Below are 230,686 nucleotides of genomic sequence, written 5' to 3' on the forward strand. Positions count from 1 at the left end.
TCAGCAAAATCCGCCGATTCAGCCCCAACAAGTATAGATGAATGATCATATTATTTTTTCCAAAAAATCTTCGCTTTTGCGACGAACAGAGCAAGGGGTTTTTTGTGCAGGTATAGGCTTACCAACTGCAATCATGGCACAAATTTCATAATAAGGAGGGATTTTAAAAAGATGAATAAAATCTTTATTCTTTCGAGCACGAACGCACCAATTCAAAACACATGCCCCAAGATTCATGCAATGCAATGCGTTAATTAATGATAAAATCCATATGCCACCTTCTACAAATCCGAGATGTCGTTCCTCTGCGCCTTCTTGATATCTTATATCAGAGCATATTATTAATAAACCAGGTACATTATCTCGAAATGCTCGACTTCCATTCTGATGAGAAAGAATTTCCGCATTTTTTTTGGAATCTAAAGAATAAAAAACTTTTATAGCTTGCCTATTGCATGCTGATGGGCAGTATTTTGCTATATCTATAGCATTTATTATAGTTTCTTCATCTATTGGTTCGTTTTTAAATTCTCTAACACTCTGTCTAGATGAGAAAAAATCTTTATACCCTAAGGATGATAAATCATCCCTGGTATTTAAATATTTAACTCCACCATCAATATTGCTATCGATATTTATAGATCTAAAAAAAAACTCCTTACTTTTATTAAAAGCATCGCTTCCTGAATCATCATGTGCTGAGTAATACTTTTTTAATGTAGTTATAGCACTATCAACATGAACGCTATGAAAGCCTCTATGTTTTGCATCGAGCAATATATTCTGTAGCCAATCTATATTTTTTAGTCCAAATTCTTTTTTAAAATTGCTTACGGAAAGTCCTTTTTCAACCCCATGGTAAAGCCTGGTAATAATCCCTTCTAAATATTCAACATCATTGACTCTATTTTTATTACTATAAAAAGAATAGTTAACATAGTCCTTATAGTCTTGGTAAAAATCAACAGCAATTTTTAACTTACTGCGAAAAACAGAAAGATAACTTCTCATAAGCCCCTCTTTTAATAAAGTTCATAAATATATTCCGTTAAATCTTCCATGAAAAAAAATTCATTAGTTTATATAAAAACCCATTATTATATATAGAAAAATAACTATTATATAGGTACAATAACCAACTGCATTTAAAATCTGAAAAGATAGTCAAAATTTAATTAAACATCTTCAGATTATCATCCATTGCAAACAACATATATATAAAAAAAGACCACATTCCTTAATATACCTTTCTTTCTAATTCCCTTTCTAAAAAAAAGAGAGAACCTATTTATTAAAGATGTTGTCTCTCGTGAAGAAAAAGTTTTTAACAATGTCTTTTTATCATCATTAAGTAGCCCCATATAATCATTTAAAAAAAGGCATGCTTGATTTCTTGTCGCAGTGACTGAAAATTTAGCTTTTTCATATTTTTTTATTATGTTTTTTATAATAAACAGTTCTTTTAATCCAAATGACTTGGCTCCAACCTGATTATTACCATGTTGTCGATATAATATCAGTGAACGATCAATAAAATATAGATGACCTAAGGCCATTGCAATCATAGCCATATACCAATCATGCATTATTGCATTCCTTATGTTTCCCATTTTTGCTAATTCAATAAGTCGTTTATTACACGCCATAACACACCCAGTAACTGAGTTACTAGCAATGATTTCGGGGAACGTTGGAGATTTATTTATATTCTGATATCGAAACATCGAGCTATCTACCGGAGAAAGATACTTATCACTTACGCATAAATCAGAATGAATTAAAATTGGTTTATTTCCATTTTCTCCAATTTCTAAAAATTTATTAATGAATACTTCCATTTTTCTCGGTAACCAAAAATCATCTTGATCACAAAAGAAAACATAATCAGCGCTTGTAATACTAATCAAAAATTCAAAATTTCCCCTAACACCACCTTTCTTATCATTATTAGTAAATATTACTCTTGCATCTTTTTTGCAAAAAAAATTTATTAAATCAACAGTATTATCCGAGGAACAATCATCAGATATAATTAAATTACAGTCATAAAACTTCAACCTATCAAAATTCAAGAGCACTGAATTTATCTGCTCTTCAATATATTCACCACCATTATATGTGGCCAACAAAACATCTATTTTTTTCATATCTATCCAATTATAAATTTAGCTATACACGCTCATAAAAAATACAAAAAAAATAAATAGTCAACATATCAGCGCTGACTACTTATAGCCAAATAATATATTGATAATGGTATTTTAGAGCTTCATTATAATATCGGATAACCGACACTTCCAATTGGATGGTTCTACACATATATTCTTAATCTTAGAACAATTAAGGCTAGAATATAATGGTCTTTTCGCAGGAGTAGGATATTGTGCTGTCGTAATTGCATTAATAACCGGTGCTTTATTCAATTTATCTAGCTCTATGGCTTTCTTAAAAATAGCCTCAGCAAACTCATTCCAAGCTACTTCCTTATCACCACAGAAGTGATAAATACCACCTGAGGCTTTAAGATTAAGCAAATCAATAATAGCCTGAGCAATATCTCCTGCATAAGTCGGACAACCGCGCTGATCAGCCACAATGCCTAATTCATCACGATCTTTTGCCAACCGTAGCATGGTCTTCACAAAGTTATTGCCATATTCGCTAAAAACCCATGCAGTCCGAATAATAATAGCATCCGGCAAAATATGGGAAACTGCAATCTCGCCATCCAGCTTGGTCTGACCGTATACACCTAATGGATTGGTTTTGTCTGTCTCAACGTAAGGAACCGTTGCTTTACCATCAAAAACATAATCCGTAGAGACATGAACCAGACGAGCGCCAACCTCTTTGGCGGCCCGAGCCAAATTCTCAGTCCCAGTCTTGTTTACCAATGCCGCCAGTTCCGGTTCACTTTCCGCTTTATCCACCGCAGTGTAAGCCGCTGCATTGACAATGGCGTCAGGCTGGAATTCTTTTACCGCAGACAATACTTTCTCATAATCGGTAATATCCAGTTCGGCGGTATCCGTTGCCCATACCTGCCAGCCTTCCGGCAGGCGATCCTGAAAACAACGGCCAAGCTGGCCGTTCGCACCTGTCAGTAAAATTTTCATACCGCCAGCTCCTTAAACCGTTTGCCTAACTTATCTTTTTCGGAAAGCAAAGGATTGTTGATAGGCCATTCAATACCAACATCAGGATCGTTCCACAACAGGCAACCTTCATTTGCCGGATTGTAGTAATCCGTGCATTTATATTCAAAATCGGCAACGTCAGACAACACAACAAAACCATGCGCCAAACTGGGCGGGATCCAGAACTGAGTTTTGTTTTCTTCTGAAAGGATCACCCCTTCCCAGGCGCCATAAGTTGGTGAATCAGGGCGAATATCGACGGCAACATCAAATACTTCCCCACGTACAACGCGCACCAGTTTCCCTTGTGGATTTGATCTCTGGAAATGCAGTCCGCGCAATACGCCTTTTGAGGAACGGGAGTGATTGTCCTGTACAAAATCCAGATCAATATTCAACATTTCCTGATAGCGTCTTTTTTCAAACGTTTCCAGGAAAAAGCCTCTCGCATCACCAAAGACTTTTGGCTGAATGATCTTTACACCCTCAATACGGGTATCCTTAACCTGCATCTTATTTCTCTCCAATCAAGCGGGCTAAATACTGCCCATAATTCGTTTTACTCATGGCTTTAGCCTCTTCAGCAACCTGTTCTTTACTTAACCACCCTTTACGAAAAGCTATCTCTTCCAGGCAGGCAACCTTAAATCCCTGCCGCTTTTCGATGGTATGAACAAACTGTGATGCTTCCATCAGGCTGTCATGCGTACCGGTGTCCAGCCAGGCAAAACCACGCCCCAATTGCTCAACATTGAGTTGGCCTTTTTCCAGATACATTTCGTTCAACGTCGTGATCTCAAGCTCACCACGGGCAGAAGGTTTTACCTGTTTAGCCATGTCGACTATCTGCTTGTCGTAAAAATAGAGGCCGGTTACCGCCCAGTTGGATTTGGGCTTCAGCGGTTTTTCTTCCAGAGAGATCGCTCGATTATTTTCATCGAATTCAACCACACCAAAACGCTCGGCATCTACCACCTGATAACCGAATACCGTCGCCCCTTCCGTTCGTGCCGATGCGGCTTCCAGCTTTTGACCAAAGCTCTGACCAAAATAAATATTATCCCCCAGCACTAGAGCACAACGATCGCCGTTAATAAATTCTTCACCAATAAGAAACGCTTGCGCCAAGCCGTCCGGACTAGGTTGAATAGCGTAACTGAAGTTGACGCCGAAACGGCTTCCGTCCCCAAGAAGACGTTTAAATGAAGGCATATCCTCAGGCGTTGAGATAATCAGGATCTCTTTGATGCCTGCTAGCATCAATACAGATATCGGGTAATACACCATCGGCTTATCGTAAATAGGCAGCAACTGTTTAGATACACCGCGGGTAATCGGATGTAAACGCGTTCCAGAACCACCGGCCAATACAATACCTTTCATAGTCTTTATATCTCCTAAATTAACGCGTTAAACCCAGACGTTCGCCAGCATACGAACCATCTTTGACACGACGCCACCATTGTTCGTTCGCCAAATACCACTCCACCGTTTTGCGAATACCGCTTTCAAACGTTTCCTGTGGTTTCCAGCCCAACTCTCGGTGTATTTTTGAAGCATCAATGGCATAACGCATATCGTGACCTGGACGATCGGTAACGTAAGTAATCAGATCTTCATACTTCTCAATACCAGCTGGCTTATTTGGCACCATTTCATCCAACAGCCGGCAAATGGTTTGTACTACTTCAATATTTTTGCGTTCATTATGTCCACCAATATTGTAGGTTTCCCCTACTTCCCCTTCGGTTACTACTTTGTATAAAGCACGTGCGTGATCTTCCACATACAGCCAATCACGGATCTGAGCACCATCGCCATATACCGGCAGCGGTTTCCCCTCCAGTGCATTGAGGATAATCAACGGGATTAATTTTTCTGGGAAATGGTAAGGACCATAGTTGTTAGAACAATTGGTGACAATGGTTGGCAAACCATAAGTACGCAGCCAGGCACGAACCAGATGATCGCTGGAGGCCTTAGAGGCAGAATAAGGACTGCTGGGAGAATAAGGCGTTGTTTCTGTAAACAAATCGTCCGTACCATGAAGATCGCCATATACTTCATCGGTAGAAATATGATGAAAGCGAAATGCGTTTTTAGCATTATCATCCAACGTATTCCAATACTGACGTGCAACTTCCAATAGCGTGTAGGTGCCAACGATATTGGTCTCAATAAACGCTGCCGGGCCATCAATGGAACGGTCAACGTGGCTTTCCGCAGCCAAATGCATCACTGCGTCAGGCTGAAATGTATTGAAAACACGCTCCAACTCTTTACGATCGCAAATATTCACCTGTTCAAATTTGAAGCGCGCATTATTTGCAATCGGATTTAATGACTCAAGATTACCAGCATAGGTCAGGCTATCTATTATCAGAATTTCATCCGCCGTATCATTAATAATATGACGGGCAACCGCAGACCCAATAAACCCGGCACCACCGGTAACGATAATTTTCATATAATCCTCAAACTCTATTATTATCTTTAATACGCGCCATCTCTTTTAAGAACCACATTGATAGTTTTAAAAAGAATTGCAATATCATTCCACATGGACCAATTCTTTACATACCAAGCATCGAAATAAACACGGGTATCATAATCTACATCATTTCTGCCGCTGACCTGCCACAATCCAGTCATACCCGGCTTAGCCATTAAATAATAATCCACATCACCGGCATAACGTTCCAACTCAGCCTCAATAATCGGGCGAGGTCCCACCAGACTCATCTCACCTTTTAGGACATTAAAAAGTTGCGGTAATTCATCCAGGCTGGTTTTACGAATAAAATGTCCTACGCGGGTGATGCGTGGATCATTTTTTAATTTAAAGTCTTTATCCCATTCAGCCCGCGCTTCAGGATCGTTTTCTAATAATTTCTGAAGCACTTCTTGCGAATTCATGACCATAGAACGGAATTTCAGGCATTTAAATTTTTTACCGTCACGGCCAATTCGCTCATGCCCATAAATTGCATTACCGCCATCCTTAGAAACCAGATAGGCCAAGACCGCCAAGAGGGGAGAAAACAAAATAATAATACTGGCGGCTCCTATAATATCGAAAGTTCTTTTCAATATTCGAGAAGTTCTCTTAGCCAGATTATTACTGACACGCAAAATCATGACTTCATGGCTAAAAATAAATGACATATCAGTGCCATACAAAGGCACACCACGTAATGTCGGGATCACAGAGACTGAGCGGCAGTGATGCTTGGACAGTTTCTTCAGCCACCCATCACGCAAATCATGTTCATCGAACTCCAATGCAACAATAAACTGAGTAGATTCGGGATCACACTGTTGCCAAAGCTGCTCCTCCTCACAAATCACCGGAATGCCTAACAACGTTTCCTCACATTGCTTGCCGCTGGAGAAAAAGGCACAGATGGCGAATCCCAGTACCTCTTCACTTTGTAGTGCAGCGTAGGCATCGCGGGCATTTTTACCTGTACCGATGATAATAGTTTGTTTTTGCCATAAACCGAGCCTATTCAAAAGTCTTTTCGCCAGGGCTCGTCCAAGAGGAACTAGAATAATCGCCAGCATCCATGTAATTACCCAGATATAACGAGAGAAATGCCACTTCGAAAAAGCAACCAGAGCGAGGTCAAAAACAGAAAATATTACTAAGGTTCTAATGACTTCCTTCAGTTCAAACCAAAATGGCTTTCGATAGGTATAATGCCGTAACCGAACCCAGAACCAGCCAATGCAAAGCAAAGACAGGGTGAAATGTGAGATAAATCGAGCAGGAAGCTCTGACTCTGGGATAAACTCTGAAATATCATAATGTAGTGCACGCACTAGCCACAAAGTCAAGATTAATGATATGTTAAATAACACAAAATCTGATAATGCCAACAAAAATTTCACTACATTATTATTTATTGAATTCTTAAATGTATGCATGGCTGCACCTCAAATTATATTAATCCTTATACCAATAACCTTTATGCATACTGAATTTCTTCACCAAAGAGTTAGGTAGCTTGCTATAATTCTGTCCGAGTTTATAACCTATTATCTTAAAAAAATTGTTAACACAAGCTAAAGGAATCCAGGTCGGAGCATTTTTTAAAAGAAAGTTCAATTCGGAAAAAATAAACCGTTTACCTTCCCCACCAGCGCCGCCAAAATTTTTTCTGATCCAGGGCTCATCATGATGAAAAACGCCGATATCAAAATATCTCTTAAATTCTTCCAAGATAGAATAATTATGTGAGTGTTTTACGCCAGAGTCAGCAACATAGGCAATTTTATAACCGGCTAAAACAGCCTTCGCGGCAAAATACATATCTTCCCCTAGTATAGTATTGGAAGAGAAACCACCCAACTCTCTAAACACATCGGTTCGGTATGCAGAAAAAGAGTTAGAGGAAAAAACTGTTTTAATACCATATTTTTTCTTATCGTCTAAACCTAACACATGATTTTCTACGCCGTAATTAAAATTACGCGCATGTGCTGCTATAGGATTAGCATCGTCATGAGGTAACTGCCGACCATAGGCGACAGCCACTTTAGGATCATTAAACACAGATAATATAGACTTAATACAATTCGGTTCCGGTATGGCATCCTGAGTAAGAAATATTACTATATCCACATCAGTCGAGTTTTCAACGCCCAGATTTCTGGTTCCTCCATGATTAAATTCTGTTTTATCTATTTTTATTACCTGAAAGCCAGACTCTTCAGCTATTTGACATGTACCATCACTACTGGATGAATCTATTACGAGTACAGACTCAAAATACTCAGATTGTTTTTTTATAGCAGCGCAAACTCTCCGCCATAATTCGCCGCCATTATAAGTGGGAATGACTACTCTAACTTTCATTATATTTCACCGTTGAAAACAGTACTAAACTGGAAGGCATATTTATTTTACATACCCAGATAAATTAAATATGATCTAAAGCTTTATTTTTTGATATTCACATTTTATATTTATTTCGCGTGAAGGATTAAATATATTCTATTTTTAACCCACGGTTTGTTGCTTGAGATTCCCGCCTTCGCGGGGACGACTATGTATAATAGTTGGATGACGACATATATAATGATATATTTTTATTTATTATCAAACTTGAAGCTCGCCTTTATTATAAGGCGAGCTGTTACTTTATACATTAACGAACAAAACTTAAACAGCAAATAAGTTATTTTTTATACTCATAGGTATAATAGTCATAATTGCCATAACCATAATAACTTGCTGCTCGTTTGACAATCGCATTGAGAATAACGCCTTTTATTTCAGCACCATTTTGTTCAAAACGGCGAATACTCACTTCAATCTCTTTTAAGGTATTCATCTCAAAGCGCGCTACCAATAAAGAGGTTCCGGCATGCCGGCTGATAATTGCCGCATCGGTTACCGCCAGAATCGGCGGAGTATCTAGTAACACGATATCGTAATGCCGAGACGCCCAATCGATAAAATCAGAAAAATGACTATGCATTAATAACTCTGAGGGATTTGGAGGGATCTGTCCTCTGGGAATAAAATCCATATTATCCACTGCGGTTTTTCTTATTGTTTTTTCCGCCACGGTTTGCCCAGATAAAATATCAGATAGCCCGTTGGTACCATCAGTCCCCATTAATTCATGTGCGTAACCTTTGCGCATATCACAGTCAACGATCAGTACTCTTTTTCCTGATTGAGCAATAACCGCTCCCAGGTTAGCGCTGACAAAAGTTTTACCAATTGCCGGACTGGCGCCAGAAATCATCAGCACATTATTTTTCGCCTCCATCATGGCAAAATGCAGGCTGGTACGCAGGCTTCGGATAGCTTCAATCGCCAAATCTGTTGGGTTGCCGGTAGCCAATAATTCATTTGCCCGCGCATTGGCTTTTTTGCCCTTATTACGCGTGAAAAGTTCCCGATCTTTTTTCTGCTGCCATTCAGAAAGCGGCACGCTGGCATAAACATTAATCCCCAGCTCTTCCAGTTGTTCCGGGCTTTCAATACCTTTGTGCAACATGGTTTTAATAACCACAAACGAGGTAGAAATCATCCCCCCAAGGAGCAAGCTTAACAATACAATTAATGTTTTTTTAGGTTTAACCGGCTTTAATTGAGTTGCCGCAGAGTCAATAATACGCACATTACCGACAGTGCTGGCTTTATTAATACTGAGTTCCTGCTGTTTATTCAGCAGTTGCATATACACTTCTTGTCCGGCCTGTACATCGCGCGTTAAACGTAGTATTTCCTGCTGGGTTTTAGGCATGCCCCCCACACGTTTATTCAGTTTATCACGCTCCAGCTCCAGCGTTTTACGTTTTTCCAGCAAAGCACGATAAGCCGGGTGCTCTTTGGTATACAGTTTGGAAATTTCCGCTTCTTTAAAAGTTAGTTCGTTTAACTGAGATTCAACGGAGACCATGGTATCCAGCACCGCTTTGGCCTCCAGCGACAAATCGACAGACTCATTTTGCTGCCGGTATAGATTCAGCTTATTTTCCGCCTCATTAAGCGAGTCACGAACGGTCGGCAATTGCTCTTTTAAAAACTCCAGACTTTTACCCGCTTCTTCTGATTTGCGCTCAACGTTTTGCTGCAAGTAGTTCTGGCTAATGCTATTTAATATTTTACTAATTTCATCAGGGTTCCCCCCAACCAAACTTAGCTGTAATACTCCGGTGTCTTTGCCGGTATCAGCCACAGAAAAATTATCCAATAAAATCTTAATTGCAGTTAGTTCATTCAGTTTTTTTAATAAAAAAGTAGTATCTTCAGATGCAGCAATATCGCTTACCAAGATTGTAAGACCATTGTGGCTCTCCAATTGGCCAACTGCACCGGTAAAATTAACGATATCTCCAGCTTTCACTTGATAAGTTGTTGGACTTAATATCGTTAGCTCAATTTTTTCATCCTGCCAGGAATCTGGTACATCAAGGCGAGAAACGGCAATTTTTCCCGGTTCTTCCTTCATAAGTCGAGCAAACCCTTTGCCAAACATCGGGAAATATTTTTGCTCAACCACCGTATCTAAGGAAAGATCGCGAATGGTCTTGCCAATCACCATACGGGATTTTATCAACTCGATCTCCGCCGCCGATTGAGGCTTGGCATCAGGCAGAATACTGGAAATATCACTTAGCAGCTTATTGCCAGAATTTTGTTCTACCTGAATTAACGCATCAGCTTTATAAACCGGCGTCGCCAATGTTGCATATAAAATGCCAATAATGGCAAACACAGCGGTGACACCAATTATCAGCCATCTATTGTCTAGCAATGTTCCCAATAAACGCCCTAAATCAATCTCATCTGACGTTGTTTCAGATGCTTTTACTGAAATTTTCTCTGCCATGGGTTTCCCTGACTTGTTTTAACGGCTTAATGCTTGTACCCATTTCTGGGCAGACTGCTCAAGTTGCGAATAAACGAATTCAAACGCTTCGCGGCTTTTACGATAAGGGTCGGCAATTTCCTGCTGATTGAGCCAGTGGCCGAACAGCATGGTTTTACCACGCACTTCCGGAGCGATGCGCCCCACCGCATCAATATGGCCTTTCTCCATTACCAGAATCAGATCGTACTGACGACAGAGCGAAGAGGTTAGCTGCTGTGCACTATGGCCTTCAAGAGAAAGCCCGTGAGCCGCCGCCACTTCGGCAGCGGTAGCATCCGCAGATTTATCCACCAATGCACCCAACCCGGCCGAGGCAATTTTTTTCCCCGGCAGCGCCTGTTTCAGCAGCCGTTCCCCGGTTGGCGAACGGCAGATATTGCCCACACACACCACTAAAATAGAATCAAACATCGTTATCTCTATGGCCAGTTACGTACACGTAATGAACCTTCTGTTAATTCATTAAAGCCGGAAATAGTCGGTACAATCTGGCTGATAACCCGGTTCCAGCGAGCGATCGGTGCGGTGGTCACATAGACAATATCGTAAGGCTGCAGTTGAAACTCGGTGCCCATCACCATCGCAGTGGCATCCTGGGCATTAAGCTGGTAGATATTAGCTAATTTGGGCCCCTGAGTTCCTCTTAATGAACGGATGACAAAAATACCAGTGGCATCAGAATAAGCCTGGTCGATACCTTCGGCATTCCCCAACGCTTCCATCAACGTCATACCGCTGCGGTCCATTTTTAGGGTGCTTTGTTTCTTCACTTCGCCCATCACGAATACTTTCAGGTCATCGTTACGGGGAACATAGAGGATATCGCCAGGGTAAAGCAGGCGGTTTTGCGACAGGTCGCCATTTTGCATCAACGCCTGCAGGGAGATGCGCTGTTCTTTACCGTCATGGGTTAACACCACGTTGCGCCAGTCGGCGTTTTCCGTCAGGCCGCCCGCTTTGTTGATCGCATCCAGTATCGTCAGCGGCACATTGGTTATCGCTTGTTGCCCTGAGGTGGCCACTTCCCCCGTTACATAGGCTTTCTGCGAACGGAAGGCGGCGATACTAACGTCAACCTGTGGTGATTCTATATAGGTTGCCAGGCGGCTCATAATCTCATCACGAATCTCGGTCACCGTTTTACCGGCCACTTTTACCTTACCGATATAAGGGTAGAAGATGGTGCCGTCGGAATGCACCCAGTTACCGGAATCCGCCGCGGTACGATAGGTCCCTGCCGGGGTGGTAAGTTCAGGGTGATCCCATACCGTCACCATGATCACATCACCAATACCGATGCGGTATTCGTAGCCTTGCAGCTCGCGCTCAAGCGCCGGGTTATTCTGCGCCACCAGCGGCTTGACGCGCATTTTTTCCACCAGATAAGGGGTCATCGGGTAAATATTAACCAGCTTGTTAATGTCAAAATCAGCATCCTGCTGTTCGATGACTTCTTTGCCACTGGTGGAAAGATGACTGCCGGGAACGATGGTGCAACCACTAAGCAGAACGGTTGAAACCACCAACGGTAACAATTTTAATTTATGCTTTATCATCCTGTGTATGCCATCGCTCTTATTTGAAAACTGCGCAAATCCCTACAAAACGATCAATGATTATAGAGAAGATTTATTCGAATGAACCCTAGTACTGGCGTATAAAAAGCGGGTAATTCGCCTGTTAACGCCGCTGCGCCATACGGTTCATCAATGTATTCTGCCGGTTATGGTTAATGCGCCGCAGCCACATCAGTACCCGCCATATTCGGGGAGTTGACCAAAAGTAACCGACAAAAGCCAGCAAAAACATGCCCAACATAATAGACTCAGATACGCCATTGCGCTCGCTAATGATGCCAATTGCCGCAAATAAAACCGCCACACTGACAATCATAGTCAACGCCAGACGCGGCGTTAGCCCTGAGCGCACCAATATGTGATGTATGTGCTCGCGATCGGATTTAAATGGGCTATCGCCCCTGCGGATTCGGCGGATCATCACGGTGACCATATCCATCAACGGGATGGCTATCAGCCACAACGCGGTTACCGGATGCATCACAGCCTCTTCCCCTTGCGTCGCCAACATAAGAAGCCAGATTACCGTAAAACCTATCAGCGTACTGCCGGCATCGCCCATAAATACCTTAAATCGCTCTCCCAAGGGAATGCCCAGGTTCAGTAGAATATAAGGTAGCGTTGCCGCCAGCATACATAGACTCCATTGAGCTAACTCGCGATGACCGCCAAGATAAAACAAGACGGCAAGCGCGCCAAAGGTAACACAAGAGAGCACGCCCAGTAAGCCATCAATACCATCAATCATATTGAAAGCATTGATGGCTCCCCATACGGCAAACAGGGTGAGGATATAACCCCAGGCGCCTAAAAAGATTTCATAGCCAAACAGTACATTGCCCAACGAGGTCAAATACAGGCCGGCATACATCATCAGGCCGGCAACCAGCGCCTGTAAGGCGATACGAGGGAATACGGGAAGGTCAAAACGGTCGTCCAATACGCCGACTGTCAGTAGCGCACTGGCACAAACCATATAGAGGGGGAAGTCAGGAAGCCATTCAGGATGGAGTGCATACAAAATCCATAGCGCCAGATAGATAGAAACCCCACCGACCAAAGGGACATTGCCGTGGTGTTGTTTCCTGACATCGGGTTTATCCACCAACCCGATGACTATCGCCGCCTTTCTTGCGAAAAAAAGGACAATAAATGCACTGATAAACACTATGGTAAATTCTTGCATCATCATCAACCGTTATAAAGTATGTTGCATCAGACACGCTACCGCCCTTGGCTTATAGCTACCAATGCACTATCAAAATAGGAACACCGTTGTTCTACAGACTTAAACTTTGGAACCGTAGCCACACAACTGATGTACGGCGATTTTATTTTTATTAAAGGAGGTTAAATATCAGGTAACAAAACATTACCAATACACACTATCTTTTTGTTGAAAAGACGACCTCTGTTGCAAAACTAAATTTTGCGTTCTAATAGTATTGACTACTAATACAGGAGTACAAGGAGAAGATGTTCTAAGCGGTTCTTTTCAGAAAAAGACTACGTTTATCCATAACAGGCCCCTCCTTCCATTAGAATAAAAAACCGACTTCAGGGATAAAGGCGGTATGTTTTGATAAAGATTTATGACAGATAGCAAGCTATACATCGTAAAACCACAACAATAATGGCGATATATTCTATTCACCGTTTACTGACACTTCAAACGTTACATGCCGTAACATCGCAAGAAAGTTAAAACAGCATGCGCCTGACTTTTTTTTAATCAATTCTGATGATTATGCACCAGCATAATGCTGAAAAAACGTCAGTAATGCCGAGTCAAATCATCAGCCTGAACAGAATCGCGTTGATTACCCACAATAAAATACCCATACAAGTTCTGGTTCATCCGCGTTTGCCCTGATACGCTATCAGCCGTGGTATTCAATTAAAGGTGAAAGAATAAGTATGGAGTGGATCGTTGATCCAACAATATGGGCCGGTCTGGCAACGCTGGTGGTGCTGGAACTGGTGCTGGGAATAGATAATCTGGTTTTCATTGCCATTCTGGCTGAAAAATTACCGAAAGAAAAAAGAGATAAAGCACGCGTTGTTGGGCTGTTGCTGGCGCTGGTAATGCGTCTTATTTTATTGTCGTCGATTTCCTGGCTCGTCTCCCTAACTACTCACCTTTTCGCCTTACTTGGGCATTCATTCAGCGCGCGTGATGTCATTATGCTGATTGGCGGTGTGTTCCTGCTATTTAAAGCAACAATGGAACTCAACGAACGGTTGGAAGGGAAGGATCTGGAGCAGCATACGCAGCGTAAAGCCGCGCGTTTCTGGCCCGTTGTTGCGCAAATTGTGGTTCTGGACGCCATTTTCTCACTCGATTCCGTTATCACCGCCGTCGGCATGACGGAACACTTATTAGTAATGATGGCTGCGGTGACGATTGCCATCTTCCTGATGCTGTTAGCCAGCAAGCCGTTGACCCGCTTCGTCAGTGCGCATCCAACCATTGTTATTCTGTGCCTGAGCTTCTTGCTGATGATTGGTTTCAGCCTGGTTGCGGATGCGTTTGGCTATCATATTCCCAAAGGTTATCTCTATGCCGCTATCGGCTTCTCGGTTCTCATTGAGATGTTTAACCAGGTATCCATGTTTAACCGTCGGCGCTTTCTCTCTTCATCTGTTCCCTTGCGCCAACGTACTGCCGAGGTAGTACTGCGTATTCTGCGGGGAGAGCATGAGGAAGCAGAACTGGACAACCAGACGTCATCCATGATTGCGGATAATGCCCACACCGGACAAGAAGTTTTCAATCGGCAGGAACGCCGAATGATCGAGCGTGTGCTTGGTATGTCGCAACGTACCATCAGCAGTATTATGACATCCCGCCACGATATCGACCCGGTAGAGCTAAATACCTCACAAGAGGAGTTAGCGCAGATATTGAAAAACAATCAGCATACTCGTCTGGTCATCGTCGACAGTGAAAAATCAGATGAGATACTGGGAGTTGTCAATGTCACGGAACTTTTACAGCAACAGCTGAACCATGATCCCTTTGATCTGCATATTCTGATCCGTCAACCGCTGATCTTCCCTGAACAACTCTCTTTATTACTGGCGCTGGAACAGTTCAGGGAAGCACGCACCCACTTTGCCTTTGTCGTTGATGAATTTGGTTCGGTTGAAGGCGTTGTCACATTGAGCGATGTGATGGAAACCATCGCCGGCAATCTGCCGTTGGCTGGCGAAGAAATTGATGCTCGCCACGACATTCAACAAAACGCCGACGGCAGTTGGACGGCAAACGGTTATCTTCCTTTGGAAGATCTGACCATGTACGTTCCAATCAAACTGGATGACAAGCGGGAATACTATACGCTGGCAGGCTTGCTGATGGAGCACTCGCAGCGGATCCCCGAGGCTGGAGATACATTGTCTCTCGATGGTTACACATTTACCATTCTGACGGTGGAAAGCCATCGTATCGTGAAGGTGCTAATCACCCAGGATGCCAATCCGCAATCAGATTTTGAGGTGTGATCAATTCGGCTTAATGTTATGCCGTAGGTTCTCGCCCTGAAAGCGTCATTGCCGCTCCATTTTCGTCATTCCCGCGCAGGCGGGAATCAGCCAATGGCTATTTCCGGTTTCAGCGGAAGATGCCCGCCTACTGCCGCGGGCATGACGGACTTGTTGAAGGGGATGACAGGATAAGAGACACCTCACTTCCGTCATTCCCGCGCAGGCGGGAATCAGCCGATGGCTATTTACGGTTTCAGCGGGAGATGCCCGCCTACTGCCGCGGGCATGACGGAGAAGGCGTTATTTCCGCGCCACTTCCTTCATTTCTGCCTCATTTCCGTCATTGCCATTGACTATCACTCTCCGGCTTTGGGGAGCCTCACCTGTGAATTCACATCAAACAATTGCATTCGTGCGGTATCAATACTGATCCACACGCGTTCTCCCGGTTTAGCGCCCGATCTCACCATGCTGCAGATACTCAGACGTTCATCACCGAAATTTCAGCGCCTCGCGCACAGTATTACGGCTGACGGCCAACCCTTCGGCCAATATGCTTTCCGGCGGTAGTTTCTCCCCGACGCGGGTACCAGGCTGCGCGACATAACGGGTCAGCGCGTCAAGCACCATCGTGTCGCTCTGCTGCCGTGCTATCGGATGCAGTAAACTCAAATCGTTGTGCATTCCCGTCCTCAAATGGATTATTTGAATTGGTCCAACAACTCAACTTATTTCGTCGTAGTGCAATATATTTGCCAACCAATTAATCTGATGATTTTTAAGTGAATTTTTTATTTTTTTGATTATTCTGGATTGTCAGGAGAGATCTTCGGCGTGCAGAAAGAAGGACCGTTGTGCAAAGAATGCCCCCTGTTGACGCAAAAACGCAGGGCGAAATACAGTAGGGGGGACGCTGGTCGTTGGTGAGAATAGCGGTTTTAATCGAGCGGCGGCATTCGCCGCATTCATGAAGAATTTGATGATGAAGAAGGTTTACGCCATAACCTTACTACAACGTGTCTGTGAAAAGATATCCCTGAGAACCCAGACTGATAATTGATACGGCCTCGCAAACTTCCGCCGCCTATTGCAACCGCATGATATTTTTCCAGAGCGCTCCTGCACAATCTCCCCAACGTTATTTTTTCTTCACCGCTCGCCACTCATTATTGTCGTTAGGACAGCAATGCCGAGATGGATCCCATGCAAACTCATGATGCGTTATTTAAGCAATACCTTAGTAATATTGACGTCGCACGGGATTTTCTCGCTATTCATCTGCCGAAGTATATTAGTGAAATCTGCGATTTCGACACACTGCGCCTCGAAGCAACCTCATTTACCGATGAAACACTGCGCACCCGGATGTCCGATATGCTCTATTCACTGCAAACCCAGCAGAGTGCCGCGTATATCTACTGTCTGATTGAACATCAGAGCACGCCCGACAGGCTAATGGGCTTTCGCTTATTACGTTACTGTATGAACGCCATGCAATTGCATCTGTCACAGGGCAATAAAAGTCTGCCGTTAGTGGTTCCGCTGCTGTTTTACCATGGCAGCCAAACGCCCTACCCCTACAGCCTGCGTTGGTTTGACCACTTTGACCATCCGTCTCTGGCTGAAAAGGTATACGGTCAGCCTTTCCCTCTTGTCGATCTCAGCGTCATCCCCGATGACGAAATTAAAACTCACCGCAAGATAGCGTTGCTGGAACTGGTACAAAAACATATCCGCCAGCGGGACCTACTGGAACTGGTTCAGGATTTCGGGTTATTATTCAACCAATGGGCGCCGCCCCCTGAACTTAGAAAAGCATTGCTGATTTACATTATTAAATCCGGCAATACTCGTTCAGTGCAGCATTTCGCCCAGGTCTTAACGGAAAAACTGCCTCAGCATCGGGAGGAAATTATGACTATCGCACAGCAACTGGAACAGATCGGTTTTAAAAAAGGGATGCGGCAAGGAATAGAAAAAGGTATGGAGAAAGGTATAGAAAAAGGCATGGAAAAGGGAATCAAAACCAGCGCTCGGCAAATCGCCCGCCAGTTGCTGCTTAAAGGTATGGATCAAGAAACCGTGCAGCAAATCACTGGATTGACCCAGGATGAAGTGGCCCAGCTAGCTGAAAAAGAGCAGTAAAATGCTGTTTTCAGAATGTTGACCAAGTTCAGTGTTTTGCTCTCCCACCCTTTCCCATCGCACAGAAATAGCGGCATTGCATTGTGGCGCACGAAATTAACGGCCTCGGCATTTACATAAAAGTGTAACTAAGAGACATCCCTCACCAGGGGAAGGAACTAACCCAAAAGACACTGGATTGCGCCTTCCCGTTCGAAGGCAAGACATGCCCCATTAAAGATGCTGAAATAAATAGTTCGTAAAACAGCCGTTTACAGCCGATCAAGCAGTTGTTTCAGATCCTTGCCTTTCTGGCTTTGATTATTTTTATCGGCCCACTCATTTAAGCGTTTCTTCACTTCATCCTGGATGCGTTTACGCAACAGTTGTTCGACTTGCAGCTGATAATTCAGCTTATCCCACGGACCATAAATACGTAATGGGATGGTCGTATTTTGCAGTACGCTGACTAACTGTTCATCGCCATGCCAGCCCTGCACAACCCGCACACCCAGATTGGTGTCACAGGTTCTGGCCAGGAGATCCAACTGCCCGTTACCGGTTAATGACAGTAGTTCGGAGCTGCCTTTCAGGTCAGTGATACGCAACTTTCCCGCGTTCAATTGCGCATTTCCCGTCAACTGTTTGATTTCAGTATAACGTTCATACCGCTCCATCCCCTGAACGCTGCTGTTGCCGCGCACCACAGCCATCTGCACCATCTGATGAATATTTAGCCCCTGCAAACGCAGATCGGTGACTTTCAGCGCGGCTTTACCCTGCCACTGTCGGATAATGGCTGGAAGCGTAAACGTATTACCACCTAGTTGACCATTCATCGAGAATTTACCGCTCAATGTTCCAGGCAGGCCAAATGCTGATGTCAGCGGGGCAATATCCACATTATGAATGTCGGGGTGAATCGAAATGGCCGGCGAGGCTTTTACATCCATTTTGCCGGGCAGAGAAAAACTCCCCTCCCCCAACTTGCCATCCAACGCGGCGATATTCAGCACGCCCTGTTGGTTGGTTGCCTGAAGATTAAACTGACTGATGTTAAGTCCGCGATAGATCAATGAGCCGATCTGCAATGACAACCGCGCGGAAAAACCGTCCAGGCCGCTGCTGCTACTCTTCGTGGCTTCGTCAGAGGAGATAACCGGTTTCCCCGCTTTGGCCGGAATAGATGCGGATGAATCCTTCTTCGCAGTCAGTTTGGCGCCCAACAGCGCATCCAGATCGATTTTGTCAGATTTCAAGTCCAGCACATAATCAGGAGCGACGCCAAGCGTTGCACTGCCGCTTCCCGTCAATTGACTCTCATTAGCGCTCAAGGCCAGCTGGCTTAGTGTGATTTTTTCAGGCTGATGCTGATAGCTGGCCTGCAAATTACCTTTGCCGGAGATCCCGCCGGTAGGGATACCTGCGCCCTGAATTTGGTAATCCAGCTTCCCGATATTTGCATTCACCTGTTGCGGGAAATGCGACATATCCATGTCTGCGGACAGAGAAAAAGCGATATCACGCTGATCGCGATTGATGCGACTGGAGAGATCAATATGCACCTGACGATCGCTGTCCTGCTCCATCAATAGATCGATGTCGCGAACGTTTATCTGTTCATTATCATTACGTTGCAGAACCAACAGACTATCCGCGATCCTGATTTTATCAATATCCAACTGCCAGCCCTGTCTTTCAGTGGAGGCCGGCGATCCTGGCGGGGCTATCGGGGCATTATTGGCTGGTTTAACTTCACTTTCCGGCGTCAGTTGGATGACTGCCCCTTTCAGCATGACTTGTTTAACCGCGAGCTTGTGTGAGAGAAGCGGCCAGAGTTTAACATCCAGGCGCATATTTTCCGCGCTGATAATCGGCGCCGTTGCGCCTGGCGCGATCAGCGACATGCCGCCGGATAAAATGCTAAGCTGCGGCCAGACATGCCAGCGCAGTTCGCCATCCAGCCGCAGCTGATAACCACTACGCTCTTCGACTTGCCTTACCATGTAAGCGCGAAAATCATTGGGATTAACCAGCACTACCAGCGCTGTCATTCCTGCCACCAGCACAACAAGTAGAATTGCCAGTGTTGTCAGAAATCTTCTCATGCCATCCTCATTGCATACGCTTTATCACAGGCGGTATTGGCAATTAGTCTTTGTCGATTCGGCTCGCCACTGCCCCCTGCTGATCTTTATATTTAGCATCCTGACGACGGTTATAAGGACGAGCCGCCGGGCCGGATAGCGGTTCAAAACTCAGCGCGCCAATCATCATGCCGGGGCGCAACGCCAACGGCAACTTACCTGAATTATAGAACTCCAGCACGATTCTTCCTTGCCAACCTGGATCTATTCGGTGCGCGGTCACGTGAACCATCAAACCTAAACGAGCGAGAGAAGAGCGGCCGTCAAGCCAGCCGACCAGATTATCCGGCAATGTCACTGACTCCAGCGTGACCGCCAGCGCCAATTCTCCCGGATGCAAAAAGAAGGCTTCGCCTTCCGGCAGATTGATTTCATCACTCATTACGCGATCCAATGCCGCGCTGACTTCATCTTTCGGGCCGCTTAAATCAATAAAAGCCGCGGTGTGCCCCCTGAAGACCCGGAATTGATTCCCTAAACGGACATCAACGGTAGCGCCATTAATTCTTTCTGTTGGCGGGCGCGGTGTAATCAGTAACCGGCCATCGTCCAGCCAGGCCTCAATATCACGGTCACACAATCTCATTTTTTTCTCCACTCGTATCAATACTGGGTGAAAAGTCCCAAAAATTATTCAAAAAACTGACTTATCTTGGCCTTCAGAATATCAATCGCAATACGGTTTTTCCCACCACGCGGGACGATAATATCGGCATATTGTTTAGAGGGCTCAATGAATTGCATAAACATGGGACGTACCGTTTTCTGATACTGCTCCATCACGGAATCCATCGATCGGCCGCGTTCATTGACATCTCGCCGCATACGGCGCATCAGGCAGATATCCAGCGGCGTATCGACAAAAATGGAAAAATTCAGTTCGTCGCGCAAACGGGCTTCCGTCAGCAGCAGAATACCTTCAAGAATAATGACCTTCTTCGGTTCAAGATGCACCGTTTCCTGTTTACGCGTATGTTCAACATAGCTATACAAAGGAAGCTCCACCGCCTGGCCCGCTTTCAGCATTTTCAAATGCGTCAGCAGCAGACTGTGATCCATGGCGTTGGGATGGTCGTAATTGGTCTTGACCCGCTCTTCCATCGTCAGGTGGCTTTGATCTTTGTAGTAGCTGTCTTCAGGTATCACACCAATATGCTGATCCCCGACCTGGTCGCGTAACTCACGGTACAACGTGCTGGAAATAAGACTTTTACCGGAAGCGGAGGCGCCCGCTATCCCGATGATGACACACTGGTGAGACTGATCAGTCATGACATTAACGACCTGATTAACATAAAAAAGAAGAGGGGATGCACCAATTGGTGCGATAACGCGGCAATTATAGGGAGTTAGCACAGTTCACGCCAGCGTTTCCACTATTGGGCGGGCGGTTTCGTCATTCCCGCGCAGGCGGGAATCTGCCAATGACTGCCTGCGGTTTCAGTAACCGATCCCCGCCTACTGCCGCGGGGATGACGCCAGGTTGACGGGGATGGTATGTGGCTGGCGGAAATTACGGGGGTGACGAGAATGTATTTTTCCGCAGGGTAATGGGAGGAAAACATCATCACTGCGAATCATATTCCAAATTTCAAATAGAACACCTGACTTAGTGAATTTTTCAGATTAAAACGAACGATTCCACGTTAAACCATTTTTAAGAATGCAGACATGAGCAAACAGCCATGTATATACATATTGAGCAACCGACCCTATGGATCACTCTATGTCGGAGTGAGCAGCCATTTGCTCAAACGCATATGGCAACACAAAAACCATATTACAGGTGGTTTTTCTCAGAAGTATGACCTGAACATGCTGGTTTATTACGAATTTTTTGAAGATATAAATAATGCCATTCTGCGTGAAAAACAGCTGAAAAAATGGAAGAGGGCTTGGAAAATCAGATTGATTGAAAGTATCAATCCCGACTGGGAAGATCTTTATAGCTATATAATTTAATATTTACGTCATTACCTACACGGTCATTTCCGCTAGTCCCCCGCCTACGGCGACCCCTACGTCATTCCCGCGCAGGCGGGAATCTGCCAATGACTGCCTGCGGTTTCAGTAACCGATCCCCGCCTACTACCGCGGGGATGACGCCAGGTTGACGGGGATAGCATGTGGCTGGCGGAAATTACGGGGGTGACGAGGAAGTTGCTAAACATCTTCAGCCAAGCTCCTCCTTCGTCATTCCTGCGCAGGCAGGAATCTCTTGTACATAACTCCAACCTGCCAACAGAAGAAGATCCCCGTCTGCGCGGGGATGATCGGAAAATCGTGGGAACAGTAGGAAAAGAAGGCGTGCAGTTTGGTAAACCAAGGCGTCAGCCGCCGCCTACAGCGCCCGGAATGAAATTTCCGTCGGGATAACCTCGCCTTGCCAGTAGAGCTGCGCGGCGACCTGACCGGCCAGTTCACGATATAATGACGTAAACTCGCTGTCAGGATGGCTGACCACCGTCGGCTCGCCGCGATCCAGATCTTCGCGCAGCGAAATATGCAGCGGCAGTTGTCCCAGCAGCGCACAGTGGTATTTTTCCGCCAGTTTTTGCGCCCCGCCGGTGCCGAAAATCGGCTCCAGATGACCGCAGTTGCTGCAAATATGGACGCTCATGTTTTCAACGATACCCAGTACCGGCACGCTGACTTTCTCGAACATGGCGATCCCTTTCATGGCATCCATCAGCGCGATATCCTGCGGTGTGGTTACCACCACCGCACCGGTGACGGGAATGCTCTGCGCCAGCGTCAACTGGATATCCCCGGTTCCCGGCGGCATATCCAGCACCAGATAATCCAGATCCGGCCACAGCGTGTCCTGCAGCAGTTGCAACAACGCTTTGCTCGCCATCGGCCCGCGCCACACCATGGCGTTATCATCGGTGACCAGATAGCCAATTGAATTCGTCGCCAGCCCGTACGCCATGATCGGCGCCATATGCTGACCGTCCGGTGAGGTCGGACGTTCGCTTGCCGTTCCCAGCATTGTCGGGATCGACGGCCCGTAAATGTCGGCATCGAGAATACCGACACTGGCCCCTTCCGCCGCCAGCGCCAGCGCCATATTTACTGCCGTACTGGATTTGCCGACGCCGCCTTTACCGGAGCTGACCGCAATAATATTTTTAACGCCTTTCACCCCGGCCTGCTCGTTCACCCGGCGCATCGTGGCGATATTGTGCGTCAGGCGCCACTCTACCGCTTTCGCGCCAGACAGACGCAACAACTCATCGCTCATCGTCTCTTTTAATGCTTCCAGGCCGCTCAACCAGGCAAACGGCATGATTAATTCAATATGCAGCACATCATCCAGCAACGCGCAGTGATGCAGCGCGTTTAACGTCGTCAGGTTATTTTTCAGTGTCGGGTGTTGAAAAGTCGACAGTACCCCGGTCACCATGGCATGCAGTGCTTCTGGGCGCTGTTCGGGGAGTTTAGAGTTCATTCCGGCTCCTTAAAATTCTCATTATTTAACCGATCAAGACGGGTATAGCATATCAGATGGGCGCCGCAACTAACGCGACCCGACGTAAAAAATCGCCAGGCGCGAGGTTAAGCGTTGCATAGCAATAGCCGAAGGGCGGCGAGCAGGGAAGCCCGACGGAGAAAATCGCCGGGAGTTTCGCCTGCGCTTTGCCGGTCAACCACAGGTTTTAGGCAAGGCAGCGGTTTACGCAGTAAGGCGCTATCGGTTAACATCAATGACCCTCTATCATCAAAAAGAAAGCAAGTTCCTCATGACTCAAGTCGCAAAGAAAATATTGGTAACGTGCGCGTTGCCTTACGCTAACGGTTCGATTCACCTCGGTCATATGCTTGAACACATTCAGGCGGATATCTGGGTTCGTTACCAGCGAATGCGCGGCAACCAGGTTTACTTTATCTGTGCAGACGATGCTCACGGCACGCCGATCATGCTGAAGGCTCAGCAGATGGGAATTGCGCCCGAGCAAATGATTGCGGCGATGAGTCAGGAACATCAACAGGATTTCGCTGGCTTCAACATCAGCTATGACAATTACCACTCTACGCACAGTGAAGAAAATCGTGAACTGTCCGCCCTGATTTACTCGCGGCTCAAAGAGAACGGTTTTATTAAAAACCGCACTATCTCTCAGCTGTACGATCCGGAAAAAGGCATGTTCCTGCCGGACCGCTTCGTGAAAGGCACCTGCCCGAAATGTAAGGCGCCCGATCAGTACGGCGATAACTGCGAAGTCTGTGGCGCGACATACAGCCCGACGGATCTGATCGATCCCAAGTCGGCCGTTTCGGGCGCAACGCCGGTGATGCGCGAATCAGAGCATTTCTTCTTTGATTTGCCCGCATTCAGCGAAATGCTGCAAGCGTGGACGCGTTCCGGCGCATTGCAGGAGCAGGTGGCCAATAAAATGCAGGAATGGTTCGACGCCGGTCTGCAACAGTGGGACATTTCCCGTGACGCGCCCTACTTCGGCTTTGAAGTACCGGATGCGCCGGGTAAATATTTCTATGTCTGGCTGGACGCGCCAATCGGTTACATGGGTTCATTTAAAAATCTGTGCGATAAACGCGGCGATCTCAGTTTCGACGAATTCTGGCGTAAAGACTCCACGACCGAGCTGTACCATTTCATTGGTAAAGACATTGTTTATTTCCACAGTCTGTTCTGGCCCGCCATGCTGGAAGGCAGCAACTTCCGTAAACCGACCAACCTGTTTGTTCATGGCTATGTGACGGTTAACGGCGCCAAGATGTCCAAGTCACGCGGCACCTTCATCAAAGCCGGAACTTACCTGCAACATCTGGATGCAGACTGCCTGCGTTACTACTACGCGGCCAAACTCTCTTCCCGTATTGATGATATCGATCTTAATCTGGAAGACTTCGTCCAGCGCGTGAATGCCGACATCGTCAACAAACTGGTCAATCTGGCCTCGCGTAATGCGGGCTTTATCAGCAAACGTTTCGACGGCAAACTGGCCGATAAGCTGGCTGACGCCGATTTGTACAAAACCTTTACCGATGCGGCGCAAAGCATTGCGGAAGCCTATGGTAACCGTGAATCAGGCAAAGCGATTCGTGAAATCATGGCGCTGGCCGATTTGGCCAATCGCTATGTGGACGAACAGGCGCCGTGGGTGGTGGCAAAAGAGGAAGGCCGCGAAGCCGATCTGCAAGCCATCTGCTCAATGGGCATCAACCTGTTCCGGGTACTGATGACCTATTTGAAACCGGTGCTGCCTGCGCTGGCGCAACGCGCTGAAGCGTTCCTGAATAAGGAGTTGAAGTGGGATGAAATTACCGCGCCGTTGCTCGGCCATAAGGTGAATACGTTCAAAGCCCTCTTCAACCGTATCGACCTGGATAAAGTCGATGCCATGGTCAATGCGTCAAAAGAAGACATGGCGACGGCAAAAGCCGTTTCCGGCCCGCTGGCGGAGAATCCCGTACAGGAAACCATCAAGTTTGATGACTTTGACAAGGTAGATATGCGTATCGCCCTGATCAAACAGGCTGAATTGGTTGAGGGTTCGGATAAGCTGCTGCGCCTGACGCTGGATCTCGGCGGCGAAACCCGTCAGGTCTTCTCCGGCATCCGTACGGCGTATCCCGATCCGTCGGTGCTGGAAGGCCGCCTGACGGTAATGGTTGCCAATCTGGCGCCGCGCAAAATGCGCTTTGGTCTATCAGAAGGCATGGTCATGGCTGCCGGCCCCGGCGGCAAAGACATTTTCCTGCTTAGCCCGGACAGCGGCGCCCAGCCCGGTATGCAGGTGAAATAACAGTACGCTCCCGCCTGTGCGGGAATGACAAAAGTCGAGAGTGAAGCGGAAATGACGGAAGTGAGGCGGGAACAACGTCTTCTCCGTCATGCCCGCGGTAGTAGGCGGGCATCTCCCACTGAAACCGCAACCATCCATCGGCCGATTCCCGCCTGCGCGGCAATGACAAAAGTCAGGAGTGAAGCGGAAAGGACAGAAGTAAAGCAGGAATAACGCAGGGAAAACGGGAATATTTCAATACATTTTTTTAACATCATGATTCATGTTCTGATACCAACCTCTCATTTTCATCTCTTCTAGCATATCCATTTACACAACCATCAAGTAACACAAATTCAACCAATCGCTATATAAACAGTGATATAGCGCACAAAATTTCCATTCTTAAATGCAAGGGAAAGGCATTTAAATAGTTACATTTTGATTTGGCGCAAAACCCACAATTTGTGTGTTGTTAAATTGCGCGCAACAAAAATTATACATAATAATCTAGGGAAACTAATGCAACTGAATCGAAGAGGTTTCTTTAAAGTTTGCGCGGGAGGAATGGCAGGGACGACGCTCGCGCTATTGGGATTTGCCCCAACGGAAGCAATGGCAGCGGTACGTCAATACAAGCTGCTGAGAGCAAAAGAAACACGCAATAACTGCACCTACTGTTCCGTAGGCTGCGGCATTCTGATGTACAGCCTGGGCGACGGAGCAAAGAACGCCAAACCCGCTATTTTTCATATCGAAGGCGATGCCGACCATCCGGTAAGCCGCGGTTCTCTCTGTCCGAAAGGCGCTGGCCTGGTGGACTATATTCACAGCAAAAACCGGCTTCTTTATCCAGAATACCGCGCGCCGGGATCGGACCAATGGCAACGTATCGGCTGGGATGAGGCTATCGATCGCATCGCCCGGTTGATGAAAGCCGACCGCGACGCCAATTTTCAGCGCACCAATGCCAACGGCGACACCGTTAACCGCTGGATGACCACCGGGATGCTGTGTTCATCCGCCGCCAGCAACGAAACCGGCGTTCTCGACCAGAAATTCGCCCGCTCGCTGGGCATGGTCGCCATCGATTGTCAGGCCCGTCTGTGCCATGGTCCGACCGTTGCCGCACTGGCGCCGACCTTCGGACGCGGCGCCATGACCAACAACTGGGTTGATATCAAAAACGCCAATGTGATTATCGTTATGGGCGGTAACCCGGCTGAAGCGCATCCCGTTGGTTTTAAATGGGCGGTTGAAGCCAAAACGCAGAACGATGCCACACTGATTGTCGTCGATCCGCGTTTTAATCGTTCCGCCGCCGTTGCCGATCTCTACGCGCCGATCCGCGCCGGATCCGATGCGGCTTTTCTGCTCGGCATCGTCAACTACCTGATCGCCAATGACAAGATACATCGCGAATACGTGGTGTCTTATACCAACGCCAGCCTGATTGTGCGTGATGACTTCAGTTTTGATGAAGGCTTGTTCAGCGGCTATAACGAAAAGACCCGCCAGTACGACAAATCCAGCTGGCAATACGAGCTGGACGCTTCCGGCTTTGCCAAACGCGACACGACGCTGTCCCACCCCCGCTGCGTATGGAACCTGCTGAAAAAACACGTTGCGCGCTATACGCCGGAAATGGTGACATCCTTGTGCGGAACCCCCGTCAAAGATTACGCAGCGATCTGCCGTACGCTGGCCGAAACCTGCGTCCCGGACAAAACCGCCACCTTCATGTATGCGCTGGGCTGGACTCACCACACCAATGGCGCGCAGATTATTCGCGCCGCCGCGATTATCCAGCTATTGCTGGGAAATATCGGTATGGTTGGCGGCGGCATCAACGCCCTGCGCGGTCACTCCAACATTCAGGGCTATACCGACCTCGGCCTGCTGACCACCAACCTGCCCGGCTACATGCCGCTGCCGTCGGAAAAACAACACGATCTGAAAACCTATCTGAGCCAAATTACGCCGACGGCGTTATTACCCGATCAGGTTAACTACTGGAAAAACACGCCAAAATTCTTTATCAGCATGATGAAGAGCTTCTACGGCGAGAACGCCCAGCCAGCAAACAACTGGGGCTATGACTGGTTGCCTAAGTGGGATCGCAGTTATGACATCATTGCGCAGACCGAGCTGATGATGGAAGGCAAAATGAACGGCTACATTGTTCAGGGTTTTAATCCCGTCGCCGCGTTTGCCAATAAAAACAAAGCCACGGAAGCGCTGTCCAAATTGAAATTCATGGTGACGATCGATCCGTTAGCCACGGAAACGTCGACATTCTGGCAGAACCACGGCGAATTCAACGACGTCGATACCCAATCGATTCAAACCGAAGTGTTCCGTCTGCCCTCCTCCTGTTTTGCGGAAGAGGACGGTTCTATCGCCAACTCCGGCCGCTGGCTGCAATGGCACTGGGCCGCGGCCGAACCGCCGGGAGAAGCGCTGCACGACGGTAAAATCATCGGCAAACTGCTGACGCGCCTGCGCGAGCTTTACCAAGAAGAAGGCGGCGCTTATCCCGATCCGTTGATGAACATCACCTGGAACTATCAGGATCCGGAAGATCCGACGCCGGAAGAAGTTGCCCGCGAAGCCAACGGGATCGCGCTGGCCGATATCTATGACGATAGCGGTAAACTCATCTTGAAAAAAGGTCAGCAGATCGCCGATTTCTCTCAGTTGCGTGATGATGGCACCACCGCCAGTTTCTGCTGGATTTACGCCGGTTGCTGGACGGAAGCCGGCAACCAGATGGACAGGCGCGACAACGCCGACGCGGGCATGGGCTGTACGCCGAACTGGTCGTGGTCATGGCCGCAGAACCGCCGTATTTTGTACAACCGCGCATCCGCCGATCTGCAAGGCAAACCGTGGGACAAAAAACGTAAGCTGATGGAGTGGAACGGCGAAAAATGGAGCGGAATTGATATCCCTGACTTCGCCAGTACCGTTCCGCCGGGTAAAGATACCGGGCCGTTTATCATGCTGCCGGAAGGTCTCGCCAGGCTGTTCTCTGTGGACAAGCTGGTGGATGGCCCGTTCCCCGAACACTACGAACCCATTGAAACGCCATTGGGCACCAATCCGCTGCACCCTGCCGTGATTTCAAATCCGGCGGCGCGTCTGTTCGCCAGCGATGCGAAAACCATGGGGGCGGCAAAAGACTTCCCTTACGTAGCAACCACCTACTCCATTACCGAGTTGTTTCGCCACTGGACCAAACACGCAAGGCTGAATGCGATCGCGCAGCCAGAGCAATTCATTGAAATTGGTGAAAATCTGGCGCAGAGCAAGGGCATCAGAGCGGGCGATGAAGTCAGGGTTTCCTGCCAGCGCGGGTACATTAAAGCCAAAGCGGTGGTCACCAAGCGCATCAAAACGCTGAACATTGCCGGCCAATCCGTTGAAACCGTTGGTATTCCCTGCCACTGGGGCTTTGAGGGAGCAACCCGCAAAGGCTTCTTGGCCAACACGCTCACGCCCAGCGTCGGTGACGCTAATTCACAAACGCCTGAATATAAAGCGTTTCTGGTTAATATAGAGAAGGTGTAAGGGTAGCCAACCATGTCAATGCAATCTCAAGATATTATTAAACGTTCGGCCACCAACGCTTTCACACCGCCGCCGCATGCGCGTGACGATAAAAGCGAAGTGGCGAAACTGATCGACGTCACCACCTGTATCGGCTGCAAGGCCTGTCAGGTCGCCTGCTCAGAATGGAACGATATTCGCGATGAAGTCGGCCATAATGTCGGGGTTTACGATAACCCGGCCGATCTGAGCGCCAAATCCTGGACGCTGATGCGCTTTTCTGAAGTGGAAGAAAACGGCCGGCTGGAGTGGCTAATCCGCAAGGACGGCTGTATGCACTGCAGCGAGCCGGGCTGCCTGAAAGCCTGCCCGTCGGCCGGCGCCATCATTCAGTTCGCCAACGGCATCGTCGATTTTCAGTCTGAACAATGCATCGGTTGCGGTTACTGTATCGCCGGTTGTCCGTTTAACATTCCGCGGCTGAGTAAAGAGGATAACCGCGTTTATAAATGTACGCTGTGCGTCGATCGGGTCAGCGTCGGTCAAGAGCCGGCCTGCGTGAAAACCTGTCCGACCGGGGCTATCCATTTCGGCACCAAAGACGAAATGAAAATCCTCGCCGAAAAGCGGATCGTCGATCTGAAAAAACGCGGCTACCAGCATGCCGGTCTTTATGATCCGCAAGGGGTTGGCGGTACCCACGTCATGTACGTTCTGCACCATGCCGACAGGCCGTCGCTATATCATAATCTTCCCGATAACCCGCAGGTCTCCACGCCGGTCAATCTGTGGAAAGGTATCCTGAAGCCCTTGTCGGCGCTCGGATTTGTCATGACATTTGCCGGATTAATCTTCCACTATGTTGGTATCGGCCCAAACACGGAAGAAATTGAGCACGAAGATGAGGGAGAAGACAAACATGAGTAAACAGAAGATGATTTTGCGCACCAAATTTATCGATCGTATCTGTCACTGGATAGTGGTGATCAGCTTTTTCCTGGTCGCCTTATCTGGAATAGCGTTGTTCTTTCCCACTCTACAATGGTTGACGCAAACCTTCGGTACGCCGCAGATGGGGCGCATCATGCATCCCTTTTTCGGTATCCTGATTGTTATCTGCCTGATTCCGATGTTCATCCGTTTTGTCGGCCATAACATCCCTGCGCTGCGCGATATTCCCTGGTTCCTCAACATTATTGAAGTGCTGAAGGGCAATGAGCACGAAGTGGCGGACGTGGGCAAATATAATCCCGGTCAGAAAATGATGTTCTGGAGCATTATGGGATTAACGCTGGTTCTGCTGATTACCGGCGTCATTATGTGGCGCCCGTATTTCGCCCATCTGTTCCCCATTGATGTGGTGCGTTACGCCATTCTGATTCATGCGGCGGCAGCCATCGTGCTGATCCACGCGATTCTGATTCATATGTATATGGCATTTTGGGTCAAGGGATCGATCAAGGGCATGATTGAGGGAAAAGTTTCCGAGCAATGGGCGAAGAAGCACCATCCGCGCTGGGCCCGTAGCCTGAAAAAAGAGCAAGAAACGAAGAAGTAATTCCGCCCTTTTGCCGGCCATTATGACCCCCTCCCAGCCTCCCCCTTGCCAGGGGGAGGAGCTAACTTCCCTCCTCTGCGAAGGGTTCTGTCTCTTATACACAAATGTAGGGGCCATGACGGAGTTTGCCGTTACCCGGCGTAAGAAATTATGCTGAGGTGAACTTGACCGCCGAGTGAGCAGCAGGGATGCTGCGAAAACCAGTGCCGCGTCGGGAACGCGTCACTGGTGGCTCGAATAGCGGTCATGGGCACCGAAGGCACCGCGAAGCGGCATAATTTCAGCCGATAGCCAGGGTTCGCAGGGCTGCGGCGACTGAGCGCCCTGCGTCGGGCGCGTGCTTCGACGCGGCATAAAAACCCCTTTCTTTTCGCGCACGAAATAGCGCTGAACTCACATATACCGTTAACAGTATATGTGACTAAGAGACTGCCTTGACAGGGGGAGGCGTTTACTTGCTCGGCCAAAAAAACCAACGGTTATAACTTGCGCCTAAAAGTCATAAAGCGCCCCATTCCTCAGCAATCACTTAGCGGTTATGATGCGCTATCGCTTATTAATAGACATCCAGACATAAAGACAGCCATATAGTCAGTGGGGCTAAAAAGGAAACTATAAAACTGTCATATATCGTCAATACAACAAATTACTGACATCCCATGGAGCTGATAATGAAGAAATTTACCCCTGCACTGATCGCGCTGAGCCTGGCGACGGCTGTACCGGTATTCGCCACCGAACCCGCGGCCATTGCGCCCATTCCCGCCGCGCTGGCTCAGCATGATGGCCCGGTGCGTATCGCCGTTATCCGCAATCTGGGTTCCGATGACAATACCACGCAGTTTATCTCTGGCGTGATCGAGGAAAGTAAAAAGCTGGGCTTCAAGGTCAGTACGTTTCTGAGTAATGGCGACGACGCCCGTTTTCAGGATTTCGTCAATCAGGCTATCAGCCAGAAATACGATGGCATCATTCTGTCTCAGGGACGCGACCCTTATTCTACCGATCTGATTAAACGCATCGTCGACAGCGGCATTGCGGTTTCCGTTTTTGATACCGCCGTCAACGGCGAGATCCCCGGCGTTACCGTCACTCAGCAGGACGATGCCTCCCTGACCGACGAATCACTCGGTCAGTTGGTTAAGGATTTCAATGGCAAGGCAAACATCATCAAACTGTGGGTAGCCGGTTTCCCGCCGATGGAGCGCCGCCAGGCGGCCTATCAGCAAATCCTGAAGGCCAATCCCGGTATCAAAGAGCTGGAATCCATCGGCGCCGTTTCCTCTGATGTGCAGGGCGATACGGCCAATAAAGTGGGCGCCGTATTGGCGAAATATCCTAAAGGGAAAATCGACGCCATCTGGGGCTCGTGGGATGCATTCACTCAGGGGGCGTATAAGGCGCTGAAAGAGAACGGCCGCACCGAAGTGAAAATCTACAGCATTGATATTTCCAATCAGGATCTGCAGCTGATGCGCGAAGCCAATAGCCCGTGGAAAGTCAGCGTGGCGGTCGATCCTAAGCTGATTGGTAAGGTAAACCTGCGTTTGGTGGCCAATAAAATTGCCGGCGAACCTACCCCAGCAACCTACGAATTCAAAGCCGCCGTTATTCCTCAGGCGCTGTTGGCCAGCCAACCAGGCCCGGTAAATGTTGCCGGACTGGCTAAAATCATCCCCGGCTGGGGCCAAACGGACGATTTTATTGCGCCTTGGTTTGCAACACTGGCAGCCAAACAGGCTAAATAAGTGGAGACCAAAGATGGTATCTAGTCCTCTACCGACGCCGGAATACAGCCGCAATATGCGGCTGATCGGACACAGCGATCAAGGCGGCAGACCCGATGGCGTGCAGGTGATGGTTCATCGCGGCTACGCCTACATCGGGCATATGGTTTCACAAGGCGTATCCATTGTTGATGTACGTGACGTAAAAAATCCCAAACCCGCCGGTTTCATCGCCGCGCCCCCCGGAACCTGGAATATTCATCTACAGGCGCACGATGACCTGCTGTTGGTGGTCAATGCCCGCGATCTGTTCGCCGACGCCAGTTTTGCCGAAGAAAAAGTTTACTACACCCGTTCTGTTGCAGAGACGGTAAGCACCAAACAACAGGGCAAAAGCTGGAGCGCCGGGTTACGTATCTTTGACATTTCTACGCCGGATAAACCACGCGAAGTCAGTTTCCTGCCGCTGGACGGCATCGGCATTCATCGCATCTGGTATGTCGGCGGGCGCTGGGCCTACGTTTCCGCGTTGCTTGACGGATACAGCGACTACATTTTCCTGACCATCGATCTGGCCGACCCTAAACGTCCCGAAGTGGCCGGACGCTATTGGCTGCCCGGCATGCACACCGCCGGCGGCGAGACGCCCAATTGGCCGGAAGGCAAACGCTATGCATTGCATCATGCCATCGTCAGCGGCGACACCGCTTACGGCAGTTGGCGTGATGGCGGGTTAACGCTACTGGACGTTAGCGATCGCCGCAATCCGCAGCTTATCAGCCACCGCAACTGGAGCCCCCCTTTTGGCGGCGGTACGCATACCGCGCTGCCGCTGCCCGACCGCAACCTGCTTATCGTACTGGATGAGGCGGTACTGGATAATCAGGAAGATGGCGAGAAACTCATCTGGGTATTTGATATCCGGGAACCAAGCAACCCGGTCAGTATTGCAACCTTCCCCCAACCAGCCGAAACGGACTACGTAAAGAAAGGAGCGCATTTTGGTCCGCATAACCTGCACGAAAACCGTCCCGGCAGCTTTATTAGCTCAACGCTGATCTTTGCGACTTACCAGAACGCCGGCGTCAGAGCTTACGATATCAGCAATCCTTATCAACCCAAGGAAACCGGCGCGCTGGTGCCGGCGGCGCCGCAAAAGATGGTGGACAAGCGGCCCGGTCGGCCAAGGGTGATTCAGTCGTGTGATGTTTTTGTCGATGCCGAAGGCATTATCTACAGCACCGATTACAACGCAGGCTTATCAATTATTGAATATCGCGGCTGACATGCAGCTTAAGATAGCGATTTATAGACGCTTTTAAGCGGTAAGAAGAAATGCCTGCCTTTATCAGGAGGGCGCAGGGATAGGGCGAGTAACTGAAAATTTCTAACGACACCGAGCCGTTAGCGCAGGCAGATCCCCGCCTACTACCGCGGGGATGACGGGGGTTGTTGGCGGGGATGCCGAGGACAGCTGTCGGTAAAGACCGAGGACAGCTGTCGGTAAAGACCGAGGACAGCTGTCGGTAAAGACCGAGGATAACTGTCGGTAATGGCCGAGGATAACTGTCGGTAATGGCCCAGTGACTGCCAGTTAATGACCAAGTAACTGACAGTAATGACCAAGTAACTGACAGTAATGACTGAGGCCGTATTCGCTGATACTAAGTTTGCGCTTAATCCAGCGCCAGAATACTGACCCACATTGCGCCCTTCCCTACCGGATAACGCGCCAGCGGCTGTAATGCGCCGTCGGAACCATTAATCCGATACACCTCGATATGGTTTGATTTCTGTCCGGCAGAGATCAGGAATTCGCCGCGATGGTCAATATTAAAACCACGAGGCTGCGTCTCCGTCGGCTGATGCCCGCGCAATGTTAGCGTGCCGCCATCTTCGGATACCTGGAAAATACTCAGCAGGCTGGCGGTACGATCGCTGATGTAAAGGAACCGGCCGTTCGGCGTAATGTGAATATCCGCCGCCCAGCGCGTATCGGTGAACCCGGCGGGCATCGCGTCCAGCGTCTGGACTCTCTGCAACTTACCATCCGGCGCATTGAGCTGATAAACATCCACCGAGCTATCCAGTTCGTTCACGCAATAGGCGAAATGCTGATTGGGGTGGAACGCCATATGACGCGGCCCCGCCCCGGCAGCGGTCGTCAGTTCCGGCTGGCGATGAACGCTCAATTCCCCCGCAGGACTTAAATCATACAAGCGAATACGATCTTCTTTCAGACAGGGCGCCCAGATAACGCTGCCGCTGGGATCAATATTGGTGGAATGGCACCCTTCCAGACCATCCAACTGCTGGATCGGCTCGCCCGCAATGCCGTCCTCGCCAATCGGACTTACGCTGACGCAAGCTCCGCTGTAGGAAGCGCTGAACAGGAAACGGCCCTGACGATCGGTGGACAGATTCGTTGGGCTGCCGGGTAAAGAAGAGGAACCGGCTGCCGTCAATAACCCTTTATTATCAATACGGTAACTGATGGCGCTAAAAGCAGGACGCACGCCGACGTACAAATGGCGTTTATCAGGCGCAATCACCATGGGTTGTACCTGTCCGGGCACATCAACGACCTGTAATAACGTCAATTCGCCCTGTTTACCCAATTGCCATACATGAATCTGCTGACTTTCCGGACCTGCGACATAAACCACTTGCTGCATCGTACTCTCCTTAACTCACGCGAATTTTACTTCTCTAGCGTATCTCATCATCCCCGTATTTTGCGCCGCCTGAAATACGGTGTAACATCATCGTTAATCATCTTATTCTACCGCCACTTTGCGAGACTACTATGGCCTATCGTATAATTGCGCTCGATCTCGACGGAACACTCCTGAATCAACAGAAAAAAATCTTGCCGGAATCACTTGCTGCATTAGCGCTGGCTCGTCAGCAAGGTATAAAAGCGATCATCGTTACCGGCCGTCATCACTCGGCCATCCACCCTTTTTATCAGGCGCTGCAACTCGATACCCCGGCCATCTGCTGTAACGGAACGTATATCTATGATTATCAGGCAGGTCAGGCGTCTCATGCCAATCCAATGTCCGCCGCACAAGCGAAAAGCGTGCTGAAACTCCTGCAACGATTTGATATCCATGGGCTGATGTACGCCGACGATGCCATGTATTACCAGTATCCGACCGGGCACGTTACCCGAACTCAGGCCTGGGCTTCATCGCTGCCGGAATCGCAACGCCCGTCGTTCGAGCAGGTCGAGAGTTTATCGACACAGGCGGATTGCGCATTTTCTATCTGGAAATTTGCCACTCATCACGAGGATATCCCTACCCTAAATGATTTTGCCGGCATTGTAGAAAAAGAACTCGGCTTAGCCTGCGAATGGTCATGGCAGGATCAGGTCGACATCGCGCAAGCAGGCAACAGTAAAGGTAAGCTGCTACGAAAGTGGGTTGAAGAGCAAGGTCTCGACATGAAAGAAGTTATCGCTTTTGGCGACAACTTCAACGACCTCAGTATGCTCGAAAGCGCCGGGCTGGGCGTGGCGATGGGCAACAGCGCCGATGAAGTCAAAGCCCATGCCGACTTGGTTATCGGCCGCAATGAAGAGCCGACTATAGCAGAAGTGATCCGTACCAAAGTACTGGGATAAGCCCGCCGCCAAGTTCCCGCCGTCGGTCCCGCGCCGGCAGGCGGGGTTCTGCGGGAATAAGTCAAGGGACGGAGCTTAACGCCGTCTGCTCCCTGCCGTTTCACTCCCGTCGCCTTCATCAAGCGGTGATCGACACGCTTTTTATCTGCGCATAAAGCAGCATATTCGGGCTCAGCGCCAGTTCATCACGCGCCCACGGCGTAATTCTCGCCCACAGGGTTTGATCGCCGACGGCAAGCTTAACTTCTATTTGATCCTCAACGTCAATACACTCGACCACTCTGGCGGGGAGAATATTGCGAATGCTGCTTGCCGTCGGCGGCTGTAATACCAGCGATACATCGGCGGCCTTAATACGAATACGCAACGGCGTATTGATCGGGGCGTCAACTTTCCCCACCCACAGGTGACGCTCCCCCAGCGATAAGGCCGTCATGGCGTAGCGATCGTGATGCTCAAGAACACGCACATTCAATATGCTGCTCTGCTCTTCCCGCGGCAACCAGGGGCGTAACGCACTGCTGGCCCAGACTTCCTCCAGTATCCCCTGCGCTTTTACCTTCCCCTGATCCAATACCAGTACGCGATCCACCAGCCGAATAATCTCTTCCATACTGTGGCTAACATACAGAATGGGGACATTTACTTCTTTTGCCAGCTGTTCCAGATAAGGCAACAACTCCCGTTTTCTCGGTAAGTCGAGGGAAGCCAGCGGCTCATCCATCAACAGCAGATCGGGCGCCGTCAATAGCGCGCGGCCAATCGCCACCCGCTGTTTTTCGCCCCCCGATAGCGTCAATGGATAGCGATTCAGCAAATGGCCAATACCCAATAGTTGAACAATATCGTCAAACTGTTCCCCCATGGCGGCCGCCATGCCATAACGTAAATTACCGCGTACGCGGTAATGGGGAAATAAGCGGGCGTCCTGAAAGACATAGCCAATGCGGCGTTTTTCCGGCGGCAGGAAAATACGTTTTTGGGTGTCCACCAACACACGCTCGTTAAGCACGATACGCCCTGACTTCGGTCGGGTTAATCCGACAATCGCGTTGATTAATGACGTTTTCCCTGCTCCGGAAACGCCAAAAATGGCGGTAATGCCGCTGGCGGGTAAATCTTCTTTCACGCTGAGATGCAGATCGCCCAGTTGCTGCTCAAAATCGAGTTGTAGCATTATCCCCCCAACCGCTTGCGGCTCCAGCGCGTCAGCCACTCTGAAAGTAACAGCGACACCAGCGAGAGCGCGATTGCGATAACGCATAGCCTCGCGGCATCCGCTTCTGCTCCGGGTGTCTCAATCAGCGTGTACATCGCCAGAGGGATGGTTCTGGTCTCGCCAGGAATATTGGAAACAAACGTGATGGTCGCGCCAAACTCGCCCAAAGAACGGGCAAAAGCCAATACCGTGCCAACAACAACACCGGGAAAGGAAAGCGGTAAGGTGATAGTAAAAAAAACGCGCAAGGGAGATGCCCCCAGCGTTCGGGCCGCCTGCTCAAGATGTTTGTCCACGGCCTCCAGAGAGAGGCGAATCGCTCTGACCATCAGGGGAAAAGCGACGATCGCCGACGCCAGCGCGGCGCCGCGCCAGCTAAAACTAAAGCTGAAACCAAACCAGTCATACAGCCAGGAGCCAATAACGCCACGCCGCCCCATGGCGATCAATAACAGATAACCAATTACCACCGGCGGCAACACCAGTGGCAAATGGATAATGCTATCGAGCAGTGATTTACCGGGGAACCGAAAGCGCACCAGAATCCACGCCATCAGGATCCCCAATGGCAGGCTACAGACAACCGCCGCAACAGAAACTTTGAGGCTGAGCTCAACCGCCTGCCATTCGTAGTCACTTAACATCATTAGCGAGGCGCGAATCCATAACGTTTAAAGACTTCGGCGGCTTCCGGCGTTTTCAGATAGTCATAGAAACCCTTCACCGTCGCGTTATTATGATCTTTCACGATCGCCATTGGGTATTCCACCGGTTTATGGCTGCTGGTTGGAAATACGCCGATAACCTTAACCTTGTCGCTGGCGACAGCGTCAGAACCATACACGATGCCTAACGGCGCTTCTTCACGCTCAACCAGCGCCATCGCCGCACGCACATTATTTGCACGCGCCATCAGCGGTGAAAGTTCATCCCAGGCTTTCAGATTTTGCAGCGCTTCCTTGGCATAGATACCCGCAGGAACATGGTCCGGATCGCCAACGGCCAGACGACCGCCGTTTAACAAACTTTTCCAATCGGTTTTATCGTCGATGGCCACATCGTTGAACGAGCTGCTTTTCGGCGCAATCACCACCAGTTCATTACCCAACAGCGTATAGCGGGTAGCGGTATCCATCAGGTCTTTATCCTGAGCGTAGTCCATCCATTGCTGATCGGCGGAAATAAACATGTCCGCAGGCGCGCCCTGCTCGATCTGACGCGCTAGTGTCGACGATGAAGCAAACGATGAAACAACTTCTACATTTTTCTCTTTCTGATATTGCGTAGCAATTTCTTGTAATGCGTTAGTTAGAGAAGCTGCGGCAAATACTGTAATTTTTTCTTCCGCCGCCATTGCTGGTAATGCCACTCCTACGCTAAGCGCCAGCGCAGCGAACCATTTAACCCATTGCTTTTTCATTCCCGTCTCCCAATAACCGTCGTTGTATCAGGGATAATATAACGAAAATTAAAGCGGTATCATACGCTTTTCGGGAACCTGAATGAGTATTTGGAAGCTGGGTCAGTATTTGAGAGAAAACGTCCGGCAGGATGCCGGACATCAAAATCGGGGAATGATAAAACGAATCAATGCTGCTTTTTAGCTTCGGTATGACCGATTTTGGAAAGAACGTTAAATACTTCGCCCAAACCATAAATGGCGCCCAGAATAATAGCCATCATTACCGGCACCATAGCTACTGCAAATAGCAGGCTTGTTAATAACTCCAACATGCTTACCTCACTTATCGCAACGGTTACCGTTACGCTGGTCGTTCACACGGCGGACATTGCCGCCGCAAGCTATCGCATAATAACGGACCACAGTGTACCTCAAAAAGAGAAAATAATGCGGCCATTCGTGCGATTTGCTCATGATGAAAAAAATGACGACAATACAAATTATTAAAACTATATCTCACTCACCGTTGGTGGAACCGTGCCATGCAAGCTGAAATTCTCCTTACCCTCAAACTGCAACAACGTTTATTTGCCGATCCGCGGCGCATCGAATTACTAAAACAAGTTCGCCATACCGGTTCAATCAGTCAGGGAGCCAAACTGGCCGGCATCAGTTATAAAAGCGCATGGGACGCCATCAACGAAATGAATCAGCTAGCCGAGCAGACATTAGTCGAACGGATGACCGGCGGGAAAGGCGGCGGCGGCGCCCATGTTACACATTACGGCGAACGGCTGATTCAGCTCTACGACCTGCTCGGACAAATCCAGCAGAAAGCCTTTAATGTATTGCAGGACGACACCTTGCCGCTGGACAGCCTGCTGGCGGCCATTGCGCGTTTCTCACTGCAGACCAGCGCCAGAAACCAGTTTTTCGGCACCGTGTCGGCGCGTAGCGATCAGCAAGTGCAGCAACATCTGGATATTTTACTCGCCGATGGTAGAACCTCGCTTAGCGCGTTAATTACGCAACAAAGCGCGGAGCGCTTGCAGCTCAAGCCCGGTAAGGAAGTCTTGGTGCTGGTTAAGGCGCCCTGGGTCAATTTATGCGTGGGAACGCCCCCGGCTGCGGAAGCGGATAACGTTCTGCATGGACGAATAAAGCATATTCAGTCCGGCACTGAAAACAGCGAAGTTTTGGTCACGCTGGTTAGCGGAGAAACGCTTTGCGCAACGGTGCCCAGTCATGTCGTCTCACAGCAACGGTTTGAACTCGATCAGGATGTCTGCGCCTATTTCAACGCCGACAAAGTCATTATTGCGACGCTGTGCTGAACACGCCCCCAGTCTGATAAGCCGTTGTATCCGAATTTTACACTCGCCGTAGGAAGGTAGAAAAATGTCGTTGTTGAAAATATCGCAAGGGTTATTCCGCTTGAGCGACACCCGCATGCTGCGTCTGGATGAGCTAACGATCGGACAACATCAATGCTGGGCGTTTGTCGGCGCAAACGGCAGCGGGAAGTCGGCGCTGGCCCGAGCTTTGTCCGGCGAGTTACCGTTACTGAGCGGTGAACGCCAGAGCGACTTTCAGCGCATTACCCGGCTATCGTTTGAACAACTGCAACAGTTGGTCTCCGATGAATGGCAGCGAAATAACACCGATATGCTGAGCGCCAATGAAGACGATACGGGGCGTACCACCGCAGAGGTGATTCAGGATACGATAGAAGATCGGGCGCGTTGCCGGCGGCTCGCACGGCAGTTTGGCATTGAACATCTGCTGGATCGCCGCTTTAAGTACCTTTCCACTGGCGAAACACGTAAGACCATGTTGTGTCAGGCGCTGATGCCGCAGCCGGATCTGCTTATTCTTGACGAACCCTTTGACGGCCTGGACGTCGCCTCACGTCAGCAACTGGCCGCACACCTGCCTGAACTGGCCGATCAGGGATATACGCTGGTGCTGATCCTGAATCGCTTTGACGATATTCCCGATTTTATCAATCAGATAGGAATTCTGGCCGACTGTACGCTAACCCGCACGGGGGAACGTGGAGACCTTCTTTCAGAAGCGCTGATCGCCCAGTTGGCCTACAGTGAAAAACTGTCCGGCAGCGTCCTTCCCGAACCGGAAGATCCTAAACGGCAGGCGAAACTGCCCGCCGATGAACCGCGGATTACACTGCGCAACGGCGTCGTACAGTATAACGATCGTCCGATACTGCATGGGTTAACGTGGGAAGTGCTGCCCGGACAACACTGGCAGATCGTCGGCCCGAACGGCGCGGGGAAATCCACGCTGCTTAGCCTGATTACCGGCGACCACCCGCAAGGTTACAGTAACGATCTCACCCTGTTCGGCCGACGACGCGGCAGCGGAGAAACCATCTGGGATATCAAACGGCATATCGGTTATGTCAGCAGCAGTCTTCATCTTGACTATCGAGTCAGCGCCAGCGTGCGCAACGTTATTCTTTCCGGTTTTTTTGATTCTATCGGAATTTATCAGGCGGTTTCCGATCGCCAACGCCTGTTGACCGAGCAGTGGCTGACCCTGTTGGGCCTTAATGGCGCGATTGCGGATACGCCGTTTCAGTCTCTGTCCTGGGGCCAACAGCGGCTAACGCTGATTGCCAGAGCATTGGTTAAACACCCGGCATTACTGATCCTCGATGAACCCTTACAGGGACTGGATCCGCTTAATCGGCAGCTAGTCCGCCGCTGGCTGGATATCCTGATGAGCGAAGGCGATACGCAACTGCTGTTTGTTTCCCATCATGCGGAAGACGCGCCGCTGTGCATTACGCATCGTCTGACGTTCGTTGCCAGAGACGATGTCTACGACTATCAAACCGAAGAGATCACGCCGACGCACGTTATGCGGCAATAGGCAATAAAAGTCATTTATCAGGATTCCGATTGATTTCCTCACTGCATAGCAGAATGCTGTGCAGGTTATACATTACAGGAAAACATGTGAGTGATAACGCTACCACTATCAAAACGTCAAAGTAGAAAAAGTGTTTATTCAAACGATGATGTAACCTGAATATATGTTTTCCACTTAAAAAATTTATCAATAACAGGCGCTGTTTCCCGCTGCAGATCACCTTTTTCAGCTTCAGGCCATGTTATTTTTTCTAAAACTTTAAGCAGAGGTCATTATGAACGTTCTCGTTACGGGTGGTAGCGGTTACATAGGAAGCCATACCTGTGTGCAGTTACTGGTCGCCGGACATCATCCCATCATTCTCGACAATTTATGTAATAGTAAAGCCAGCGTGGTTAAAACCATCACGCGGCTGACGGGAAAAACGCCTGATTTTTATCAGGGCGACGTACGCGACAACGCGCTGCTGAATGACATTTTTTCCCGCCACGCCATCGATGCCGTGATCCACTTCGCGGGCCTGAAAGCGGTAGGCGAGTCGGTTCAGAAACCGATCGACTATTATGAAAACAATGTCTACGGTACGCTGACGCTGGTTGAAGCCATGAAAAAAGCCGGCGTGAAAAACCTGATTTTCAGCTCGTCCGCCACCGTTTATGGCGACCAACCCCGTATCCCCTATCAGGAAAGTTTCCCGACCGGTCACCCTGCCAGCCCTTATGGCCGCAGCAAGCTGATGGTCGAACAAATTTTGCAGGATTTGCAACACGCCGAACCGGACTGGAGCATCACGCTGCTACGCTATTTCAACCCGGTAGGCGCTCATCCGTCCGGCGAAATGGGCGAAGACCCGCAGGGTATCCCCAATAACCTGATGCCTTATATCGCCCAGGTTGCCGTCGGCCGCCGCGAATCACTGGCCGTGTTCGGTAATGACTATCCGACGGAAGACGGTACCGGCGTGCGTGATTACATCCATGTCGTCGATCTGGCCGACGGCCACGTCGCCGCCATGAATACGCTGCAAAACCGCGCCGGCGTTCATATTTATAATTTAGGCGCGGGCGTTGGCTATAGCGTGTTGCAGGTCGTTGAGGCGTTCAGTCAGGCATGCGGCAAACCCGTTGCCTATCACTTCGCGCCACGCCGCCAGGGCGATCTGGCCGCCTATTGGGCCGATGCGGAAAAAGCCGCCAGGGATCTGAACTGGCGGGTAAAACGTTCGTTGAAAGAAATGGCGCAGGATACCTGGCGCTGGCAGTCCACCCATCCGAATGGTTATCCAGACTGAAACCCCATTCCCCTCGCCGGCGTTAACAACCGTTAACGGCCAAGGGGATTGGGTTGATTGAAACGGCCGTCAGCCAGGTAATCACCGTGACCGACGGTCAAAGCCGTTGTGATTTGTAACATAAAACGCTGGCCCGGCCAGCGGCAGCGTGGCATCGATCTCAGAAAACGGAAACGCCGCCATGCAGAATGCCAATTGTCGACTGCAAGCCATGTTTATGATGGCATCCACGGGAGCCGATCATGTTGAATGAAAAAACTGCCGCGCTGGCGCCGGATGGTCAGCCGTTTCAATTAACCACGTTACAGAATCTGGCTGGTATGCGCGTCAGCTTAATGGATTGGGGCGCCACCTGGCTTTCCTGCCAGCTTCCCTTTCCGGGCAGCGGCATTCGGGAAGTGCTGCTGGGATGCGCATCGCCCGAACAATATCCGCAGCAACAGGCCTATCTGGGCGCATCAATCGGCCGTTATGCCAACCGCATCGCCAATGCCGCGATCCATCACGGAGACGAAGTATTTCATCTGATAGCCAATCAGGGGGAACACCAGCTACATGGCGGACCGGAAGGCTTCCACACCCGACGCTGGCGTATTCTCAATCAGGATGCATCGCAGGTCACTTACCAGTTGAACTCGCCGGACGGCGACCAGGGATTTCCCGGGCAGCTTAACGTACAGGTATGCTATCGCCTAACCGAACATAACGCGCTGGAAATCGAGTATCAGGCCGTGGCTGAGAAACCCTGCCCGGTATGCTTAACCAACCATGCCTATTTTAATCTTGATGGCAGCCAGACGGATAGTCGCAAACATCAGCTGCAATTATTTGCCGACTATTATTTGCCGGTCAACAGCGCGGGTATTCCCGGCGACAGCCTCGCTCCGGTAAAAGAGACCGGAATGGATTTCCGACAACCCAAGTCATTGGCAAAAGATTTTCTGCGCGATCGGGATCAGATCGCCGTCGGCGGCTACGACCATGCTTATCTGTTGCACCGAACCTGCGGGTCCAGCGAAAGCCCGGCGGCTAACCTGTGGTCATCCGATGGGCGCGTCATGATGAGCGTCTTTACCAGCGCGCCTGCCTTACAACTTTATAGCGGAAATTTTCTGGCCGGCACGCCATCGCGAGAAGGCGGCGCCTACGAAAATTACGCAGGCATCGCGCTGGAAAGCGAATTCTTGCCGGACAGCCCCAACCACCCGGACTGGCCGCAGCCGGACTGCTGGTTAAAACCGGGAAAAGTTTACCGCTCCGATACGACGTACCAGTTTTTTTCTCAGTAACCGACAACCTGGTCGTCCCCGCCGGCGCGGGAATGACGCAGAAGAGTACCCGTCATCTCCGCGGCGGCAGGAGGTCCCGCGTGACAGAAAAGATCCCGCCTCGTCAATTTACAAATCTCTGCAATTCCCCGCTTGCCCGCTTCTGTTTCCGGCTATTACACTGCCATTACATTCAGTAAGGATTTGTTATGTCAGCATCCCGTTTATCGCCATCGTTGATTCATCATCTGCGTAACAAAGGCAGATGGGGATGGCTATTGGCGTTATGCTGGCTGTTTCTGAATGCTCAACTGGCCCTCGCCGGACATCAATGCGACCTGGGCATCAGCAATGTTTCTCCTGCCGTGCAGCATCAGGCGCACCTGCAGCAGTCAATGCCTCACTCCGTACATCACGATGCGATGCCAACACACTCGGCTGAGCAGCAAACGCCGCTGTGTGAAAAACACTGTGTGCCGGATACGGTCAAACAAGACAATGCCTCGCTAACGTTACTGGCGATCCCGGTCAGTAATGAGCTGATCCTGGCCGATCAACCGCGTGAAGCAAACTGCGCCAGCAATACCTGGTTCTCCCCGCCTGTTGCCGGTCCCCCGGCCGAAATACGTTTCTGCCGCTTCATAGAATAGCTCAACAACCAATAACCCATTTGCGCCGCTTGGCGTAATCGTCTGTTATTTCTTGTTTTTATGGAGCTATTACTATGCGTACCACTTACGTTGCGTTTATCGCCGGTTTATTCCTGTCCGCCCCGCTATGGGCCAACGAACATCAGCACCATGCGATGAGTTTGCCCGCCGCCTCCACGCCAAAGGTCTATCAAGCCAGCGGTGTCGTTAAACAGTGGGATACTCAGAGCGTGACCCTCTCCCATGGGCCGATTACCGACCTGCATTGGCCGGCCATGACCATGGCATTCAAGCTGCCCGATCCCTCCGGTGAATTTAAGCCATTGCCGGTGAATACACCCGTCGCGTTCAGTTTTATACAAAGCGACAGCGGCTATACCCTGACCAGCATTACGCCACAGCAATAAACCGAGGAACGACTATGTCCATGCACCTCTCATCAAGAGCGTGGCTGGCGATGTTGCTGTGGCTGCCTGCCGTATCATTTGCGGCAGATCTGGATCTTGATCAGGCTTTACAGGCGGCGGAGCGCTACTCCGCCGATCTGTCGGCCAATAAGCATCAGATTAGCGCGCTGCAAAACATGGCCGACTCCGCCACGCAACTCCCGGATCCCCAACTCAGATTCGGCGTAGAAAACCTGCCGTTAGGAGGAAACAACGGCAGCCGGCTGACGCGCGAAGGCATGACGATGCAACGCATCGGCGTCATGCAAACCTATGTCAGCAGCAGCAAACGCGAGAACAAAGCGCAGTCGTTCCGCGTGGAAGCCGCTAGCCTGCGCAGCAACAGTGAGGCCATCCGCGCCCGCCTGCAACGGGAAACCGCGCAGGCCTGGCTGGAACTGGCGCTGTCACAGCAAACCCTGAAAGAAGTAAAATCGCTGGTTAACGAAAGCCAGCGGCAGATTCCGTTGCAAAGGGCCAGCGTCGTCGCCGGCGGCGAAGCCAGCAGCGTGCTGGACGCCCGTCTGACGCTGGCGGCGATGCAGGACAAACTGGCCGATGCGGAACGGGATGTGCAAATCGCGCGGGCCAGGATGGTCCAGCTTACCGGCATAGCGGATATCAATATCCGCGGCGCACTCCCCCGCTTCGAGCGTTTACCCGCGTCGCCGGATGAACTAAGCAAAACGATTCATCTGCACCCGGAAATGCAGCTGGCGCAGCGCGAATCCGAACTGGCTCAGGCACGCGCCGCGCAATCCGCGGTGGCGGCCACCCCTGATGTGGGCGTCGAACTTTACTACGCCAAGCGCGGAGACGACTACGACGATATGGCCGGAATCATGGTGACGGTCGATCTGCCGCTGTTCAAATCCCAGCGCCAGGATAAAGACTACGCCGCCGACGTGGCGCGCACTCAGGAAGCCCGCGACAGAGTGCTGTTGACCGGCAGGGAGCATCAGGCGCAGCTTGAGACGCTGATAGCACAGTATCAGGCCGCCCAGTCGCGTTGGCAGCGTCAGAAGAATGAAGTGCTGCCGCTCCAGCAACAGCGCATCAAGCTGATCCAGACCCAGTACCAGTCCGGCAGCAGCGATCTTGCCGCGGTACTGGAAGCCCGCCGCTCACTGCTCGAAAGCCAGATTGACGCACAAACTACCGCGCGGGAAATGGCTCAGCTTTGGGCCGCCATCCGCTATCTGACGCCACAGGGAAACCCATTGCAATGAATAAACCACTCTCAATCAGTCTGCTGACCCTGGCGATCGCCAGCGCTATCGGCGTCGGTTATTTCTGGGGCAGTCAACAACATCGAACGGTTGCGACAGACGCTCAGCCCCAGAGCGAACGCCCGGTTCTGTATTGGTATGATCCGATGGTGCCGGATAAACGCTTTGATAAACCGGGCAAATCGCCGTTTATGGATATGCAGCTTATTCCCCGCTACGCCGATGAAGCGCAGGATGACGGCGGCGTCACCATCAGCGCCCGCCAGCAGCAAAATCTGGGGGTTCGCACCGCACCGGCGGAGATACGAACCATCAACACGCAAACGCCCGGCTATGGCACCGTGACGCTCAATGAGCGCGGGCTGCATACGATAGTCGCGCCCAGCGGCGGCATTGTCGAACAGCTTAACGTGAATGCGCTGCAACAGCAGGTTAAGAAAGGGGAAACGCTGGCGACATTGTGGAACCCCGCCTGGACAGCGGCACAGCAGGAATATCTGGCGGTACGCCAGCTCGGGGATAGCGCGCTGACGCAGGCTGCGCGTCAAAAACTGGCTCTGCAGTTCATGCCGGAAACCGTGATCCGCCAGGTGGAGCGTAGCGGACAACCGCAATCGCGCATGACCATTACCGCGCCGGAAGCCGGTTACGTGAATAAGCTGGAAGTGCGGGCGGGAATGCAGTTAACCCCTGCGCAGCCGTTATTCGAGCTGGCCAGCCTGGATCCCGTCTGGGTAGAGGTGGATTACCCGGAAGTACAGGCGGCGCAGCTAACCATCGGCGGAGAAATGAGCGCCAGCAGCAGTGCCTGGCCGGGAATAACCTTCCGCGGCACCATTGGCGAACTGTTGCCGATACTGGACAGCACGACGCGAACATTAAAAGCGCGCGTCGTATTGGCGAACCCCCAGCAGCAACTAAAACCGGGCATGTACCTGTCGCTGCAGGTTGCCGGCCAAAAACCACAGCCGCGTCTGATGATCCCGCAACAGGCATTATTGATTAGCGGTACTCAGAACCGGGTCTTGCTAAGCGAAGGCGATGGCCACTTCGTTCCCCGTAAGGTCACCGTCGGGGTCGTGCAGAACGACTGGGCGGAAATCACCGACGGTCTTCAGGAAGGCGACGCCGTTGTCACCTCAGGCCAGTTCCTGATCGACTCCGAAGCCAGTCTGCGTAGTTCTCTTGCTCAGTTTGGCGACGAACAGCCGGAGGCATCGCCCCAGGGAAATAGTGAGCAGACCGCTGGCGGTCAATCGGGCTACCAGACGCAGGGGATAATTAAAGCCATCAACGGTAATCAGCTGACCATTGAGCATGATGCGGTTCCGGCGCTTAACTGGTCTCCGATGACCATGGACTTCACCCTGCCGCAAGGTGGCCTGCCGCAAGGTATTAACATCGGCAGCAGGGTCAGCTTTCGTTTCATCATGGATGATAGCGGCATTCATATACAGGAAATCTCGCCGGTCGATGCCGGACATGGAGGCCACCAATGATTGCTTATGTCATCCGCTGGTCGTTGAAAAACCGGCTGTTGGTGCTGTTGGCGGCGTTATTGATGGCGGCCTGGGGGATAATGTCTCTACAGAAAGCGCCGCTGGATGCCTTACCCGACCTTTCAGATGTGCAGGTGATTATCCGCGTCAGCTATCCGGGCAAAGCCCCGCAGGTGGTGGAAAATCAGGTCACCTACCCGCTGACCACCACCATGCTGTCGGTGCCGGGGGCGAAAACGGTGCGCGGTTTTTCCATGTTCGGCGACGCTTACGTCTATATTCTGTTCGAAGACGGCACCGATCCCTACTGGGCCCGCTCCCGCGTGCTGGAATATCTCAGCCAGGTGCAGTCCAGTCTGCCCGCCGAGGCCAAAACCTCCCTTGGCCCCGATGCCACCGGCGTCGGCTGGATCTATGAATATGCCCTCGTCGATCGCAGCGGTACGCATAGTCTGGCCGATCTGCGCGGCATACAAGACTGGCTGCTAAAATTCGAGCTGAAAACCATCCCTAACGTCGCCGAGATCGCCAGCGTCGGCGGCATGGTAAAGCAGTATCAGGTGGTGGTCGATCCGGAACGGATGCGTACGCAAAATATTACCCATCAGCAAATCATTAGCGCCATTCAGGCGGCGAATCAGGAAAGCGGCGGTTCGGTACTGGAATTGGGTGAAGCGGAATATATGGTGCGCACATCCGGCTATTTGCAAAGCGCGCAGGATTTCAATCAGGTCGTCGTTACCATGCGCAACGGCATCCCGGTTTTACTGCAGGATGTCGCCACCCTGCGGGAAGGGCCGGAAATGCGCCGGGGCATCGCTGAACTCAATGGCGAAGGCGAAGTGGCCGGCGGCATTATTGTCTTGCGCTATGGCAAAAATGCGCTGGAGACGCTGCATGCGGTTAAAGCCCGGCTCAAGGACATTCAGAAAAGCCTGCCGGCCGGCGTGGAGATCGTTCCCACCTATGACCGCTCCCAACTGATTGAGCAGGCGATCAAAACCCTGAGCCACAAGCTACTGGAAGAGTTTGCCGTGGTTACCGTTATCTGCGCGCTCTTTCTGTTTCATTTTCGTTCGGCGCTGGTGGCGATCATCAGCCTGCCGCTGGGGATCCTGGGCGCGTTTATCATCATGCGTTATCAAGGCGTCAACGCCAACATCATGTCGCTGGGCGGCATCGCGATTGCGATTGGCGCCATGGTGGATGCGGCAATCGTAATGATAGAAAACATGCACAAAGTGGTTGAACAGTGGCGGCATAACCATCCGGGGAAAACCCCGCAGGATAAGGAATGGTGGCAACTGGCCGAACGCGCGGCGACCGAAGTCGGCCCGGCGCTGTTTTGCAGCCTGCTGATCATCACGCTGTCATTCATTCCGGTTTTTTCGCTGGAAGCGCAGGAAGGACGGATGTTCTCGCCGCTGGCCTTCACTAAAACCTATGCGATGGCGGTCGCCGCCGGACTAGGGATCACCCTGGTTCCGGTACTGATGGGCTATTTTGTGCGCGGAAAAATTCCTGATGAACAGGCTAATCCGCTAAACCGTTGGTTGATCGCGTTATACCACCCGGTGCTGCAGAAGGTACTGAGCTACCCGAAAACCACCCTGTTGATCGCCGGCGGCGCACTGTTGCTCACCCTGTTCCCGCTTAGCCGCCTTGGCAGCGAATTCATGCCGCCGCTGGATGAAGGCGATCTGCTCTATATGCCATCGACCCTGCCCGGGATTTCCGCCCGGGAAGCGGCCCGCCTATTGCAGCAGACAGACCGGCTGATCAAAACCGTTCCCGAAGTTGAATCGGTTTTTGGTAAAGCAGGCAGGGCCGAAACCGCCACCGATCCGGCGCCGTTAACCATGCTGGAAAGCACTATTCGCCTGAAACCGCGTGAGCAGTGGCGGCCGGGAATGACCATGGACAAGCTGATTGCCGAACTGGATAGCACCGTCAACGTACCGGGGATCGCCAACGTTTGGGTACCGCCGATCCGTAACCGCCTGGATATGCTGGCAACCGGTATCAAAAGCCCGGTGGGCATCAAGGTAAACGGCAATAACTTGCAGGATATCGAACGCGTAGCCGCGCAAATCGAACAGGTAGTGAAAAACGTGCCGGGGGTAACATCCGCTCTGGCCGAACGCCTGGCCGGCGGCCGTTATATCGATATTGATATCGATCGCCAACGGGCGGCCCGCTACGGCGTTTCGGTGGAAGAGTTGCAGTCTCTGGTATCAACGCTGATTGGCGGACAGAATATTGGTGAAACCATTGAAGGCCGCCAGCGTTATCCCATCAACATCCGCTACCCCCGCGAGTTGCGCGACTCGCTGGAAAAGCTGCGCGATTTACCGGTAGTGACCGACGGCGGCGCTCGCGTCACGCTGGCCGAATTGGCCGATATCCGCGTCAGCGAAGGCCCGCCGATGCTGAAAAGTGAAAATGGCCGCCTGTCCGACTGGATTTATGTCGACCTGCGCGGCCGGGATCTGAAATCCGCCGTCGAGGAGATGCAGCAAACCGTTGCCCGGCAGGTAACGTTGCCCGAAGGCATTTCACTTAGCTGGTCCGGGCAATTCGAATACCTGGAACGCGCGACGGAGAAAATGAAAATTGTCGTTCCGTTCACGCTGCTGATTATTTTCGTACTGCTGTACGTCACGTTTAACCGCATCAGGGACGCGCTGCTGATTATGGCTACCCTGCCCTTTGCGTTAATCGGCGGGGTCTGGTTGCTCTATATTCTCGGCTATAATCTCTCCGTTGCCGGCGCGGTAGGGTTCATCGCTCTGGCCGGCGTTTCGGCGGAATTCGGCGTCATTATGTTGCTCTACCTCAATCATGCCGTGGAGAAACACCGCGTGGCGGGGCAGCCGTTATCCCGGCAGCAATTAATGGATGCCATTCATGAAGGCGCCGTACTGCGCGTGCGGCCTAAAATGATGACCGTCGCGACGATCATGGCCGGTTTATTGCCGATCATGTGGGGCGGCGGCAGCGGCTCAGAGATTATGCAGCGCATCGCCGCCCCGATGATTGGCGGTATGGTCAGCGCCCCGCTGCTTTCCATGTTGGTGATCCCGGCGGTTTATCTGTTATTGCACAAGAATGATTCGAATCGGCTGAAACGATAAAGCAGAGCGTGATTTTGAGCAAAAATAGCGCGGTTAAATGGCGTAGAGTATCGACTATCGATTGCCGATAACCGCCCTCGCCCCCTATAATGGAACGAGTTATCACAGAAATCTTAGGATATGAAGGAGTTTAGCTATGGCTGTAACTAAGCTGGTACTGGTAAGACACGGTGAGAGCCAGTGGAACAACGAAAACCGCTTCACGGGCTGGTACGATGTCGATCTGTCCGACAAAGGTCGTTCAGAAGCGAAAGCCGCCGGTAAGTTACTTAAAGATGAAGGTTTTGCCTTTGACTTTGCTTACACTTCCGTGCTGAAACGTGCTATTCACACGCTGTGGAATATACTGGACGAGCTGGATCAAGCCTGGCTGCCAGTGGAAAAATGCTGGAAACTGAATGAACGTCATTACGGTGCGCTGCAAGGTCTGAACAAAGCAGAAACCGCTGAAAAATACGGTGACGAACAAGTTAAGCAGTGGCGTCGTGGTTTTGCCGTTACGCCGCCGGAACTGACCCGCGATGACGAACGTTTCCCTGGCCACGATCCACGCTACGCTTCTCTGAGCGACAAAGAGCTTCCGCTGACCGAAAGCCTGGCCCTGACCATCGAACGTGTTGTTCCTTACTGGAATGAAACCATCCTGCCACGCATTAAAAGCGGCGAACGCGTCATTATCGCCGCTCACGGCAACTCTCTGCGTGCGCTGGTTAAATACCTGGACAACATGGGCGAAGACGAAATTCTTGAACTGAATATCCCGACCGGCGTGCCGTTGGTTTATGAATTCGATGAAAACTTCAAACCGATCAAACACTACTATCTGGGCAATGCTGACGAAATCGCAGCAAAAGCCGCAGCGGTAGCGAACCAGGGTAAAGCCAAGTAATTACACGGCTTAACCAGTAAAATAAACCCGGCCAGCGCGCCGGGTTTTTTATTACGCGCCGTTCAGCGGTTATTTGCTGCGGCGTGCGCGAACGGCCGTCGCCAACTGACGCAACAATACTTCCGTATCTTCCCAACCGATACAGGCATCCGTCACGCTCTTGCCATAGACCAACGGCTTGCCGCTTTCCAGATTCTGGTTGCCTTCAACCAAAGCGCTTTCGACCATCACGCCCATAATCGCTTTTTCGCCCTGCGCAATCTGGCTGCTGACGTCTTCACACACTTCCATCTGCTTTTTGAACTGCTTACTGCTGTTCGCATGGCTGAAGTCAATCATCACCTGCGGTGACAATCCCGCTTTTTCCAGACCGGCTTTGACCTCTTTAACATGTTCCGCGCTGTAATTCGGCGTCTTGCCGCCACGCAGAATGATATGGCAATCGCCGTTGCCGCTGGTATTAACAATCGCGGAATGCCCCCATTTGGTGACGGACAGGAAACAATGCGGCGCGCTGGCGGCGTTAATCGCGTCAATAGCGACCTTAATGGTGCCGTCAGTGCCATTCTTAAAACCAACCGGGCAGGACAAACCAGAAGCTAACTCGCGGTGTACCTGGGATTCGGTGGTGCGTGCGCCGATCGCTCCCCAGCTCATCAGATCCGCAACGTACTGCGGGGTGATCATATCCAGAAACTCGCCGGCGGCCGGCAAGCCCATGTCGTTAATTTCCAGCAACAGTTGGCGCGCAATGCTCAGCCCATCGTTGATCTGGTAACTATGATCCAGATGAGGATCGTTAATAAGTCCTTTCCAACCCACCGTGGTACGCGGTTTTTCGAAATAAACCCGCATCACCACTTCCAGATCGTCGCTCAATTCCTGACGTAATTTAAGCAGACGGGCGGCATATTCTTTCGCCGCCTTGGGGTCGTGAATAGAACAAGGACCAATAATAACCAGCAGGCGATCGTCATTGCCGTTAAGTATTTTGTGAATGGCGGTACGCGTAAACGAGACAATTTCCGCAGCGCGATCGGTGGCCGGGAATTTTTCCAACAGCGCAACCGGCGGTAAAAGTTCCTTAATGTCTTTGATTCTTAAGTCATCATTTTGGTAATTCATAATAATTCCATCAATTTCAAAACGGTATTTTCAACCCACATCCAACGCGCGCCACCGGCATACAAGATAGCTGATAGATTGAGAAGCGGAGCTGCTCATATTGCAGGTTGACTATTATATGTTAAGCAAGCGACTTAATCGCGCTGAAATCGACTGTGTTTGCATGATCAAATACTGTCAGATACGGATAAGAATACGTTAGCCTGGCGCGGAAATGCCGTCATACGTTACTCAGCGAGATGCCATACCCAGTAGATTTCGGATTGTATCAAGGCGGCGGCCAAATAATAAGACCAACGCAGATGCAATCTGCAAGGCGAAAGGTATAAGCTTATCAGGACACAGCACATTGATTATCAGCAGAATATTTTTTTACTGTCGATTACCGTACAGTGGTAAATCGGCTTATACCCAACGCAGGACAGACGATGGCACATTCGCACAACCACGCAGAATCGGGCAACAGTAAACGGCTGTTAGCTGCATTTATTGTTACCGCGACTTTCATGGTGGCGGAGATTGTTGGCGGTTTATATTCCGGCTCATTGGCCCTGATCGCCGATGCCGGTCATATGTTAACCGATGCCGCCGCGTTGTTCGTGGCTTTATTAGCCGTACGTTTCGCTCAGCGGAAACCCAATGCCCGCCATACGTTTGGCTACTTACGCCTGACCACTCTCGCCGCGTTCGTCAATGCGCTGACCTTGGTGGTCATTACCGCGTTCATATTCTGGGAAGCCATCCAGCGCTTTTATGACCCCCAACCAGTGGCAAGTCTGCCAATGCTGCTTATCGCCATTGCCGGTCTGGTGGCGAATCTTGTTGCGTTCTGGCTGCTGCATCATGGCAGTGAAGAGAAAAATATCAATGTCCGGGCGGCGGCGCTGCATGTACTGGGGGATTTGCTGGGTTCGGTCGGCGCTATCGTCGCCGCGCTGATTATCCTGTTTACCGACTGGACGCCGATTGACCCTATCCTGTCCATTTTGGTGTCCTGCCTGGTGTTACGCAGCGCGTGGGCGCTGATGAAAGAGAGTATTCATGAACTGCTGGAAGGAACGCCGAACCAGATAAGCGTTGATGCACTGAAAAAGGATCTGACCCTCAACATACCGGAAGTCAGAAATATTCATCATGTCCATCTCTGGCAGGTTGGCGAAAAGCCGTTAATGACGCTCCATGCGCAGGTTATTCCGCCTTATGATCATGATGCGTTATTAAACCGTATTCAGGATTATCTGTTGAAACATTATCAGATTGGTCACTCCACGATTCAAATGGAGTACCAGCGCTGTGATGACGACCACTGCGATATCCACCATGCAGAAGACCATCACCACCATCATTAAATTCACGAAAAGCGACTCAGGCGGGAGCCGCTTTATAGATAATGCGAGCGGGTTTTACGCCCCGGCAGATAACGGTGCGGAATGGTTTTCCCGGGCGCTCTTAATCCATAGCCAGGAACCATTCAGTGCGATTAACGTCAGAATGGCGTATTCCACCGCCATCGCGTAAACGCCCTGATAGGCGAAAATCACCACGCAAATCACATCAATAACCACCCACAGCAGCCAATTTTCGACGTATTTACGCGTCATCAGGATCATGGCGACAATCGACAACACCGTCATCGTGGAATCCCAGAATGGGAAAGCGTCCGGCTGCAGATCCGGCATCTGTACGCCTAACCCGAGCATCTGCATACCTGAAACCGCAATACGCGTCAAAGCGGCAAAAAACGCGTCGATGTAAAGCGTCATCAATCCAATCGCGACCACACACACGACGGCCCAACCGATCAGTTTCGATAACGGAAGCCAGCGGATTTTGAGTTCCACTTCATGCGAATCGGTCTTGCGCGTCCAGGCATACCAGCCATAAATATTGGCGGCAAAAAAGAAAAATTGCAGCAACAGGCTGGCGTAGAGCTGAATCTGGAAAAAAATCACCGCAAACAGCGTGACATTAATCAAACCAAACAAATAGTTAATGGTTTTTTCCAGACTTGCCAGCCAGATGCAGAGCAACCCGAATAACGTACCAACCGCCTCTATCCAGGAGAGATCGTATCCGCCTGCGCCTAAAGGGATGTGAACCAAAATATTGCTGGTACTAAAAAAGTCCATCTCGTTATCCTGTCTTAATGATATGCGAATTTATTTTATATCCTTCATCTTGCAAATTGCGGGAATGTTGGCTTCCTGCGCCTTGAAATAGATTGAGAATACAACGGGTGATACATACGGAATCAATAGAAACCATGATTTATCAGGCATTTCCGCGTACACGTAATTTCAATGAAGCGGCGAAGTCGAGCATGCGATTCAGCGGGATCAACGCCCCCTCTCTCAGTGCGGCATCCACATGGATTTCATGCAGGTCGCCCTTCTGCTCCAGGCCGTTGGCAATGGCTTCCAACCCGTTCATCGCCATCCAGGGGCAATGCGCGCAGCTACGGCAGGTCGCCCCTTCGCCCGCGGTCGGCGCTTCCAGCAAGGTTTTCCCCGGGCATGCCTGCTGCATCTTGTAGAAAATACCGCGATCGGTCGCCACAATCATCTCCCGCTGCGGCAGCGTTTTGGCCGCCTGAATCAGCTGACTGGTGGAACCAACGGCATCGGCCATTTCAACCACGCTCTGCGGCGATTCCGGATGCACCAGAATGGCGGCATCAGGATACAGCGCTTTCATTCTCTTTAGAGCCTGAGTTTTAAACTCATCATGAACAATGCAGGCGCCCTGCCAGCATAGTACGTCGGCACCAGTCTGCTTTTGCACATAACTCCCCAAGTGGCGATCCGGCGCCCAGATAATCTTTTTACCCAGACCGTCGAGATGTTCAATCAACTCAACCGCAATACTGGACGTCACCACCCAATCAGCACGCGCCTTTACCGCTGCGGAGGTATTGGCGTACACCACGACGGTGCGATCGGGATGAGCATCGCAAAAACGGCTAAACTCATCGATCGGGCAACCGAGGTCGAGCGAACATTCAGCCTCCAGCGTTGGCATCAACACGGTTTTTTCCGGGCTGAGGATCTTCGCCGTTTCGCCCATGAAACGAACGCCCGCGACCAGCAGCGTTGATGCCGGGTGCGTACTGCCAAAGCGAGCCATCTCCAGCGAATCGGCAACACAGCCGCCCGTTTCCTCTGCCAGAGCTTGAATTTCCGGATCGGTATAGTAATGCGCCACCATCACCGCATTTCTCTGCCGCAGCAGTGTCTTTATCCTGCTACGGTAGTGCTGCTTGGCCTCGGCCGATAATGGCTTTGGCTTTGCAGGAAAAGGATAAATTGCTTCATTGCTATCAAAAAGGATGCTCATTGTGGGTGTCCATGATGACAACTCAGAAATCTGAAACGGCGAAAGCCGCACGATTCAGGTTGTATTGTTTTTTATCCTAAACAAAATAGCGAAAAAAAAGCATGAAGTCGCTCTATTTTTGCGTAAAAACGGCATTTTGTTTATTAGACTTAAAACAAGAATATTGAGTCAGGCACAACGCCTTGCGAATCCGGCGAAGATGAACAACCAGGATGTGGATAAGTCAGCCAAAACCTATGGCGACATGGGAAAGCGATTAGGGCACGCCTGAATCACAACGTATCAGTGACCCAGGCAAACCATTCACGGCGTCAACCAAAAAATCGATGCCAATACAATGAGATAGGAATGACGAGCAGCAACGCCGGCAGAAAATTTACGACGGCGAATAATTTAATCTGTGCAATTCGTAACCCAACCGCAATCATGATCAGACCGCCGCAGGCAGAAAAGTCGCCTAATGTAATCACCGTCATAAACGGCATTATCAACTTGGCGGAAAAAAACAGTAACGCCTGGATAATAAGCTGAGGAATGGCTATCGACATCACCGCAAAACCAAGCGAGATGGAAAAAATCAAAGCGGTAAAAATATCCAGAGCGGATTTAATAATCAGTAACTGGTAGTCGCCGCTTAATCCCTCGGTTAATGCCCCGACCACTCCGGTTCCACTGGCGCAAAACAGCATTATCAGCGCCGTAAAATTCTGCGTGTAGACATCCTGCGGCAAGCGGTGTTCAGGTGTCGGCAGAACACGACTGAGCGCACGTTGGATCATTATCCCGGCTCGCTGAACGCCATATTCCATACGACATAACTCACCGACCGCGACGCCAATGATAATCGCCAATGCAACCGCAGGCAGTTGCTGTACTTTAACAACCAGCGCCACGCCCATGGCTATCGACACCATGGCAAATGCGGGAGGTAGGCCATCCTGTAACCGCTGGGGGATAAATCGCCGAAGTGCTATACCAAGCCCGCCGCCGATAAGGATAGCCGCGCCATTAATCAAAGGACCGATCATAACTTTCCCTAACCACTGCTCATACCACGATTAGATAATCCGTCGTCTCTCAAAGGCGCTACCGTCCATAGCAAGAGCCTAAAGAAATGTAATATACAGCAAACCACGGGATAACGGGAAAATAGGGCCAACGCAGGCGTTGTTAAAAATCGTTCCCGACGATTTTTTCTCACCCGCACGACGTGTGCTACATGAAACTAAGATGATTTATTTTGGGAGAATGGACGATTCAAATAATGGTGGGTCGTGCAGGATTCGAACCTGCGACCAATTGATTAAAAGTCAACTGCTCTACCAACTGAGCTAACGACCCGCAATGCGGAATTACTGAGGATAAATCTGCTACTAAAACTTAATTCTGAAATTGGTGGGTCGTGCAGGATGACTCGGCCTCCGGCCTCGCCCTTCGGGTCAACGCTGTCGCGTTGCTCAAAATCGATGGAGCCGATTTTGTCGAACCTTTTCGGTTCTCATCCTTTACGATTTAAAACCAGTTTCTTAATTCTGAAATTGGTGGGTCGTGCAGGATTCGAACCTGCGACCAATTGATTAAAAGTCAACTGCTCTACCAACTGAGCTAACGACCCAAATTTCATGCTGCTTTAGCGTCTTGCGCTTGCCTTGGCAACGGCGGCATATATTACTAATTTAAATTTTCAGCGCAACCTATTTTCCATAAAAATGACCTAACTGCTTATTCTTCAAACGTTCAGGCACAAAAATCGCGCATAAAGAGCAACTTTTGTACCCGAAGGAAAAGATCACGATGCGGAAAGGCGTTTCTGAGCCTGTTTGGCGCTTTCAGTATTGGGATACATTTTTACCACCTGCTGGTAAACGGCTTTGGCCTTATCCGCCTGACCTTTTTCCTGCATGATCACCCCAACCTTCAGCAAGGCTTCGGCGCTTTTGGGCGATTTAGGGTAGTTTTTTACTACGTTGGCAAAATAGTAGGCCGCATCATCCTTTTTACCCTTGTTGTAATTCAACTGTCCCAACCAGTAGTTGGCATTGGGTTGATAAGTTGAATCCGGGTATTTTTTGACGAAAGCCTGAAATGCGTTGATAGCCTGATCGTACTGTTTTTTCTCCAGTACCAGGGCAACAGCTTCATTGTAATCACTATTCGCATCACCGGTACTGGCCGGCGCGGCGCTATTATCAGCGCCAGCATCCGCATTTGCCCCAGGCGTACCCTGGGCTGGCGTTGCAGCGGAAGACGATGATGAACTTAGTCCATCAATTTGCTGATAGATCTGTTTTTGCCGTTCAACAACCTGATTCAGCTGATACTGGCTTTCCTGAATCTGCCCGCGCAGATTATCAATATCACGCTGCGTATCGGAGAGCTGTTGCTGAAGTTGGGTTAAAACCTGGCTGTGAGCGTTAGAAATCCGCTCCAATTGCGTGACTCGATCATCTACCGAGCCTGAGCCGACATTACTGATTGGCGCTGCCTGGACGGTAGCGGCCCAGGGGGCCGCTACGCCAACCAGTAACGACAGACCCAATAAGCGATGTCTGAAGTTACTGCTCATGCGATTCTCTTAATAGACCAGAACGGCACGACGGTTTTTGGCATATGCCGCTTCGTCATGACCCAGAACGGCCGGTTTTTCTTTACCGTAAGATACGATAGAGATTTGATCAGAAGAAACGCCTTTACCCTGCAGGTACATTTGCACCGCATTGGCACGACGTTCACCCAGAGCAATGTTATATTCCGGCGTACCGCGTTCATCCGCATGACCTTCGATGGTCACTTTGTAAGACGGGTTGCTACGCAGGAATGCGGCGTGCGCGTCCAGCATTTGGGCGAAATCAGAGCGGATATCGTACTTATCCAGATCGAAGTATACGATATTGTTACGCTGTAATTCCTGCATCTGCAGACGAGCCTGCTCAGAAGAAGAGGCGCCGCCATTCTCAAAACCGCTACCGTCAGCAGCACCGATGGAAGATTGGTCACTGCCCGCATTCTTATTAGAACTACATGCGGCAACTGCCAGTACCGGCAGAGCCAACATCAGGCCTTTCAGCACTTTATTGAATTGCATCTCTTTGTGTCCTTAAATAGTTTATTGTACATATCTGCACTTATAGATACGGCGACCAGGCAGGCGATTTAACCTGTCCATCAGTGGCCGGAAGACGCGCTTTGAAACGCCCATCAGTCGAAACTATCTGTAACACGGAACCCAGCCCTTGTTTAGAGCTATAGATAACCATGGTGCCATTAGGTGCGATACTTGGCGTTTCGTCCAGGAACGTGTCCGTTAATACTTGCACGGCCCCCGTTTCCAGATCCTGCTTGGCAATATGCTGAACTCCGCTATTGGAACTCACCATTACCAGAAATTTACCGTCGGCGCTCACTTCAGAGTCCTGATTTTGGGCACCTTCCCAAGTCAGACGTTGAGGCGAACCGCCGTTCACATTCATTTTATAAACCTGGGGACGTCCAGCCTGATCCGAAGTATAGGCCAAGGTCTGGCTATCCGGGAACCAGCTAGGTTCCGTGTTGTTGCTGCGTCCGTCGGTTATCTGGCTCATTTGACCAGAAGCCAGATTCATCACATACAAATTCAGACTGCCGCTCTTGGACAATGCAAACGCCAGTTTGCTGCCGTCTGGTGAAAACGACGGCGCGCCGTTATGACGCGGGAACGAAGCAACCTGTCTGATAGCGCCGTTTGCCAACGTTTGGATAACCAGTGCGGAACGGCCGCTTTCGAACGTCACATAGGCCAGTTTGCTGCCATCCGGCGACCAGGTTGGCGACATTAACGGCTCCGGAGAACGATGAACCGTAAACTGGTTGTAACCATCATAGTCCGATACGCGCAATTCATAAGGGAACTGACCGCCGTTGGTTTGCACCACATAGGCGATACGCGTGCGGAACGCGCCCTTGATGCCGGTCAGTTTTTCAAAAGCCTCATCACTGGCGGTATGTGCGGCATAACGCAACCACTGCTTCGTTACCTTGAACTGGTTCTGCGCTAATACGCTCCCCGGATTACCGGAGGTATCAACCAGTTGGTAAGAAATAACGTAGCTGCCGTCAGCGCTGGGCTGTACCTGGCCAACAATAACCGCATCGATACCCAGGGCGGTCCAGGCTGCTGGCGTCACTTCCGATGCGGTAGCCGGTTGCTGAGGCATACGACTGGCATCAATAGGATTGAATTTACCGCTGTTGCGCAAATCGGCGCCGACAATACCGCCGATGTCTTCAGGCGCTGAACCCGGCCCCGCCCATTTAAAAGGGACGACGCCGATGGGGCGCGCGGAGTCCACCCCTTGGGTAATCTCTATGCGTACTTCGGCATGCAGCACCGTTGCCCACAGCATTAAAAGACTTAATGCGACTTTAAGTACCTGCTTCATTTAATCTCCCTTATCCAGACGCAATGTCTGCGATAATTAGCAGAATTTTAACAAAAACAAACCAATGTCAACAAAACACTATAACCTGGTTTGTTTACCATAGTAATAATCTTAAACCTATATCGGTAAACAGCCCGGTTACTGCGGTTTAAAGTCTATCGGCGCATTTTTGAAAGCCTCATAAACATCTGAACTTGGCGGTTTCGGGATCCTCGCCTGCTTTGCCGCTGCAATCGCAGCCTGACACAAGGCAGGATCGCCGCCTTCAGCATTCACATCGATCAGCAAGCCATCCGGAGCAAGCTTGATACGCAATGTGCAAGTCCGTCCTTTATAAAGCTGCCAATCATAAAACTTGTTTTGGATCGCCGCCCGAACCTGGCTGCCATAGCTATCCAATGCCGCGCCGGACGCGCCGCTGCGACTGTTGTTTCCAGCACCGGCCGGCGCACCGCCGCCTGATTTGGGCGCATTTTTGGATGAGGCCAATCCGCCCAGCAAATCATCAACGGCGCTATCCTGCTTAGCCGCCTCCGCTGCCGCTCTCTTTTTCTCATCGGCCGCTTTTTTGGCTGCTGCGGCGGCTTCCGCCTTCTTCGCTGCCTCAGCCGCTGCCTTTTGCTTAGCCGCTTCCGCCGCTGTCTTTTGTTTGGCTAACTCGGCGGCTTTTGCCGCTTCCGCTTTAGCGGCTTCGTCCGCTTTCTGCTTGGCTGCCGCCGCAGCAGCGGCTTTGGCTTCCTCTTCGGCTTTTTTCTTTGCAGCGGCGGCGGCCGCCGCTTGCCGCTGAATTTCTTCTTCGGCTTTTCTCTTTGCTTCAGCCGCGGCTTTCGCCTGTTGTTCCGCTTCGGCCTTTGCTTTCGCCGCCGCCGCTTCAGCCTGTTTCTGCTGCTCTTTAGCCTGTTGCGCGGCCTCTTCAGCCTGTTTGCGCTGCTGCTCCTGCGCCAACGTCTGTTGTTTAGCCTCTTCCTGTGCCTGCAGGCGCTCTTTTTCCAACTCTTTCAACCGCTGTTGTTCCGCCGCCTGCTTCTGCTGCAGTTCTTCAGCCTGCTGTTCGGCCTGTTTCTTGCGTAACTGCTCGGCACGCTGAGCGTCGCTTTGCTGCTGTTGCTGACGGTTGTATTGCTCGACAACGGCACTAGGATCGACCATGACGGCATCAATTGATGAGCCGCCTCCGCCGCCTCCGCTGGCATCCATCGTTTGAGTAAACGAACTCCAGACCAGCAAAGCAATCAGTATGACATGCAGAACGGCCGAAATAATCACGGCACGTTTCAACTTGTCGTTTTGTTCGGTTGCTTTTAGCACAATCGATTCCCAAAAACAGTATTGCCAGAAATATACCCGACGTTCATCTCGCTGATTCAGATCGGTTGCGTCATCAGCCCAACGGATTTCACCCCGGCCTGGTGCAACAGGTTCAGTGCTTTAATAATTTCATCATAAGGAACATCTTTTGCACCGCCAATCAAAAATACCGCCTTCGGGTTTGCCGCCAGACGCGCCTGAGCTTCAGCAACCACCTGTTCCGCCGGCAGTTGGTCCATCCGTTGCTGTTCAATGACCAGGCTGTATTGTCCGACGCCTGATACTTCAACAATCACCGGAGGGTTATCATTACTGGAAACCGTTTGGGAATCCGTTGCCTCCGGCAGATCAACTTCAACGCTCTGCGTGATAATCGGTGCGGTTGCCATGAAGATCAACAGCAGCACCAACAGCACATCCAGCAGCGGAACAATGTTGATTTCGGACTTCAGTTCACGACGACCTCTGCGTAGTCGAGCCATGATCCCCCCTGATTATTTACTGCTATCGCTGGAGAAAGCCTGACGATGCAGGATGGCAAGGAACTCTTCCATAAAGTTATCGTAATTCTGTTCCAGCTTGTTTACCCGCTGATTAAGGCGGTTATACGCCATAACGGCGGGAATCGCCGCAAACAGACCGATAGCCGTCGCAATCAACGCTTCAGCGATACCAGGCGCAACCATTTGTAACGTTGCCTGCTTCACCGCGCCCAACGCGATAAACGCGTGCATAATGCCCCAAACGGTGCCAAACAGGCCGATATACGGACTGATGGACCCCACGGTGCCCAGAAACGGGATGTGCGTTTCCAATGCTTCCAGCTCACGATTCATGGAAATGCGCATCGCCCGGGATGCGCCTTCGACGACCGCCTCCGGCGCATGGCTGTTCGCTCGATGCAGACGTGCAAACTCTTTGAACCCGGAATAAAAGATTTGTTCTGTTCCCGTCAGCATATCGCGGCGGGTCTGGCTTTCCTGATACAAACGAGACAGCTCGATACCCGACCAAAATTTATCTTCGAATGCTTCCGCATCACGCGTCGCCGCATTCAGGATTCGGGTTCGCTGGATGATAATCGCCCAGGAAGCTATGGAAAAACAGATTAAAATCAGCATGATTAGTTTGACCAGAAGGCTTGCCTTCAGGAACAAATCAAGAATGTTCATGTCAGTCACTGCTTAAACTCCGCGACAATAGACTTAGGAAGCGCGATGGGCTTCATTTGATGTGGATCGATACATGCGATCAAAACGTCAGCCTGACTCAGTAATTTGCCATCTGAATTAAGAATGCGCTGTAAAAAAGTCAGAGAGGCGCCACGTATCGAAACGATTTCGCTTTGCACCTCCAACAGATCGTCAAGACGCGCTGGAGCATAATACTCCACCGCCATTCGGCGAACGGCAAAAGCGACATGCTCACTCATTAAGGCTTGCTGATGAAAATTGTGTTCACGCAACATTTCTGTCCTCGCCCTTTCATAAAAGGCGATATAGCGTGCATGATAGACAACACCACCTGCATCAGTGTCTTCAAAGTAGACCCGAACTGGCCAGCAGAACAACGTATTACTCACTCTACATCCCGGCAATGCTATAAACATCGCTACTATACGCAAGAGAAATGAGGTTGGGAATGGATTGCAACAATGGAAAGAAAATAATTATGGGTTGCAGGCAACCCATAACCAAATGGAATAGACGATAGGGCTAACGGAAGAAATGGTAGAGTCCGAGCGCCAGGATCGCCAGGGCCGGAAGCGGACTGAAAAACGCCCGCCAGCGCAGCCGCCGAGGGCGGAATCCGACGCCATGAACAACCCCCGCACAAACGGCCCAAATCAGCAGAAAACCCTGCCAGACCGCGAGTTCGCTGGTTCTTGCCGCAAAACGGGAAGGATCCCAGAAAACGCATCCGGCAGCCGCCAGCGCCATGATAAGGGAAAGAGCCCGAAGCGGGCTCTTATCCATCAAACGATACAACCTATCGACCAAATCACTCATTGAGTTTCATCTTCGGTCTTTTGACTTGCCTCGCTCTGCTCAAGCGCCAGGGCTGTAATGATCCCCAGTGAACAAGCAAGAAGCGTTCCGAGTATCCAGGCAAAATACCACATAAATTAAGCTCCTTACTTAGTACATTGAGTGCGTGTTTTGCTCAATCTGTTCTTTGGTGATCCGTCCGAACATTTTGTAGTAACACCACGCGGTATAAGACAGCACAATCGGGACAAAGATAATCGCCACCACCGTCATCACTTTCAGCGTCAGCAGACTTGAAGTCGCATCCCACATGGTCAAGCTGACATTAGGCATGGTGACCGACGGCATAATGAAGGGGAACATCGCCACTCCGGCAGTCAGAATCACGCACGCGATGGTCAGCGAAGAGAACAGGAACGCCATTGCGCCCTTTTCCATCCGCGCCATGAGGGTAGTCAACAGCGGCAATATCACGCCCAACAGCGGGATTACCCACAGAACCGGGTAATTGTTGAAGTTAATCAACCAAGCGCCAGCCTGATGCGCAACTTCTTTATGCAGCGGGTTCGACTCAGCCGCCGTATTCAAGGCGGAAGTCACGACATAACCATCAATGCCGTAAATCACCCAAATACCGGCCAGTGCGAACGCCACCAGCATGACCAGAGCGGAAATCTGTGCGACGGACTTGGCGCGAACGTGCAGATCGCCATTGGTACGCATCATCAGATAGGTGGCGCCATGGGCCACAATCATCGTCAGGCTGACCACACCAGCCAGTAACCCAAACGGATTCAGAAGCTGGAAGAAGTTGCCGGTATAGTACAGGCGCAGATATTCGTCGACATGGAACGGAACGCCCTGCAACAGGTTGCCAAAGGCCACGCCAATCACCACCGGCGGAACGAAACTGCCGATGAAGATGCCCCAGTCCCACATACCGCGCCAGCGTGGATCTTCGATTTTTGAACGATAGTCAAAACCGACAGGGCGGAAGAACAACGACGCCAGAACCAGGATCATCGCAATATAAAAACCGGAAAACGCGGCGGCGTAAACCATCGGCCAGGCGGCAAACAGCGCGCCGCCGGCGGTGATCAACCATACCTGGTTTCCGTCCCAGTGCGGGGCGATACTGTTGATCATCACACGGCGATCGGTATCACTCCGTCCCATCAGACGAACCAATATCCCCACGCCCATGTCAAAACCATCGGTGACGGCAAAACCAATCAGCAGGATGCCGATCAACAGCCACCAGATAAATCGTAATACTTCATATTCAAACATAGTGGACTCCTGTTTACCGTGCTTCCTGCGCGACCGCTATCGGCTGCTCAAAATGGTAGCGACCCGTTTTCAGGCTGCTTGGCCCCAGACGCGCAAATTTGAACATCAGATACATTTCCGCAATCAGGAACAGCGTATACAGACCGCAGATCAGCCCCATGGAGAACAGGATGTCGCCCGCGGTCAGTGATGAGTTCGCAACCGCGGTCGGCAGTATTTCGCCGATAGCCCAAGGCTGACGGCCATACTCGGCAACGAACCAACCCGCTTCTACGGCGATCCACGGCAGAGGAATACCGTACAGCGCGATGCGGTGCAGCCATTTTTTCTCGCCGATTTTGCCGCGCAGCACGGTCCAGAAAGAAAGACCGATGATAAGCAGCATCAGAACGCCGCACGCCACCATGATACGGAAAGAGAAATACAGCGGTGCGACACGAGGGATAGAATCCTTCGTCGCCTGTTGAATTTGCGCTTCAGTCGCGTCAGAAACTTTCGGCGTATAGCGCTTCAGCAGCATGCCATAGCCCAGATCCTGCTTGGACTCGTTAAACGCTTCTCTGATCGCAGGATCGGTATTCCCGGCACGGAGCTCTTCCAGAAGCTGATAGGCTTTCATGCCATTACGGATACGCACTTCGTGCTGCTCCATCAGTTCTTTCAGCCCGGTAACCTGCTTATCGGTGGAACGCGTCACAATCAATCCCATCAGATAAGGGATACGGATCGCATAATCGTTTTCCAAGGTATCCTGGTTAGGAATACCAATCAGCGTAAAGGACGCCGGCGCGGGTTGAGTCTCCCATTCGGCTTCAATAGCGGCCAGTTTGGTTTTCTGCACGTCGCCCATTTCATAGCCGGACTCATCGCCCAGTACGATAACGGATAGAACAGAAGCAAGACCGAAGCTGGCGGCGATAGCGAAGGAACGCTTGGCAAAAGCAATGTCGCGCCCTTTCAGCAGATAGTAGGAACTGATGCCGAGAATGAACATCGCGCCGGTACAATAGCCTGCGGCGACCGTGTGAACGAATTTCACCTGAGCAACCGGGTTCAACACCAGATCGGCAAAACTCACCATTTCCATACGCATGGTTTCAAAGTTGAAATCAGAGGCGATAGGGTTTTGCATCCAGCCGTTTGCCACCAGAATCCACAGCGCGGAGAAGTTGGAACCCAACGCCACCAGCCAGGTAACCGCCATATGCTGAACTTTTCCCAAACGATCCCAGCCGAAAAAGAACAGACCAACAAAGGTGGATTCAAGGAAGAACGCCATCAAGCCTTCAATGGCGAGCGGAGCACCGAAGATATCCCCGACATAATGCGAAAAATATGACCAGTTGGTGCCAAACTGAAATTCCATCGTCAGCCCGGTGGCAACGCCCAGAGCAAAGTTAATTGCAAATAACTTGCCCCAGAATTTAGTCATATCTTTATAGATTTGTTTGCCAGACAGCACATATACCGTTTCCATAATCGCCAGCAAAAACGCCATCCCCAGCGTTAATGGTACGAATAGAAAATGGTACATTGCGGTTAAGGCAAACTGTAAGCGTGACAGTTCGACTATATCAAACATCTTGACTCCTTGCTCCTCGCAGGAAGGTTTTAGCTTGTAACATCTAACAAGCCACTAAACACCCGGCAGTAAACACCCAAAAAGAACACAACAGAAATTGCTTCAGCACAGGCTTAAAGAACGCCGCAAAATCACCCGGCGAATCCAACAGCAAGCCAAAGAAAAATCACAAATATTACAAGTATCTTATCCTAAAGATAGAGTATCGCTATATTACGCCTGTAATCCCATACAATAAATAGGTTTTTACGTGACTCAGATTGGGTTTTTGGTTTCAAATCAACTTTGGGGATAAAGCAGATCTCACGCAATAATTGATTTGGCGCAATTTAAGCGTATTTCTTAAAATATATCCATAGTCAAATGTTGATCTAAAACAAATTAGCCTCTCCTTGTTAATTAACGGGTTATAATGATTTCATATTAACCACATTTGTTAAAATAGTGTGACTTATTAGTTTAAAATAAATTTAATTCTGTAATGTATTTTTTACTTTGACATCCTAAATTCAATCTTTTTAATGTTCTTATTCATTCACCGTATCTATCATTCGCGCGGTATTTAATGAATTAATCCCGCATCATTAATTGCTACAAAATTGTTGTAATTATTTAACAATAATCATTAGCGCTTGGAACAGGCTGAATGTATTAATATTTCGCCATAAAAAATCGCCGGGAGCGATTTTAAACGTCGTCTGCGACGGCCCGCCATAAAAAAAGCCACCCTATGTAACAGGTGGCTAAACATGTCGAACGTTGAAATCAATTGGTCATAACATCGGTTTGTTATAACCAAATTATCGGTAGAGTACGCTTTTTACCGCATCGCCGATATCGGCCAGACTACGCACCGTTTTCACCCCGGCGGCTTCCAGCGCGGCAAACTTCTCATCGGCGGTGCCTTTGCCGCCGGCGATAATCGCCCCGGCATGCCCCATCCGCTTACCTTTAGGTGCGGTAACGCCCGCAATGTAGCTGACGACGGGTTTCGTCACGTGCTCTTTGATGTATTCGGCGGCTTCCTCTTCAGCCGTTCCGCCGATCTCGCCGATCATGACAATCGCTTCAGTCTGCGGATCCTGCTCAAACAGCTGTAAAATATCAATGAAGCTGGAGCCGGGAATAGGATCGCCGCCGATCCCTACACAGCTAGACTGACCCAGCCCGGCATCGGTGGTCTGTTTTACCGCTTCGTAGGTCAAGGTGCCGGAACGGGAAACAATACCGACTTTTCCCGGTAGATGGATATGGCCGGGCATGATACCGACTTTGCACTCGCCGGGTGTGATAACCCCCGGGCAGTTCGGGCCGATCATTCGCACGCCGCATTCATCCAGCTTGACCTTAACCACCAGCATATCCAGCGTCGGAATCCCCTCGGTAATGCAAATGATCAGCTCAATACCGGCATCAATGGCTTCCAGAATCGAGTCTTTGCAAAACGGCGCAGGCACGTAGATAACAGAGACCGTCGCACCAGTAGCCTTGATAGCTTCATGCACGGTATTAAAAACCGGTAATCCCAAATGTTCGGTGCCGCCTTTACCCGGCGTTACGCCTCCCACTAGCTGTGTGCCGTAAGCAAGCGCTTGCTCGGAGTGAAAGGTCCCCTGACTGCCGGTAAAGCCCTGGCAAATAACTCTGGTGTCTTTATTAATCAGAATGGACATTTATTTATCCCCCGTTGCTGCAACGGCTTGCTGAGCCGCATCGATCAAGCTGGCAGCGGCAATAATATTAAGACCGCTATCCGCCAGCTTCCGGGCGCCCAGATCCGCGTTGTTCCCTTCCAGACGCACAACAACCGGTACGCCAACGCCCACTTCCGCAACGGCGCCGATGATGCCGTCCGCGATCAGATCGCAACGCACGATACCACCAAAGATATTGACCAATACGGCCTTGACGTTGTCATCAGACAGGATGATTTTGAACGCTTCCGTCACGCGTTCCTTGGTGGCGCCGCCTCCGACATCAAGGAAGTTGGCTGGCGCCCCGCCGTGCAACTTGACGATATCCATCGTTCCCATCGCCAGACCGGCGCCATTCACCATACAGCCGATGTTTCCGTCCAGCGCCACATAGTTCAGTTCCCACTGGGCGGCATGGGCTTCGCGGGGATCTTCCTGAGTCGGATCTTGCATTTCGCGCAATTCAGGCTGACGGAACAGCGCGTTACCGTCTACCGCCAGTTTGCCGTCCAGACAGATCAGATCGCCCTGTTTGGTGATAACCAGCGGATTAATCTCCACCAGCGACAAATCACGTTCCAGAAACATCGTCGCCAGCCCCATGAAAATTTTGCTGAACTGCGCGACCTGCTTACCGCTTAAGCCCATTTTGAAGGCCAGTTCGCGCCCCTGATAGGGCTGAGGCCCGGTCAGCGGATCCAATACGGCACGGTGGATTCGTTCCGGGGTCTTTTCGGCGACTTTTTCAATTTCCACCCCGCCTTCCGTGGATGCCATAAACACCACGCGACGGCTGCCGCGGTCAACAACTGCGCCCAGATAGAGTTCTTTATCAATGTCGGTCGCCTCTTCCACCAAAATCTGGTGAACCGGTTGACCAAGCGCATCTGTCTGATAGGTAATCAGATTCTTGCCCAGCCAACTTTCAGCAAACGCCCGGATGTCTTCCTTATTGCTGACGACCTTAACTCCGCCCGCTTTACCCCTTCCCCCGGCGTGAACCTGGCATTTTACCACCCATGGACCCGCACCAATTTTTGATGCGGCCTCTTCCGCCTCACGCGGCGTAGTACAGGCATAGCCGACCGGCGCCGGTAACCCATATCGAGCAAAAAGTTGTTTTGCCTGATATTCATGTAAATTCATGATGTTCTATCCATTCAGGTTTTTGTTTTTGAGAATGTCGTTAATAACAACGACCTGCATAGCACATGCCTCTATTTGTCATTATCAAGCTATGGGCGATAGACTGCGATGGTCAATGACCTACCGCCCAATCGATCAGATATCCAGCAACAGACGAGTGGGATCTTCCAGCATTTCTTTTATCGTTACCAGGAAGCTGACGGACTCACGTCCGTCGATCAGGCGATGATCGTAGGACAGCGCCAGATACATCATTGGCAGAATAACAACCTGTCCATCCACCGCCATCGGACGATCTTTAATCGCATGCATGCCAAGAATCGCACTCTGGGGCGGGTTAATAATCGGAGTAGACATCAGCGAACCAAAAACGCCGCCGTTGGTAACGGTGAAATTACCGCCGGTCAGCTCTTCAACGGTCAATTTGCCATCACGGCCTTTCAGCGCCAGCTCCTTGATCCGTTTTTCAATTTCAGCCATACCTAATGTATCGACATCGCGCAGAACCGGAGTAACCAGCCCGCGCGGCGTGGACACCGCAATACTCACGTCAAAATAATTATGATAAACCACATCCTCGCCATCTATAGAGGCATTCACTTCCGGGAAACGCTTCAACGCTTCAACCACCGCCTTAAGATAGAAAGACATGAATCCTAATCGCACACTGTGACGTTTTTCAAATATTTCGCCATATTGTTTGCGCAAATCCATAATCGGCTTCATGTTGACTTCATTGAACGTCGTCAACATCGCCGTGCTGTTTTTCGCTTCCAGCAGGCGTTCCGCCACGCGTTTACGCAGCCGGGTCATCGGTACGCGTTTTTCACTACGTCCGCCTAATGCCGGCGGCGTCTCGGGGGACGATGCAGGAGAAGTCGCGGGTTTTTCTTCTTTCTTGACGTCTTTCTTCAACGCGGACAAATGCTTGTCAATATCTTCGCGGGTAATGCGGCCGCCGACGCCGCTGCCTTTAATGGCGGCGGGATCCAGATCGTGCTCCGCGATCAAACGACGGATCGCCGGGCTAAGCGCATCATTGTTTTCCTCTTCCAGGCCCGCGGTATAACGCTGCGCCGGGGTAGATTCCTTACTTTGAGACTTTTCGCTGGTCTCTTTTCCAGAACTGTCGCCCAGACGGAGGCGAGCCAGTACCTGGCGGGAGGTCACCGTGGCGCCTTCATCTTCCAGAATGGCTTCCAGCACTCCCGACTCAGACGCGGGCACTTCCAGTACGACTTTGTCGGTTTCAATCTCGACCAGCACGTCATCACGCTGGACGCTATCGCCTGGTTTTTTATGCCAGGTCGCTACGGTGGCATCGGCTACCGATTCTGGCAAGTCAGGGACAAAAATATCTACGCTACTCATTATCTATCCTTTATTTAATCAACGTTCAGCGCGTCATTAACCAGAGCTTGCTGCTGTTTCTGGTGTACGGACAAATAGCCAACGGCAGGTGAAGCGGAGGCTGGACGTCCGGCGTAACGTAAAGAAGCCCCGAATGGAATGACTTCACGGAAATGATGCTGACTGCAATACCAGGCGCCCTGATTCAGCGGCTCTTCCTGGCACCATACGAAATCATGAACATGGGAGAATGGCTCCAGTGCCGACTGCACCGCCTGATGCGGGAAGGGATAAAGTTGTTCGATACGCACCAGCGCCACATCTTTTTGTTCATTTTTACGACGTTGTTCCCACAGGTCATAATAAACCTTACCGGAACAGAGAACGACGCGCTTGACCGCTTTCGGATCCAGATCGTCGCTTTCGCCAATCGCTGGCTGGAAACTGCCGTTCGCCAGATCGTCGAGAGAAGAAATCGCCAGCGGATGCCGCAACAGCGACTTGGGCGACATTACGATCAGCGGACGGCGCATGCCGCGCAATGCCTGACGGCGCAGCATGTGATAAACCTGCGCCGGCGTGGAAGGGATGCACACCTGCATATTCTGCTCGGCGCACAATTGCAGGTAGCGTTCAAGGCGGGCCGAAGAGTGCTCCGGTCCCTGCCCTTCATAGCCGTGCGGCAGCAGCATCACCAGCCCGCACATCCGTCCCCACTTTTGTTCGCCGGAACTGATGAACTGGTCGATGACCACCTGAGCGCCGTTGGCGAAATCGCCAAACTGCGCTTCCCAGATCGTCAGGGTGCGCGGCTCAGCCGTCGCATAGCCGTATTCAAACGCCAGAACGGCCTCTTCAGACAAAACCGAATCCCAGACCTGGAACTCCCCCTGGGAATTATGGACATGCTCAAGCGGCGTATAACCTGAGCCGTTTTTCTGGTTATGCACCACCGCATGGCGATGGAAAAACGTCCCGCGGGCGGTATCCTCACCAGACAGCCGCACCGAAACGCCGTCATCAACCAGTGTGGCATAGGCCAGCATTTCCGCGCCGCCCCAGTCGAACGGCTTGTTGCCCTTCGCCATTTCCGCCCGATCGCGATACACCTTGGCCACCCGCGGCTGCATTTCTATCGCTTCGGGAATTTCACTGATGCGTTTGGCCAGTTCCTGCAAACGCTTCATCTCAACCTTGTTCGGATAGGGTTCGTCCCACTCGTGATTCAGATAGGGCGACCAGGTGAAGGCCTGCATATCCATCTCACGCCGCTCTTCCACCACACATTCCCCGCTATCCAGCACGTCACGATACAGATTGATCATCTCGGTGGCGTCTTCCAGCGTCACCACCTGCTCCTGCTCCAGCCGATCGGCATACACTTTACGCGGCGTCGGGTGTTTTTTAATTTTCCGGTACATCATCGGCTGGGTGGCGCTCGGCTCATCGGCTTCGTTATGGCCGTGCCGGCGGTAACAGATCAGGTCGATGAATACATCGCGTTTGAAGGTATTACGGAAATCCAGCGCAATGCGGGTCACAAACGCCACCGCTTCAGGATCGTCCGAGTTAACGTGGAAAATAGGCGCCTGCACCATTTTGCCGATATCCGTACAGTATTCCGTGGAACGGATATCCAGCAGGTTAGAGGTGGTAAAGCCGATCCGGTTATTAATGACGATACGGAGCGTTCCGCCCACTTCATAACCGCGCACCTTGGACATGTTCAGCGTTTCCTGCACCACGCCTTGCCCGCTGATGGCCGCATCCCCATGGATGGTCACCGGCAAAACCAGCGTACCGACCGGATTATCCAGACGATCGAGCCGGGCGCGCACCGAGCCGGTCACGACCGGACTGACGATTTCCAGATGCGAAGGGTTGAAGGCCAGCGCCAGATGCACCAGTCCGCCGTCGGTTTCCAGATCGGAGGAGAAACCCTGATGGTACTTCACATCCCCCGTGCCCAGATGCTCTTTATGTTTGCCGGAGAATTCATCAAACAGATCCTGCGGCTTCTTCCCTACCACGTTAATCAGCACATTCAAGCGGCCACGGTGCGCCATGCCGAGTATAACCTCACGCGTGCCATTGCTGCCCGCATGACGCACCAGCTCTTTCAGCATCGGCACCAGGACATCGCCCCCTTCCAGCGAGAAACGCTTGGCACCGGGGAACTTGGCGCCAAGATAACGTTCCAGACCTTCCGCGGCGGTCAACTCTTTCAGGAAACATTTCTTCTCATCGGCGGTGAAAGAGGGCTGCCCCATCACTGACTCAATACGATGCTGGATCCAGCGTTTCTCTTCCGTATTGGTGATGTGCATGTACTCAGCCCCGATCGACCCGCAGTAGGTCTGCTTCAGCGCCTGGTACAGATCGCCCAGATTCATGGTGTCCTTGCCGATGGCGAATGACCCCACGTTAAAGGTTTCCTGCAAATCATCCTGGGTCAGATTGTGATAATCAAGATCCAGCTCAGGCACCGGGATCTGAGGGCGCAAATTCAGGGGATCGAGATTAGCCTGCTGATGACCGCGAAAACGGAAGGCATTGATCAGCTGCAATACCTTGACCTGTTTTGCATCGCTATCAGGATCGGTAATCGACGAGGTATAACGTGAGGTGTCTTTCGCCAGGCGGCGAAAATATTCGCGAGTCTTGGAGTGGAGTTGATCCGGTTTAATCCCAGCCGTGGGCAACTGCTGGAAAATAGAGCGCCAGCTATGATCGATTGAGTCCGGATCGGTTAAAAAATCTTCATAGAGCTGCTCTATGTAGGACTGGTTTGCGCCCGCCAGATAGGAGGAATCCAGCCAGGCCTTCATTGCGCCGTTCTGCATTATGATCCCTTAAGCTAATAAGCTTCAGTTTTCGCCGTGGTTAACATGTCATTCGTGCCGTATAAAATCGGTTGCCGTAAAACGGTTCGCTCGCCGTCCCCCTGTGCGGGGTACCCATGAAGGAACCTTTAAAAACCGGTTCTGGCGCGCAAGCCCGTTTTTAAAGATTTCCTGCCTTCCCCCGAAATCGAGGCCGGTTTCGGGGGATAGCCTGTCTAACGATAAAACCCTGCGTCGTTCCCACAGATTCTTCCCTGCCAGCGGAAACAGATCCCCGCCGACTACCGCGGGGATGACGGGAATGGCCTCCCGCCTGGTTACCCGTTGCGCTGCAGCAACATGGATTTAATGTGGCCGATCGCCCGCGTCGGGTTAAGCCCTTTAGGACAAACACTGACGCAATTCATGATGCTGTGACAACGGAATACGCTGAAAGCATCGTCCAGGTTGTCCAGTCTGGGCTTGGTTTCCGTATCGCGGCTATCAATCAGGAAGCGGTATGCGGCCAGCAGGCCCGCCGGCCCGACGAACTTATCCGGGTTCCACCAGAACGACGGACAAGAGGTTGAACAGCAGGCACACATGATGCATTCGTATAATCCATCCAGCTTTTCACGCTGCTCTGGTGACTGTAAGTGCTCACGAGCCGGAGGATTCTTCCCATTATTCAACAGGTAAGGTTTTATTTTCTCATATTGTGCATAGAATTGCCCCATATCTACAACCAAATCTCGCACAACGGGCAATCCCGGCAGGGGGCGGACGATGATTTTACTGTTTCCCCGCCGTAATGCCGATACCGGAGTGATGCAGGCCAGGCCATTTTTGCCATTCATGTTAACACCATCCGATCCACACACCCCTTCGCGGCATGAACGGCGGAACGATAAGGTCGGATCCTGTTCCTTCAGCAGAATCAAGGCGTCCAGCAACATCATGTCGCGCCCCTCTTCCGCCTCCAGTTGGTAATCCTGCATCCGCGGCGCATTATCAACGTCCGGGTTATAACGATAAATAGAAAATTCAAGTTTCATCAATCAATCCCCCGCGGTTAATAAGTACGCACTTTCGGCGGAAAAGCCGGGCGTAGTTTAGGTTGCATGTTCACCTCACGGCGCGCCATGCTATCGGTTTGCGGCAGATACAGCGAATGACATAACCAATTTTTATCATCACGGTCAGGATAGTCGAAACGGCTATGCGCGCCACGGCTTTCGGTACGGAAATTGGCGGACATGGCTGTCGCATACGCCGTTTCCATCAGGTTATCCAGCTCCAGGCATTCAACCCGTTGGGTATTGAATTCGGTGGAGTGGTCATCCAGCCGCGCGTTTTTCAACCGCTCACGAATGACTTTCAGCTCTTCCAGCCCCTTCGCCATCGCATCCCCCTCGCGGAATACGGAGAAGTTGTGTTGCATACAGGATTGCAGCGCCTTGCGAATCTCCACCGGATCTTCGCCGGAGCGGGTGCCGTTCCAGCGGTTAAGACGTTCAAGAGAGGCTTCAATATCCGATTCGCCGGCGTCGCGGCTCACGCCCTGCTCTTCCAGCGACTCCTTTAAATGCATCCCCGCCGAACGGCCGAACACCACCAGATCGAGCAGAGAGTTACCGCCCAAGCGGTTGGCGCCATGAACAGAGACACAGGCGATTTCACCCACGGCGAACAGACCGGGGATGACGATATCTTCACCTTTATCGTTGATGGTCAGCGCCTGACCGCTGACCTTGGTCGGGATACCGCCCATCATATAGTGACAGGTGGGAATAACCGGAATCGGCTCTTTCACCGGATCGACGTGGGCAAAGGTGCGGGATAACTCCAGGATCCCCGGCAAACGCGATTCCAGCACCTCTTTACCCAGATGATCCAGCTTCAACTTGACGTGCGGCCCCAACGGGCCATCACAACCCCGGCCTTCACGGATCTCGATCATAATGGAACGGGCCACCACGTCACGACCGGCTAAATCTTTGGCATTCGGCGCGTAGCGTTCCATAAAACGCTCGCCGTGTTTATTCAGCAGATAGCCGCCTTCGCCACGACAGCCTTCGGTCACCAGCACTCCGGCGCCGGCAATGCCCGTCGGATGGAATTGCCACATTTCCATATCCTGCACCGGCACCCCGGCGCGTAATGCCATGCCGATGCCGTCGCCGGTATTGATATGCGCATTGGTCGTAGACTGATAAATACGGCCGGCGCCGCCGGTCGCCAGAACGGTGGCGCGCGCTTTGAAATAAACGACTTCGCCCGTCTCAATACAAACCGCGGTGCATCCCACCACCGCGCCATCCTGATTTTTCACCAGATCGAGCGCATACCATTCGGAAAAGATGGTGGTGTGATTTTTCAGGTTCTGCTGGTATAGGGTGTGCAACAGGGCATGGCCGGTACGGTCGGCCGCGGCGGCCGTGCGGGCCGCCTGTTCGCCGCCAAAGTTTCTGGACTGCCCGCCGAACGGACGCTGATAAATGCGGCCGTCGTCCAAACGAGAAAACGGCAGCCCCATGTGCTCCAGTTCCAGCACCGCTTCCGGCCCGGTTTTGCACATATATTCAATCGCGTCCTGATCGCCGATGTAGTCGGAACCTTTCACGGTGTCGTACATATGCCATTCCCAGTTGTCTTCATGGGTGTTACCCAGCGCGACGGTAATACCGCCCTGCGCAGATACGGTATGGGAACGGGTTGGAAATACTTTCGATAACAGGGCGCAGGACAAGCCCATCTGAGATATTTGCAGTGCGGCGCGCATACCTGCGCCGCCTGCTCCGACAACGACTGCATCAAACTCTCTGACTGGCAAATTCATTACGCCCCCCACACCACAATAGTTCCATAAATGACGTACACCATCAGCGCGACCACAATCGCCAACTGTAAAGTCAGACGTAAGCCCAACGGTTTGATGTAGTCGGTCAGCACTTGCCACATCCCTATCCAGGCATGCACCAGGATGGAAAGCAGCGCGAGCAGCGTGAATACTTTGGTGAGCGCCATCGCAAAGAAGGTTCGCCAGATTTCATAGGTTATGTGATCGGCGGAGACAACAAAGCCAATCAGATAAACGACATACAGCACAATGACGATGGCGGCAGCGCGAATCAGCAACCAATCGTGTACGCCATTTCGTCCTAACGCAGAAGCATTGCTCACCATACGAGGACTCCAGCCAGAAGTGAAAGCACGCCGGTAATAACAAAAGAGATATTTGCCGAACGTTTACCCGCGGAAAGGTCTTCTTCTATATAGCCAAAATCCATCATCAGGTGACGCAAGCCGCCCACAATATGGTAGGCCAGCGCCGTGAGAATGCCCCAGACGATAAATTTAACTACGAAGCTGTCCATTATTTCCGCCGCGCGTAAGAATCCCGCCTCCGAAGAAAGAGAGAGACCTAACAACCATAGCAGGATACCGACGGCGACAAAGGTGATAACGCCAGATACACGGTGAAGAATAGAGGCTATCGCAGTAACAGGGAACTGGATCGTTTGCAGATCGAGATTAACAGGTCTTTGTTTTTTCACAGCTTTGCCCACACAGTTTTTATTATTGTGCTTTCCTCCGGACCAGAGAGAGGTCAGACAGCATGAATGCCGAAAACCTGAAACTCGTTTACGATACGCGCTCAAACATCGACATTCCGGTATCTAAACAGCGCATGTTCCATTCATACTGGGTGCTCCTACTGCAAGATATTCCGGAGACCTGGCGGAAGTATAGGTGCTTCACATATCTATTACAATTAACACACAAAATGTTTAGTGACATTTCCCTTAAATAGTGATTTTCATCACGAATTTTACATTTTATATAAAACCAGTCATGTTATTTGACAAAATATCAACATTTAAATTACAACTTCCGCGCTAAATTCCCTATGCTGTAGTAAAGCTCAGCGGTTACTCTTTCCCACCGCCACAACTTATGTAACAGTGAGACGGATAACCCATGTAAAAGTCATAGATATCACTATGACAAACTCAGAGAATGATTAATTATCTGGGAAATGATGTATTCATCCCGAAGGTAACTGGGATTCCACTCCCGCTCTGTACCCTATTGACGATGCGTCGCTACAGAGTTTCATCCGGTCTATCATTAAGCCGGTAATACAGGCATGACGGTATTTCTTCGGTGAAAAGAGTTTTAAAATTAAAGCGCTAGGAGACTATAAATGACTGACAAAAAAGCAACGCTTACGCTAGACGGTAAAGACCCAATTGAACTTAACGTGCTGACCGGCACGTTGGGACAAGATGAGATCGATATCCGGGCTTTAGGCTCCAAAGGGTTGTTTACATTTGATCCCGGTTTCACCTCTACCGCATCCTGCGAATCCAAAATCACCTATATCGACGGTGAAGAGGGCATCTTATTACACCGTGGATTTCCTATCGCCCAACTGGCTGAAAAATCTACCTATCTTGAAGTTTGCTATATCCTGCTTTTCGGCGAAGCGCCGACGAAGCAGCAATTCGACACCTTTAAAACCACGGTGACGCGCCACACCATGATTCACGAACAGATTACCCGTCTGTTCCACGGCTTCCGCCGCGACTCGCATCCTATGGCCGTACTGTGCGGCGTGACCGGCGCCCTGGCGGCGTTCTACCATGATTCGCTGGATATCAGCATCGAACGCCACCGTGAAATCGCCGCTTATCGTTTGCTGTCGAAAATGCCGACCGTCGCCGCCATGTGTTACAAATATTCGCTCGGTCAACCCTTTGTTTATCCTAAAAATAATCTCTCTTATGCCGGTAACTTTCTGAACATGATGTTCGCGACCCCGTGCGAAGAGTATGAGGTCAACCCGGTATTGGAACGCGCCATGGATCGTATTTTGATCCTGCACGCCGACCACGAACAGAACGCCTCCACCTCCACGGTGAGAACCGCGGGCTCGTCCGGCGCCAACCCGTTCGCCTGTATCGCCGCGGGCATCGCCTCGCTGTGGGGACCGGCGCACGGCGGAGCGAACGAAGCCTGCCTGCGCATGCTGGAAGATATCAGTTCCGTTGAACATATTCCGGCGTTTATCAAACGGGCCAAGGACAAGAACGATTCGTTCCGTCTGATGGGATTCGGCCACCGCGTGTATAAAAACTATGACCCGCGCGCCACCGTGATGCGTGAAACCTGCCATGAAGTGTTGAAGGAACTGGGCAGAAAAGACGATCTGCTGGAAGTCGCCATGGAACTGGAAAACATCGCGCTGAATGACCCGTACTTCATCGAGAAGAAGCTGTATCCAAACGTCGATTTCTATTCAGGCATCATTCTGAAAGCGATGGGAATTCCCTCTTCCATGTTCACGGTGATCTTCGCCATGGCCCGCACCGTTGGCTGGATCGCCCACTGGAATGAAATGCATGACGACGGGATTAAAATCGCGCGTCCGCGTCAGTTGTACACCGGCTACGCCGAACGTGATTTCACCTCCAACCTTGAGAACAGCTAAACCCGCCTGACTTAGCATCGTCTGTGCATCACCCCCTCCCAACCTCCCCCTTGCCAGGGGGAGGCTAGCTAATCATCAGCCCTAAACCAGAACAACGCTTCTTTTATGGCGGACCGTCGCAAGCGACGTTGCAAACCGCTCCCGGAGATTTTTTACTTCTGGCAGGCGGGGCACCAGAAAAACGGGCGCGACGCCAGCATCGTCTTCTCGATAATATGCCCGCAGCGCGGACAGGCCTCACCTTCACGATGAAAAACCTTGAAAGAGAAAACGGCGCCATGATGGCGGTTTTCATCCGCCGCGCCACGCGTGTTATAGGATAAACGGGGAATATCAAGCAGCGCCCGGCTCAGGATTTGCAGCTGTTCGGCGCTCAAATCCTGCGCGCAGTGCTGTGGGGCCAGCTGCGCCTGCCAAAGGATCTCGGCCCTCAGGTAGTTTCCCAAACCGGCCAGAAAGGACTGGTCGAGCAATAAGCCGCTGAACCGGCGACGGCGAAACCGCACAGAGAGCAGCCGTTCGCCGACCTGCTCCGGCGTCAGCGTCAGATCCAACACATCGGGGCCGATTCGCTGCAAAAAAGGATGGGATGACAGCGAATCCGCCGTCAACATTTCAATATCGGAAGCGCTATAAAGCAGAACGGCCCGATCCGTCGTTTCCAGTCTGACTCGCAAATCGCGTTTGGTCTCCGGCGTTTCCCCCGTATTCACCACCCGCCATATGCCATATAACTGGTTATGGCTGTAAAGCACCAAGCCGTTGCTGAAATAGGTCAACAGGGCTTTACCCCGTGTAACGATCCGCGCAACCTTTTGTCCGACCAGCGCCGGCTCATACTGTTTCAGTTCAGGAAACGCGAACCAGACTCGGGTCAATGTCTTGCCAACCATCGCCGCCGCCAACTGGTCTGCCGCTCGGCGGATTTCCGGTCCTTCCGGCATGAATGACTCCGTAATAAAAAATCCAGACGGCTAGTGTAAAGCGCCACCGGCGACGGGCATATCCTGTCGCACCAATAACGACTGGGCGATGATAATTTCCAGCGCATCGCTTACCGTGCTGGTCGGCATACAGGGTTCGCCAGGATGGCCGACCGCCTGCTGCGGCGAGTAAGGAACATGCACAAACCCGCCGCGCACCACATCGCCCTGCTGATGAAGAAGGTGCAATAGACCATACATCAGATGATTGCAAACAAAGGTGCCGGCCGTCTGCGATACCGATGCCGGAATATTGGCGCCGCGCAGCGCGCTGACCAACGCTTTTACCGGCAGGGTTGAAAAATAAGCGGCGGGACCGCCTTCAATCACCGGCGTATCAATAGGTTGATTGCCCTGGTTATCCGCTATTCGCGCATCATTAATATTGATCGCCACCCGCTCGATCGAGATATCGGCGCGGCCGCCCGCTTCGCCGACGGCGATGACGGCCTCCGGCTGCCACTGCGTCACCGCGCGATAAAGCTGTTGCAATGCCAGATCGAATGCGCAGGAAAGCTGGCAGACGATCACTCTGGCTCCGGCGATCTCACGCTGATGGAAAACTTTTGCGGCTTCCCATGACGCATTACAAATTTCGCCGCCAAAAGGTTCAAACGCGGTAATCAATACGGTTTTCATCTACCCTCGCCTTGGTGCCAGTGGCTAGAATCAGCCATTCGATTACCTCACACATCATGCAGCCGTAACGCTGATCTGATGCTGAGAAAAACAGTTGCGCAACTTACGCGCGAATGTCAGCGCATGCTGCCCGTCGCCATGAACACAGACGGTATCAGCCTGAACGTCGACCCAGGAACCATCACTGGCGCGAACGCGTTTACGTTGGATCATTTCCAACGTTTGGGCTAAGGCGAGATCGTCGCTGTTGATCAGCGCGCCCGATTGCGAACGCGGCACCAAAGAACCATCCGGCAAATAACAGCGATCGGCAAACACTTCCTGCCGGGTTACCAGTCCTAAACGCTGCCCGGCCCGAATCAGCTCGCTGCCGGCCAACCCCACCAGACGCAACGCCGGATTAATCATTTTCACCGCGCGGGCGATGGCATCAGCCAAGGCGGGTTCACGGGCCGCCTGATTGTAAAGCATGCCATGTGGTTTGACGTGGACCAGCTTCCCGCCTTCCGCCGCCGCTATCGCGGCCAGCGCGCCGACCTGATAAACCACCTGGGCAAAAACCGTTTCGGCAGGCAATTGCATCTCTTTACGGCCAAAATTCTCACGGTCCGGGAAGCTTGGGTGTGCGCCAATCGCGACGCCGTAATCAATCCCCCAACGAACCGACTGCCGCATGGTCTGGGCATCTCCCGCATGAAATCCGCAGGCGATATTTGCCGAACTGACCAGTTTCAACAATGCTTCATCATTCTCGCCGCCTTCGCCCAGGTCGGCATTCAGGTCAATAATCATGTAGCCTCCACGCCAGTTGTTCAAGATAACGCAGCTGTTCCTGTGCCGCCTGCTGGGCCTCTGCCAGCGTACAACGAATAAAATGCACCGGTTCCCCCAGACGTATTTGCGCCAGATGGTATAAATCGGCCTCAATCACGCAGGCAATCCGCGGATAGCCGCCGGTGGTTTGCGCATCAGCCAGCAGCACGATCGGATGACCGCTATGCGGCACCTGCACCACGCCCGGCAACAGGCCATGCGATGACATTTCCCGCCGGGTGGTCCGCTGCAATTCCGGCCCCTGTAGCCGATAGCCCATCCGATTACTTTGCGGGCTCAAATGCCAGGGCGTACGCCAGAATTTTTCCTGCGCGTCGGCGCTGAACTCTTGATATTCAGGTCCCGGCAATGCTCTGACGCGATTGCCAAACAGCAACTGCTTAACGCCGATTTCCCTGGTCGGCAGTTGGGTGGCGGTTCCCAGCGCCAGCTCATCGCCATCCGCCAGCAAACGCCCGGCAAATCCGCCAAACCCCGCTTTCAGATCGGTACTGCGCGACCCCAGCGCTTCCGGCACGTCGATTCCGCCGGAAACCGCCAGATAGCTGCGCATACCGTGGCGCGGCAGATGCATTTTCAATGTTTGCCCGGCGGCCACGGCAAAACGCCAGCCGGTCCACAATGGTTTGCCATCCAACTCGGCATGACAGTCGGCCCCGGTCAGGGCGACCCAGCAAGGTGAGGTAAAGGTAGCGACGAATTTTCCCAGCGTGATTTCCAGCGCGGCGGCATTCTCCGCGTTGCCCGCCAACAGATTCGCCAGCTTGAGCGCCGGAATATCCAGCGCGCCGGACTGACTAATGCCCAGACGGCGAAAACCGAAGCGCCCGGCGTCCTGAACGGAGGTATACAACCCGGAGTGAATAATTTTCAGCATACGCCCGCCTTCTGAGGCAAAAACCGAATATTATCGCCAGGACGCAGTAACGTCGGCGGCATACTCTGCGGATTGAATAAGGGCAACGAAGTGCGGCCGATCAGCTGCCAGCCGCCTGGCGTGGATAACGGGTAGATTCCGGTTTGAGAACCGCCAATGCCGACCGATCCGGCAACCACTTGAAGTCTGGGTTCTGCGCGGCGCGGAACATATAACCTTTCGTCCAGCCCGCCCAGATAGGCGAACCCGGGCTGGAAGCCGAGAAAATAAACGATATAGCTGGCGGAGGCATGCGCTTCCACCACCTGTTTTTCCGTCAGGCGGCAATGATCGGCGACCAGCGCCAGATCCGGTCCGGCCTCTCCGCCATAGGTCACTGGGATATCAATATCTCGGGGTTCGAATACCAGCGACTCGCTGTCTTCCCACCAACGTTGCAGGCGTTCAATGGCATCCAGCGCGACCTGCTGCGGATGTTCCAGCAACACCGTAAGATTGTTCATGCCAGGAATCGCTTCCTGCACCGCCTCATGGCGATTCAAACGTTCGGCCAGCCCCCAGATACGCTGCTGACTTTGCAGCGTCATCGGCGGTTCCAGTTCCAGAACCACGGTCTTCTCGCCCAGCAGATAACAGCGCGCCCGTTGCAATCTTTTCTCCTGCTTCATGTTATGAGCTTTTCCTATGATTATGAGGAAAGCAAGAAAGATACCAAAATGACTTTTTGTACTGCTTTTTTCCGTTTTTAACCGTATGCGCTTAATAAGAAAGCGTTAACCATCACGCTGGATTGGGAATATCAATAAACGTCACGTCAAAACCATGCTGCCGAGCCAGCCAATCCCCCAACGCGCGGATCCCTCCCCGCTCCGTGGCGTGGTGCCCGGCGGCAAAAAAATGCAGCCCCATTTCACGCGCGACGTGGATCGTCTGCTCTGAAACTTCGCCGGTAATAAACGCATCAACGCCAAAGCGAGCGGCCAGTTCGATAAACCCCTGCCCCCCGCCGGTACACCATGCGATTCGCCGTATCTGTTGCGGTGCATTATCCCCACAATGCAGCACCGAACGCCCCAATCGGTTTTCCAGGCGCTGGCGCAGCGCATCGCCGCTAAGTGCCTGAGAGAACTCGCCATACGGCACCAGCGGCTCGAGGGTTCCCAGCACATCGATTTCCAGCAGCGCCGCCAGTTGGGCGTTGTTGCCTAGCTGAGGATGCGCATCCAGCGGCAGGTGGTAGCCATACAGATTGATATCGTTAACCAGCAGCGTTTTCAGCCGATTGCGCTTCATCCCCCGCACAATCGGCGATTCGTTTTTCCAAAAATAGCCGTGGTGGACCAAAACGGCATCGGCCTGATGCTCAACGGCCGCATCCAGCAATGCCTGTGAAGCGGTTACGCCGGTGACAATACGCTGCACCTCGCGGCGGCCTTCAACCTGTAAACCATTCGGGGCGTAGTCCTGGAAGGCCTCGGCGTTAAGCTGCTGGTTAATCAGTTTTTCCAAATCGCTATTACGCATACTTACTTTTCTCTGTTTGATCGTCATGTGCCATAGCCGAATTTTTCGCCGCGGCAAAGGCCGCCAGCGTCTGCTGTCTCGCCGCTTGGTGATCGACAATCGGCAGCGGGTAGTTCAGAGCGCGCGACTGCCGAGCGGCCCAGCGGTGAGGCTGGTGAATATCTTTATCCGGCACCGCCGCCAATTCCGGCAGCCAGCGGCGAATAAAAGCGCCTTGCGGATCGAATCGCTCCCCCTGCGTGGTCGGATTGAAAATGCGAAAATAGGGGGCGGCATCCGTTCCGGTCGAAGCCGCCCACTGCCAACCGCCGTTATTCGCCGCGAGATCGCCATCCACGAGTTGCGACATAAAATAGCGCTCCCCTTCACGCCAGTCGATAAGTAAATCTTTTACTAAAAAACTGGCGCAAATCATACGCAGGCGGTTATGCATCCAGCCGGTTTGGTTCATCTGTCGCATGGCGGCATCAACAATGGGATAGCCGGTATTTCCCTGCCGCCAGGCGCTTAGATCGTCAGGCGACTGCCGCCATTGCACCTGCTGCGTCCAGGCGGTAAACGGTTGGTGCTTACATAAATCCGGCCAGAACACCAACAAATGCCGATAAAACTCACGCCAGATCAGCTCATTAAGCCAGACAAAAGCGCCGCCCTCCCGCTGCTCCAGCAGATCGGGACACTCGGCCCGCAGCCGGTTAAAACACTGGCGAGGAGACAGAACGCCCAACGCCAGATAAGGCGATAATTTGCTGGTTCCCGCCAGTGCCGGCAAATCCCGCTGACGCGGGTAGTCCTGCACCTGTTCACGGCAGAACTGACGCAGCCGGTGTAAGGCCGCCGTCTCGCCGATGGGAAAATCGCGATCGATCTGCTGTTGAGGATAACTGAACGGCGCTAACGCCGCCGTGATATCCACCGCACCGCCGCTTCTCGGCGTCGGCGCGGGAACGCTATCAGTATTCGTTTCCAACAGGCAGTTAATGAACGCCCGCCGAAACGGCGTGAACATCTTATACATCCTGCCGTCCCCATTCAGCACGCGACCGGGCGGCAACAACAGAGCGTCACCAAATCCCCGGCACTCAACGCGTCCGGCCAGCAGCCTTTCCACCGCTTTATCGCGCCGGCGTTCGTTAATTTCGTACTGATGGTTATAGAACAACTGCGTGACGCGCTGCTGATGACAAAAATCCGCCAGCCAGTTCGCCGCGGCGGAAAAATCGGCGCACTCATGGTAATAAAGGGCGATCCCTTTTTCGGCCAGATCTCGCTGCACCGCGTTGAGACTTGCCAGCAGGAAAGCGGCCTGTCTCGGGGCCATATCATGCTGACGCCACTGCTGCGGCGTGGCGATAAACAGGGCGATCACCCGCGCCTGCGGATCCCGGCAGGCTGCATGTAAAGCCAGGTTATCGGTTATGCGTAAATCATTACGCAGCCAGACCAAATGCGTGGTCATAAATCATCCTCAGGCCACCGTTAGTAGCCGTAACGCAGCCTTAGCGCTTCCGGATAAGGCTCAAAGTAACGCTGCTCGGCAAGGTAATCATCCGGATATTCCGTCATGTAATGCTTCAGCAAAGTGATCGGCGCCAGCAGAGGTTGCACTCCCTGCCGATAGCGATCGATCAGTTGGGTGAGTTCCTGTCGCTGCGACGAATTAAGCTGGCGGCGAAAATAGCCCTGAACATGCATCAGCACATTGGTGTGATTACGCCGCGTTGCCGGGTGCGCCATCAGCTTCATCAACCTCAGACGGTATTCCCGGGCAAAATCGTCCAGCGATTCCCATGTATCAATACCGGCCACAAAACGCCCCAGCTCACGATATTCGGGTTGCGAATGCGCCAGCAGCAACAATTTATAGCGGCTATGAAACGCAATCAGCGCCCCGCGGCTTAGACCTTGCCGCCAGATCTGATGCAATTCATGCAGGGTATAAACCCGCTCAATAAAGTTTTCCCGCAGCCCCGGATCGTGCAGACGGCCATCTTCCTCCACCGGCAGCCAGGGTAGCTGACGCAACAGTTCCTGGGTAAACAGTCCCGTACCGCTTTTTCGCGCATTCTTTTGCGACGCGTCATACACCCTCACGCGCTCCATACCGCAGCTGGGCGATTTGGCGCAGACAATGTAGCCGCACAACTGGTGTAGCCGGCTGACTTTTTCAGCGGAGAAGCGGCGCATCTGTTGAGTGACATCCAGCGGCGAACCATTGCTGGCGCGCAGGATAATGTGTCCTTCCGCGTTTTTTATCAGCCGCAACGCCGGACGCGGCACCGGCAACCCAACGGCCATTTCCGGACAGACGGGTTCAAAATGGAAGTACGGTGATAGTTGCTCGACAGCAAACGCCAGGCGCTTATGCCCGCCGTCAAAACGCACCGGATTACCGAGCAGGCAGGCACTTATACCAACCGGGATCGGATCTAACGTCATGATTGCCCCCTATAAAAAAACAGTCCGCTATACCCAGCATAGCGGATCCCAACGCCGCGCAGGGAAAACCTGGGGGAAAATAAGGTAAGAAATCATAAGATTAATCGGCGTATCCGTAGAACATCGCCGGAAGCGATGCTCAACGGCGCCGGCGACGACGCGGGGAGTAACCGGCAGGATGACCCGCCATAAAAAACCCGCCGAAGCGCTGAGGAATCCCCACAAAAAAACCTTGTTAATATTTTATATTTAACAGACTGATATTAAACATATATTCAGTACTTAAACCGTTTGTCTCACGGCGTAAGAAATTACGCTGAGGTGAACGACCCCGCGAATGAGCAGCATGGATGCTGCTCAAGCCAGTGCCGCGTCGGGAACGCGTCACTGGCGGTTCGGAAAAGGGGACGGCCGCCGAAGGAACCGCGTCAGCGGCGTGATTTCAGCCACAAGCCCGGGTCCGGAGGGTGGTGGCGTTTGAACCACCCTGCGTCGGGCGCGTGCTACGACGTGGCATGAAAAAGCCTTTCTTTTCGCGCACGAAATATTCTTCGATATGACATATTCCGATTTATGGGGAGCCTTCAGCGCCGAAGCGGGGAGTAAACCAAAAAGAGTAGTAAGCGGAATTATTTATATAGCAGATTGATTAGTAAAAATCACAGGATGCCGCTTCCGACTGCGCCATCCCTGCCCGTTTACTGCCGCCACCGCGCCATTTTTATACTTTTTTTACGCCCAACCACCGGAAATTTGCACCTTCTTTTCCCGCCGTTCAGTAGCCTGCTGCCATTAATTCTTGATTACACCCGGAGGGGTTTTATGACTCTCGGCATCCTTTTGGGCAGCCTGCTGGTGCTGCTTTTATTGAGTTATCTGGTTTATGCCCTGCTGAAGGCGGAGAACTTCTGATGATCGCTGACGTTTTTTTACCGATCGGCGGCTTGCTGCTGATACTGATGTTACTGGCGCAGCCGCTGGGCAATGTATTGGCGCGCTTGATCGAAGGAGAAAGCGGCGCGCTGCTGCAAAAATTTGAAGCGGGAGCCGCGCGTTTTTTAATGATTCATCACGGAGAAATGCATTGGCGGCAGTATGCTCTGGCGCTTCTGACCTTTAATTTGCTGGGTTTCGTTGTGCTGTTCGGCCTGTTGATGACGCAGGGATCCCTCCCCCTCAACCCGGAAAACATGCCGGGATTATCGTGGCATCTGGCGCTCAATACCGCCGTCAGTTTCGTCACCAACACCAACTGGCAGGCTTACAGCGGGGAAAATACGCTGAGTTATCTGAGTCAGATGGCGGGATTAACCGTACAGAACTTCCTCTCCGCCGCGACGGGGATCGCGGCCGCCTTCGCGTTAATCCGCGCATTTTCCCGTCACGCCGTAGATACTCTGGGGAATGCCTGGTTCGACCTGCTGCGCATTACCCTGTACATTCTGCTGCCGCTGTCTCTCTTGTTGGCGCTCTTCTTTATCAGTCAGGGAACGCTGCAAAACCTGTTGCCCTATCAACAGGTCACCACGCTGGAAGGCGCAACGCAAACTCTGCCCATGGGCCCCGTTGCGTCTCAGGAGGCCATAAAACTGCTGGGCACCAACGGCGGCGGCTTCTTCGGCGCAAACTCCGCTCATCCATTTGAAAACCCCAGCGAGCTGAGCAACATCGTGCAGATGCTGGCTATTCTGCTGATCCCCGCCGCGCTGTGTTTTGCTTTCGGCAAAGCGGTTAACGATCCCCGTCAGGGATATGCCCTGCTATCGGCCATGGTACTGATATTTATCGTGGCGGCGGCGCTGACGATGTACGCGGAACATGACGGTAATCCGCATCTGCTGGCGCTGGGAGCGGATAGCGCCGGCAACCTGGAAGGCAAAGAAACCCGCTTTGGCGTTCTGATGTCCAGCCTGTATGCCGTGACAACGACGGCGACGTCGTCCGGTGCGGTCAATGCGATGCACGACTCGTTCACCGCGCTGGGCGGCATGGCGCCGATGTGGCTGATACAAATCGGCGAAGTGGTGTTCGGCGGCGTCGGCTCCGGCCTATACGGCATGCTGCTGTTCGTTTTACTGACCGTTTTTATCGCCGGACTCATGATCGGACGCGCCCCGGAATATCTGGGGAAGAGGATCGACGTCTACGAGATGAAGATGACGGCGCTTGCCATTCTGCTGCCCCCGGCTCTGACGTTACTCGGCACGGCGTTGGCGATCGGCAGCGAAGCCGGGCGCAGCGGTATTCTTAATCCAGGGGCGCACGGCTTCAGCGAGGTGCTCTATGCCGTGTCTTCAGCCGCCAATAATAACGGCAGCGCCTTTGCCGGACTAAGCGTCAACACGCCGTTTTATAACCTACTGCTGGCAGCGGTCATGCTGCTGGGGCGTTTTGCCGTCATGATCCCGGTGCTGGCTATCGCTGGGTCGCTGGTGGTCAAAAAACGCCAGCCGGAAAACAGAGGTTCCCTATCCACCCGCGGCCCCTTGTTCATCGGCATGCTGATCGCCGTCATCTTGCTGATCGGCGCGCTGACGTTCATCCCCGCCCTGGCGCTGGGGCCGATTGCCGAATATTTACAGTTCGGCCAAGTTCACTAAGGCTAGAGACGATCTATGACCCGCCAAACGAGCACGACTCAAACGATAACTGAACATTCATCCGCGCCACAGAACAATATGCTCCGTCATGCCAAGCGGCGTAAAACGCAATCGCTGTTTGATATGGCGCTGCTGCGCACCGCGCTGACGGATGCAATCAAGAAGCTCGATCCCCGTATACAGTGGCGCAATCCGGTGATGTTCGTGGTTTATCTCGGCAGCCTGTTGACCGGTATTATCTGGCTGGCGATTCTGGCCGGCGCGGCCTCCGGGGATGCGACATTTACCGGCCTGATTTCGCTCTGGTTATGGTTTACGGTTCTTTTCGCCAATTTTGCCGAGGCTTTGGCGGAAGGGCGCAGCAAAGCGCAGGCGAACGCCCTGAAAGGCGTGCAAAAAACCAGTTGGGCCAATAAACTTGCGGCGCCGCGGCACGATGCGGCGACAGAAGCGATCCCGGCGGATAACCTGCGTAAGGGCGATGTAGTTCTCGTTAAGGCCGGAGAAATCATTCCGTGCGACGGCGAAGTGCTGGAAGGTAGCGCCTCCGTGGATGAAAGCGCGATTACCGGCGAGTCCGCCGCCGTTATCCGCGAATCCGGCGGCGATTTCGCCTCCGTAACCGGCGGAACCCGCGTACTGTCCGACTGGCTGGTGATCCAATGCAGCGTCAATCCCGGCGAAACGTTCCTCGACCGGATGATCGCCATGGTGGAAGGCGCCCAGCGACGGAAAACCCCTAACGAGGTAGCCCTGACCATTTTGCTGATTGAGCTGACCATCATCTTCCTGTTGGTCAGCGCCACGCTATATCCCTTTTCCTGGTTTGGCGCGGCGGCCAACGGCAACGGAGAAACCGTCAGTATTACCGTCCTGGTCGCCCTGCTGGTTTGCCTTATTCCCACGACGATCGGCGGACTGCTCTCCGCCATTGGCGTGGCGGGCATGAGCCGTATGCTGGGCGCCAACGTCATTGCATCAAGCGGACGGGCGGTGGAAGCGGCGGGCGATATCGCCGTGCTGCTATTGGATAAAACCGGCACCATCACGCTGGGCAATCGTCAGGCATCGGCATTTCTGCCTGCGCCGGGAGTCACGGAACAAACGCTGGCGGATGCCGCCCGGCTGGCATCGCTGTCCGATGAAACCCCGGAAGGCCGCAGCATCGTGATCCTGGCCAAACAGCGTTTTAATCTGAACGATCGCAGCCTGCAGGATAACGACGCCGTCTTTGTGCCGTTTTCCGCGCAAACGCGGATGAGCGGAGTTAACATTCAGCAGCGAATCATTCGCAAGGGCGCCGTCGATGCCCTGCGCCACTATATTGCAGCCAATCAGGGCAGTTTCCCGCAGCAGGTGGAAGCGTTGGTTTCCAATGTCGCCCGGCGCGGCGGAACGCCTTTGGTCGTCGCGGAAGGGAGACGCGTATTGGGCGTGGTGGAATTGAAAGACATCGTCAAAAGCGGCATCAAGCAACGTTTCGCCGAATTGCGCAGCATGGGAATCAAAACCGTGATGATTACCGGCGATAATCCTCTCACCGCCGCCGCGATTGCCGCCGAAGCCGGGGTGGATGATTTCCTGTCGGAAGCGACGCCGGAAACCAAACTGGCGCTGATTCGCCAGTATCAGGCTGAAGGCCGGTTGGTGGCCATGACCGGCGACGGCACCAATGATGCGCCCGCGCTGGCGCAGGCCGACGTTGCGGTGGCGATGAACTCCGGCACGCAGGCGGCGAAGGAAGCGGGCAATATGGTCGATCTGGATTCCAATCCGACCAAGCTGATCGAAGTGGTGCATATCGGTAAACAGATGCTGATGACGCGAGGATCGCTAACCACCTTCAGTATTGCCAATGACGTCGCCAAATACTTCGCCATTATTCCCGCGGCGTTCGCCGCCACCTATCCCCAGCTAAATGCGTTGAACATCATGCATCTGCATTCGCCGGCTTCCGCCATGCTTTCGGCCACCATTTTCAATGCGCTGATCATCGTATTCCTGATCCCGCTGGCGTTAAAAGGGATTAGCTATCGGCCAATGAGCGCCGCGGCGCTGTTGAGCCGCAATCTGTGGATTTATGGGCTTGGCGGGTTGGTGGCGCCGTTTCCCGGCATCAAACTGATCGATATGTTGCTAAGCGGATTGAATCTGGTTTAACCATTGACGGGTAATCACTATGCGTAATTTACGTTCCGCCCTGTTTCTTTTAATCATGTTAATGCTGTGTACCGGCCTGGCTTATCCATTGCTGACCACGGAGCTGGCGCAGCGGCTATTCCCTTCCCAGGCCAATGGCTCATTGATTTACCGTGATAATATCGTCGTCGGGTCGTCGCTTATCGGCCAGGCATTCAACCAGGATAACTATTTCCATGGGCGCCCTTCCGCTACCGCGGATACCCCCTATAATGCGCTGGCTTCAGGCGGCAGTAATCTGGCGGCCAGTAACCCGGCGCTGGATACACAGATCCGGCAACGCGTCGCGCAGTGGCGCCGGAGCACCAACAGCCCGCTGCCGATTCCGGCTGATTTGCTGACCGCCTCCGGCAGCGGACTGGATCCGGCTATCTCGCCGGAAGCGGCGCGCTATCAGGCCGCGCGTATCGCTCAGGTCAGGGGGATCGCTTTGCCGCGGGTGCAACAATTGATTAGCCGTTTTACCCAAACCAGTACACCGGCGTTTATCGGCCGCCCAACCGTAAATGTACTAATGTTGAATCTGGCGTTAGACCGGGAAAAAAAACTGCCCAGATAAGGAAACACCATGATTACTGGCGAAGATCATCGTCCGGATCCCGATAGCCTGCTGGCGCAAATTGATGAACCGCCATGCGGTAAGCTGAAAATATTCTTCGGCGCCTGCGCCGGCGTAGGGAAAACCTACGCCATGTTACAGGAAGCGCAGCGGCTACGAGCCCAGGGGCTGGATGTGTTAGTCGGCGTGGCGGAAACCCATGGACGCAGCGAAACCGCCGCCTTACTGGAAGGTTTGCCGCAGTTGCCGCTAAAACGCATCAATCATCATGGGCGTCACCTTGTCGAATTCGATCTCGATGCCGCGTTGGCGCGTTGTCCGGCACTAATCCTGATCGACGAACTGGCGCACAGCAACGTGGCGGGCTCACGGCATCCCAAACGCTGGCAGGATGTTCAGGAACTGCTGGATGCCGGTATCAACGTATTCACCACCGTTAACGTTCAGCACCTGGAAAGCCTGAATGACGTGATAGGCGGCGTAACCGGAATTCAAGTACGGGAAACCCTGCCCGATCCGATCTTTGATAATGCCAATGAAGTAATACTGGTGGATTTGCCGCCGGACGATCTGCGCCAACGGCTGAATGAAGGTAAAGTTTATCTGCCGTTGCAGGCCGAACGGGCGATAGAAAACTTCTTCCGCAAAGGTAATCTGATCGCGCTGCGTGAGCTGGCATTAAGACGTATGGCCGATCGGGTCGACGATCAAATGCGGGCGCTACGGGCGGTTCAAGGGCGGGAGCATATCTGGCATACCCGTGACGCCATCTTGCTATGCATCGGCCATGGACCGGGAAATGAAAAGCTGGTGCGTACCGCATCGCGGCTGGCGGCCCGGTTGGGCAGCGTCTGGCATGCCGTTTATGTCGAAACGCCCAGTCTGCACCAGTTACCGGAAGCGCGGCGGCGGGCGATTTTACGCGCGCTCAAACTTGCGCAGGATCTGGGCGCGGAAACGGCGACGTTATCCGATCCGGATGAAGAATACGCCATATTACGTTATGCCCGGGAACATAATCTGGGAAAAATTGTTATCGGCCGCCATGCCGAACAACGCTTTGGCTGGCGGTGGCGCGCCCGCTTTGCCGAGCGCTTAGGTAAACTGGGGCCGGACCTTGATTTGGTGATCGTCTCCGTTAAAGATGAGGCTCCCAGGCCGGCCAAAGCGCCGGATACGCGCGGCTTGATTGAAAAGTGGAGAATGCAGCTTTACGGCTGCGCGATGGCCGCCATACTGTGCGCCGCGATCACGCTGTTGGCGCTCTGGTCCCCCTTCTCTATGTTGGAATCAGAGAATCTGGTGATGATTTACCTGCTGGCGGTCGTGGTTATCGCCCTGTTTTATGGTCGCTGGCCCTCGGTGTTCGCCGCAATAATCAACGTCGCCATCTTCGATCTGTTTTTTATTTTGCCGCGCGGCACCCTTGCCGTTTCAGACGCCCAATATCTTGTCACCTTTGCGGTGATGTTGGGCGTCGGTATTTTGGTGGGCAACCTGACCGCGGGCGTGCGTTATCAGGCCAAAGTCGCCCGCTACCGCGAACAGCGCGCCCGGCATCTCTATGAGATGTCAAAAACGCTGAACCGCAGCCTGTCCAGTGCGGATATCGTAAAAGCCAGCCATCATTTCCTCAGCACCACGTTTCAAGCCAGAATCGCGCTACTGCTGGCCGATAACCCCGGCCATTCCTCGCCAGAGCTACAGCAACCGGCGCTCGACGGTCAGGAGCAGCTTATCGTCGATAACGCGATTGCCCGCTGGAGCTTCGATCATCGTACGCCTGCCGGGGCAGGCACCGCCACCCTGCCCGGCGTCCCCTACCAGATACTGCCGTTGGCCACGACGCAGCAAATCTTCGGCGTGCTGGCGATTGAGCCGGACAATATCCGGCAATTGATGGTTCCCGAACAACAGCGCCTGCTGGAAACCTTTACCGTATTGATCGCCAATGCGCTGGAACGCCTGTTTCTAATGCAAAGCACGGAAAACGCCCGCCTGAATGCGGAGCGCGAGCAATTGCGAAACTCACTGCTCGCGGCCCTCTCCCATGATTTGCGCACGCCGTTGACGGTACTGTTCGGCCAGGCCGAAATTCTGACGCTGAATCTGGCTGACGAAGGCTCGCCGCACGCACGCCAGGCCAGCCAAATCCGCCAGCAGATCCTGAATACCACGCGGCTGGTGAACAACCTGCTGGATATGGCCCGCATTCAATCCGATGGCTTTCATCTGCGCAAATCGTGGCAAACGCTGGAAGAGTTGATCGGTAGCGCATTACAGCAGTTGGAAAGCGCGCTGGAGAAAAATACGATTCGGGTGAATCTATCCGACGATATGATTCTGGTTTATTGTGATGCCAGTCTGGTTGAGCGGGTGCTAATCAACCTGTTGGAAAATGCGCTGAAATATGCCGGCGAGCAGGCAATCATTACGATAGAGACGACAATAAGCCAGCGGCCGGCTACGCCGGATGATTGGCTGGAAGTGATTGTGCGGGATAATGGGCCGGGTATCGCAGCCGGGCAGGAACAGGTTATTTTCGACAAGTTCGCCCGCGGCCATAAAGAGTCGTCAATCCCCGGCGTGGGATTGGGGCTGGCGATATGTCGCGCCATCATCGACATTCACGGCGGCCGCATCTGGGCGGCCAATAGCGAAACGGGCGGCGCCGCATTCCATTTCACCCTGCCGCTATCCGCCCCGCCGGCGATCGAACCTGAAGATCTTGAGGAGAACTGAATTCATTGCAGACCGCCATTTTGATCGTGGAAGATGAAAAAGAGATCCGCCGCTTTGTCCGTCTGGCGTTGGAGGCCGAGGGTTGTCGCGTGTATGACGCCGACACCCTGCAGCGCGGCTTGATTGAAGCGGCGACGCGTAAACCCGAACTGATTATTCTCGATCTCGGCCTGCCGGATGGCAGCGGCATCGACTATATCCGCGATCTCCGCCAGTGGAGCAGTATGCCGATTATCGTGCTGTCGGCGCGCACTGACGAACAGGATAAAATCGAGGCGCTGGATGCCGGGGCGGACGACTATCTGACCAAGCCGTTCGGTATCGGTGAATTGATGGCCCGGGTACGCGCCGCATTGCGTCATCACGGGCGTTCACAGCAGGAGACGCCGCTGGTGTGTTTCGGGAATGTAACCGTTGACCTGCTCAATCGCCTGGTCAGCCGCGAAGGCCAGGAATTACACCTGACGCCGATCGAATTCCGCTTACTGGCGATACTGGCGGCGAACCCGGGCAAGGTACTGACGCAACGTCAACTGCTAACCCAGGTTTGGGGGCCGAACGCCGTAGAACACAGCCACTATCTGCGTATCTATATGGGGCACCTGCGCCAGAAATTAGAAGTGGATCCCGCCCGGCCGCGCCATCTTTTAACCGAAACGGCGATTGGCTATCGTTTTATGCCGTAAATCTGGTTATCTGCCAGCGCCCGGCGTAACATTTCTGCGTTATTTCGTTCAAGATGAACCTTTCCATTTTCGCTTATTTATTCTGGGATCTCATATTATGACTAGCTGGTTAATCTATGCCTTGCTATCTGCGCTATGCGCCGCTCTGGTCGCCATCTTCGGCAAAATCGGCCTGCAAAATCTGGATGCCAATACCGCAACGGCAATCCGTGCTGTCGTCATGGCGCTTTTTTTAGTCGGTGTGGTGGTGGTACAGGGGAAAACGGCGCTGGTCGGTGAAATCATCGCCAATAAAAAGGCGTTGATGTTTATTCTGCTCAGCGGCGTGGCCGGCGCCATGTCGTGGCTGTTTTACTTTGTCGCGCTGAAAAACGGCAATGTCGCCCAGGTAGCGCCGATCGATAAACTCAGCGTGGTCTTTGCCGTGGTGCTGGCGGCGTTGCTGCTGGGTGAGAAAATTTCGCTGATGGCCGGCGCAGGCGTGGCGCTAATCTCGGCGGGCGCGCTGCTTATAGCTCTGGGATAAAAGGCGCTGCGATGCAGCGCCAGACAGGATCATTACTTGGCGTTAGCCAGCACGGTGCTGACGATTTCTACCGCTTCTTTCTCAATGCGTTCCCGGTGCTCTGCGCCAAGGAAGCTCTCACAGTAGATTTTATAGGCTTCTTCCGTACCGGAAGGCCGCGCCGCAAACCAGCCGTTATCGGTCATCACTTTCAACCCGCCGATAGGGGCGCCGTTGCCTGGCGCCGCCGTCAGACGCGCGGTGATCGGATCGCCGGCCAGCGTACTGGCGGACACCTGTTCAGGCGACAACTTGGATAGCGCCGCTTTCTGCGCGTGAGTCGCCGGAGCCTGGATACGGTTATAGCTTGGCGCGCCGAAGCGTTTGGCCAGTTCATCATAATGCTGCTGCGGGTTCTTACCCGTTACCGCAGTAATCTCTGCGGCCAGCAGACACATAATGATACCGTCTTTATCCGTTGACCACGGCGTGCCGTCAAAGCGCAGGAATGATGCCCCCGCGCTCTCTTCGCCGCCAAAACCCAAACTGCCGTCGAACAGTCCGTCGACAAACCATTTAAAGCCGACCGGCACTTCCACCAGCTTACGGCCCAGATCCGCCACCACACGATCGATCATCGCGCTGGAAACCAGCGTTTTACCTACCGCGACGGACTCGCCCCACTGAGGACGGTGCTGGAACAGATAGTTGATGGACACGGCCAGGAAATGGTTCGGATTCATCAGGCCGGCAGGCGTGACGATACCGTGACGGTCGTAGTCCGGATCGTTGGCGAAAGCCAGATCGAATTTATCACGCAGCGCCAGCAACCCGGCCATGGCGGAAACCGATGAGCAGTCCATACGGATCACACCGTCGTGATCCAGCGTCATAAAGCGGAATGTCTGATCGATGGAATCGTTCACCAGCGTCAGATTCAGCTTGTAATGCTCGACAATACGCTGCCAGTAAGTAATACCGGACCCGCCCAGCGGATCGACGCCCAACGTCAAACCCGCACGCTGAATCGCCGCCATATCCACCACGTCGGACAACCCTTCAATATAAGGCTGCACCAAATCCTGCTCATGGATACGACCGCTCTTCCAGGCCTGATCCAGCGTAATACGTTTCACCTCTCGCAGTTCGTCAGCCAGCAACGCATTCGCCCGCTGTTCGATCACGCTGGTGACGTTGGTATCGGCAGGGCCGCCGTTCGGCGGATTGTATTTGATGCCGCCATCTTCAGGAGGATTGTGGGACGGCGTAATAACAATACCATCCGCCTGCGCGCCGCCTGCGCGGTTGTGAACCAGAATGGCGTTAGACACCGCCGGCGTGGGGGTAAAACCGTTGTCCTGCTGGACAATGATATCCACGCCATTTGCCGCCAGCACTTCCAGTACCGAAATAAATGCCGGTTCGGACAGCGCATGCGTATCTTTGCCGACGTAGCATGGACCGGTAATGCCCTGCTTGCTGCGTTCCTCGGCAATCGCCTGCGCTATCGCCAGGATATGCGCTTCATTAAAACTATGACGCCCCGCGCTGCCGCGATGACCCGAGGTACCAAACTTCACCGCATGCGCCGCGTTTCCGACTTCCGGACGCAGGACATAATATTGTGACGTCAACTGAGCCACATTGATTAAATCGCTTTGCCGGGCAGGCTGTCCGGCTCTTGAGTGATTAGCCATTGACGTTTCTCTCTGACGCTGTGAGTTAGATGGTTCCGCAAACTTTCTCTGTCAGTTCTACCGGGAACTGCATCGACAGCATGATGTGTTCGACCATGCTTCGTTTACGACCGGTATTGGTGTTGGTAATAACCCAGTATGGCGTACCCGGGATATGTTTGGGCTTGGTATGCGTGCCATTCTGAAGTAGCGTTTGCTGATCGCCCGCGAAATAGACCCGCGTACGGCCATGAAGCGATTCCGTCGCCTGGGCGAATTCCGGCGGCGACAGAAGATACAGCTGAGACAATACCAGCATGAAACGATTGATCGCCTTATGCTGCTCGGCATATTCATCCGATAACAGTAGCTCGCGCATTGCCCGAACCCGATCGCCCGGACGCGGGGATGAAGCGGGCGGCGTATTTGCCGCAACGTCCGCTGCTGGCGCCGCGGTGGACTGACCGGCGGTAAATTTCAGCATGCGCCGTAAAATATCCGATGCGCTTTCACCGATATGCTGCGTGTGGCTGGCGATATAACGATAAAGCTCTTCGTCGACCTCAATAGTTTTCATCTTTATCCAGTACTGTTTTATTACTCAAATCAATCGTCAAGAAGTATACAAGCGAACAACGGCTTTCGAACAGCGGCAGAACGCAGACAACGCAAAAACTCGGATTATGCCTTGCTGACGCGGTCCTCGCCGACGGGGTTAGACTTGCTTCTTCCGCGGTAACCTTGTGTTGTAAACTAATGATACCCTAAGCGCCTGTATCTCTGAATGAACTTCACCATGAAATTGAATTATCGTAGGCATGATGCGCATCAACCCAACGGCCAATTACCCATAGTCCTTATTCATGGGCTGTTTGGCAATCTGGATAATCTTGGTGTACTGGGACGGGATTTGCAAAATCAGCACGATGTATTGCAACTGGATCTGCGCAATCACGGCCTGTCGCCGCGTTCGCCGCAGATGACCTATCCGGCAATGGCGCAGGATGTTGTGGAATTACTGGACGAGTTGAATATCGAGCGGGCAATCGTGATCGGTCATTCGATGGGCGGGAAAGTGGCGATGTCGCTCAGCGCTCTTATTCCGCAGCGGCTGGCGAAGCTGGTGGTGATTGATATCGCGCCGGTCGATTATCAGACCCGTGGACATGATGATGTATTTGCCGCGTTACGGACCGTCACCGATGCCGGGATCGCCTCCCGTACGCAAGCCGCCGACCTGATGCGTCAATATTTGAAGGAAGAAGGCGTCATTCAGTTTTTGCTGAAATCTTTCCAGCAGGGTGAATGGCGGTTCAATGTCCCGGCGCTGTGGGATCAATATGAAAACATCGTTGGCTGGCAGGATATTCCCGCCTGGCAGGGACCGGTGTTGTTTATTCGCGGCGAAAACTCGCCTTATCTGGATGACGCCTACCGGGAAGCCATACTACGCCAGTTCCCCATGGCCCGCGCGTATGTGGTGAGCGGCGCGGGACATTGGGTCCATGCGGAAAAACCCGAGGCGGTCTTACGCGCGATTCATCGTTTTCTGGATGCGAGTTAACCAGGCGGCCCGGATTAACCATTGTCGCCGCCAGTACGGCTGGGGTATGATGGCGCCCGCAGTAGAGGGACGGCTGATTCAGCCACAGGCGTTGTAACCACATCATCAAAATGTCCGCGTTATAGGTTATTTAAAGGCGTGCGCATTTTGGTCCGAATACCTTGCAGTATCATTACCTATGGCAAAAGAACAAACGGATCGTACCACGCTGGATCTGTTCGCAGACGAGCGTCGGCCGGGCCGCCCAAAAACCAACCCGCTTTCACGTGATGAACAGTTAAGAATCAATAAGCGTAATCAGTTGCGACGCGACAAAGTTCGTGGTTTGCGGCGGGTAGAGTTGAAAATTAACAGCGAGGCCGTCGATATACTTAACGACCTGGCGGCGCAGCGTAATATCAGCCGTAGTGAACTTATTGAAGAAATTTTGCTGGCGCAATTGGCCGGGAAAAAATCTGACTGAAATAAGTCGGACTTCCCGGCCGCGCGGCGCCATCCCTGACGCCCTATAAATAATCAGAACTTTTCCCAATTATCATTGCTTGGCGGCAATGCCTTCTGCGCCGTTGCCGCTATCGCGGCTTTCGCAACCGTGGTGGTTTTCGCCGCCGTTACCGGCTGGGAGTGCTGCTCGGACAACTGAAACAAAGAGACGGTCTGATTCAACAGCGCCGCCTGCTCTTCCAGCGACTGCGCCGCTGTCGAAGCCTGCTCGACCAACGCCGCATTCTGCTGGGTGACGCTATCCATTTCGGCTACCGCCTGACCAACCTGGGCGATCCCTTTGCTTTGCTCTTCCGATGCGGAAGCGATCTCTCCCATGATGTCGGTCACGTTAGTCACCGCGCGCACAATTTCGTGCATGGTATTGCCGGCCTCTTCAACCAGGTGAGAACCGGTGTCGACACATCGGGCAGACTCTGAAATCAGCCCCTCGATTTCTTTGGCCGCCTGCGCGCTGCGCTGCGCCAGACTTCGCACCTCGCCAGCGACGACCGCGAAACCACGCCCTTGCTCGCCGGCACGGGCCGCTTCCACAGCGGCGTTCAAGGCCAGGATATTGGTCTGAAAAGCGATGCCGTTAATCACGGTGGTGATTTCGGAAATTTTTCTCGAACTCCCCGAAATTTCCGACATGGTTTTCACCACGTTCTCAACAATATCGCCCCCCTTCTTCGCCGTCGTCGAGGCCTGCAACGCCAGTTGGCTGGCATGGTTGGCGTTTTCGGCATTCTGTTTTACCGTTGCCGTTAATTGTTCCATGCTGGCGGCGGTCTCTTCCAGCGCGGAAGCCTGCTGCTCGGTACGCGATGACAGATCGTTGTTTCCGGCGGCAATTTCTGAGGAACCCTGATAAATGGAATCCGTGCTGTTTCTGATAGTCCGGACCGTGTTCGCCAGACTGGTTTGCATTTCACGCAACAGCGGAAATAACCTGCCGACACAGTTACGACCGAAATCGGCAATCGGCTTTCCTAACTGGCCGGAGGCAATCACGCTGAAGTGATCGCGCAAATCGTTTAATGGGCGAACCAAAAACTTCACCAGATAGCGATCGGTCAGGAACAGCATAATCAGCCCGATGACCAAACCTGACAACAAAATGTTTTGACCAATCGTCGTGATCTGCTCAAACCGCACGCCGGCGGCAACAAATTTTTCAGATGCGACCTTGTTGAAGGCCGACATCGATGCGCCGAACTGACGGCTTAATGGCGGTACCACGTCTCTGGCCTGAACCTGGTAGTCATCCAGCAAATTTGCGGAGGCTTTCTGATATAAAGGTTCAACGCCTTGAACAATCAGCGTATTCCAGTCGCGACTGGCCGCCTGCACCAGTTCCTCATCCAGCCCCGCATGATCTATGCCGTTGAATGCCGTTAAATCCGCTTTTAACGTATTAAGCGCATTCAATGCCGATGCCTGTTCTCTATCCGCCGAGACATTATCGCCGTTGCGGCGTGCATCAACGGCGCGGGCCAAACGCGTCACCATACGGAAATACTGATCGTTGGCCTGATTAACAAAATTCATGTTTTCCACCAGTAGGCTGCTGGTTTTAGACGTATTTGTCATCTCCTTGAAAGAAAATAGGGTGTATATCGACACGCCGCCCCATAGTACGCAGAAGGTGCCAAGCACCCACAACATGGCCGTTCTGATGGCAATGTTCTTTAAAAATTTCATAGTTCACTCCAAACCTGAGCACGCATAAAAAAAGGAAGGTTTTGCAGTCAATCGACCGAGGGATACCGAAAATTCGGCTAATCAGGATCTTGTCACCTCTCCCCGACGCTAACGTCCCGTCACGTTGGAACAGATACAATCACGCTTGTTAATCGACAAAGCGCGGAGAATGTTTAGCCTCGGAACTGTACTTACCGGCGCTAATTTTCTATTCTTTGAACAACCTCATAACTTTTCATAAACATAAGCTTTATTGATTCATTCGGAATGTGACTAAAGGATATAAACATGGACAGATCATGGGCGGCTCAATTCAGTAAATGGACGACGACAAAATTCATGCCGCGATTTACTTATCCTTACCGATACGAGTTTCTCATGCAGTGCGTGTCTGTTATTATTAGCCGATAAGTGGGTAAAAGACTGCTCCATATCATTAAGAATCAAGAGGTTATTCAATTCATGGCACTCATAGGAATTTTCTTTGGCAGTGACACCGGCAATACCGAGAACATTGCCAAGACCATCCAGCAACAACTGGGACCAGACGTTGCCGAAGTTCATGACATCGCCAAAAGCAGTAAAGAAGATCTTGAAGCTTTCGATATTTTGCTGTTGGGTATCCCGACCTGGTACTACGGGGAGGCCCAATGCGACTGGGATGACTTTTTCCCTACGCTGGAAGAAATAGACTTTACCGGCAAACTGGTTGCCCTGTTTGGCTGCGGCGATCAGGAAGACTATGCCGAGTACTTCTGTGACGCGATGGGCACCATCCGCGATATTATTGAACCGCGCGGGGCGACTATCGTCGGACATTGGCCGACGGAAGGATATTACTTTGAAGCCTCTAAAGGTCTGGTTGATGATAAGCACTTCGTTGGTTTGACCATCGACGAAGATCGTCAGCCCGAACTGACCAATGAGCGTGTCACCGCCTGGGTGAAACAGATCAGCGAAGAGCTGAATCTGAAAGAACTGGTCGGCTAAGACGATTTTCCGGCTCTGATAGTGTTCCTGTCAGAGCCGGATTAATAGAAAAAACCTCTCGTAAAGATTGATACATTTTTCTAACTTCTTCCTATAAGTATGTACAATACCCACATCGGTTATGTGCATTCGTTTTGGTGTACCCCACTACCAACAATGGATTGCATGGTACATCCATATTGTGTGTGGAAATAATATTGTTAACATTTCATTGTTTTCATTTTGTATGCACGGTTCTATAATTGAGACGCTATTGCATTTTTGAGCCGACCGATGTCATAGGCTAGATAGCCTCCATTGATAAGTAAGCAACAGGACTAAATCCGCATGACTGACAATAACACCGCATTAAAGAAGGCCGGCCTGAAAGTCACTCTTCCAAGACTAAAAATTCTGGAAGTATTGCAGGACCCGGAGTGCCACCACGTCAGTGCGGAAGATTTATATAAGAAACTGATTGATATGGGCGAAGAGATTGGTTTGGCGACCGTCTACCGCGTACTGAATCAGTTTGATGATGCTGGTATCGTTACCCGCCACAATTTTGAAGGCGGAAAATCAGTTTTCGAACTGACACAACAACATCATCATGACCATCTGATTTGCCTGGATTGTGGCAAAGTCATTGAGTTCCGTGATGAGTATATCGAAGCACGCCAGCGCGAAATCGCGGAAAGACACAACATCAAACTGACCAACCACAGTTTGTATCTGTATGGCCATTGTAGTGGAGGGGATTGCCGTGAAGACGAAACCCTGCACGACGCAAAAAGATAAATCTACCGCATAAAATAAAACCGCCGAGGCGGTTTTATTTTTCTTTTACCTGCACAAACCCCTACGCTTATCCTACCCAGGTGTCCCGCAAGCCCACCGTACGGTTAAATACCAGATGCTGTGGACTGGAATAAACGCGATCGGCACAGAAATAGCCTTCACGCTCAAACTGATACGCTTTTTCCGCTTCAGCCTGCGCCAGACTTGCTTCAACGAAGCCATGGGTCACTTTCAGTGATTCCGGATTGATGGTCGACAGGAAATCGTCCGCCGCCCCGGGGTTGGCAACGCCGAACAAACGATCATACAGACGGAACTCCGCCGGCAGGCCGTGCGTCACGGACACCCAGTGAATAACGCCTTTTACTTTACGGCCATCGGCCGGATCTTTACTTAAAGTATCCGGATCATAGCTACAGTAGATGGTTGTGATATTGTCCTGATCGTCTTTATCAATATGTTCCGCCTTAATCACATAGGCATTACGCAGACGAACTTCCTTACCCAACACCAGACGCTTGTATTGCTTATTGGCCGACTCACGAAAATCAGCGCGATCGATATAAACTTCACGGCTGAACGCCACCTGACGCGTGCCCATTTCCGGTTTATTCGGATGGTTTGGCATCGTAACCCACTCTTCATGACCTAAAGGAAGGTTTTCAATTACCAGTTTTACCGGATCGAGCACCGCCATGGCGCGCGGCGCATTTTCATTCAGATCGTCGCGTACGCAGGACTCCAGCGCCGCCATTTCAACGTTGTTATCCTGCTTGGTTACCCCGATGCGGTAACAAAACTCACGGATAGACGCGGCGCTGTAGCCACGGCGGCGCAAGCCGGAAATCGTCGGCATACGCGGATCGTCCCAACCTTCAACAATTTTTTCCGTCACCAGCAGGTTCAGCTTGCGCTTGGACATGATGGCGTATTCAAGGTTAAGACGAGAGAACTCATACTGACGCGGATGGCAAGGTATGGTGATATTGTCCAGCACCCAGTCATATAAACGGCGGTTATCCTGGAACTCCAACGTGCACAGTGAGTGCGTCACGCCTTCCAGCGCATCGGAAATACAGTGGGTGAAATCGTACATCGGGTAGATGCACCATTTGTTGCCGGTCTGATGATGCTCCGCAAACTTAATCCGGTACAGAACCGGATCGCGCATCACGATAAACGACGATGCCATATCGATCTTGGCGCGCAGACAGGCCGTCCCCTCGGCAAAGCCGCCGTTGCGCATTTTGTCGAATAATTCCAGGTTTTCCTGCACGCTGCGGTCGCGGTACGGGCTATTTTTACCCGGCGCCTTCAACGTACCGCGATATTCGCGGATTTGCTCCGGCGTCAGTTCATCGACGTACGCCAGCCCCTTGCCGATTAGCTCAATCGCATACTGATGCAGTTGATCGAAATAATCGGAGGAGTAGCGAACGTCGCCGCTCCATGAGAAACCCAGCCAGTTAACATCACGTTTGATCGACTCAACGTATTCAATATCTTCTTTTACCGGATTGGTATCGTCAAAACGCAGGTTACATTTCCCGTTGTAATCCTGGGCTATGCCGAAATTCAGGCAGATAGACTTCGCATGCCCGATGTGCAGATAGCCATTAGGCTCCGGCGGAAAACGCGTCTGAATATGGTCATGTTTACCGGACGCCAGATCTTCATCAATAATCTGACGGATAAAGTTGGTTGGGCGGGCTTCAGCCTCACTCATGCTTGATTCCTCAATGCTATAACGACATATAACCGCTAATGATCCAACAAGCTAAGCTGGGAAACAACCGTTAGTTTCATTAAAAAACAAAAACGGGATGAGATAGCGATCTCATCCCGCAAATTTACCTTATGCCGCGTTATTCACATACGGTGAAAAGCAGGTATCGGCATTATTCTTCGCTGACTTTCTTCAGTGCGGAAGCGATCGACTCAGCCTGCGTGCCCACCACAATCTGTACGCTCTGCTTATTCAAGCGAATCACCCCGGCGGCGCCTAATTGCCTGGCCTGTTTGTCATCAACCAAACCGGAATCCACCACGTTCAAACGCAGCCGGGTAATGCAGGAATCAATACCGGCCAGGTTTTCTCTACCGCCGATGGCCTGTAAATAGCCTCTGGCCAGCGTCAGGGTATCGCCGGACGCCGAAGGCGCGGCCGCATTTACATCATAACCATCGGCTTCGCTGCCGCTTACCGACTGTTCACGACCCGGAGTCAGTAAATTGAAACGCGTGATGGTGAACCGGAAGACACAGTAGTAAATGACGAAGAACACAAGACCTTGCGGTATCAGCATATACCAGTGGGTCGCCAGCGGGTTGCGCGACGACAGCACCATATCCACCAGTCCGGCGCTGAAACCGAAACCGGCAATCCAATGCATACTGGCCGCAATAAATACCGAGATACCGGTCATCACCGCATGCAGAAAATACAGTATCGGCGCGACAAACATAAAGGAGAACTCCAGCGGTTCGGTGATGCCGGTAAAAAATGCGGCCACCGCCGCGGCCAGCATAATCCCGCCGATCTTGCTTCTGTTCTCCGGACGGCTGCAATGATAAATCGCCAACGCCGCGCCAGGCAGACCAAACATCATAATCGGGAAAAAGCCGGCCTGATAGCGACCGGTAATGCCGACCACGGCTTTACCGGAATCAATCGACTGCTGCCCGGCAAGGAAATTGGGAATATCGTTAATACCCGCCACGTCAAACCAGAACACCGAGTTCAGGGCATGATGCAAGCCTACGGGAATCAACATCCGGTTAAAGAACGCATAAACGCCGGCGCCAACCGAACCTAACTGTTGAATGTACTCGCCGAAAGAGACCAGCGAACTATAAATGACCGGCCATACATACATCAGGATGAAGGCCACCAGAATCATCAGAAACGAGGTGATGATGGGAACCAGGCGGCGTCCGCTGAAGAACGACAGCGCTTTTGGCAGCTCGACCTGACTGAAACGGTTGTACAGTTCCGCGGAGATGATCCCCACCAAAATACCGATGAACTGATTTTTAATGTGGCCGAATGCGGCCGGCACCTGCTCCAGCGGTATTTTCTGAATCATCGCAATAGCATCCGGCGAACACAGCGTTGTCAGCACCAGGTAGCCGACAAAACCCGCCAGAGCCGCCGCGCCGTCTTTATCTTTCGACAATCCGTAAGCGATCCCCAGCGCGAACAGCACATCCATATTCCCGATAATGGCTGAACCTGATTTAATAAACAGCGCAGCCAACGCATTTTCACTTCCCCAACCCACCGGATCGATCCAGTAGCCGACCCCCATCAGAATTGCTGCGGCGGGCAGCGTCGCAACCGGCACCATTAATGCCCGACCAATCTTTTGTAAATAGCCAAGAATACTCAAGTGACTTCTCCTTTATGGGCCAAAAACAGCCGGTTAGACCTGCTCACTACCAGATAAACCACACCGGGTAATTTCAGCGTGGAGTGTATGTAAAATATTTTACTCCACAAATTAATCACCAAAATTATGTGATAAAAATCACTAAAAAACTGCATATGAAAAGTTTATATCTAAAAAAAACGCCATCTTATTTTAAGACAAAAAAAAACGAGCTACACTGATAGCCAGTTTTATCTCAACGCTGAAAAAGCGTCGACGACGCCATTCAGTCGACTATTATTTCGCCATTACTGTGTAACCCAGGAGAGCACCGATGAGACTCATTCCCCTAACCACCCCGGTTGAAGTTGGCAGATGGGCCGCCCGTTATATCACCCAGCGAATTAACGAATTCAACCCCAGCGCCACCCGCCCTTTCGTTCTGGGGCTGCCCACGGGCAGTTCGCCGTTGGCGGCGTACCAGGCACTGGTGGAAATGCATAAAGCAGGACAGGTGAGCTTTAAACACGTAGTGACATTCAATATGGATGAGTATGTTGGCCTGCCCAGCGATCACCCGGAGAGCTATCGCAGCTTCATGCACCAGAATTTTTTCAATCACGTTGATATTCCAAAAGAAAATATCAATCTGCTGAACGGTAACGCTGAAGACATCGCAGAGGAATGTCGCCGCTATGAAGAGAAAATCAAATCTTACGGTAAAATCCACCTGTTCATGGGCGGCGTAGGCAATGATGGACATATTGCGTTCAATGAGCCAGCCTCTTCCCTGTCTTCCCGCACGCGAATCAAAACCCTGACGGAAGAGACGCGCATCGCCAACTCCCGTTTCTTTAACGGCGACGTTAATCTGGTGCCGAAATATGCCCTGACGGTTGGCGTGGGTACGCTTCTGGATGCGGAAGAAGTGATGATCCTGGTCAGCGGACGTAACAAAGCGCTGGCATTACAGGCGGCGGTAGAAGGAAATGTCAACCATATGTGGACCATCAGTTGCCTGCAGCTGCACGCTAAAGCGATCGTGGTCTGTGACGAGCCCTCTACAATGGAACTCAAAGTTAAAACCGTTAAATATTTCCGTGAACTGGAAATGGAAAACATAAAGAATCTTTAATTTGTCGTCGGGAGTTGATGATGTACGCCTTAACAAATGGTCGAATTTATACCGGTCACCGGATACTTGATAATTATGCGGTTATCATCGCCAATGGTTTGATTGATACCGTTTGCCCCATTAGCGATCTTCCCGCCGGGTTAGAAAAACATGACCTTGGCGGCGCATTGCTCGCTCCCGGATTTATTGATTTGCAGTTGAACGGCTGCGGCGGCGTTCAATTCAATGACTCGCTGGAATCCATCTCCGTCCAGACGCTGGAAACGATGCAACGGGCTAACTTGAAGTCAGGCTGCACCAGTTTCCTGCCTACCCTCATCACCTGCAGCGACGAATTTATGAAACACGCTGTAGAGGTCATGCGCGCCTATCTGGCGCAAAATCAAAACCAGGCATTGGGTTTGCACCTCGAAGGCCCATGGTTGAACGAGATTAAAAAAGGCACGCATAATGCGGCGTTCATTCGTCAACCCACACAAGAACTGGTTGATTTTCTGTGCAAAAATGCCGACGTTATCACCAAAATCACCCTGGCGCCGGAAAAAGTACAACCTGCGGTCATTCGTCAATTGACCGCAGCCGGCATCGTGGTTTCCGCCGGCCACTCCAATGCAACCTGGGAAGAGGCCAAGCAAGGCTTTGCCGCCGGCATTCGCTTCGCCACCCATCTGTTTAATGCCATGCCTTATCTGACCGGGCGTGAACCGGGCCTGGTCGGCGCGATCTATGACGCGCCGGAGATCCATTGCGGCATTATCGCCGACGGCTTCCACGTCAATTGGGCCAACATCCGTAACAGTAAACGGCTCAAAGGGGAAAAATTAGTGCTGGTTACCGACGCCACCGCACCGGCCGGCTCGGACATTGAGCAGTTCATTTTTGCCGGCAAACCCATATACTGTCGCGATGGTCGATGCGTGGATGAAAACGGCACCCTCAGCGGTTCCGCGCTCACGATGATAGACGCGGTGCGCAACTGTGTCGAACAGGCGGGGATCCCGCTGGATGAAGCGCTGAGAATGGCAACGCTTTACCCTGCGCGCGCTATCGGCATCGACAAAAATCTGGGAAGCATCGAAAGCGGTAAAGTTGCTAATTTGACCGTTTTTGACCGCAATTATCATATTCTCAAAACTTTGGTTAACGGTAACGACATGTTAGCGGTGACAAAGAATTGACCCGATAAGAGTAATTTTTTCATGGCCATTGGCGGACAAGCACAGATAGGGAATGTCGACCTGGTTAAACAATTAAACAGCGCGGTCGTGTACCGCCTGATTGACCAGCAAGGTCCGATATCACGGATACAGATTGCGGAGCAGAGCCAGCTTGCCCCCGCCAGCGTGACTAAAATCACTCGCCAGCTTCTAGAAAGGGGCCTGATTAAAGAGGTTGACCAGCAGGCATCGACCGGCGGCAGGCGCGCCATTTCCATTGTTACCGAAACGCATCCGTTTCATACCATTGCCGTGCGCCTTGGTCGTCATGATGCGACCATCGCGCTGTATGATTTACGGGGAAAAGCATTAGGAGAAGAGCGCTACCACCTCGCGGAAAAAACGCAGGAAACGGTGGAAACCGCCCTGTTTAACGCCATCAGCCATTTTCTTAATCATTATCAGCACCGTATCCGCGAATTGATCGCCATTTCCGTAGTGCTGCCCGGACTGGTCGATCCACTTAGAGGCGTTGTCCGCTATATGCCGCATATCAACGTCGACAACTGGCCACTGGTCGACCATATTCAGCGTCGTTTTCACGTCACCAGCTTTGTCGGTCATGATATTCGCAGCCTGGCGCTGGCCGAACATTACTTTGGCGTAACGCGGGATGCGCTGGATTCGATTCTGGTGCGCGTTCATCGCGGTACCGGCGCAGGCATCGTGGTTAACGGGCAAATATTTCTCGGCAATAATGGCAACGTTGGTGAAATCGGCCATATCCAGATCGATCCGTTAGGGGAACGCTGTCACTGCGGGAATTTCGGCTGTCTGGAAACGGTGGTTTCCAATGCGGCCATTGAACATCGGGTACAGCACTTATTGCAGCAAGGCTATCCCAGTAAGTTAACGCCCGAACAGGGTACGATCGCCACGATCTGCAAAGCCGCCAACCGGGGTGACGCGCTCGCACGAGAAGTCATTGAACATGCGGGGCAACATCTGGGTAAAGCGGTATCCATCGCCATCAACCTATTCAATCCGCAAAAAGTGGTGATTGCCGGGGAAATTACCGAATCGGCGAAAATCTTATTGCCGGCCATTCAGCGCAACATTAATGCTCAGGTGTTGAAAGAGTTCAGGGATAATCTCCCCGTCGAAGTATCCGGTCTGAATCATCTTTCCGCGATTGGCGCCTTTGCGCTGGTAAAACGCGCGATGCTAAACGGCGCGCTATTGCAACATTTGCTGGAAACGCACTAACCGCCGTTTTTTCTCATAAGATCAGGTTATGGGATCGCTAAAAAGACGGCGATTTCGCGGATAATATTTATCGATTATTCATTAAATCGCCATATATATTATTCAAACGACATTCACATGGCTTTTTTCATTAGATGATATTGAATTCTTATCGCGTTTTGATGCTAAATCAATGTCACTGATACGGCATCCGTAATCTTAATGCAGAAAAACGGCATGTAATATTGGCATCCGTGAGTTGCATTTGATCAATCTGAAATATTCTTCGTCTGGTGAAACCAGCGAACCTAGGGAGTTATCTATGTGTTCTATTTTCGGTGTGCTTGATCTGAAAACCGATCCTGCTGAAATGCGCAAAAAAGCGCTGGAATTATCACGACTAATGCGTCACCGCGGACCAGACTGGTCCGGCATCTATGCCAGCGATAAAGCCGTTCTGGCCCATGAACGTCTGTCTATCGTCGACGTAAACACCGGCGCCCAACCGTTGTACAACGCCGCGCGCACCCACGTTCTGGCCGTTAACGGTGAAATTTACAACCATCAGGCGCTGCGTCAACAGTACGCCGATCGCTATGCGTTCCAGACCGGCTCCGACTGCGAAGTCATTCTGGCTCTGTATCAGGAAAAAGGCCCGGAATTCCTCGATGATCTGCGCGGTATGTTCGCCTTCGCGCTTTACGACAGTGAAAAAGACGCCTACCTGATCGGTCGCGACCATTTGGGCATCATCCCGCTGTATATGGGCTACGATGAACACGGCAACTTCTACGTCGCTTCAGAAATGAAAGCGCTGGTTCCAGTATGCCGCACCATCAAAGAGTTCCCTGCCGGCAGCTACCTGTGGAGCAAGGACGGAGAAATCCGCGAATACTATCATCGCGACTGGTTCGATTATGAAAATGTAAAAGATAACGAAACCGATGCCGATGCGCTGCGCGACGCGCTGGAAGAATCCGTAAAAAGCCACCTGATGTCCGATGTGCCTTACGGCGTTCTGCTTTCCGGCGGTTTGGATTCCTCCGTTATCTCCGCCATCACGAAAAAATACGCCGCACGCCGTGTTGAAGACGACGAGCGCAGTGAAGCCTGGTGGCCGCAGTTGCACTCCTTTGCCGTCGGCCTGAAAGGCGCGCCGGATTTAAAAGCCGCACAGGAAGTCGCCAACCATTTGGGTACGGTTCACCATGAAATCCACTTCACCGAACAAGAAGGTCTGGATGCGATTCGCGATGTGATTTATCACATTGAAACCTATGATGTGACGACCATCCGCGCCTCTACGCCGATGTACCTGATGTCCCGTAAAATCAAAGCGATGGGCATTAAAATGGTCTTGTCCGGCGAAGGTTCCGACGAAGTGTTCGGTGGTTATCTGTATTTCCACAAAGCGCCAAACGCCAAAGAGCTGCATGAAGAAACCGTGCGTAAACTGCTGGCGCTGCACCAGTATGACTGCGCCCGCGCCAACAAGGCGATGTCAGCCTGGGGTGTGGAAGCGCGCGTGCCGTTCCTGGATAAGAAGTTCCTTGATGTAGCGATGCGTATCAACCCGCGCGACAAAATGTGCGGCAACGGTAAGATGGAAAAACACATTCTGCGCGAATGCTTTGATTCCTACCTGCCTCACAGCGTGGCATGGCGTCAGAAAGAGCAATTCTCCGACGGCGTCGGCTATAGCTGGATTGATACGCTGAAAGCCGTTGCCGCCCAACAAATTAGCGACCAACAGATGGAAACCGCGCACTTCCGTTTCCCGTACAACACGCCGACGTCCAAAGAAGGCTATCTGTACCGTGAAATCTTCGAAGAGCTGTTCCCGGTTCCCAGCGCCGCTGAATGCGTTCCTGGCGGCCCATCCGTCGCCTGTTCTTCGGCTAAAGCCATCGAATGGGATGAATCCTTCAAGAAAATGGATGATCCGTCGGGTCGTGCGGTTGGCGTGCACCAGTCCGCATACTAATTGGCGAATTGGTTTTATCAATGTAACGGGCCGCACAGGCCCGTTTTTTCTATTTGAATTATCGAGAAAGCCGGCTTTTTGACGCTTTTCTCACCAGACTGTTCATAACCCAAACAAACGGTACCAGGCAGGCGCTTTTCGGGAAAAAATTTGTTGACGCAATTAGGCCAACTACGCATAATGCGCCCCGCAACGCCGATGAAGGTGACGCGGAAAAGATGGCTACGTAGCTCAGCTGGTTAGAGCACAGCACTCATAATGCTGGGGTCACAGGTTCGATTCCCGTCGTAGCCACCATCTTTTGCGGGAGTGGCGAAATTGGTAGACGCACCAGATTTAGGTTCTGGCGCCGCAAGGTGTGCGAGTTCAAGTCTCGCCTCCCGCACCATAACCTTCACGGCTTGAAATAGCTTTTTGAAGCTTGATAATGGTTTTATCTATTGGGGTATCGCCAAGCGGTAAGGCACTGGTTTTTGATACCAGCATTCCCAGGTTCGAATCCTGGTACCCCAGCCATATTTAAGCGGCGATACTGGAAAGCATTCGTTGTACAAGTATTGTTGCCCAGTTGGGGTATCGCCAAGCGGTAAGGCACTGGTTTTTGATACCAGCATTCCCTGGTTCGAATCCAGGTACCCCAGCCATCTATTTGATGATTAAAGATTTTTGTTGTAAGATCGCAAAATTAGCAGTAAGATTTGGCTACGTAGCTCAGCTGGTTAGAGCACAGCACTCATAATGCTGGGGTCACAGGTTCGATTCCCGTCGTAGCCACCACATTTTTGGGGTATCGCCAAGCGGTAAGGCACCGGATTCTGATTCCGGCATTCCCAGGTTCGAATCCTGGTACCCCAGCCAAAACAGAGAAGCCCGCTTAACGCGGGCTTTTTTGCATCTTATCGTCAGAGAGTCATCGCCATACTTTCATCTCTCAAGTTGCAGCGGTGTCGCTGCCCTTGAAATCAATGGAATATCACTTCGTACAAACAGTCAGTAGGCGCGTCATCAAACGCCGATGGCGTATTTCAAGGCCCGTCGTTTAAGCGCGCCGGCTCGTTGTGCGGCCATCAGCGCCAGATTACGGGCAACGTTCAGCGGCGGCAGCGAATTGCTGAATGCGCGGTAGAACAGATCCATCCCACTTTGCATCAGAAGATTATCCGGCATGCGGCGGCACTGATAACGGCGTAATACAGGTTCCGCGCACCAATTTTCACCGGCATCGCGGGCGCTAATCAGGATATCCAGCAGGGCATCGACATCCCGATAGCCGAGGTTGACGCCCTGCCCCGCCAGCGGATTGATTGTATGCGCCGCATCGCCCAATAACACCAGCCCCGGTTGAACATACTGCTGCGCGTGGCGACGCACCAGCGGGAACGCGCCGGCAGCCAGCGACTTAACGCTCCCCAAACGTTCGGGAAAGGCAGCGGCGATCTCTTCATCCAATTGCGTTAATGGCATCGCCTGAAGCTGACGGATCTTGCGGGGAGCGTCATACCATACCAACGAGCCCCAGCGGTCAAACAGCGGCAAAAAAGCGCGCGGGCCGTCAGGCGTGAACCACTGCCAGGTGACATCCTGCTGCGGCGTCGGCATCTCAACGCTTATCAACATACAGGACTGGCGGTACTGCCAACCGCTGAGGCCGATGCCCGCCCACTGCCGTACCTGGGAATTCGCGCCATCGGCGCCAATCACCAGTTTCGCCGTCAGGCGCTGTTCATCATCCAGGTGAAGAAGCCAGCCCTCTTCCGTTCGCCGCATGCTTTTCAGCTTGCTTGGGCAGTAGCATCGGCAACGCTCGCTCTCACCCAGAGACGCCCATAACGCCAGTTGCAGCACCCGGTTTTCCACCATGAAGCCCAACTCCGGCAAATGGATATCCGCCGCGTCGAATACCACGCGGGCGTTATCCCATTCCCAGGTTTCCAAACGACGATAAGGAGCGCTGCGCATCTGTTCAACCCGCGTCCAGACATCCAACTGTTTTAACAGCGCAACAGAGGCATAACCGATGGCCGAGATGCGCAAATCCGGCGGACTGCCGGCGTCAAAAGGCGTTGGTTGCTCGTGTTCCACAACGGCGACCTGAAAACCATTCCGGGCTAACCCCAATGCCGCGGCCGCCCCCACCATTCCGCCGCCGACAACGATCGCATCATAATGCATACTGGTTTCATCCCTATCTGACTATGCTTAGTAACAGCAAAGAAAATATCTAAAAGCAGTGTACTGGATTTCAAACGGCTTTTTCATAAAAGCAGAAGTGTTATTGAGACGCGTCGTTGTTTTTTATCCAGACGAAACTTTGCGGACTCTGGTCACAACGACGGCAAAAGATTACAATACGCGCCCCAAATGATGGGAAAGCTTTCTTACCCGCACTGAGTAATGGCAAGTCGATGACAAAAAAACTGCATATTAAAACCTGGGGCTGTCAGATGAACGAATACGATTCATCCAAGATAGCCGACTTACTAGGAAGTACGCACGGTTATGAACTAACCGAGGTCGCGGAAGAGGCCGATGTTCTCTTGCTGAACACCTGTTCCATCCGTGAAAAAGCGCAGGAAAAGGTCTTCCATCAACTTGGCCGCTGGAGAGCGCTGAAAGAGAACAACCCCGATCTGATTATTGGCGTGGGTGGCTGTGTGGCGTCGCAGGAAGGCGCGCACATCCGGGAACGCGCGCACTATGTTGATGTGATTTTTGGCCCTCAGACATTACACCGCCTGCCGGAAATGATTAATCACGTCCAGGGAACGCGTAGCCCGATCGTGGATATCAGTTTCCCCGAAATTGAGAAGTTTGACCGTCTGCCGGAACCGAAGGCTGAAGGCCCAACGGCATTCGTCTCCATCATGGAAGGTTGCAATAAATATTGCACCTACTGCGTGGTGCCTTATACCCGCGGCGAAGAAGTCAGCCGTCCGTGTGACGACGTGCTGTTTGAAATCGCTCAGTTGGCGGCGCAAGGCGTACGTGAAGTGAATCTGCTGGGGCAGAACGTTAACGCCTACCGCGGCGCGGCCTATGACGGCGGCATCTGCTCATTCGCGGAACTGCTGCGCCTGGTGGCGGCGATTGACGGCATCGACCGTATTCGTTTCACCACCAGCTATCCGATTGAATTCACAGACGACATCATCAGCGTCTACGAAGATACGCCGGAACTGGTCAGCTTTCTGCATTTACCGGTACAGAGCGGTTCAGACCGCGTGCTGCACATGATGAAGCGTAATCACACCGCGCTTGAATATAAGGCGATCATTCGCAAGCTGCGCAATGCGCGCCCGGATATTCAGGTAAGCTCTGACTTTATCGTCGGCTTCCCCGGCGAGACTCAGGCTGATTTTGAACAAACCATGAAGCTGATTGCCGATGTGAATTTCGATATGAGCTTCAGCTTTATTTATTCCGCCAGACCGGGAACGCCGGCGGCAGACATGGTGGACGACGTCACGGAAGAAGAGAAAAAGCAGCGTCTCTACATTTTGCAGGAGCGTATCAGCCAGCAGGCCATGCAATATAGCCGCCGTATGCAGGGAACCATCCAGCGTATTCTGGTGGAAGGAACGTCGCGTAAGAGTGTAATGGAACTGTCGGGACGCACGGAAAACAACCGTGTCGTCAACTTTGAAGGTACGCCCGATATGATTGGTAAATTTGTCGATGTGGAAATCGTTGACGTTTACCCCAACTCACTCCGCGGCATCGTGGTACGCACTGAGGATCAAATGGATCTGCGCGTGCATGAATCGCCGTCTGCGGTGATTGCCCGTACCCGTAAAGAAAATGAAATCGGCGTCGGGATCTATCAGCCCTGATCGCCGTCATGGCAGGTGATACCTTCACTGTGGGTGGCATTGCCACCCCTTTTTTTGCGAAGAACTATCCCAATATAGGTATTGTCACTTGCACCTTTTGACATTCGCGATAAATAATTCACGCATATGGCGCATTGAAAACCGCGCAGTCCGACAACAGGTCTTCGACTTGTCCGATAAAACCAAAGAGGAATAATTTGAACGTAACGACAAAAGAGATTGCCCTTGAACCCGCAGATAACCAACGCCTGCTTAGCCTCTGCGGACCTTTTGATGACAACGTTAAGCAGTTGGAGCGCCGCTTAGGCATCGAAATTAATCGGCGGGATAACAAATTCAAGCTGGTTGGCAAAGCAGTCTGCGTTGACGCTGCGGCTGATATCTTGAAGCATCTATATGTCGATACCGCCCCGGTGCGCGGTGTTATTGGTGATATTGAACCTGAACAAATTCACCTCGCCATCAAAGAATCCCGGGCGCTGGAACAATCGGCCGAAAGTGTTCCCGATTACGGTAAAGCGGTGAATATTCAAACCAAACGCGGCGTAATCAAACCGCGCACGCCCAACCAGGCCCAGTACATCGCGCACGTGCTTGACCACGACATCACTTTCGGCGTCGGTCCGGCGGGAACGGGGAAAACCTATCTGGCCGTCGCGGCTGCCGTTGACGCCTTGGAGCGTCAGGAAATCCGCCGTATTTTGCTGACGCGTCCAGCGGTCGAAGCCGGTGAAAAACTGGGCTTCCTGCCCGGCGATCTGAGCCAAAAAGTCGATCCTTATCTGCGCCCGCTGTATGACGCGCTGTTTGAAATGCTGGGATTCGAGAAAGTCGAAAAGCTGATTGAGCGTAATGTGATCGAAGTAGCGCCGCTGGCCTACATGCGTGGCCGTACATTGAACGATGCGTTCATCATTCTGGATGAAAGCCAGAATACCACCATCGAGCAGATGAAAATGTTCCTAACCCGTATCGGCTTTAATTCCAAAGCGGTGATCACCGGTGACGTCACGCAGATTGACTTACCGCGCAATCAGAAATCCGGCCTGCGTCATGCGATTGAAGTGCTGGCCGACGTTGAAGAAATCAGTTTTAACTTCTTCAGCAGTGAAGACGTAGTGCGTCATCCTGTTGTGGCCCGGATCGTTAATGCCTATGAGGCCTGGGAAACTGCTGACCAGAAACGTAAGGATGCCCTGGCGGAGCAACGTAAACAAGAAGCGCAATCGGCTTCGGAACAGGAACACAAATGAGCCAGGTTATCCTTGATTTGCAAATCGCCAGCGAACAGACTCAGGGACTGCCTGACGAAAAGGACTTTCAGCGCTGGCTGGAAGGCGTATTGCCTCAGTTTCAGGACGTCGCCGAAGTCACTATCCGTATCGTGGATGAGGCGGAAAGTCAGCACCTGAATCATACCTACCGGGGCAAAGATAAGCCGACCAACGTACTTTCATTTCCGTTTGAAGCGCCGCCGGAAGTAGAGCTTCCCTTGCTTGGCGATCTCATTATCTGTCGTCAGGTCGTCGAACGGGAAGCCGGAGAGCAGGAAAAGACGCTGGAGGAGCACTGGGCACATATGGTTGTCCATGGCAGCCTGCATCTGCTAGGGTATGACCATATTGAAGACAGCGAGGCCGAAGAAATGGAAGCTCTGGAAACGGAGATTATGCAAAATATGGGGTATCCTGATCCCTATCTTGCAGAAAAAGGCGGCTTTACTGAATAATGGATATCCAATAGATTTCAGAGTGCGGGAAGCCATATGCCGGCAATCTGGAAAGTATCGGGTACAGCAGCAGATTGCCGGACGCGCTTGATATCAAGGGAAACGCAGAGAAGATAAAACGCCCGCGGGGATAGCTTTCGTTACCCCTTGATATATCAACAGTGCAACCGTTGTTTTAGCCTCAACCACAATAATGAAATAATTCTGTTTTATAAAATTGCATTGCATAATTTCCACGTCAGCCAGGCTGTAACATTTTTCTCCCCAACCTGCTGATAATTATCCATTAACATGAGAGATATCAATTAAAACGCCATGAGCGACGACCATTCTCAAAACAGCGATAGCCCCAGTCCCAAGAAGGGTTTCTTTTCTCTTATTCTCAATCAGCTTTTCCACGGTGAACCCAAAGATCGTAACGATCTGCTGACGCTGATCCGTGATTCAGAGCAGAACGATCTTATTGATCCAGAAACCCGCGATATGCTTGAAGGGGTGATGGATATCGCTGAGCAACGCGTACGTGACATCATGATCCCCCGTTCGCAGATGATTACCCTGAAGCACAACCAAACGTTGGAAGAGTGCCTGGATGTCATTATCGAATCCGCCCACTCCCGCTTCCCCGTCATCAGCGAAGATAAAGATCATATCGAAGGTATTCTGATGGCTAAGGATCTGTTGCCTTTTATGCGCAGCAATTCCGAGCCTTTCAGCATGGATAAGGTGCTGCGCTCCGCGGTAGTGGTTCCTGAGAGCAAACGCGTTGACCGGATGCTGAACGAATTCCGCTCCATGCGTTACCACATGGCTATCGTAATTGACGAATTTGGCGGTGTTTCCGGCCTGGTCACCATTGAAGACATCCTTGAATTGATCGTCGGCGAAATCGAAGACGAATACGACGACGAAGAAGATCGCGATATTCGCCAGCTCAATCGCCAGACTTATACGGTCCGCGCGCTTACCGACATTGAAGACTTCAATGAAGCCTTTGGCACGCAATTCAGCGATGAAGAAGTTGATACCATTGGCGGTTTAATCATGCAGTCTTTCGGGCATTTGCCCGCTCGCGGAGAAACCATTGAGATAGAAGGCTATCTGTTTAAAGTTGCGATGGCCGACAGCCGACGTATTATTCAGGTACACGTCAGAATTCCTGACAATGCGCCTCAACCTCAACTGGAAGACTAATTTAATAATGGCTCTAGCCTCTTTCCTTCAACGCCAGCAGGTTCGCGCCCTGCTGGCGCTTTTGTTCGGCGCCTGCGGCACACTGGCATTTTCCCCCTTTGATTTCTGGCCGACGGCGCTGGTCGCCCTGATGGGATTACAGGCGCTGCTTCTGAATCGCACCGTGCGCCAGTCGGCCTGGATTGGCTTTTGTTGGGGAGTTGGACTGTTCGGCAGCGGCGTGAACTGGGTGTATGTCAGCATTTCCCAGTTCGGCGGTATGCCCGAACCCATCAATATCGCACTGGTGGTTCTACTGGCCGCCTATCTGGCGCTCTATCCCCTGCTCTTTTCCGCGCTGCTCGCCCGGCTGTGGCCTAAAACCACCTGGTGGAGACTGGCTATCGCCTCACCGGTGCTATGGCAACTGACGGAATTTCTGCGTGGATGGGTGCTGACCGGTTTTCCGTGGCTACAGTTCGGCTATAGCCAGATTGACGGCCCACTGAAAGGGATCGCTCCGCTACTGGGCGTCGATGCCATAACCTTCATGCTGATGAGCATCAGCGGCTTGCTGATTTTCGCACTGTGCCGGCGCCGTATCGGGCCGGCGCTTATCGCCATAGCCCTGCTGGCGCTGCCATGGCCGTTACGACACATTCAGTGGTTCAACCTGCTGCCGGAACGCGCGGTAAACGTTGCGCTGGTACAGGGGGATATTCCTCAGGAACTGAAGTGGAATCCGGACCAGCTGATAGATACGTTGACAATTTATCTGGATAGCAGCCGGCCTTATATGGATAAATCGCCAATTATCATCTGGCCTGAATCAGCCATTCCTGATATCGAAAGCCGTCAGAACGCTTACCTTACTCAGCTTGATGATGTATTGCGCCGCTACAATAGCAGCCTGATTACCGGCATCGTGGATTCACGCCGTAACGGATCGCAATATGACGTTTACAACAGCATCATCGTGCTAGGGGATAAAACGCCCTACCATTACCCGACCAGCAACCGCTATAACAAGAATCACCTGGTTCCTTTCGGCGAGTTTGTTCCTCTGGAAGCGCTGTTACGTCCGCTGGCGCCATTATTCGATTTGCCGATGTCCTCTTTTAGCCGCGGCAATTACATTCAACCCCAGTTGAATGTTAACGGTTATAAACTGACCGCGGCCATCTGTTATGAAATCATTCTTGGTCATCAGATACGGGACAACTTCCGCGAAGACACCGATATGCTGTTAACCATCTCGAACGACGCCTGGTTTGGTCACTCTATCGGACCGTGGCAACATTTCCAGATGGCCCGGATGCGCGCCTTGGAATTGGGCCGCCCGTTAGTTCGCAGCACCAACAATGGCGTGACCGCCGTGATTGCGCCTGACGGCGAAATCAGCGCCAGCCTGCCGCAGTTTACCCGCGCAGTGCTGGATGCACAGGTCGTGCCTGCTTCCGGGCTCACGCCTTATGCCCGCTTCGGCTCCTGGCCGCTATGGATCGTCACCCTGCTGTGCGGCTTTGCCGCCGTTATCTTTAGCCTGCGCCGCCGTTAATCCGCCTTCCCCTGACGAAAGACATGTTAACGCATGTCTTTCATTATTTATGGCATGATCTTTGCCTGTTAAATATATTGTAAATGGTTGTCTCAATGTTTTTTTATCGTTTCGCTCAAAGGCGGCACATATTTAGGGCAAGGGTTGCACTATTTTTGTGCGTAATAATTTTATTGCTATCGCCTGGTGCAGAGCGTCTCGCAAAAAACAAACATTTTTATATCAAACCATTCACAATAAGCTATTTTTAACAGCATACGTCGTTACTTCGCTCTTTAGCGGTGCATGATTTGCGTACCCTGTGAGTATTAGGACGTCGTCATAGATTTAGCGGCACAACTTTAGCGCCACAACTACAGCGCCATAACTACAGCAAAGGAGTCAAAACATGCAGATGCGTAAACTGGCACTATCACTGCTTCTACTTAGCACCACAGCCAGCCTGGCCCAGGCGGAAGATCTGACTGGCACGCTGAAAAAAGTAAAAGATAATGGCGTTATCGTTATCGGCCATCGTGAATCGTCGGTTCCTTTCTCTTACTACGATAACCAGCAAAAAGTCGTCGGTTACTCTCAGGCCTATTCAGATAAAATCGTAGAAGCCGTCAAGAAAAAACTGGATGCGCCTAACCTGCAGGTTAAGCTGTTGCCCATTACCGCTCAAAACCGTATTCCTCTGTTGCAAAACGGCACTTACGATCTGGAATGCGGCTCGACAACCAACAATCTGGAACGCCAGAAACAGGTCGCTTTCTCTAACACCATCTTTGTTATCGGCACGCGTCTGTTAACGAAGAAAGGCTCCGGCATTAACGATTTTCCCGATCTGGCCGGAAAAACCGTGGTTGTGACCTCCGGCACCACGTCTGAAATTCTTCTTAACAAGATGAACGAAGAAAAACAGATGAAATTGCGCATCATCAGCGCCAAAGATCACGGTGATTCTTTCCGCACGCTGGAAAGCGGTCGCGCAGTGGCCTTTATGATGGATGATGCTCTGCTGGCCGGGGAACGCGCTAAAGCAAGAAATGCCGATCAGTGGGATATTGTCGGCACGCCGCAGTCAAGAGAGGCATACGGCTGTATGTTGCGTAAAGACGATCCCCAATTCAAAACGCTGGTCGATGACACTATCGCGCAAGTAGAAACCTCCGGCGAAGCGGAAAAATGGTTTGATCGCTGGTTCAAACAACCTATTCCACCAAGAGATCTCAATTTGAACTTTGAACTTTCTGACGAAATGAAAGCTCTGTTTAAAGCGCCGAATGATACGGCTTTAGACTGATTAATAATGACAATAAGGGCAGTATTTCTGCCCTATGATTGCTGATTCGTGGCAGGACAGACAGGCGTGTGGTGGTCGTTCCCCATCACATGTTGATACCCAATAGATTTCGATATGCAAAAAGGCGGCAACTGAGTGAGTCCTGTAGGGGACACCGTTCAGGGAAGGGATGGATCGCTCAGCCAACGACCGGCAATTGAAAGATGGCGGGAAGATCGCCACTCATCAATCTTCGGGGTAGCTTCGCTACCCTTTTTTACCGGAGTTTGTTATGTCAATAGATTGGAACTGGGGCATATTTCTGCAAAACGCCCCTTTCGGTAATACCACCTATCTGGGGTGGCTATTATCCGGCCTGCAAGTCACAGTCACATTATCCATCTGTGCCTGGATTATCGCGTTTTTACTTGGTTCTTTGCTTGGGATTTTACGTACCGTCCCCAATCGTTTTATTGCGGGAATTGGTACCTGCTATGTTGAATTATTCCGTAATGTTCCTCTAATCGTACAATTTTTCACCTGGTATCTGGTGGTGCCGGAACTATTGCCGACCGATATCGGCATGTGGTTTAAGGCCGAACTCGATCCCAATATCCAGTTCTTCCTGTCTTCGACGATCTGCCTGGGCTTATTTACTGCGGCCCGCGTGTGCGAGCAGGTGCGGGCCGGCATCCAGTCGCTGCCGAGCGGCCAACTGTCGGCAGGACTGGCTATGGGATTGACGTTGCCTCAAACCTACCGCTACGTATTATTACCTAATGCCTATCGCGTTATCGTTCCGCCGTTAACATCCGAGATGCTTAACCTGGTCAAAAACTCCTCCATCGCCTCAACCATCGGGCTGGTGGAGATGGCGGCGCAGGCAGGGAAACTGCTGGATTACTCCGCTCACGCGTATGAATCTTTCACCGCCATTACGCTGCTTTATATCGCTATTAACGCGGTCATTATGCTGATCATGCAGGTAATCGAGCAGAAAACCCGTTTGCCGGGCAATATGGGGAGCAAATAAATCATGTATGAATTTGACTGGAGCTCGATCGGACCGAGCCTGCCTTACCTGCTGCAGGGAATGCTGATTACGCTGAAAATCACATTTACTGCGGTAATCGTCGGCATTATCTGGGGAACGATTCTGGCGGTTATGCGCCTCTCTACGCTGAAGCCGGTCAGTTGGTTCGCCAAACTGTACGTTAACCTGTTCCGCTCCGTGCCGTTGGTTATGGTGCTGTTGTGGTTCTACCTGGTTGTGCCCAGCTTATTGCAAAATGTGCTTGGCCTGTCACCGAAAACAGATATTCGATTAATTTCAGCAATGGTTGCCTTCTCATTATTCGAAGCGGCATATTATTCTGAAATTATCCGCGCGGGTATACTGAGCGTGTCACGCGGGCAGGCATCGGCGGCATTGGCCCTTGGCATGACGCACTGGCAATCCATGAAGCTGGTGATCCTGCCGCAGGCATTCCGCGCCATGGTTCCTCTGCTGCTGACGCAGGGTATCGTCCTGTTTCAGGATACGTCGCTGGTTTACGTGCTCAGCCTGGCTGATTTCTTCCGTACCGCCTCCACCATCGGAGAACGTGACGGAACACAAGTTGAAATGATCCTGTTTGCCGGATTTGTCTATTTTATTATCAGCATTAGCGCATCAATGCTGGTCAGTTACCTGAAAAAAAGGACGGTTTGATGATTTTCCTGAAAAATATTTCTAAATGGTATGGCCAATTTCAGGTGCTAACCGACTGCTCCACGGAAGTAAAAAAAGGTGAAGTAGTCGTGGTTTGCGGCCCTTCCGGCTCTGGTAAATCCACCTTAATCAAAACCGTTAATGGCCTGGAACCTATCCAAAAAGGCGAAATTGAAGTCAACGGCATCATTGTTAATGATAAAAAAACCAATCTGGCTCAGTTACGCTCGAAAGTTGGCATGGTATTCCAACACTTTGAACTGTTTCCGCACCTGTCCATCATCGACAACCTGACGCTGGCGCAGGTAAAAGTGCTAAAACGGAACCGCGAAGAATCGCGGGTCAAAGCGCAAAAACTGCTGGAGCGCGTCGGTCTGGCGGTTCAGGCGAATAAATATCCGGGTCAACTATCCGGCGGTCAGCAGCAACGTGTCGCCATTGCCCGCGCGCTGTGCATGGATCCCATCGCCATGCTGTTCGATGAACCGACCTCCGCGCTTGATCCGGAAATGATCAACGAAGTGCTGGATGTTATGGTCGAACTGGCTCAGGAAGGGATGACCATGATGGTCGTGACGCATGAAATGGGCTTTGCCCGCAAGGTGGCGCACCGCGTCATTTTCATGGATGAGGGGAAAATTATTGAAGATACGCCGAAAGACGATTTCTTCAATAATCCACAGTCCGATCGCGCTAAAGACTTCCTGGCGAAGATCCTGCACTAATCCATAGCTATCTACGATTAGGGCTGCCCGTGGGCTGCCCTTATTTTTATACATCGCAGGTCAGAGGAAACGATAGAGATCCTGTATATTCTGGCAATTCAGCTTATTGAGCGCTTTCTGGCGCAGTCCATAAATCGTCTTGATACTTTTATTTTTCTCCTGCGCATCCCGTTTGGCCCGTCGTCCGGCGAGTAAGCTGATAAGCACTTCCATCTGGCAGCGGGCCAGTCGGGATTTCATCCTATTTTTCACCGTCAGCCGCTTCTGACTGATGCACGCATGTAAATAGTCATCAAGCTGTTTAACGGTGCAATCTTCAGGAATAAAGCGTTGCGGGTCTATATTTTTATAACATAGTACTAATAATGAAAATATGTTCTCTTTGCCTATTATCGTTATTCTCTCTTGATTCAAATATCGACTATTTTTAACATCGGAAGCGAATCGAAGAAAAACGCATAAATCATTAATATTCTGTAAAACAAAAATAAAACGGTCGGCTTGCGGCCAGAGAGTTAACTGAGTGCCATCATCATTCTTAACGGCCGTCAAAAGCGATACGGGATAATAAATTACATCTTCACTGGAATTTAGTTTCTCGTTTAAAATGCACTCGATCGCCGTATAATAATAATGACATGACGTGAATACAATTATCTTTTTTCGACGCATGCGCTCCTCTCTGAAAAAGTCAGAAAAAATAAGAAGGTGAAAATATCAGAAAAAATATCGCCAGAATTCAGTCTGGCCGTTACTCACTATTGATAGCTCAGTTTAAAATTAACTGCCGCGCTATAATTCCCGGTCGTCAGCGTCACCCCGCCGATTTTTTCAACTCTGGCGTTAAAATTTAATGCGTTATCCCCATTATAAAGCGGGATCCAGTCGGTACTGTTATCAAGCGGGATCAGTTGGTTGTTATAATAAATCCCGATAGCGACCCCGCGCGCAATAGATGCCGGGTTCAGCGCCAGCCGCCCTGGCAGCGCCGTTTCCTCCGCCCCTGAAAAACTCACCGAAACGTTTTGCAGGGTTTGGATATTGCATCCGGTTAGCTGAATGGAGAAATCATGCCAGGCGCCGTAATCATGGGTTTCCAGGTCTTTTTTTGATTCCTCGCCTAAATCCACTTCTATATTTTCAGAATCGGCGCTTAACACGCACGGTGAATCAATAACCTTGACATGAACCCTTACGTCATAGCTATTTTCAAACTGTGCGCCGCTACCAACACTTAATGGTACGGCTTGCACCTGTGTCTGAACGATCATAATACCCAAGGCTAACAGAATATAAGCCATACGCTGAGATACAATATATCTGTTCCCTTTCATCACATATGACCTCAGTTATAGTTAAAACGCAGAACGATATATTTTTCCACATCACCCGTAACAGCGGCCCCCGAAGCATATAAACTGGCTGAATATCTTTTTTCCACCGTACCGCTGGCCGACGTCAGATTATTTATGAAGGTAACAAATTCATTAAAGGGAATAGCGCTGCCCGTTGATTCCTCATTAATTTTTAACGTCGATCCGTTTCCCATATCCATCCCGTCGGTGCCAACCTGCGAGTTCCCTTTTGTTGAGGTATCGAAGTTAATGGTCAAATTAAATCCCTGCCCGCAATCCTCTCCGCCGTCGGTTGAGGCGCTTATCTGAAAATTCTGTTTAGCCAGTAATCCGGCCGACGCGTCCGTCCATGACTGAATCGTCCCAAAATCAATGTTGTTATCGGGTGAAACATGAACCTGCGCCGAGCACTGGATCACATCAATATTTTTTAACCCGGACAACGTAAACTGGTAGTTACCGCCGGGAGTCTTATTGATACCCAACTCGCCGTCCACCTGAAATACGGACAGAGAGTCAACGCCATAGCTGGAACTGGTCATATCGCCGATCTTTTCCAGATACACCTGTACCGTCACCGGCAACATGGTCGGATTACTTGGCGGCAGGCTACCTGACGGACCGGGGGAGACAAACATTCCGGTCGAAACGCGTGAATTGATAGTACCGCCGCCGGCGACCACGCCTAAATCCTGGCCGTTATAGATGATGCCAATGCCAATCCCTGCCCCTATCACCGCACCGTAGGGATTAGGGTAAAAGAAAGCGTATTCGCCATTCGGCCTCGTGTTTTTATAAGCCCAACAGGCCAGATTGCGGCTATAAGTTTTCGACGTCCACAGCCGGCTGCCCACCGGCAGCGTGGACGGGATTTTCATCGAACCTATATTTTCATAATCGGAAACCGACCCTGAAGCCGTCTCCTTATGGCACTCCAGCGCCGCGGCATGAAAAGCCGGCAAAGACAGAAAGAGGGCGGTCAGCAGGCTGGCCAACCCTTTATTACAGGTAAATAATCTGGACATAAGCCACGCCTTCAAATTTATTGGCCAGCATATCCGGGCCGGTAAGACGAAACTGAACCGGCTGGGAAACCGAACCTTGAGCGTTGAGCCCCGCCTCATTCACCGTCCCCATATCGATACCGATACCGATAACGTTAGCGTCGTCTGACAATGAGCAGGTTGAACTAAAAAGCGCGCCATAAAAATAGAGCGTGCCACTATCATGAATTTTTTCATCGGCATAGCTGGAAGGGCTGATTAAACCCAGCCATACGGCGCCCGAAGCCAGCGCCCATCCGCCAAATAGCTTAAAAATAGAAGTCATCATCCACGCTCGTCTATAAGTTAGTTTTTCTGTGCGACCGCGCAGGTATTCTGACGGCATACAAAATGCAATTCCGGATGGCCGCCGTAATCGTTGACATAATACAAATAGAACTCCTGAACCGATGAATCCGCGACATTTACATTCATTACTGATTTGGGCTCAATCATAAAGGCTTTGCCAGTCAACAAATGCACCGGATTACTGCTCTTTTCTTTCGACTGCTTAAGAATATTGCTGACGGTAATAAAGTACGGCGTGGGGTTCTCCACAATAAACTGCTTGCCCGCCTTTTTAATTTTTAGCTGCGTCTGCCAAATATCATTGCGTCCCGGTTTTATTGTCGAAGGACGATAAAACACCTTAATTTCCGACTGCACGGCAATCTGCAATACATTCTCTTTTTCCGGCTTTGGCGGAATTTCGCGGACATTCAGATAAAACAAAGATTCCCGATCCTGCGGTAGTTTATCGACCCCCGAGCTTTTCACCACGCGGATCAGGGTACGTCCGCCGGCCTCAATACGTTGCAGCGGCGGCAATACCGTCAACGGCGCCGAAACCTTGTTGTGATTGCTATCCACCAGCCAGCTTTGCGCCAGAAAAGGGTTTGTCCTGTTTTCATTAATTAAGGTCACCGTAGACGACTGCTCTGCCCCGTCGAAAACAACCCGCGTACGATCAAGATTAATTGCTGCCCGTGAAGCCGGAAGAAATAAAACGCTGCTGGCAAGTAATAAGCCCGGCAACAAACAATAACAACGTTGGTTCATTTACTTTTCTCCGTTTAATTCGGTCGTTGATGACGGTGACTGGCAAGGCAATAGCAGTTGTGCGAAATCATTTAATTTTGCTGGCAGCGTAAACCGGCACTGCGCCTTGCCGTTCCACTGCACCGACAATGTTTCATTCTCTGACACGCCGGTTAAATACGCCTGCCCCCCCTCGGTCACCATCGCGACTTCACGTCCCCGAGCGTTTCTGATCGTCGAGGCGAAAGGCGGGTTACGTCCGTCAGCCAGCGTGATCACGCCAAGCACCTTGCCGCCGCTGACCACCTCAAATTTGCGATAACCAATAGCCCCTTCGGTCAGAGTTCCCTGAACAATCGTCGTATTGGCTTCAATATTATTCGGCAGGTGCTGTACATCGACCCGGGTCGATAGGTCGTAATAGCTGCTGGCGCCGGAAATGACCGCCACGCCATGACCATTAGTGACCACGCTGCCATCGGCGAAAGGAACGCCGGCCACCCCATCCGTATCGACCATGATACGGGTACCGCCGCCAGCGCCTTTCTGATGAGCGGCAATACCATGCCGAGTTGCCGTGACGCCGCCCCGCATCGAGCCGTTCAAATAGGTATAACCGCTCTGCTGCCAGGAAAAACCGAGGCTGGCATTGTTGGAAGAAGCGACATGATTATAAGTCGCGCTGATATAGGTCTTTTCCGTTTCATCGTAGCGCGTACTCAGATCCCAGGAATTATTCTGGTCCTGCTGATTGCTGTAAGTCAGCATTTGCGACATGTTGCCGTTGTAACTGCCCATGCTGTAACCCATCCGTTCCCGGTCACGCAGCGGAATCGAGAAGTTAAGATAGATACTGTCGTCCTGTCGGCCATTAAACATCGTGCGCCAGGCGGACACGCCGGCTGAAATGCCTTTAACCGGGCCAATATCCAGATACTTGTTCAGGGAAACGCCATAGCGATTCTGCTGTCGGGCATCCCAGAATGTCTGCCGGGTATAAGACAGATAGGAGGAAAGTCCAGCCAGCCAGGGGCTTTCGTTGTCAAAGTTTTTCGACAACGTAATCGTGTAACGCTCTTTTTCACTACGGCTATCATTGCCATTATTCAGCGCATACAGATACTGAGACATGCCCATGAATGTTTTTTCGGAAAAGCGATATCCGGCAAAACTGACCTGTCCGTTGATAGACTCAAAACGTTTGGACCAACTGAGCGAAAATGAATGCCCTTTCTGCGCCGGCTTATCGGGCAAATTCGCGCGCGATTGGGTAATATCCGCCGACAACGCCCCGAGCAGATAGAGATTACGCCCTAGCCCCGCCGACCATGACTGATAGCTGTCGGCTAGCGTCGTCCCGCCATATAGCGACCAGGCATTGGACATCCCCCATGAAAATTCGCCGGACGAGAACGCCGGCCCCTGAGTATGGTGAGCGGTATCCGACGGCCGCCCCGCGGAGATTTTGTACTGAATTTGCCCCGGACGAGTCAGATACGGCAGGCTGGCCGCCTCGGTCTGAAACGTTGAAACGGAGCCATCTTCTTCTGTGATCCTCACTTCCAGCGTTCCGCTGACGCCGCTCTTAAAGTCCTGAATAGCAAACGGCCCGGCCGGCACCGTCGTTTCATAGACAACGCGCTTATCCTGCATCACCGTGACCGTAGCATTCGATTTAGCAACGCCGCGGATCTCCGGAGCATACCCTCTCAGCACCGGCGGCAGCATTTCCTCATTGCTCGCCAGGCTGGCCCCGGTGAAACGAATACTGTCGAACAGATTGGTATTGAGGTACATCTCGCCCAGGCTGAGGTCCGCGGACATAAGCGGCAGCGGCCGGTAAGCATAAAACTGATCCCAAGAAAATGCTTCGTTGCGCGTATTCCGGCTTTTGTTCATGAAATAACGGTAGTCCGCGCGGTAGCGCCAGGCGCCCAGATTGAAGCCTGTGGTGCCATAACCGCTCAGATACTGGAACATTCCCGTACTACCGCCACGACGCACATTTCCCGTCAGGTTATAGTCCAGCAACAGTCCGTTGACGCCATGCTCCCATTGCTCGGGCGGCGTCCAGTTTTTATCCGTATACTTCAGCCATGCCTGGGGAATAGTGATGTTTAATTCCCCCATACCGATCTGGTTGGAAATTTTCACGCCGGGAATAGCGGTTAAATCCGCGCACTGTCCATCCGGCGACCAGACAACGCGCGCTTTTGCTTCTGCCTTCATGGCAAATTTATTGATTACCTCAGAATCGAGACACAGTACGGAGGACTTCCCATCGGCCCCGTCCACGAGATAGCGTACCGAGCGCGCGTCAACCGCTTTGCCGTTAACCTTGATGTTCAACCAATACTCGCCGGGAACCACATAGTCCGGATCGGAAAAGCGGCTGAGGTCAATTTCATTTTGTTCATCAATATCCAATACATGAGTATTAAATTCTATCGCCTTACCGTTTTGGGCAAAAAAAGAAACAGCAAAAAAAACAAAAAGACTAAATCTCTTTATTTTCGTTATTCTTTCTTCACACAACAGATTCATAATGAATAGATACCAATGTCATTTTTATTGATTAGAGTAAAAAAAATAAAATTAATAATATGAAACTTTAAAACCGATCAGCGCATGCCAACTTCCGGCTTTAATCGTTTTCATAACAGAAACAAGCTGCACAATAAGGGTTATTGTATTATCGCCATCCGCTAGTTGCTGTATAACTCCCTCCTCCCCTTCAGAAATAATTGTATATGACCGATCCATAATTTTAAGCGCTACCCCATCAGCGTCACCCGACACCGCCCACAAAGCACTATCCCGATCACTCTTCATGCCTTGAAAAATAATATTTACCGTACTCCTGGTTAATCCGCTCCCATTATCTGTTTTTAATAAACAACCGCGAAACTTAATTTCCACTATTCGCTGAGAAATAACAACGTCGGATTTATCACCAATACGTTCCTTCCCCATATCGATGCTTTGGTCTACGGAGTCGGCATCCAGGTAGCAGGGGGTTTCTATTATTTTCCCACCGAACCCCACTAAGCCATGCTCATTCTCCCAGGCAAAACCGTCAGAAAATGAAAGCGAGAAAAATAAGAAAGAAATCATTATCCTGCTGAAAAATAATATTCTCATTCTCGCTCTCATTTAATAACCGGATTAATGGGGCATCTTTCCCTGTTTTATCTCTTATTGGTAAGAAATTACGAAGTTCGCAGTACTTTCGAAAGTACCGGTTGTTACTCCAGTAGCATTGACTGCTTTTTCTACATAGGAACTAAAGCTGAAAGTATTATCACCGTTCGCCAGGTTATAATCGCTAACGGCCGCTATCGCGCCATCAAAAGCAATTGCTTCGCCGGAATATTTAACAACAATACCGGCACCGGTGGCGGAACCGTTCAGCGCCAGCATTTTGTTATTGGAACCCGTTACGGTACCGCCAGAAAATGTCACATTCGCCGTATTCGATGTTTCAATCGCGCAATCTTTCAGCGTGATATCAAAACTTTTAACGTCTGAAGTACCGCCATTCTCCAGAACAACCTTGCTGATATCACCAAACTCAACGCTTTGCTTCAGATCGTCCTGAGATACAGAGCAAGGGGTATTAACGATGTTACCTTTAAACGTTACGACACCATTATGGTTATCGTATGCGTGTACGCCGGTAGACATAACGCAAGATGCAGCAACAATAGTGGCCAGCGCGATTTTTGATAATTTCATGTGTTCATTCCTGCTTTTTGATTGAAATAATTAAATGTCTTACTTACTTGATCCCTGCTGAAAAGGGATAGAGCGCCATGCCCTTCTATCTCTCCATCAATTTCATCGATATGATCGTTCTTTCTCAGTGAGACAGACGACAGCATTTACGCTGCCTTACCACATTTTTTGCATGACCTATGCGAATACTGCATGAATCATGCAACTCTCAATGGATATCGTCATAGGATGAACACGGCGTAATATACACACCACTTACAACGCCAGGCAAACATATTGTTTTAAATAGTATTTTTTAGATTTTATATTTATTATATATGATTTTATAGTTTTTTATTCTATTGGTTTGGGGTTTTAAGTTTTTTAGCAGCATAAACGAGATCGCAGGATATTCTCTTATTGATATTTCCTTTTTCTATAATATAACCAGATGATAAAAACGAACTATTTACCCATTTATATATAATTACTGATGCAGAAAAAGTCTGAATTATCCACTCTTATCTTTTCATCGTCCTGATGTGAATAGTGGGGAAATTTTATAAAAACAGGAAGTAAGACACTCAACCATTCAAAATACTCTTTGACAAGAAAGTATTAAGTTTTTAGACTATTTTTTTAAATCCTGCATTACCATATAGACATACATTCTTAATTAATGTCTTTATAGCGATAGATCATCAACATATGGTTTACTTAATTAATAAATCTGTTATTTTTAGCGAAAAAGACAGCGCTATTTCATGGGTTAATCGCCAGGAAGAGGCCACATCATTAAGCCTCCCTATCGCCAAACTCTTAAAGACCTTGATCAATAACCCCTCGGTCACTCTGAGTAAAGATTTTCTTCTGTCTGAAGTGTTGGAAGGAAACTCATTGTCTCCGTCAATGAACAATCTGAACAATTACATTTCTCTTTTAAGAAAAACCTTGCGTGAATATGATCTTGCAGACCTGCTGGTGACGGTTCCCAAAGTAGGGATCGTGTTCAACATTACGGATATCGAAATATTATCTGACGAAACACTATCTCCTGTCGTTGCGGACGATGTTTCCGAACCGGTTAAGGAGGAACGGAAAGAATACTGGGGATATGTCGTTTTTATCTGTGGCGGAATTTTTGTCGTTCTGACCCTGTTTTTTTATTTCATTCTATCCAGCGATTTCCCTAGCAAAGAAACGTTCAGAGACTACAAAATTAAAAATTGTCAATTATTCTACCTGGATGAAGACCTGTCTCCCGGTGATTTTCCTAAAAAATACAGCAATCTGTGTGAAGAAAATACCAGGGTTTATTATTACTCCAGAAATATTACCCTACCCAATATTGTCACGAGGGAAGAAAACATTATTGTTGCCTGTAAAAAAGAAGGGAAAAGGTGTTCAACCTATGTCTACATTAAAAGTTAAACATACTTTTATTATTACTGCCGTCGCCGTTCTTTTATTTTTAACATCAATGTTATTTTATCATTACAAACACTTAACAGAAAAAACATTTATTTGCCGAGCCGAGATCAATACCAGCATAAAAAATAGTCAGTCCGTTATTGTTAAGAGCTATGTTTTAAACTTTTATCTGGGTAGACAAGGAAAAGGCTCGATAGCCTTGCACGGTGTTTATATCAATGTGGGCCAACCCTCCGACATCATCGAGCGGACGATGATGTTTGATTACAATTGGAACAATAATTACCTACTGATGAAAAACATCACCATGTATAAAAGCCCCATTGATACGGCGCCCGACGACGCGACGCCCTTCAGTAAAAATGAAGTGGTCAAATTTGAGATGCTGACGGATAAAACCTATCTGGTGAGTTCTTTCCGGCCAAGTTTCGCCTGTAGCATCCGGTAGTCAAACGGCTATCCGATAAGTGAAAAGGCAGTCCGCTGCGCTGCCTTATTTCTTCGGTTGCAACGCTTACGGCTGAAACGGCTGGCGGTGAAATGAATCATGCGAGCATTTAGGACAAAGCGGCAGAATTTCCGGCGTATAAAACGCAATATGATGATGACACTTCTCACAAACCAGATTGCCGAGTCCCACAACTTCACCGCTGTGATAAACGCCGTGACGGCTGACATCTTTAAAAAGCTCGTGCCATTCCAACTGCGTTTTATCGGTAATATCGACCAATTCCTGCCAAAGACTTTCTTTAATCACCCTCATAAAGACGCCGTCGGTAAATTCACTCTGGCTTTCATCATAGCTGCGCGCGAACTCTTCCAGATCCCGCTGAACGGCTTGAATCACCTGCTCGCTCTCTTTTTGCGTCAGCTCCGAGCCTTGTTGCAACGTTTCCCGGGCGCGTTGCACCATCTCATTGATATCGCGTTCCCCCTTGTCCAAGCGGGCGGTCACTGAAGCCATCAACTCGCGATAATAGCGGGCAACTTTACTCATGCTTCCTCCTGGATATGCCGGTTGAAATAAGCTACGCAATCCCTTTCTGACGTTCTCCGTCCCTCGAACCAACGAATATTCAATCTATCCTCTTCTATTTTAGACCATTTCATCTCTGCAATGGGGACGAAAGCCGGATTTGAACGATCTTTACCCGTTTTCATATTACAGATCAGAAATATCCCCCAGCCGGGTACAGAGTATTGTTGCCTCAGCCGCTTATCAGCTATGCTATGCGGATCATTTGTATGAATCAGAACACGCTACTGGTGTAGCTATTCTTTACTAATAGGACCCCTGGCAGCCATGCAAGAGCAATACCGCCCAGAAGAGATAGAAGCGCACGTTCAACTTCACTGGCAAGAGAAAAAGACATTCAAAGTGACCGAAGAGCCTGGCAAGGAAAAGTATTACTGCCTTTCCATGCTGCCTTACCCTTCTGGCCGTCTACATATGGGACACGTTCGTAACTACACTATCGGCGACGTGATCTCCCGCTATCAACGCATGCTGGGAAAAAATGTCCTGCAACCCATCGGTTGGGACGCGTTCGGCCTGCCGGCTGAAGGGGCCGCCGTTAAAAACAACACTGCACCGGCGCCCTGGACGTACGCCAATATCGAATACATGAAAAACCAGCTCAAGCTGCTGGGTTTTGGTTACGACTGGGACCGAGAGGTCGCCACCTGTAAACCTGATTACTATCGCTGGGAACAGTGGTTCTTCACCAAACTGTATGAAAAAGGTTTGGTCTATAAGAAAACCTCCGCGGTCAACTGGTGCCCGAACGATCAGACCGTGTTGGCTAACGAACAGGTGATTGACGGCTGCTGCTGGCGCTGCGATACCAAAGTCGAGCGTAAAGAAATCCCGCAGTGGTTTATCAAAATTACCGATTATGCCGATCAGTTGCTCAACGACCTGGACAAGCTGGAAAGCTGGCCGGAACAGGTTAAAACCATGCAGCGCAACTGGATTGGCCGTTCTGAAGGCGTTGAAATCACCTTTGGCGTCGACGGCAGCCAGGAAAAACTGAGCGTCTATACTACCCGCCCGGATACCTTTATGGGCGTGACCTACGTCGCCGTCGCCGCGGGCCATCCTTTGTCGATCCAGGCCGCCGCCAATAACCCGGCGCTGGCTGACTTTATTGATGAATGCCGCAACACCAAAGTCGCCGAAGCCGACATGGCGACCATGGAGAAGAAAGGCATGGCCACCGGCCTGTACGCCATTCATCCGCTGAACGGTGAAAAAGTCGCTATCTGGGTCGCCAACTTTGTGCTGATGGATTACGGTACGGGAGCGGTAATGGCGGTACCGGGTCACGATCAGCGTGACTGGGAATTCGCCACCAAATACGGACTGACGATCAAACCGGTTATCCTGAACAGCGACGGCAGCCAGCCCGATTTATCGACCCAGGCGATGACGGAAAAAGGCCGGTTGTTCAACTCAGGCGAGTTCGACGGCCTGGATTTTGAATCCGCCTTTAACGCCATTGCCGACAAGCTAGTCTCTTTAGGGATTGGCGAGCGCAAAGTCAACTACCGCCTGCGTGACTGGGGGGTTTCCCGTCAGCGTTACTGGGGCGCGCCAATCCCGATGGTGACGCTGGAAGACGGCACCGTCATCCCGACGCCGGAAGATCAACTGCCGGTGATTCTACCGGAAGATGTGGTGATGGACGGCATTACCAGCCCGTTGAAAGCCAATCCCGAGTGGGCAAAAACCACTGTGAACGGTCAGCCCGCATTGCGTGAAACCGATACCTTCGACACCTTTATGGAGTCCTCCTGGTATTATGCGCGCTACACCTGTCCGCAATACGATAAGGGGATGCTGGATCCGGCTGCGGCCAATTACTGGCTGCCGGTCGATCAATACGTTGGCGGCATTGAACACGCCATCATGCACCTGATGTATTTCCGTTTCTTCCACAAGCTGATGCGCGACGCCGGTCTGGTCACTTCCGATGAGCCGGCCAAACGTCTGCTGTGTCAGGGTATGGTGCTGGCGGATGCGTTCTATTATGTCGGCAACAACGGTGAACGTATCTGGGTTTCCCCGGTAGACGTTACCGTTGAACGCGATGACAAGGGCCGCATCGTCAAGGCCGCCGATAAAGACGGCCGTGAAGTTGTCTATGCGGGTATGAGCAAAATGTCGAAGTCCAAAAACAACGGCATCGACCCGCAGGTCATGGTGGAAAAATATGGCGCCGATACCGTTCGCCTGTTTATGATGTTCGCTTCACCGGCGGAAATGACGCTGGAATGGCAGGAATCCGGGGTTGAAGGGGCGAACCGCTTCTTGAAACGCGTCTGGAAGCAGGTGTTCGATCATACGGAAAAAGGCCCGGCTCAGGCGCTGGATGTCGCGACGTTAAGCGAAGATCGGAAGTCGCTGCGCCGCGATCTGCATAAAACCATCGCCAAGGTAACGGATGATATCGGTCGCCGCCAAACCTTCAACACCGCCATCGCCGCCATTATGGAGCTGATGAACAAACTGGCTAAAGCGCCGCAGGAAAGCGAACAGGATCGCGCCCTGACGCAGGAAACCCTGCTGGCGGTCGTTCGTATGCTTTATCCGTTTACCCCGCACATTTGCTTCGCCATGTGGCAGGCATTGCAGGGCGAAGGCGATATCGATACGGCGCCTTGGCCGGCAGCGGATGAAAACGCCATGGTTGAAGACACCAAGCTGGTGGTCATTCAGGTTAACGGTAAAGTTCGCGGTAAAATCACCGTTGCCGCCGATGCCAGCCAGGATCAAGTGCGTGAGCGCGCTGCCGAGGAACCGCTGGTGGCGAAATATCTGGACGGCGTTACTGTACGTAAAGTGATTTATGTCCCTGGCAAACTGCTTAACCTGGTCGTAGGTTAAGGCAAGGAGGATCTGTGCGACATCGTCTATTCACGTTGTTGCTGGGGCTGGCGGTGTTGATCACCGCCGGCTGCGGTTTCCATCTGCGCGGCACAACGCAAGTGCCTGCGCAGCTAAAAATGCTGGTGCTGGACAGCAGCGATCCATATGGCCCGTTAACCCGCGCCGTCCGTGAACAATTGCGCCTCAACGACGTGGCAATTGTCGCGGATGCCGCCCGGCAGGATATTCCCTCTTTGCGGCTCCTGAATATGACGGAAGCCAAAGATACCGTCTCGGTTTTTCAGGACGGGAAAACGGCTGAATATCAAATGGTGCTGACGATCAGAGCACAGGTGCTGATGCCGGGTGAAAATATTTATCCGCTCAGCGTAACGGTATTTCGCACGTTCTTTGACAACCCGCTGGCCGCCTTGGCGAAAGATGCCGAGCAGGACATTATCCGTCAGGAAATGCGGGAACAGGCGGCAGCCCAGCTGGTGCGTAAACTGCTGACCGTTAAAGGCGGTGAAGACGTTAAAAACCGGCAGCAAAGCCCGGAGACTGCCGTCACCCTGCCGTCCAATCGTTCATGATCCGTCTTTACCCGGAACAGCTCGCCGCGCAACTCCATGAGGGGTTGCGCGCCTGTTATTTGATCTGCGGTAACGATCCCCTTCTGCTACAGGAAAGCCTGGACGGCATTCGCCGCGTCGCTCAGCAACAGGCATTCAGCGAACATTTTAGCTTCACGCTGGATGTCCACACCGACTGGGATGCTATCTTCAGTACCTGTCAGGCCCTCAGCCTGTTCGCTACCCGTCAAACGCTATTGCTGATACTGCCGGAAAACGGCCCGAATGCGGCGATGGCTGAAAATCTGGTCAAGCTATCCGGCTTATTGCATCAGGATGTTTTACTGATGCTGCGCGGCAATAAATTGACCAAAGCGCAGGAAAACAGCGCCTGGTTCAAGGCATTGTCAAAAAACGGCGTTTACGTCAGTTGCCTGACTCCGGAGCAGGCGCAGTTACCCCGCTGGGTCGCCCAGCGCGCCAAAGCCATGAAGCTGGATCTGGACGAAGCGGCCGGCCAGCTTATCTGCTACTGCTATGAAGGAAATCTTCTGGCGCTGGCGCAGGCGCTGGAGCGTTTGTCGCTGCTTTATCCCGATGGCAAACTCACCCTGCCCCGCGTTGAGCAAGCGGTTAGCGATTCCGCGCATTTCACGCCGTATCACTGGCTTGACGCACTGCTGGCCGGCAAAAGCAAACGCGCCTGGCATATTCTGCATCAACTCAGACAGGAAGACTGCGAACCCGTTATTCTGCTGCGGACGATACAGCGAGAATTGCTTCTGCTGCTAACCCTGAAACGGCAAATGGCGAAAACGCCGCTGCGTTCGCTGTTTGATCAGCATAAAGTCTGGCAGAACCGCAGGGATCTGTTAACGCAGGCGCTGCAACGTTTGCACATGACGCAGTTGCAACAGGCGATCGGCCTGTTGTCTAAACTGGAGATCACGCTAAAGCAGAATTATGGTCAGTCGGTCTGGCCTGAACTGGAAACCCTTTCCATGATATTGTGCGGTAAAGACCTACCAGAGAGTCTGTTAGATGTTAACTAGTTCTACCCAACACGCTGATTTAACCAAACAAACCGGGCATGACTCCCTGACGGCCTTTTTCGGGGGAACCTTTGATCCTATCCATTACGGCCACCTTAAACCGGTCATCGCGCTGGCAAACATTGTTGGATTAAATCAGGTGGTTATACTGCCGAACAACGTGCCGCCGCATCGCCCGCAGCCGGAAGCCAGTCCGCAACAGCGGCAACGAATGGTCGAACTGGCGGTTGAGGACAACCCGCTGTTTAGCGTGGACGATCGGGAATTACGGCGCCAGCAGCCGTCATATTCAATCGATACGCTGGAAACGCTGCGTGCGGAGCTGGGAAACACGAAGCCGCTGGCGTTTATTATCGGGCAGGATTCATTACTGACGCTGCATCAATGGCAGCGTTGGCAGGATATTCTCAACGTCTGCCATCTGCTGGTTTGCGCTCGCCCGGGCTATCGCTCGAAAATGGATACGCCCGCGTTGCAGCAGTGGCTGGAAGACCATCTCACGCAGGATCCTCACGATCTGCATCGGCAAACGCACGGTTTGATCTTTTTGGCCCACACGCCTTTGGTTACTATTTCAGCAACGGAGATACGCCAACGGCGGCAACAGAACCTCGGCTGCGACGATTTATTGCCTCCGGCCGTGCTGCGTTATATCGACGCGCATAATCTATACCGATAGCATCATGCCGACCCGGCCTTATACCACTCGCCAGCCGCGCATGGTATACTCCGCCGCTGGTTTCCATTACAGAAAAAACCGATAATATCGGCGATTACGCAGCGAAAAATGGTCTTTCCATACCATTTAGCGCAATAAGCGTTCATCCGTCGCCGATGAGTAACTACGAGGGGGAGCATTTGCAAGGCCAAGCACTGCAAGATTTCGTTATTGACAAGATAGATGATTTAAAAGGTCAGGATATCGTTGCACTGAATGTGCAAGGTAAATCCAGTATCACAGACTGCATGATTATCTGTACCGGCACATCCACCCGCCATGTTGCGTCTATCGCCGACCATGTGGTACAAGCGTCTCGTGCCGCCGGACTGATCCCGTTTGGCGTGGAAGGCGAGAATGTCGCCGACTGGGTCGTCGTCGATCTGGGAGATGTGATGGTTCACGTCATGCAGGAAGATAGCCGCCAACTATACGAATTGGAAAAACTTTGGGGCTGACATGAGACTGCAACTGGTCGCCGTCGGCACCAAAATGCCGGACTGGGTACAGACGGGGTTCACCGATTATCTGCGCCGCTTCCCAAAAGACATGCCATTCGAACTGACGGAAATTCCGGCAGGTAAGCGGGGAAAAAACGCAGATATCAAACGCATTCTTGAACGTGAAGGCGAACAGATGCTGGCGGCTGTCGGCAAGGGTAACAGGATTGTTACCTTGGATATTCCCGGAACTCTGTGGGAAACCCCGCAGTTGGCGCAGCAGTTGGAACGCTGGAAACAGGACGGTCGGGATGTCAGCCTGTTAATCGGCGGCCCTGAAGGGTTATCGCCTGAATGCAAAGCCGCGGCGGAGCAAAGTTGGTCGCTATCGCCCTTAACGTTACCTCATCCTCTGGTGCGCGTATTGGTGGCGGAAAGTCTGTACCGAGCCTGGAGCATTACGACTAATCATCCTTACCATCGGGAGTAAGGCGATATGATGACACACGTGAAATAAATCGCTGGATGAAAAAAGAACGCAACCCCTTTCGTGATTATACCGCTGAGTCCGCCCTGTTCGTGCGTCGCGCTTTAGTGGCGTTTCTGGGCGTTTTGCTGCTTTCCGGTGTATTGGTCGCCAATCTCTATCATCTGCAAATTTTACGCGTTGATGACTATCGTACCCGCTCCAACGAAAACCGCATCAAGCTGGTGCCCATTGCCCCCAGCCGCGGTATTATCTACGACCGCAATGGTATTCCGCTGGCGCTGAACCGAACGATTTATCAGTTGGAACTGGTGCCGGAAAAAGTAGATAACCTGCAGGACACGCTGAATGCATTAAGACCGATCGTCAATCTGAGCGATGACGATCTGGACAACTTTGAAAAAGAACGTAAACGCTCGCGCCGTTTCACCTCTATTCCCGTTAAAACCAATCTGGACGAAGTTCAGGTAGCCACTTTCGCCGTTAACCAATACCGTTTTCCCGGCGTTGAAATAAAAGGTTACCAGCGCCGCTATTATCCCTACGGCTCCGCGCTGACTCACGTCATCGGCTATGTCTCAAAAATCAACGATAAAGACGTTGAGCGGTTGAATAAAGAAGAAAGGCTCGCCGATTACGCCGCGACTCACGATATCGGCAAACTGGGCATTGAGCGCCATTACGAAGATTTACTGCACGGCAAACCCGGTTATGAAGAAGTTGAAGTCAATAACCGCGGACGCGTGATCCGCCAGCTCCATGAACAGCCGCCGCAGGCGGGAAAAGATGTCTACCTGACACTCGACCTTAACCTGCAAATGTACATAGAAAAACTGCTGGAAGGCAGCCGCGCGGCGGTTGTCGTCACCGATCCTCGCGACGGCGGTATTCTGGCGCTGGTGTCTACCCCTAGCTATGACCCTAACCTGTTCGTCGACGGCATATCCAGCAAAGACTATAACCAGCTGCGCAACAATCCTGACCGGCCGCTAATCAATCGGGCGACGCAGGGGGTTTACCCGCCGGCATCCACGGTAAAACCCTACATTGCGGTGTCAGCCCTAAGCAGCGGCGTCATTACCACCAACACCACCCTGTTTGATCCCGGATGGTGGCAACTGCCCGGCTCGGAAAAACGTTTTCGCGACTGGAAAAAATGGGGGCACGGCCGGCTTAATCTGACCAAGGCGCTGGAAGAGTCCGCGGATACCTTTTTCTATCAGGTTGCCTATGATATGGGGATTGACCGTTTAGCCGAATGGATGAACAAATTTGGCTACGGCGAGAAAACCGGTATCGACATCTCGGAAGAGAGCGCCGGCAACATGCCGACGCGGGAATGGAAACTCCGGCGTTTCAAGAAGCCCTGGTATCAGGGCGACACCATCCCGGTCGGCATCGGGCAAGGCTATTGGACGTCGACCCCGATACAGATGAACAAAGCGCTGACGACCCTGATTAACGACGGACAGGTAAAAACGCCGCATCTGCTCCACAGCACCAGAGAAAACGGAGAGGTTGTGCCCTACAGTCAACCGGAGCACCAGCAAATTGGCGATATCCATTCCGGCTTCTGGGAAATTGCCAAAGACGGGATGTACGGCGTGGCTAACCGCCCTAACGGCACCGCCCATAAGAGCTTTGAGGATGCGCCTTACAAGATCGCCGCGAAATCCGGTACCGCGCAGGTCTTCGGCCTGAAAGAAAATGAAACTTACAACGCGCATAAGATCGCCGAACATTTGCGTGACCATAAGCTGATGATGGCATTCGCCCCCTATAATAAACCTGAGGTTGCGATGTCGATCATTCTGGAAAATGGGGGAGTCGGCCCAACGGTCGGCACCATCACCCGGCAGATCCTGGATCATATTCTGCTGGGCGATAACAATACTGACTTACCGACCGCGCCGCCGGCGCCGCCGGGCAGCGAAAGCGAGTAACCGACACTCATGACCGATAGCCAACAAAAAGGCTCGATCTGGACCAAAATCCATATCGACCTTCCCTTCCTTCTCTGCGTCCTGGCGTTGCTGGGCTATAGCTTATTCGTCATGTGGAGCGCCAGCGGCCAGGATGCCGGCATGATGGAGCGGAAAGTGGTGCAGATCGTGCTGGGATTGATTGTCATGGTGATCATGGCCCAGATCCCCCCCCGGGTTTATGAGGGGTGGGCGCCATACCTGTACGTTATCTGCGTTATCCTGCTGATGATGGTCGATATTTTCGGCCAGATCAGTAAGGGCGCCCAGCGCTGGCTGGATCTGGGATTTGTGCGTTTCCAACCTTCGGAGATCGCCAAAATCGCGGTTCCGTTAATGGTTGCCCGGTTTATCAACCGCGATATGTGCCCGCCATCGCTCAAAAATACCGCTATCGCACTGGTGATTATCTTTGTGCCGACGCTGCTGGTCGCGGCTCAACCGGACCTGGGCACTTCAATCCTGATCGCCGCCTCCGGGCTATTCGTCCTGTTTCTCGCCGGGATGAGCTGGCGATTAATCGGCGTCGCGCTGCTGCTGGTTGCCGCTTTTATCCCCATCCTGTGGTTCTTCCTGATGCATGACTATCAGCGCGCGCGCGTGATGATGCTGCTTGATCCGGAAAGCGATCCGCTGGGCGCGGGCTATCACATTATTCAGTCGAAGATCGCCATTGGTTCCGGCGGACTTTCCGGCAAAGGCTGGCTGCACGGAACGCAATCTCAGTTGGAATTCCTGCCTGAACGCCATACCGACTTTATCTTCGCGGTACTGGCAGAAGAGCTGGGATTGATCGGCGTACTGATCCTGCTGGCGATGTACCTGTTTTTGATTATGCGCGGTTTGGTGATTGCAGCTAACGCGCAGACCTCATTCGGCCGAGTGATGGTCGGCGGAATGATGTTGATCCTGTTCGTCTATGTTTTCGTCAATATCGGGATGGTCAGTGGTATCCTACCGGTTGTTGGCGTGCCTTTACCGCTGGTCAGCTACGGCGGTTCGGCGCTTGTCGTCCTAATGGCGGGATTTGGTATCATTATGTCGATACATACTCACCGCAAAATGCTATCCAAAAACTTATAACCCGAGGTGAGCAATGCGTAAGGATTGGCTTTGGATTGGCGTCTTAAGTCTGACGCTTTCGGCCTGTACCGTAACGGAACAGCCGCCGGCCCCACCCGCCAGTAATGTTTACAATGGCCCGGTCGAGGAAATAGGCGGCGCCGAGCCACGTTATGAATCCTATAATCCGGGGACATTGCAGGACTATACCGTCAACGGCAGGACTTATCAGATTGTAAAAAACCCGCAAAACTTTAGCGAAACCGGCCTGGCGACCTGGTACGGCGAAGAGGCAAGCGGTAATCGCACCGCTATTGGCGAAGTCTTTGATCCAAACGCGCTGACCGCGGCTCACCCCACCCTGCCATTGCCCAGCTATGTTCGCGTCACCAACCTCAGCAACGGCCGCCGTCTGGTGGTCAGAGTGAACGATCGCGGTCCCTATACGCCGGGCAGAATCATCGACCTGTCGAAAGCGGCCGGCGATCGGTTAAACATATCCAACAACACCAAAGTTAAGGTTGATTTCATCAATGTGGCCCCGGACGGTACGCTTTCCGGCCCTGGCACCATTGGCACCAGCGTGGCAAAACAGAGTTTCTCCCTGCCAGACCGCCCCAGTCTTGGCGCCAGCGGGCTCGGTACGCCAATGATGGAAAGCGCCAATATGCCTACCGGCGCAACCCACCCCATCAGCAATAGCACATTGAATACCTCAACCGATGACGACATGCCGCAAAGCAGTACGCCATCCCGTAGCGGCGGTTTCCTGGGAGCGCCTTCCGCACTGCCTGCCGGCGTACTTGAAACGACGACGGCGCCCGCCGCAACATCGGCTAGCGCGTCTGTAGCGGCCCCCGCCGCGTCAACGACGGGCGGGCGTTACGTGGTCCAGGTCGGCGCGCTGAGCGACCCGCAGCGGGCGCAGACTTGGCTGCGCAGCCTCAGCGAACGGTTTCATGTAACAGGCAATGTCGCCGCCAGCGGCGGGTTATACCGTATTCAGTTGGGGCCATTCCAAAATCGCCAACAAGCGGTTGAACTTCAACAACGTTTATCAGTCGAAGCTCAGCAGCAGTCCTTTATTACTGCCGCACCCGGTTCGCTGTAATAAGGGATGATGTCTTGTCTGGGAGCAGTAACGCTTAAGGGGCGGTGTGACATTTAACACAGCGTCTCTTTAGCAAAATCACGTAACGTAATGTCTGGTGCCCGCCTATTTCTCATCTGCTATAGTGTGGCTCGTTTTTTAACTTATACCCACGGATGTTGTTGTTCCAATCATGAATACTGTAAACACGTCTCGTTTTATTAAACGTACTGCGCTTGGCGCTCTGCTCGCCATTGGTGCGTCCTCCTTTGCTTATGCCGACGATGTCAATATCACCACGATGATCCCCGGCGCACCGCAAATTGATGCAGAATCATACATCCTGATTGATTACAACTCCGGGAAAGTATTGGCTGAAATGAATGCCGATGCGCGCCGCGATCCGGCCAGCCTGACCAAAATGATGACCAGCTATGTCATCGGGCAGGCGATAAAGTCAGGGAAAATTACCCCAAACGACATTGTCACCATCAATAAAGACGCCTGGGCTACCGGTAATCCCGTATTCCAGGGTTCGTCGCTGATGTTCCTGAAGCCGGGCGATCGCGTTTCAGTCGCCCAGCTCAACCGCGGCATTATCCTGCAATCCGGCAATGACGCCTGTGTAGCCATGGCCGATTATGTTGCCGGCAGCCAGGATGCCTTCGTTAATCTGATGAACGGCTATGTGAAGGCTCTCGGCCTGCAAAACACCAACTTTGAAACCGTGCATGGTCTGGATGCCGCCGGTCAGTTCAGCTCCGCACGGGATATGGCATCGATCGGTCAGGCGCTAATCCGCGACGTTCCGGATGAATACGCGACCTATAAAGAAAAAGAATTTACCTTTAACAATATCCGGCAGACCAACCGTAACGGTCTGCTGTGGGATACCAGCCTGAATGTGGACGGCATTAAAACCGGACATACCTCGGCGGCGGGGTATAATCTGGTGGCTTCCGCAACCGAAGGCCAGATGCGGCTTATTTCGGCGGTTATGGGGGGGCGCACCTTCAAAGGACGTGAAACCGAAAGTAAAAAACTGCTGACCTGGGGATTCCGTTTCTTTGAAACCGTGGCGCCGCTGAAAGCGGATAAAGAATTCGCTTCAGAACCCGTTTGGTTTGGCGACAACGATCGCGTTGCCCTGGGAGTGGAAAAAGATGTTTATCTGACCATTCCTCGCGGCCGGATGAAAGATCTGAAAGCCAGTTATGTGCTGACCAATACCGAACTGCACGCGCCGCTGGGTAAGAATCAGGTCGTTGGTTCGATCAACTTCCAGTTGGACGGCAAAACCATTGACCAGCGCCCGCTGGTGGTGATGAATGAAGTCAAAGAAGGCGGTATTTTCAGCCGCATGATCGACTACGTCAAACTGATGTTCCACCACTGGTTCGGCTGATCCCTATTGTAAAAGGGCAACTTGTCCCCATATTTAAATCAAGTCATTAACTCCCGTCCTTGCGGCGGGAGTTATAATTTGTATATACCCCATGCCAACTGGAGCGCAGATGAAAACCAAATTAAATGAACTGCTCGAATTCCCCTGCCCTTTTACTTACAAGGTGATGGGATTAGCAAAACCAGAATTGGTCGATCAGGTTGTTGAAGTCATACAGCGCCATGCTCCGGGCGATTACACGCCACAAATCAAGCCCAGCAGCAAGGGGAATTACCACTCCGTTTCCATTACCATTAACGCCACACATATTGAGCAGGTGGAAACGTTGTATGAAGAGCTGGGTAATATTGAAATCGTACGCATGGTTCTGTAACGTCATCCCGGCGGTATAGGACAGTTCGACAGCCTGCGCAGGATATCAAAGGCGGGAAACGCTGTTCGTAGACACCTCCCGCCGTTATAATCGCGGCTATCCTTCCTTAACCTGAAGGTGACACGTTTGCTACAGGATAAGATCATCGTACGTCAATTGGGCGTACAACCTTACGAACCCGTTTCGCTGGCGATGCACGAATTCACCGATCTGCGCGACGATAAGACGCTGGATGAAATCTGGCTGGTTCAACATCCCCCGGTATTTACCCAAGGCCAGGCCGGCAAAGCAGAACATGTTTTGATGCCCGGCGATATTCCGGTCATACAGAGCGACCGGGGCGGCCAGGTTACCTATCATGGCCCTGGTCAACTGGTCATGTACGTACTGGTTGATTTAAAACGGCGTAAATTGGGCGTTCGGCTATTAGTCTCGGCCATTGAAAACACGGTAGTGAATACCCTGGCTCATTTTCATATTGAGGCCCATGCGCGAGCTGACGCGCCGGGCGTTTATGTCGGCGAACGTAAAATCTGCTCCCTGGGGCTACGTATTCGCAAAGGTTGTTCCTTTCATGGATTGGCGTTGAATATCGCCATGGATCTGTCGCCTTTCCTGCGCATCAATCCCTGTGGCTATGCCGGAATGCAGATGGCGCAGGTAAGCGATTATGTCCCTGGCGTTACGGTGGAAGATACGGCTCCCGTTTTGCTTAAGTCATTCCGGCAGCTATTGGGTTATCAGCAATGTGAATTGATAGACTGGGACTTCGCCGCACAGGGTGCGCCGGCGCCAAAGCGGGACAACCGGCCAAGCTAACAGTCAATCACATTTTATTTACATAAATTCTTCATTTTGGCTAAGCAATAGCTGAATCTCGCCGGATAATGATGATATAATTTCGAGAGTTTTTTAAAAAATTTTTTAATAAAACATATAATCCTTTGAATTTTATTAATAAGTTCAAAAAAGCGATTAAGAACTGGAACTTACGCAAACATGAGTAAACCTATTCAGATCGAACGCGGCGTAAAATACCGCGATGCCGATAAAATGGCGCTAATTCCGGTGCGGACCGTGGTCACTGAACGGCAGGAAATGTTACGCAAGCCTGAATGGATGAGAATCAAACTCCCGGCAGACTCCAGCCGCATTCAGGGCATCAAAGCCGCTATGCGTAAAAATGGGCTGCACTCGGTTTGCGAAGAGGCCTCCTGCCCCAATCTGGCGGAATGTTTCAACCACGGCACCGCCACCTTTATGATCCTGGGCGCGATCTGTACTCGCCGCTGTCCGTTCTGTGATGTTGCCCATGGCCGACCGCTAACGCCAGATGCCAACGAGCCGGAAAAACTGGCGCAGACGATCCACGATATGGGGCTGCGCTATGTGGTGATTACCTCGGTTGACCGTGATGACCTGCGTGACGGCGGAGCCCAGCATTTCGCTGACTGTATCAGCGCCATTCGCCGTAAGAATCCGCAAATCCGCATCGAAACGCTGGTTCCCGACTTTCGTGGCCGTATGGATCGGGCATTAGAGATTCTGACGGTAACGCCGCCGGACGTTTTCAACCATAATCTTGAAAACATTCCGCGCCTTTATCGCCAGGTTCGCCCGGGCGCCAACTATGAATGGTCGCTGAAACTGCTGGAAAACTTCAAAAACGCTCACCCGGACATCCCGACGAAATCCGGGCTGATGGTCGGACTTGGCGAAACCAATGCCGAAATCGTGGACGTCATGCGCGATCTGCGCCGCCATGGTGTTACCATGCTGACGCTGGGACAATACCTGCAACCGAGCCGCCATCACCTGCCGGTACAGCGTTATGTCAGCCCTGAAGAGTTTGATGAGATGAAAGCCGAAGCGATGGCTATGGGCTTTACCCATGCGGCCTGCGGCCCGTTTGTACGCTCGTCCTACCATGCCGATTTGCAGGCAAAAGGCATCGAAGTGAAATAAACGGGAAAATAAGCTAGCGCTAAGCAGCTTTCGCCCTCAACAGCGCGCAATATGCGCGCTTATATTTAGTTACAGAATTAGCGAACGGGCGGTAAAACCGACCGTTCGCCTGTGCTATCAGATTACGACTTTTTATGCTGGGTGTCGTTGATAGCGGTAGATTCGTCTGACGTTACGTTATTAGCGGACTGATCGTCATTCATCGCTTTTTTGAAACCTTTGATTGCCGCGCCGAGATCGCCGCCCAGGCTGCGTAACTTATTGGTTCCGAAAAGCAAAACAATCAATGCGCCGATGACCAATAGCTTGGCAATACTGATACCTTCCATACTTACCTACCTGATTACAGATGCTGGATAAGCCAGCGAACGAATAACATAATCTCTATGTAAAACCTTACCGCCAACAAAACAATCGCCTTCTGTAACAAAGTAAGACGCCACGCTAGATTCCACTGCGGTTATCTCAACCCGTGCCGAATCGATTTACAACTTTTGCTGATGGAGAGCTATAAAATTACGGCAAGAAAGCGTAGGCTTTTCCGTGCAAAACGGAGATGACATTCCTCCATAACCGCCATTCGGCTGATGATGTCTATGCACTTCTCGAAGAGAAGGCGTAGCATCGTGACTGCTCTTCTTCGAGATACCCCTTAATGTTCGATGTTAAATAAAAGGTGTCTATGTATATTAGTATGTTGCTTGTTGTATTTGTTGGTGGTGGGCTCGGAAGTGTTGCGCGTTGGATGTTAAGCCTGAAGTTCAACGGTAACGGTTATTCTCTGCCGGTGGGAACGCTGCTCGCCAACCTGATCGGGGCATTTATTATCGGTGCGGCATTGGCCTACTTTCTGCGCCACCCACAGCTCGATCAGCATTGGAAAATACTTATTACGACTGGGCTGTGTGGCGGATTAACCACATTCTCGACATTTTCGATGGAGACCGTCATGTTCCTGCAAAGCGGAAATCTGGCGGCGGCGGGTCTGAATGTACTATTGAATCTGGCGGGATCGTTGTTGCTGACGGCCGTGGCTTTCACGCTGGTCACCTGGCTCATCGCCCATTAGTACGGAACCAGCCCGACATACCGCGTTTTAACGCGTTTCCTATGCTCCAACAGCGACAGCAGCATTTATATTAATCCTGTAGGAGGCGACCGTCCTCTCACTGTACCGTACCTACAGCGCCCCATACGGCGTTTTATCATCAATAGCGTTGTAGGGGCTGTCGCTCCCATTAAAAAAAACCCGCCATAAGGCGGGTTTTTCAAGAAATCGGTATAATTAAATAGCGATAACGTTAGCAGCAGATGGACCTTTCGCACCGCTAGTGATTTCAAACTCTACACGCTGACCTTCAGCCAGAGTTTTGAAGCCATTGCTCTGGATGGCAGAGAAATGTACGAACACGTCTTTGCTACCATCTTCTGGAGTAATGAAACCGAATCCTTTGGACTCATTAAACCACTTAACGCTACCTTTAATCTTAGACATCAAACTTACCTTTAACATGAATGAAAGACACAAAATCTGTGTCGAGTACAGTACAGCAATAGATGGCTCATTTGTCCAGTTTAAGATGGATAAAACGTGATAAAAATCGCTAAAAAAAACGGTCGGACAAATTTGAGGGCAAGTTTTAACAATATTAATATGTTAGCCTGGTACGTTGAACGTTACTAATCACTTTTTATGGTATCAGGCAAACAGAGGAAAGCATTGATGAAAACGCTGGGCCTCATCGGGGGAATGAGTTGGGAATCGACTATCCCTTACTACAGTACGATAAACGAATATGTCAAAAATCAGCTTGGCGGACTGCACTCAGCCAAAATCATATTGCATAGCGTCGATTTTCACGACATCGAGCAGTTGCAGTCGCAAGGTGATTGGCAGCAGGCCGCACGGGTATTGTCCGACATCGCCATGGGATTAGAAAAAGCGGGCGCAGAAGCCATAGTGATCTGCACCAACACCATGCACAAAGTGGCGGATGCCGTTGAAAACGCCAGCCAACTTCCTCTTTTACACATCGCCGACGCCACCGGTGAAAGCATCGCTAAACAGGGCATGAAAAAAGTTGGTCTGTTGGGAACCCGCTATACGATGGAACAGGATTTTTACCGGCAGCGCATCCACGACCGCTATGGCATAGACGTTATCATTCCAGATTCGGCGGGAAGAGAGACGGTGAATCGCGTCATTTATGAGGAACTGTGTCAGGGAAAAATCGACGCTGGATCTCGTCAGGCGTACCGGGAGATCATCACGCAGCTTGAGCGACAAGGAGCCGAAGGCATTATTCTCGGCTGTACCGAAATACCGCTGTTGCTAAGCGCGGACGATGCCAACGTTCCTCTTTTTGACACCACAACCTTACACGCCATTGCCGCAGCCAAGTATGCGTTATCGTAAGATAACAATAAGTTACATTAAAAAATATTTACTTTTACGCCAGAACAAATAATAGCCTCTTTTAATTACTAAGGTTTCCTCATTTTGGCTAAAAATAAAGCAGCATGGGAAATCAATGCTGCTTGGTTTCTTCGATCTTATTCCTGGCGGGCAATGACAGGTGCGGCTTTAATTATTATTTGCGTAACATTGCTTCAATAAAATCTTTCCAATTACTGACTTCTACTTCGATCATGCTAACCTCTTGGTAATTAATTGCGCGTATTATACGCACATTTTTTAATCAGGTGAAACGTTCTGAAAGTATAAAAAGTGTACTACACCACATTTTTACATCTCGGCTCACGGTGGACCTCGCCGTTTTTTTTCGGCATGCTGGTCGATTACGATGTCAGGCTCATATTCCCGCACTACGCCATTCGACACTCACGATGTAACCTTTGGATCTGAAAGGATATTAATCACAATGACGCTGACCATGTACGGTATCAAAAACTGCGACACCATTAAAAAAGCCCGTCGCTGGCTGGAAGAACAACAGATTGATTACCGTTTTCATGACTATCGCGCCGACGGTCTAGACCCACAGCGCCTTGAGCATTTTATTGCTCTGCTAGGCTGGCAGCCATTAATCAACACACGCGGCACCACCTGGCGTAAACTAAGCGAAGAGCAACGCAGCATAATTAATAGCAATACCGCCGACAGTGAAAAGGCGGCCGTTGCATTGATGCTTGAACAGCCAGCGGTTATCAAGCGGCCGCTGTTAGTGACAAACGATGGAAAAGCGCTGCTTGGCTTCAGCGCAGACAGCTATCAGGAATTTATTGCGGAGAACAAATAACGTGTCTTGTCCGGTTATCGAACTAGCCCAACAGTTAATCAAGCGCCCTTCCCTTAGTCCAAATGATGAAGGCTGCCAGCAATTAATGACTGAGCGTCTGAAAGCCATCGGTTTCACCATTGAACCGATGGACTTTGGCGATACCCAAAACTTCTGGGCATGGCGCGGCACCGGTAAAACATTGGCGTTTGCCGGGCATACCGATGTGGTGCCAAGCGGTGATGAAAACCTCTGGCAGTACCCGCCCTTTGAACCCACGATCCGCGACGGCATGTTATATGGTCGTGGAGCGGCCGATATGAAAGGTTCGCTGGCGGCGATGGTCGTTGCCGCAGAACGTTTTGTCGCGGCGCATCCCAACCATCAGGGCAGGCTGGCGTTCCTGATCACCTCAGATGAAGAGGCCAGTTGCGTGAATGGTACGGTCAAGGTCGTTGACGCCCTGATGGCGCGTAATGAACAGCTCGATTATTGCCTGGTGGGCGAACCGTCAAGCACCAATGTGGTGGGTGACGTTGTGAAAAATGGGCGCCGCGGCTCTATCACCGCCAATCTCCGGATTCATGGCGTTCAGGGACATGTCGCCTATCCGCATCTGGCAGATAACCCGATACACCGGGCCATGCCCGCGCTCAACGAGCTGGTTGCCACCGAGTGGGATCGGGGCAATGCGTTTTTCCCGCCGACCAGCATGCAAATCGCCAACGTTCAGGCTGGCACAGGCAGCAATAACGTTATTCCCGGAGAACTGTTCGTACAGTTTAATTTCCGCTTCAGCACCGAATTGACGGATGAAGCGATTAAACAACGGGTAGCGGAGCTGCTAGACCGTCACCGGCTGAACTACACCATTAACTGGAATCTCTCCGGCCAGCCATTTCTGACCGCACAGGGTGAACTTGTCGATGCCGTGGTGAATGCGGTACGGCATTACAGTGAAGTCACACCGCAATTATTAACCAACGGCGGCACATCCGACGGACGTTTTATCGCCCGCATGGGGGCTCAGGTTGTTGAACTTGGGCCCGTCAACGCAACCATTCACAAAGTGGATGAATGCGTCAACGCCGCAGACTTACAACTGCTGAGCCGGATGTATCAGCGCATTATGGAGCAATTGATCGCATGATTACTCATGCCATGCTAACCGGAAAGGATGATAGCCATTTGGTTACGCTGAGCGGCCATCATCGCCTTCAGCTTGAAGCGGTCATCGCATTTGAAACGTTACAGCGCGCGGCGGAAAAAGACGGATTTAATCTACAGCCCGCCAGTACATTTCGTGACTTTGATCGCCAGCGTTTGATCTGGAATGGCAAATTCAAGGGAGAACGCCCGGTAATGGGCAAAGATGGCCGCCCGCTGGATGTGTTGACGCTTAACGAGGGCGATCGCTGTAAAGCGATTCTACGCTGGTCCGCGATGCCGGGAGCCAGCCGCCACCACTGGGGCAGCGATCTGGATATTTACGATCCCGGCCTTCTACCGGAAGGACAGCGGCTAATGCTGGAACCCTGGGAATATGAATCCGGTGGCTATTTCGCTCCGCTTAATAACTGGTTAAGTCAGCATATGCATGAATTCGGCTTTTATCGTCCTTATGAGCACGATCTCGGCGGGGTCGCCGCGGAACCCTGGCATATCAGCTATTATCCATTAGCACAGCATGCGGAAAAACAGCTTACGTCCGGTATTATTCTGTCGGCCTGGCAAGGAGAGGACATCGCAGGTTATGACTGGCTATGCGAACACTTACCGCTGCTGTTTACCCGCTTCATAAACAACGTTGACGGAGCTTAATTATGGCGTGGCTGGCGGATTACTGGTGGATCATTCTTATTATCCTGATCGGTATGCTAATAAATGGCATCAAGGAACTGCGCAATGTCGATCACAAGCGCTTTTTGATGAACAAGCCCAAGCTGCCTCCGCATCGTGATAACAACGATAAGTGGGATGACGAGGAGGACGACTGGCCGCAGAAAAAGCCGTGAAACCCGGTCGGCCAGCGCTGAAAAAAACGATATTCATTATTATGATGCCAAGCTATTGTCATGCCGCAGATGCGTCAGCGCATGATTTAGCATGCGCTCATCAATCCCATGCCCCTGTCCGGGCGCCACATCCAATGTGAACAATGTCCCTAAAGTCTGAAAACGCTGCGCGGCGGCGTGGGCGTGATCGACGGTGATGACTCCGTCGGCGTCGCCATGAATCAGATGAACCACGACATCGGTGAATGGTTTTTCCGGCAAAACGGCGAAGCGACCGCTGAATGCGATAATTCGCCCGGCCAAATGCGGTTCTGATTTCAACGCTTCCAGCGACATGATGGATCCTTGAGAAAATCCCACCAACGTTGTTTGCTGAAAACCGACGCCGCTTTTAAGCTGCCAGTCACGCACGGTGGCGGCAAAACGTGGGACCACCGCTTCAATACGGGATAAGCGATTGGTTTCCGTCACGCCCTGCACGGAAAACCATTGGCGGCCTTCTCCGTACCCGCTACTGAACGGACCACCGACACTCACCACCAGCGCCTGCGGAAATGCGGCGGCGAAATAACGGCCGATCTGAGCCATACCCGCTGGCGTATCACCTACCCCATGAAACAGTAAAAACAGCTGCTGGGGAACATCTGGATTTTGTACAACAACATATTCCTGGCTCATTCTCTTTCTCCTGAAAGCAACCGACGCGGTATCGCCAACGGTCAGTTCATCAATAGCGGTTGAGGTTCACTATACGCCGCGCTATTTCAGGTGAAATCGGGAATTATTGAATAAGATGTTCCATTTTTTGCAGCAAAAGAGCGATTTACGGCAGATCGGATTGATCCGGTTGCGGCCCTTCAACCCAGTCACGCCAGCGGATACAGGCTGTTGTATCACGCTGCCGCAGCGCTTCCGCCACTTCGTCGCGCCACTGTCGCAACAGCGCTTTTTTCCCCGGCAGACCGAGTATTTTCACGCCCCGTTCACTGTTACCGGGGGCTTCAACCAGTAAACGCAATGCCGGCAACGCCAAAGGGGAACTAAGCGCCAGCCGGGACAGCGACGCCAGGCTGGATTCCATTGGCCGATGGGCAAAGGCGAAACCAGCCAGCGTGCGCCAATCTTCCCGATCCAGATCCGTCGCTTCATCCTGCGGCAGCGGCAAATCCAGCGGAATAAGACGGCGCAGCCAGAACCAATCCCGCTTCAGCTGTCGGGCGCTTTGCGCCGTCAGCGACTGGCCTTCGGCGCTCAGAGGCAATAACGCCATCGCGCTGTAACAGCCGCTGCTGGCCTCAAGATGGCTGCCGATGCGCACCAGTTGAAAACCGCATGAGCGCCAAAACGCCCACAAATCCGGCTGATAACCAAAACTGACCGACAGATAATCCACTCCCTGAGCTTGCGCCGTCCGCTGCTGAAACTCGACCAGGGCGCGCCCTATGCCCTGTCGCCGGTAAGCCGCCGTTATCGCAATGCGGCTAATGCGCCGAGAACGGAGCATCGGCGCAGTCCACTGCCCCGCATGAGCCGCTAGCGACTGCGCAACCAGATTGCCGCGCGGACGGCGGCGCCCGGCCCAGACCTCATGCGCCAATTCGGCAGACAGACCGCCTTCACCCACCATCCACAACACGCCGTTGAGCGAACCGGATACGCTGGCGCTGCACACGCGCATGCCGGGGGCGTCCAACAAACGGCGTAAATCAAGGGGAGAAGTCCGGTAGTGAGCGCTGCATAACAAGGCATAGCATTGCTGTAAACGCTGCGGATGCCGGAGCCAGTCGTCGGCGCTTTCTTCTCTGAGTTCGGGTACAGAGCGTGGTTGAACAGGCTTGATATCGTCATATGACTCGGTAAACAGCAGCGCATTATCCAGTACGCATTCCAGCGGATCGCTTTTAGCCCAGCGTAGCGGTTCGTCCAGGGTGAACGCTTGCCATTGCGGCAGTGACGCACAAAACTTCAGTAAGAAACCGCGCCCGGTGCCTTCATATCCCTGCACGGTGGTGGTCATCAAAATACGGGGAAAATGCGACAGCAGCGCCGTCAATAGCGAAGAGGGAATCGCCGCCGCTTCATCGACCAACAGCCAGTCAACCGCTGGCGGCGGATTCGATCGGCAATGTTCCAGCAGCGCATCCGGCGCCCAAAACCGAGTATCTTCTCTGGCATGCTGTTGCAGTACGTCCGCGGCGGAGCGGGAAGGCGCGGTCGCCCAGCATATTCCCGTACAGCGCTGGCTCAACATGCCGGCCAGCGCCGATTTTCCCCGGCCCCGCGGCGCTGTGACCACATAAACGCCCGGCGGCGCCGCGCTCAACTGTTGTAAAATACGCTGTTGCCGTGCCGTTGGGTCGCCGTCGGCCGGTCGCCAGTCGGGCCGGGGATGAAGCGGCCTGACGGCCAACGTCGCACCCTGACGCCAAATAACGGCTTCATCATCCGCCAGCAAATGTTGCTGAAGGTGGCGGACAAAATGGGGCGTGGCTATGGGCTGCGGTCGTTCGCTCCAACGCAGGCTGTCTTCATCAGCCCGATCCGGCCACGACTGCCATTCAGGCACCAATAGTATCAGCCAACTTCCCGCCCGCAGCGTGCCCGCCGCCATCGCCCAGGCTTCCACATCCAGCCCCCGCCGGGCATCAAATATCGCATGGCTGAACTCCCGTCCGAGCAAGGTACGCACCTTCCCGGCGGGCAAAGACGTCATGCCTTCTGGCCCGTGGGAGCCGATCCACAGCCAGTCGCCGTCCAGTTGACGACAGAGCGTTAACGCCTGAGCTTGACACCAGTCAGGCTCCCCGCTGAGCGCCAGCAGACGCCGCACGCCGCTACGCAGTTGTTGGCGCTGGCTATTGACGAAATCAGAAGAGAGACTGGTCATCGGTAGCAAAAACGATCAGGTTTTGCCGATCAGTAAAGAAAGGATACCTGCGGCAATCAGCGGCCCGACGGGAACGCCGCGAAACAACGCCACGCCCATCACCGTTCCCACCAGCAGCCCGGCGACCACCGAAGGTTGATTGCTCATCAGGGACACGCCTCGCCCCCCCAACCAGGACACCAATACGCCAATAACAATCGCCAGTATCGATTTCCAGCTCATAAAAGAGTTGATGACGTCTGCCGCGGTGATTTTGCCACTGGCAATAGGCGCCATCACACCAATGGTGAGAATGACAATCCCAATGGTCAGACCGTACTTCTCTACCCACGGGAAAAAGTTATTTAGCGGGGTAATGCGCACAACCAGTAAAAGCAGAATAGCCAGCGTAACGGTCATGTTGTGGCTGATAATTCCTAGTCCGGCCAGAACCAGTAGAATCAACAGTGTTGGATCAAAAAAAGTCATAGAAGAACACTATTCCTGAAAAAGCCGTAAACCCAGACGGCGTAAATGGCGTGCAATTATAACACCAAAAAGAGAATGTCACGCCCTATCATCCGGGGTCGTTTGAAATGCCTGTTTTTACAAGCATGACGAGTATTTCGGGAGGGAGACGAATAACCTGGAATGAAGTGCCTTACGATTATCATTGCCCAATAAAAAAACCAAAAACATCATAAACGATGATATTTTCACGACAACAAAAAACACGTAATACGTTGAAGTTAAATCAAAAACTAAAAACATCGACTATTGTTTGAACAAACATAAAACAATATTATTTATGTTTTTCCATGGATGAATCTATTTATGAGTAGCAGACGAGATATTATAGACGGTGCCCAATTTGATACCCTCCGAAACGGACTCGTTTATACCGAAGTGCTAGGTTGGATCGATATGGGCCATGCCAGAGGCGATGATATAAAAGCGCTCTTTCATCAATTCCAAATTGGCGAAATCAGCAACAATCCGCATTACACAATCGTATATGACCAAAACATGTATATAGGGCGCTTTAATCGTTGTATCGGGGTAGGGAAGTATACTAAATGGGTTATCCAAAAAGGCAGGACGACCGACGAAATAAATCGCATAATGCTTGCCATGATGATGATAACCGCCTCAAATTTCGAAGGGTTGCAGTCTCTACGACATTTTTCCTGGTACACCGACAGTGGCTTTAGTGGAGAAGATTTAGTCTCTGACCTATTCGGCTTTTACAAGACATTAATACCAAGTCGTTATAGTCATCACGTCAAACCGGTCAGCTATGAATCTGCACTCAGGCGTTGGGATTATTATGGTCCAGTCGGAGTTAACAAAAATAGGGGATTTACACCGATTATCTACCCAGATCCGCAAAATCCATGTGTACGGCACAGCCCATATCGAAAACAGCTACCCCATTTTATGACATGGATAAAACCCTGGGATGATTTCACATCCGGTAAGGTAGAAGTTTTCACTAATAACGGCACTAAACTTTCATTCAACAAACGAGTTTATCCAGGGCAATGCTAATGCAAAAATCTTTAAAGTGGATTCTACTAGCGCTAATTCTTTACGCCCTTGGCGATTTTGTTTTGGGAACCTGGCTTGACAAGCGAATTGCAGAGAATCCGGCATACACGAAAAGTGATGTGCTTATCTATAAACATTTTACAGACAAAGATATTGCCGATACGCCAAAAATTTCGCGCAATTATCATTTCGAATATCATATTGGCGATGGCTATGCACCTACCAACGAAATTGTCTTTCATCATGCCAGCGATCTTGTTCCACTACGTGATTATCTAAAGAAACTTGGCTATGAAAAGGCACCCAAGCCTTATGGAGACGCTGAAGTCTGGAGAAGACCGACAAAGAAAAGCGATACCTTTTATCTGTGGCATATCAAAGAGAGTAATGAAATAAAATTATCCAAAACATTTGCCCATATTCAATAGGTCAGATGGCCGCATATTATTCGCCGATAAAACTATACGCAGAACACTGGGTTCTGCGTATAGAACGAAAACGATTGCGCTATTAGTCTAATTTTATGCCAAGACGGTGTGCGACTTCTTCATAGGCTTCGATCAGGCCGCCGAGACTTTGACGGAAACGGTCTTTGTCCATCTTGTTCAGCGTGGCTTTATCCCACAGACGGCTGCCGTCCGGCGAGAATTCATCACCCAGCGTCACTTCGCCTTTAAACAAACCAAATTCCAGTTTGAAATCCACCAGAATCAGTCCCGCATCATCAAACAGTTTGCTCAGGACTTCATTGGCCTTGTAGCTGAGTTCCTTCATGCGAGCGAGGTTCTTTTCACTTACCCAGCCAAAGGTTTTGCAATAGGACTCATTGACCATAGGGTCGTGCATGGCGTCATTTTTCAGGAACAGGTCGAACAGCGGAGGATTAAGGACAATCCCTTCCTCAACGCCCAGGCGTTTTACCAATGAACCTGCGGCACGGTTACGTACCACACATTCTACCGGCACCATATCCAGTTTTTTCACCAGCACTTCGTTATCAGAAAGCAGGCTCACCATCTGGGTCGGGATCCCGGCTTCTTCCAGTTTGCTCATGATGAAATGGTTGAACTTATTATTCACCATTCCTTTACGATCAAACTGCTCAATGCGAGCTCCATCCCCTGCTGACGTATCATTACGAAACTCCAGCACCAGCAGGTCAGGATCTTCGGTGGTGTAGACAGTTTTTGCCTTCCCACGATACAACTCAGCTAGCTTTTGCATCTTTTATTACTCCACACAATGAGGGCCACCGCACACGGCCCGAGAATTTAACGTCCATCCCCTGCTTACCTGAGATCGCTCTGTTATCGGCAACCTCTACCGCATCGAATCACCGGCATGAATCAACACGTCAGATCCGTTCGCTATACCGCACAGCAATCCCAGTCATTTGGGTATCGATTTTTTAATGAAGAAGGGTCGGATAATCCGACCCTATACCCTTCATCTTTCAAATTGCAGATGCGTTGGCAACCTAATTACTCGGCCCTTCCCTGGGTCTCGCCCGTAAAGAGCCAACGCTTTACATTGTTCAGAACGACAACGTTTTGTCCTGCACCTTGAAATCTATTGGGTATATAAATTACTTAATTGAATGCCGCCTGGAATACGGACACCAGCGCGTCATTCTGCGACTGGCTTAGCGTATGTCCTTTGGAGTCGATAAATTGCAGACTGCTGCGGTTATCAAGATCGCCGACCTGTAATTTGTACTTGCCATTGGGAAGCTCAGGATCTTTCGTTCCCAAGGTATCCCAGGTACCGCTGCCCGGCGCTCTATAAGTAATGGAAACGGAGCCCTGAGGACGGCTGCGATCGTCAACTTCCATACCGATTTTGCTCAACGCAGCCGGTAAACGATCCCATACCAGGACATAGGGGCCACGAACCACCAGCAGCGGCAGACCGGTATCATCAGCGCCGCTCTGCACATCCAGCGAACCACTGTTGCGGTGCGCCTGCGCGTTTTCACGCTCGGTCGCCTGACTATCCAATGACTCGGTAATGGTATTCAGCATCAACCCGGCGTAGCGTTGAACCTGTACCGGGTCGGTAACGGGATTATTCTGCTGCTCCAGCGCCAACAGGGTAACGATGACCGCGGTCTGATACCCCTGTTGCTGAACGGCTACCTGGTAACGTCCCCGATATTGGAGATCTTCATCCTGACGCACCCAGGTGATCCAGTCCGTCGTCAGCGTTTGGTTAGCATCCTGGCGGTCGGCAATGGTGAAATTCTTCTCTTGTAAAGCACGAACCACCTGAGGCCAAAGCTGGCTGTTTTGCGCGCTGCTTTCCAATAACAGCGATGCCGTGTTACCCGAGCTCTGGGTACGAGAACCATTCAACAAAGCCAATGGCTGCAACGGAGGACGAATATCCAGCTCTTTACCTACGGCACCGTTCAGGGTGACCGGCGGTACATCATAATCCCCATTTTGCACCGGTAAAATCATACCGGCCGGCGTGTTCAACGCTTTTGGCGCCGGCGTATGCAGATAAGACTCATCGCCACTCACCTGACGCTTATAGCGCTGATCGCTGGAACACGCAGCCAACAACATCACCAACGATACGCCAACGACTTTTGCCACCATCGACTTTTGTAATGAACCAGTCATTAAATCTCCCTAACGGTTACAGCAAACCAGCTTGCTTCAATGCGCGCGCCAGCACCGTTTGACCGGATTCAGTCAATGGCGTCATGGGCAGGCGAAGCGTATCGGTCGCCATGAGTCCCAATTCCTTACAGGCCCACTTCACCGGAATAGGATTGGGTTCAACAAATAATTTCTGATGCAACGGCATCAGGCGCTGATTTAAACGGCGCGCTTCAACAAAATTGCCCTGCGCCGCCAACCTGCAAAGTTCAGCCATTTCACGCGCGGCGATATTCGCCGTAACGGAAATCACCCCTTTGCCGCCTAGTTGCATAAAATCTAAACCGCTGGCGTCATCGCCGCTCAGCAGAATAAAATCTTCACTAACCAGCTCTTGGATCTGACTTACCCGACTTAAGTTCCCTGTCGCTTCTTTAATAGCCACAATATTTTTGATTTCGGACAGGCGCGCGACCGTTTCCGGCAACATGTCGCAGCCCGTACGCGAAGGTACGTTATAGAGAATTTGCGGCAGATCGGTATGTTCGGCAATCGCTTTGAAGTGTTGATACAACCCTTCCTGCGTGGGTCGGTTGTAATATGGCGTTACCGTCAGGCAACCCACGACCCCGGTATCATGGAACCGCTTGGTCAGTGAAATCCCTTCAGCGGTGGCATTGGCGCCGGTTCCGGCAATCACCGGGATGCGGCCGTCGCTCAGTTCCAACGTCATCATAACGACATCGCCATGTTCTTCATGACTCAGCGTGGCGGATTCGCCCGTCGTTCCAACGGAAACAATCGCCGATGTGCCGCTAGCGACATGATAATCAATAAGTTTTTTCAGGCTCGCCCGGTCGACGGCGCCTTTGGCGTCCATCGGCGTAACCAGCGCAACAATACTTCCCGTAAACATTGGCCATTCCCTCCACAAACAAGTTCTTCATGGTACTTTTGACCTCTATGCAAAAGCAAGCGCGCAACGGTGTTGTAAGCACTTGGCGCACGGTTTTTTTGATGTCGGGCATCCCGCCGGCCGCAGGTGCGCACTTTATGGCGGGCTGTCCTTGCCCGCCACCCTCCGGGCCGCTGCAAGCAGCGTTAAAAATTGCTCCCGGCTTTTTTATGGCGGGCTGTCCTTGCCCGCCACCCTCCGGGCCGCTGCAAGCAGCGTTAAAAATTGCTCCCGGCAATTTTTTATGTTTACCTTGTGGTTTTCATGGGGAAGCACAGGACGTACGATTTTGTCGAGCTTACAAGAACACTATCTGGTTATCACCGCTGTAGGGGCCGACCGCCCAGGAATTGTTAACGCGATTACCCGTCACGTCAGCAGTTGCGGTTGTAATATCGAAGATAGCCGTCTTGCCATGCTGGGCGAAGAATTTACGTTTATCATGCTGCTCTCCGGGAGTTGGAACGCCATCACGCTGATCGAATCCACCCTGCCGCTGAAAGGGGCGGAAATGGATTTATTGATCGTGATGAAACGGACGGAATCACAAGCCCGGCCGCCGATGCCATCCACCGTTTGGGTTAAAGTGGATGTAACGGATTCGCCGCACATCATTGAGCGTTTTACCGATCTATTTGACTCTCACCAGATGAACATTGCCGAATTAGTGTCCAAAACCCAACCAGCAGAGGGAAATCAACCTCCGCAGTTGTATATTCAAATCACCGCGCACAGTCCTGCCACGTTGGACGGTTCAATTATTGAGCCGGCCTTTTATCAGCTATGTACAGAACTGCACGCACAAGGCAGTATTAGCGTCGTGAACTATCCACAGCATGAAGAAAAAGACGGAGAGTAGTGATGAATACACTGAAAGCCGGTGATATCGCACCGAAATTTAGCTTGCCCGACCAGGACGGCGAACAAGTGAATTTAACCGACTTCCAGGGGCAGAAAGTATTGGTTTATTTCTACCCTAAAGCCATGACCCCCGGGTGTACCGTCCAGGCTTGCGGTCTGCGTGACAACATGGACGAGCTAAAAAAATATGGCGTGGAAGTCATTGGCATCAGCACGGACAAACCCGAGAAACTGTCCCTTTTCGCCGAAAAAGAGTTACTAAACTTTACCCTGTTATCTGATGAGGACCACCAGGTTTCAGCACAATTTGGCGTATGGGGCGAGAAAACGTTCATGGGGAAAACCTATGACGGCATTCATCGCATCAGCTTTCTGCTTGATGAAAATGGCAAAGTCATCAAGGTGTTTGATGATTTTAAAACCAGCAATCACCATGATATCGTCCTGGAGTACCTGAAAACGGCCTGAGTCGCCCGTTTTTAGTCATCTCGCCGGCATCTTGCACAAGATGTCGGTACATACCATCGCCAGCCTGAGCGTCAGAAGAAGGATATTCCCGGCCTGCCCCACGATTTTCCCGTATAAATATTTCTTTGTGCGCCCGCGCTGGCTAAGATGGTTAATAGAATCCTCCATATATATACCCAATAGATTTCGAGTTGCATCAAGGCGGCGGCCGAATGACAAATCCGCCCGCAGCGGATCTAAGCGCAGCCCGCAGGGGCAAGGCTCAGAGATGGGGCGAGTAATATAAGGGAAGCCAACACCGATGCAGCTTGAAAGATGAAGGGGATAGATGTTGATAAGGTTATCTTCCGTTATGTCTAGCCGGTTAAGAAAAACGGTCATCGCCGTCCTGACGGGGGCGTTATTGACCAGTAATATGCTTCCTGTCCAGGCCGAGATCCAGGATCAACTGCCAGAGATCGGCACCACGGCCGGCAATACGCTTAGCATCAATCAGGAAGTGGCCATGGGCGATTTTTATGTCCGCCAATTGCGTTCCGGCGCGCCGTTAATCAACGATCCGCTGCTATCCAATTACATCAACCAATTAGGCAACCGGCTGGTCAAACAGGCCAATTCTGTACGCACCCCCTTTCACTTCTTCCTGATTCACAATGACGACATCAACGCCTTTGCCTTCTTTGGCGGTAATGTCGTCCTGCACTCGTCGCTGTTTTACTATGCGGACAACGAAAGCGAGCTGGCTTCGGTATTGGCGCATGAAATCTCGCACGTTACGCAGCGCCACCTGGCGCGTACCATGGAGTCGCAACAGCGGAATGCGCCGTTGACCTGGGTCGGCGCGCTGGGTTCCATTCTGCTGGCGATGGCCAACCCGCAGTTGGGGATGGCGGCACTGAGCGGCACGATAGCAGGAAGCCAGCAAGGGCTGATTACCTTCACCCAGGCCAATGAGCAGGAAGCGGATCGCATCGGTATTCAGGTGTTGCAACGCGCCGGCTTCGATCCGCAGGCCATGCCGAATTTCCTGCAAAAACTGGCCGATCAGTCACGATATTCATCCAAGCCGCCAGAAATATTGCTGACTCACCCCTTGCCGGAAAGTCGGTTGTCCGATGCGCGCAACCGAGCAAACCAGATGCGCTCCACGCCGGTTCAGTCCTCCCAGGATTTCCTGTTTGCCAAAGTGCGCACCTTCGGCATGTATGGTACAGCGGAGCGACCGCTGAGCGATGATTTGCTGAATACCTGGGCGAAGGGAAATGTCCGCGAACAGTTGGCCGCCAAATACGGCGAGGCGATCCGCTTTTATCAGGCCAAAAAATACGATGACGCGCGCAACGTATTGCAACCCTTGCTGAATAACGCCCCTAACAATCCGTGGTTCCTGGATTTAATGACCGATATCGATTTAGGACAAAATCGCGCGGCACAGGCTATCGCACGGCTGGAGAAAGCATCGGGCTTACAAACCAACCCCGTGCTTCAGCTCAATTTGGCAAACGCCTATGTCGAGGGGAAACAGCCTGCCGCCGCGAGCAAAATCCTCTACCGCTACACCTACGCCCACCCTGACGACCCCAACGGTTGGGATTTGCTGGCGCAGGCTTCCGCCGCGCAAGGCGCTCGCGCGGAAGAATTATCCGCCCGGGCGGAAAGCCTGGCACTGACCGGAAATCTCGATCAATCGATCCGGTTACTGAGCAACGCCAGTTCGCTGGTAAAACTTGGCAGTTTGGAACAGGCGCGCTACGACGCCCGTATCGACCAGCTACGCCAGCTTCAACAACGTTTTCGTCAGTATCAGAAATCCTGATGGAATAAAGGAAGCCCCTGATGACCAAGAATGTCACGATTTACCACAATCCGCGCTGTTCAAAAAGCCGGGAAACATTGGCGCTGCTGAAACAGCACGGCGTTACGCCCCAGGTGGTGCTGTATCTGGAAACGCCGCCCGATGCCGATACCCTGACCCGCTTGATTCATCAGCTAGGGCTGAGCAGCGCGCGCGATCTGATGCGCCGCAAGGAAGAGATTTACCGAGAGCTCAATCTGGCGGATGAAACACTGACCGAGGCGCAGCTTATTCAGGCGATGGTCGACCATCCCAAATTGATTGAACGCCCCATCGTGGTGGCCGGTCAACAGGCGCGTATCGGCCGTCCGCCGGAACAGGTGTTGCAGATTCTGTAACAGGGCAAGCGCCTGCGACTACAGCCCGAGGATCTCTTTTACGAAGGGAATGGTCAGCTTGCGCTGGGCGGTGATGGAGGCGTGATCGAGCTGATCCAGCGTCATGAATAGGGTACGCATTTCACGATCCAGACGTTTGAGCAGAAAACGGCTGACGTCCTCCGGTAATTCGAACCCGCGCAGTTTCGCCCGCAGTTGCAATGCCTCGCCCTTTTCTTCATCCGACAACGGCTGAAGTTTATAAATCTGCCCCCAGTCCAGCCGGGAAGAGAGATCGGGCAAACGCAGATTGAGCTGACGGGGAGGACGATCGCCGGTGATCAGCAAACGGGTGCGTCCGGTTTCCTGAATGCGGTTATACAGATTAAACATCGCCATTTCCCAGGCTTCGTCACCCGCGATGGATTCAATGTTATCAATACACACCAGCGCCAGTTGCTCCATACCATCCAGCACTTCCGGGACGAAATAGGCGCGTTTATCGAGCGGGACATAACCGACCGCCTGACCATGATGGGATAAATCAGCGCATGCCGCATGTAGCAGGTGACTACGCCCGCCCCCTTCCCGCGACCAGAAGTAAATATAGCTTCCGTGTTCCTGACGCAGAGCCGCGGTAATAGCGGCGAGAAGCGATGCGTTTTCTCCCGGATAGAAACTGGAAAACGTTTCGTCATCCGGTAAATAAAGTGGCAATGAAAGCTGTGCCGGCGTGTTCAGAATAACCTCAAGCAAGACAGGCAGGGAAACGGATTGAGTCTATCACAGAAACCGGGCTCTGTTGAGCCCGTTGCCAATAGCCGGCCTCAGCGCCGGGCGGACTCTTCTGTCTCGGGCGCATCAAGAATCACTTCTTCAGCGCGGAACAGGCTAATCACCTTAAACAGCAGGCTCATGCCGATCCCCACCACCGTCGCCAGCGCCATCCCTTTCAGTTCGGCCGCGCCCAGATGCACCTTCGCGCCGCTGACGCCAATAATCAGGATAACGGAGGTCAAAATCAGGTTTTGCGCCTTGTTGTAATCCACTTTGGACTCAATCAGAACACGGATGCCGGACGCGCCAATCACCCCATACAGCAACAGCGATACGCCGCCCATAACCGGAACCGGAATGGCCTGAATAGCGGCCGCCAGCTTACCGACGCAGGACAACAGAATGGCGAGGACCGCCGCGCCGCCGATCACCCAGGTGCTGTATACCTTGGTAATCGCCAGTACGCCGATATTTTCACCGTAGGTGGTGTTCGGTGTGGAGCCGAAGAAACCCGACAGCATGGTGGAAACACCGTTGGCGAACAGGGAACGATGCAGCCCCGGATCACGCATCAAATCTTTCTTTACGATATTAGCGGTAACGACCAGATGCCCGACATGTTCGGCGATCACCACCAGCACCGCCGGCAGAATGGTCAGAATGGCGAACCATTCAAAACGCGGGGTATAAAATGTCGGCAACGCAAACCAGTGCGCCTGCGCGATAGGCGTCAGATCCACGGCGCCCATGGCGAATGACAGCGCATAACCGGCCAAAACCCCGATAAGAATCGGGATAATCGCCAGAAAGCCACGAAATAGCACCGAGCCCAAAATCGTTACCGCCAGCGTCACCAGTGAAATCGTCACCGCCGACGTATCGACAGAGGCGCCGTCGGCAGGCAGCAAACCGGCCATCCCCGCCGCCACGCCGGCCAGTTCCAGGCCGATAACGGCAACAATCGCCCCCATCGCCGCGGGCGGGAATATCACGTCCAGCCATCCCGTTCCCGCTTTCTTGACGATCAGCGCCACCAGACAGAACAGGAAGCCGCAGACAATAAATCCGCCCAGCGCCACCTCGTACCCCAGAGGCAACAGCAGCAACACCGGCGAAATAAACGCAAAACTGGATCCCAGATAGGCAGGGATCTTGCCTTTACAGATAAATAAATAGAGCAAAGTGCCAATGCCGTTGAATAACAACACGGTAGCCGGGTTAATTTTGAACAGAATAGGGACCAGCACGGTGGCGCCGAACATCGCAAACAGATGTTGGAAACTCAGCGGAATGGTTTGCAGCAAGGGGGGACGTTCACTTACCCCGATGGCGCGACGAGTCATCTTTGTATCCTCGGTAAAATGGCTATTTATCGTGTGCGGCATGATGTCCGCACCTGTTATTACAGCCGCACCCAACTCGCCCAAAGCGCATATTTCAGGCAGGAAGATGCTGTTATGGCTGTGGACCGCCGCCGAAAACGCCGCAAGCGGCGGCCCCAAGAGTGGCGGGCAGGAATGGCCGCCATAAAAAAGCCGACTGATTAAGCCGGCTTACCTGTTATTTAGTACCAAATATTTTATCGCCCGCGTCGCCCAGGCCCGGCATGATATAGCCATGCTCATTAAGACCTTTATCAATCGCCGCGGTGTAGAGCTCGATATCCGGATGCGCTTTCTCCAGCGCGGCAATCCCTTCCGGCGCGGCAACCAGGACCAACACCTTGATGCTCTGACAGCCTGCTTTTTTCAGCAGATCGATAGTGGCGATCATCGAGCCGCCGGTTGCCAGCATCGGGTCAACCACCAGCGCCATACGTTCATTAATATTAGAAACGAGCTTTTGGAAATACGGCACCGGCTCCAGCGTTTCTTCGTTACGATAGATGCCAACCACGCTGATACGGGCGCTGGGAACATTTTCCAGCACGCCTTCCATCATCCCTAATCCCGCGCGCAGAATAGGCACAACGGTAATTTTTTTGCCTTTGATTTGATCGACTTCAACCGGACCGCACCAGCCTTCAATGGTGACTTTCTCCGTCTCTAAACCGGCGGTTGCCTCATAGGTCAATAAACTTCCCACTTCGGAAGCCAGCTCACGAAAACGCTTGGTACTAATATCGTTCTCACGCATCAGACCAAGTTTATGTTTGACGAGCGGGTGTTTCACCTCGACGATCTTCATCAGTATTCTCCCTAGACAGTGGACGGTCAAAAAAACGCCTGGCGCGTTTTTAAACTCCGCTTGCGGAGGCTCGCAGGGCAGCCGGCGGGGTAGCCTGCCGTAAAAACACCACGAGCGTTTTTAACGTCACAACGTGACGGCCCGCAGGGCGGCGGCTGGACGCTAGCCATAAAAAAATCGCCGGATTATACCGCTTTTTTGAACGAGTAACATACGGTTAAGCCTGATCCAGATCAACCGATAAGGGAAATTGCGCGGGATAAGGAAAAATGGAAACCCGGTGACTCATCGCTCGCAAACGTTTGCTCGCGCTGTTAGAATTAGCGCGCTCCATTTTTTAACCGACACTGTTTTTAACCACAAATTGTAACCTCCGTGGGGACTCCGTAGTGACCGACAAAACCTCTCTCAGCTATAAAGACGCAGGCGTGGATATTGATGCGGGTAATGCATTGGTAGACCGTATCAAAGGTGTAGTGAAACAAACCCGCCGCCCTGAAGTTATGGGTGGTCTGGGTGGTTTCGGCGCCTTATGCGCCTTACCGCAAAAATACCGTGAACCCATTCTGGTTTCCGGCACTGACGGAGTCGGCACCAAGCTGCGTCTGGCTATGGATCTCAAACGGCATGACACCATTGGCATCGATCTGGTCGCCATGTGCGTCAACGATCTGGTCGTGCAAGGGGCCGAACCCTTATTCTTCCTGGATTACTACGCCACCGGAAAACTGGATGTTGATACGGCCGCCAGCGTAATCGCAGGCATCGCCGAAGGCTGTAAACAATCAGGCTGCGCGCTGGTTGGCGGCGAAACGGCGGAAATGCCGGGCATGTATCACGGCGAAGATTATGACGTTGCCGGCTTCTGCGTCGGCGTGGTTGAAAAATCTGAAATCATCGACGGCAGTAAGGTACAGGCGGGCGACGTGCTGGTTGCCCTGGCCGCCAGCGGCCCGCACTCAAACGGCTATTCGCTGGTGCGCAAAATTCTGGAAGTCAGCAAGACCGATCCGGCTCAGGTCGCACTGGAAGGCAAGCCGTTGGCCGACCATCTGCTGGCGCCGACAAAAATCTACGTTAAATCGATTCTGTCGCTGATTGAAAAAATTGACGTGCACGCTATTTGCCATCTGACGGGCGGCGGCTTCTGGGAAAACATTCCGCGCGTACTGCCGGAAGGCATGCAGGCAACGATTGATGAATCAAGCTGGCAGTGGCCGGCGGTATTCAACTGGCTGCAACAGGCGGGCAACGTCAGCCGGCGCGAAATGTATCGCACATTCAACTGCGGCGTTGGTATGATTGTCGCACTGCCAGCCGAACAGGCAGACGAAGCCATCGCATTGTTAAACAGCAGTGGCGAAACCGCATGGAAAATCGGCGTGATTAACCAAACTGACGCCGGAGACGCAGTGGTCATTAGCTAATGAAAAACTTTGTTATCCTGATATCGGGTCAAGGAAGCAACTTGCAGGCATTGATAGACGCCTGCAAGCGCGGCCGTATTAACGGTGAGATAGCAGCGGTCTTTAGCAACAATCCTGAAGCCTACGGTTTACAGCGCGCGCAAGAGGCGGAGATACCGGCCCATGTCATTAACCCGGAGGATTTCGCCGACCGCGCCGCTTATGATGCGGCGCTGGCGCAGGAAATCGAACAGTATGAACCGGCGCTCATTGTTCTGGCGGGATATATGCGAATTCTCAGCCCTGAGTTTGTGGCGCAGTTCTCCGGTAAGATGCTCAATATCCACCCGTCCCTGTTGCCCAAATACCCTGGATTGCACACCCATAGCCAGGCATTGAGCAACGGCGACGGCGTGCATGGCACATCCGTACATTTTGTGACGGACGAACTGGATGGCGGCCCGTTGATCCTGCAGGCCAAAGTACCGGTATTCACCAATGACACCGAAGAAAGCCTGAAACAACGCGTTCATGTACAAGAGCACACCATTTATCCCCTGGTGGTCAGTTGGTTCCTTTCCGGCCGCTTAAAAATGCGGGAAAATGAAGCCTGGCTGGATGGCGTGCGTATTCCTCCTCAAGGATATGCCGCAGAATAACCTTCATTCGTATTCACGATAACCATCCCGGATTGTGATGACGACATCCGGGATATGCATAACATCGCTGACAACCTTGAGCAATATCACCCGCTATCAACAACCCCTCTGAATCCGTTCCGATAACCCTGCCGCTTCAACTAATAACAGCGTTGCCGTACCGACTTCGATTTTAGCGAGATACGCCACTTCCCGTCGGTTTTTACTTTAATTATTTATTTAATTACCAGTAAATTTAAGATCTATAACGGTATCCGGCGCCAGGGTAAATAATCCTCACTCATCTTCGGTTGAAAACAAGAATAACAATGATTATCTTTTGCTATCGTTTTTCTTGCAGAATTAGTCATGCGTATTCTCATATCCGTTGTTTTATTACTTCTTAGCCCGTTCTCTTTGGCCAAAAGCGTTACTGATATTCTCGGCCGACAGGTAGAAATCCCAGACCATCCACAACGAATTGTCCTTGGCGAAAGCCGTATGCTCTATACGCTGGCGCTGCTTGAACCGGGAAATCCGACAAGACATATCGTCGGCTGGCCGGGGGATATGGCGCGTTACGATGCGCAAAGCTGGCAACGCTATACAGAAAAATTTCCGTCAATCAGTCAAATTCCGCAATTAGGCAACGGCAATCTGCATAGCATGAATGCGGAAATGCTGCTGCCGTTAAAACCCGATTTGGTGATTATGCCGCGTCTGGCAAAAGGCTCCGCCGATGACGACCAACTGCAACAGACGCTGACCCGCGCCGGCGTGCCGGTGATCTATGTCGATTTACGCGTCGATTTGCTCCATAACACCTTACCCAGCATCCGGCTGCTGGGAGACGTGCTGAATCAGCCGCAGCGGGCCGCGGCGTTCAGCGAATTTTATCAGCAACATATGGAGGTGATTCGTCAACGCATCGCGCAATATCACGGCAAAAAAACCACGGTAATGCTGCACCTGCACCTTGGCCGCCGCGATACCTGCTGTACCACCGCCGTCGGCGGGAATCTGGGCGACCTGCTGACCTTTGCCGGCGGTGAAAATATTGCCGCCGGGACTATCAGCAGCGTGTATGGCGAACTCAGCCCCGAGCGGGTGCTGGCGGCCAATCCCGATGTTTATATCGCCACCGGCATGGCCGGACCGGAAGGAAAACGCTTTTCCAGCCTGATGCTCGGCCCGTTGGTCGATCCGCAGCAGGCGCGGGATAGCTTCAGCAAACTGATACATCAGGATCCCATTCTGTCTCATCTTCAGGCGGTAAAAAGCGGCCGGGCCTGGAGTATGTGGCACAACTTTTACCTCAGCCCTTACCACGTGGTGATGGTGGAGATGTTTGCCAAAGCGCTCTACCCCGATCTCTTCAGCGATATCGATCCGCAACTCACACTACAAAAACTTTACCAGAACTTCTTGCCTATTGATTTTTCAGGGACTTATTGGAGTCAACTTGCACATGAATAACAAAACACTACGTAACGGCTGGCCGTTGTTGGTCCTGCTGCCTTTCAGTATTCAGGCGGCGACCAACCCCCAGGAGGATACGCTGGAGGTTACGGCGACGGCGGGAACGACATCAGCCGAAGAAACCGGCTATCAACCGCATAAAACCGTTACCGGCACCCGTACCGAAAGCCGGTTGCTGGATGTACCGCAGGCGGTGAATGTGGTGCCTAACCAGGTGATTGAGGATCGGGCCGTACGTAATATTGATGAAGCGTTATATAACGTCAGCGGCATTACGCAAGCCAATACGCTCGGCGGCACTCAGGATGCGCTGATCAAACGCGGCTTTGGCGATAACCGCGACGGATCGCTCTTTCGCGACGGCGTCCGCTCGATTCAGGCGCGTAATTTTACCCCGACCAGCGAACGCGTCGAGGTGCTCAAAGGTCCGGCTTCAATGCTGTATGGCATGGGTGAACCCGGCGGCGTAATCAATATCATCAGTAAAAAACCGGAGTTAGAGCAAAAGACGCACATCGAAGGCTGGGGCAGCAGCTTCAAGGGCGGCGGCGGCCAATTAGACGTTACCGGACCGCTGGGCGCATCCGGTCTGGCTTACCGGATGATCGTCGACCACGATGAGACCGACTACTGGCGTAATTTTGGCCGCAACCGTCAAACCACCATTGCGCCATCCCTGATGTGGTACGGCGAAGACACCACGGTGCGCATCGCCTATGAACATATGGAATACCTGACGCCATTCGATCGCGGCACCGTGCTGGACACCAACACCGGCAAGCCGGTGAATACGCCGCGTAAACGGCGTTTCGATGAGCCTTACAACGCCACCCGCGGCGATCAGGACAGCATTACCATGCAGGTCGATCGCAACCTGACCGATCGCTGGAAAAGCAGTCTGACCTACACCTATAACCGCAACCGCTACAGCGATAACCAGGCGCGGGCGATGAGTTATGACGCCAATACCGGCAACCTATCCCGCAGAGCTGACTCTACCGGCTATGCCCATGCGCAGACCCAAGTTGTGCAGTTAACCCTGAACGGCGATGTGGACTGGGGGCAAATCAATCACCAACTGCTGTTTGGCTTTGACTACGAAGCCGATCGCACTTTCCGCGGCGATATGCTGCAAGGCTCCGCCAGCGATGTCTTCAATGTTTACAACCCGATCTACGGCAATTTAGCTGAATCCAGTTCGGTTATCGCCTCACAGAGCGATCAGCGGGAAAATATCGACAGCACAGGCTTCTTTATGCAGGATGCCATTCGCCTTAACGAGCGCTGGCAACTGCTGGGCGGTCTGCGCTACGACAGCTTTGACGTTATGTCAGGCAAGGGCCGGCCATTCAAGACCAATACGGACAGTTCATATAACCGCGTAGTGCCGCGCGCGGGCATTATTTACAGCCTGACGCCGTATTCATCACTCTATGCCAGCTATAGCGAGTCGTTTAAACCCAACTCCTCGATTGCCGATCAAATAGGCGCCCTTCCCCCAGAGATTGGTCAGTCTTACGAAATCGGCGCCAAACTGGATCTGCCCAACCGGATCACCGCCAACGTGGCGCTGTTTGATATCAAAAAGCGTAATGTAAAGATTGATGACACTATCTCTGTGAACGGAGTTAACGAAACGGTATATCGCACCGCCGGTAAAGTCCGCTCGCAGGGCATTGAACTGGATATGGCCGGGAAACTGACTGACTCGCTGAGTCTGATCGGCTCCTATGCCTATACCGATGCGCGCGTAACGGCCGATCCGGAAAACAACGGTAATGAACTGACCAATGCGGCGCGTCATACCGCTTCGCTGTTCCTGACGCAAGATTTCGGCGCTTTGGGACTGCATTCGGGTGATAATCTGCGCGCCGGCGCCGGCGCTCGTTACGTCGGTCGCCGTCCCGGCGATGCGGCAAACAGTTTCTATCTGGATGATTACACGGTAGCTGATGCCTTTGTGGCTTACAGCACGCCAATCAACGGCTACAAGGTGAAGTGGCAGTTAAATATCAAGAACCTGTTTGACAAAACCTATTATCCGTCCAGCGGCAACAACCTGCGTATCGCCGTGGGCGAACCGCGCCAGTTTGTACTGCGCGCCAGCGTAGATTTTTGATCAATTGGGGATAATAGAACAGCGGGAGAGCACTGCCTGACATAGATATTGTCAGGCAGCATCGTCATATCGCGCTTATTTAACGCTGACGATAGTACCTTTGTAACCACGAACAACAACGTGAATTTGTTTGAATACGCCGTAGCTTTTTGTCGTTACTTCATAACGAGGAGCAACGATTAAGTCAGCGCCGGCGGCTTTAACCGCATTGTAGGTTGCGGCAGATTTAACTGAAGCGGAGGAATCGGCAAAAGACAGCGAGCTGCCGGTACCATAGCTTACGCCATCAACGTAGTTGTCGCCTTCACCCCATTTGATGAAGCCCATCAGTACGTTAGCGGTAGCTTCACCCTGGATTTTTTCACCAACCTGGATATCCGCTTTTACCGTGGATTCAACGTTGCCAACCAGTGCGCTAGTCGGCTGGCTCGTATTATAAGAAGAACAGCCTGCCAACAGAGAAACAGCAAATGCTGCGGCGGCTAATTTTAATTTATTATTCATGACGTACATATCCTTACGAATTAATAATAGTGACAATGAGCCCGCGAATAAATTTGGGCCGCGCAATACTATTTTATTTTCACCTGAAAAACCAGCCTATTTTAATAGTTCCACTAATGGTAAAAATAAAAATCATTATCAATTAAAATTTCCCTGCCATAAAAAAACATGCGCCTCACCATTCATTTAATGCTAATTAAATCAATATCAACAAAACAAAAAATATTATAAAAATCAATTAAATAAAATATAATTTACACATTCACACAAAGAAGAAAAACAAAATAAAAACATCCCATTAAAAACCCAAAAATAAAAAATAATCGCCAACAACAAATAACACCAACAAATAATAATCACACTAACTATAAAAAACCATTCAGTTTTATCCTTTATAAAACCGTAAAAAGACAAAATGAAACAATATATAAACCCGCAAATATTACTTTTATAAAATATATCGACTGAACGTCATCGAGTTAATGGGTTGTTATTTGATTAAATAAAGTCCAAATAAAATGCTCATCATTGCGCCGTATTGTCATACAATCGACGAGAGCTAACTGCATGAAATGAGGATTAACTTATGCCTGAGACGAGTAATGTCGTTCGGCTGCGGCCGCTGGAGCGGGACGATCTGACCTTTGTTCATCAATTGGATAACAACGCCAGCGTTATGCGCTACTGGTTTGAAGAGCCTTACGAAGCCTTTGTTGAACTTAGCGACCTGTACGACAAGCACATTCACGATCAAAGTGAACGGCGCTTTATTATCGAGCACGACCGGATCAAAGTCGGCCTGGTCGAGCTGGTGGAGATTACCCACATCCACCGCCGGGCGGAGTTCCAGATCATTATCGATCCCGTTCATCAAGGGAAAGGCTATGCCAGCGCGGCGGCGAAACTGGCCATGGATTACGGCTTTTCAGTGTTGAATCTGTACAAGCTGTATCTGATTGTGGATAAGGAAAACAAGAAGGCGATACATCTTTACGCCAAGCTGGGATTTGAGGTAGAAGGCGAGTTGATTCACGAGTTTTTTATCAACGGCCAATACTGCAACGCCATCCGCATGTGTATTTTCCAGCACCAATATCTGGCAAAGCACAAAACGGTGACCGGCACAGGCGGCCCCGCGCCGGGCGCCGATATCACCTTGTGACGAGCAGCCGGTTTGCGCCAGCTGCCCGTTACCGGAGAGGCCTTCTCGCGAATAGCGGTCAATGACGAAGGAGAGGGTCTTGACGGCGGACGCTCAACACGGCATTTGCGCCGGCAGGCGGGAGCGGCTTTCACCGGCTACCCCGCGAATTGCCGGAATAACGCCTTGCCGCGCAGTAACCGAACGCCCAGCCAGCCGCCGCAGAGCGAGAGCAATAGCGCCGCGGACAGCGGCAATGCGACCCACATCGTCAGGTTCGGCTCCCACGAGAAGTTGAATACCCGGCTCTGCAACAGCCACAATGCCGCTTCAGCCCCGATCGCGGCGGCAATCCCCGCCACCAGCCCCAGCACGGCAAACTCACACCACAGCGTGGTACGCAGCAGGCGTAACCCGGCCCCCAGGGTGCGATAGACCATCAACTCCTGCCTGCGCTGGCGCATCCCCACCTGAATTTGCGCCAGCAACAGCAATATGCCGCAGAACAGGACCAGCACCACCATGATTTCCAACGCCCGACTCACCTGCTGCAATACCTGTCCGATCTGACGCAGCATACTGCCCACATCCAGCAGGCTCAGCGTTGGGAACTGACGATTCAACTGGGTAATCATCTTCTCATCGCCATGGTAACGGAAGCTGGTCAGCCAGGACTGCGGCTGGTTATCCAATGCCCCGGCGGGGAAAATAAAGAAGAAGTTCGGACGCAGACTCTCCCAGTCTACCTGCCGGAAGCTAGTGACTTTGGCGCTGAACGGCTGGGTATCGCCGGTAAAAGTCAGCGTATCGCCAATCTTGATGCCCATCTCTTTGGCTTCTTTCACCTCCATCGAGACTTCCCCCGCTTTGGGCGCCTGCCCCTCAACCAGCACATTATGGTCAGGGATGCCGTCCATCCAGGTCAGATTTAGTTCACGGTTTACCGTATTCCCCCCTGGATCGTCCTCATGAATAACTTCCGTCGCCACCTGCTGATTAATTTCCGTCAGGCGCGCCCGGATAATCGGATAAAACTGCTCCGGCCTGACCTGATGCTGTTCAAGAAATGTTGTCACCTGAGGAACCTGATCCGCCGTCATGTTCAGCAGGAAGTAATTAGGGCTTTCCGGCGGCAGTTGCTGCTGCCAGCGATCCAGCAAATCCCCGCGCATCACCAACAGCAAAGCCAGCAGCATGAATGACAATGAAAACGCCGCCAGTTGGCTAATCGTTGACCATGGCTGGCGCAGTAGCCGGTTGATGGCCAAACGCAAGGCCAGCCGTTTAACCGTTAAACGCCGCAGCAATAGCAGCCCGCCCCAGCCAATAATGCCTAACAATAATGACAGTACCGCCATGCCTCCCAGCAGCGACCACAGCAGTGAACTGCCGCCGGACAGCACCGCAAGCAGCCCCACCACGATCGCCAACACCACCGGCAGGTAATAACGCAGCGGCCAGACATTCGCCACCACATCCTGCCGCAACACGCGCAGCGGCTGCGTCGCCAGCAGCAAACGATAAGGACGCAGGCCGACCAGTAACGAAATCAGCACGAGCGAACCCAGCGCCCATACCCACGGCCATAGCCCTGACGCCGGCAGCGCCGCGGGTAAAACCGGGGCCAGCATCCTCATCAGTATCGCTTCAAAGCCCAGCCCGACAAGCCCGCCGCACAGGGCCGCCAGCGCCAGCACCGACAGCCATTGCCCCACGATCAGCCGTTGCAGAGCCCGTCGCCCGGCCCCCAGCGTTTTCAGTACCGCGACCAAATCATAGCGGCTACGGCAATAGTGCCCCATGGAAACGGCGACCGCGGCGATGGACAACAGCAGCGTCAGCAACGCCGACAGCAACAGGAATTGCTGCGAGCGCTTCAACGATTGGCTCAACGCGCCTTCCGAATCCTCCATGCCATACCAACGCTGATCGGGTTTCAGCTTCGGCTTGATGAAATCACTGAACTGGCTGATTTGTTGTTCATTACCGGCGAACATATAGCGCCAGGTAATACGCCCGCCGGGCTGTATTGCTCCGGTTTTTTCCACATCCACCAGATTCATCAAAATACGCGGCGCCGTTTCAAACGGGTTAAAGCCGGAGTCCGGTTCTTGAATCAGTTCGCCGCTAATACGCAGGGACGTATCCCCGACATCCAGCATATCGCCAACGTTTAGCCCCAGCAGCGCCAACAGGCGCGGGGCGACCAGCACGGTGCCTTCCTCCGCCCGCAGCCCGGCCGGGTTGGTCTGTAGCTCGCCATATAACGGATAGCGTTGGTCGGTCGCTTTTACCCTTGCCAGTTGCGGCGTATCGCCGGCGAAGGTCATGGTCATAAATGAAACCTGCCGGCTCAGGGTCAATCCCTGCTGCTGCGCCGTTTGCAGCCAGGCTTCATCCACCGGACGCGATGCGCGCAGCACCCGATCGCCCGCCAGAAAATCACGGCTTTGCTGACTCAGCCCCTTTTCCATCCGGTCGCTGATATTCCCCAGCGCCAGAACGCAGGCCACGGCCAGCGTTAATGCCAGCCAGACAATCAATAATGAAGGAGAGCGCCATTCGCGCCAGAACCACCGCCAAATCATGCTTCTTCCCTCAACTTGCCATCGACCAGGCGCAAACGCCGCTCACAGCGCGCCGCCAATTGTTCATCATGGGTAACCAGAATCAGCGTCGTGGCGTAATCGCGGTTAAGGGAAAACAGCAGATCGACAATGCGTTCACCGGTTTTACGATCCAGATTGCCGGTTGGCTCATCGGCAAACAGCACTTTGGGACGTCCGCTGAAAGCGCGCGCCAGCGCCACCCGCTGCTGCTCGCCGCCGGAAAGTTGAGCGGGAAGATGATGTAAACGTTCGCCCAGCCCAAGCTGTTGCAACAGCTGCTCCGCCTGCTTACGGCTATGGCTATCGCTTTCTCCCCGCAGTAAGGCCGGCAGTTGGACGTTCTCCAGCGCATTCAGCGTCGGCACCAGCATAAACGCCTGAAAAACAAAGCCCACATCCCTGGCGCGGAGTGCGGCCCTGCCCTCTTCATCCAGTCCGCTTAACGATTCCCCCATCAGACTAACGTCACCTTCGCTGCCGTCATCCAGACCGGCAAGAATGCCCAGCAGCGTTGATTTACCTGACCCAGACTCGCCAATAAGCGCAATTGTCTGCGCGGGTTTGACAATCAGCTCAACTCCGGTAAGGATGGAAAGCCGATGTTCCCCTTGACCAACGTGTTTACTAAGATGATGAACTTCAAGAATGTTTTCCGCAGGCCCGGTTTCGACAGGCATAACACTCGCTGGACTGGTCTTTGCAAACATATTTTCATCCTTTTACTTCTGGGATTATTCAGTGTACGCGCTTTCGCCGCGGATACTTTATTGATACTGGGCGATAGCCTCAGCGCGGGCTATCGAATGCCGGCGGCCAACGCCTGGCCTGCTCTGCTGAATCAGAAATGGCAGACGCCGCCGAACAACATAAACGTCATTAACGCCAGCATCAGCGGCGATACCGCCGCCCAGGGACTGGCCCGCCTTCCCGAGTTATTGAAACAGCATCAGCCGCGCTGGGTCTTGATCGAACTTGGCGGCAACGATGGGTTACGCGGCTTTCCGCCGCAAAACATCGAACAGGATTTAACCCAGATTATTACGCAAGTTAAACAGGCGCAGGCGCAACCGCTACTGATGCAGATTCGTCTGCCGACCAATTATGGCCGCCGCTACACCGAGTCATTCAGCAACATCTACCCACGACTGGCGCAACAGTTTGCCATTCCTCTGGTGCCGTTCTTTATGGAGCAGGTGTATCTTAAACCGGAGTGGATTCTGGAGGATGGCATTCACCCCACCCGAGACGCCCAACCCTTTATTGCCGATTGGATGGCGCAACATCTGGAACCCTTAGTTAAGCATGAGTCTTGACAAATAGGCTCTTGAATTAGGTAAAGTTATGCAAAAAACGGTTCTTATTACCGGTTGTTCCAGCGGAGTGGGTCTCATCGCCGCGCAGGATCTGCACAAGCGCGGCTATCGTGTCCTGGCGGCCTGTCGCCGTCCTGATGACGTCAGTCGCATGGCTGCGTTGGGTTTGGAAGGGATCGAACTTAATCTGGATGACGCCGCCAGCGTTGAAAACGCCGCCGCTCAGGTTATCGCGCTAACCGGAAACCGCCTGTACGGCCTGTTCAACAACGCCGGATTCGGATTATATGGACCATTGAGCGGCATTTCGCGCCAGCAGTTGGAGCATCAGTTTTCCACTAACCTGTTTGGTACGCATCAGCTAACGCAGCTGTTACTGCCCGCCATGCTGCCGCACGGCGAAGGCCGAATTATTCAAACCAGTTCGGTGATGGGGCTGGTGTCCACGCCGGGACGGGGCGCTTATGCCGCCAGTAAATTCGCCCTTGAGGCCTGGTCGGATACGTTGCGCATGGAGCTGCACGGCAGCGGTCTGCATGTCAGCCTGATCGAACCCGGCCCGCTTTCGACCCGTTTCACCGAGAATGTCGATCAGGCCCGAACGGATAAACCGGTTACCAACCCCGGCATTGCCAAACGATTTACGCTGCCGCCGCAAGCCGTATTGCCAAAACTTCATCATGCACTGGAAAGTCCGCGCCCCAAACTCCGTTACCCGGTGACGCTGGTTGCACACAGTTTATCGTGGTTACGTCGGCTGCTGCCCGGACGCTGTCTGGATAATGTATTACGAACCCGTTCCTGATATTGGCTTGAAGCGGCGATTTTAGCCCCCACATTAGCCAAAACGGATGAGAGAGAACCTTATGTTAGAACAACAAGCCAATATTATTGATGTTAACGAATCCAACCTTCATCAGGTTCTGGAACAGTCCGCAACGCTTCCGGTATTGTTTTATTTCTGGTCGGCGCGTAGCCAGCACTGTCAGCAGTTGGAACCGGTGCTGAATAAACTGGCGCAGGAATATGCCGGTCAATTTATTCTGGCCCGGGTGGATTGCGATGCCGAACAGCGCGTCGCGGCGCAATTTGGCCTGCGCGCGATCCCGACGGTCTATCTGTTCCAAGACGGCCAACCGCTGGACGGTTTCCAAGGACCGCAGCCGGAAGAAGCCATTCGTGAACTGCTGCAGCGCGCATTACCGAAGGAAGAAGAACTCAAGGTCGCCGAAGCCCAGCAATTGATCCAGGAAGGAAAATTGCCGGAAGCGCTGGTGTTGCTAAAAGAGGCCTGGCAGCTCAGCCAGCAGAGCAGCGATATCGGTCTGATGCTGGCGGAAGTTCAGATTCAGCTAAACCGCAGCGAAGATGCCGAAGCCGTACTGGCGACCATTCCGCTACAGGATCAGGATACCCACTACCACAGTCTGGTGGCGCAGATTGAACTGCTGAAGCAGGCCGCGGATACCCCGGAAATTCAGCTGCTGCAAAAACAGTTGGACGCCGATCCGCAAAACGCTGAACTGGCCGTACAACTGGCGTTACAGATGCATCAGGTCGGCCGCAATGAGGAAGCGCTGGAACTGCTGATGGGCTTTCTGAAAAAAGATCTGGGCGCGGCGGAAGGCAACGCGCGCAAAACGCTGATGGATATCATGTCCGCACTCGGCACCGGCGACGCCCTCGCCGCCCGCTACCGCCGTCAGCTCTACTCGCTGTTGTATTAATGCCGGTCATCCCCGCTGATGCGGGGATAACAAGATAATCAGTCCAGCGTCTCCAGCACATTTATCCAACCATGGCCGCCGTATACCGGCCAGCCGTTCAGCCAGCGGCGCAGCATATTCATCGCCAGCATCGCGACGACTTCCTGATGCGTCTGCAGACTATAACGCGACACGTTAAACTGTATCGCCAGCGCATAAGCGCCTTGCGGCGTATGCAGCGCAATCGCCAGCCGATCGTCAACTCTCGCGCTTATCGTCAGCGCCAGCGCCGCCTGACGGCTTTCCGCCAACTGACGGGCGGCGTCCGCCAGTTGCTGCAAATCCTGCGGATCCGCCTTTACCGGTAATTCACCGCCGGCCAGCGGCACGCCGGCCGACTGTAGCTGCCAGTTCAGCAAGCCCGCGGTAAAGTTTTCGCTCACCGCCAGTTGGAGTTTGCGCTCCGCCAGCCGACGGGCCAGTTGCGCGGGCAATCCTTCCGTACCTTCAAATACGGTGTTCTCTCCCGCGACAGTGCGTACCTGTTCCCAAAGCTGCTCCATTGCCGCCTGTTGCGAAGCCGGCCCGGTCAACTTCAACTCAATCACCGGTACGGATGAGCGATACCCCAACACCACGCCGGGCGGAAGCGCCACCCCATCCAGGCGGCTGGCGAGGTCGCTTTCAGAACGGCCAAAGGTGGTTAAACGCAGACACAGCGGCGGCTCGGCGATCGTAAAGCGATCGCGCAAACGCGGCATGATTTGCTGATCCACCATAATCTTAAATTCGGAAGGCACGCCCGGGGTAAAAAACAGCAGGCATTTGTTTAATTGCAGTGCGAAACCGCAGGCGGTGCCCACCGGGTTATCAATCACCTCCGCGCTGGCGGGAAGCAGCGCCTGCTTGCGGTTATTCGGCGACATTACGCGGCCGCGCTCCGCAAAGAACGCCTCCATCCGCTCAATCCATTCGGCATGTTCAACCAACGCTTCCCCTGCCGCCGTCGCGGCGGCCAGCGAGCTGAGGTCGTCGCTGGTTGGCCCCAATCCGCCATTGACGATCAGAATATCCGCAATCTGGCTACGCTGGTTCAGCGCCGAGACCAAAGCATCGAGATCGTCGCCCACCGTCATACGGCTTGCCATCGGCAATCCCTGATGGAACAGGTAGTCCGCCAGCCAGGCCGCATTGGTATCAATAATCTGACCATGCAGCACTTCATCACCGGTACATAACATCTCGACCCTAAGCATTTTTCACTCCTAATTTTGTTCTACAACTGCGGAAAATCCAGCTGATAAACAATGATTTTTTCTTGTTCCTATTACAATACGACTCGACGGCGGATAATGGATCCAACATTTGTAAAAATATAAGAGATGCAAAACGGGCGCGAATTATCGCGCCCGTTTTTGACTTCACCGCGACCGCGCAGTAATTAGAAATTCAAACCTACGCCGATGTAGGCGGAATCAGCCAGTTTGTTGTCTGAACGACCGCTCTCGCCGGCCAGATTGATATAGCGATAACCCACATCCACATTCAGCGGGCCAACAACCTGCCAGCGGACGCCGGCCTTACCTTCGACGTAGTGATCCACGTGGCTGGAGAAGGCGTCCGGCGAGTAATAACCTTCACCATATAGCGAGAAATAACGGTTGATCGGCCACTGCACGCCGCCGCCCAGCGCCAGCGCATGACCGTCAGAACCGTGGTCCTGATTCAAATACAGCGCCTTGCCGCCTAGCGTCACTTTCAGCGGGCCGACCGGAAGCGTATAGCCCAGACCGAAACCGTAAACATCGTTATTGCTGTCGCCGTGAGCGTAACTCACACTGCCGGACAGCCCAGGGACCAACAGGCCAAACCCAACGTTTGCACCGGCATAATCACGCCCCGCTTCCCCGGAAATGCCAATGGCGTATACAGAAGATGCGGCAAACAGCAAACTTCCTGCACAAGCAATCACAAATTTTTTCATTTTTAATACCCTTCAAAGCAGTTATTAAACGCGCGTGCAAAAACAAGTTGATATCGTCGCCGATTCTACGCGAATCGCGCAGGTACTCCAGCGTAACGTTGTCCTAAAATACCATTTTTTCCTTCAGCGCCGCTGCAAATAGCGTTCAGATAACCATGGTAAAAAGATAAGCGCCATCATTTGCCTAAAGACCACATAATGACTAATAGTATTAGGGGAAACTCAAATACTCATAGCGATAATATAAGGAAAAGATGATGAGCAAAAAAAAGCTGACGACCGTTGCCGGCTCACCCGTGGTTGATAATAACAATGTAGTCACCGCCGGGCCGCGTGGTCCTATGTTATTGCAAGATGTATGGTTTTTGGAAAAACTGGCGCATTTCGATCGTGAAGTGATTCCAGAACGACGGATGCACGCCAAAGGCTCCGGCGCTCACGGCACCTTCACCGTCACCCACGATATCACCCGTTATACCCGGGCGAAAATATTTTCTGAAATAGGCAAAAAGACCGACATGTTCGTGCGTTTCTCCACGGTAGCCGGTGAACGCGGCGCGGCTGATGCCGAACGCGATATCCGTGGTTTTGCCATGAAATTCTATACCGAAGAGGGTAACTGGGATCTGGTCGGTAACAACACGCCGGTATTCTACTTGCGCGATCCGCTGAAATTTCCCGATCTCAACCATATTGTCAAACGCGATCCGCGCACCAACCTGCGTAACCCGGTCTACAAATGGGACTTCTTCTCGCAGTTGCCGGAAGCCCTGCACCAGTTGACGATCGATTTCAGCGATCGGGGCTTACCCAAGTCTTTCCGCAACATTCATGGCTTTGGCAGCCACACCTACAGCTTTATCAATAACGCCAATGAACGTTTCTGGGTGAAATTCCATTTCCGCTGCCAGCAAGGCATCGAAAATCTGATGGATGACGAGGCGGAAGCGCTGGTTGGTAAAGATCGCGAAAGTTCACAGCGCGATCTGTTCAACGCGATTGAAAGCGGCGATTTCCCGCGCTGGAATCTGCAGATACAGATTATGCCGGAAGCCGAAGCCTCACAGGTTCCCTATAACCCGTTCGATCTGACAAAAGTCTGGCCGCACGGCGATTACCCGCTGATTGATGTCGGTTTTTTCGAACTGAACCGCAACCCGGACAACTACTTTTCCGAAGTGGAACAGGTCGCCTTTAACCCGGCGCACACCGTACCGGGCATCAGCTTCTCGCCGGATAAAATGTTGCAAGGCCGTCTGTTCTCCTATGGCGATGCGGAACGCTACCGTCTGGGTGTGAACCATCATCAGATCCCGGTAAATGCGCCAAAATGTCCGTTCCATAACTACCACCGTGACGGCGCCATGCGTATCGACGGCAACAGCGGCAACGGCGCGACCTATGAACCGAACAGCTTTGGCGTATTTCAGGAACAGCCTGATTTCAGCGAACCGCCGTTAACCCTGGAAGGGGCGGCCGATCACTGGAATCACCGTGAAGATGACGACTACTACAGCCAGCCTCGCGCGCTGTTTAACCTGCTGAGCGAAGAAGAACACCAGCGGATGTTCCAGCGTATCGCCGGTGAACTGTCGCAGGTGCCTGAATTTATCCAGGAACGCCAGATCGCACTGTTCAATAAGGTCGATCCCGCCTATGGCGCCGGGGTTAAAAAAGCGCTGGAAGCCGTTGGGAAATAACTGAATGGGCGAGCGCGCGTTTCAAAACTCGCATTGCCCTTAACGACCTCCACCCGGCCGCCCCGTGTCGGGCGCGTGCGACGAGGTCGCATGAAAATGGCGGTATTGTGACGCACGAAACCGTCTCCAAGCCTGCATAAAAATGTGACTAAGAGACAGCTTGTTCGGGGGAGGAGCAACTACGCGATCTTCCCCGCGAAGGGGAATGAGGTGGGGCGGAACCACAAAGTCGAGCATCAAACCAAGGGAAAACACGCCTCAGTCTTTCTCCTGATGGCTTTTACTCTCCACCCAAACCTGCACCTGACGGCGGGAGATTTTAATCCCGCTGTTTTTCAATGCCGCCGGCAGATGATAATAGGCCACCGGGCGTTGAAATCCCGCTAACCGGGGCGACAACCAATCCCGGATATCGTCCAGCGTTGCCGCTTCGGTGATTTCAATCACCGCCGCCGGACGCTGACCGAACTCCACGTCATCCACCGGTACGACGCAGGCTTGCTGGACATCGGGGTGCGTGAGCAGCAGCGACTCAATATATTCCGGCTGAATGCCTTCGCCGCCGCTGAAAAACTGGTTATCCAGACGCCCCAGAATTCGCCACTCGCCCTCGGCGAAACATCCGCGATCGCGGGTGTGGAACCATCCCTCTTCATCAACTAACGGGAACAGTCGCCCATCCCGCCAGTAGCCCGATGCCAGCGTACTGCCGCGCAGCAGCACTTCCTCGCCCGCCAGCCGGATTTCCCGTCCGCGTAACGGCAGCCCCACCCCGGCGCGGCCATCGGCGCGTTTAGCGCACACCGTCGAGGCCAGTTCGGTTAAACCGTATCCGCACCAGCAGCGCACGCCGCACGCTTCGGCCTGACGCGTCAAATCCTGCGGGATCATCGAACCGCCCAGCAGTACCGCTTTCAGCGTGGCCGGCACGGTGTTTTGCGATAACAGCCGCCATAGCTGAGTCGGCACCAACGATGCATGCGTACAATCCTGCAGCGCGGACTCCAAAGGCTGTTTTATACGCACCACAATCCTTGCGCCAGAGGCCAGCCAGCGCCACACAATCCCCTGCCCCGAAACATGAAACAGCGGCAACGACAACAGCCAGCTATCGCCGGCCGAGAACGACATCATGTCCAGTACGCCCTCTGCGCTGGCCAGATGCGCGGCAAAGGTATGCGCCGCCGCCTTCGGCACGCCGCTGGAGCCGGAGGTTAGCGTCAGCGTCGCCAACTGTTGCGGCCGCCAGGGCTGTACCGGGTAAGCGGAAGAGAGCGATTCAGCGGATTCAGGCTGCAACGCAACGATGCCGGACGGCCACGGCTGCCCGCTCAGACACAATCCATAGGTGACGTCGAGAGAACATAGCAACGTATGGGTTAACGATTCGGGCAGTTGCGGATTGAGCGGCAATAACCGCGCGCCGCATTGCAGCAGCGCCAGATAACAAAACAGCATCGTCCCGCTGTTCTTGCCGCGCAGCACCACGCCGCAACCGGGCTTCACCCCCTGTTTTTCAAAACCGGCCGCCAGTTGATTAACCCGTGCGGCCACCTGTCGCCAGTTCCAGCGGGTATCCTCTTCAATCAACGCGACGTTCTGCGACGCCTGTTCGGCCCAGTAATGCCAGGGCCAGTCGTTCAGCATTGCCATACCAGTTCCAGTTGTTCGGCCGTCAGCAGCGGTAACCCGCTTTCCGGCCAGGATCTGACCACCTGCGCCCGCATCAAATCCAGCGTATCCAGACCGGGAATGGTATCCGGCGTCAGCCAGTGCGCCAGCCGCGCCAACTGGTTCAGTCCCAGGCTGGATTCGATACTGGAGCTGATGACGGCGGTTAAACCGACCTGGTGCGCCTGCTGAATCAGTTGCTGGCATCGGTCAAGGCTGCCGACCAGCGTCGGTTTTATCACGATGGCGCTGACGCCCGGTTCCGCTTCAACCTGGAAATCGGCTTCCCGCACGCTTTCATCCCAGGCGATATTGATACCGGTTTCCCGCGCAAACTCACGGGACTCCTGACGGGTTTTGCACGGCTCTTCCAGAAAAGCGATGCGCGAACGCAACGCCGGCGCCACATAGCGGGCAAAGCCATCGGCCTTGGCGCGCGTCCAGCTGCGATTGGCGTCCAGCCGCAATTTCAGATCCGGCAGGGCTTCCAGCAACACATTCACGATCATGCCGTCGCGCACGGCTTCATACAGCCCGACTTTGACCTTGGCGACCTTTTCACCCGGCAGCCCCTGAAGCATCGCGAACAGTTCGTCAGGATCGCCGTTGCACAGCGGCGCTTTACGGTAATCAGCCGCTTCCGGCAACCGCTGTTCCAGCTCAGCCTGAGCACAGCTCAGGCCAAACGCCACGGAGGGCGGAAGATCATCGGCCGGCGCCTCGCCGGCAACCCAGCGCCGTAGCTGCGCCAGCGTCGCCGATTCGGCCTCCGCCAGCGTTTCCGCGCTGAACTCAGGCAGCGGCGCTATCTCGCCCCAGCCTTGCCCGCCGTCCTGTTGCAGAAGAACGATGAGCCCATCGCGGCTTTTCAGGCGCTGGTTACGCAGCACCACGCCGGCTTCCATCGGTACGCTGTAGCGATAAACCTTAACCTGACGCATTACGGATTCCGTTTGAATTTACTGAAGTCGGGCTGACGTTTTTCATTAAAGGCGTTACGCCCTTCCTGTCCTTCATCGGTCATATAGAACAGCATGGTGGCGTTGCCGGCCAGTTCCTGCAATCCCGCCTGTCCGTCACAGTCGGCATTCAACGCCGCTTTCAGACAACGTAGCGCCATCGGGCTGTTCTGCAACATTTCACGGCACCAGCGAACCGTTTCTTTTTCCAGGGAGTCCAACGGCACCACGGTGTTGACCAGCCCCATATCCAACGCCTGCGCGGCATCATACTGGCGGCACAGGAACCAGATTTCGCGGGCTTTTTTCTGTCCGACGATGCGCGCCATGTAAGAGGCGCCCCAGCCGCCGTCGAACGATCCGACACGCGGCCCGGTCTGACCGAAGATGGCGTTCTCCGCTGCGATAGTCAGATCGCACATCATATGCAGCACATGTCCGCCGCCGATGGAGTAGCCCGCAACCATCGCCACCACCGGTTTCGGGCAGGTACGGATTTGACGCTGGAAATCCAGCACGTTCAGATGATGCACGCCGCTGTCATCCTGATAACCGCCGTAATCGCCGCGCACCTTCTGATCGCCGCCGGAACAAAACGCTTTTTCCCCCGCCCCAGTCAGAATAATGACGCCGATGCCGTCGTCGTAACGGGCATTTTCCAACGCGTGAATCATCTCTTTCACCGTCTGCGGGCGAAAAGCATTACGCACCTGGGGACGATTAATGGTGATTTTGGCGATGCCGTCAGTGGATTTGTGATAAAGGATATCGACGAAATCGCCGCTGCAATCGTGCCATTCCACCGGGGCGTAAAGCAGTTCTTCACTGGGATAAAGCATAGTAATTAATCCTTAACGGGATGCGAAATAAAAGAAAGTATCCGCGCGGCATACTCCGCCGGATTGGCTAAATGAGCATTATGGCCGGCCTGAGTCACGCTCAGTAACGGCAGATTATACTGCTTTGCCAACAGCTGAAATTTAGTGTCCAGGTCACCGCACAGATAGACAAAGGGAAAAACCAACTGCCGGAGCTTTTCCCCCAGCCAGGGCTGACGCCCAAGCGAGGTGGCCGCCAACATATCCGCCACCGCCGCGCCCTGGTTATGGCGGCGTCGGGCAACCAGACTGGCACGCTGAACAGCGTTTAAATCAGCAAATACCGCCTGCCGATACCAATCATTCAATACCACGTCGATGGGCTCATGACGAAAACGTTGCGCCCAGCGGGCATCATGCAACAGACGCTCCTCACGTAATAGCGGCGGCGTCAAACCAGGGTTACCCCCTTCGACCAGCAGCCCTTGCATGCCGTCAGGCTTCCCGCAGCAGGCGTGATACATGGCAATACGGCCGCCCAGCGAATACCCCAGCAGCCAGTACGCGTCAATACCCTGCCGTTGCAGCGTAGCGGTTAACAGCCGGCTGACCTGGGCAAAACCGTCGACCGCAATAGCGCGCGAGCCGCCATGTCCCGGCAAATCCACCAGCAGTAAAGGCCAGTCATTGAAAAACGGCGCGATCGACTGCCAATCCTCGCCGCTGCCCAACAGGCCATGCAGGCATACCAGCCACGGACGAGAGGGAGGCACGCCCTCATGGACGATTTTCCGGCAGTTCAGCATGACCACGCCGCCGCCTGCGAGACTAACGCGTTCAAGGTTTGCGCGCCGTCTTGCGGCGCCACCACGACCTCCAGCAGCGTCACGCCCCCCTGTTCCCAGCCGTTGGCAACCGCGGCTGCGATCGCTTCCCAGTTGTCGGCCCGGACATAGTTAAGACCGAACATCGCCGCCGCATGACCGAACTCCACATTTTGCGGCATGCAGTAAAACGCTTCCCGCTGTTCCGGCGGCGTCGGCAGCAGCGAAAAGATCTGACCGCCGTTATTGTTGACCACGATCAGGATCAGCGGCGCACAAGCCTGACGCAGCAAGGCTAGCGCATTCAGATCGTACAGCGCGGAAAGATCGCCCACGATCCCCAAGGTGGGCCGGCCATTGCCGCGCTGAACCCCCGCCAGCGTCGAGATTAGGCCATCAATGCCGCTGGCTCCGCGATTGCCGTACACCGGATATTCCGCCGGCAGCTGCGCCAACGCATCAATAAGGCGGATCGCCAGGCTATTGCCGACGAAAAGTTGTCCTCCCGGCGGCAGGAGTTCGGGAATGCGCTGCGCCAATTGCGCTTCGCCAAAGCGCGACGCCAGCGTGGTGATGACCAACTGTTGCGCCCGATGGGCCATCGTTGTCAGGTCATCGGCCCACGGAGCCTGCTCCAACGGAGGATGAGCGCTGAGCCAGTCGCTGATATCGGCAATCAGGCGGCGACCGCGATGGTGCGCCGGATCCAAACGGCCCGGCCGCGCATCAACCAGCCAGTACTCCCGCGGCTGACATTGCGCTTGCCATTGCAGCAACCGTTTCCCGGTCAGGTTACCGCCGAACTGCACGACGATGTCGGCCTGCCGCAACCGCTCGGCCGCCAAAGGACTGGCCAGCCAGATATCGGCGCAGGGTAACGGCTGGCCGCTTTGCGAAAGCACGTCGCCAATCAGCGGCCAGCCCAGCGTACTGGCCCATTGCGCGATCTGCGCGCCCTGCCGCGGGCCGACATTGCCGGCAATCACCACGCCGCGCTTTTGCCGCCACGCCGCCCAATCGGGCTGAACCATTAGCCCGCGCGCCTGCTCCTCCCGCAGCCAGGGCGCACGATTTTGCGACCAGTCGCCCAGCGGCATCAGCCAGTCACGGTAAGCGGTTTCATCATCGGCGCCGTATAATGGTTCCGCAAACGGACAATTGATATGCAACGCGCCGTGCGTGAGCCGGGCCATGGCGCCGTCCACCGTGGAAACCAGCCAACGGGCGGGAATATCCGGCGTGGGGCGCGGCAAGTTCAGCGCCAGCGTTGGGTGAGAAGCGTATAATCCATGCTGACGGATGGCCTGATTGGCGCCGCAGTCCATCAATTCTGGAGGGCGATCGGCCGTTAGCACGATTAAGCGCTCGCCGGTCAATCCGGCTTCAACGATCGCCGGGTAGAGATTCGCCGCCGCCGTACCCGATGTCACCACAATCGCAACAGGTTCGCCGCTGGTTTTCGCCAGCCCCAGAGCCAAATGTCCTAATCCCCGCTCGTCAAAATGGGTATGACAAATCAGCGCGCCATGCTCGGCCGCGGACAACGTCAGCGGAGTAGAACGGGAGCCGGGCGCAATGCAGATATGACGCACGCCGTGACGGGTCAGCGCCTCAAGCAGTAACGCGGCCCAGCGACGATTAAATACACTTGTTGACATTATTTACTCAACGGCTCAGGTGATAGTAATGATGATATTTTTCACAGTGCCGACTTTGATATAAACCGGCACCGGACACAACAAACATAAAACAAAACTATGACATATCACCCTCTAACAGGGATTTTAGCCCGGCGGCCTTGTTTTCCAACTCCAGCCATTCCTGCTCTGGATCAGAACCGGCCAAAATGCCGGCGCCGGCATACAGCTTCAGAATATTGTCGCTGATTTCCGCCGAACGCAACGCCACGCAAAATTCCGACTGCTGAAGAGAGAGATAACCGGCGGAGCCGGCATACCAACCGCGTTCGAATGGTTCATGCTCCGCGATGAAACGACGAGCGACGGCTCTGGGCAGACCGGCCACGGCGGCGGTGGGCTGTAAATCATCAAGGCAGACGGCGTCCGACCTCTCCTTCAGCTCCGCCAGAATGGCGCGACGCAGATGCTGAACTTTGCGCAGGCGGATAATTTCAGGCGGCATCACATCCAGCGATCGCGCCGACCGCCGCAGGCGTTGGCAGATATCATCGACCACCATCATGTTTTCACACTGATTTTTCGTATCCTTCATCAGCCAGTCGGCAAGCGCCGCCGTTTTGTTTGCGTCTTTATCACTCGCCGCCGTACCGGCCAGCGCTTCGGTTTCAAGCCGCTCATCGCATCGACGATAAAGCCGCTCAGGGCTGGAGCCGAGAAACGCCTGCCGGGCATCATGCGCCAGCATGAAATGAAAACAGCGATGATTGGCCGCACGGCTGGCGGCCATAAAGGTTGTCGCCTGTAATGGCCGATCCAGCGTGAGCGTCGTCGCTCTTGCCAGCACCACTTTTTCCATCGCGCCGGCGGCAATATCGCGCAGCGCGAGCTGCAGCAGACTGCCCCAGCGTTGACGATCCGGCTGATGTTCTATTTTCTCGATCTGCGTCTGCAAAGGGGGTTGTGGACGCATCGGCAGCAGAAAATTGATGAACGCCGATGCTTCCTCGGCATCCTGCTGTAGCGAGGTTTCACTGTACAGGTTGATTTGTAAGCTAAGCGTATTGCCCTGGCGCAACAGTTCAACCCGCGGCAAAAAGAGATAGCTGGGGGATGCGCCTTGTGCGCGCTGAGACGTCTGGTTAAACGCATTCAATCCCCAGATACGCACGTTCCGAGCGCATTTTTGCCGCGTAAGGAACGCCTCAGCATCCTGAATGTGATGAAAACCGCACACGCGTCCGCAAACCGCCGCCTCTTCATTGTCCTGACGGTGCTGCCAGTAAAACTGTGGGTAAACGGGTTGCGTTGCCAGCCATGGCAATAACTCAGCCGCTTCGCTGATGACCAATGAATGCGTTATCTGCCTGAAACCCGCATTTATCGGCTGTGGCTTGCGCAACGCCTGCTGCACGTGACGCAACAAGTCGGAAAGTTGTCTCAACGTAACCCCGGTATCCTAACTTAAAGTACGGGATTATACGGAAAAAAAGGCGCGGAGGGTGAGAGGTTATCAGGATAAAAGGAGAATGGATCTTATCCCTGGTTTCGTTTTGTGCAGACGTCGCCTTTACCAGGCTCATCCTGCTTTACGAGGGATTATCGCTCATCTTTCGCACAACTCGCGTTAACTTATCCGATAATCCCCCGTTCTATGGCCTGAAAATGACGATCTCTTCGATTCAGCGCCGCAATTATGGTAGAAAGAATCCCCATTGCATCCATCAGGAATGTGTCGTTCAGGCCATGAGTACAACACTGAGTTCCGAGCAGGTCGTCAACCAACAACAACCCGGTAAAAAGGCTCAGACAGCAACGCGTATTACTTTTTTTATCGCGGGGTTTGCTATGGCTTCCTGGGCGCCGCTGGTGCCTTTCGTTAAAGATCGCCTGGCGGTCAGCGACGCCTCCTTAGGCATGCTGCTGCTTTCTCTCGGTATAGGTTCCCTACTGGCGATGCCATTCGCCGGTTTGTTGACCAGTAAGCTGGGATGCCGAACCGTCATATTATCGGCCGGCGCATTGCTTTGCCTGGTGCTGCCGATGCTGACGCAGGCGAATACGCTGCCGTTGATGGCCATTACCTTGCTGTTTTTCGGCGCGGCCATCGGCACGATTGATGTGTCGATGAATATTCAAGCCGTTATTGTTGAACAGGCCGGCGGCCGGGCGATGATGTCGGGATTTCACGGATTCTTCAGCGTTGGCGGTATCGCCGGCGCAGGCGGCGTCAGCGCCCTGCTGTGGTTGGGACTGTTCCCCGTCACGGCCATTCTGATTATTGTCGCCCTCTGCCTGATGTTGTTCTCTTTGGCGCAAAGCCATCTGTTGCGCACCACCAATCAGGTTGATAGAACCCCGTTATTTGTGATCCCTCGGGGTTGGATCATGTTTATTGGCCTGCTGTGTTTTATTATGTTTTTGGCCGAAGGCGCAATTCTGGACTGGAGCGCGCTGTTTTTAAACGCCGAACGCCGTCTGGACCATGCGCAAGCGGGTATCGGCTATGCCGCCTTTTCCGTCGCGATGACGCTGGGCCGGCTGAATGGCGATCGCATCGTCAATGCGCTGGGGCGCTATGCCATCCTTGCCGGCGGCAGCCTTTGCGCGGCGTTAGGCCTGCTGTTAACCATCAGCATCGACAGCGCGGTAACCTCTATTTTCGGCTTTGTCATGGTGGGAATTGGCGCATCAAACGTGGTGCCGATTCTTTTTAGCGCCGCGGGCAACCAAAAAGTCATGCCGGCGAATCTGGCTATCGCCTCAATCACCACCGTCGGTTACGCCGGTATTCTGATTGGTCCGACCCTGCTGGGTTTTATCGCGCAAATCAGCAGCCTGGCGGTGGCATTTGGCTGCGTCGCGCTATTGTTATTGATCGTCAGCATCAGTGCGCGTGCGGTTATTCGTTAATCAGGAGCATTAAGCAATGCCAGCAATAATAATGCGCTATTTCTCCCTGTTCATCATGCTGTTGCTTCTTACCACCGGCACGTTTAGCTACAATTACCTTTGCAACTGGCTAATGAATAAGAAGCATGCGTTAACGGATGTCGCTCAGGGCGTACAAAAGCGCATCGATACTTATCGTTTTTTCACCTACCAGATTTATGGCAGCCTGAACGGCGACCCACTGGCCAACGACACCAATATAAACGCCATCAGCCTGATGCCGGATGTCTTTTACGTAGAGAAAAGCGATCAAAAAACCGATGCCCTGATCTTCGGCCAACACGATGAATCGACGCTAAATTCCGTATACCGTATATCGCGTTATCTGGATATTCTGTGGGGCGCGGAAAACGATGTCTATACCATGTACTATCTTAACGGCATCGATAATAGTCTGACGATGATCTCAACCCAGACGTTGAAAGATATCTCATCCCAGTTTCGCGGCAGCTATATCACCGCGATAGCGGAAGCGCGCCGGACAGAAATGCTGCAACAGGCCAATGCCCTGGACGAACGTGAAAGTTTTTCTCCTATTCGTAAGCTGCGTTTTTATAACAACTACTATTTCACGCTGCGCACAACATTCAATCAGCCCGGCCATCTGGCCACCATTATCGCTTTCGACTTACCCATCAACGATTTGATCCCTCTTGATATGTCGCGGGAAAACTTCGTGTTGCGACAAGACACATCAGCCAGTATTGACGCCAATAGCGGCAATGAGGATATCTCGGTGGTACAGCTGAACGGATCGCTGATTGAGATATCTTCCCAGTTGATTAACGCACCGGTAAAAATCGTTTTTCAGGTTCCGATAAGGGTGCTGGTTCTCAATATGCTGAATAATAATATTTGGCTGCTATTGCTTAATCTGGCGCTGCTGCTTTTCGCCCTTTCCGGCTTTTATATTTTCCGCCGAAAATATATTCAACCCAATGAAGATGTCTCCCAGCAGTTGGCCGATCAGTTGGATATTTATGATGAAACGATAAGCCGAATTCCCATGGGCGTGCTGATTTATGATTTCAGCAGCAATAAGGTTGTCATACAGAACGCGCTGTCAGAAAGTTTATTACCCCATCTCAGTCTGCAGAAAATCACCAATATGGCCGATGAGCATCAGGGCATCGTTCAGGTTACGGTGAATAATGAAATGTATGAAATACGCCAGTTCCGTAGTCAATACTCGCCGGATTATTGTCTGTTTTTGCTGCGTGAACAGGATAAAGAGATTCTGGTCAACAAAAAACTCCAGCTGGCGCAGCGTGAATATGAGAAGAATGTTCAGGCCAGAAAACGTCTGTTCAAAAACCTGCTCAATGAAATCAAGCAGCCTTTGTTTTCCCTGCGCCAACATTTGTTTGCCATTAACCGTACCGAGGATATCGCCGAACAGCAGCGGATCATTCAGCAACTGTTAACGAATGCCGGCTGTGTGATTGAATTACTGGAAAATATCGAACTACAGGAAAAACTGGAGCGGCAAGAATGGCTGCCCGCCCAGCAGAGTTTTTCTCCGTTGATAATGATCGACAACCTGCTGCTGGAATTACTGCCGAGAATTAATCAGAAAGGACTTTCCCTGTTCAATCACTATAATCTGGATATTAACCAAACCTATCTGGGCGATAGCGAGCTTCTGCGTAAAACGCTGTCGCTGCTGCTGAACTATGCCATTATTAATACCGATTATGGCAAGATTACGATTTCTACCGATCGTGATACCAACGATCCGGGGAAACTGATTATTCAGATCAGCGATACCGGCGCGGAAATTACAGGTGACGGACAGGATAACCTCGACTACCCATTCCTACATCCGGCCACATCGGATCGCTTCAGTCAAAATTCAGGGCTGACGATATTTCTGTGCAATCAGCTCTGTAATAAACTGGGCGGCAGACTGAATATTCACAGTAAAGCAGGACTTGGCACGCACTATATCTTAGCGATCGCCATGGAGCCTGAAGCGCTCCCCGTTGAGGAAGAAAAGCTGCTGGACGATATTACGGTCTTACTGGATATCACGTCAGATGAAGTTCGAAATATCGTCAGCCGGCTGCTGACTGGTTGGGGAGCCGATTATCAGCTCATTGATGAGCGTCAGGTTAATCAACAGGCGGATCTGTGCATCACCGACGATCCGGAAAAAAACGAGGAGTATTCCATACTGCTCAGCGGCGACGCCGCGGCGTTAATTTCTCTGGAGCCTCACCGGCTGCAGGCGAATTACAATATCAGCCAGCAATTGCTGGAGGCGTTACTTAAGTTGATTGAGCAACGGTTGGAAACGCCTGCGGATACGCCGTTGATTGGGGATAGCAAGGATACCGGCCTTTACGCCAAGCAATTGGCGTCAAGTGATTACTATTCCCTGTTTGTTGAGACAGTACCGGATGATTTAAAGAGGCTGTATACTGAGGCGGAAGATGGCGATTTTTTATCACTTGCGCAGACAGCACATCGGTTGAAAGGCGTGTTCGCCATGTTAAATCTGCATCCTGGCAAACAACTGTGTGAGCAGCTTGAACAGCATATTACCGCGCGCGATAGTGTACAGATAGAAAATAACCTTCATGAAATTGAGGGGTTTGTCAGTGCATTATTACAGCAAGGTAGCCAACATATGAGTAACCAAAACGATGAGTAATCTAAACGTAATTATTGCCGACGACCATCCCATTGTCCTTTTCGGCATCAGAAAGTCGCTTGAACAAATTGAATGGGTCAATGTGGTTGGTGAATTTGAAGACTCAACTGCGCTGATCAATAACCTACCTAAATTGGACGCCAACGTTTTAATTACCGACTTGTCCATGCCGGGAGATAAATACGGCGACGGCATCACGTTAATTAAATACATTAAACGCCACTTTCCCCATCTCTCCATTATTGTTCTGACCATGAACAATAACCCGGCGATTCTAAGCGCCGTGCTGGATTTGGACATTGAAGGCATTGTTCTGAAACAGGGCGCGCCGACCGATTTGCCTAAAGCGTTGGCCGCATTGCAAAAAGGCAAAAAATTTACGCCGGACAGCGTATCCAAAGTGTTGGAGAAAATCAGCGCCAGCGGTTATGGCGACAAGCGCCTGTCGCCAAAGGAGAGCGAAGTCTTACGGTTATTTGCCGAAGGTTTTCTGGTAACCGAAATTGCCAAAAAACTTAACCGCAGTATCAAAACCATCAGCAGTCAGAAAAAGTCAGCCATGACAAAATTGGGCGTGGATAACGATATCGCCCTGTTGAACTACCTTTCTTCTGTTAACGGCAACGGCTCGCAAACAGAATAAGGCGTAAATGCGCTTCAAACTGATGACGGCTCTTCTGGTTCTAACCCCACCCCATCCCTCCCCTTCGCAGGGGAGGGAGAAAGCCCCGCGTTTCTAGCGTCTGGCTCCTCCCCCTGGCAAGGGGGAGGTCGGTAGGGGGTAATTAACGGCAATGCTGCGAACGTATTGTTGCCGGAAAGCGCCCCCGCAACTCAGGTTTCCGATATTTCCGTCGTTTCCCGCGATTGGCGAACCACGATGCTGTAATGGGACAAACTCTGCTGCAAGGTATCCAGCGTCACGGGTTTGGATAAACAGTTATCCATACCGGACTGCAAACAGCGCTCCCGCTCTTCCGCCAATGCATTCGCCGTAACGCCGATAACCGGGAAAGTCATGTCCATTTCACGCAGTCGCTGCGTTAACCGATACCCATCCATATTCGGCATGTTGACATCCGTCAGCACGATATCGATTTTGTTTTTGCTTAATACGCTGAGCGCATCAACGCCGTCATTAGCCGTCATCACCCTATAACCCAACGAGCCAAGCTGATCGGCCAGTAAACGACGGTTGATGGGATGATCGTCCACCACCAGAATCATAATGTCGCCATTTTCGATGCAGCCATAGTTGGTCAGCGGCGTCGAGAGCGCGGAAGGCGACGCGCAGCCCGCATCCGGACGGTAAATCTTCTCCAGCAAGTTAGGCAAATATTGCGGCGCGGAGGTGCTATGCACCCAGTGTCCGGGGCTGATTTCCTGCGCGGATCCGGTATGCGAGCCGCTAATGACAATATACGCCTTCGCTTCAAACTGCTGCGAAACCGGATAATCGCTGATAATCACGTCATCACGGCCAATAGTTTGATGCTGATAACGACAAGCCTGCATCCCGTGCGCCTGTAAAAACGCCAGCAAATAAGACTCCATTCGGGCATTGCGCACCATAATCCAGCACATTTTTCCCTGTAAGCCGGCGCTAATCGCCAACGGCACGTAATGCGCTTTGTACAGCGGGATCCTGACGCCAAACTGGCTGCCCAGCCCAGGCTCCGACTCTATTGAAATATCGCCATCCATCAGGTTGACCAATTTCTCACAGATGGCCAGACCCAGCCCCGTTCCCTGGAAATGGCGCTGAACGCCGCTCCCGGCCTGAAAGAACGGATCAAATAGCTTAACGGTTTCCCGGAACGGGATCCCCACCCCGGTATCCCGCACCAAAAATTCCAGATAACCGTCGCGACAGCCGACCTGGAAAATAATGCATCCCGTATCGGTAAATTTGATGGCATTGCTCAACAGGTTAGAGAGCACCTGCTGTAGGCGCACCGGATCGCCGGACAGACTCACCGGCACATTAGGGTCAATAAAGCAGTACAGCGTCAGGCGTTTTTTCACCACCAGCGGTAAATAGTTACTGGAAATATGGCTAATCACCTCATGCGGTGCGAATTCGCTGGGTTCAATTTTTAATTGTTCAGATTCAATCTTGGAGAAGTCGAGAATATCGCTGATGATTTTCAATAATAGCGAGGAGGAGTTATTCATCGCCGCCACCAGACGATTTGCATCCTTGGGTAAGGCTTTGGTTTGCAATAAATCCAGGTTACCGATAATGCCATAAAGCGGCGTACGCAATTCATGGCTGACCGTTGCCAGAAACATCGATTTAGACTGGCTCGCCTGCTCCGCGGCATTGGCCATTTCCTGCAGCGACTCTTCCATTTTGACACGGGCGCTGACGTCCAGCAGGACGCAAATCGCCACATTTTCATTACGATAACGGGAGTGCACAAAGCTGATTTGCAGGTGATGGTTGCGGCTGGTCATCACATCGACAAACTTGGACTGCTGCTCGCAAATAATACGGGTAATGCGCAGACGATCCTCATGAGTAAGCAAATTCAGGTAATTATGCGCTAATTCATTGCTGAGAATGTTCGTCCCGTCATTGATGCGCAAAATACAGATCCCTACCGGAGCAGAGGCCACGATCTTGCGGTTGAATTGTTCATTTTCTTCTAACTGGAACGCATTGACTTCGGCAGGCAGCAGCATTTTGCGTTCGAAGAACCAGCTCAGTAAAAACAGTAGAATGGCCGATAGCGTATTAAGCACCGCCATATTAATAATCAGCGGACCGATATGAGACAATAATACCTTTAACGGCAGAGAATAAATGATGCTGAAATTCGTCGGCGGCAGGCTCTTTTTCAGAATAATTTCATCATAACCATTCACATAACCAAAATAGTTATGCTCGACGGGATAAGAGCCGGTAGATGATAAGTAATGACCGGACTCTTCAGAAAACTGCAATACCGGCTGATTATATTGGTTGATCAGCTTGGCGCCGATCGGGAATTTCCCTAAGAATACGAAATCATCAAGGCGAATGGTTTGCTCAATTCCCATGATCACTTCCAGCTTATTACCGATATAAATCGGCGTCAGCGCATACAGATAACCGACATCCGGTATGGATGCCGGCGTAATCCAGTAGACGGATTCATCCCGTATCACGGACTGGCTGGTATTTTTCTGCTCCACAAAGCGATCCTGCACATTCTTAAGCAGGTTATCGCGATCGAGCGACTGATTGCGAATACCGAAATCAACCATACACTGCCGATCGCCGCCGACAAAAAATACCCGATTAAGATCGTACACAGCGGAAAAATTTTCCCGCCAGCCGTTAAAAAAATTATTCAGCGCGGCCAGAGAACTATCGCTACCCTCATCATGAACCGAACATTTCGCTCCCGGCGATAACGGATAAATAGATAAAGAGGGCTCCCCATCTACCGGCTGACCTTGATTCTCCGCCGTGTTCATCAGGCGATTGGCGGCCAGATATTTAAGCTCCCGCACAATATCCGCCGCGTGACGAATATAACCCTGAGACTGATCGAAGCTCAGGTTATATTCCTGGCGCAGCTCCGATTCTTTTTCATTCAGTACATTACTGATATAAAAAATGGATATCAGCGCGCCAAGCGTCCATAGCATAACCGCCAGCACCCGGAATAAATAACGGGAGACTTTTAATGTCGTATGGAACGAGGCCAGATATTTCAAGTTGATACCATTGAATTGATAGAACTGACGGTAACGATTATTTGTCGATACACTACCGATACCGCATAAAAAAAGCCAGCGTATCACACGCTGGCCTGACATTTACAATAGGCTTACCGACGCTTATTCGTCATCTTCCACCATGTCATCATCATCGGCGTCGATGTCGTCGGCAACGTCTTCGTCTTCGGCGATCTCGCCGTCAACGCTGGCAACGCCATCCAACTCTTCATCTTCCACCGGCTCAGCGACACGCTGCAAACCCACCACATGTTCATCTTCGGCCGTACGAATCAGCGTCACGCCCTGGGTATTACGCCCAACGATGCTGACTTCGGAAACACGGGTGCGAACCAGCGTTCCGGCGTCGGTAATCATCATGATCTGATCGGCGGCATCCACCTGAACGGCGCCGACGACCTTACCATTACGCTCGCTCACCTTGATGGAGATAACCCCCTTGGTGGCGCGGGATTTGGTCGGGTATTCACCGACAGCGGTACGTTTGCCAAAACCATTCTGCGTCACAGTCAGGATGTCGCCCTCGCCGCGCGGAATAATCAGAGAAACGACGCGATCGTCGCCTTGCAGGTTGATGCCGCGCACCCCGGTCGCCGTACGGCCCATGGAGCGTACCGCGCCTTCCAAGAAGCGAACCACCTTCCCTTCCGCCGAGAACAGCATGACTTCGTTGCTGCCATCGGTCAGGTCGACGCCAATCAGTTCATCGCCGTCATTCAGATTAACGGCGATAATCCCGGCGCTGCGCGGGCGGCTGAACACGGTCAAGGCGGTTTTCTTCACCGTTCCGCTAGCGGTCGCCATAAAGACATTCAGCCCTTCTTCGTATTCCCGCACCGGCAGGATCGCCGTGATGCGTTCATCCGGCTCCAGCGGCAGCAGGTTGACGATAGGACGGCCGCGTGCGCCGCGGCTGGCTTCCGGCAACTGATAAACTTTCATCCAATACAAACGGCCACGGCTGGAGAAGCACAGGATCGTATCGTGCGTGTTGGCGACCAACAGACGATCGATAAAGTCTTCTTCTTTAATGCGCGCGGCGGATTTGCCGCGGCCGCCGCGGCGCTGCGCTTCATAATCGCTCAACGGCTGATATTTAACGTAACCCTGATGCGACAGAGTCACCACCACATCTTCCTGATTAATCAGATCTTCGATGTTGATGTCAGCGGTATTGACGGTAATTTCAGTACGGCGCTCGTCACTGTATTGCTCCTTGATGGCTTCCAGCTCTTCGCGGATCACTTCCATCAGGCGCTCAGGACTTTCCAGGATATAAAGCAGTTCGGCAATTTGCTCCAACAGCGCTTTATATTCATCCAACAGTTTTTCATGCTCCAGACCGGTCAGTTTCTGCAAACGCAGATCCAGAATCGCCTGAGCCTGTTGCTCCGTCAGATAATAACGGCCGTCGCGGATCCCGAACTCCGGCTCCAGCCATTCAGGACGCGCGGCGTCATCACCCGCACGTTCCAGCATCGCGGCAACCGTACCCAGTTCCCACGATTGGGCGATCAATCCGGCCTTCGCTTCCGCCGGCGATTGCGCCCGGCGAATCAATTCGATGATCGGATCGATGTTGGCCAGCGCAATCGCCAGACCTTCCAGGATGTGCGCGCGGTCGCGGGCTTTACGCAGTTCAAAAATGGTCCGGCGGGTTACCACTTCACGACGGTGGCGAACAAATGCGGCCAGGATATCCTTCAGCGGCATGATCTTCGGCTGGCCCTGATGCAGCGCCACCATGTTGATGCCGAAAGACGTTTGCAACTGAGTCTGGGAGTAAAGGTTGTTCAGAACCACTTCACCCACGGCATCGCGTTTAATCTCAATGACGATACGCATACCGTCTTTGTCGGATTCGTCACGCAGCGCGCTAATGCCTTCAATACGCTTGTCTTTCACCAGTTCGGCGATTTTCTCAATCAGGCGCGCTTTGTTCACCTGATAGGGAATTTCATGCACGATGATGGTTTCACGCCCGTTTTTGTCGTCGGTTTCCACCTCGGCGCGCGCGCGAATATAAATCTTGCCGCGCCCGGTACGGTATGCCTCTTCGATGCCGCGCCGGCCATTAATAATGGCGGCGGTCGGGAAATCCGGCCCTTTAATATGTTCCATCAGGCCTTCAAGGCTGATGTTTTCGTCATCGATATAAGCCAGACAACCATTCACCACTTCCGTCAGGTTATGCGGCGGAATGTTGGTCGCCATCCCGACCGCGATACCGGAAGACCCGTTAACCAGCAGGTTCGGTATCCGGGTTGGCATGACATCGGGAATTTGCTCCGTGCCGTCGTAGTTCGGCACGAAATCAACGGTATCTTTTTCCAGATCGGCTAACAACTCATGGGCGATTTTCGCCATGCGTATTTCGGTATAACGCATTGCCGCCGCTGAGTCGCCGTCAATTGAACCAAAGTTGCCCTGTCCGTCAACCAGCATGTAACGCAGTGAAAACGGCTGCGCCATACGGACGATCGTTTCATAAACGGCTGAGTCGCCGTGTGGGTGATATTTACCAATAACATCCCCGACGACGCGAGCCGATTTTTTATAAGGTTTGTTCCAATCATTTCCCAGTACACTCATCGCGAACAGTACGCGGCGGTGTACCGGCTTTAGTCCATCACGAACATCTGGTAACGCACGCCCGACAATAACGGACATGGCATAGTCCAGATATGAGCTTTTAAGCTCTTCTTCAATGTTGACCGGTGTGATTTCTCTGGCAAGGTCGCTCATGGAGCCGCTATCCCTCTATTTATGCATCTACCCGAGTTCAAAAGGTGAAAAAGTATATCACAAACCGCGGTTTCGGGGAAAACTCCCCGCCATTCGACAAATGATATTCCTCGGGAACGGCCCGAGAGGAAAACGATGCGCAATGGATTTCACATCCAGGCAAGCGGCCAATCCATCCGCGGCTCGCCAGATGAAGGGATACAACATCCCGGGCGCTAACGATATACTCACCAAAGACAAAGATAACCAAAGGCAGTGATTGCACATGAAGGCAGAAAATCAAACACCGAATGTCGACCAGCAGGAAATCGCCAAATTTGAGGCCATTGCCCCCGCTGGTGGGATCTGGAGGGTGAATTCAAACCCTTGCACCGCATCAACCCGCTGCGACTGGGTTATATCGCGCAACGCGCCGAGGGTCTGTTTGGCAAGCAAGTGCTGGATGTAGGCTGCGGCGGCGGCATTCTGGCAGAGAGCATGGCGCGAGAAGGCGCCGACGTCACCGGCCTGGATATGGGGGCGGAACCGTTACAGGTGGCCCGCCTGCACGCATTGGAAAGCGGCATAGCGGTGAATTACATTCAGGAAACCGTGGAAGCGCACGCCCAGGCGCACGCGGGCGAATACGATGTGGTTACCTGCATGGAGTTGCTGGAGCACGTACCCGATCCGCAGTCCGTGGTTCAAGCCTGCGCGCAGTTGGTCAAACCGGGCGGTCACGTTTTTTTCTCCACCATTAACCGCAACGCCAAAGCCTGGGCGATGGCCGTTATCGGCGCCGAATACATTTTGAAGATGGTGCCGCGCGGTACGCACGACATTAAAAAATTCATTCGCCCGGCGGAGCTGATTGGCTGGATCGATACCACGCCGTTGCGCGAACGCCACATCATCGGGCTGCACTACAACCCGCTGACGGACCACTTTAAGCTCGGCCCCAACGTGGATGTCAATTATATGCTGCACACCCGGCGTGAGGCATAAGCCCGTTATCCAATGATGCGGCGTCCCCCGCTTCGTTCGACGCAACTGTTTCGTATGCGCGCATTTTCCGTCATCCCTGCCGCGGCAGGCAGGGATCGGCGGGCGCCTTAAAATAACCAGACAATTCCTAGTGCCGTTGGTCATGTGAACGCGTGAGCGCGATGATAAACGCCATCACGAACAAGAAAGCGGCAACCGATCAATTATTTATTTTTTTATCCCCACGTATTGACAGGTCTAGAGGCCGCCAGTAAACCGGCGCTTAGCAAATAAGTAACATTTACCACCCAGGTTATCCACAATTTAGTCTGATTTTGTTCACTTGCAATAACACGTTTTTCTCATTATCTTGTTATCAAACTAAACCCGCCCCCCTATATATAGTGTTTGCGTTAAGCGAAAAGGCACAACTGTGTCTGACGCTTTATTTTATATGCCGCAACCCATGTAGGGTTAAAAGAATGGATAGGTACTACGCCCCATGAACCAGAGCCTGCTAGTAACCAAACGCGATGGCAGTAAAGAAAAAATCAATCTGGACAAAATCCACCGAGTCATTACCTGGGCCGCGGAAGGATTGCACAATGTCTCTGTTTCTCAGGTGGAGCTTCGCTCCCACATTCAGTTCTATGACGGCATCCGCACCGCCGACATCCATGAAACCATTATCAAAGCAGCGGCCGACCTGATCTCGCGTGAAAGCCCGGATTATCAATATCTGGCCGCGCGCCTGGCTATTTTTCACCTGCGTAAAAAAGCCTACGGCCAGTTCGAACCGCCAACGCTATTGGCTCACGTCGCCAAAATGGTCGACATGGGTAAATACGATAGGCACCTGCTGGAAGACTATAGCGCCGAAGAGTTCGCCGAGATGGATGGCTTCATCGATCACTGGCGCGACATGAACTTCTCTTATGCCGCGGTCAAGCAGTTGGAAGGGAAATATCTGGTGCAGAACCGCGTGACCGGCGAAATCTACGAGAGCGCCCAGTTCTTGTATATTCTGGTCGCCGCCTGCCTGTTTTCCGGCTATCCGCGTGAGACCCGTCTGGATTACGTGAAGCGTTTCTATGATGCGATCTCGACGTTTAAAATTTCATTGCCGACGCCGATTATGTCCGGCGTGCGCACGCCAACCCGTCAGTTCAGCTCTTGTGTTCTGATCGAGTGCGGCGACAGCCTGGATTCCATCAACGCGACCTCCAGCGCGATCGTAAAATATGTGTCCCAACGTGCGGGCATCGGTATCAACGCCGGTCGCATTCGTGCGCTGGGCAGCCCGATCCGCGGCGGCGAAGCCTTCCATACCGGCTGTATCCCATTCTATAAACATTTCCAGACCGCGGTGAAATCCTGTTCGCAGGGCGGCGTGCGCGGCGGCGCGGCCACGTTGTTCTATCCGTTGTGGCATCTGGAAGTGGAAAGCCTGCTGGTATTGAAAAATAACCGTGGCGTGGAAGGCAACCGCGTCCGTCATCTCGACTATGGCGTTCAGATCAACAAGCTGATGTATCAACGTCTGGTGAAAGGTGAAGAGATTACGCTGTTCAGCCCATCGGACGTGCCGGGACTCTATGACGCCTTCTTCGCCGATCAGGATGAATTCGAACGTCTCTACGTGCAGTATGAACAGGATGACGGCATCCGTAAGCAGCGTATCAAAGCGGTCGAGCTGTTCTCGCTGATGATGCAGGAACGCGCCTCGACGGGCCGTATCTATATCCAGAACGTAGACCACTGCAATACCCACAGTCCGTTTGACGCCGGCGTGGCTCCGGTGCGTCAGTCCAACCTGTGCCTGGAAATCGCCCTGCCGACCAAGCCGCTGGAAGACGTTAACGACGAAAACGGTGAAATCGCGCTCTGTACGCTGTCCGCCTTTAACCTCGGCGCTATCGACAGCCTTGACGATCTGGAAGAGCTGGCGACGCTGGCGGTACGCGCGCTGGATGCGCTGCTGGATTACCAGGATTACCCGATCCCGGCCGCCAACCGCGGGGCGATGGGCCGCCGCACCCTGGGCATCGGCGTCATTAACTTTGCCTATTATCTGGCGAAAAACGGCGTTCGTTATTCTGACGGCAGCGCCAACAATCTGACGCATAAAACGTTTGAAGCCATTCAGTACTATCTGCTGAAAGCCTCTAACGTACTGGCGCGCGAGCAAGGCGCCTGCCCGTGGTTCAACGAAACGACCTACTCTCAGGGCGTATTGCCGATTGATACTTACAAACGCGATCTTGACGCGATTTGCAACGAACCGCTGCATTATGACTGGGAAACGCTGCGTAACGACATTAAAGAATACGGCCTGCGCAACTCTACGCTGTCCGCGCTGATGCCGTCTGAAACCTCTTCGCAAATTTCCAACGCCACCAACGGTATTGAACCGCCGCGGGGTCACATCAGCGTTAAGGCGTCTAAAGACGGTATTCTGCGTCAGGTAGTGCCTGAGTATGAAAGACTGAAAGACGCTTACGAACTGCTGTGGGAAATGCCTAACAACGACGGTTATCTGCAACTGGTCGGTGTGATGCAGAAATTTGTCGATCAGGCCATTTCGTCCAACACTAACTACGATCCGTCGCGTTTCCCGTCGGGAAAAGTGCCGATGAAGCAGTTACTGAAAGACCTGCTGACGGCGTATAAGTTTGGCGTAAAAACGCTCTACTATCAAAACACCCGCGACGGTGCGGAAGATGCGCAGGACGATCTGCTGGCTGAGCCGCAGGACGACGGTTGCGAAGGCGGAGCCTGTAAGATTTAAGCCTTTTATAAAGGTTGCTGACAAAACACTCCCTCCCCAGTGAAGGAGATGGCTGGGGTGGGGTTGATTCAGTCAACCTCAGTCAGGTATGCAAACGCTTCATTTTTATGGCGGGCCGCCGCAGGCGGCGTTAAAAAATGCTGCGGCATTTTTTGGAGAGATCAATGGCCTATACCACTTTTTCACAGAATAAAAACGACCAGCTACTGGAACCCATGTTCTTTGGTCAATCGGTTAACGTTGCCCGTTACGATCAGCAAAAATACGAAATCTTTGAAAAGCTGATTGAAAAGCAGCTCTCTTTCTTCTGGCGCCCGGAAGAGGTGGACGTTTCCCGCGATCGTATCGATTATCAAGGGCTGCCAGAGCATGAAAAACATATTTTTATCAGCAATCTGAAATACCAGACTCTGCTGGATTCCATTCAGGGGCGCAGCCCGAACGTGGCGCTGCTGCCGCTGATCTCCATTCCTGAGCTGGAAACCTGGGTGGAAACCTGGGCGTTTTCCGAAACCATCCACTCCCGCTCCTACACGCATATCATCCGCAACATCGTCAACGATCCGTCGCTGGTGTTTGACGACATCGTCACCAATGAAGAGATCCTGAAACGCGCCAAGGACATTTCCGGTTATTACGACACGCTTATCGAGATGACCGGTTACTATCACCTGCTGGGCGAAGGGACGCATCAGGTGAATGGTAAAACCGTTACCGTTAATCTGTATGCGCTGAAAAAGAGTCTGTATCTGTGCCTGATGAGCGTCAACGCGCTGGAAGCGATCCGCTTTTACGTCAGCTTCGCCTGCTCGTTCGCCTTCGCCGAACGTGAACTGATGGAAGGCAACGCGAAAATCATCAAGCTGATCGCGCGTGATGAAGCGCTGCACCTGACCGGCACCCAGCATATGCTGAACCTGATGCGTTCAGGCCATGACGATCCGGATATGGCCCAGATTGCGGCAGAATGTCAGCAGGAGTGTTATGACCTGTTCGTGCTTGCCGCACAGCAGGAAAAAGAGTGGGCGGAATATCTGTTCCGCGATGGTTCGATGATTGGCCTGAACAAAGATATTCTGTGTCAGTACATTGAATACATCACCAACATCCGTATGCAGGCCGTGGGTCTGTCGCTGCCGTTTGAAACGCGCACCAACCCGATTCCGTGGATTAACGCCTGGCTGGTTTCCGATAACGTGCAGGTTGCCCCGCAGGAAGTGGAAGTCAGTTCTTATCTGGTGGGTCAGATTGATTCTGAAATCAATGCCGATGACCTCAGCGATTTCCAATTGTAATCATGACGGCGTCAACCATTACCCTGCGCGCCTCCGGCGCGCAGTTCACCTGTTCCGACCGACACGCCTCCCTGCTGGATGCGCTGGAATCCCAGCGGATGAGCGTCGAGTATCAATGCCGCTCCGGTTATTGCGGCTCATGCCGTATCCGCTTGCTCAAGGGTAACGTGGTATACCGTCAGGCGCCGCTGGCGTGCGTTCAACAGGGAGAGATCCTTCCCTGCTGCTGTATGCCCGTCAATGACATTGAACTGGATATGTAGTGTGTGCCGCGATAGGGATTACGCCTGCGTCTGTTCCGCCGCAACAGGCTGTTCGGCCAGCCAGCCGAGCACCTCGTCGATGCCAAGCACATCCGCATAGCGGGCATTGAGATCCAACAGGGTGAAATCCAGTACGGACTGACTTCTGTCGCCGACAATTTCCCGCGGCACCACCACATGAAACCCGGCCTGGAACGCCTCAATCGCCGTGGCGCGCAGGCTGCCGCTGGCGGTCACGCCCCCCAGGATCACCGTATCCACGCCCTGCTGCTTCAGCCACATCGTCAGATCGTGACCGTGCAAATCCGAGATATAGCAGGTGGACTGCATCCGATCGAACGCAATATCCTCCACAGCCGCATCGGCCTGATTCAGGTAGGCGTCATCCGTCAACACGGTGATAGAGGAAAATTTTTTTCCCCACATGCGGGAAAAAGGGTGATCTTCCTGATAAACCGTGCGGGTAAACACCGTCGGTGACTGGTGTAGCCTGGCCGCTCCCAGCAGTCGACACAGCGCGGTTTTATTAAACGGCGTATTGATCGCCAGCGTGGAGCCCGAATCCATAAAAGCATAGGTCACATCCCGTATCAGAATGGCCGCCTTGGCGCCAAAACCAATTTTGCTGGCGAAACCGGTCTGTGAATAAATGCGCTGAATTTCATCGGCCAGATAGCGGCGCTGGCCGCCGGGAGTATAAACCACCTTGAGGCCGTAGGTTTTCACCTCGCCATTTTCCTCCAGGCGCCTCAGGGTGCTGGCGGAGATCCCCAGCATTTTCGCCGCATCAGAAACCGTCAATAATTTATCGTACATAACACGCCATCCTGGTTAACCGAAAAAGACTGCCACGCACAAACCGTGCGCTTAAAAAACAGGCGTGTTTAAGATTGCTGACAAAGTCGCCTGTAAGCCTGAGATACACGGGGCGACCACGGGGCGAGGCGTCCCTGCGGGAACCTCATCCCCGTGTTTCCCCTAAAATCTAACGTTGTCAATGGCCTGAAACGCGGGCGTCTTTCAACGCCGCTTGCGGCGGCCCATCATCAAAAAATCATAATGTATTTATCGCCCGCCGAGTCGACCGGCGGGCGGCTTATTTTCAATGCTGGCAGACCGGAGGTAAATAAGCATGCCAATCGGTCATCTGCTGATAGTACAGCCCTAAATCCACCAGCGCCTGTTCGTTGCCATGCCGGGCCACCCACTGCATGCCGATAGGCAATTGCGAACGGGAAAAACCAACCGGCAGCGTCAGCGTCGGCACGCCGGCGTTGGTGAACGGCATATTAAACGCCGGCGAACCGGTAAGCGCCAGGCTATAAGGCGCCAGCATCGACGTAGCGGGCGTCATCAGGATATCCACCTCGGCAAACAGCGCGGCCAGTTCCTCACGGTAACGGGCCCGCGTCTGCTGGGCCTGCAGATACTCATGGGCGGAAATAGCCAACCCCTGTTGCAGGAACTCCTGTAAATAAGCACCGAATAATGTCGGCGTTTGCAGGAATGTCGAGCGGTGATAGGCCGCGCATTCGGCCTGCATCACTACCTGGTGCGCCTGACAGGCCGCGTCAAAACTCGCCGGCAGCGCAATACTACGCAGCCGAACGCCGCCTGCCGCCAGTTCATCCATCGCCCGCCGGCAGGCGGCGCCGACCTCATCATCCACGTTGGCGAACCACGGATGTTCCACGATGCCGACAGTATAATCATGCTTTTCCCTTAATTGCAGCGGCGTATAAGGCAGATTTTGCGTGGTTTCATCTCTAGGGTCCGGCCCTGACAGCGCGTTATACACCAACGCCGCATCTTCAACGGTGTGAGTAAAGGCGCCGACATGATCCAGCGACCAGCTGGCCGGAATAACCCCGGCTTTACTGATACGGCCATAGGTTGCCTTGAGCACCGTGACCCCGTTAAACGCCGCCGGACGGGACAGCGATCCGGCCGTCTGCGTACCCAGCGTCATTAGCGCCATGCGCGCGCCAAGCGCAGCGGCGGAACCGCTGCTTGAGCCACCGGGCGTATGCTGTGGATTCCAGGCGTTGCCGGTTTCCGGCGGCGTGCCTAAATTGGCGAACTCCGTGGTAGTCAGCTTACCGAGCAACAGCGCCCCCATCTCATCCAGCCGGTCGATAACGCTGGCGTTCTCGGTGGAGATCGCCCCCTGACAGACTTTAGAGCCGCCCTCGGTGGGCAGTCCGCGGGTGTGGAAGATATCCTTGGCGCCATAGGGAATGCCAAATAGCGCGGGTTTGCAGGCAATCGCCGCCATCTGCCGGTCCAGCTCCGCCGCCCGTCGTCTGGCGCCGTCACGATCGAGATAACGCCAGGCTTTGATCTGCACATCGCGTTCGTCGATACGCGTCAGAAAATGACTCAGCAACTCCCCCGGCGAAATTTTGCCTGCGGCCAACAGCCGCCGGGTGGCGGCAATGGTGGCGAAAGGAGAAGAGTCCAACATCTTTTTCATAGAGCCGATCCTTAATCAGGGTTTGCTGGCGAACTGACCATCAACAATCTGTTCATAAGGCATATCCTGCGTGATATTGCCGACGAATTTCTGGATGTCGATGGCGGTGGTGAATGCCTGGGGAGAAATCACCGCGTTAGCGGGATAGACATTACTGTCGATCATGCGTTGCACCGCCGCATCCACTATTGTGCCGTCCAGAGAGGCGAACTCCAGACGGGCCACCTTTTTCGCTTCATCCGGGTGCTGGTGAATAAAAGCCAGAGACTCATTGATGGATTTGACGAAACGCGCGACCAGTTGCGGATTGTCGGCGATGAGTTTCTCCGAAGTATTGATGGTGGAGAACGCATACTCGGGATAGTCGCGGGTAAAGTCATAAATCACCTTCAACCCCTGACCTACGCCCTGATCGGCCTGGGGTTCATAGACCACCGCGACATCCGCCCGGCCGGCCAGCAGTGGTCCCAGCTCCGAACCGTTCTGCACTTCGTTAATCGTGACGTCTTTTTTGGGATCCAAACCCTGTTGTTGCAGTAAACGCATCAGCAGGGTGTGGGAAGTCCCGGGCGCCAGGCCGGAAACCAGTCGTTTTCCCTTCAGATCGGCAGGCGAATTAAAGGTAAAGTCCGGCTTGGCCAGTATCCATACCGGCGCGCTGTTGGCGACGGCGCTGACAGCCTTGGCCTGACCGCCTTTCTGCTGAGCGAATCCCACATGTTCAGGACCGTGCACCGAGAACTGCGCCTCGCCGGACAACACGGCCGCCAGCGCGGTGGGACCGGAGCCCGCCGAGCGGATAGTCGCCACATCAATCTGGTTCTGAGCAAACATTCCCTGATGCTTCGCCACATAAACCGGTAGATACAGCAGCGTGTGAAACGCCTCGGTTACCAGCACGCGATCGGCCTTGCCATCGGCGGCGAAACCGCCGGCGGAGCCCAGGGTAAAGACGGCGGCACACAGCCATGAAACAATTTTATTCATCTGTGAATTCCTTCGAGTAATGGATTACTGAATAAGCCAACGGCGGACTAACGATTAACCGACTGGCGCTCCCAAGGCAGCAGCCAGCGCTGTAATTGGATAACCAGCAGATAAAGCACGATAGCGACGAACAACAAGGTAAAGACGCCGACCCACACCACGTTGAGGTTGAACAGGTTGCCGGCGACGAAAATCATTTTGCCCAGGCCATAATCGGAAGAGATAAATTCGCCCCCGATATCGGCAATCAGCGCGAAGCCGATATTCAGACGGAAGGCGGAGATGATCCATGGCAGCGTGGACGGGATCACCACCTTACGGAAAATCTGGTTCTTATTGGCGCCCAGCGAACGCATTAAGTTCACCTGGCTGTCGTCAATCTGATGCGTTCCCTGCCACGCCGACAGCAATGCCACGATATAGGTGGCGATAAACGCCAGGGCGATTTTGGAAAACATCCCGGAGCCGAACCAGATAATAATGATCGGCGCCAGCGCGATTTTCGGCAGTCCGTTCAAGGCGATGAAAAACGGATCGAGAATGCGCGCCAGCGTAGGCGAATACCACAGCAGCAGTCCGGACAGCGATCCCAGCAGGCTGCCCAGCACAAATCCGGTCACCGTGGCGTAAACCGTGACATAGGCGTTGGTCAGCAGTTCACCATTAGCCAGCAAACGGACAAATTCATGCCAGATCCCCGCCGGCGATCCCATCAGAAAAGCATTGACCACGCCGGTTTCTACGCCGTACTGCCATAGCGTCACCATCCCGATAAGGATCAATGCCCGCCAGCTATTATCTTTCAGCAGCGCCAGCGCTTTCTTTTTGCGCCGACGGCTCAAAGCCGATGGATTGGCGCGCGTTTTATCCGTGGCGGTAACAGGCATATTCATGACCGGCCCCCCAACTGAATGTCCATGTCGCCCCATATCGCATCGAAAAACTGTTGATAGCGCGGATCCTTACGGGCGCCGATGGCGGAGCCATGTTGCTTGGCCAAGCCGACTTCATAGGTTTTCTTATTCCACGTCGGCCGCTGCGACATCACCACGATACGATCGGACATGGAAATGGCCTCGCCGATATCGTGGGTGATCAGCACCACCGTTTTGCCGTATTCATTAAGAATCGACAGGATCTCTTCCTCCAGCACCAGACGAGTCTGGTAATCCAGCGCGGAGAACGGCTCATCAAGCAGAATGATGTCAGGATCGATCACCAAAGTGCGGATCAGCGCCGCTCTCTGACGCATCCCGCCGGAGAGCGTGGACGGATAGGCGTGGGCGAAATCTCCCAGGCCGTATTTCAGCAGATAGGCCATGGCCCGTTCATGGCGCTCTTTCTTCGGCACTTCGCTGATTTCCAACCCCAGGCAAACGTTATCGAGGATGGTGCGCCAGGGAAACAGCAGATCCTTTTGCAGCATATAACCCACCCGGCCTTTCTTGGGCATCGCGTAATATTGGTCAAATACCTGGATCTCGCCGGCGGTGGGCGTCAGCAGCCCGGCGATCATGTTGAACATCGTGCTCTTGCCACATCCGCTGGGGCCGACAATACTGATAAATTCCCGGTGATAAATATCAATCGTGATGTCTTTAATCACATCCACCACGTTTTCATCATGATCCAGAAACTGCTTTTTTACTCCCCTCATCGAGATAGCGACCGGAGGCGGCGCGGGGGCGGTTGTCGATGTGTTGTTTATTGCAGGTGAAAGACTCATCACATACTCCTGATTAACAGCATTCCCAGAGACGCCATTGCCGCAGCACGGATGCATCGCCGGATATAGACCAAGAATGAAGGAAGTCGGTTGCGCAGGATCACCGTAGCAAAAACTTTTCAAACTTGTCTAATACGACAAACTTATCAAACTTGTCATTTTTGCTCATCCGCTTTTCCAGCGATGGCGCAAGGGCCAGACAAAAACGGCGAAAACGGTAAAACAACGGAAAATAACCACGGAACCCACTGATCCGCCCGCGCTTGGGTTACACTAGCGGTAGATAAAACAACCAGGAGGTTTTAGATAATGCTTACCGTCATTCCCGTATTGATCTTTGTGGCGCTGATCATCGTCTGGTCAGGAATTAAAATCGTACCGCAGGGCTACCAATGGACAGTTGAACGCTTCGGCCGCTATACCAAAACGTTGATGCCAGGTCTTAATCTGGTGGTGCCGTTCATGGACCGCGTTGGCCGGAAAATCAATATGATGGAACAGGTGTTGGATATTCCGTCCCAGGAAGTCATTTCGCGCGATAACGCCAATGTCGCTATCGATGCGGTCTGCTTTATTCAGGTGATCGACCCCGCGCGGGCGGCGTATGAAGTCAGCAATCTGCAACAGGCGATCGTCAACCTGACCATGACCAACTTCCGTACCGTGCTGGGTTCGATGGAGCTGGATGAAATGCTCTCCCAGCGCGACAGCATCAACAGCCGCTTACTGCATATCGTCGATGAAGCCACCAACCCGTGGGGCGTTAAGATTACCCGTATTGAAATCCGCGATGTGCGTCCGCCGGCCGAGCTGATTGCGGCGATGAACGCGCAGATGAAAGCGGAACGTAACAAACGCGCCGATATTCTTGAAGCCGAGGGCGTTCGTCAGGCCGCCATTCTGCGGGCCGAGGGGGAAAAACAGTCGCAAATACTGAAGGCGGAAGGGCAACGGCAGTCCGCCTTTTTAGAAGCCGAAGCGCGTGAACGTGCGGCGCAAGCGGAAGCGCAGGCGACTAAAATGGTGTCGGAGGCGATCGCCGCGGGCAACATTCAGGCGATCAACTATTTTGTGGCGCAAAAATATACCGACGCGCTGCAACAAATCGGTTCATCCAACAACAGCAAGGTCATCATGATGCCGCTGGAAGCCAGTAACCTAATGGGCGCCATCGGCGGTATTACCGAACTGATTAAAGATAGCCAAGACAGCCGGAGTAAATAATGGGTATTGAACTGGTGATGGAAAATGCGCACTGGTTCTGGCTGTCGCTCGGTGGCCTGTTGCTGGCGGCCGAGATGCTGGGCGCCAGTGGTTATCTGTTATGGAGCGGGATATCGGCGGTGCTGGTTGGGCTGCTGGCCTGGCTGATGCCGATAGGCTGGCCGTGGCAAGGCATTGCATTCGCCGTTCTGACCATCATCACCGCCGTGCTGTGGTGGTACTGGCTGCGTAAGCGCACGCTTGCCCGCCCGGCCTCCGCGCTGAACCAGCGCGGACAGCAGTTGATCGGGCGGCGCGCCACGCTGATCGAACCCACGGTGGATGGTTTCGGACGCGTCAGAATCGGCGACAGCACCTGGCGGGTCAAATCAGAGCCAAACCTGGCTGCCGGAACCCATGTTGAAGTGATTGCCATTGAAGGCATTACGCTGCACGTGCGCCCGGTTACGCCGCAACCCCAGGATTGACGGGATTCCTCGCCTCGTTCTGGCGTGAAAAAAACACGCCAGAACCTTAATGCCGTTAGCTTAAGTTTGACGTTAGGGAAACACGACGCCGAGGTCAACGCTTACGGTACTTCGCGTCGTGGTCTCCCCGTGGATACCACGCCTTAAACGCGCTCAACAATCATTGCCGTTCCCTGCCCGCCGCCAATACACAGCGTCGCCAACCCCAGCGCTTTGTCTCTGGCCTCCATAGCATGCAGCAGCGTCACCAGAATACGAGCGCCGCTGGCGCCAATCGGATGCCCCAGCGCAATCGCCCCGCCGTTCACATTAACCTTTTCCTCATCGAAACCCAGCACCTTTCCTACGGCCAGAAACTGGGCGGCAAACGCTTCGTTCGCTTCAATCAGATCGATATCCGACAGGCTTAAGCCCGTGCTTTTCAGCACGTTCAACGTTGCGGGTACCGGCCCCATACCCATGATATCCGGCCCGACGCCAGCGCTGGCATAACCGCGGATACGCGCCAGAGGTTTCAGCCCCAGATCGCGGGCACGCTGTTCGGACATCACGATCAGCGCCGCCGCGCCATCATTGATACCGGAGGCATTGCCCGCAGTCACCGAACCATTTTTATCAAATGCCGGACGCAATGCGGCCAGTTTTTCCTGCGTGGTCTCAGCCCGTGGGTGCTCATCCGTATCGAAAATAACCTCACCTTTCCGTCCTTTAATCACGATAGGGGTAATTTCCTTGGCAAACGCGCCTTTTGCTATCGCCGCTATCGCTTTTTGCTGGGAGGCCAACGCGGCGCTATCCTGCTGCTCACGGGTAATATTGTACTCTTTCGCCACATTTTCGGCCGTAATCCCCATGTGATAGCCATTAATGGCGCAAAGCAGGCCATCCTGCAAAATAACGTCCTGGAGATGGCCATTGCCAAGGCGATACCCCCAGCGGGCCTTGCTATCAAGCAGATAGGGCGCCTGGCTCATACTTTCCATGCCGCCGGCCAGCACGACATTTGCGTCTCCTGAACGGATAGCCTGCGCGGCCAGCGCCACGCTTTTCAGGCCGGAACCACAGACTTTGTTCACGGTGAATGAACTGATTTCTTTCATAATCCCGCCTTTTAACGCCGCCTGGCGCGCCGGATTCTGTCCCAACCCCGCCTGTAAAACATTTCCCATAATAACTTCATCAATCACGCCGGCCGCTATACCGGCCCGGCGGATTGCTTCACGGATAACATGCGCGCCCAGATCGGCGGCTGACACGCTTGCCAAACCGCCGTTAAAACTGCCTACCGCAGTACGGGCGGCACTGACAATAACTGCATTATTCATTATTTGTATTCCTTATGATGAGGGTCAGAGTAGCGTGAGACCAATAACGAAAATGACGCCGGAGAACAGCAAAGCGGTAACGCAATATCCCATAATGTCGCGAACCCCCAGCCCGGCAATGGCCAGCGCAGGCAGCGCCCAGAATGGTTGAGCCATATTCATCCACTGTTCGCCATAGGCGATGGCCATAGTGGCTTTCCCCAGATCGGCGCCCAGAGCCTGAGCGGCGGGAAGAACGAACGGCCCTTGAATGACCCAGTGTCCGCCACCGGAAGGCACGGAAAAGTTAATCAGCGCGGAACTGAAGAACGCCATGACGGGGAAGGTGTCTTTGTTGGCGATATTGATGAACCACTCGGTAATCATGCCGCCGAGGCCGGAGTGCTCCATCATCAGTTGGATGCCGGCATAGAAAGGAAACTGCACCAGAATACCGGAGGTACTACGCGCGGCGGCGGAAATGGCCCGCATATACGCCATCGGCGTTTTATGCAGTAACATGCCGCCGATCAGAAACATCAAATTGACCGTATTGATCGTGATATTGAAACCGTTTTGCCAAAAGTACATGCCGAGATAGGCCACGCCCAGCGCGACGATAATCAGCGTAATAATCCGGCTTTCTTCCAGCTTTTCCGCTATTGAAGCATTGGCCGGCAGTTTCTTCTGAAAATCGGGCTCCTCTTCCAATAAAGCGGGATCGATAGCGATCACGTTTTCTGACTTCGGCATCATCATTCTGGTCACAAAAGGCATGACGACAATCAGCCCAATCGTGATGAAGAAGTTATAGCCGGTCAGCAGAGTCTCACTGATGGGGATGATGCCGGCAATATGCTCCACCGGATTACCCGGCGTCGCCGCCAGCAACGGCATTGAACCTGAAAAACCCCCGCCCCAGGAAAGGAACCCGATGTAGGCGCAGGCGATCAACAGCGGATAGTCAGAGCCAGGTACGCGGCGAGCTACCTCGCGGGCAAACATCGCGCCCACAATCAGCCCGAATCCCCAGTTGATCACACAGGCGACCAGACCAAAGAACGTTACCAGCATTACGCCCTGAACCGGCGTTTTTGCCAGTGAAGCAATATTTTTCAATACCCGTTTAACCGGCGGTGAACTGGCCAGCGCATGACCGGTAACAATGATCAGCGCCATCTGCATTCCGAATCCGAGCAGATTCCAGAAGCCATCACCCCACATTTTCACCATGTCCATCGGCGTATGCGGCGTAAACGTCAGCCCGATGATAAACATCAGAATAGTCAGCAACATCGCGAAGATAAGCGGATCGGGCAGATAACGGCTGACGACCGTTGTCATCCCCCTGGAAATTTTTCCGATCATGATGCCGCCTCGTTCATGACAACCGGCATCACCTTCAGATTGTCGGCAACGATAAATTTGGCCGCGGTTTTCTCTTTCACCGTGTCCAAAGATACGCCCGGAGCCAGTTCAGTGAGCGTAAGTTGTCCGTTGTCGAACACAAATACGGCAAGCTCCGTCACCACCATGTCGACTTTATTTTTAGCGGTCAGCGGTAATGTGCACTGCGCCAACAGTTTGGGTGAACCATCTTTTGCGCAATGCTCCATGGCGATGATGACTTTGCGGGCTCCGGTTACCAGATCCATCGCCCCTCCCATACCGGGCACCATTTTTCCGGGCACCATCCAGTTAGCCAGATTCGCCTGCTGATCGACCTGTAACCCGCCGAGTACGCTGACATCCACATGACCGCCGCGGATCAGAGCAAAAGAGAACGCGCTGTCGAACATCGCCGCCCCCGGCCGCATGCCGCAAGGTTGTCCGCCGGCATTAACCAGACTGGGGTGCGGCTCCTCTATCGGCCCCAGCCCCAGAAAGCCATTTTCAGATTGAAGGGTGATATCCATATTTTCCGGCAGGTAATTGGCCACCATCGTTGGCAACCCGATTCCCAGATTGACGATATCGCCATCCTGTAATTCCTGCGCTACGCGTTGAGCAATGAGTGTCTTGGTATTCATGCGTCAGCCTCCATGGGAACGACGATGTGATTGATCAGGGCGCCGGGGGTTACAACAACGTCCGGCGAGATATCGCCGATATTGACCAACTCATCCGGTTCAACGATGACGCGATCCGCCGCGAGTGCGATAAGCGGATTGAAATTACGGGCGGTGAGTTCATAGGTGAGATTGCCAAACAAATCAGCGATGTGAGCCTGGACTAACGCCAGATCCGCCCGTAATGGCAGTTCCAACAAATAGTCGACGCCACTTTGGGTAATCTTTTGTTTTCCCTCTTCAACCACGGTGCCAACACCGGTAGGCGTCAGCACGCCGCCTAGCCCGGCGCCCCCGCAGCGAATGCGTTCGGTCAACGTTCCCTGGGGAACCAGTTCGATATCAATTTCTCCGGCGATCATGCGCCGTCCCGTTTCAGGATTAGTGCCAATATGAGAGGCAATAACCTTTTTCACGCGTCCATTGGTAATTAACGGACCAATTCCGGTATCAACAAAAGCCGTGTCGTTGCAAATCAGCGTAAGTTCTTTTACGCCGGAATCGAGTAATGCATCAATTAATCGAGGCGGAGTGCCTATTCCCATAAAACCGCCGACCATGATTGTCATGCCATCATTAAAATATTGAGCGGCCTGAGATATTTTTATTCTTTTATCTTTCATTATGACTCCTTGGTTTATATCCAATAAAAAATGGATCTATTCAGGAATTGCAAAGCACAGGCCAGTTTTTTCAGCAAAGACCCAAAATCGCAACACAATGAAATGAAAGGAATAAAAAACAAAATCTAAGATTTCAAGAAATAAAACGGGAAAGATGATGTGAAATTAAACGTCGAAAGTGCGCACATAAATTTGCACACAGAACGAATACTTTGGTGAAGTGGATCACATAATAAAAAAGGCCGACCAAGAACAGGCCAGCCTTAACAATAACATTACATTAATCATGGATTTGTTTTTATTCAATACAATACTCTTGTAATTTATAAATTAATGCACGCCGGCTAATGCCTAATATTTTTGCGGTTTGAACCCGATTACCTTGATTATTATTCAACACCCGGAAAATCAACTCCCGCTCGTAGGATTTCATTCGTTCTTTCAGACTCAGACCGCCATCTTCAATGGGATCGGACATATCATCTTGCGGGTCGTTATCCCTTACCTGCTGCACCTGTTCCGGCAGATCGTCAGCGAAAATCATAAATCCGGTGCTCATGATCACGGCGCGCTCAATAGCATTCTCCAGCTCACGGACATTTCCCGGCCAGCTATATTTTTCAAGCGCAACAATGGCGCTAATATCCAGCCCAATAATTTCCTTGCCGTTCTCCGCGCTGAACTTATGTAAAAAATGCTGCGACAGCAAAGCAATATCTTCCGGTCTGTCTCTAAGAGGAAGTGAGGATAAATGCATCACGTTTAAACGATAAAACAAGTCGTGCCGAAACTCGCCGTTATCAATCATTTCAGGTAAATTTCGATTAGTTGCGGCGACAATGCGAATATCAGTTTTAATCGTCCGGCTTCCGCCAAGCCTTTCAAATTCCCGCTCCTGCAAAACGCGTAAAAGTTTTACCTGCAAGTTATGGGGCATCTCGCCTATCTCATCCAGCAGTAGGGTTCCACAGTGCGCACGTTCAAACAGTCCTTGTCGTTGCATTTGCGCGCCGGTGAACGCTCCTTTCTCGTGACCGAACAGTTCGCTTTCCAGTAGCGACTCGGGCAAAGCTCCGCAATTCACTCGAATAAACGGCCCGTTCGCCCTGGCGCTATTATAATGAATGGCCTTGGCAATCAATTCCTTGCCAGTCCCGCTTTCGCCAGTAATCAGCACCGTGGCGTTACTTTGGGCAACCTTGGCGATATCGCGGCATAATTCCATCATCTTGGGGTTATTGGTCAGAATGCGATCCCAGGTATAGCTTTCCGACAACTCGCGGTGCAGCAAATTAATTTCCTGCTTCATATCACGTAATTGCAACGCCCGGCTCATTAGCAGTTTTAACTCATCCAGCTCAAACGGCTTTATCACATAGTCGAAGGCTCCGAGCCGCAAGGCTTCAACCGCCGTCTCCACCGCGGCGTAGGCCGTCATCAGAATGATAGGAATATCCTGCTGAATTTCCCTCATACGTTTCAGTGCATTGATGCCGTTAACATTGGGCATTCTGATATCCATCAGCACAATGTCGGGCTGCTGCTCCCGGTAGACAGAGATGGCCGATTGTCCATCTCCGGAACAGATGACATGATGACCGTCATTGGAAAATACCGCAGTCAGCATCCGGCGGACGCTCTCTTCATCATCCACAATAAGAATACGATACGCTTGGGTCATTGCGCGCTCCTGCTACACTTCAGAATCGGAAGAATCAGTGTTACCGTCGTGCCATGCTGCGGCTGGCTTTCTATAGTAATGTCGCCGTTGTGGGCGGTTATAATACGTTGGGCAATAGAGAGCCCGAGCCCGGTACCGGTCGGTTTGGTGGTGAAAAATGGCGTGAATATCTTTTCCATGACATCGGGGGCGATGCCAATTCCGCTATCGCGAATTTTGATTTGTAATTTATCGTCACCATATCGTCGGGTGGAAACGTTAATCTCGCCCCGCGCCGGGATCGCCTGAACGGCATTAATCATTAAGTTCAGGATCACCTGTTTCAGCAATTCAGCATCCGCTTCAATATCCGGCAGTGTTTCATCCAGCGTGATGGTGAAATCAACCCGGTTATCCAGACCGTGCGTATGCACCAGCAGCAACGTTTCGCGAATCAGCGGATTAATGGCAATACACTGATAGAGGCGGGAATGCGGCCTGGCAAAATCAAGTAATTGCTGTATCACATTATTAATGGAACGAACTTCCTTGAGGATAATGTTGATATATTCAACGCGCTGGCGATCGCGTTCCCCCTCTTTCAGATATTGTACAAAACCGCTGATGGCCGTCAGTGGATTACGCACCTCATGGGCGACACCCGCCATCAGTTCGCCCAGAGTCGCCAATCGCTCCGCCCGTTCAATTTGTTTTTGCATCTGCTTTTGTGCGGTGAGATCGGTAAAAATCACCAAGGCGCCAATAATTTCGCCTTCGGCATTCCTTAACTGACTACTGCTGGCTTTTATCTGTAAGATCTTTTCTTTCGCCGGATAATCCAATTCGACCCCGACATGCCCCACGCCATGCGTCAGAGTATCCAGCACCGGGCTTTGAAACCCCTCTTTATCAAAAACGGATTTGTAATGTTTGCCGATTAACTCTTCATTACTGTATCCGGATATCTCCTGCGCCGCCGGATTACACATGGTTATTTTACCGTAATTATCAATACTGATTACGCCATCGGCAGCGCTCTCAATGATTAACTCATTCAACGTTCTAACTTCGCGCAAATCGCGAGATAGGGTATTAATACTGGCGGCGATTCTACCCATTTCTCCATGCAGCGGCGGCAACTGTGCTTTTAAGTCAACGGGAAGTTGACTTAACCCGGATTCAATTAAATCAACGTCACGGGTAAGACGCCGGGAAAAACTGATAATCAGGAAAAGACTAATCATCAAGCCAATGGTAATAACCGTAATAATACTGATGTCCATTGCCATGGCTTGCTTATTAATATCATTGGAAAGTTCATTAGCCCAAATATAACCGATTATTTCGCCATGCCGAATAATCGGCATCATGGCATTCATGATATCTCCTCTGACCTGAAAACCCGATTTAATCAACGGTTTTCCCGTCAGCATGACCTGCCTGCCCGGATGTTCTGCTGAAATAGAGGCACCGACGGTATTACCGTATTGCTCCTGCGGCGCATAAGTAATAATTGCGTCTAACGATTTGCTGTAATATCCGGCGCCGACATTCAAAAATGTCCGCGTTATTTTATCCGTCGTCGCAGACAAATGCTGATTCAGGGCATGGATACGTTCGGAGCGGGGAAGATCGGCGAATTGTTCTAATTTATCACCCAGGACATCATCCAAAAGCTGAGTGACGGCATAAAGTTTTTTCTCTTTTTCCCGCAGCAATGCTTCTTTCCCCTGGACCTCCACAATATAAGCCATAATTAAAACAGGGAGAAAGACCATAAACACCGCCAGAAATATCATCTTATTACGCAAAGTATGAGGAAAAAGAGCGCATAGGGCGGTAATAATCTTAGGTGGGAACGGCGGATTCGTTTTATTAAAAACTATGCTAATGCCCGATCGTATCATGCTGGCTATTCTTCTTAGTTTATATATCACGATAGCAGTGAGGATTATAAAATCCCGTACGGGAAACAAACGCGAGACAGCTCTCTTTTCAGGATATATTCGCAATAATTCGAGTTACAGGACAAAACGTTATCGTTTTGAACAACGCGACACTGGCCCTTTACGAGCGAGACGCATTCATGGACCTCGTAACGCGGCGGCACAGCCAATCCCCTGAAGCTTACTGAAGTCGAGTTACTGGCATTCCATCATGTTTTGGCATGGCAACAACCGGCAAGATTATTGATGATCGGACAATCCGCGCCGCTGTCTCCCGGACACTGTTCCGCCAGCGCCAGCAAACGTTGGCGCATCGCCCTCAGTTCTTCAATCTGGACTTCAATTTCCGTTACTTTTTGCAGCGTGCGCGCTTTAACATCCGCGCTGCGGCGTAGCGGATCGTTAAACAGCGCGACCAGCTCCTTACACTCGTCCAGATTAAACCCGACCTGGCGAGCCTGACGCAGTAACGTCAGTTCTTCGATATGATGGGCTCTATAACTGCGGTAGCCATTTTCAGAACGCAACGGCGCGGTCAGTAGCCCTTTCTCTTCATAGAAGCGGATGGTTTTACTGGTAAGCCCGGTTTTTTTTGCCACATCGCCGATATTCATCGCTCCTCCTTACGCCTCCCCTGCGGGAAGACCGTCAATTAAAATGAGCATACGTCATCGCCAGTGAAATGTCAGAATGTCCATATCCGATCTGAATATTTACAGAAGATGTTCCCTATTTTTCAAGATAATCGCCCATGGCGTGCGGCCTTATATTGGGTTATGTACAATTGAGCGCCGGATCGGGGCTTGCCGTAAAAACCGGCAGATTGACGATGATTGAACGATATCTGGGCGGTCAAGGTACGCCAATCTGAATAAGAAAAAACGTTCCGCCAACATCATAGCGGGGATTTTAGCGCTCCCCCTTTTGATCTTCTCTCTTTTTCTGTTTTTCAGCCGCTATCAGAAATATTTCAGCTTCGGGTTTGATATGGAAAATACGATGGAAACCCTTTTCCTGATGATCATCGAATACCCGTGGGCGGTGATCTTATATGCCGTCGCATTTGCCGCTATGGTCTTCTATTTTTATCGATTAAATAGTCAGTCCATGGCGGAAGCGGATAAAATTATTCACGCGTTCATGACCCAATCGCCATCCATCATCAACCCTATTATCGGATAACAGAGTCTTGCAACCTTACCTTTACCTGGCGCATGGTGATTGAAGGGACAGGCGAAACAATATTCGAAGACCCGCGCCGCAGTCGGCAATGCGGCGCAATATTTCAAATGTCGGTCAAATTCCCCAGTCTTACGGCCACTTTCGTCAAAGCGCGATGCGGCGTCGGCGCCGATGTTAAAAGCCTGCGTTAATCAGCAAAATAATCTCTTGACCTTCCCCTTGCGGTAAGGTTTAACCTGCTTAATCATCGGTAAAAAGCAGGCTGACGGCCAGCGTATTCGACCGCCGGTTGCGCCCACAGGAGATAACGTTCATGTCACAAACTATCGTTTTGTCATTGCAGGGACTCACCTGCGGACACTGCGTACAGCGGGTTAAAAAAACGCTGGAAGAACTGCCGGATGTTGAACAGGCGGACGTCACGCTGAATTACGCCAAAGTCACGGGCGATGCAAAAACGCCGGCGCTAATCGCCAGTATCGAACAGGCCGGATACGAAGCCAGCCAGGCCGCCGCCCCGGATGTTGCTCTGCAACTTTCCGGATTGAGCTGTCAGCATTGCGTCGCCTCTACGCGTAAAGCGCTGGAAGCCGTTCAGGGCGTTGTCGCGGCAGAAGTATCCAAAGAGCAAGCCGACATCTACGGCGACGCCGATCCGGCAGCGCTAATCAGCGCGGTGAAACAGGCCGGTTATCAGGCCAGCGTATTGCAGGAGACGGCTCACCCAAAAACTGAGCCGCTGGCACAGGTAGCGACGACGCCGGAAACGCTGCCAGCGGCCCAGAATAATATTCCGGCCTCATCCGTTGACGACGCGCCTGTCGTTGACGACGACAATGTACAAATGCTGCTGCAGGGGATGAGCTGCGCCAGCTGCGTCAACCGGGTGCAGAAAGCCTTACAAGGCGTTGCCGGCGTAACGCAGGCGCGCGTAAATCTGGCCGAGCGCAGCGCGCTGGTGAGCGGACACGCGACGCCGGAAGCGCTGATCGCCGCCGTCGAACGGGCGGGCTACGGCGCCGAAATCATTCAGGATGAAGAGCAACGCCGCGCCCGCCAGCAGCAGACCTCACAACAAAACATCCGGCGTTTTCAGTGGCAGGCGGCGCTCGGCCTGCTGTTGGGGGTGCCGTTAATGCTGTGGGGCGTGCTCGGCGGCAGCATGACCCTGACGCCCGCAAGCCGCACGCCGTGGCTGATCGTCGGCGCGCTGACGCTGGCGGTCATGGTTTTCGCCGGCGGCCATTTTTATCGCAACGCCTGGCGCAGCCTGAAAAACGGCGGCGCCACCATGGATACGCTGGTCGCACTCGGCACCGGCGCGGCCTGGCTCTATTCCATTACCGTCAACCTATGGCCGGACGTTTTCCCCATGGCGGCCCGTCACCTTTATTATGAAGCCAGCGCCATGATCATCGGTCTAATCAACCTGGGTCATGCCCTGGAACAGCGCGCCCGCCAGCGCTCGTCCCACGCGTTGGAAAAGCTGTTGGATCTCACGCCCCCCACCGCCCGCGTAGTGACGCCGGACGGCGAGCAAACGTTGCCGCTGGCCGCCGTGCAAACCGGCATGACGTTACGTCTGACGACCGGCGACCGCATTCCCGTCGACGGCGAGATCCTGCAAGGGGAAATCTGGGTCGATGAAGCGATGCTGACCGGCGAGCCGCTGCCGCAACAAAAAGAGCCAGGCGATGCGGTTCACGCCGGTACGCTGGTTGCCGACGGCAGCGCCTTGTTCCGCGCCGACGCCGTCGGCAACCAGACGACGCTATCGCGCATTATCCGGCTGGTCAGACAGGCGCAGAGCAGTAAACCGGCGATCGGACAACTGGCCGATCGCATTTCCGCCGTGTTTGTGCCGGTGGTGGTGGCTATCGCCGTCATCAGCGGCGCCGTCTGGTTGTTCGCCGGACCGGCGCCGCAAATTGTCTATACGCTGGTGATCGCCACCACCGTGTTGATTATCGCCTGCCCTTGCGCCCTCGGGCTGGCGACGCCGATGTCGATTATTTCCGGGGTGGGCCGCGCGGCCGAATTCGGCGTACTGGTGCGGGATGCCGATGCCCTGCAACAGGCCAGCAAGCTGGATATTCTGGTTTTCGACAAAACCGGCACCCTGACCGAAGGCCAGCCGCGCGTGGTAGCGGTTCACACTTTTGGGGCGGCGACGGAACAACAGGCGCTAATCTGGGCGGCCTCGCTGGAACGGGGCGCCAATCATCCGCTGGCAAAATCCATCGTCAACCGTGCCGAAGGTCTTACCCTCACGGAGATCAATCAGTTCCGAACGTTGCGCGGTCTGGGAGTCAGCGGGCAAACGGCCGAGGGCGTGTCGTTGCTTCTCGGCAATCCGGCGCTGCTGAAACAGCGCCAGATTGATATCCAGGCCGGCGAGGCGTTGATCGAGGAACAGGCGCAACGCGGCATCACGCCGGTATTACTGGCGGCTGACGGTCATATCGTCGCCGTGTTCTCTATCCTCGATCCTTTGCGCGCAGACAGCGTCGCGGCTTTGCAGCGCCTGCACCAACAGGGCTATCAACTGGTGATGCTGACTGGCGATAATCCGCTGACGGCCAACGCCATCGCCAAGGACGCCGGTATCGACCGGGTGATCGCCGGCGTGCTGCCGGATGGCAAGGCTGATGCTATCAAACAGCTTCAGGCACAGGGGAAACGCGTGGCGATGATCGGCGACGGCATCAACGATGCCCCTGCGCTGGCGCGGGCGGATGTGGGGATCGCCATGGGCGGCGGCAGCGATATCGCGATCGAAACCGCGGCCATTACCCTGATGCGCCACAGCCTGCACGGCGTGGCCGATGCCTTGGCCATCTCCAAGGCCACCCTGCGCAATATGAAGCAAAACCTACTGGGCGCGTTTGTTTACAACGTACTAGGGATCCCGATTGCGGCCGGCGTACTGTATCCGCTGACCGGGACGCTGCTAAGCCCGGTGGTAGCCGGCGCGGCGATGGCGCTATCCTCCATCACCGTGGTCAGCAACGCCAATCGGCTGCTGCGCTTTAAACCCGGAAGATGAGCAGAGCGGCTGCCTGCGCCCTCAGGCATCCGCATTTTCAGCCGATTACCAGTACAACTTGCCTCCCGATGCGTTTAGCATAGATGAATGAGAATCGGGAGACGGGATCGATGAGACAATTGCTGCGCCAAATCGCCACTTTTTTGGGTTTTATCACGCCCCTGACTTACGCCTATCCCGCGGTGGATGTTCATCTGCCGGATGACCGCCAGCTTCATCTGGTCGGCAGTATTCATATGGGCAGCATGGATATGGCCCCCCTGCCCGACGCGCTGCTGAAACAGTTGCAAAGCGCCACCGCGCTGATTGTCGAAGCCGATATTTCCAACACGGGTTCGCCTTTCGAACATACCGCAGCCGCCCCTCCGCTCTCGGAACGGCTCGACCCGGCGGATTATCGCCAGCTACAGCTCATCTGCGAAAAGCTGTCGTTCAGCGAAAACCTCATTGACCGCGTTCCCGCCTGGCAGGCGGCGCTGATGCTACAGGCCCGTCAGGCGCAGTTACTGGGATTGCGCCCGGATTACGGTATCGATTATCAGTTGATTAACGCCGCTAAGGCGCAAGGGTTAAACATTATTGAACTTGAGGGGCAGCAGACGCAGGTCGATTTGCTGCAACAGCTGCCGCAGGGCGGTTTACCGCTGCTGCAAGATACCATCAGACACTGGCACGCCAACGCGCGTCTGTTGCAAACCATGGTCGGCTGGTGGCTGGATAGCAAACCGGGCAAGATGACCATGCCGCTGCCCGCCACCTTCAGTCATGAGATGAGCAACGTGCTGATGAATCAACGCAACCGGCTCTGGCAACAAAAGCTCCAGGCCCTGCCCGCCGGCAATTATGTGGTTGCAGTCGGCGCGTTACATTTATATGGTGATGACAACCTCCCCACGTTATTACAGGCCAATTGAGCGAAATATACCCGATGGATTTCAACCTGCAGGCACCCAATGCGCCTGCGAGGTGAAAGAACAGGATATCGCCCGTAAGGATATTTGAATCATGACACCGGCAATTAAACTGCTTGAGAAAAACAAGATCGCATTTACTTTACACAGCTATCATCACGACAGCGACGAAACGAATTTTGGCGAGGAAGCGGCCAAAAAACTGGGGCTGAACAAAGAGCAGGTTTACAAAACGCTATTAGTCTCGCTGAACGGCGATGCCAAGAATCTCGCCGTGGCGGTTACGCCCGTCGCCGGGATGCTGGATTTAAAGAAAGTGGCCCGCGCGCTGTCAGCCAAAAAAGCCGATATGGCCGACCCGGCCATCGCCCAACGCGTAACCGGTTATCTGGTTGGCGGCATTAGCCCGCTGGGGCAGAAAAAACGCCTGCCGACCGTGATTGACGAAGCGGCGCAACAGTTCAAAACCATTTTTATTTCCGGCGGCAAACGCGGACTGGATATCGAACTGGCGGCGGAAGATCTGGCGCGTCTGTTAGAGGCGAAATTTGCCGACGTCGCCAAGCATGAGGGCTAAGTAATACACGCTAGAAGGCTGCCCGCGTAGAGCAGCCGGAAAACCTAAAATAATCATTCAGCCAGACGGGCAAAGCCGTCGCGGATTTCCTGCTCGGGCAGATCTCTGCCGATGAAAACCAATACGCTGCTTCTTTCTTCGTCATCCCGCCATTCCCGGTCCCAGTCGGCGCTGTACAGACGTTGCACGCCTTGAAACAGCAGACGGCGCGCGTCGCCGTTAATCGCCAGAATCCCTTTGTAACGCAATAAACTATCGGCGTGATTCAGCAGGAAACTTTCCATCAGATCAGAGACCGCGGCAAGCTCAAGCGGGGTATCGAGATGAACAACGATAGACTGAATATCATTTTGCGCAGGGGCGATAAAGCGGAAGGTCGGCGTATTCAGCGCCAGTTTATCGTTAAGAATAAAGCCTTCAATATCAAATAAGACGCTTAAATCAATGTCTCCGTTCACCACGGAATAAATCGGCGCTCTGGCGTTAATGCGTTGCAGACGCTGGATCAGCGCCTCGTCTGCGCCGGCGATATCGGTTTTGGTCAGCAGAATGCGGTCGGCATAGCCGATCTGCGACTGGGCAATCGTAAACCGATCGAGTTGCTGTTGAGCGTGTACCGCATCCACCAGCGTAATGATGCCGTCCAGCACGAAACGCTCGCAGATAACGTCGTGGGAAAAGAAGGTCTGAGCCACCGGGCCGGGATCGGCCATGCCGGTACACTCGATCACCACATGGTCGAAATCCAAGGTACCGTCGTCGATGCCGTCCAGTAAATCCAGCAGCGCATCGGCCAACTCATTGGCCTGACTGCAGCAGATACAACCGTTGCTCAAGGTGGTGATTTTGCTTGCCCGTTCACCGATCAGCGCATTATCGATAGGCACTTCACCGAATTCGTTTTCAATCACGGCGATCTTATAACCATGATCGGCATTGAGCATATGCCGTAATAAGGTGGTTTTACCCGCCCCCAAAAACCCGGTCAGAATAGTGACATAGAGAGGTTGAGTCATAACAGCTCCGATTTGCTAGCAGCAACGCATTCCGCCTTTGCCATCGCCGCCGTAACGCGCCTGCTGGCGTTCGCGGAAAAATTCTTTATACGTCATCACCGGCTTATCAGGGTGATTGGTCTGCATATGTTGTACATAGGTGTCATAGTCAGGAATACCAACCAGCATACGTGCCGCCTGGCCTAAATACTTCCCTGCCTGTCCCAGATTGCCAAACATAATTACCTCCTGAAAAACGCCGAATCAGCAACACTCGTCATTCCCGAGCTATCCCCATCATTCCCGCCTACGGCCGCGGGCATGACGTTTTTTATCGCTCTGCGCGTTGCCCGTTCTTCGCCGCGCGATAAAAGCAACCCCGTATAATGTTTATACATTATACGGGGTAATTAGGATATCACCCGCTTAGTGGCTGGATGAAATCTTCACGCCGCCTTCCGGAACAGGAACGTATGGCGTTTCTTGATCCGTACGCTTAGGATTTTTGTGCGCCTCCAGCGCGGCTTTGATGCCGTAAGCAATGATGCTGTACACCACAATCAGGAATAGAATGCTCAGACCGGCGTTGGTGTAGTTATTGATAACGATATGGTTCATGTTAGCGAGCTGCTGGGCGGTTAAGTCCGCGCCGCCTTCAGCCATCTTGCCCTTGAACATGTTTGCCATATAGAAGAAACCTTCAAGCTGCGGATTGTTGCTGAACAGCTTAAGCCCCAGCGCCCAGGTGGTACAAATCAGCAGCCAGATTGCCGGCACCAGGGTTACCCAGATGTATTGTGTGCGTTTCATCTTGATCAATACCACCGTACCCAATACCAGCGCCACGGCGGCCAGCATCTGATTGGAGATACCGAACAGCGGCCACAGACTCTTCACGCCGCCCAACGGATCCACCACGCCCTGATACAGCAGATAGCCCCACAGACCCACGCACCCGGCGGTACCGATGATCCCGGCAACCAGCGAATCGGTTTTCTTCAGGAACGGTACAAAGTTACCCAGCAAATCCTGCAACATAAAGCGACCGGAACGCGTTCCCGCATCCAGCGCGGTCAGAATAAACAGCGCTTCAAACAGAATACCGAAGTGATACCAGAAGCCCATGTTGGCGCCCGGAATAATCTGATGGAATACGTGCGCAATCCCTACCGCCAGCGTCGGCGCACCGCCGGCGCGGTTCAGTATGGAAGGTTCGCCAATGTCTTTCGCCGTTTGCATAATCAGCTCTGGCGAAATGACGAATCCCCACGAACTGACGGTCGCCGCCGCGTGAACAGAAACTTCCTGCAACTGCGCCAGAATCGCCGGCGCATCGGCCGTTCCCAACTGATGCAGGTTAGGCATGGTGATCCCTAACGCCGCCGGCGGGGTATTCATCGCAAAATACAGGCCCGGTTCAATAATGGATGCCGCAACCAGCGCCATCACCGCCACGAAAGACTCCATCAGCATGGCGCCGTAACCGATGAAACGGGCGTCGTTTTCGCTAGCCAGCAGTTTCGGCGTGGTGCCGGAGGCAATCAGCGCATGGAAACCGGATACCGCGCCGCAGGCGATGGTGATAAACAGGAAGGGGAACAGCGTGCCTTTCCAGACAGGCCCAGTGCCGTCAACGAACTGGGTAACCGCCGGCATTTTCAGATCCGGGTTCAAAATCACGATCCCGATCGCCAGACCGACAATTACCCCGATTTTCAGGAAGGTCGCCAAGTAGTCACGCGGAGCCAGAATTAACCATACCGGCAACAGCGCGGAGACAAACGCATAACCAATCAAGGTGAAGGTGATGGTGGTATCTTTAAAGGTTAACGCCGGACCCCAGTACGGGTCATGCGCGATAACGCCGCCAAACCAGATCGCCATCACCAACAGCACGATACCGATCACCGAAACTTCGCCCACGCGTCCGGGGCGGATAAAGCGCATATAGATGCCCATAAACAGCGCAATCGGCACCGTTGAGCAGACGGTAAATACGCCCCACGGACTTTCCGCCAGCGCCTTAACCACGATCAACGCCAGCACCGCCAGAATGATGATCATAATTAAGAAACAGCCGAACAGCGCGATCGTTCCCGGCACCGGCCCCAGCT

The 230,686-nt window shown here is 52.3% G+C and carries 202 protein-coding genes, 8 tRNA genes, 1 other RNA gene, 1 pseudogene and 1 riboswitch (1 of these 213 cut by a window edge); of the genes and pseudogenes, 101 read left to right on the forward strand and 111 right to left on the reverse strand.

All coding sequences use genetic code 11. From position 1 onward, the window contains the following. Positions 1-45: 45 nt before the first annotated feature. The 12 genes from ACN28R_RS11830 to wecA all read right to left on the reverse strand — a co-directional run bounded on the left by ACN28R_RS11830 (position 46) and on the right by wecA (position 13,291). Positions 46-1,011 carry a nitroreductase family protein gene (locus ACN28R_RS11830; protein WP_095834518.1) on the reverse strand — a complete coding sequence of 322 codons (966 nt, stop codon included), beginning with the start codon at positions 1,009-1,011 and terminating at the stop codon, positions 46-48. Between the two features lie 182 nt (positions 1,012-1,193). Continuing rightward, entirely contained in the window at positions 1,194-2,147 is a 954-nt protein-coding gene (locus tag ACN28R_RS11835) for a glycosyltransferase family 2 protein (protein WP_095834519.1), read from the reverse strand. A gap of 114 nt (positions 2,148-2,261) precedes the next feature. Then, positions 2,262-3,116, reverse strand: a complete 855-nt coding sequence (rfbD, locus tag ACN28R_RS11840; RefSeq protein ID WP_095834520.1) for a dTDP-4-dehydrorhamnose reductase — start codon at positions 3,114-3,116, stop codon at positions 2,262-2,264. After that, positions 3,113-3,649, reverse strand: coding sequence for a dTDP-4-dehydrorhamnose 3,5-epimerase (gene rfbC, locus ACN28R_RS11845; RefSeq protein ID WP_095834521.1), 537 nt, complete (start codon positions 3,647-3,649; stop codon positions 3,113-3,115). The genes rfbD and rfbC overlap by 4 nt, the downstream gene beginning before the upstream one ends. Position 3,650: 1 nt before the next feature. Further along, on the reverse strand, positions 3,651-4,520 hold the full coding sequence (gene rfbA, locus ACN28R_RS11850; RefSeq protein ID WP_095834522.1) for a glucose-1-phosphate thymidylyltransferase RfbA: 870 nt from the start codon (positions 4,518-4,520) through the stop codon (positions 3,651-3,653). A gap of 19 nt (positions 4,521-4,539) precedes the next feature. Continuing rightward, positions 4,540-5,604, reverse strand: a complete 1,065-nt coding sequence (gene rffG, locus ACN28R_RS11855) for a dTDP-glucose 4,6-dehydratase (protein WP_048635584.1) — start codon at positions 5,602-5,604, stop codon at positions 4,540-4,542. A gap of 26 nt (positions 5,605-5,630) precedes the next feature. Then, on the reverse strand, positions 5,631-7,064 hold the full coding sequence (gene wbaP / locus ACN28R_RS11860; RefSeq protein ID WP_095834523.1) for an undecaprenyl-phosphate galactose phosphotransferase WbaP: 1,434 nt from the start codon (positions 7,062-7,064) through the stop codon (positions 5,631-5,633). A gap of 19 nt (positions 7,065-7,083) precedes the next feature. Further along, positions 7,084-7,995: a glycosyltransferase family 2 protein gene (locus ACN28R_RS11865; protein ID WP_095834524.1), complete on the reverse strand. Its 912-nt coding sequence runs from the start codon at positions 7,993-7,995 to the stop codon at positions 7,084-7,086. Between the two features lie 322 nt (positions 7,996-8,317). After that, positions 8,318-10,486, reverse strand: a complete 2,169-nt coding sequence (wzc, locus tag ACN28R_RS11870; RefSeq protein WP_095834525.1) for a tyrosine-protein kinase Wzc — start codon at positions 10,484-10,486, stop codon at positions 8,318-8,320. Positions 10,487-10,504: 18 nt separating this feature from the next. After that, complete coding sequence (locus ACN28R_RS11875; RefSeq protein WP_095834526.1) at positions 10,505-10,939, reverse strand: arsenate reductase/protein-tyrosine-phosphatase family protein; 435 nt, start codon at positions 10,937-10,939, stop codon at positions 10,505-10,507. A gap of 8 nt (positions 10,940-10,947) precedes the next feature. Continuing rightward, positions 10,948-12,084 (reverse strand): polysaccharide export protein, encoded by a 1,137-nt coding sequence (locus tag ACN28R_RS11880; RefSeq protein ID WP_095834527.1) that lies wholly within the window; start codon positions 12,082-12,084, stop codon positions 10,948-10,950. Between the two features lie 124 nt (positions 12,085-12,208). Continuing rightward, positions 12,209-13,291, reverse strand: coding sequence for a UDP-N-acetylglucosamine--undecaprenyl-phosphate N-acetylglucosaminephosphotransferase (wecA, locus tag ACN28R_RS11885; RefSeq protein WP_095834528.1), 1,083 nt, complete (start codon positions 13,289-13,291; stop codon positions 12,209-12,211). Positions 13,292-14,022: 731 nt separating this feature from the next. Between wecA and ACN28R_RS11890 the strand changes: the two genes are divergently transcribed. Further along, a complete protein-coding gene (locus ACN28R_RS11890) occupies positions 14,023-15,609 on the forward strand; it encodes a TerC family protein (protein ID WP_095834529.1) in 1,587 nt (528 codons plus the stop codon). A 474-nt stretch (positions 15,610-16,083) separates the two neighbouring features. On the opposite strand, the gene ACN28R_RS11895 is transcribed toward ACN28R_RS11890, so the two are convergent. Then, a complete protein-coding gene (locus ACN28R_RS11895; protein ID WP_236840223.1) occupies positions 16,084-16,275 on the reverse strand; it encodes a GntR family transcriptional regulator in 192 nt (63 codons plus the stop codon). Between the two features lie 510 nt (positions 16,276-16,785). On the opposite strand from ACN28R_RS11895, the gene ACN28R_RS11900 reads away from it, so the two are divergent. Beyond that, positions 16,786-17,736 carry an Rpn family recombination-promoting nuclease/putative transposase gene (locus ACN28R_RS11900; RefSeq protein WP_121514233.1) on the forward strand — a complete coding sequence of 317 codons (951 nt, stop codon included), beginning with the start codon at positions 16,786-16,788 and terminating at the stop codon, positions 17,734-17,736. 251 nt (positions 17,737-17,987) lie between these two features. On the opposite strand, the gene asmA is transcribed toward ACN28R_RS11900, so the two are convergent. From asmA to udk, 3 genes are read right to left on the reverse strand one after another with little or no spacing between them, the layout of a single operon-like run. Then, positions 17,988-19,823: an outer membrane assembly protein AsmA gene (asmA, locus tag ACN28R_RS11905; RefSeq protein ID WP_095834530.1), complete on the reverse strand. Its 1,836-nt coding sequence runs from the start codon at positions 19,821-19,823 to the stop codon at positions 17,988-17,990. A gap of 43 nt (positions 19,824-19,866) precedes the next feature. Continuing rightward, positions 19,867-20,448 (reverse strand): dCTP deaminase, encoded by a 582-nt coding sequence (gene dcd / locus ACN28R_RS11910; protein WP_048635598.1) that lies wholly within the window; start codon positions 20,446-20,448, stop codon positions 19,867-19,869. A 44-nt stretch (positions 20,449-20,492) separates the two neighbouring features. After that, complete coding sequence (udk, locus tag ACN28R_RS11915) at positions 20,493-21,134, reverse strand: uridine kinase (protein ID WP_048635599.1); 642 nt, start codon at positions 21,132-21,134, stop codon at positions 20,493-20,495. Between the two features lie 399 nt (positions 21,135-21,533). Between udk and ACN28R_RS11920 the strand changes: the two genes are divergently transcribed. Further along, positions 21,534-21,824, forward strand: coding sequence for a GIY-YIG nuclease family protein (locus ACN28R_RS11920; RefSeq protein ID WP_048635600.1), 291 nt, complete (start codon positions 21,534-21,536; stop codon positions 21,822-21,824). 379 nt (positions 21,825-22,203) lie between these two features. On the opposite strand, the gene apbC is transcribed toward ACN28R_RS11920, so the two are convergent. Beyond that, positions 22,204-23,313 carry an iron-sulfur cluster carrier protein ApbC gene (apbC, locus tag ACN28R_RS11925; RefSeq protein WP_095834531.1) on the reverse strand — a complete coding sequence of 370 codons (1,110 nt, stop codon included), beginning with the start codon at positions 23,311-23,313 and terminating at the stop codon, positions 22,204-22,206. 292 nt (positions 23,314-23,605) lie between these two features. Between apbC and metG the strand changes: the two genes are divergently transcribed. From metG to ACN28R_RS11955, 6 genes are all read left to right on the forward strand, one after another. Continuing rightward, the gene (gene metG / locus ACN28R_RS11930; protein WP_095835796.1) at positions 23,606-25,633 is read left to right on the forward strand and encodes a methionine--tRNA ligase; all 2,028 of its coding nucleotides are present in this window, start codon (positions 23,606-23,608) and stop codon (positions 25,631-25,633) included. A 501-nt stretch (positions 25,634-26,134) separates the two neighbouring features. Further along, on the forward strand, positions 26,135-29,182 hold the full coding sequence (gene fdnG / locus ACN28R_RS11935) for a formate dehydrogenase-N subunit alpha (RefSeq protein WP_095834532.1): 3,048 nt from the start codon (positions 26,135-26,137) through the stop codon (positions 29,180-29,182). A gap of 12 nt (positions 29,183-29,194) precedes the next feature. Further along, positions 29,195-30,088: a formate dehydrogenase subunit beta gene (gene fdxH / locus ACN28R_RS11940; RefSeq protein ID WP_095834533.1), complete on the forward strand. Its 894-nt coding sequence runs from the start codon at positions 29,195-29,197 to the stop codon at positions 30,086-30,088. Continuing rightward, positions 30,081-30,719, forward strand: a complete 639-nt coding sequence (fdnI, locus tag ACN28R_RS11945; protein WP_048635603.1) for a formate dehydrogenase-N subunit gamma — start codon at positions 30,081-30,083, stop codon at positions 30,717-30,719. The genes fdxH and fdnI overlap by 8 nt, the downstream gene beginning before the upstream one ends. Before the next feature lie 671 nt (positions 30,720-31,390). Next, positions 31,391-32,467: a sugar ABC transporter substrate-binding protein gene (locus tag ACN28R_RS11950; RefSeq protein ID WP_048635604.1), complete on the forward strand. Its 1,077-nt coding sequence runs from the start codon at positions 31,391-31,393 to the stop codon at positions 32,465-32,467. A 13-nt stretch (positions 32,468-32,480) separates the two neighbouring features. Beyond that, positions 32,481-33,731, forward strand: coding sequence for an LVIVD repeat-containing protein (locus tag ACN28R_RS11955; protein ID WP_048635605.1), 1,251 nt, complete (start codon positions 32,481-32,483; stop codon positions 33,729-33,731). A gap of 391 nt (positions 33,732-34,122) precedes the next feature. Here the strand turns inward: ACN28R_RS11955 and pgl are convergent, their stop codons facing one another. Then, a complete protein-coding gene (pgl, locus tag ACN28R_RS11960; RefSeq protein WP_048635606.1) occupies positions 34,123-35,121 on the reverse strand; it encodes a 6-phosphogluconolactonase in 999 nt (332 codons plus the stop codon). Positions 35,122-35,252: 131 nt separating this feature from the next. On the opposite strand from pgl, the gene ACN28R_RS11965 reads away from it, so the two are divergent. Continuing rightward, positions 35,253-36,074, forward strand: a complete 822-nt coding sequence (locus ACN28R_RS11965; protein WP_095834534.1) for a pyridoxal phosphatase — start codon at positions 35,253-35,255, stop codon at positions 36,072-36,074. A gap of 118 nt (positions 36,075-36,192) precedes the next feature. Here ACN28R_RS11965 and modC read toward each other — a convergent pair whose 3' ends face one another. The 4 genes from modC to ACN28R_RS11985 form a co-directional block, all read right to left on the reverse strand. Then, on the reverse strand, positions 36,193-37,251 hold the full coding sequence (modC, locus tag ACN28R_RS11970) for a molybdenum ABC transporter ATP-binding protein ModC (RefSeq protein WP_048635608.1): 1,059 nt from the start codon (positions 37,249-37,251) through the stop codon (positions 36,193-36,195). Beyond that, positions 37,251-37,940 carry a molybdate ABC transporter permease subunit gene (gene modB / locus ACN28R_RS11975; RefSeq protein ID WP_048635609.1) on the reverse strand — a complete coding sequence of 230 codons (690 nt, stop codon included), beginning with the start codon at positions 37,938-37,940 and terminating at the stop codon, positions 37,251-37,253. The genes modC and modB overlap by 1 nt, the downstream gene beginning before the upstream one ends. Beyond that, positions 37,940-38,713, reverse strand: a complete 774-nt coding sequence (gene modA / locus ACN28R_RS11980) for a molybdate ABC transporter substrate-binding protein (protein WP_048635610.1) — start codon at positions 38,711-38,713, stop codon at positions 37,940-37,942. Before modA ends, modB begins: the two co-directional genes overlap by 1 nt. 167 nt (positions 38,714-38,880) lie before the next feature. Beyond that, positions 38,881-39,027, reverse strand: coding sequence for an AcrZ family multidrug efflux pump-associated protein (locus tag ACN28R_RS11985; RefSeq protein ID WP_048635611.1), 147 nt, complete (start codon positions 39,025-39,027; stop codon positions 38,881-38,883). A gap of 210 nt (positions 39,028-39,237) precedes the next feature. Between ACN28R_RS11985 and modE the strand changes: the two genes are divergently transcribed. The 10 genes from modE to gpmA all read left to right on the forward strand — a co-directional run bounded on the left by modE (position 39,238) and on the right by gpmA (position 51,993). Next, on the forward strand, positions 39,238-40,029 hold the full coding sequence (gene modE / locus ACN28R_RS11990) for a molybdenum-dependent transcriptional regulator (RefSeq protein WP_048635612.1): 792 nt from the start codon (positions 39,238-39,240) through the stop codon (positions 40,027-40,029). Positions 40,030-40,093: 64 nt separating this feature from the next. Further along, positions 40,094-41,587: a molybdate ABC transporter ATP-binding protein ModF gene (gene modF, locus ACN28R_RS11995; protein ID WP_048635613.1), complete on the forward strand. Its 1,494-nt coding sequence runs from the start codon at positions 40,094-40,096 to the stop codon at positions 41,585-41,587. Positions 41,588-41,861: 274 nt separating this feature from the next. Continuing rightward, positions 41,862-42,878: a UDP-glucose 4-epimerase GalE gene (gene galE, locus ACN28R_RS12000; RefSeq protein ID WP_048635614.1), complete on the forward strand. Its 1,017-nt coding sequence runs from the start codon at positions 41,862-41,864 to the stop codon at positions 42,876-42,878. A 242-nt stretch (positions 42,879-43,120) separates the two neighbouring features. Continuing rightward, positions 43,121-44,167 carry a galactose-1-epimerase gene (gene galM / locus ACN28R_RS12005; RefSeq protein ID WP_048635615.1) on the forward strand — a complete coding sequence of 349 codons (1,047 nt, stop codon included), beginning with the start codon at positions 43,121-43,123 and terminating at the stop codon, positions 44,165-44,167. 188 nt (positions 44,168-44,355) lie between these two features. Then, positions 44,356-44,796 (forward strand): hypothetical protein, encoded by a 441-nt coding sequence (locus ACN28R_RS12010; protein ID WP_048635616.1) that lies wholly within the window; start codon positions 44,356-44,358, stop codon positions 44,794-44,796. 74 nt (positions 44,797-44,870) lie between these two features. After that, complete coding sequence (locus ACN28R_RS12015) at positions 44,871-45,203, forward strand: copper-binding protein (RefSeq protein ID WP_048635617.1); 333 nt, start codon at positions 44,871-44,873, stop codon at positions 45,201-45,203. A 14-nt stretch (positions 45,204-45,217) separates the two neighbouring features. Continuing rightward, positions 45,218-46,471, forward strand: a complete 1,254-nt coding sequence (locus ACN28R_RS12020; protein ID WP_375153873.1) for a TolC family protein — start codon at positions 45,218-45,220, stop codon at positions 46,469-46,471. Further along, complete coding sequence (locus tag ACN28R_RS12025; RefSeq protein ID WP_048635618.1) at positions 46,468-47,970, forward strand: efflux RND transporter periplasmic adaptor subunit; 1,503 nt, start codon at positions 46,468-46,470, stop codon at positions 47,968-47,970. Before ACN28R_RS12020 ends, ACN28R_RS12025 begins: the two co-directional genes overlap by 4 nt. After that, a complete protein-coding gene (locus ACN28R_RS12030; RefSeq protein WP_048635619.1) occupies positions 47,967-51,104 on the forward strand; it encodes an efflux RND transporter permease subunit in 3,138 nt (1,045 codons plus the stop codon). The genes ACN28R_RS12025 and ACN28R_RS12030 overlap by 4 nt, the downstream gene beginning before the upstream one ends. A gap of 136 nt (positions 51,105-51,240) precedes the next feature. Beyond that, positions 51,241-51,993 carry a 2,3-diphosphoglycerate-dependent phosphoglycerate mutase gene (gene gpmA / locus ACN28R_RS12035; protein ID WP_048635620.1) on the forward strand — a complete coding sequence of 251 codons (753 nt, stop codon included), beginning with the start codon at positions 51,241-51,243 and terminating at the stop codon, positions 51,991-51,993. Positions 51,994-52,062: 69 nt separating this feature from the next. Here gpmA and aroG read toward each other — a convergent pair whose 3' ends face one another. Next, positions 52,063-53,118 carry a 3-deoxy-7-phosphoheptulonate synthase AroG gene (aroG, locus tag ACN28R_RS12040; RefSeq protein WP_048635621.1) on the reverse strand — a complete coding sequence of 352 codons (1,056 nt, stop codon included), beginning with the start codon at positions 53,116-53,118 and terminating at the stop codon, positions 52,063-52,065. 428 nt (positions 53,119-53,546) lie between these two features. Between aroG and zitB the strand changes: the two genes are divergently transcribed. Then, positions 53,547-54,467: a CDF family zinc transporter ZitB gene (zitB, locus tag ACN28R_RS12045; RefSeq protein WP_048635622.1), complete on the forward strand. Its 921-nt coding sequence runs from the start codon at positions 53,547-53,549 to the stop codon at positions 54,465-54,467. Between the two features lie 54 nt (positions 54,468-54,521). On the opposite strand, the gene pnuC is transcribed toward zitB, so the two are convergent. The 25 genes from pnuC to sdhC form a co-directional block, all read right to left on the reverse strand. Further along, positions 54,522-55,247, reverse strand: a complete 726-nt coding sequence (gene pnuC / locus ACN28R_RS12050; protein ID WP_048635623.1) for a nicotinamide riboside transporter PnuC — start codon at positions 55,245-55,247, stop codon at positions 54,522-54,524. Between the two features lie 142 nt (positions 55,248-55,389). Further along, positions 55,390-56,451 carry a quinolinate synthase NadA gene (nadA, locus tag ACN28R_RS12055; protein ID WP_048635624.1) on the reverse strand — a complete coding sequence of 354 codons (1,062 nt, stop codon included), beginning with the start codon at positions 56,449-56,451 and terminating at the stop codon, positions 55,390-55,392. 311 nt (positions 56,452-56,762) lie between these two features. Continuing rightward, positions 56,763-57,479 carry a DUF554 domain-containing protein gene (locus ACN28R_RS12060; protein ID WP_095834536.1) on the reverse strand — a complete coding sequence of 239 codons (717 nt, stop codon included), beginning with the start codon at positions 57,477-57,479 and terminating at the stop codon, positions 56,763-56,765. Between the two features lie 237 nt (positions 57,480-57,716). Then, positions 57,717-57,792, reverse strand: a tRNA-Lys gene (locus tag ACN28R_RS12065). A gap of 52 nt (positions 57,793-57,844) precedes the next feature. Next, positions 57,845-57,974: non-coding RNA, RtT sRNA (locus ACN28R_RS12070), on the reverse strand. Positions 57,975-57,990: 16 nt separating this feature from the next. Continuing rightward, positions 57,991-58,066: transfer RNA gene (locus ACN28R_RS12075), tRNA-Lys, on the reverse strand. Positions 58,067-58,240: 174 nt separating this feature from the next. Then, entirely contained in the window at positions 58,241-59,017 is a 777-nt protein-coding gene (gene cpoB, locus ACN28R_RS12080) for a cell division protein CpoB (RefSeq protein ID WP_095834537.1), read from the reverse strand. A 9-nt stretch (positions 59,018-59,026) separates the two neighbouring features. Next, positions 59,027-59,536: a peptidoglycan-associated lipoprotein Pal gene (pal, locus tag ACN28R_RS12085; protein WP_048635628.1), complete on the reverse strand. Its 510-nt coding sequence runs from the start codon at positions 59,534-59,536 to the stop codon at positions 59,027-59,029. Positions 59,537-59,576: 40 nt separating this feature from the next. Beyond that, positions 59,577-60,869 (reverse strand): Tol-Pal system beta propeller repeat protein TolB, encoded by a 1,293-nt coding sequence (gene tolB, locus ACN28R_RS12090; RefSeq protein WP_048635629.1) that lies wholly within the window; start codon positions 60,867-60,869, stop codon positions 59,577-59,579. Positions 60,870-61,007: 138 nt separating this feature from the next. Beyond that, positions 61,008-62,177, reverse strand: coding sequence for a cell envelope integrity protein TolA (gene tolA, locus ACN28R_RS12095; protein WP_048635630.1), 1,170 nt, complete (start codon positions 62,175-62,177; stop codon positions 61,008-61,010). A gap of 56 nt (positions 62,178-62,233) precedes the next feature. Then, positions 62,234-62,659, reverse strand: coding sequence for a colicin uptake protein TolR (gene tolR / locus ACN28R_RS12100; protein ID WP_048635631.1), 426 nt, complete (start codon positions 62,657-62,659; stop codon positions 62,234-62,236). A 12-nt stretch (positions 62,660-62,671) separates the two neighbouring features. Next, positions 62,672-63,358: a Tol-Pal system protein TolQ gene (gene tolQ, locus ACN28R_RS12105; RefSeq protein ID WP_048635632.1), complete on the reverse strand. Its 687-nt coding sequence runs from the start codon at positions 63,356-63,358 to the stop codon at positions 62,672-62,674. Then, positions 63,355-63,759 (reverse strand): tol-pal system-associated acyl-CoA thioesterase, encoded by a 405-nt coding sequence (gene ybgC / locus ACN28R_RS12110; RefSeq protein ID WP_048635633.1) that lies wholly within the window; start codon positions 63,757-63,759, stop codon positions 63,355-63,357. The genes tolQ and ybgC overlap by 4 nt, the downstream gene beginning before the upstream one ends. A 133-nt stretch (positions 63,760-63,892) precedes the next feature. Beyond that, positions 63,893-64,186, reverse strand: coding sequence for a cyd operon protein YbgE (gene ybgE, locus ACN28R_RS12115; protein ID WP_048635634.1), 294 nt, complete (start codon positions 64,184-64,186; stop codon positions 63,893-63,895). Continuing rightward, positions 64,183-64,299 (reverse strand): cytochrome bd-I oxidase subunit CydX, encoded by a 117-nt coding sequence (gene cydX, locus ACN28R_RS12120; RefSeq protein WP_072065791.1) that lies wholly within the window; start codon positions 64,297-64,299, stop codon positions 64,183-64,185. The genes ybgE and cydX overlap by 4 nt, the downstream gene beginning before the upstream one ends. Positions 64,300-64,315: 16 nt before the next feature. Beyond that, positions 64,316-65,455 (reverse strand): cytochrome d ubiquinol oxidase subunit II, encoded by a 1,140-nt coding sequence (gene cydB, locus ACN28R_RS12125; protein WP_095834538.1) that lies wholly within the window; start codon positions 65,453-65,455, stop codon positions 64,316-64,318. A 13-nt stretch (positions 65,456-65,468) separates the two neighbouring features. Continuing rightward, positions 65,469-67,037: a cytochrome ubiquinol oxidase subunit I gene (cydA, locus tag ACN28R_RS12130; RefSeq protein WP_048635636.1), complete on the reverse strand. Its 1,569-nt coding sequence runs from the start codon at positions 67,035-67,037 to the stop codon at positions 65,469-65,471. A gap of 800 nt (positions 67,038-67,837) precedes the next feature. Further along, positions 67,838-68,710 (reverse strand): succinate--CoA ligase subunit alpha, encoded by an 873-nt coding sequence (sucD, locus tag ACN28R_RS12135; RefSeq protein WP_048635637.1) that lies wholly within the window; start codon positions 68,708-68,710, stop codon positions 67,838-67,840. Beyond that, positions 68,711-69,877 (reverse strand): ADP-forming succinate--CoA ligase subunit beta, encoded by a 1,167-nt coding sequence (sucC, locus tag ACN28R_RS12140; protein WP_048635638.1) that lies wholly within the window; start codon positions 69,875-69,877, stop codon positions 68,711-68,713. It lies immediately after the preceding gene. A gap of 135 nt (positions 69,878-70,012) precedes the next feature. Then, positions 70,013-71,248, reverse strand: a complete 1,236-nt coding sequence (gene odhB, locus ACN28R_RS12145) for a 2-oxoglutarate dehydrogenase complex dihydrolipoyllysine-residue succinyltransferase (protein ID WP_095834539.1) — start codon at positions 71,246-71,248, stop codon at positions 70,013-70,015. Between the two features lie 14 nt (positions 71,249-71,262). After that, positions 71,263-74,070 (reverse strand): 2-oxoglutarate dehydrogenase E1 component, encoded by a 2,808-nt coding sequence (sucA, locus tag ACN28R_RS12150; RefSeq protein ID WP_048635640.1) that lies wholly within the window; start codon positions 74,068-74,070, stop codon positions 71,263-71,265. A gap of 317 nt (positions 74,071-74,387) precedes the next feature. Further along, positions 74,388-75,104: a succinate dehydrogenase iron-sulfur subunit gene (locus tag ACN28R_RS12155; RefSeq protein ID WP_095834540.1), complete on the reverse strand. Its 717-nt coding sequence runs from the start codon at positions 75,102-75,104 to the stop codon at positions 74,388-74,390. 17 nt (positions 75,105-75,121) lie between these two features. Continuing rightward, positions 75,122-76,888: a succinate dehydrogenase flavoprotein subunit gene (gene sdhA / locus ACN28R_RS12160; RefSeq protein ID WP_048635642.1), complete on the reverse strand. Its 1,767-nt coding sequence runs from the start codon at positions 76,886-76,888 to the stop codon at positions 75,122-75,124. Further along, positions 76,888-77,235, reverse strand: a complete 348-nt coding sequence (gene sdhD / locus ACN28R_RS12165; RefSeq protein WP_048635643.1) for a succinate dehydrogenase membrane anchor subunit — start codon at positions 77,233-77,235, stop codon at positions 76,888-76,890. Before sdhD ends, sdhA begins: the two co-directional genes overlap by 1 nt. Then, positions 77,229-77,618 (reverse strand): succinate dehydrogenase cytochrome b556 subunit, encoded by a 390-nt coding sequence (sdhC, locus tag ACN28R_RS12170; protein ID WP_145957997.1) that lies wholly within the window; start codon positions 77,616-77,618, stop codon positions 77,229-77,231. The genes sdhD and sdhC overlap by 7 nt, the downstream gene beginning before the upstream one ends. Positions 77,619-78,256: 638 nt before the next feature. Between sdhC and ACN28R_RS12175 the strand changes: the two genes are divergently transcribed. Then, the gene (locus ACN28R_RS12175) at positions 78,257-79,543 is read left to right on the forward strand and encodes a citrate synthase (RefSeq protein WP_048635645.1); all 1,287 of its coding nucleotides are present in this window, start codon (positions 78,257-78,259) and stop codon (positions 79,541-79,543) included. A 152-nt stretch (positions 79,544-79,695) separates the two neighbouring features. Here ACN28R_RS12175 and nei read toward each other — a convergent pair whose 3' ends face one another. The 8 genes from nei to ACN28R_RS12215 all read right to left on the reverse strand — a co-directional run bounded on the left by nei (position 79,696) and on the right by ACN28R_RS12215 (position 86,839). Continuing rightward, entirely contained in the window at positions 79,696-80,487 is a 792-nt protein-coding gene (gene nei, locus ACN28R_RS12180) for an endonuclease VIII (protein ID WP_095834541.1), read from the reverse strand. Between the two features lie 30 nt (positions 80,488-80,517). Beyond that, positions 80,518-81,165, reverse strand: a complete 648-nt coding sequence (pcp, locus tag ACN28R_RS12185; RefSeq protein ID WP_095834542.1) for a pyroglutamyl-peptidase I — start codon at positions 81,163-81,165, stop codon at positions 80,518-80,520. Between the two features lie 54 nt (positions 81,166-81,219). After that, positions 81,220-81,957 (reverse strand): 5-oxoprolinase subunit PxpA, encoded by a 738-nt coding sequence (pxpA, locus tag ACN28R_RS12190; RefSeq protein WP_048635648.1) that lies wholly within the window; start codon positions 81,955-81,957, stop codon positions 81,220-81,222. Then, the gene (pxpC, locus tag ACN28R_RS12195) at positions 81,947-82,876 is read right to left on the reverse strand and encodes a 5-oxoprolinase subunit PxpC (RefSeq protein WP_095834543.1); all 930 of its coding nucleotides are present in this window, start codon (positions 82,874-82,876) and stop codon (positions 81,947-81,949) included. Before pxpC ends, pxpA begins: the two co-directional genes overlap by 11 nt. After that, positions 82,870-83,526 carry a 5-oxoprolinase subunit PxpB gene (pxpB, locus tag ACN28R_RS12200; protein ID WP_095835798.1) on the reverse strand — a complete coding sequence of 219 codons (657 nt, stop codon included), beginning with the start codon at positions 83,524-83,526 and terminating at the stop codon, positions 82,870-82,872. Before pxpB ends, pxpC begins: the two co-directional genes overlap by 7 nt. A gap of 130 nt (positions 83,527-83,656) precedes the next feature. Then, positions 83,657-84,400 carry a type 2 GTP cyclohydrolase I gene (locus ACN28R_RS12205; RefSeq protein ID WP_095834544.1) on the reverse strand — a complete coding sequence of 248 codons (744 nt, stop codon included), beginning with the start codon at positions 84,398-84,400 and terminating at the stop codon, positions 83,657-83,659. Then, positions 84,393-85,859 (reverse strand): deoxyribodipyrimidine photo-lyase, encoded by a 1,467-nt coding sequence (phrB, locus tag ACN28R_RS12210; RefSeq protein WP_095834545.1) that lies wholly within the window; start codon positions 85,857-85,859, stop codon positions 84,393-84,395. Before phrB ends, ACN28R_RS12205 begins: the two co-directional genes overlap by 8 nt. 20 nt (positions 85,860-85,879) lie before the next feature. Next, complete coding sequence (locus ACN28R_RS12215) at positions 85,880-86,839, reverse strand: YbgA family protein (RefSeq protein WP_095834546.1); 960 nt, start codon at positions 86,837-86,839, stop codon at positions 85,880-85,882. Between the two features lie 822 nt (positions 86,840-87,661). Between ACN28R_RS12215 and kdpF the strand changes: the two genes are divergently transcribed. The 7 genes from kdpF to ACN28R_RS12250 all read left to right on the forward strand — a co-directional run bounded on the left by kdpF (position 87,662) and on the right by ACN28R_RS12250 (position 96,151). Continuing rightward, complete coding sequence (kdpF, locus tag ACN28R_RS12220) at positions 87,662-87,751, forward strand: potassium-transporting ATPase subunit F (protein WP_072065792.1); 90 nt, start codon at positions 87,662-87,664, stop codon at positions 87,749-87,751. Further along, the gene (gene kdpA / locus ACN28R_RS12225) at positions 87,751-89,439 is read left to right on the forward strand and encodes a potassium-transporting ATPase subunit KdpA (RefSeq protein ID WP_095834547.1); all 1,689 of its coding nucleotides are present in this window, start codon (positions 87,751-87,753) and stop codon (positions 89,437-89,439) included. Before kdpF ends, kdpA begins: the two co-directional genes overlap by 1 nt. A 78-nt stretch (positions 89,440-89,517) precedes the next feature. Then, the gene (kdpB, locus tag ACN28R_RS12230) at positions 89,518-91,599 is read left to right on the forward strand and encodes a potassium-transporting ATPase subunit KdpB (RefSeq protein WP_236840242.1); all 2,082 of its coding nucleotides are present in this window, start codon (positions 89,518-89,520) and stop codon (positions 91,597-91,599) included. Between the two features lie 19 nt (positions 91,600-91,618). Continuing rightward, the gene (gene kdpC / locus ACN28R_RS12235; protein ID WP_095834549.1) at positions 91,619-92,197 is read left to right on the forward strand and encodes a potassium-transporting ATPase subunit KdpC; all 579 of its coding nucleotides are present in this window, start codon (positions 91,619-91,621) and stop codon (positions 92,195-92,197) included. 9 nt (positions 92,198-92,206) lie between these two features. Further along, positions 92,207-94,939 carry a two-component system sensor histidine kinase KdpD gene (gene kdpD, locus ACN28R_RS12240; RefSeq protein WP_048635655.1) on the forward strand — a complete coding sequence of 911 codons (2,733 nt, stop codon included), beginning with the start codon at positions 92,207-92,209 and terminating at the stop codon, positions 94,937-94,939. Positions 94,940-94,944: 5 nt separating this feature from the next. After that, the gene (kdpE, locus tag ACN28R_RS12245; RefSeq protein WP_082152952.1) at positions 94,945-95,625 is read left to right on the forward strand and encodes a two-component system response regulator KdpE; all 681 of its coding nucleotides are present in this window, start codon (positions 94,945-94,947) and stop codon (positions 95,623-95,625) included. A gap of 97 nt (positions 95,626-95,722) precedes the next feature. Further along, positions 95,723-96,151 (forward strand): EamA family transporter, encoded by a 429-nt coding sequence (locus ACN28R_RS12250; RefSeq protein ID WP_048639607.1) that lies wholly within the window; start codon positions 95,723-95,725, stop codon positions 96,149-96,151. Between the two features lie 32 nt (positions 96,152-96,183). Here the strand turns inward: ACN28R_RS12250 and pgm are convergent, their stop codons facing one another. Further along, positions 96,184-97,827 (reverse strand): phosphoglucomutase (alpha-D-glucose-1,6-bisphosphate-dependent), encoded by a 1,644-nt coding sequence (gene pgm, locus ACN28R_RS12255; RefSeq protein WP_095834550.1) that lies wholly within the window; start codon positions 97,825-97,827, stop codon positions 96,184-96,186. Positions 97,828-97,852: 25 nt separating this feature from the next. Next, the gene (gene seqA / locus ACN28R_RS12260; RefSeq protein ID WP_048635658.1) at positions 97,853-98,383 is read right to left on the reverse strand and encodes a replication initiation negative regulator SeqA; all 531 of its coding nucleotides are present in this window, start codon (positions 98,381-98,383) and stop codon (positions 97,853-97,855) included. A 219-nt stretch (positions 98,384-98,602) separates the two neighbouring features. Between seqA and ybfF the strand changes: the two genes are divergently transcribed. Together ybfF and ybfE are read left to right on the forward strand one after the other, a co-directional pair. Further along, complete coding sequence (gene ybfF, locus ACN28R_RS12265; protein ID WP_095834551.1) at positions 98,603-99,370, forward strand: esterase; 768 nt, start codon at positions 98,603-98,605, stop codon at positions 99,368-99,370. Between the two features lie 178 nt (positions 99,371-99,548). Then, on the forward strand, positions 99,549-99,833 hold the full coding sequence (gene ybfE, locus ACN28R_RS12270) for a LexA regulated protein (RefSeq protein ID WP_048635660.1): 285 nt from the start codon (positions 99,549-99,551) through the stop codon (positions 99,831-99,833). Between the two features lie 53 nt (positions 99,834-99,886). On the opposite strand, the gene ACN28R_RS12275 is transcribed toward ybfE, so the two are convergent. After that, complete coding sequence (locus ACN28R_RS12275; RefSeq protein ID WP_095834552.1) at positions 99,887-101,557, reverse strand: methyl-accepting chemotaxis protein; 1,671 nt, start codon at positions 101,555-101,557, stop codon at positions 99,887-99,889. Positions 101,558-102,019: 462 nt separating this feature from the next. Between ACN28R_RS12275 and fldA the strand changes: the two genes are divergently transcribed. Together fldA and fur are read left to right on the forward strand one after the other, a co-directional pair. Further along, a complete protein-coding gene (fldA, locus tag ACN28R_RS12280; RefSeq protein ID WP_048635662.1) occupies positions 102,020-102,547 on the forward strand; it encodes a flavodoxin FldA in 528 nt (175 codons plus the stop codon). 327 nt (positions 102,548-102,874) lie between these two features. Next, the gene (gene fur / locus ACN28R_RS12285) at positions 102,875-103,324 is read left to right on the forward strand and encodes a ferric iron uptake transcriptional regulator (protein ID WP_048635663.1); all 450 of its coding nucleotides are present in this window, start codon (positions 102,875-102,877) and stop codon (positions 103,322-103,324) included. Positions 103,325-103,391: 67 nt separating this feature from the next. Here the strand turns inward: fur and glnS are convergent, their stop codons facing one another. Further along, positions 103,392-105,050, reverse strand: coding sequence for a glutamine--tRNA ligase (glnS, locus tag ACN28R_RS12290; RefSeq protein WP_048635664.1), 1,659 nt, complete (start codon positions 105,048-105,050; stop codon positions 103,392-103,394). 172 nt (positions 105,051-105,222) lie between these two features. Further along, positions 105,223-106,713, reverse strand: coding sequence for an N-acetylglucosamine-specific PTS transporter subunit IIBC (gene nagE, locus ACN28R_RS12295; RefSeq protein ID WP_095834553.1), 1,491 nt, complete (start codon positions 106,711-106,713; stop codon positions 105,223-105,225). Positions 106,714-107,026: 313 nt separating this feature from the next. Here nagE and nagB point away from each other — a divergent pair, with 313 nt between their 5' ends. The 10 genes from nagB (at position 107,027) to ACN28R_RS12345 (ending at position 113,071) form a co-directional block, all read left to right on the forward strand. Further along, positions 107,027-107,827 carry a glucosamine-6-phosphate deaminase gene (gene nagB, locus ACN28R_RS12300; protein ID WP_095834554.1) on the forward strand — a complete coding sequence of 267 codons (801 nt, stop codon included), beginning with the start codon at positions 107,027-107,029 and terminating at the stop codon, positions 107,825-107,827. A gap of 20 nt (positions 107,828-107,847) precedes the next feature. Beyond that, positions 107,848-109,005 (forward strand): N-acetylglucosamine-6-phosphate deacetylase, encoded by a 1,158-nt coding sequence (gene nagA, locus ACN28R_RS12305; protein ID WP_095834555.1) that lies wholly within the window; start codon positions 107,848-107,850, stop codon positions 109,003-109,005. 21 nt (positions 109,006-109,026) lie between these two features. Then, complete coding sequence (gene nagC, locus ACN28R_RS12310; protein WP_095834556.1) at positions 109,027-110,250, forward strand: DNA-binding transcriptional regulator NagC; 1,224 nt, start codon at positions 109,027-109,029, stop codon at positions 110,248-110,250. A gap of 301 nt (positions 110,251-110,551) precedes the next feature. Next, entirely contained in the window at positions 110,552-112,213 is a 1,662-nt protein-coding gene (gene asnB, locus ACN28R_RS12315) for an asparagine synthase B (protein WP_048635669.1), read from the forward strand. 220 nt (positions 112,214-112,433) lie between these two features. Beyond that, positions 112,434-112,510: transfer RNA gene (locus tag ACN28R_RS12320), tRNA-Met, on the forward strand. Positions 112,511-112,516: 6 nt separating this feature from the next. Next, positions 112,517-112,601: transfer RNA gene (locus ACN28R_RS12325), tRNA-Leu, on the forward strand. Between the two features lie 53 nt (positions 112,602-112,654). Beyond that, positions 112,655-112,729, forward strand: a tRNA-Gln gene (locus ACN28R_RS12330). A 53-nt stretch (positions 112,730-112,782) separates the two neighbouring features. Beyond that, positions 112,783-112,857 (forward strand) — tRNA-Gln (locus ACN28R_RS12335). A 56-nt stretch (positions 112,858-112,913) separates the two neighbouring features. Then, positions 112,914-112,990, forward strand: a tRNA-Met gene (locus tag ACN28R_RS12340). Between the two features lie 6 nt (positions 112,991-112,996). Beyond that, positions 112,997-113,071, forward strand: a tRNA-Gln gene (locus ACN28R_RS12345). 147 nt (positions 113,072-113,218) lie between these two features. Here the strand turns inward: ACN28R_RS12345 and ubiF are convergent. Further along, a complete protein-coding gene (gene ubiF, locus ACN28R_RS12350; RefSeq protein WP_095834558.1) occupies positions 113,219-114,385 on the reverse strand; it encodes a 3-demethoxyubiquinol 3-hydroxylase in 1,167 nt (388 codons plus the stop codon). Between the two features lie 233 nt (positions 114,386-114,618). On the opposite strand from ubiF, the gene miaB reads away from it, so the two are divergent. From miaB to ACN28R_RS12395, 9 genes are all read left to right on the forward strand, one after another. Continuing rightward, entirely contained in the window at positions 114,619-116,043 is a 1,425-nt protein-coding gene (gene miaB, locus ACN28R_RS12355; protein WP_095834559.1) for a tRNA (N6-isopentenyl adenosine(37)-C2)-methylthiotransferase MiaB, read from the forward strand. A gap of 197 nt (positions 116,044-116,240) precedes the next feature. Further along, entirely contained in the window at positions 116,241-117,296 is a 1,056-nt protein-coding gene (locus ACN28R_RS12360) for a PhoH family protein (RefSeq protein ID WP_048635672.1), read from the forward strand. After that, positions 117,293-117,772, forward strand: coding sequence for an rRNA maturation RNase YbeY (gene ybeY, locus ACN28R_RS12365; protein WP_048635673.1), 480 nt, complete (start codon positions 117,293-117,295; stop codon positions 117,770-117,772). Before ACN28R_RS12360 ends, ybeY begins: the two co-directional genes overlap by 4 nt. Before the next feature lie 315 nt (positions 117,773-118,087). Further along, the gene (gene corC, locus ACN28R_RS12370; RefSeq protein WP_095834560.1) at positions 118,088-118,966 is read left to right on the forward strand and encodes a CNNM family magnesium/cobalt transport protein CorC; all 879 of its coding nucleotides are present in this window, start codon (positions 118,088-118,090) and stop codon (positions 118,964-118,966) included. 7 nt (positions 118,967-118,973) lie between these two features. Beyond that, positions 118,974-120,503, forward strand: coding sequence for an apolipoprotein N-acyltransferase (gene lnt / locus ACN28R_RS12375; protein WP_095834561.1), 1,530 nt, complete (start codon positions 118,974-118,976; stop codon positions 120,501-120,503). Between the two features lie 388 nt (positions 120,504-120,891). Continuing rightward, a complete protein-coding gene (locus tag ACN28R_RS12380; RefSeq protein WP_095834562.1) occupies positions 120,892-121,788 on the forward strand; it encodes a glutamate/aspartate ABC transporter substrate-binding protein in 897 nt (298 codons plus the stop codon). Between the two features lie 271 nt (positions 121,789-122,059). Beyond that, complete coding sequence (locus ACN28R_RS12385; RefSeq protein WP_048635677.1) at positions 122,060-122,800, forward strand: amino acid ABC transporter permease; 741 nt, start codon at positions 122,060-122,062, stop codon at positions 122,798-122,800. 3 nt (positions 122,801-122,803) lie between these two features. Then, positions 122,804-123,478 (forward strand): glutamate/aspartate ABC transporter permease GltK, encoded by a 675-nt coding sequence (gene gltK / locus ACN28R_RS12390; protein WP_048635678.1) that lies wholly within the window; start codon positions 122,804-122,806, stop codon positions 123,476-123,478. Next, on the forward strand, positions 123,478-124,203 hold the full coding sequence (locus tag ACN28R_RS12395) for an amino acid ABC transporter ATP-binding protein (RefSeq protein WP_048635679.1): 726 nt from the start codon (positions 123,478-123,480) through the stop codon (positions 124,201-124,203). The genes gltK and ACN28R_RS12395 overlap by 1 nt, the downstream gene beginning before the upstream one ends. A 60-nt stretch (positions 124,204-124,263) precedes the next feature. Here the strand turns inward: ACN28R_RS12395 and ACN28R_RS12400 are convergent, their stop codons facing one another. The 8 genes from ACN28R_RS12400 to ACN28R_RS12435 all read right to left on the reverse strand — a co-directional run bounded on the left by ACN28R_RS12400 (position 124,264) and on the right by ACN28R_RS12435 (position 131,374). Next, positions 124,264-124,875: a hypothetical protein gene (locus tag ACN28R_RS12400; protein WP_048635680.1), complete on the reverse strand. Its 612-nt coding sequence runs from the start codon at positions 124,873-124,875 to the stop codon at positions 124,264-124,266. An 86-nt stretch (positions 124,876-124,961) separates the two neighbouring features. Further along, on the reverse strand, positions 124,962-125,474 hold the full coding sequence (locus ACN28R_RS12405) for a fimbrial protein (protein ID WP_186277444.1): 513 nt from the start codon (positions 125,472-125,474) through the stop codon (positions 124,962-124,964). Between the two features lie 74 nt (positions 125,475-125,548). Beyond that, positions 125,549-126,583: a hypothetical protein gene (locus ACN28R_RS12410; protein WP_095834564.1), complete on the reverse strand. Its 1,035-nt coding sequence runs from the start codon at positions 126,581-126,583 to the stop codon at positions 125,549-125,551. Next, entirely contained in the window at positions 126,561-126,890 is a 330-nt protein-coding gene (locus ACN28R_RS12415) for a type 1 fimbrial protein (protein ID WP_095834565.1), read from the reverse strand. The genes ACN28R_RS12410 and ACN28R_RS12415 overlap by 23 nt, the downstream gene beginning before the upstream one ends. Positions 126,891-126,907: 17 nt before the next feature. Continuing rightward, positions 126,908-127,660, reverse strand: coding sequence for a fimbrial biogenesis chaperone (locus ACN28R_RS12420; protein ID WP_095834566.1), 753 nt, complete (start codon positions 127,658-127,660; stop codon positions 126,908-126,910). Further along, entirely contained in the window at positions 127,661-130,183 is a 2,523-nt protein-coding gene (locus ACN28R_RS12425) for a fimbria/pilus outer membrane usher protein (RefSeq protein WP_095834567.1), read from the reverse strand. A gap of 51 nt (positions 130,184-130,234) precedes the next feature. Continuing rightward, positions 130,235-130,780 carry a fimbrial protein gene (locus tag ACN28R_RS12430; RefSeq protein ID WP_095834568.1) on the reverse strand — a complete coding sequence of 182 codons (546 nt, stop codon included), beginning with the start codon at positions 130,778-130,780 and terminating at the stop codon, positions 130,235-130,237. 54 nt (positions 130,781-130,834) lie between these two features. Then, entirely contained in the window at positions 130,835-131,374 is a 540-nt protein-coding gene (locus ACN28R_RS12435) for a fimbrial protein (protein ID WP_095834569.1), read from the reverse strand. Between the two features lie 687 nt (positions 131,375-132,061). Between ACN28R_RS12435 and ACN28R_RS12440 the strand changes: the two genes are divergently transcribed. Continuing rightward, the gene (locus ACN28R_RS12440) at positions 132,062-132,784 is read left to right on the forward strand and encodes a winged helix-turn-helix domain-containing protein (RefSeq protein ID WP_095834570.1); all 723 of its coding nucleotides are present in this window, start codon (positions 132,062-132,064) and stop codon (positions 132,782-132,784) included. Next, positions 132,765-133,232 carry a hypothetical protein gene (locus ACN28R_RS12445; protein WP_048635689.1) on the forward strand — a complete coding sequence of 156 codons (468 nt, stop codon included), beginning with the start codon at positions 132,765-132,767 and terminating at the stop codon, positions 133,230-133,232. The genes ACN28R_RS12440 and ACN28R_RS12445 overlap by 20 nt, the downstream gene beginning before the upstream one ends. 66 nt (positions 133,233-133,298) lie before the next feature. On the opposite strand, the gene ACN28R_RS12450 is transcribed toward ACN28R_RS12445, so the two are convergent. Beyond that, positions 133,299-133,781 (reverse strand): zinc ribbon-containing protein, encoded by a 483-nt coding sequence (locus ACN28R_RS12450; RefSeq protein ID WP_048635690.1) that lies wholly within the window; start codon positions 133,779-133,781, stop codon positions 133,299-133,301. Between the two features lie 306 nt (positions 133,782-134,087). Here ACN28R_RS12450 and leuS point away from each other — a divergent pair, with 306 nt between their 5' ends. The 13 genes from leuS to lipA all read left to right on the forward strand — a co-directional run bounded on the left by leuS (position 134,088) and on the right by lipA (position 147,798). Continuing rightward, positions 134,088-136,670 (forward strand): leucine--tRNA ligase, encoded by a 2,583-nt coding sequence (leuS, locus tag ACN28R_RS12455; protein ID WP_048635691.1) that lies wholly within the window; start codon positions 134,088-134,090, stop codon positions 136,668-136,670. A gap of 14 nt (positions 136,671-136,684) precedes the next feature. Further along, positions 136,685-137,245, forward strand: coding sequence for an LPS assembly lipoprotein LptE (lptE, locus tag ACN28R_RS12460; RefSeq protein WP_048635692.1), 561 nt, complete (start codon positions 136,685-136,687; stop codon positions 137,243-137,245). Continuing rightward, positions 137,242-138,276: a DNA polymerase III subunit delta gene (gene holA / locus ACN28R_RS12465; protein WP_095834571.1), complete on the forward strand. Its 1,035-nt coding sequence runs from the start codon at positions 137,242-137,244 to the stop codon at positions 138,274-138,276. Before lptE ends, holA begins: the two co-directional genes overlap by 4 nt. Further along, positions 138,266-138,955 carry a nicotinate-nucleotide adenylyltransferase gene (nadD, locus tag ACN28R_RS12470; RefSeq protein ID WP_095834572.1) on the forward strand — a complete coding sequence of 230 codons (690 nt, stop codon included), beginning with the start codon at positions 138,266-138,268 and terminating at the stop codon, positions 138,953-138,955. Before holA ends, nadD begins: the two co-directional genes overlap by 11 nt. A gap of 179 nt (positions 138,956-139,134) precedes the next feature. Further along, the gene (gene rsfS / locus ACN28R_RS12475) at positions 139,135-139,452 is read left to right on the forward strand and encodes a ribosome silencing factor (protein ID WP_048635695.1); all 318 of its coding nucleotides are present in this window, start codon (positions 139,135-139,137) and stop codon (positions 139,450-139,452) included. A gap of 1 nt (position 139,453) precedes the next feature. Further along, entirely contained in the window at positions 139,454-139,924 is a 471-nt protein-coding gene (gene rlmH, locus ACN28R_RS12480; RefSeq protein ID WP_048635696.1) for a 23S rRNA (pseudouridine(1915)-N(3))-methyltransferase RlmH, read from the forward strand. Between the two features lie 35 nt (positions 139,925-139,959). Continuing rightward, positions 139,960-141,864 carry a peptidoglycan DD-transpeptidase MrdA gene (gene mrdA, locus ACN28R_RS12485; RefSeq protein WP_048635697.1) on the forward strand — a complete coding sequence of 635 codons (1,905 nt, stop codon included), beginning with the start codon at positions 139,960-139,962 and terminating at the stop codon, positions 141,862-141,864. A gap of 9 nt (positions 141,865-141,873) precedes the next feature. Beyond that, positions 141,874-142,986 (forward strand): peptidoglycan glycosyltransferase MrdB, encoded by a 1,113-nt coding sequence (gene mrdB / locus ACN28R_RS12490; RefSeq protein WP_048635698.1) that lies wholly within the window; start codon positions 141,874-141,876, stop codon positions 142,984-142,986. 13 nt (positions 142,987-142,999) lie between these two features. Next, positions 143,000-144,076: an endolytic peptidoglycan transglycosylase RlpA gene (rlpA, locus tag ACN28R_RS12495; protein WP_095834573.1), complete on the forward strand. Its 1,077-nt coding sequence runs from the start codon at positions 143,000-143,002 to the stop codon at positions 144,074-144,076. A gap of 172 nt (positions 144,077-144,248) precedes the next feature. Beyond that, complete coding sequence (gene dacA / locus ACN28R_RS12500; RefSeq protein WP_095834574.1) at positions 144,249-145,460, forward strand: D-alanyl-D-alanine carboxypeptidase DacA; 1,212 nt, start codon at positions 144,249-144,251, stop codon at positions 145,458-145,460. A gap of 109 nt (positions 145,461-145,569) precedes the next feature. After that, on the forward strand, positions 145,570-145,833 hold the full coding sequence (gene ybeD, locus ACN28R_RS12505) for a DUF493 family protein YbeD (protein WP_048635701.1): 264 nt from the start codon (positions 145,570-145,572) through the stop codon (positions 145,831-145,833). A 117-nt stretch (positions 145,834-145,950) separates the two neighbouring features. Continuing rightward, positions 145,951-146,652 (forward strand): lipoyl(octanoyl) transferase LipB, encoded by a 702-nt coding sequence (gene lipB / locus ACN28R_RS12510; protein WP_183092037.1) that lies wholly within the window; start codon positions 145,951-145,953, stop codon positions 146,650-146,652. Between the two features lie 180 nt (positions 146,653-146,832). Beyond that, complete coding sequence (gene lipA, locus ACN28R_RS12515) at positions 146,833-147,798, forward strand: lipoyl synthase (RefSeq protein ID WP_048635703.1); 966 nt, start codon at positions 146,833-146,835, stop codon at positions 147,796-147,798. A 122-nt stretch (positions 147,799-147,920) separates the two neighbouring features. Here the strand turns inward: lipA and tatE are convergent, their stop codons facing one another. Further along, positions 147,921-148,127, reverse strand: a complete 207-nt coding sequence (gene tatE / locus ACN28R_RS12520; protein WP_048635704.1) for a twin-arginine translocase subunit TatE — start codon at positions 148,125-148,127, stop codon at positions 147,921-147,923. 214 nt (positions 148,128-148,341) lie between these two features. Continuing rightward, positions 148,342-148,402: riboswitch (Fluoride riboswitch) on the forward strand. Between the two features lie 78 nt (positions 148,403-148,480). On the opposite strand from tatE, the gene crcB reads away from it, so the two are divergent. Beyond that, positions 148,481-148,867, forward strand: coding sequence for a fluoride efflux transporter CrcB (crcB, locus tag ACN28R_RS12525; RefSeq protein ID WP_048635705.1), 387 nt, complete (start codon positions 148,481-148,483; stop codon positions 148,865-148,867). Positions 148,868-149,083: 216 nt separating this feature from the next. Here crcB and cspE read toward each other — a convergent pair whose 3' ends face one another. Then, on the reverse strand, positions 149,084-149,293 hold the full coding sequence (gene cspE / locus ACN28R_RS12530) for a transcription antiterminator/RNA stability regulator CspE (protein ID WP_009113827.1): 210 nt from the start codon (positions 149,291-149,293) through the stop codon (positions 149,084-149,086). 228 nt (positions 149,294-149,521) lie between these two features. Here cspE and ACN28R_RS12535 point away from each other — a divergent pair, with 228 nt between their 5' ends. After that, positions 149,522-150,214, forward strand: a complete 693-nt coding sequence (locus ACN28R_RS12535) for an aspartate/glutamate racemase family protein (protein WP_095834576.1) — start codon at positions 149,522-149,524, stop codon at positions 150,212-150,214. 175 nt (positions 150,215-150,389) lie between these two features. Here ACN28R_RS12535 and ypfM read toward each other — a convergent pair whose 3' ends face one another. After that, on the reverse strand, positions 150,390-150,449 hold the full coding sequence (gene ypfM / locus ACN28R_RS12540; protein WP_109053067.1) for a protein YpfM: 60 nt from the start codon (positions 150,447-150,449) through the stop codon (positions 150,390-150,392). 231 nt (positions 150,450-150,680) lie between these two features. Here ypfM and ACN28R_RS12545 point away from each other — a divergent pair, with 231 nt between their 5' ends. From ACN28R_RS12545 to ACN28R_RS12560, 4 genes are read left to right on the forward strand one after another with little or no spacing between them, the layout of a single operon-like run. Further along, the gene (locus tag ACN28R_RS12545) at positions 150,681-151,058 is read left to right on the forward strand and encodes an ArsC family reductase (protein ID WP_048635707.1); all 378 of its coding nucleotides are present in this window, start codon (positions 150,681-150,683) and stop codon (positions 151,056-151,058) included. A 1-nt stretch (position 151,059) separates the two neighbouring features. After that, positions 151,060-152,187 (forward strand): succinyl-diaminopimelate desuccinylase, encoded by a 1,128-nt coding sequence (dapE, locus tag ACN28R_RS12550; RefSeq protein ID WP_095834577.1) that lies wholly within the window; start codon positions 151,060-151,062, stop codon positions 152,185-152,187. After that, positions 152,184-152,858, forward strand: coding sequence for a M15 family metallopeptidase (locus tag ACN28R_RS12555; protein ID WP_095834578.1), 675 nt, complete (start codon positions 152,184-152,186; stop codon positions 152,856-152,858). The genes dapE and ACN28R_RS12555 overlap by 4 nt, the downstream gene beginning before the upstream one ends. A gap of 2 nt (positions 152,859-152,860) precedes the next feature. Beyond that, entirely contained in the window at positions 152,861-153,052 is a 192-nt protein-coding gene (locus ACN28R_RS12560; protein WP_048635710.1) for a YpfN family protein, read from the forward strand. A 39-nt stretch (positions 153,053-153,091) separates the two neighbouring features. Here ACN28R_RS12560 and ypfH read toward each other — a convergent pair whose 3' ends face one another. From ypfH to ACN28R_RS12575, 3 genes are all read right to left on the reverse strand, one after another. Then, positions 153,092-153,730: an esterase gene (gene ypfH, locus ACN28R_RS12565; RefSeq protein ID WP_095834579.1), complete on the reverse strand. Its 639-nt coding sequence runs from the start codon at positions 153,728-153,730 to the stop codon at positions 153,092-153,094. 145 nt (positions 153,731-153,875) lie between these two features. After that, positions 153,876-155,939: a tRNA(Met) cytidine acetyltransferase TmcA gene (locus ACN28R_RS12570; protein ID WP_095834580.1), complete on the reverse strand. Its 2,064-nt coding sequence runs from the start codon at positions 155,937-155,939 to the stop codon at positions 153,876-153,878. Between the two features lie 15 nt (positions 155,940-155,954). Next, entirely contained in the window at positions 155,955-156,407 is a 453-nt protein-coding gene (locus ACN28R_RS12575; RefSeq protein WP_095834581.1) for a DUF441 domain-containing protein, read from the reverse strand. 345 nt (positions 156,408-156,752) lie between these two features. Between ACN28R_RS12575 and ACN28R_RS12580 the strand changes: the two genes are divergently transcribed. Together ACN28R_RS12580 and ACN28R_RS12585 are read left to right on the forward strand one after the other, a co-directional pair. Further along, a complete protein-coding gene (locus tag ACN28R_RS12580; RefSeq protein WP_095834582.1) occupies positions 156,753-157,466 on the forward strand; it encodes a hypothetical protein in 714 nt (237 codons plus the stop codon). Then, on the forward strand, positions 157,466-157,894 hold the full coding sequence (locus tag ACN28R_RS12585; protein WP_095834583.1) for a hypothetical protein: 429 nt from the start codon (positions 157,466-157,468) through the stop codon (positions 157,892-157,894). The genes ACN28R_RS12580 and ACN28R_RS12585 overlap by 1 nt, the downstream gene beginning before the upstream one ends. A gap of 82 nt (positions 157,895-157,976) precedes the next feature. Here ACN28R_RS12585 and purC read toward each other — a convergent pair whose 3' ends face one another. The 3 genes from purC to dapA form a co-directional block, all read right to left on the reverse strand. Further along, a complete protein-coding gene (gene purC, locus ACN28R_RS12590) occupies positions 157,977-158,690 on the reverse strand; it encodes a phosphoribosylaminoimidazolesuccinocarboxamide synthase (RefSeq protein ID WP_048635713.1) in 714 nt (237 codons plus the stop codon). Between the two features lie 365 nt (positions 158,691-159,055). Next, complete coding sequence (gene bamC / locus ACN28R_RS12595) at positions 159,056-160,090, reverse strand: outer membrane protein assembly factor BamC (RefSeq protein ID WP_048635714.1); 1,035 nt, start codon at positions 160,088-160,090, stop codon at positions 159,056-159,058. 16 nt (positions 160,091-160,106) lie between these two features. Further along, entirely contained in the window at positions 160,107-160,985 is an 879-nt protein-coding gene (dapA, locus tag ACN28R_RS12600; protein ID WP_095834584.1) for a 4-hydroxy-tetrahydrodipicolinate synthase, read from the reverse strand. A gap of 283 nt (positions 160,986-161,268) precedes the next feature. On the opposite strand from dapA, the gene ACN28R_RS12605 reads away from it, so the two are divergent. The 4 genes from ACN28R_RS12605 to arsC all read left to right on the forward strand — a co-directional run bounded on the left by ACN28R_RS12605 (position 161,269) and on the right by arsC (position 164,546). Then, positions 161,269-161,883, forward strand: coding sequence for a glycine cleavage system transcriptional repressor (locus tag ACN28R_RS12605; protein WP_048635716.1), 615 nt, complete (start codon positions 161,269-161,271; stop codon positions 161,881-161,883). Between the two features lie 2 nt (positions 161,884-161,885). Next, entirely contained in the window at positions 161,886-162,353 is a 468-nt protein-coding gene (gene bcp, locus ACN28R_RS12610; RefSeq protein ID WP_048635717.1) for a thioredoxin-dependent thiol peroxidase, read from the forward strand. 352 nt (positions 162,354-162,705) lie between these two features. Next, complete coding sequence (gene bepA / locus ACN28R_RS12615; protein WP_048635718.1) at positions 162,706-164,169, forward strand: beta-barrel assembly-enhancing protease; 1,464 nt, start codon at positions 162,706-162,708, stop codon at positions 164,167-164,169. Between the two features lie 20 nt (positions 164,170-164,189). Beyond that, entirely contained in the window at positions 164,190-164,546 is a 357-nt protein-coding gene (gene arsC / locus ACN28R_RS12620) for an arsenate reductase (glutaredoxin) (protein ID WP_048635719.1), read from the forward strand. Between the two features lie 18 nt (positions 164,547-164,564). Here arsC and hda read toward each other — a convergent pair whose 3' ends face one another. The 3 genes from hda to upp all read right to left on the reverse strand — a co-directional run bounded on the left by hda (position 164,565) and on the right by upp (position 167,489). Further along, complete coding sequence (hda, locus tag ACN28R_RS12625) at positions 164,565-165,281, reverse strand: DnaA inactivator Hda (RefSeq protein WP_048635720.1); 717 nt, start codon at positions 165,279-165,281, stop codon at positions 164,565-164,567. A 71-nt stretch (positions 165,282-165,352) separates the two neighbouring features. Further along, positions 165,353-166,645: a uracil permease gene (gene uraA / locus ACN28R_RS12630; RefSeq protein WP_048635721.1), complete on the reverse strand. Its 1,293-nt coding sequence runs from the start codon at positions 166,643-166,645 to the stop codon at positions 165,353-165,355. 217 nt (positions 166,646-166,862) lie between these two features. Beyond that, positions 166,863-167,489 carry a uracil phosphoribosyltransferase gene (gene upp / locus ACN28R_RS12635; protein WP_048635722.1) on the reverse strand — a complete coding sequence of 209 codons (627 nt, stop codon included), beginning with the start codon at positions 167,487-167,489 and terminating at the stop codon, positions 166,863-166,865. A 389-nt stretch (positions 167,490-167,878) separates the two neighbouring features. On the opposite strand from upp, the gene purM reads away from it, so the two are divergent. The 4 genes from purM to ACN28R_RS12655 all read left to right on the forward strand — a co-directional run bounded on the left by purM (position 167,879) and on the right by ACN28R_RS12655 (position 173,131). Next, positions 167,879-168,916: a phosphoribosylformylglycinamidine cyclo-ligase gene (gene purM / locus ACN28R_RS12640; protein ID WP_048635723.1), complete on the forward strand. Its 1,038-nt coding sequence runs from the start codon at positions 167,879-167,881 to the stop codon at positions 168,914-168,916. Next, positions 168,916-169,554: a phosphoribosylglycinamide formyltransferase gene (gene purN / locus ACN28R_RS12645; RefSeq protein WP_048635724.1), complete on the forward strand. Its 639-nt coding sequence runs from the start codon at positions 168,916-168,918 to the stop codon at positions 169,552-169,554. The genes purM and purN overlap by 1 nt, the downstream gene beginning before the upstream one ends. Before the next feature lie 348 nt (positions 169,555-169,902). After that, on the forward strand, positions 169,903-171,009 hold the full coding sequence (locus tag ACN28R_RS12650; RefSeq protein ID WP_048635725.1) for an ABC transporter substrate-binding protein: 1,107 nt from the start codon (positions 169,903-169,905) through the stop codon (positions 171,007-171,009). Next, the gene (locus ACN28R_RS12655) at positions 171,002-173,131 is read left to right on the forward strand and encodes a TonB-dependent siderophore receptor (protein ID WP_095834586.1); all 2,130 of its coding nucleotides are present in this window, start codon (positions 171,002-171,004) and stop codon (positions 173,129-173,131) included. The genes ACN28R_RS12650 and ACN28R_RS12655 overlap by 8 nt, the downstream gene beginning before the upstream one ends. Before the next feature lie 75 nt (positions 173,132-173,206). Here the strand turns inward: ACN28R_RS12655 and ACN28R_RS12660 are convergent, their stop codons facing one another. Further along, entirely contained in the window at positions 173,207-173,635 is a 429-nt protein-coding gene (locus ACN28R_RS12660; protein ID WP_048635727.1) for a hypothetical protein, read from the reverse strand. 586 nt (positions 173,636-174,221) lie between these two features. On the opposite strand from ACN28R_RS12660, the gene speG reads away from it, so the two are divergent. Further along, positions 174,222-174,797, forward strand: coding sequence for a spermidine N1-acetyltransferase (gene speG / locus ACN28R_RS12665; RefSeq protein WP_095834587.1), 576 nt, complete (start codon positions 174,222-174,224; stop codon positions 174,795-174,797). A 137-nt stretch (positions 174,798-174,934) separates the two neighbouring features. On the opposite strand, the gene ybbP is transcribed toward speG, so the two are convergent. Both ybbP and ybbA read right to left on the reverse strand, forming a co-directional pair. Next, entirely contained in the window at positions 174,935-177,364 is a 2,430-nt protein-coding gene (gene ybbP, locus ACN28R_RS12670; protein ID WP_095834588.1) for a putative ABC transporter permease subunit YbbP, read from the reverse strand. Further along, the gene (ybbA, locus tag ACN28R_RS12675; protein ID WP_048635730.1) at positions 177,361-178,092 is read right to left on the reverse strand and encodes a putative ABC transporter ATP-binding protein YbbA; all 732 of its coding nucleotides are present in this window, start codon (positions 178,090-178,092) and stop codon (positions 177,361-177,363) included. Before ybbA ends, ybbP begins: the two co-directional genes overlap by 4 nt. On the opposite strand from ybbA, the gene tesA reads away from it, so the two are divergent. The 3 genes from tesA to ACN28R_RS12690 all read left to right on the forward strand — a co-directional run bounded on the left by tesA (position 178,018) and on the right by ACN28R_RS12690 (position 180,425). Further along, complete coding sequence (gene tesA, locus ACN28R_RS12680) at positions 178,018-178,698, forward strand: multifunctional acyl-CoA thioesterase I/protease I/lysophospholipase L1 (protein ID WP_197089013.1); 681 nt, start codon at positions 178,018-178,020, stop codon at positions 178,696-178,698. The two genes, ybbA and tesA, sit on opposite strands and share 75 nt — an antisense overlap. A gap of 28 nt (positions 178,699-178,726) precedes the next feature. Continuing rightward, positions 178,727-179,503, forward strand: a complete 777-nt coding sequence (locus ACN28R_RS12685) for an SDR family oxidoreductase (protein ID WP_048635731.1) — start codon at positions 178,727-178,729, stop codon at positions 179,501-179,503. A gap of 61 nt (positions 179,504-179,564) precedes the next feature. Continuing rightward, positions 179,565-180,425: a co-chaperone YbbN gene (locus tag ACN28R_RS12690; RefSeq protein ID WP_095834589.1), complete on the forward strand. Its 861-nt coding sequence runs from the start codon at positions 179,565-179,567 to the stop codon at positions 180,423-180,425. Positions 180,426-180,463: 38 nt separating this feature from the next. On the opposite strand, the gene ACN28R_RS12695 is transcribed toward ACN28R_RS12690, so the two are convergent. Together ACN28R_RS12695 and ACN28R_RS12700 are read right to left on the reverse strand one after the other, a co-directional pair. Beyond that, the gene (locus ACN28R_RS12695) at positions 180,464-181,660 is read right to left on the reverse strand and encodes a nicotinamide mononucleotide deamidase-related protein YfaY (RefSeq protein ID WP_095834590.1); all 1,197 of its coding nucleotides are present in this window, start codon (positions 181,658-181,660) and stop codon (positions 180,464-180,466) included. Between the two features lie 185 nt (positions 181,661-181,845). Next, positions 181,846-182,388 carry a YfaZ family outer membrane protein gene (locus tag ACN28R_RS12700; RefSeq protein WP_048635734.1) on the reverse strand — a complete coding sequence of 181 codons (543 nt, stop codon included), beginning with the start codon at positions 182,386-182,388 and terminating at the stop codon, positions 181,846-181,848. A gap of 257 nt (positions 182,389-182,645) precedes the next feature. Between ACN28R_RS12700 and ACN28R_RS12705 the strand changes: the two genes are divergently transcribed. Next, complete coding sequence (locus ACN28R_RS12705; protein WP_048635735.1) at positions 182,646-184,088, forward strand: catalase; 1,443 nt, start codon at positions 182,646-182,648, stop codon at positions 184,086-184,088. Between the two features lie 258 nt (positions 184,089-184,346). Here the strand turns inward: ACN28R_RS12705 and menE are convergent, their stop codons facing one another. From menE to menF, 6 genes are all read right to left on the reverse strand, one after another. Then, a complete protein-coding gene (menE, locus tag ACN28R_RS12710; protein ID WP_095834592.1) occupies positions 184,347-185,741 on the reverse strand; it encodes an o-succinylbenzoate--CoA ligase in 1,395 nt (464 codons plus the stop codon). Further along, complete coding sequence (gene menC / locus ACN28R_RS12715; protein ID WP_048635737.1) at positions 185,729-186,700, reverse strand: o-succinylbenzoate synthase; 972 nt, start codon at positions 186,698-186,700, stop codon at positions 185,729-185,731. Before menC ends, menE begins: the two co-directional genes overlap by 13 nt. Next, positions 186,700-187,557: a 1,4-dihydroxy-2-naphthoyl-CoA synthase gene (gene menB, locus ACN28R_RS12720; RefSeq protein ID WP_048635738.1), complete on the reverse strand. Its 858-nt coding sequence runs from the start codon at positions 187,555-187,557 to the stop codon at positions 186,700-186,702. The genes menC and menB overlap by 1 nt, the downstream gene beginning before the upstream one ends. A 5-nt stretch (positions 187,558-187,562) precedes the next feature. After that, on the reverse strand, positions 187,563-188,342 hold the full coding sequence (gene menH, locus ACN28R_RS12725; RefSeq protein WP_095834593.1) for a 2-succinyl-6-hydroxy-2,4-cyclohexadiene-1-carboxylate synthase: 780 nt from the start codon (positions 188,340-188,342) through the stop codon (positions 187,563-187,565). Beyond that, positions 188,336-190,018: a 2-succinyl-5-enolpyruvyl-6-hydroxy-3-cyclohexene-1-carboxylic-acid synthase gene (gene menD, locus ACN28R_RS12730; RefSeq protein ID WP_048635739.1), complete on the reverse strand. Its 1,683-nt coding sequence runs from the start codon at positions 190,016-190,018 to the stop codon at positions 188,336-188,338. The genes menH and menD overlap by 7 nt, the downstream gene beginning before the upstream one ends. A gap of 97 nt (positions 190,019-190,115) precedes the next feature. After that, on the reverse strand, positions 190,116-191,441 hold the full coding sequence (gene menF, locus ACN28R_RS12735) for an isochorismate synthase MenF (protein ID WP_048635740.1): 1,326 nt from the start codon (positions 191,439-191,441) through the stop codon (positions 190,116-190,118). Positions 191,442-191,743: 302 nt separating this feature from the next. Here menF and ACN28R_RS12740 point away from each other — a divergent pair, with 302 nt between their 5' ends. From ACN28R_RS12740 to rcsB, 3 genes are read left to right on the forward strand one after another with little or no spacing between them, the layout of a single operon-like run. Continuing rightward, positions 191,744-192,910 (forward strand): MFS transporter, encoded by a 1,167-nt coding sequence (locus tag ACN28R_RS12740; RefSeq protein WP_048635741.1) that lies wholly within the window; start codon positions 191,744-191,746, stop codon positions 192,908-192,910. Between the two features lie 16 nt (positions 192,911-192,926). Beyond that, positions 192,927-195,602, forward strand: coding sequence for a phosphotransferase RcsD (gene rcsD / locus ACN28R_RS12745; protein WP_095834594.1), 2,676 nt, complete (start codon positions 192,927-192,929; stop codon positions 195,600-195,602). Continuing rightward, positions 195,595-196,245, forward strand: coding sequence for a response regulator transcription factor RcsB (rcsB, locus tag ACN28R_RS12750; RefSeq protein WP_048635743.1), 651 nt, complete (start codon positions 195,595-195,597; stop codon positions 196,243-196,245). Before rcsD ends, rcsB begins: the two co-directional genes overlap by 8 nt. Before the next feature lie 191 nt (positions 196,246-196,436). Here the strand turns inward: rcsB and rcsC are convergent, their stop codons facing one another. Next, complete coding sequence (gene rcsC / locus ACN28R_RS12755) at positions 196,437-199,307, reverse strand: two-component system sensor histidine kinase RcsC (RefSeq protein ID WP_236840243.1); 2,871 nt, start codon at positions 199,305-199,307, stop codon at positions 196,437-196,439. Between the two features lie 123 nt (positions 199,308-199,430). After that, entirely contained in the window at positions 199,431-202,073 is a 2,643-nt protein-coding gene (gyrA, locus tag ACN28R_RS12760; RefSeq protein ID WP_048635744.1) for a DNA topoisomerase (ATP-hydrolyzing) subunit A, read from the reverse strand. Between the two features lie 265 nt (positions 202,074-202,338). Here gyrA and ubiG point away from each other — a divergent pair. The 4 genes and pseudogenes from ubiG to yfaE all read left to right on the forward strand — a co-directional run bounded on the left by ubiG (position 202,339) and on the right by yfaE (position 207,382). Next, a pseudogene (ubiG, locus tag ACN28R_RS12765) lies at positions 202,339-203,057 on the forward strand (bifunctional 2-polyprenyl-6-hydroxyphenol methylase/3-demethylubiquinol 3-O-methyltransferase UbiG). Positions 203,058-203,538: 481 nt separating this feature from the next. Next, positions 203,539-205,824, forward strand: a complete 2,286-nt coding sequence (gene nrdA, locus ACN28R_RS12770) for a class 1a ribonucleoside-diphosphate reductase subunit alpha (protein WP_095834596.1) — start codon at positions 203,539-203,541, stop codon at positions 205,822-205,824. A gap of 164 nt (positions 205,825-205,988) precedes the next feature. After that, positions 205,989-207,119, forward strand: a complete 1,131-nt coding sequence (gene nrdB, locus ACN28R_RS12775) for a class Ia ribonucleoside-diphosphate reductase subunit beta (RefSeq protein ID WP_048639611.1) — start codon at positions 205,989-205,991, stop codon at positions 207,117-207,119. Between the two features lie 2 nt (positions 207,120-207,121). Further along, positions 207,122-207,382, forward strand: coding sequence for a class I ribonucleotide reductase maintenance protein YfaE (gene yfaE / locus ACN28R_RS12780; RefSeq protein WP_048635748.1), 261 nt, complete (start codon positions 207,122-207,124; stop codon positions 207,380-207,382). An 18-nt stretch (positions 207,383-207,400) separates the two neighbouring features. Here yfaE and ACN28R_RS12785 read toward each other — a convergent pair whose 3' ends face one another. From ACN28R_RS12785 to ACN28R_RS12805, 5 genes are all read right to left on the reverse strand, one after another. Next, on the reverse strand, positions 207,401-208,198 hold the full coding sequence (locus ACN28R_RS12785) for an isochorismatase family protein (protein WP_095834597.1): 798 nt from the start codon (positions 208,196-208,198) through the stop codon (positions 207,401-207,403). 286 nt (positions 208,199-208,484) lie between these two features. Continuing rightward, the gene (locus tag ACN28R_RS12790; RefSeq protein ID WP_095834598.1) at positions 208,485-209,855 is read right to left on the reverse strand and encodes an amidase; all 1,371 of its coding nucleotides are present in this window, start codon (positions 209,853-209,855) and stop codon (positions 208,485-208,487) included. Positions 209,856-209,870: 15 nt separating this feature from the next. Further along, the gene (locus ACN28R_RS12795) at positions 209,871-210,842 is read right to left on the reverse strand and encodes an ABC transporter substrate-binding protein (protein WP_095834599.1); all 972 of its coding nucleotides are present in this window, start codon (positions 210,840-210,842) and stop codon (positions 209,871-209,873) included. Positions 210,843-210,889: 47 nt separating this feature from the next. Further along, the gene (locus ACN28R_RS12800; protein WP_095834600.1) at positions 210,890-211,735 is read right to left on the reverse strand and encodes an ABC transporter permease; all 846 of its coding nucleotides are present in this window, start codon (positions 211,733-211,735) and stop codon (positions 210,890-210,892) included. Then, positions 211,732-212,568: an ABC transporter ATP-binding protein gene (locus ACN28R_RS12805; protein ID WP_048635752.1), complete on the reverse strand. Its 837-nt coding sequence runs from the start codon at positions 212,566-212,568 to the stop codon at positions 211,732-211,734. Before ACN28R_RS12805 ends, ACN28R_RS12800 begins: the two co-directional genes overlap by 4 nt. Before the next feature lie 309 nt (positions 212,569-212,877). Here ACN28R_RS12805 and ACN28R_RS12810 point away from each other — a divergent pair, with 309 nt between their 5' ends. Then, positions 212,878-213,792 (forward strand): SPFH domain-containing protein, encoded by a 915-nt coding sequence (locus ACN28R_RS12810; protein WP_048635753.1) that lies wholly within the window; start codon positions 212,878-212,880, stop codon positions 213,790-213,792. Then, positions 213,792-214,259 (forward strand): NfeD family protein, encoded by a 468-nt coding sequence (locus ACN28R_RS12815; RefSeq protein WP_048635754.1) that lies wholly within the window; start codon positions 213,792-213,794, stop codon positions 214,257-214,259. The genes ACN28R_RS12810 and ACN28R_RS12815 overlap by 1 nt, the downstream gene beginning before the upstream one ends. 143 nt (positions 214,260-214,402) lie before the next feature. Here ACN28R_RS12815 and ACN28R_RS12820 read toward each other — a convergent pair whose 3' ends face one another. The 7 genes from ACN28R_RS12820 to cueR form a co-directional block, all read right to left on the reverse strand. After that, entirely contained in the window at positions 214,403-215,584 is a 1,182-nt protein-coding gene (locus ACN28R_RS12820) for an acetyl-CoA C-acetyltransferase (RefSeq protein ID WP_095834601.1), read from the reverse strand. A 24-nt stretch (positions 215,585-215,608) separates the two neighbouring features. Beyond that, a complete protein-coding gene (locus ACN28R_RS12825) occupies positions 215,609-216,931 on the reverse strand; it encodes a TIGR00366 family protein (protein WP_048635756.1) in 1,323 nt (440 codons plus the stop codon). Then, positions 216,928-217,593, reverse strand: a complete 666-nt coding sequence (locus ACN28R_RS12830) for a CoA transferase subunit B (RefSeq protein ID WP_095834602.1) — start codon at positions 217,591-217,593, stop codon at positions 216,928-216,930. Before ACN28R_RS12830 ends, ACN28R_RS12825 begins: the two co-directional genes overlap by 4 nt. Then, positions 217,590-218,255 carry an acetate CoA-transferase subunit alpha gene (gene atoD / locus ACN28R_RS12835; RefSeq protein ID WP_095834603.1) on the reverse strand — a complete coding sequence of 222 codons (666 nt, stop codon included), beginning with the start codon at positions 218,253-218,255 and terminating at the stop codon, positions 217,590-217,592. Before atoD ends, ACN28R_RS12830 begins: the two co-directional genes overlap by 4 nt. Positions 218,256-218,553: 298 nt before the next feature. Continuing rightward, complete coding sequence (gene atoC, locus ACN28R_RS12840; protein WP_095834604.1) at positions 218,554-219,936, reverse strand: acetoacetate metabolism transcriptional regulator AtoC; 1,383 nt, start codon at positions 219,934-219,936, stop codon at positions 218,554-218,556. Then, positions 219,933-221,822, reverse strand: a complete 1,890-nt coding sequence (atoS, locus tag ACN28R_RS12845) for a two-component system sensor histidine kinase AtoS (RefSeq protein WP_095834605.1) — start codon at positions 221,820-221,822, stop codon at positions 219,933-219,935. Before atoS ends, atoC begins: the two co-directional genes overlap by 4 nt. A gap of 248 nt (positions 221,823-222,070) precedes the next feature. Continuing rightward, positions 222,071-222,475: a Cu(I)-responsive transcriptional regulator gene (gene cueR / locus ACN28R_RS12850; RefSeq protein WP_095834606.1), complete on the reverse strand. Its 405-nt coding sequence runs from the start codon at positions 222,473-222,475 to the stop codon at positions 222,071-222,073. A 226-nt stretch (positions 222,476-222,701) separates the two neighbouring features. Between cueR and ACN28R_RS12855 the strand changes: the two genes are divergently transcribed. The 4 genes from ACN28R_RS12855 (at position 222,702) to ybaK (ending at position 227,577) form a co-directional block, all read left to right on the forward strand. After that, positions 222,702-223,043 carry a DUF6097 family protein gene (locus tag ACN28R_RS12855; RefSeq protein ID WP_220701749.1) on the forward strand — a complete coding sequence of 114 codons (342 nt, stop codon included), beginning with the start codon at positions 222,702-222,704 and terminating at the stop codon, positions 223,041-223,043. Between the two features lie 313 nt (positions 223,044-223,356). After that, on the forward strand, positions 223,357-226,089 hold the full coding sequence (gene copA / locus ACN28R_RS12860; RefSeq protein WP_095834608.1) for a copper-exporting P-type ATPase CopA: 2,733 nt from the start codon (positions 223,357-223,359) through the stop codon (positions 226,087-226,089). A 110-nt stretch (positions 226,090-226,199) separates the two neighbouring features. After that, a complete protein-coding gene (locus ACN28R_RS12865) occupies positions 226,200-227,003 on the forward strand; it encodes a TraB/GumN family protein (protein WP_048635763.1) in 804 nt (267 codons plus the stop codon). A gap of 91 nt (positions 227,004-227,094) precedes the next feature. After that, positions 227,095-227,577, forward strand: coding sequence for a Cys-tRNA(Pro)/Cys-tRNA(Cys) deacylase YbaK (gene ybaK / locus ACN28R_RS12870; protein ID WP_048635764.1), 483 nt, complete (start codon positions 227,095-227,097; stop codon positions 227,575-227,577). Positions 227,578-227,630: 53 nt separating this feature from the next. On the opposite strand, the gene yjiA is transcribed toward ybaK, so the two are convergent. The 3 genes from yjiA to ACN28R_RS12885 all read right to left on the reverse strand — a co-directional run. Then, positions 227,631-228,593 (reverse strand): GTPase, encoded by a 963-nt coding sequence (gene yjiA / locus ACN28R_RS12875; RefSeq protein WP_095834609.1) that lies wholly within the window; start codon positions 228,591-228,593, stop codon positions 227,631-227,633. 15 nt (positions 228,594-228,608) lie between these two features. Further along, positions 228,609-228,812 (reverse strand): YbdD/YjiX family protein, encoded by a 204-nt coding sequence (locus ACN28R_RS12880; protein WP_048635766.1) that lies wholly within the window; start codon positions 228,810-228,812, stop codon positions 228,609-228,611. 186 nt (positions 228,813-228,998) lie between these two features. Then, positions 228,999-230,686, reverse strand: partial view of a carbon starvation CstA family protein gene (locus tag ACN28R_RS12885; RefSeq protein WP_095834610.1) — the 3' portion only. 466 nt of this gene lie beyond the right edge of the window; only the last 1,688 of its 2,154 coding nucleotides appear in the window; its start codon lies beyond the right edge, outside the window — the gene reads right to left on this strand; it ends in the stop codon at positions 228,999-229,001.

Origin of the sequence: Brenneria goodwinii, assembly GCF_002291445.1 — a bacterium.
GTDB lineage: Bacteria > Pseudomonadota > Gammaproteobacteria > Enterobacterales > Enterobacteriaceae > Brenneria > Brenneria goodwinii.

What these genes read in the sequence shown, in the direction of transcription:
- ACN28R_RS11830 (WP_095834518.1), bottom strand. Translation starts at nt 1,011, where the DNA reads ATGAGAAGTTATCTTTCTGTTTTTCGCAGTAAGTTAAAAATTGCTGTT.
- ACN28R_RS11835 (WP_095834519.1), bottom strand. Translation starts at nt 2,147, where the DNA reads ATGAAAAAAATAGATGTTTTGTTGGCCACATATAATGGTGGTGAATAT.
- rfbD (WP_095834520.1), bottom strand. Translation starts at nt 3,116, where the DNA reads ATGAAAATTTTACTGACAGGTGCGAACGGCCAGCTTGGCCGTTGTTTT.
- rfbC (WP_095834521.1), bottom strand. Translation starts at nt 3,649, where the DNA reads ATGCAGGTTAAGGATACCCGTATTGAGGGTGTAAAGATCATTCAGCCA.
- rfbA (WP_095834522.1), bottom strand. Translation starts at nt 4,520, where the DNA reads ATGAAAGGTATTGTATTGGCCGGTGGTTCTGGAACGCGTTTACATCCG.
- rffG (WP_048635584.1), bottom strand. Translation starts at nt 5,604, where the DNA reads ATGAAAATTATCGTTACCGGTGGTGCCGGGTTTATTGGGTCTGCGGTT.
- wbaP (WP_095834523.1), bottom strand. Translation starts at nt 7,064, where the DNA reads ATGCATACATTTAAGAATTCAATAAATAATAATGTAGTGAAATTTTTG.
- ACN28R_RS11865 (WP_095834524.1), bottom strand. Translation starts at nt 7,995, where the DNA reads ATGAAAGTTAGAGTAGTCATTCCCACTTATAATGGCGGCGAATTATGG.
- wzc (WP_095834525.1), bottom strand. Translation starts at nt 10,486, where the DNA reads ATGGCAGAGAAAATTTCAGTAAAAGCATCTGAAACAACGTCAGATGAG.
- ACN28R_RS11875 (WP_095834526.1), bottom strand. Translation starts at nt 10,939, where the DNA reads ATGTTTGATTCTATTTTAGTGGTGTGTGTGGGCAATATCTGCCGTTCG.
- ACN28R_RS11880 (WP_095834527.1), bottom strand. Translation starts at nt 12,084, where the DNA reads ATGATAAAGCATAAATTAAAATTGTTACCGTTGGTGGTTTCAACCGTT.
- wecA (WP_095834528.1), bottom strand. Translation starts at nt 13,291, where the DNA reads ATGCAAGAATTTACCATAGTGTTTATCAGTGCATTTATTGTCCTTTTT.
- ACN28R_RS11890 (WP_095834529.1), top strand. Translation starts at nt 14,023, where the DNA reads ATGGAGTGGATCGTTGATCCAACAATATGGGCCGGTCTGGCAACGCTG.
- ACN28R_RS11895 (WP_236840223.1), bottom strand. Translation starts at nt 16,275, where the DNA reads ATGCACAACGATTTGAGTTTACTGCATCCGATAGCACGGCAGCAGAGC.
- ACN28R_RS11900 (WP_121514233.1), top strand. Translation starts at nt 16,786, where the DNA reads ATGGATCCCATGCAAACTCATGATGCGTTATTTAAGCAATACCTTAGT.
- asmA (WP_095834530.1), bottom strand. Translation starts at nt 19,823, where the DNA reads ATGAGAAGATTTCTGACAACACTGGCAATTCTACTTGTTGTGCTGGTG.
- dcd (WP_048635598.1), bottom strand. Translation starts at nt 20,448, where the DNA reads ATGAGATTGTGTGACCGTGATATTGAGGCCTGGCTGGACGATGGCCGG.
- udk (WP_048635599.1), bottom strand. Translation starts at nt 21,134, where the DNA reads ATGACTGATCAGTCTCACCAGTGTGTCATCATCGGGATAGCGGGCGCC.
- ACN28R_RS11920 (WP_048635600.1), top strand. Translation starts at nt 21,534, where the DNA reads ATGAGCAAACAGCCATGTATATACATATTGAGCAACCGACCCTATGGA.
- apbC (WP_095834531.1), bottom strand. Translation starts at nt 23,313, where the DNA reads ATGAACTCTAAACTCCCCGAACAGCGCCCAGAAGCACTGCATGCCATG.
- metG (WP_095835796.1), top strand. Translation starts at nt 23,606, where the DNA reads ATGACTCAAGTCGCAAAGAAAATATTGGTAACGTGCGCGTTGCCTTAC.
- fdnG (WP_095834532.1), top strand. Translation starts at nt 26,135, where the DNA reads ATGCAACTGAATCGAAGAGGTTTCTTTAAAGTTTGCGCGGGAGGAATG.
- fdxH (WP_095834533.1), top strand. Translation starts at nt 29,195, where the DNA reads ATGTCAATGCAATCTCAAGATATTATTAAACGTTCGGCCACCAACGCT.
- fdnI (WP_048635603.1), top strand. Translation starts at nt 30,081, where the DNA reads ATGAGTAAACAGAAGATGATTTTGCGCACCAAATTTATCGATCGTATC.
- ACN28R_RS11950 (WP_048635604.1), top strand. Translation starts at nt 31,391, where the DNA reads ATGAAGAAATTTACCCCTGCACTGATCGCGCTGAGCCTGGCGACGGCT.
- ACN28R_RS11955 (WP_048635605.1), top strand. Translation starts at nt 32,481, where the DNA reads ATGGTATCTAGTCCTCTACCGACGCCGGAATACAGCCGCAATATGCGG.
- pgl (WP_048635606.1), bottom strand. Translation starts at nt 35,121, where the DNA reads ATGCAGCAAGTGGTTTATGTCGCAGGTCCGGAAAGTCAGCAGATTCAT.
- ACN28R_RS11965 (WP_095834534.1), top strand. Translation starts at nt 35,253, where the DNA reads ATGGCCTATCGTATAATTGCGCTCGATCTCGACGGAACACTCCTGAAT.
- modC (WP_048635608.1), bottom strand. Translation starts at nt 37,251, where the DNA reads ATGCTACAACTCGATTTTGAGCAGCAACTGGGCGATCTGCATCTCAGC.
- modB (WP_048635609.1), bottom strand. Translation starts at nt 37,940, where the DNA reads ATGATGTTAAGTGACTACGAATGGCAGGCGGTTGAGCTCAGCCTCAAA.
- modA (WP_048635610.1), bottom strand. Translation starts at nt 38,713, where the DNA reads ATGAAAAAGCAATGGGTTAAATGGTTCGCTGCGCTGGCGCTTAGCGTA.
- ACN28R_RS11985 (WP_048635611.1), bottom strand. Translation starts at nt 39,027, where the DNA reads ATGTTGGAGTTATTAACAAGCCTGCTATTTGCAGTAGCTATGGTGCCG.
- modE (WP_048635612.1), top strand. Translation starts at nt 39,238, where the DNA reads ATGCAAGCTGAAATTCTCCTTACCCTCAAACTGCAACAACGTTTATTT.
- modF (WP_048635613.1), top strand. Translation starts at nt 40,094, where the DNA reads ATGTCGTTGTTGAAAATATCGCAAGGGTTATTCCGCTTGAGCGACACC.
- galE (WP_048635614.1), top strand. Translation starts at nt 41,862, where the DNA reads ATGAACGTTCTCGTTACGGGTGGTAGCGGTTACATAGGAAGCCATACC.
- galM (WP_048635615.1), top strand. Translation starts at nt 43,121, where the DNA reads ATGTTGAATGAAAAAACTGCCGCGCTGGCGCCGGATGGTCAGCCGTTT.
- ACN28R_RS12010 (WP_048635616.1), top strand. Translation starts at nt 44,356, where the DNA reads ATGTCAGCATCCCGTTTATCGCCATCGTTGATTCATCATCTGCGTAAC.
- ACN28R_RS12015 (WP_048635617.1), top strand. Translation starts at nt 44,871, where the DNA reads ATGCGTACCACTTACGTTGCGTTTATCGCCGGTTTATTCCTGTCCGCC.
- ACN28R_RS12020 (WP_375153873.1), top strand. Translation starts at nt 45,218, where the DNA reads ATGTCCATGCACCTCTCATCAAGAGCGTGGCTGGCGATGTTGCTGTGG.
- ACN28R_RS12025 (WP_048635618.1), top strand. Translation starts at nt 46,468, where the DNA reads ATGAATAAACCACTCTCAATCAGTCTGCTGACCCTGGCGATCGCCAGC.
- ACN28R_RS12030 (WP_048635619.1), top strand. Translation starts at nt 47,967, where the DNA reads ATGATTGCTTATGTCATCCGCTGGTCGTTGAAAAACCGGCTGTTGGTG.
- gpmA (WP_048635620.1), top strand. Translation starts at nt 51,241, where the DNA reads ATGGCTGTAACTAAGCTGGTACTGGTAAGACACGGTGAGAGCCAGTGG.
- aroG (WP_048635621.1), bottom strand. Translation starts at nt 53,118, where the DNA reads ATGAATTACCAAAATGATGACTTAAGAATCAAAGACATTAAGGAACTT.
- zitB (WP_048635622.1), top strand. Translation starts at nt 53,547, where the DNA reads ATGGCACATTCGCACAACCACGCAGAATCGGGCAACAGTAAACGGCTG.
- pnuC (WP_048635623.1), bottom strand. Translation starts at nt 55,247, where the DNA reads ATGGACTTTTTTAGTACCAGCAATATTTTGGTTCACATCCCTTTAGGC.
- nadA (WP_048635624.1), bottom strand. Translation starts at nt 56,451, where the DNA reads ATGAGCATCCTTTTTGATAGCAATGAAGCAATTTATCCTTTTCCTGCA.
- ACN28R_RS12060 (WP_095834536.1), bottom strand. Translation starts at nt 57,479, where the DNA reads ATGATCGGTCCTTTGATTAATGGCGCGGCTATCCTTATCGGCGGCGGG.
- cpoB (WP_095834537.1), bottom strand. Translation starts at nt 59,017, where the DNA reads ATGAGCAGTAACTTCAGACATCGCTTATTGGGTCTGTCGTTACTGGTT.
- pal (WP_048635628.1), bottom strand. Translation starts at nt 59,536, where the DNA reads ATGCAATTCAATAAAGTGCTGAAAGGCCTGATGTTGGCTCTGCCGGTA.
- tolB (WP_048635629.1), bottom strand. Translation starts at nt 60,869, where the DNA reads ATGAAGCAGGTACTTAAAGTCGCATTAAGTCTTTTAATGCTGTGGGCA.
- tolR (WP_048635631.1), bottom strand. Translation starts at nt 62,659, where the DNA reads ATGGCTCGACTACGCAGAGGTCGTCGTGAACTGAAGTCCGAAATCAAC.
- ybgE (WP_048635634.1), bottom strand. Translation starts at nt 64,186, where the DNA reads ATGAGTGATTTGGTCGATAGGTTGTATCGTTTGATGGATAAGAGCCCG.
- cydX (WP_072065791.1), bottom strand. Translation starts at nt 64,299, where the DNA reads ATGTGGTATTTTGCCTGGATACTCGGAACGCTTCTTGCTTGTTCACTG.
- cydB (WP_095834538.1), bottom strand. Translation starts at nt 65,455, where the DNA reads ATGTTTGAATATGAAGTATTACGATTTATCTGGTGGCTGTTGATCGGC.
- cydA (WP_048635636.1), bottom strand. Translation starts at nt 67,037, where the DNA reads ATGTTTGATATAGTCGAACTGTCACGCTTACAGTTTGCCTTAACCGCA.
- sucD (WP_048635637.1), bottom strand. Translation starts at nt 68,710, where the DNA reads ATGTCCATTCTGATTAATAAAGACACCAGAGTTATTTGCCAGGGCTTT.
- sucC (WP_048635638.1), bottom strand. Translation starts at nt 69,877, where the DNA reads ATGAATTTACATGAATATCAGGCAAAACAACTTTTTGCTCGATATGGG.
- odhB (WP_095834539.1), bottom strand. Translation starts at nt 71,248, where the DNA reads ATGAGTAGCGTAGATATTTTTGTCCCTGACTTGCCAGAATCGGTAGCC.
- sucA (WP_048635640.1), bottom strand. Translation starts at nt 74,070, where the DNA reads ATGCAGAACGGCGCAATGAAGGCCTGGCTGGATTCCTCCTATCTGGCG.
- ACN28R_RS12155 (WP_095834540.1), bottom strand. Translation starts at nt 75,104, where the DNA reads ATGAAACTTGAATTTTCTATTTATCGTTATAACCCGGACGTTGATAAT.
- sdhA (WP_048635642.1), bottom strand. Translation starts at nt 76,888, where the DNA reads ATGAATTTGCCAGTCAGAGAGTTTGATGCAGTCGTTGTCGGAGCAGGC.
- sdhD (WP_048635643.1), bottom strand. Translation starts at nt 77,235, where the DNA reads ATGGTGAGCAATGCTTCTGCGTTAGGACGAAATGGCGTACACGATTGG.
- ACN28R_RS12175 (WP_048635645.1), top strand. Translation starts at nt 78,257, where the DNA reads ATGACTGACAAAAAAGCAACGCTTACGCTAGACGGTAAAGACCCAATT.
- nei (WP_095834541.1), bottom strand. Translation starts at nt 80,487, where the DNA reads ATGCCGGAAGGACCGGAAATCCGCCGAGCGGCAGACCAGTTGGCGGCG.
- pcp (WP_095834542.1), bottom strand. Translation starts at nt 81,165, where the DNA reads ATGAAAACCGTATTGATTACCGCGTTTGAACCTTTTGGCGGCGAAATT.
- pxpA (WP_048635648.1), bottom strand. Translation starts at nt 81,957, where the DNA reads ATGATTATTGACCTGAATGCCGACCTGGGCGAAGGCGGCGAGAATGAT.
- pxpC (WP_095834543.1), bottom strand. Translation starts at nt 82,876, where the DNA reads ATGCTGAAAATTATTCACTCCGGGTTGTATACCTCCGTTCAGGACGCC.
- ACN28R_RS12205 (WP_095834544.1), bottom strand. Translation starts at nt 84,400, where the DNA reads ATGCGTAATAGCGATTTGGAAAAACTGATTAACCAGCAGCTTAACGCC.
- phrB (WP_095834545.1), bottom strand. Translation starts at nt 85,859, where the DNA reads ATGACCACGCATTTGGTCTGGCTGCGTAATGATTTACGCATAACCGAT.
- ACN28R_RS12215 (WP_095834546.1), bottom strand. Translation starts at nt 86,839, where the DNA reads ATGACGTTAGATCCGATCCCGGTTGGTATAAGTGCCTGCCTGCTCGGT.
- kdpF (WP_072065792.1), top strand. Translation starts at nt 87,662, where the DNA reads ATGACTCTCGGCATCCTTTTGGGCAGCCTGCTGGTGCTGCTTTTATTG.
- kdpA (WP_095834547.1), top strand. Translation starts at nt 87,751, where the DNA reads ATGATCGCTGACGTTTTTTTACCGATCGGCGGCTTGCTGCTGATACTG.
- kdpB (WP_236840242.1), top strand. Translation starts at nt 89,518, where the DNA reads ATGCTCCGTCATGCCAAGCGGCGTAAAACGCAATCGCTGTTTGATATG.
- kdpC (WP_095834549.1), top strand. Translation starts at nt 91,619, where the DNA reads ATGCGTAATTTACGTTCCGCCCTGTTTCTTTTAATCATGTTAATGCTG.
- kdpD (WP_048635655.1), top strand. Translation starts at nt 92,207, where the DNA reads ATGATTACTGGCGAAGATCATCGTCCGGATCCCGATAGCCTGCTGGCG.
- ACN28R_RS12250 (WP_048639607.1), top strand. Translation starts at nt 95,723, where the DNA reads ATGACTAGCTGGTTAATCTATGCCTTGCTATCTGCGCTATGCGCCGCT.
- pgm (WP_095834550.1), bottom strand. Translation starts at nt 97,827, where the DNA reads ATGGCTAATCACTCAAGAGCCGGACAGCCTGCCCGGCAAAGCGATTTA.
- seqA (WP_048635658.1), bottom strand. Translation starts at nt 98,383, where the DNA reads ATGAAAACTATTGAGGTCGACGAAGAGCTTTATCGTTATATCGCCAGC.
- ybfF (WP_095834551.1), top strand. Translation starts at nt 98,603, where the DNA reads ATGAAATTGAATTATCGTAGGCATGATGCGCATCAACCCAACGGCCAA.
- ybfE (WP_048635660.1), top strand. Translation starts at nt 99,549, where the DNA reads ATGGCAAAAGAACAAACGGATCGTACCACGCTGGATCTGTTCGCAGAC.
- ACN28R_RS12275 (WP_095834552.1), bottom strand. Translation starts at nt 101,557, where the DNA reads ATGAAATTTTTAAAGAACATTGCCATCAGAACGGCCATGTTGTGGGTG.
- fldA (WP_048635662.1), top strand. Translation starts at nt 102,020, where the DNA reads ATGGCACTCATAGGAATTTTCTTTGGCAGTGACACCGGCAATACCGAG.
- fur (WP_048635663.1), top strand. Translation starts at nt 102,875, where the DNA reads ATGACTGACAATAACACCGCATTAAAGAAGGCCGGCCTGAAAGTCACT.
- glnS (WP_048635664.1), bottom strand. Translation starts at nt 105,050, where the DNA reads ATGAGTGAGGCTGAAGCCCGCCCAACCAACTTTATCCGTCAGATTATT.
- nagB (WP_095834554.1), top strand. Translation starts at nt 107,027, where the DNA reads ATGAGACTCATTCCCCTAACCACCCCGGTTGAAGTTGGCAGATGGGCC.
- nagA (WP_095834555.1), top strand. Translation starts at nt 107,848, where the DNA reads ATGTACGCCTTAACAAATGGTCGAATTTATACCGGTCACCGGATACTT.
- nagC (WP_095834556.1), top strand. Translation starts at nt 109,027, where the DNA reads ATGGCCATTGGCGGACAAGCACAGATAGGGAATGTCGACCTGGTTAAA.
- asnB (WP_048635669.1), top strand. Translation starts at nt 110,552, where the DNA reads ATGTGTTCTATTTTCGGTGTGCTTGATCTGAAAACCGATCCTGCTGAA.
- ubiF (WP_095834558.1), bottom strand. Translation starts at nt 114,385, where the DNA reads ATGCATTATGATGCGATCGTTGTCGGCGGCGGAATGGTGGGGGCGGCC.
- miaB (WP_095834559.1), top strand. Translation starts at nt 114,619, where the DNA reads ATGACAAAAAAACTGCATATTAAAACCTGGGGCTGTCAGATGAACGAA.
- ybeY (WP_048635673.1), top strand. Translation starts at nt 117,293, where the DNA reads ATGAGCCAGGTTATCCTTGATTTGCAAATCGCCAGCGAACAGACTCAG.
- corC (WP_095834560.1), top strand. Translation starts at nt 118,088, where the DNA reads ATGAGCGACGACCATTCTCAAAACAGCGATAGCCCCAGTCCCAAGAAG.
- lnt (WP_095834561.1), top strand. Translation starts at nt 118,974, where the DNA reads ATGGCTCTAGCCTCTTTCCTTCAACGCCAGCAGGTTCGCGCCCTGCTG.
- ACN28R_RS12380 (WP_095834562.1), top strand. Translation starts at nt 120,892, where the DNA reads ATGCAGATGCGTAAACTGGCACTATCACTGCTTCTACTTAGCACCACA.
- ACN28R_RS12385 (WP_048635677.1), top strand. Translation starts at nt 122,060, where the DNA reads ATGTCAATAGATTGGAACTGGGGCATATTTCTGCAAAACGCCCCTTTC.
- gltK (WP_048635678.1), top strand. Translation starts at nt 122,804, where the DNA reads ATGTATGAATTTGACTGGAGCTCGATCGGACCGAGCCTGCCTTACCTG.
- ACN28R_RS12395 (WP_048635679.1), top strand. Translation starts at nt 123,478, where the DNA reads ATGATTTTCCTGAAAAATATTTCTAAATGGTATGGCCAATTTCAGGTG.
- ACN28R_RS12400 (WP_048635680.1), bottom strand. Translation starts at nt 124,875, where the DNA reads ATGCGTCGAAAAAAGATAATTGTATTCACGTCATGTCATTATTATTAT.
- ACN28R_RS12405 (WP_186277444.1), bottom strand. Translation starts at nt 125,474, where the DNA reads ATGATCGTTCAGACACAGGTGCAAGCCGTACCATTAAGTGTTGGTAGC.
- ACN28R_RS12410 (WP_095834564.1), bottom strand. Translation starts at nt 126,583, where the DNA reads ATGTCCAGATTATTTACCTGTAATAAAGGGTTGGCCAGCCTGCTGACC.
- ACN28R_RS12415 (WP_095834565.1), bottom strand. Translation starts at nt 126,890, where the DNA reads ATGATGACTTCTATTTTTAAGCTATTTGGCGGATGGGCGCTGGCTTCG.
- ACN28R_RS12420 (WP_095834566.1), bottom strand. Translation starts at nt 127,660, where the DNA reads ATGAACCAACGTTGTTATTGTTTGTTGCCGGGCTTATTACTTGCCAGC.
- ACN28R_RS12425 (WP_095834567.1), bottom strand. Translation starts at nt 130,183, where the DNA reads ATGAATCTGTTGTGTGAAGAAAGAATAACGAAAATAAAGAGATTTAGT.
- ACN28R_RS12430 (WP_095834568.1), bottom strand. Translation starts at nt 130,780, where the DNA reads ATGAGAATATTATTTTTCAGCAGGATAATGATTTCTTTCTTATTTTTC.
- ACN28R_RS12435 (WP_095834569.1), bottom strand. Translation starts at nt 131,374, where the DNA reads ATGAAATTATCAAAAATCGCGCTGGCCACTATTGTTGCTGCATCTTGC.
- ACN28R_RS12440 (WP_095834570.1), top strand. Translation starts at nt 132,062, where the DNA reads ATGGTTTACTTAATTAATAAATCTGTTATTTTTAGCGAAAAAGACAGC.
- ACN28R_RS12445 (WP_048635689.1), top strand. Translation starts at nt 132,765, where the DNA reads ATGTCTACATTAAAAGTTAAACATACTTTTATTATTACTGCCGTCGCC.
- ACN28R_RS12450 (WP_048635690.1), bottom strand. Translation starts at nt 133,781, where the DNA reads ATGAGTAAAGTTGCCCGCTATTATCGCGAGTTGATGGCTTCAGTGACC.
- leuS (WP_048635691.1), top strand. Translation starts at nt 134,088, where the DNA reads ATGCAAGAGCAATACCGCCCAGAAGAGATAGAAGCGCACGTTCAACTT.
- holA (WP_095834571.1), top strand. Translation starts at nt 137,242, where the DNA reads ATGATCCGTCTTTACCCGGAACAGCTCGCCGCGCAACTCCATGAGGGG.
- nadD (WP_095834572.1), top strand. Translation starts at nt 138,266, where the DNA reads ATGTTAACTAGTTCTACCCAACACGCTGATTTAACCAAACAAACCGGG.
- rlmH (WP_048635696.1), top strand. Translation starts at nt 139,454, where the DNA reads ATGAGACTGCAACTGGTCGCCGTCGGCACCAAAATGCCGGACTGGGTA.
- mrdA (WP_048635697.1), top strand. Translation starts at nt 139,960, where the DNA reads ATGAAAAAAGAACGCAACCCCTTTCGTGATTATACCGCTGAGTCCGCC.
- mrdB (WP_048635698.1), top strand. Translation starts at nt 141,874, where the DNA reads ATGACCGATAGCCAACAAAAAGGCTCGATCTGGACCAAAATCCATATC.
- rlpA (WP_095834573.1), top strand. Translation starts at nt 143,000, where the DNA reads ATGCGTAAGGATTGGCTTTGGATTGGCGTCTTAAGTCTGACGCTTTCG.
- dacA (WP_095834574.1), top strand. Translation starts at nt 144,249, where the DNA reads ATGAATACTGTAAACACGTCTCGTTTTATTAAACGTACTGCGCTTGGC.
- ybeD (WP_048635701.1), top strand. Translation starts at nt 145,570, where the DNA reads ATGAAAACCAAATTAAATGAACTGCTCGAATTCCCCTGCCCTTTTACT.
- lipA (WP_048635703.1), top strand. Translation starts at nt 146,833, where the DNA reads ATGAGTAAACCTATTCAGATCGAACGCGGCGTAAAATACCGCGATGCC.
- tatE (WP_048635704.1), bottom strand. Translation starts at nt 148,127, where the DNA reads ATGGAAGGTATCAGTATTGCCAAGCTATTGGTCATCGGCGCATTGATT.
- crcB (WP_048635705.1), top strand. Translation starts at nt 148,481, where the DNA reads ATGTATATTAGTATGTTGCTTGTTGTATTTGTTGGTGGTGGGCTCGGA.
- cspE (WP_009113827.1), bottom strand. Translation starts at nt 149,293, where the DNA reads ATGTCTAAGATTAAAGGTAGCGTTAAGTGGTTTAATGAGTCCAAAGGA.
- ACN28R_RS12535 (WP_095834576.1), top strand. Translation starts at nt 149,522, where the DNA reads ATGAAAACGCTGGGCCTCATCGGGGGAATGAGTTGGGAATCGACTATC.
- ACN28R_RS12545 (WP_048635707.1), top strand. Translation starts at nt 150,681, where the DNA reads ATGACGCTGACCATGTACGGTATCAAAAACTGCGACACCATTAAAAAA.
- ACN28R_RS12555 (WP_095834578.1), top strand. Translation starts at nt 152,184, where the DNA reads ATGATTACTCATGCCATGCTAACCGGAAAGGATGATAGCCATTTGGTT.
- ACN28R_RS12560 (WP_048635710.1), top strand. Translation starts at nt 152,861, where the DNA reads ATGGCGTGGCTGGCGGATTACTGGTGGATCATTCTTATTATCCTGATC.
- ypfH (WP_095834579.1), bottom strand. Translation starts at nt 153,730, where the DNA reads ATGAGCCAGGAATATGTTGTTGTACAAAATCCAGATGTTCCCCAGCAG.
- ACN28R_RS12570 (WP_095834580.1), bottom strand. Translation starts at nt 155,939, where the DNA reads ATGACCAGTCTCTCTTCTGATTTCGTCAATAGCCAGCGCCAACAACTG.
- ACN28R_RS12575 (WP_095834581.1), bottom strand. Translation starts at nt 156,407, where the DNA reads ATGACTTTTTTTGATCCAACACTGTTGATTCTACTGGTTCTGGCCGGA.
- ACN28R_RS12580 (WP_095834582.1), top strand. Translation starts at nt 156,753, where the DNA reads ATGAGTAGCAGACGAGATATTATAGACGGTGCCCAATTTGATACCCTC.
- ACN28R_RS12585 (WP_095834583.1), top strand. Translation starts at nt 157,466, where the DNA reads ATGCAAAAATCTTTAAAGTGGATTCTACTAGCGCTAATTCTTTACGCC.
- purC (WP_048635713.1), bottom strand. Translation starts at nt 158,690, where the DNA reads ATGCAAAAGCTAGCTGAGTTGTATCGTGGGAAGGCAAAAACTGTCTAC.
- bamC (WP_048635714.1), bottom strand. Translation starts at nt 160,090, where the DNA reads ATGACTGGTTCATTACAAAAGTCGATGGTGGCAAAAGTCGTTGGCGTA.
- dapA (WP_095834584.1), bottom strand. Translation starts at nt 160,985, where the DNA reads ATGTTTACGGGAAGTATTGTTGCGCTGGTTACGCCGATGGACGCCAAA.
- ACN28R_RS12605 (WP_048635716.1), top strand. Translation starts at nt 161,269, where the DNA reads ATGTTTACCTTGTGGTTTTCATGGGGAAGCACAGGACGTACGATTTTG.
- bcp (WP_048635717.1), top strand. Translation starts at nt 161,886, where the DNA reads ATGAATACACTGAAAGCCGGTGATATCGCACCGAAATTTAGCTTGCCC.
- bepA (WP_048635718.1), top strand. Translation starts at nt 162,706, where the DNA reads ATGTCTAGCCGGTTAAGAAAAACGGTCATCGCCGTCCTGACGGGGGCG.
- arsC (WP_048635719.1), top strand. Translation starts at nt 164,190, where the DNA reads ATGACCAAGAATGTCACGATTTACCACAATCCGCGCTGTTCAAAAAGC.
- uraA (WP_048635721.1), bottom strand. Translation starts at nt 166,645, where the DNA reads ATGACTCGTCGCGCCATCGGGGTAAGTGAACGTCCCCCCTTGCTGCAA.
- upp (WP_048635722.1), bottom strand. Translation starts at nt 167,489, where the DNA reads ATGAAGATCGTCGAGGTGAAACACCCGCTCGTCAAACATAAACTTGGT.
- purN (WP_048635724.1), top strand. Translation starts at nt 168,916, where the DNA reads ATGAAAAACTTTGTTATCCTGATATCGGGTCAAGGAAGCAACTTGCAG.
- ACN28R_RS12650 (WP_048635725.1), top strand. Translation starts at nt 169,903, where the DNA reads ATGCGTATTCTCATATCCGTTGTTTTATTACTTCTTAGCCCGTTCTCT.
- ACN28R_RS12655 (WP_095834586.1), top strand. Translation starts at nt 171,002, where the DNA reads ATGAATAACAAAACACTACGTAACGGCTGGCCGTTGTTGGTCCTGCTG.
- ACN28R_RS12660 (WP_048635727.1), bottom strand. Translation starts at nt 173,635, where the DNA reads ATGAATAATAAATTAAAATTAGCCGCCGCAGCATTTGCTGTTTCTCTG.
- speG (WP_095834587.1), top strand. Translation starts at nt 174,222, where the DNA reads ATGCCTGAGACGAGTAATGTCGTTCGGCTGCGGCCGCTGGAGCGGGAC.
- ybbP (WP_095834588.1), bottom strand. Translation starts at nt 177,364, where the DNA reads ATGATTTGGCGGTGGTTCTGGCGCGAATGGCGCTCTCCTTCATTATTG.
- tesA (WP_197089013.1), top strand. Translation starts at nt 178,018, where the DNA reads ATGAACTTCAAGAATGTTTTCCGCAGGCCCGGTTTCGACAGGCATAAC.
- ybbA (WP_048635730.1), bottom strand. Translation starts at nt 178,092, where the DNA reads ATGTTTGCAAAGACCAGTCCAGCGAGTGTTATGCCTGTCGAAACCGGG.
- ACN28R_RS12685 (WP_048635731.1), top strand. Translation starts at nt 178,727, where the DNA reads ATGCAAAAAACGGTTCTTATTACCGGTTGTTCCAGCGGAGTGGGTCTC.
- ACN28R_RS12690 (WP_095834589.1), top strand. Translation starts at nt 179,565, where the DNA reads ATGTTAGAACAACAAGCCAATATTATTGATGTTAACGAATCCAACCTT.
- ACN28R_RS12695 (WP_095834590.1), bottom strand. Translation starts at nt 181,660, where the DNA reads ATGCTTAGGGTCGAGATGTTATGTACCGGTGATGAAGTGCTGCATGGT.
- ACN28R_RS12700 (WP_048635734.1), bottom strand. Translation starts at nt 182,388, where the DNA reads ATGAAAAAATTTGTGATTGCTTGTGCAGGAAGTTTGCTGTTTGCCGCA.
- ACN28R_RS12705 (WP_048635735.1), top strand. Translation starts at nt 182,646, where the DNA reads ATGAGCAAAAAAAAGCTGACGACCGTTGCCGGCTCACCCGTGGTTGAT.
- menE (WP_095834592.1), bottom strand. Translation starts at nt 185,741, where the DNA reads ATGGCAATGCTGAACGACTGGCCCTGGCATTACTGGGCCGAACAGGCG.
- menC (WP_048635737.1), bottom strand. Translation starts at nt 186,700, where the DNA reads ATGCGTCAGGTTAAGGTTTATCGCTACAGCGTACCGATGGAAGCCGGC.
- menB (WP_048635738.1), bottom strand. Translation starts at nt 187,557, where the DNA reads ATGCTTTATCCCAGTGAAGAACTGCTTTACGCCCCGGTGGAATGGCAC.
- menH (WP_095834593.1), bottom strand. Translation starts at nt 188,342, where the DNA reads ATGCTGAACTGCCGGAAAATCGTCCATGAGGGCGTGCCTCCCTCTCGT.
- menD (WP_048635739.1), bottom strand. Translation starts at nt 190,018, where the DNA reads ATGTCAACAAGTGTATTTAATCGTCGCTGGGCCGCGTTACTGCTTGAG.
- ACN28R_RS12740 (WP_048635741.1), top strand. Translation starts at nt 191,744, where the DNA reads ATGAGTACAACACTGAGTTCCGAGCAGGTCGTCAACCAACAACAACCC.
- rcsD (WP_095834594.1), top strand. Translation starts at nt 192,927, where the DNA reads ATGCCAGCAATAATAATGCGCTATTTCTCCCTGTTCATCATGCTGTTG.
- rcsB (WP_048635743.1), top strand. Translation starts at nt 195,595, where the DNA reads ATGAGTAATCTAAACGTAATTATTGCCGACGACCATCCCATTGTCCTT.
- gyrA (WP_048635744.1), bottom strand. Translation starts at nt 202,073, where the DNA reads ATGAGCGACCTTGCCAGAGAAATCACACCGGTCAACATTGAAGAAGAG.
- nrdA (WP_095834596.1), top strand. Translation starts at nt 203,539, where the DNA reads ATGAACCAGAGCCTGCTAGTAACCAAACGCGATGGCAGTAAAGAAAAA.
- nrdB (WP_048639611.1), top strand. Translation starts at nt 205,989, where the DNA reads ATGGCCTATACCACTTTTTCACAGAATAAAAACGACCAGCTACTGGAA.
- yfaE (WP_048635748.1), top strand. Translation starts at nt 207,122, where the DNA reads ATGACGGCGTCAACCATTACCCTGCGCGCCTCCGGCGCGCAGTTCACC.
- ACN28R_RS12785 (WP_095834597.1), bottom strand. Translation starts at nt 208,198, where the DNA reads ATGTACGATAAATTATTGACGGTTTCTGATGCGGCGAAAATGCTGGGG.
- ACN28R_RS12790 (WP_095834598.1), bottom strand. Translation starts at nt 209,855, where the DNA reads ATGAAAAAGATGTTGGACTCTTCTCCTTTCGCCACCATTGCCGCCACC.
- ACN28R_RS12795 (WP_095834599.1), bottom strand. Translation starts at nt 210,842, where the DNA reads ATGAATAAAATTGTTTCATGGCTGTGTGCCGCCGTCTTTACCCTGGGC.
- ACN28R_RS12800 (WP_095834600.1), bottom strand. Translation starts at nt 211,735, where the DNA reads ATGAATATGCCTGTTACCGCCACGGATAAAACGCGCGCCAATCCATCG.
- ACN28R_RS12805 (WP_048635752.1), bottom strand. Translation starts at nt 212,568, where the DNA reads ATGAGTCTTTCACCTGCAATAAACAACACATCGACAACCGCCCCCGCG.
- ACN28R_RS12810 (WP_048635753.1), top strand. Translation starts at nt 212,878, where the DNA reads ATGCTTACCGTCATTCCCGTATTGATCTTTGTGGCGCTGATCATCGTC.
- ACN28R_RS12815 (WP_048635754.1), top strand. Translation starts at nt 213,792, where the DNA reads ATGGGTATTGAACTGGTGATGGAAAATGCGCACTGGTTCTGGCTGTCG.
- ACN28R_RS12820 (WP_095834601.1), bottom strand. Translation starts at nt 215,584, where the DNA reads ATGAATAATGCAGTTATTGTCAGTGCCGCCCGTACTGCGGTAGGCAGT.
- ACN28R_RS12825 (WP_048635756.1), bottom strand. Translation starts at nt 216,931, where the DNA reads ATGATCGGAAAAATTTCCAGGGGGATGACAACGGTCGTCAGCCGTTAT.
- ACN28R_RS12830 (WP_095834602.1), bottom strand. Translation starts at nt 217,593, where the DNA reads ATGAATACCAAGACACTCATTGCTCAACGCGTAGCGCAGGAATTACAG.
- atoD (WP_095834603.1), bottom strand. Translation starts at nt 218,255, where the DNA reads ATGAAAGATAAAAGAATAAAAATATCTCAGGCCGCTCAATATTTTAAT.
- atoC (WP_095834604.1), bottom strand. Translation starts at nt 219,936, where the DNA reads ATGACCCAAGCGTATCGTATTCTTATTGTGGATGATGAAGAGAGCGTC.
- atoS (WP_095834605.1), bottom strand. Translation starts at nt 221,822, where the DNA reads ATGATACGATCGGGCATTAGCATAGTTTTTAATAAAACGAATCCGCCG.
- cueR (WP_095834606.1), bottom strand. Translation starts at nt 222,475, where the DNA reads ATGAATATCGGCGATGTGGCAAAAAAAACCGGGCTTACCAGTAAAACC.
- copA (WP_095834608.1), top strand. Translation starts at nt 223,357, where the DNA reads ATGTCACAAACTATCGTTTTGTCATTGCAGGGACTCACCTGCGGACAC.
- ACN28R_RS12865 (WP_048635763.1), top strand. Translation starts at nt 226,200, where the DNA reads ATGAGACAATTGCTGCGCCAAATCGCCACTTTTTTGGGTTTTATCACG.
- ybaK (WP_048635764.1), top strand. Translation starts at nt 227,095, where the DNA reads ATGACACCGGCAATTAAACTGCTTGAGAAAAACAAGATCGCATTTACT.
- yjiA (WP_095834609.1), bottom strand. Translation starts at nt 228,593, where the DNA reads ATGACTCAACCTCTCTATGTCACTATTCTGACCGGGTTTTTGGGGGCG.
- ACN28R_RS12880 (WP_048635766.1), bottom strand. Translation starts at nt 228,812, where the DNA reads ATGTTTGGCAATCTGGGACAGGCAGGGAAGTATTTAGGCCAGGCGGCA.